Source organism: Geopsychrobacter electrodiphilus DSM 16401, assembly GCF_000384395.1.
Taxonomy (GTDB): Bacteria; Desulfobacterota; Desulfuromonadia; order Desulfuromonadales; family Geopsychrobacteraceae; genus Geopsychrobacter; species Geopsychrobacter electrodiphilus.
Map to the genome: position 1 here is coordinate 1,727,290 of NZ_ARWE01000001.1, position 230,686 is coordinate 1,957,975.

At 51.2% G+C, this 230,686-nt stretch carries 214 protein-coding genes, 7 tRNA genes, 1 other RNA gene and 6 pseudogenes (2 of these 228 running past the window's edge); 136 read left to right on the top strand and 92 right to left on the bottom strand.

The window, feature by feature from the left end:
• The 8 genes from D888_RS0108185 to D888_RS21075 all read left to right on the top strand — a co-directional run.
• Window positions 1-307, top strand: the final stretch of a protein-coding gene (locus D888_RS0108185) for an alpha/beta fold hydrolase (protein ID WP_020676066.1). The gene continues 1,772 nt to the left of window position 1, outside the view; only the last 307 of its 2,079 coding nucleotides appear in the window; its start codon lies off the left edge, out of view; its stop codon occupies window positions 305-307.
• 125 nt (window positions 308-432) lie between these two features.
• Window positions 433-1,260 carry an SDR family oxidoreductase gene (locus D888_RS0108190; RefSeq protein ID WP_020676067.1) on the top strand — a complete coding sequence of 276 codons (828 nt, stop codon included), beginning with the start codon at window positions 433-435 and terminating at the stop codon, window positions 1,258-1,260.
• A gap of 189 nt (window positions 1,261-1,449) precedes the next feature.
• Window positions 1,450-2,196, top strand: a complete 747-nt coding sequence (locus D888_RS0108195) for a TlyA family RNA methyltransferase (protein ID WP_020676068.1) — start codon at window positions 1,450-1,452, stop codon at window positions 2,194-2,196.
• Window positions 2,189-2,962 (top strand): SAM-dependent methyltransferase, encoded by a 774-nt coding sequence (locus tag D888_RS0108200; RefSeq protein ID WP_020676069.1) that lies wholly within the window; start codon window positions 2,189-2,191, stop codon window positions 2,960-2,962. The genes D888_RS0108195 and D888_RS0108200 overlap by 8 nt, the downstream gene beginning before the upstream one ends.
• The gene (locus D888_RS0108205) at window positions 2,959-3,918 is read left to right on the top strand and encodes a peptidase U32 family protein (protein ID WP_020676070.1); all 960 of its coding nucleotides are present in this window, start codon (window positions 2,959-2,961) and stop codon (window positions 3,916-3,918) included. The genes D888_RS0108200 and D888_RS0108205 overlap by 4 nt, the downstream gene beginning before the upstream one ends.
• 27 nt (window positions 3,919-3,945) lie before the next feature.
• Window positions 3,946-4,293 carry a histidine triad nucleotide-binding protein gene (locus D888_RS0108210; RefSeq protein ID WP_020676071.1) on the top strand — a complete coding sequence of 116 codons (348 nt, stop codon included), beginning with the start codon at window positions 3,946-3,948 and terminating at the stop codon, window positions 4,291-4,293.
• Window positions 4,294-4,361: 68 nt separating this feature from the next.
• Window positions 4,362-5,795 (top strand): HD domain-containing protein, encoded by a 1,434-nt coding sequence (locus tag D888_RS0108215; protein ID WP_020676072.1) that lies wholly within the window; start codon window positions 4,362-4,364, stop codon window positions 5,793-5,795.
• A 37-nt stretch (window positions 5,796-5,832) separates the two neighbouring features.
• Window positions 5,833-6,867 carry a polysaccharide deacetylase family protein gene (locus D888_RS21075; protein WP_169513276.1) on the top strand — a complete coding sequence of 345 codons (1,035 nt, stop codon included), beginning with the start codon at window positions 5,833-5,835 and terminating at the stop codon, window positions 6,865-6,867.
• Here the strand turns inward: D888_RS21075 and D888_RS23025 are convergent.
• Entirely contained in the window at window positions 6,858-7,757 is a 900-nt protein-coding gene (locus D888_RS23025; protein WP_020676074.1) for a glucosaminidase domain-containing protein, read from the bottom strand. The genes D888_RS21075 and D888_RS23025 overlap by 10 nt on opposite strands.
• Before the next feature lie 188 nt (window positions 7,758-7,945).
• Here D888_RS23025 and D888_RS0108230 point away from each other — a divergent pair, with 188 nt between their 5' ends.
• The 4 genes from D888_RS0108230 to htpG all read left to right on the top strand — a co-directional run bounded on the left by D888_RS0108230 (window position 7,946) and on the right by htpG (window position 11,136).
• Window positions 7,946-8,365 carry a secondary thiamine-phosphate synthase enzyme YjbQ gene (locus D888_RS0108230; RefSeq protein ID WP_026362292.1) on the top strand — a complete coding sequence of 140 codons (420 nt, stop codon included), beginning with the start codon at window positions 7,946-7,948 and terminating at the stop codon, window positions 8,363-8,365.
• A gap of 73 nt (window positions 8,366-8,438) precedes the next feature.
• The gene (locus D888_RS24320) at window positions 8,439-8,606 is read left to right on the top strand and encodes a hypothetical protein (RefSeq protein ID WP_020676076.1); all 168 of its coding nucleotides are present in this window, start codon (window positions 8,439-8,441) and stop codon (window positions 8,604-8,606) included.
• Between the two features lie 13 nt (window positions 8,607-8,619).
• A complete protein-coding gene (locus D888_RS0108240) occupies window positions 8,620-9,090 on the top strand; it encodes a ferritin family protein (protein ID WP_020676077.1) in 471 nt (156 codons plus the stop codon).
• Window positions 9,091-9,291: 201 nt separating this feature from the next.
• Window positions 9,292-11,136: a molecular chaperone HtpG gene (htpG, locus tag D888_RS0108245; protein WP_020676078.1), complete on the top strand. Its 1,845-nt coding sequence runs from the start codon at window positions 9,292-9,294 to the stop codon at window positions 11,134-11,136.
• Between the two features lie 77 nt (window positions 11,137-11,213).
• Here the strand turns inward: htpG and D888_RS0108250 are convergent, their stop codons facing one another.
• Both D888_RS0108250 and D888_RS0108255 read right to left on the bottom strand, forming a co-directional pair.
• Window positions 11,214-11,687 (bottom strand): tRNA (cytidine(34)-2'-O)-methyltransferase, encoded by a 474-nt coding sequence (locus tag D888_RS0108250; RefSeq protein ID WP_020676079.1) that lies wholly within the window; start codon window positions 11,685-11,687, stop codon window positions 11,214-11,216.
• Window positions 11,688-11,810: 123 nt separating this feature from the next.
• On the bottom strand, window positions 11,811-12,776 hold the full coding sequence (locus D888_RS0108255; protein WP_020675961.1) for an IS30 family transposase: 966 nt from the start codon (window positions 12,774-12,776) through the stop codon (window positions 11,811-11,813).
• Window positions 12,777-12,935: 159 nt separating this feature from the next.
• Between D888_RS0108255 and D888_RS21085 the strand changes: the two genes are divergently transcribed.
• From D888_RS21085 to D888_RS23030, 5 genes are all read left to right on the top strand, one after another.
• The gene (locus D888_RS21085; protein WP_020676080.1) at window positions 12,936-15,248 is read left to right on the top strand and encodes an ATP-binding protein; all 2,313 of its coding nucleotides are present in this window, start codon (window positions 12,936-12,938) and stop codon (window positions 15,246-15,248) included.
• Window positions 15,242-16,663, top strand: coding sequence for a sigma-54-dependent transcriptional regulator (locus tag D888_RS0108265; protein WP_020676081.1), 1,422 nt, complete (start codon window positions 15,242-15,244; stop codon window positions 16,661-16,663). The genes D888_RS21085 and D888_RS0108265 overlap by 7 nt, the downstream gene beginning before the upstream one ends.
• Window positions 16,664-17,010: 347 nt before the next feature.
• Window positions 17,011-18,453 carry a choice-of-anchor F family protein gene (locus D888_RS0108270; RefSeq protein WP_020676082.1) on the top strand — a complete coding sequence of 481 codons (1,443 nt, stop codon included), beginning with the start codon at window positions 17,011-17,013 and terminating at the stop codon, window positions 18,451-18,453.
• Between the two features lie 48 nt (window positions 18,454-18,501).
• Window positions 18,502-18,924: a hypothetical protein gene (locus D888_RS0108275; RefSeq protein ID WP_020676083.1), complete on the top strand. Its 423-nt coding sequence runs from the start codon at window positions 18,502-18,504 to the stop codon at window positions 18,922-18,924.
• Between the two features lie 125 nt (window positions 18,925-19,049).
• Window positions 19,050-20,402 carry a tetratricopeptide repeat protein gene (locus tag D888_RS23030; protein WP_020676084.1) on the top strand — a complete coding sequence of 451 codons (1,353 nt, stop codon included), beginning with the start codon at window positions 19,050-19,052 and terminating at the stop codon, window positions 20,400-20,402.
• Between the two features lie 91 nt (window positions 20,403-20,493).
• On the opposite strand, the gene D888_RS0108285 is transcribed toward D888_RS23030, so the two are convergent.
• A complete protein-coding gene (locus D888_RS0108285) occupies window positions 20,494-21,780 on the bottom strand; it encodes an O-acetylhomoserine aminocarboxypropyltransferase/cysteine synthase family protein (protein WP_020676085.1) in 1,287 nt (428 codons plus the stop codon).
• Window positions 21,781-22,077: 297 nt separating this feature from the next.
• On the opposite strand from D888_RS0108285, the gene D888_RS0108290 reads away from it, so the two are divergent.
• Window positions 22,078-23,769: an Rqc2 family fibronectin-binding protein gene (locus D888_RS0108290; protein WP_020676086.1), complete on the top strand. Its 1,692-nt coding sequence runs from the start codon at window positions 22,078-22,080 to the stop codon at window positions 23,767-23,769.
• Window positions 23,770-23,821: 52 nt separating this feature from the next.
• Window positions 23,822-23,908 (top strand) — tRNA-Leu (locus D888_RS0108295).
• Between the two features lie 153 nt (window positions 23,909-24,061).
• On the opposite strand, the gene D888_RS23595 is transcribed toward D888_RS0108295, so the two are convergent.
• From D888_RS23595 to amrA, 3 genes are read right to left on the bottom strand one after another with little or no spacing between them, the layout of a single operon-like run.
• On the bottom strand, window positions 24,062-24,220 hold the full coding sequence (locus D888_RS23595) for a rubredoxin (RefSeq protein ID WP_083928938.1): 159 nt from the start codon (window positions 24,218-24,220) through the stop codon (window positions 24,062-24,064).
• 22 nt (window positions 24,221-24,242) lie between these two features.
• On the bottom strand, window positions 24,243-24,983 hold the full coding sequence (locus tag D888_RS0108300) for a methylenetetrahydrofolate reductase (protein WP_020676087.1): 741 nt from the start codon (window positions 24,981-24,983) through the stop codon (window positions 24,243-24,245).
• Entirely contained in the window at window positions 24,976-25,545 is a 570-nt protein-coding gene (gene amrA / locus D888_RS0108305; RefSeq protein WP_020676088.1) for an AmmeMemoRadiSam system protein A, read from the bottom strand. Before amrA ends, D888_RS0108300 begins: the two co-directional genes overlap by 8 nt.
• Before the next feature lie 166 nt (window positions 25,546-25,711).
• Here amrA and D888_RS23035 point away from each other — a divergent pair, with 166 nt between their 5' ends.
• From D888_RS23035 to D888_RS0108330, 5 genes are all read left to right on the top strand, one after another.
• Window positions 25,712-26,995 carry a M48 family metalloprotease gene (locus D888_RS23035; protein ID WP_156826974.1) on the top strand — a complete coding sequence of 428 codons (1,284 nt, stop codon included), beginning with the start codon at window positions 25,712-25,714 and terminating at the stop codon, window positions 26,993-26,995.
• Window positions 26,995-27,477 carry a hypothetical protein gene (locus D888_RS0108315; protein ID WP_020676090.1) on the top strand — a complete coding sequence of 161 codons (483 nt, stop codon included), beginning with the start codon at window positions 26,995-26,997 and terminating at the stop codon, window positions 27,475-27,477. The genes D888_RS23035 and D888_RS0108315 overlap by 1 nt, the downstream gene beginning before the upstream one ends.
• 61 nt (window positions 27,478-27,538) lie before the next feature.
• Entirely contained in the window at window positions 27,539-28,864 is a 1,326-nt protein-coding gene (gene miaB, locus D888_RS0108320; protein ID WP_020676091.1) for a tRNA (N6-isopentenyl adenosine(37)-C2)-methylthiotransferase MiaB, read from the top strand.
• A 26-nt stretch (window positions 28,865-28,890) separates the two neighbouring features.
• Window positions 28,891-29,547: a histidinol phosphate phosphatase domain-containing protein gene (locus D888_RS0108325; RefSeq protein WP_020676092.1), complete on the top strand. Its 657-nt coding sequence runs from the start codon at window positions 28,891-28,893 to the stop codon at window positions 29,545-29,547.
• The gene (locus tag D888_RS0108330) at window positions 29,537-30,613 is read left to right on the top strand and encodes a M42 family metallopeptidase (RefSeq protein ID WP_020676093.1); all 1,077 of its coding nucleotides are present in this window, start codon (window positions 29,537-29,539) and stop codon (window positions 30,611-30,613) included. The genes D888_RS0108325 and D888_RS0108330 overlap by 11 nt, the downstream gene beginning before the upstream one ends.
• Here D888_RS0108330 and D888_RS21100 read toward each other — a convergent pair.
• The gene (locus D888_RS21100) at window positions 30,567-30,926 is read right to left on the bottom strand and encodes a VanZ family protein (RefSeq protein ID WP_020676094.1); all 360 of its coding nucleotides are present in this window, start codon (window positions 30,924-30,926) and stop codon (window positions 30,567-30,569) included. The genes D888_RS0108330 and D888_RS21100 overlap by 47 nt on opposite strands.
• A gap of 74 nt (window positions 30,927-31,000) precedes the next feature.
• Window positions 31,001-32,623, bottom strand: coding sequence for a fumarate hydratase (locus D888_RS0108340; RefSeq protein ID WP_020676095.1), 1,623 nt, complete (start codon window positions 32,621-32,623; stop codon window positions 31,001-31,003).
• A gap of 490 nt (window positions 32,624-33,113) precedes the next feature.
• On the opposite strand from D888_RS0108340, the gene D888_RS24970 reads away from it, so the two are divergent.
• From D888_RS24970 to mtaB, 6 genes are all read left to right on the top strand, one after another.
• Complete coding sequence (locus D888_RS24970; RefSeq protein WP_425402581.1) at window positions 33,114-33,341, top strand: sensor histidine kinase; 228 nt, start codon at window positions 33,114-33,116, stop codon at window positions 33,339-33,341.
• A 180-nt stretch (window positions 33,342-33,521) separates the two neighbouring features.
• On the top strand, window positions 33,522-34,217 hold the full coding sequence (gene cysE, locus D888_RS0108355; protein WP_020676098.1) for a serine O-acetyltransferase: 696 nt from the start codon (window positions 33,522-33,524) through the stop codon (window positions 34,215-34,217).
• Window positions 34,214-34,636, top strand: coding sequence for an RrF2 family transcriptional regulator (locus tag D888_RS0108360; RefSeq protein ID WP_020676099.1), 423 nt, complete (start codon window positions 34,214-34,216; stop codon window positions 34,634-34,636). Before cysE ends, D888_RS0108360 begins: the two co-directional genes overlap by 4 nt.
• A gap of 51 nt (window positions 34,637-34,687) precedes the next feature.
• Entirely contained in the window at window positions 34,688-35,848 is a 1,161-nt protein-coding gene (gene nifS / locus D888_RS0108365) for a cysteine desulfurase NifS (protein WP_020676100.1), read from the top strand.
• Window positions 35,849-35,957: 109 nt separating this feature from the next.
• Complete coding sequence (gene mnmA, locus D888_RS0108370) at window positions 35,958-37,040, top strand: tRNA 2-thiouridine(34) synthase MnmA (RefSeq protein WP_026362294.1); 1,083 nt, start codon at window positions 35,958-35,960, stop codon at window positions 37,038-37,040.
• Window positions 37,037-38,332: a tRNA (N(6)-L-threonylcarbamoyladenosine(37)-C(2))-methylthiotransferase MtaB gene (gene mtaB, locus D888_RS21105; RefSeq protein ID WP_020676102.1), complete on the top strand. Its 1,296-nt coding sequence runs from the start codon at window positions 37,037-37,039 to the stop codon at window positions 38,330-38,332. The genes mnmA and mtaB overlap by 4 nt, the downstream gene beginning before the upstream one ends.
• A gap of 28 nt (window positions 38,333-38,360) precedes the next feature.
• Here the strand turns inward: mtaB and D888_RS0108380 are convergent, their stop codons facing one another.
• Window positions 38,361-38,696 (bottom strand): YkgJ family cysteine cluster protein, encoded by a 336-nt coding sequence (locus tag D888_RS0108380; protein ID WP_020676103.1) that lies wholly within the window; start codon window positions 38,694-38,696, stop codon window positions 38,361-38,363.
• A 267-nt stretch (window positions 38,697-38,963) separates the two neighbouring features.
• Here D888_RS0108380 and D888_RS0108385 point away from each other — a divergent pair, with 267 nt between their 5' ends.
• From D888_RS0108385 to ssrA, 27 genes are all read left to right on the top strand, one after another.
• A complete protein-coding gene (locus D888_RS0108385) occupies window positions 38,964-40,007 on the top strand; it encodes a GGDEF domain-containing protein (protein WP_020676104.1) in 1,044 nt (347 codons plus the stop codon).
• Window positions 40,008-40,113: 106 nt separating this feature from the next.
• Entirely contained in the window at window positions 40,114-41,487 is a 1,374-nt protein-coding gene (locus D888_RS0108390) for a sigma-54-dependent transcriptional regulator (protein WP_020676105.1), read from the top strand.
• 171 nt (window positions 41,488-41,658) lie between these two features.
• On the top strand, window positions 41,659-42,696 hold the full coding sequence (locus D888_RS0108395; protein ID WP_156826976.1) for an ethylbenzene dehydrogenase-related protein: 1,038 nt from the start codon (window positions 41,659-41,661) through the stop codon (window positions 42,694-42,696).
• 7 nt (window positions 42,697-42,703) lie between these two features.
• Window positions 42,704-43,450: a hypothetical protein gene (locus tag D888_RS0108400; protein WP_020676107.1), complete on the top strand. Its 747-nt coding sequence runs from the start codon at window positions 42,704-42,706 to the stop codon at window positions 43,448-43,450.
• A complete protein-coding gene (locus tag D888_RS23040) occupies window positions 43,444-44,346 on the top strand; it encodes a HEAT repeat domain-containing protein (RefSeq protein ID WP_020676108.1) in 903 nt (300 codons plus the stop codon). The genes D888_RS0108400 and D888_RS23040 overlap by 7 nt, the downstream gene beginning before the upstream one ends.
• Before the next feature lie 14 nt (window positions 44,347-44,360).
• The gene (locus tag D888_RS0108410; protein ID WP_020676109.1) at window positions 44,361-45,842 is read left to right on the top strand and encodes a 4Fe-4S binding protein; all 1,482 of its coding nucleotides are present in this window, start codon (window positions 44,361-44,363) and stop codon (window positions 45,840-45,842) included.
• Window positions 45,824-46,315, top strand: coding sequence for a hypothetical protein (locus tag D888_RS0108415; protein WP_020676110.1), 492 nt, complete (start codon window positions 45,824-45,826; stop codon window positions 46,313-46,315). The genes D888_RS0108410 and D888_RS0108415 overlap by 19 nt, the downstream gene beginning before the upstream one ends.
• Window positions 46,302-47,141: a hypothetical protein gene (locus D888_RS0108420; protein ID WP_026362296.1), complete on the top strand. Its 840-nt coding sequence runs from the start codon at window positions 46,302-46,304 to the stop codon at window positions 47,139-47,141. The genes D888_RS0108415 and D888_RS0108420 overlap by 14 nt, the downstream gene beginning before the upstream one ends.
• A complete protein-coding gene (locus D888_RS21115) occupies window positions 47,138-48,208 on the top strand; it encodes a right-handed parallel beta-helix repeat-containing protein (RefSeq protein ID WP_026362297.1) in 1,071 nt (356 codons plus the stop codon). Before D888_RS0108420 ends, D888_RS21115 begins: the two co-directional genes overlap by 4 nt.
• On the top strand, window positions 48,205-49,113 hold the full coding sequence (locus D888_RS0108430) for a phosphate/phosphite/phosphonate ABC transporter substrate-binding protein (protein WP_020676111.1): 909 nt from the start codon (window positions 48,205-48,207) through the stop codon (window positions 49,111-49,113). The genes D888_RS21115 and D888_RS0108430 overlap by 4 nt, the downstream gene beginning before the upstream one ends.
• Window positions 49,113-49,652 (top strand): hypothetical protein, encoded by a 540-nt coding sequence (locus D888_RS0108435; protein ID WP_020676112.1) that lies wholly within the window; start codon window positions 49,113-49,115, stop codon window positions 49,650-49,652. The genes D888_RS0108430 and D888_RS0108435 overlap by 1 nt, the downstream gene beginning before the upstream one ends.
• A 2-nt stretch (window positions 49,653-49,654) precedes the next feature.
• The gene (gene yedE / locus D888_RS0108440) at window positions 49,655-50,719 is read left to right on the top strand and encodes a YedE family putative selenium transporter (RefSeq protein ID WP_020676113.1); all 1,065 of its coding nucleotides are present in this window, start codon (window positions 49,655-49,657) and stop codon (window positions 50,717-50,719) included.
• 32 nt (window positions 50,720-50,751) lie between these two features.
• Window positions 50,752-51,066 (top strand): pyrroloquinoline quinone biosynthesis peptide chaperone PqqD, encoded by a 315-nt coding sequence (pqqD, locus tag D888_RS0108445; RefSeq protein WP_020676114.1) that lies wholly within the window; start codon window positions 50,752-50,754, stop codon window positions 51,064-51,066.
• Entirely contained in the window at window positions 51,059-52,063 is a 1,005-nt protein-coding gene (locus D888_RS0108450) for a GeoRSP system radical SAM/SPASM protein (RefSeq protein ID WP_020676115.1), read from the top strand. The genes pqqD and D888_RS0108450 overlap by 8 nt, the downstream gene beginning before the upstream one ends.
• Window positions 52,064-52,253: 190 nt before the next feature.
• Complete coding sequence (locus D888_RS0108455; protein WP_020676116.1) at window positions 52,254-53,195, top strand: SPASM domain-containing protein; 942 nt, start codon at window positions 52,254-52,256, stop codon at window positions 53,193-53,195.
• Between the two features lie 20 nt (window positions 53,196-53,215).
• Window positions 53,216-54,370, top strand: a complete 1,155-nt coding sequence (locus tag D888_RS0108460; protein WP_033423507.1) for an aminotransferase class V-fold PLP-dependent enzyme — start codon at window positions 53,216-53,218, stop codon at window positions 54,368-54,370.
• A 43-nt stretch (window positions 54,371-54,413) separates the two neighbouring features.
• Complete coding sequence (locus D888_RS0108465) at window positions 54,414-54,683, top strand: hypothetical protein (RefSeq protein ID WP_020676118.1); 270 nt, start codon at window positions 54,414-54,416, stop codon at window positions 54,681-54,683.
• Window positions 54,684-54,744: 61 nt separating this feature from the next.
• Entirely contained in the window at window positions 54,745-56,058 is a 1,314-nt protein-coding gene (locus D888_RS0108470) for a PhoH family protein (RefSeq protein ID WP_020676119.1), read from the top strand.
• Between the two features lie 7 nt (window positions 56,059-56,065).
• The gene (gene tsaD, locus D888_RS0108475) at window positions 56,066-57,088 is read left to right on the top strand and encodes a tRNA (adenosine(37)-N6)-threonylcarbamoyltransferase complex transferase subunit TsaD (RefSeq protein ID WP_020676120.1); all 1,023 of its coding nucleotides are present in this window, start codon (window positions 56,066-56,068) and stop codon (window positions 57,086-57,088) included.
• A gap of 24 nt (window positions 57,089-57,112) precedes the next feature.
• On the top strand, window positions 57,113-57,589 hold the full coding sequence (locus D888_RS0108480; protein WP_020676121.1) for a DUF2062 domain-containing protein: 477 nt from the start codon (window positions 57,113-57,115) through the stop codon (window positions 57,587-57,589).
• Between the two features lie 15 nt (window positions 57,590-57,604).
• A complete protein-coding gene (gene rsmA / locus D888_RS0108485) occupies window positions 57,605-58,402 on the top strand; it encodes a 16S rRNA (adenine(1518)-N(6)/adenine(1519)-N(6))-dimethyltransferase RsmA (RefSeq protein ID WP_020676122.1) in 798 nt (265 codons plus the stop codon).
• 360 nt (window positions 58,403-58,762) lie between these two features.
• On the top strand, window positions 58,763-59,566 hold the full coding sequence (panB, locus tag D888_RS0108490; protein WP_020676123.1) for a 3-methyl-2-oxobutanoate hydroxymethyltransferase: 804 nt from the start codon (window positions 58,763-58,765) through the stop codon (window positions 59,564-59,566).
• An 11-nt stretch (window positions 59,567-59,577) separates the two neighbouring features.
• On the top strand, window positions 59,578-60,423 hold the full coding sequence (panC, locus tag D888_RS0108495; protein WP_020676124.1) for a pantoate--beta-alanine ligase: 846 nt from the start codon (window positions 59,578-59,580) through the stop codon (window positions 60,421-60,423).
• A 138-nt stretch (window positions 60,424-60,561) separates the two neighbouring features.
• On the top strand, window positions 60,562-61,827 hold the full coding sequence (locus D888_RS0108500; protein ID WP_020676125.1) for an amidohydrolase family protein: 1,266 nt from the start codon (window positions 60,562-60,564) through the stop codon (window positions 61,825-61,827).
• A gap of 39 nt (window positions 61,828-61,866) precedes the next feature.
• Entirely contained in the window at window positions 61,867-62,355 is a 489-nt protein-coding gene (locus tag D888_RS0108505) for a SoxR reducing system RseC family protein (protein ID WP_020676126.1), read from the top strand.
• The gene (gene smpB / locus D888_RS0108510) at window positions 62,345-62,800 is read left to right on the top strand and encodes an SsrA-binding protein SmpB (RefSeq protein WP_020676127.1); all 456 of its coding nucleotides are present in this window, start codon (window positions 62,345-62,347) and stop codon (window positions 62,798-62,800) included. Before D888_RS0108505 ends, smpB begins: the two co-directional genes overlap by 11 nt.
• Window positions 62,801-62,893: 93 nt before the next feature.
• Window positions 62,894-63,245, top strand: a transfer-messenger RNA (tmRNA) gene (gene ssrA, locus D888_RS23605).
• Between the two features lie 442 nt (window positions 63,246-63,687).
• On the opposite strand, the gene D888_RS0108515 is transcribed toward ssrA, so the two are convergent.
• From D888_RS0108515 to D888_RS0108550, 9 genes are all read right to left on the bottom strand, one after another.
• Entirely contained in the window at window positions 63,688-64,548 is an 861-nt protein-coding gene (locus D888_RS0108515) for an IclR family transcriptional regulator (RefSeq protein WP_020676128.1), read from the bottom strand.
• A 123-nt stretch (window positions 64,549-64,671) separates the two neighbouring features.
• Window positions 64,672-66,807, bottom strand: coding sequence for a 3-hydroxyacyl-CoA dehydrogenase NAD-binding domain-containing protein (locus D888_RS0108520; RefSeq protein WP_026362301.1), 2,136 nt, complete (start codon window positions 66,805-66,807; stop codon window positions 64,672-64,674).
• 20 nt (window positions 66,808-66,827) lie between these two features.
• Window positions 66,828-67,313 (bottom strand): enoyl-CoA hydratase-related protein, encoded by a 486-nt coding sequence (locus D888_RS24740; RefSeq protein ID WP_020676130.1) that lies wholly within the window; start codon window positions 67,311-67,313, stop codon window positions 66,828-66,830.
• Window positions 67,310-67,609 carry an enoyl-CoA hydratase-related protein gene (locus D888_RS24745; protein ID WP_281169654.1) on the bottom strand — a complete coding sequence of 100 codons (300 nt, stop codon included), beginning with the start codon at window positions 67,607-67,609 and terminating at the stop codon, window positions 67,310-67,312. Before D888_RS24745 ends, D888_RS24740 begins: the two co-directional genes overlap by 4 nt.
• A 43-nt stretch (window positions 67,610-67,652) precedes the next feature.
• Entirely contained in the window at window positions 67,653-69,209 is a 1,557-nt protein-coding gene (scpC, locus tag D888_RS0108530; RefSeq protein ID WP_020676131.1) for a succinyl-CoA:acetate CoA-transferase ScpC, read from the bottom strand.
• Between the two features lie 88 nt (window positions 69,210-69,297).
• The gene (locus D888_RS0108535) at window positions 69,298-70,185 is read right to left on the bottom strand and encodes a universal stress protein (RefSeq protein WP_020676132.1); all 888 of its coding nucleotides are present in this window, start codon (window positions 70,183-70,185) and stop codon (window positions 69,298-69,300) included.
• A gap of 123 nt (window positions 70,186-70,308) precedes the next feature.
• The gene (locus tag D888_RS0108540) at window positions 70,309-71,295 is read right to left on the bottom strand and encodes an NAD(P)H-dependent flavin oxidoreductase (protein ID WP_020676133.1); all 987 of its coding nucleotides are present in this window, start codon (window positions 71,293-71,295) and stop codon (window positions 70,309-70,311) included.
• A gap of 109 nt (window positions 71,296-71,404) precedes the next feature.
• Window positions 71,405-72,607 (bottom strand): 3-oxoadipyl-CoA thiolase, encoded by a 1,203-nt coding sequence (locus D888_RS0108545; RefSeq protein ID WP_020676134.1) that lies wholly within the window; start codon window positions 72,605-72,607, stop codon window positions 71,405-71,407.
• A gap of 9 nt (window positions 72,608-72,616) precedes the next feature.
• Entirely contained in the window at window positions 72,617-74,152 is a 1,536-nt protein-coding gene (locus D888_RS0108550; protein WP_020676135.1) for a 3-hydroxyacyl-CoA dehydrogenase, read from the bottom strand.
• A 661-nt stretch (window positions 74,153-74,813) separates the two neighbouring features.
• On the opposite strand from D888_RS0108550, the gene D888_RS0108555 reads away from it, so the two are divergent.
• From D888_RS0108555 to msrA, 21 genes and pseudogenes are all read left to right on the top strand, one after another.
• Window positions 74,814-75,965, top strand: coding sequence for an acyl-CoA dehydrogenase family protein (locus D888_RS0108555; RefSeq protein WP_020676136.1), 1,152 nt, complete (start codon window positions 74,814-74,816; stop codon window positions 75,963-75,965).
• An 84-nt stretch (window positions 75,966-76,049) separates the two neighbouring features.
• Complete coding sequence (locus tag D888_RS0108560) at window positions 76,050-77,219, top strand: ABC transporter substrate-binding protein (protein ID WP_020676137.1); 1,170 nt, start codon at window positions 76,050-76,052, stop codon at window positions 77,217-77,219.
• Between the two features lie 74 nt (window positions 77,220-77,293).
• Window positions 77,294-78,166, top strand: coding sequence for a branched-chain amino acid ABC transporter permease (locus D888_RS0108565; RefSeq protein WP_020676138.1), 873 nt, complete (start codon window positions 77,294-77,296; stop codon window positions 78,164-78,166).
• Window positions 78,163-79,134 carry a branched-chain amino acid ABC transporter permease gene (locus D888_RS0108570; protein WP_020676139.1) on the top strand — a complete coding sequence of 324 codons (972 nt, stop codon included), beginning with the start codon at window positions 78,163-78,165 and terminating at the stop codon, window positions 79,132-79,134. The genes D888_RS0108565 and D888_RS0108570 overlap by 4 nt, the downstream gene beginning before the upstream one ends.
• Window positions 79,121-79,834, top strand: a complete 714-nt coding sequence (locus D888_RS0108575; protein WP_020676140.1) for an ABC transporter ATP-binding protein — start codon at window positions 79,121-79,123, stop codon at window positions 79,832-79,834. Before D888_RS0108570 ends, D888_RS0108575 begins: the two co-directional genes overlap by 14 nt.
• Window positions 79,827-80,528 carry an ABC transporter ATP-binding protein gene (locus D888_RS0108580; protein ID WP_020676141.1) on the top strand — a complete coding sequence of 234 codons (702 nt, stop codon included), beginning with the start codon at window positions 79,827-79,829 and terminating at the stop codon, window positions 80,526-80,528. The genes D888_RS0108575 and D888_RS0108580 overlap by 8 nt, the downstream gene beginning before the upstream one ends.
• Window positions 80,529-80,537: 9 nt before the next feature.
• The gene (locus tag D888_RS0108585; protein WP_211215660.1) at window positions 80,538-80,981 is read left to right on the top strand and encodes a PaaI family thioesterase; all 444 of its coding nucleotides are present in this window, start codon (window positions 80,538-80,540) and stop codon (window positions 80,979-80,981) included.
• An 84-nt stretch (window positions 80,982-81,065) separates the two neighbouring features.
• A complete protein-coding gene (locus tag D888_RS0108590) occupies window positions 81,066-82,730 on the top strand; it encodes a thiamine pyrophosphate-binding protein (RefSeq protein ID WP_020676143.1) in 1,665 nt (554 codons plus the stop codon).
• A gap of 325 nt (window positions 82,731-83,055) precedes the next feature.
• Window positions 83,056-83,409 (top strand): DUF3870 domain-containing protein, encoded by a 354-nt coding sequence (locus D888_RS0108595; RefSeq protein ID WP_020676144.1) that lies wholly within the window; start codon window positions 83,056-83,058, stop codon window positions 83,407-83,409.
• A gap of 158 nt (window positions 83,410-83,567) precedes the next feature.
• Window positions 83,568-84,305: an oxygen-insensitive NADPH nitroreductase gene (nfsA, locus tag D888_RS0108600; protein ID WP_020676145.1), complete on the top strand. Its 738-nt coding sequence runs from the start codon at window positions 83,568-83,570 to the stop codon at window positions 84,303-84,305.
• 128 nt (window positions 84,306-84,433) lie between these two features.
• Entirely contained in the window at window positions 84,434-84,829 is a 396-nt protein-coding gene (locus tag D888_RS0108605) for a VOC family protein (protein WP_020676146.1), read from the top strand.
• Window positions 84,830-85,382: 553 nt separating this feature from the next.
• Window positions 85,383-86,369 carry a TAXI family TRAP transporter solute-binding subunit gene (locus D888_RS0108610; RefSeq protein ID WP_020676147.1) on the top strand — a complete coding sequence of 329 codons (987 nt, stop codon included), beginning with the start codon at window positions 85,383-85,385 and terminating at the stop codon, window positions 86,367-86,369.
• Between the two features lie 81 nt (window positions 86,370-86,450).
• Window positions 86,451-88,391 carry a TRAP transporter permease gene (locus D888_RS0108615; RefSeq protein ID WP_020676148.1) on the top strand — a complete coding sequence of 647 codons (1,941 nt, stop codon included), beginning with the start codon at window positions 86,451-86,453 and terminating at the stop codon, window positions 88,389-88,391.
• Window positions 88,392-88,423: 32 nt separating this feature from the next.
• A complete protein-coding gene (locus D888_RS0108620; RefSeq protein ID WP_020676149.1) occupies window positions 88,424-89,143 on the top strand; it encodes an SDR family NAD(P)-dependent oxidoreductase in 720 nt (239 codons plus the stop codon).
• Window positions 89,144-89,205: 62 nt separating this feature from the next.
• Window positions 89,206-89,916 carry a 3-oxoacid CoA-transferase subunit A gene (locus D888_RS0108625; RefSeq protein ID WP_020676150.1) on the top strand — a complete coding sequence of 237 codons (711 nt, stop codon included), beginning with the start codon at window positions 89,206-89,208 and terminating at the stop codon, window positions 89,914-89,916.
• Window positions 89,913-90,608, top strand: coding sequence for a 3-oxoacid CoA-transferase subunit B (locus D888_RS0108630; RefSeq protein ID WP_020676151.1), 696 nt, complete (start codon window positions 89,913-89,915; stop codon window positions 90,606-90,608). The genes D888_RS0108625 and D888_RS0108630 overlap by 4 nt, the downstream gene beginning before the upstream one ends.
• Window positions 90,609-90,680: 72 nt before the next feature.
• The gene (locus D888_RS0108635; protein WP_020676152.1) at window positions 90,681-91,883 is read left to right on the top strand and encodes a thiolase family protein; all 1,203 of its coding nucleotides are present in this window, start codon (window positions 90,681-90,683) and stop codon (window positions 91,881-91,883) included.
• Between the two features lie 175 nt (window positions 91,884-92,058).
• A complete protein-coding gene (locus D888_RS0108640) occupies window positions 92,059-93,300 on the top strand; it encodes a hypothetical protein (protein WP_020676153.1) in 1,242 nt (413 codons plus the stop codon).
• A 257-nt stretch (window positions 93,301-93,557) separates the two neighbouring features.
• Window positions 93,558-94,760, top strand: coding sequence for an MFS transporter (locus D888_RS0108645; protein ID WP_020676154.1), 1,203 nt, complete (start codon window positions 93,558-93,560; stop codon window positions 94,758-94,760).
• Window positions 94,761-95,155: 395 nt separating this feature from the next.
• Window positions 95,156-95,584 (top strand): annotated as a pseudogene (gene msrB / locus D888_RS21125) (peptide-methionine (R)-S-oxide reductase MsrB); the annotation flags it as partial.
• A gap of 50 nt (window positions 95,585-95,634) precedes the next feature.
• A complete protein-coding gene (gene msrA / locus D888_RS0108655) occupies window positions 95,635-96,225 on the top strand; it encodes a peptide-methionine (S)-S-oxide reductase MsrA (protein WP_020676156.1) in 591 nt (196 codons plus the stop codon).
• A 179-nt stretch (window positions 96,226-96,404) separates the two neighbouring features.
• Here msrA and D888_RS0108660 read toward each other — a convergent pair whose 3' ends face one another.
• Window positions 96,405-96,887 carry a cache domain-containing protein gene (locus D888_RS0108660; RefSeq protein ID WP_020676157.1) on the bottom strand — a complete coding sequence of 161 codons (483 nt, stop codon included), beginning with the start codon at window positions 96,885-96,887 and terminating at the stop codon, window positions 96,405-96,407.
• Window positions 96,888-96,936: 49 nt separating this feature from the next.
• The gene (locus D888_RS0108665) at window positions 96,937-97,506 is read right to left on the bottom strand and encodes an acetate uptake transporter (protein ID WP_020676158.1); all 570 of its coding nucleotides are present in this window, start codon (window positions 97,504-97,506) and stop codon (window positions 96,937-96,939) included.
• A gap of 711 nt (window positions 97,507-98,217) precedes the next feature.
• On the opposite strand from D888_RS0108665, the gene D888_RS21130 reads away from it, so the two are divergent.
• The 9 genes from D888_RS21130 to D888_RS21140 all read left to right on the top strand — a co-directional run bounded on the left by D888_RS21130 (window position 98,218) and on the right by D888_RS21140 (window position 111,029).
• Window positions 98,218-98,973: a DUF2726 domain-containing protein gene (locus D888_RS21130; RefSeq protein ID WP_020676159.1), complete on the top strand. Its 756-nt coding sequence runs from the start codon at window positions 98,218-98,220 to the stop codon at window positions 98,971-98,973.
• 306 nt (window positions 98,974-99,279) lie between these two features.
• On the top strand, window positions 99,280-100,440 hold the full coding sequence (locus D888_RS0108675; protein ID WP_020676160.1) for a cysteine desulfurase family protein: 1,161 nt from the start codon (window positions 99,280-99,282) through the stop codon (window positions 100,438-100,440).
• A 37-nt stretch (window positions 100,441-100,477) separates the two neighbouring features.
• A complete protein-coding gene (locus tag D888_RS23045; RefSeq protein ID WP_020676161.1) occupies window positions 100,478-101,428 on the top strand; it encodes a DUF4007 family protein in 951 nt (316 codons plus the stop codon).
• Window positions 101,425-104,736, top strand: coding sequence for a hypothetical protein (locus D888_RS0108685; RefSeq protein ID WP_020676162.1), 3,312 nt, complete (start codon window positions 101,425-101,427; stop codon window positions 104,734-104,736). The genes D888_RS23045 and D888_RS0108685 overlap by 4 nt, the downstream gene beginning before the upstream one ends.
• 11 nt (window positions 104,737-104,747) lie before the next feature.
• Complete coding sequence (locus tag D888_RS0108690) at window positions 104,748-105,578, top strand: phosphoadenosine phosphosulfate reductase domain-containing protein (RefSeq protein ID WP_020676163.1); 831 nt, start codon at window positions 104,748-104,750, stop codon at window positions 105,576-105,578.
• A gap of 42 nt (window positions 105,579-105,620) precedes the next feature.
• The gene (locus tag D888_RS0108695) at window positions 105,621-107,231 is read left to right on the top strand and encodes a DEAD/DEAH box helicase (protein ID WP_020676164.1); all 1,611 of its coding nucleotides are present in this window, start codon (window positions 105,621-105,623) and stop codon (window positions 107,229-107,231) included.
• A complete protein-coding gene (locus D888_RS0108700; protein WP_020676165.1) occupies window positions 107,228-109,039 on the top strand; it encodes an ATP-binding protein in 1,812 nt (603 codons plus the stop codon). Before D888_RS0108695 ends, D888_RS0108700 begins: the two co-directional genes overlap by 4 nt.
• A gap of 26 nt (window positions 109,040-109,065) precedes the next feature.
• Window positions 109,066-110,013 (top strand): phospholipase D family protein, encoded by a 948-nt coding sequence (locus D888_RS0108705; RefSeq protein WP_020676166.1) that lies wholly within the window; start codon window positions 109,066-109,068, stop codon window positions 110,011-110,013.
• 512 nt (window positions 110,014-110,525) lie between these two features.
• Entirely contained in the window at window positions 110,526-111,029 is a 504-nt protein-coding gene (locus tag D888_RS21140) for a DUF6933 domain-containing protein (protein WP_020676167.1), read from the top strand.
• Window positions 111,030-111,126: 97 nt separating this feature from the next.
• Here the strand turns inward: D888_RS21140 and D888_RS0108715 are convergent, their stop codons facing one another.
• A complete protein-coding gene (locus D888_RS0108715; RefSeq protein WP_020676168.1) occupies window positions 111,127-112,179 on the bottom strand; it encodes a CNNM domain-containing protein in 1,053 nt (350 codons plus the stop codon).
• A gap of 232 nt (window positions 112,180-112,411) precedes the next feature.
• A complete protein-coding gene (locus tag D888_RS21145) occupies window positions 112,412-113,683 on the bottom strand; it encodes a RelA/SpoT domain-containing protein (protein WP_020676169.1) in 1,272 nt (423 codons plus the stop codon).
• A 301-nt stretch (window positions 113,684-113,984) separates the two neighbouring features.
• Between D888_RS21145 and D888_RS0108725 the strand changes: the two genes are divergently transcribed.
• Entirely contained in the window at window positions 113,985-114,668 is a 684-nt protein-coding gene (locus D888_RS0108725; protein WP_156826978.1) for a hypothetical protein, read from the top strand.
• Window positions 114,669-114,739: 71 nt separating this feature from the next.
• Here the strand turns inward: D888_RS0108725 and D888_RS21150 are convergent, their stop codons facing one another.
• A complete protein-coding gene (locus D888_RS21150; protein ID WP_020676171.1) occupies window positions 114,740-115,033 on the bottom strand; it encodes a DUF1127 domain-containing protein in 294 nt (97 codons plus the stop codon).
• A gap of 109 nt (window positions 115,034-115,142) precedes the next feature.
• Between D888_RS21150 and D888_RS0108735 the strand changes: the two genes are divergently transcribed.
• Window positions 115,143-116,033 (top strand): LysR substrate-binding domain-containing protein, encoded by an 891-nt coding sequence (locus D888_RS0108735; RefSeq protein WP_020676172.1) that lies wholly within the window; start codon window positions 115,143-115,145, stop codon window positions 116,031-116,033.
• A 210-nt stretch (window positions 116,034-116,243) separates the two neighbouring features.
• A complete protein-coding gene (locus D888_RS0108740; protein ID WP_020676173.1) occupies window positions 116,244-117,002 on the top strand; it encodes an SDR family oxidoreductase in 759 nt (252 codons plus the stop codon).
• Between the two features lie 154 nt (window positions 117,003-117,156).
• On the opposite strand, the gene D888_RS0108745 is transcribed toward D888_RS0108740, so the two are convergent.
• Window positions 117,157-117,939, bottom strand: coding sequence for an MlaD family protein (locus D888_RS0108745; RefSeq protein WP_020676174.1), 783 nt, complete (start codon window positions 117,937-117,939; stop codon window positions 117,157-117,159).
• Between the two features lie 265 nt (window positions 117,940-118,204).
• Window positions 118,205-118,669, bottom strand: a pseudogene (locus D888_RS21155) (RT0821/Lpp0805 family surface protein); the annotation flags it as partial.
• A gap of 416 nt (window positions 118,670-119,085) precedes the next feature.
• Between D888_RS21155 and D888_RS0108755 the strand changes: the two are divergent.
• Both D888_RS0108755 and D888_RS0108760 read left to right on the top strand, forming a co-directional pair.
• Window positions 119,086-120,381, top strand: coding sequence for a double-cubane-cluster-containing anaerobic reductase (locus D888_RS0108755; protein ID WP_020676176.1), 1,296 nt, complete (start codon window positions 119,086-119,088; stop codon window positions 120,379-120,381).
• A 5-nt stretch (window positions 120,382-120,386) separates the two neighbouring features.
• On the top strand, window positions 120,387-121,157 hold the full coding sequence (locus tag D888_RS0108760; protein ID WP_020676177.1) for an acyl-CoA dehydratase activase: 771 nt from the start codon (window positions 120,387-120,389) through the stop codon (window positions 121,155-121,157).
• 140 nt (window positions 121,158-121,297) lie between these two features.
• Here D888_RS0108760 and D888_RS0108765 read toward each other — a convergent pair whose 3' ends face one another.
• Window positions 121,298-123,307, bottom strand: coding sequence for an AsmA family protein (locus tag D888_RS0108765; protein WP_020676178.1), 2,010 nt, complete (start codon window positions 123,305-123,307; stop codon window positions 121,298-121,300).
• A gap of 361 nt (window positions 123,308-123,668) precedes the next feature.
• Between D888_RS0108765 and D888_RS0108770 the strand changes: the two genes are divergently transcribed.
• The 3 genes from D888_RS0108770 (at window position 123,669) to D888_RS21160 (ending at window position 124,881) form a co-directional block, all read left to right on the top strand.
• Window positions 123,669-123,965, top strand: a complete 297-nt coding sequence (locus tag D888_RS0108770) for a hypothetical protein (protein ID WP_020676179.1) — start codon at window positions 123,669-123,671, stop codon at window positions 123,963-123,965.
• The gene (locus D888_RS23960; RefSeq protein WP_020676180.1) at window positions 123,958-124,128 is read left to right on the top strand and encodes a hypothetical protein; all 171 of its coding nucleotides are present in this window, start codon (window positions 123,958-123,960) and stop codon (window positions 124,126-124,128) included. Before D888_RS0108770 ends, D888_RS23960 begins: the two co-directional genes overlap by 8 nt.
• Before the next feature lie 75 nt (window positions 124,129-124,203).
• A complete protein-coding gene (locus D888_RS21160; protein ID WP_020676181.1) occupies window positions 124,204-124,881 on the top strand; it encodes a spondin domain-containing protein in 678 nt (225 codons plus the stop codon).
• A gap of 227 nt (window positions 124,882-125,108) precedes the next feature.
• Here D888_RS21160 and D888_RS0108785 read toward each other — a convergent pair whose 3' ends face one another.
• Both D888_RS0108785 and D888_RS0108790 read right to left on the bottom strand, forming a co-directional pair.
• Entirely contained in the window at window positions 125,109-125,624 is a 516-nt protein-coding gene (locus D888_RS0108785; RefSeq protein WP_020676182.1) for a DsrE family protein, read from the bottom strand.
• Between the two features lie 320 nt (window positions 125,625-125,944).
• Window positions 125,945-127,249 (bottom strand): APC family permease, encoded by a 1,305-nt coding sequence (locus D888_RS0108790; protein ID WP_020676183.1) that lies wholly within the window; start codon window positions 127,247-127,249, stop codon window positions 125,945-125,947.
• 610 nt (window positions 127,250-127,859) lie between these two features.
• Between D888_RS0108790 and D888_RS0108795 the strand changes: the two genes are divergently transcribed.
• The 3 genes from D888_RS0108795 to D888_RS23055 are packed head-to-tail and all read left to right on the top strand — an operon-like array spanning window position 127,860 to window position 134,117.
• On the top strand, window positions 127,860-129,494 hold the full coding sequence (locus D888_RS0108795; RefSeq protein ID WP_020676184.1) for an ABC1 kinase family protein: 1,635 nt from the start codon (window positions 127,860-127,862) through the stop codon (window positions 129,492-129,494).
• A complete protein-coding gene (locus tag D888_RS23050; RefSeq protein ID WP_020676185.1) occupies window positions 129,445-132,147 on the top strand; it encodes a PAS domain-containing protein in 2,703 nt (900 codons plus the stop codon). Before D888_RS0108795 ends, D888_RS23050 begins: the two co-directional genes overlap by 50 nt.
• Window positions 132,144-134,117: an HD domain-containing phosphohydrolase gene (locus D888_RS23055; RefSeq protein WP_020676186.1), complete on the top strand. Its 1,974-nt coding sequence runs from the start codon at window positions 132,144-132,146 to the stop codon at window positions 134,115-134,117. The genes D888_RS23050 and D888_RS23055 overlap by 4 nt, the downstream gene beginning before the upstream one ends.
• 187 nt (window positions 134,118-134,304) lie before the next feature.
• Here the strand turns inward: D888_RS23055 and clsB are convergent, their stop codons facing one another.
• From clsB to D888_RS0108915, 19 genes and pseudogenes are all read right to left on the bottom strand, one after another.
• A complete protein-coding gene (clsB, locus tag D888_RS0108815) occupies window positions 134,305-135,543 on the bottom strand; it encodes a cardiolipin synthase ClsB (RefSeq protein WP_020676188.1) in 1,239 nt (412 codons plus the stop codon).
• Between the two features lie 25 nt (window positions 135,544-135,568).
• On the bottom strand, window positions 135,569-135,931 hold the full coding sequence (locus D888_RS0108820; protein ID WP_020676189.1) for a SpoIIAA family protein: 363 nt from the start codon (window positions 135,929-135,931) through the stop codon (window positions 135,569-135,571).
• A 524-nt stretch (window positions 135,932-136,455) separates the two neighbouring features.
• Window positions 136,456-136,647 carry a hypothetical protein gene (locus D888_RS0108830; RefSeq protein WP_020676191.1) on the bottom strand — a complete coding sequence of 64 codons (192 nt, stop codon included), beginning with the start codon at window positions 136,645-136,647 and terminating at the stop codon, window positions 136,456-136,458.
• Between the two features lie 375 nt (window positions 136,648-137,022).
• Window positions 137,023-137,174 (bottom strand): annotated as a pseudogene (locus D888_RS24860) (amino acid permease); the annotation flags it as partial.
• Window positions 137,175-137,203: 29 nt separating this feature from the next.
• Window positions 137,204-138,064 (bottom strand): HAD-IIB family hydrolase, encoded by an 861-nt coding sequence (locus tag D888_RS0108835; protein ID WP_020676192.1) that lies wholly within the window; start codon window positions 138,062-138,064, stop codon window positions 137,204-137,206.
• Window positions 138,054-139,310 (bottom strand): amylo-alpha-1,6-glucosidase, encoded by a 1,257-nt coding sequence (locus D888_RS0108840; RefSeq protein ID WP_020676193.1) that lies wholly within the window; start codon window positions 139,308-139,310, stop codon window positions 138,054-138,056. Before D888_RS0108840 ends, D888_RS0108835 begins: the two co-directional genes overlap by 11 nt.
• 199 nt (window positions 139,311-139,509) lie before the next feature.
• The gene (gene tal / locus D888_RS0108850; RefSeq protein ID WP_020676195.1) at window positions 139,510-140,643 is read right to left on the bottom strand and encodes a transaldolase; all 1,134 of its coding nucleotides are present in this window, start codon (window positions 140,641-140,643) and stop codon (window positions 139,510-139,512) included.
• 253 nt (window positions 140,644-140,896) lie between these two features.
• Window positions 140,897-141,379, bottom strand: coding sequence for an META domain-containing protein (locus tag D888_RS0108860; RefSeq protein WP_020676197.1), 483 nt, complete (start codon window positions 141,377-141,379; stop codon window positions 140,897-140,899).
• Window positions 141,380-141,430: 51 nt separating this feature from the next.
• Window positions 141,431-141,631, bottom strand: coding sequence for a polyphosphate kinase 2 family protein (locus D888_RS0108865; protein WP_020676198.1), 201 nt, complete (start codon window positions 141,629-141,631; stop codon window positions 141,431-141,433).
• A 25-nt stretch (window positions 141,632-141,656) separates the two neighbouring features.
• Window positions 141,657-142,391 (bottom strand): annotated as a pseudogene (locus D888_RS22650) (DUF4396 domain-containing protein).
• A gap of 470 nt (window positions 142,392-142,861) precedes the next feature.
• A pseudogene (locus tag D888_RS24865) lies at window positions 142,862-143,176 on the bottom strand (alcohol dehydrogenase catalytic domain-containing protein); the annotation flags it as partial.
• A 28-nt stretch (window positions 143,177-143,204) separates the two neighbouring features.
• A pseudogene (locus D888_RS24870) lies at window positions 143,205-145,608 on the bottom strand (phosphoketolase family protein).
• Window positions 145,609-145,723: 115 nt separating this feature from the next.
• A complete protein-coding gene (locus D888_RS0108885) occupies window positions 145,724-146,992 on the bottom strand; it encodes a cation:proton antiporter (protein ID WP_020676201.1) in 1,269 nt (422 codons plus the stop codon).
• Between the two features lie 106 nt (window positions 146,993-147,098).
• Complete coding sequence (locus D888_RS0108890) at window positions 147,099-147,389, bottom strand: sll1863 family stress response protein (RefSeq protein ID WP_020676202.1); 291 nt, start codon at window positions 147,387-147,389, stop codon at window positions 147,099-147,101.
• A gap of 268 nt (window positions 147,390-147,657) precedes the next feature.
• Window positions 147,658-149,076, bottom strand: coding sequence for an aldehyde dehydrogenase family protein (locus D888_RS0108895; RefSeq protein WP_020676203.1), 1,419 nt, complete (start codon window positions 149,074-149,076; stop codon window positions 147,658-147,660).
• Window positions 149,077-149,139: 63 nt separating this feature from the next.
• Complete coding sequence (locus D888_RS0108900; protein WP_020676204.1) at window positions 149,140-150,162, bottom strand: fatty acid desaturase; 1,023 nt, start codon at window positions 150,160-150,162, stop codon at window positions 149,140-149,142.
• A gap of 270 nt (window positions 150,163-150,432) precedes the next feature.
• Entirely contained in the window at window positions 150,433-151,590 is a 1,158-nt protein-coding gene (locus tag D888_RS0108905; protein ID WP_020676205.1) for a DUF4382 domain-containing protein, read from the bottom strand.
• Between the two features lie 463 nt (window positions 151,591-152,053).
• Entirely contained in the window at window positions 152,054-154,075 is a 2,022-nt protein-coding gene (locus D888_RS0108910) for a CocE/NonD family hydrolase (protein ID WP_020676206.1), read from the bottom strand.
• Entirely contained in the window at window positions 154,076-155,377 is a 1,302-nt protein-coding gene (locus tag D888_RS0108915; protein ID WP_020676207.1) for an ATP-grasp domain-containing protein, read from the bottom strand.
• Window positions 155,378-155,787: 410 nt separating this feature from the next.
• Between D888_RS0108915 and D888_RS0108920 the strand changes: the two genes are divergently transcribed.
• Window positions 155,788-156,696 (top strand): IPT/TIG domain-containing protein, encoded by a 909-nt coding sequence (locus D888_RS0108920; protein ID WP_020676208.1) that lies wholly within the window; start codon window positions 155,788-155,790, stop codon window positions 156,694-156,696.
• 174 nt (window positions 156,697-156,870) lie between these two features.
• Here D888_RS0108920 and D888_RS0108925 read toward each other — a convergent pair whose 3' ends face one another.
• Window positions 156,871-157,260, bottom strand: a complete 390-nt coding sequence (locus tag D888_RS0108925) for a hypothetical protein (RefSeq protein WP_020676209.1) — start codon at window positions 157,258-157,260, stop codon at window positions 156,871-156,873.
• A 755-nt stretch (window positions 157,261-158,015) separates the two neighbouring features.
• Between D888_RS0108925 and D888_RS0108930 the strand changes: the two genes are divergently transcribed.
• Both D888_RS0108930 and D888_RS0108940 read left to right on the top strand, forming a co-directional pair.
• A complete protein-coding gene (locus D888_RS0108930; RefSeq protein WP_020676210.1) occupies window positions 158,016-159,302 on the top strand; it encodes a hypothetical protein in 1,287 nt (428 codons plus the stop codon).
• Between the two features lie 377 nt (window positions 159,303-159,679).
• Window positions 159,680-160,294, top strand: coding sequence for a hypothetical protein (locus D888_RS0108940; RefSeq protein ID WP_020676212.1), 615 nt, complete (start codon window positions 159,680-159,682; stop codon window positions 160,292-160,294).
• 112 nt (window positions 160,295-160,406) lie between these two features.
• On the opposite strand, the gene D888_RS0108945 is transcribed toward D888_RS0108940, so the two are convergent.
• The 4 genes from D888_RS0108945 to D888_RS0108960 are packed head-to-tail and all read right to left on the bottom strand — an operon-like array spanning window position 160,407 to window position 163,131.
• Window positions 160,407-161,120 (bottom strand): class II glutamine amidotransferase, encoded by a 714-nt coding sequence (locus tag D888_RS0108945; protein WP_020676213.1) that lies wholly within the window; start codon window positions 161,118-161,120, stop codon window positions 160,407-160,409.
• Window positions 161,121-161,165: 45 nt separating this feature from the next.
• Window positions 161,166-161,696, bottom strand: a complete 531-nt coding sequence (locus tag D888_RS0108950; RefSeq protein ID WP_020676214.1) for a spore maturation protein — start codon at window positions 161,694-161,696, stop codon at window positions 161,166-161,168.
• Window positions 161,693-162,268, bottom strand: coding sequence for a nucleoside recognition domain-containing protein (locus D888_RS0108955; RefSeq protein ID WP_020676215.1), 576 nt, complete (start codon window positions 162,266-162,268; stop codon window positions 161,693-161,695). Before D888_RS0108955 ends, D888_RS0108950 begins: the two co-directional genes overlap by 4 nt.
• Window positions 162,265-163,131, bottom strand: coding sequence for an LD-carboxypeptidase (locus D888_RS0108960; RefSeq protein WP_020676216.1), 867 nt, complete (start codon window positions 163,129-163,131; stop codon window positions 162,265-162,267). The genes D888_RS0108955 and D888_RS0108960 overlap by 4 nt, the downstream gene beginning before the upstream one ends.
• Window positions 163,132-163,289: 158 nt before the next feature.
• Between D888_RS0108960 and D888_RS0108965 the strand changes: the two genes are divergently transcribed.
• The 6 genes from D888_RS0108965 (at window position 163,290) to D888_RS0108995 (ending at window position 170,707) form a co-directional block, all read left to right on the top strand.
• Window positions 163,290-164,084, top strand: a complete 795-nt coding sequence (locus D888_RS0108965) for an N-acetylmuramoyl-L-alanine amidase-like domain-containing protein (RefSeq protein WP_020676217.1) — start codon at window positions 163,290-163,292, stop codon at window positions 164,082-164,084.
• Between the two features lie 217 nt (window positions 164,085-164,301).
• Entirely contained in the window at window positions 164,302-164,469 is a 168-nt protein-coding gene (locus D888_RS23970) for a hypothetical protein (protein ID WP_020676218.1), read from the top strand.
• Window positions 164,470-165,384: 915 nt separating this feature from the next.
• Window positions 165,385-166,293, top strand: a complete 909-nt coding sequence (locus tag D888_RS0108980) for an ATP-binding cassette domain-containing protein (protein ID WP_020676220.1) — start codon at window positions 165,385-165,387, stop codon at window positions 166,291-166,293.
• Complete coding sequence (locus D888_RS0108985; protein ID WP_026362309.1) at window positions 166,290-167,081, top strand: ABC transporter permease; 792 nt, start codon at window positions 166,290-166,292, stop codon at window positions 167,079-167,081. Before D888_RS0108980 ends, D888_RS0108985 begins: the two co-directional genes overlap by 4 nt.
• Window positions 167,082-167,245: 164 nt before the next feature.
• Window positions 167,246-169,219 (top strand): GNAT family N-acetyltransferase, encoded by a 1,974-nt coding sequence (locus tag D888_RS0108990; protein WP_020676222.1) that lies wholly within the window; start codon window positions 167,246-167,248, stop codon window positions 169,217-169,219.
• 498 nt (window positions 169,220-169,717) lie between these two features.
• Complete coding sequence (locus tag D888_RS0108995) at window positions 169,718-170,707, top strand: glutathione S-transferase family protein (RefSeq protein WP_020676223.1); 990 nt, start codon at window positions 169,718-169,720, stop codon at window positions 170,705-170,707.
• A gap of 41 nt (window positions 170,708-170,748) precedes the next feature.
• Here the strand turns inward: D888_RS0108995 and D888_RS0109000 are convergent.
• Together D888_RS0109000 and secG are read right to left on the bottom strand one after the other, a co-directional pair.
• Window positions 170,749-170,834, bottom strand: a tRNA-Leu gene (locus D888_RS0109000).
• A 58-nt stretch (window positions 170,835-170,892) separates the two neighbouring features.
• Entirely contained in the window at window positions 170,893-171,255 is a 363-nt protein-coding gene (gene secG, locus D888_RS0109005) for a preprotein translocase subunit SecG (protein ID WP_020676224.1), read from the bottom strand.
• Between the two features lie 334 nt (window positions 171,256-171,589).
• Between secG and D888_RS24330 the strand changes: the two genes are divergently transcribed.
• The 5 genes from D888_RS24330 (at window position 171,590) to D888_RS0109030 (ending at window position 175,375) form a co-directional block, all read left to right on the top strand.
• Window positions 171,590-173,245: an ExeA family protein gene (locus D888_RS24330; protein ID WP_281169680.1), complete on the top strand. Its 1,656-nt coding sequence runs from the start codon at window positions 171,590-171,592 to the stop codon at window positions 173,243-173,245.
• Entirely contained in the window at window positions 173,242-173,856 is a 615-nt protein-coding gene (locus D888_RS0109015; RefSeq protein ID WP_020676226.1) for a general secretion pathway protein GspB, read from the top strand. The genes D888_RS24330 and D888_RS0109015 overlap by 4 nt, the downstream gene beginning before the upstream one ends.
• 390 nt (window positions 173,857-174,246) lie before the next feature.
• Window positions 174,247-174,504 (top strand): double zinc ribbon domain-containing protein, encoded by a 258-nt coding sequence (locus tag D888_RS0109020; protein WP_020676227.1) that lies wholly within the window; start codon window positions 174,247-174,249, stop codon window positions 174,502-174,504.
• Entirely contained in the window at window positions 174,497-174,787 is a 291-nt protein-coding gene (locus D888_RS0109025; protein ID WP_020676228.1) for a hypothetical protein, read from the top strand. The genes D888_RS0109020 and D888_RS0109025 overlap by 8 nt, the downstream gene beginning before the upstream one ends.
• A 75-nt stretch (window positions 174,788-174,862) precedes the next feature.
• Window positions 174,863-175,375, top strand: coding sequence for a hypothetical protein (locus D888_RS0109030; protein WP_020676229.1), 513 nt, complete (start codon window positions 174,863-174,865; stop codon window positions 175,373-175,375).
• 1 nt (window position 175,376) lies between these two features.
• On the opposite strand, the gene bioD is transcribed toward D888_RS0109030, so the two are convergent.
• Window positions 175,377-176,108 carry a dethiobiotin synthase gene (gene bioD / locus D888_RS0109035; protein ID WP_020676230.1) on the bottom strand — a complete coding sequence of 244 codons (732 nt, stop codon included), beginning with the start codon at window positions 176,106-176,108 and terminating at the stop codon, window positions 175,377-175,379.
• Window positions 176,092-177,081, bottom strand: a complete 990-nt coding sequence (gene bioB / locus D888_RS0109040; RefSeq protein WP_020676231.1) for a biotin synthase BioB — start codon at window positions 177,079-177,081, stop codon at window positions 176,092-176,094. The genes bioD and bioB overlap by 17 nt, the downstream gene beginning before the upstream one ends.
• Window positions 177,082-177,265: 184 nt before the next feature.
• Between bioB and D888_RS0109045 the strand changes: the two genes are divergently transcribed.
• The 12 genes from D888_RS0109045 (at window position 177,266) to D888_RS0109100 (ending at window position 187,034) form a co-directional block, all read left to right on the top strand.
• A complete protein-coding gene (locus D888_RS0109045) occupies window positions 177,266-177,826 on the top strand; it encodes a helix-turn-helix domain-containing protein (protein WP_020676232.1) in 561 nt (186 codons plus the stop codon).
• Window positions 177,827-177,879: 53 nt separating this feature from the next.
• The gene (locus D888_RS0109050; RefSeq protein WP_020676233.1) at window positions 177,880-178,449 is read left to right on the top strand and encodes a helix-turn-helix domain-containing protein; all 570 of its coding nucleotides are present in this window, start codon (window positions 177,880-177,882) and stop codon (window positions 178,447-178,449) included.
• Between the two features lie 110 nt (window positions 178,450-178,559).
• A complete protein-coding gene (locus tag D888_RS0109055) occupies window positions 178,560-178,844 on the top strand; it encodes an HU family DNA-binding protein (RefSeq protein WP_020676234.1) in 285 nt (94 codons plus the stop codon).
• Between the two features lie 321 nt (window positions 178,845-179,165).
• Window positions 179,166-180,620, top strand: a complete 1,455-nt coding sequence (locus D888_RS0109060) for an OmpA family protein (protein ID WP_026362311.1) — start codon at window positions 179,166-179,168, stop codon at window positions 180,618-180,620.
• Between the two features lie 10 nt (window positions 180,621-180,630).
• Window positions 180,631-181,119: an OmpA family protein gene (locus D888_RS0109065; protein WP_169513279.1), complete on the top strand. Its 489-nt coding sequence runs from the start codon at window positions 180,631-180,633 to the stop codon at window positions 181,117-181,119.
• 11 nt (window positions 181,120-181,130) lie between these two features.
• Complete coding sequence (locus D888_RS21200; protein WP_156826981.1) at window positions 181,131-181,604, top strand: Crp/Fnr family transcriptional regulator; 474 nt, start codon at window positions 181,131-181,133, stop codon at window positions 181,602-181,604.
• Window positions 181,605-181,645: 41 nt separating this feature from the next.
• A complete protein-coding gene (locus tag D888_RS0109075) occupies window positions 181,646-182,290 on the top strand; it encodes a hypothetical protein (protein ID WP_026362312.1) in 645 nt (214 codons plus the stop codon).
• Window positions 182,291-182,377: 87 nt separating this feature from the next.
• Window positions 182,378-184,069 carry a Na/Pi cotransporter family protein gene (locus D888_RS0109080; protein ID WP_020676239.1) on the top strand — a complete coding sequence of 564 codons (1,692 nt, stop codon included), beginning with the start codon at window positions 182,378-182,380 and terminating at the stop codon, window positions 184,067-184,069.
• Window positions 184,066-184,965, top strand: coding sequence for a Ppx/GppA phosphatase family protein (locus D888_RS0109085; RefSeq protein ID WP_020676240.1), 900 nt, complete (start codon window positions 184,066-184,068; stop codon window positions 184,963-184,965). The genes D888_RS0109080 and D888_RS0109085 overlap by 4 nt, the downstream gene beginning before the upstream one ends.
• 42 nt (window positions 184,966-185,007) lie before the next feature.
• Window positions 185,008-186,309, top strand: a complete 1,302-nt coding sequence (locus tag D888_RS0109090; RefSeq protein ID WP_020676241.1) for a phenylacetate--CoA ligase family protein — start codon at window positions 185,008-185,010, stop codon at window positions 186,307-186,309.
• Window positions 186,310-186,333: 24 nt separating this feature from the next.
• On the top strand, window positions 186,334-186,765 hold the full coding sequence (locus D888_RS0109095) for an ACT domain-containing protein (protein WP_020676242.1): 432 nt from the start codon (window positions 186,334-186,336) through the stop codon (window positions 186,763-186,765).
• Window positions 186,766-186,957: 192 nt separating this feature from the next.
• A tRNA-Pro gene (locus tag D888_RS0109100) sits at window positions 186,958-187,034 on the top strand.
• A 118-nt stretch (window positions 187,035-187,152) separates the two neighbouring features.
• On the opposite strand, the gene recG is transcribed toward D888_RS0109100, so the two are convergent.
• From recG to D888_RS21205, 11 genes are all read right to left on the bottom strand, one after another.
• Window positions 187,153-189,297 (bottom strand): ATP-dependent DNA helicase RecG, encoded by a 2,145-nt coding sequence (recG, locus tag D888_RS0109105; RefSeq protein WP_020676243.1) that lies wholly within the window; start codon window positions 189,295-189,297, stop codon window positions 187,153-187,155.
• Between the two features lie 14 nt (window positions 189,298-189,311).
• A complete protein-coding gene (locus D888_RS0109110) occupies window positions 189,312-189,515 on the bottom strand; it encodes a DUF1858 domain-containing protein (protein WP_020676244.1) in 204 nt (67 codons plus the stop codon).
• An 85-nt stretch (window positions 189,516-189,600) separates the two neighbouring features.
• Window positions 189,601-190,077, bottom strand: coding sequence for a transcription elongation factor GreA (greA, locus tag D888_RS0109115; protein ID WP_020676245.1), 477 nt, complete (start codon window positions 190,075-190,077; stop codon window positions 189,601-189,603).
• Between the two features lie 86 nt (window positions 190,078-190,163).
• Window positions 190,164-193,421: a carbamoyl-phosphate synthase large subunit gene (gene carB, locus D888_RS0109120; protein WP_020676246.1), complete on the bottom strand. Its 3,258-nt coding sequence runs from the start codon at window positions 193,419-193,421 to the stop codon at window positions 190,164-190,166.
• A gap of 33 nt (window positions 193,422-193,454) precedes the next feature.
• The gene (gene carA, locus D888_RS0109125) at window positions 193,455-194,588 is read right to left on the bottom strand and encodes a glutamine-hydrolyzing carbamoyl-phosphate synthase small subunit (protein WP_020676247.1); all 1,134 of its coding nucleotides are present in this window, start codon (window positions 194,586-194,588) and stop codon (window positions 193,455-193,457) included.
• 62 nt (window positions 194,589-194,650) lie between these two features.
• Window positions 194,651-195,925 (bottom strand): dihydroorotase, encoded by a 1,275-nt coding sequence (locus D888_RS0109130; protein ID WP_020676248.1) that lies wholly within the window; start codon window positions 195,923-195,925, stop codon window positions 194,651-194,653.
• A 33-nt stretch (window positions 195,926-195,958) separates the two neighbouring features.
• Window positions 195,959-196,894 (bottom strand): aspartate carbamoyltransferase catalytic subunit, encoded by a 936-nt coding sequence (locus D888_RS0109135; protein WP_020676249.1) that lies wholly within the window; start codon window positions 196,892-196,894, stop codon window positions 195,959-195,961.
• Window positions 196,895-196,908: 14 nt separating this feature from the next.
• The gene (gene pyrR / locus D888_RS0109140) at window positions 196,909-197,439 is read right to left on the bottom strand and encodes a bifunctional pyr operon transcriptional regulator/uracil phosphoribosyltransferase PyrR (protein WP_342666819.1); all 531 of its coding nucleotides are present in this window, start codon (window positions 197,437-197,439) and stop codon (window positions 196,909-196,911) included.
• 210 nt (window positions 197,440-197,649) lie between these two features.
• Window positions 197,650-198,318: a signal peptidase I gene (gene lepB, locus D888_RS0109145; RefSeq protein ID WP_020676251.1), complete on the bottom strand. Its 669-nt coding sequence runs from the start codon at window positions 198,316-198,318 to the stop codon at window positions 197,650-197,652.
• A 3-nt stretch (window positions 198,319-198,321) separates the two neighbouring features.
• On the bottom strand, window positions 198,322-200,121 hold the full coding sequence (lepA, locus tag D888_RS0109150; protein ID WP_020676252.1) for a translation elongation factor 4: 1,800 nt from the start codon (window positions 200,119-200,121) through the stop codon (window positions 198,322-198,324).
• A gap of 218 nt (window positions 200,122-200,339) precedes the next feature.
• Window positions 200,340-201,260, bottom strand: coding sequence for a DMT family transporter (locus D888_RS21205; RefSeq protein ID WP_020676253.1), 921 nt, complete (start codon window positions 201,258-201,260; stop codon window positions 200,340-200,342).
• A gap of 357 nt (window positions 201,261-201,617) precedes the next feature.
• Between D888_RS21205 and D888_RS0109160 the strand changes: the two genes are divergently transcribed.
• The 6 genes from D888_RS0109160 to yhbY all read left to right on the top strand — a co-directional run bounded on the left by D888_RS0109160 (window position 201,618) and on the right by yhbY (window position 205,776).
• Window positions 201,618-202,421, top strand: coding sequence for a transporter substrate-binding domain-containing protein (locus D888_RS0109160; RefSeq protein ID WP_020676254.1), 804 nt, complete (start codon window positions 201,618-201,620; stop codon window positions 202,419-202,421).
• Between the two features lie 87 nt (window positions 202,422-202,508).
• Window positions 202,509-203,489 (top strand): amino acid ABC transporter permease, encoded by a 981-nt coding sequence (locus D888_RS0109165; protein WP_020676255.1) that lies wholly within the window; start codon window positions 202,509-202,511, stop codon window positions 203,487-203,489.
• Entirely contained in the window at window positions 203,482-204,216 is a 735-nt protein-coding gene (locus D888_RS0109170) for an amino acid ABC transporter ATP-binding protein (protein ID WP_020676256.1), read from the top strand. Before D888_RS0109165 ends, D888_RS0109170 begins: the two co-directional genes overlap by 8 nt.
• A gap of 77 nt (window positions 204,217-204,293) precedes the next feature.
• The gene (locus D888_RS0109175; protein ID WP_033423528.1) at window positions 204,294-205,004 is read left to right on the top strand and encodes an AzlC family ABC transporter permease; all 711 of its coding nucleotides are present in this window, start codon (window positions 204,294-204,296) and stop codon (window positions 205,002-205,004) included.
• Window positions 204,994-205,317, top strand: a complete 324-nt coding sequence (locus D888_RS0109180; RefSeq protein ID WP_020676258.1) for an AzlD domain-containing protein — start codon at window positions 204,994-204,996, stop codon at window positions 205,315-205,317. Before D888_RS0109175 ends, D888_RS0109180 begins: the two co-directional genes overlap by 11 nt.
• 84 nt (window positions 205,318-205,401) lie before the next feature.
• The gene (gene yhbY / locus D888_RS0109185) at window positions 205,402-205,776 is read left to right on the top strand and encodes a ribosome assembly RNA-binding protein YhbY (RefSeq protein WP_281169657.1); all 375 of its coding nucleotides are present in this window, start codon (window positions 205,402-205,404) and stop codon (window positions 205,774-205,776) included.
• Between the two features lie 15 nt (window positions 205,777-205,791).
• On the opposite strand, the gene D888_RS0109190 is transcribed toward yhbY, so the two are convergent.
• A complete protein-coding gene (locus D888_RS0109190; protein WP_020676260.1) occupies window positions 205,792-206,925 on the bottom strand; it encodes a deoxyguanosinetriphosphate triphosphohydrolase in 1,134 nt (377 codons plus the stop codon).
• Between the two features lie 118 nt (window positions 206,926-207,043).
• Between D888_RS0109190 and rsmD the strand changes: the two genes are divergently transcribed.
• Both rsmD and coaD read left to right on the top strand, forming a co-directional pair.
• Window positions 207,044-207,604: a 16S rRNA (guanine(966)-N(2))-methyltransferase RsmD gene (rsmD, locus tag D888_RS0109195; RefSeq protein WP_020676261.1), complete on the top strand. Its 561-nt coding sequence runs from the start codon at window positions 207,044-207,046 to the stop codon at window positions 207,602-207,604.
• Between the two features lie 6 nt (window positions 207,605-207,610).
• Window positions 207,611-208,093, top strand: a complete 483-nt coding sequence (coaD, locus tag D888_RS0109200) for a pantetheine-phosphate adenylyltransferase (protein WP_020676262.1) — start codon at window positions 207,611-207,613, stop codon at window positions 208,091-208,093.
• A gap of 4 nt (window positions 208,094-208,097) precedes the next feature.
• Here coaD and D888_RS0109205 read toward each other — a convergent pair whose 3' ends face one another.
• The 18 genes from D888_RS0109205 to D888_RS0109290 form a co-directional block, all read right to left on the bottom strand.
• The gene (locus tag D888_RS0109205; RefSeq protein WP_020676263.1) at window positions 208,098-208,826 is read right to left on the bottom strand and encodes a creatininase family protein; all 729 of its coding nucleotides are present in this window, start codon (window positions 208,824-208,826) and stop codon (window positions 208,098-208,100) included.
• The gene (locus tag D888_RS0109210; RefSeq protein WP_033423239.1) at window positions 208,826-209,584 is read right to left on the bottom strand and encodes a 7-carboxy-7-deazaguanine synthase QueE; all 759 of its coding nucleotides are present in this window, start codon (window positions 209,582-209,584) and stop codon (window positions 208,826-208,828) included. Before D888_RS0109210 ends, D888_RS0109205 begins: the two co-directional genes overlap by 1 nt.
• Complete coding sequence (gene queD, locus D888_RS0109215) at window positions 209,556-209,927, bottom strand: 6-carboxytetrahydropterin synthase QueD (RefSeq protein ID WP_020676265.1); 372 nt, start codon at window positions 209,925-209,927, stop codon at window positions 209,556-209,558. The genes D888_RS0109210 and queD overlap by 29 nt, the downstream gene beginning before the upstream one ends.
• A gap of 18 nt (window positions 209,928-209,945) precedes the next feature.
• On the bottom strand, window positions 209,946-210,131 hold the full coding sequence (locus D888_RS23620) for a DNA gyrase inhibitor YacG (RefSeq protein ID WP_083928825.1): 186 nt from the start codon (window positions 210,129-210,131) through the stop codon (window positions 209,946-209,948).
• A 66-nt stretch (window positions 210,132-210,197) separates the two neighbouring features.
• Window positions 210,198-210,272 (bottom strand) — tRNA-Gly (locus D888_RS0109225).
• Window positions 210,273-210,310: 38 nt separating this feature from the next.
• Window positions 210,311-211,597 (bottom strand): tRNA nucleotidyltransferase/poly(A) polymerase-related protein, encoded by a 1,287-nt coding sequence (locus D888_RS23065; protein WP_020676267.1) that lies wholly within the window; start codon window positions 211,595-211,597, stop codon window positions 210,311-210,313.
• An 81-nt stretch (window positions 211,598-211,678) separates the two neighbouring features.
• A complete protein-coding gene (locus D888_RS0109235) occupies window positions 211,679-212,983 on the bottom strand; it encodes an aminotransferase class I/II-fold pyridoxal phosphate-dependent enzyme (RefSeq protein ID WP_020676268.1) in 1,305 nt (434 codons plus the stop codon).
• 105 nt (window positions 212,984-213,088) lie between these two features.
• Window positions 213,089-214,042, bottom strand: a complete 954-nt coding sequence (locus tag D888_RS0109240; RefSeq protein WP_020676269.1) for a tetratricopeptide repeat protein — start codon at window positions 214,040-214,042, stop codon at window positions 213,089-213,091.
• A 119-nt stretch (window positions 214,043-214,161) separates the two neighbouring features.
• Window positions 214,162-214,731: a hypothetical protein gene (locus D888_RS0109245; RefSeq protein WP_020676270.1), complete on the bottom strand. Its 570-nt coding sequence runs from the start codon at window positions 214,729-214,731 to the stop codon at window positions 214,162-214,164.
• 30 nt (window positions 214,732-214,761) lie between these two features.
• The gene (locus D888_RS23070; RefSeq protein ID WP_020676271.1) at window positions 214,762-215,559 is read right to left on the bottom strand and encodes a cytochrome c3 family protein; all 798 of its coding nucleotides are present in this window, start codon (window positions 215,557-215,559) and stop codon (window positions 214,762-214,764) included.
• Window positions 215,552-216,124, bottom strand: coding sequence for a methyl-accepting chemotaxis protein (locus tag D888_RS0109255; RefSeq protein ID WP_020676272.1), 573 nt, complete (start codon window positions 216,122-216,124; stop codon window positions 215,552-215,554). The genes D888_RS23070 and D888_RS0109255 overlap by 8 nt, the downstream gene beginning before the upstream one ends.
• A gap of 208 nt (window positions 216,125-216,332) precedes the next feature.
• A tRNA-Gln gene (locus D888_RS0109260) sits at window positions 216,333-216,407 on the bottom strand.
• A gap of 205 nt (window positions 216,408-216,612) precedes the next feature.
• Window positions 216,613-218,010, bottom strand: coding sequence for a glutamate--tRNA ligase (gene gltX, locus D888_RS0109265; RefSeq protein WP_020676273.1), 1,398 nt, complete (start codon window positions 218,008-218,010; stop codon window positions 216,613-216,615).
• 131 nt (window positions 218,011-218,141) lie between these two features.
• Entirely contained in the window at window positions 218,142-218,945 is an 804-nt protein-coding gene (amrB, locus tag D888_RS0109270; RefSeq protein ID WP_020676274.1) for an AmmeMemoRadiSam system protein B, read from the bottom strand.
• 21 nt (window positions 218,946-218,966) lie between these two features.
• Entirely contained in the window at window positions 218,967-219,776 is an 810-nt protein-coding gene (locus D888_RS0109275; RefSeq protein ID WP_020676275.1) for a sulfite exporter TauE/SafE family protein, read from the bottom strand.
• Between the two features lie 120 nt (window positions 219,777-219,896).
• Window positions 219,897-219,970, bottom strand: a tRNA-Cys gene (locus tag D888_RS0109280).
• A 247-nt stretch (window positions 219,971-220,217) separates the two neighbouring features.
• Window positions 220,218-220,292 (bottom strand) — tRNA-Gly (locus tag D888_RS0109285).
• 142 nt (window positions 220,293-220,434) lie between these two features.
• Complete coding sequence (locus tag D888_RS0109290) at window positions 220,435-220,989, bottom strand: lytic transglycosylase domain-containing protein (RefSeq protein ID WP_020676276.1); 555 nt, start codon at window positions 220,987-220,989, stop codon at window positions 220,435-220,437.
• A 146-nt stretch (window positions 220,990-221,135) separates the two neighbouring features.
• Here D888_RS0109290 and nadB point away from each other — a divergent pair, with 146 nt between their 5' ends.
• From nadB to D888_RS0109310, 3 genes are read left to right on the top strand one after another with little or no spacing between them, the layout of a single operon-like run.
• Window positions 221,136-222,752, top strand: coding sequence for an L-aspartate oxidase (gene nadB, locus D888_RS0109300; protein WP_020676278.1), 1,617 nt, complete (start codon window positions 221,136-221,138; stop codon window positions 222,750-222,752).
• Window positions 222,753-222,768: 16 nt separating this feature from the next.
• Entirely contained in the window at window positions 222,769-223,044 is a 276-nt protein-coding gene (locus D888_RS0109305; RefSeq protein WP_020676279.1) for a chorismate mutase, read from the top strand.
• Window positions 223,045-223,254 (top strand): hypothetical protein, encoded by a 210-nt coding sequence (locus D888_RS0109310; protein WP_020676280.1) that lies wholly within the window; start codon window positions 223,045-223,047, stop codon window positions 223,252-223,254.
• A gap of 151 nt (window positions 223,255-223,405) precedes the next feature.
• Here the strand turns inward: D888_RS0109310 and pyrE are convergent, their stop codons facing one another.
• From pyrE to D888_RS0109335, 5 genes are all read right to left on the bottom strand, one after another.
• Window positions 223,406-223,963 carry an orotate phosphoribosyltransferase gene (pyrE, locus tag D888_RS0109315; RefSeq protein WP_020676281.1) on the bottom strand — a complete coding sequence of 186 codons (558 nt, stop codon included), beginning with the start codon at window positions 223,961-223,963 and terminating at the stop codon, window positions 223,406-223,408.
• A 173-nt stretch (window positions 223,964-224,136) separates the two neighbouring features.
• The gene (gene purF, locus D888_RS0109320) at window positions 224,137-225,543 is read right to left on the bottom strand and encodes an amidophosphoribosyltransferase (protein WP_020676282.1); all 1,407 of its coding nucleotides are present in this window, start codon (window positions 225,541-225,543) and stop codon (window positions 224,137-224,139) included.
• Window positions 225,544-225,551: 8 nt separating this feature from the next.
• Window positions 225,552-226,376, bottom strand: coding sequence for a phosphoribosylformylglycinamidine synthase subunit PurQ (locus tag D888_RS0109325; RefSeq protein ID WP_020676283.1), 825 nt, complete (start codon window positions 226,374-226,376; stop codon window positions 225,552-225,554).
• A gap of 2 nt (window positions 226,377-226,378) precedes the next feature.
• The gene (locus D888_RS0109330; RefSeq protein WP_020676284.1) at window positions 226,379-229,354 is read right to left on the bottom strand and encodes a phosphoribosylformylglycinamidine synthase subunit PurS; all 2,976 of its coding nucleotides are present in this window, start codon (window positions 229,352-229,354) and stop codon (window positions 226,379-226,381) included.
• A 133-nt stretch (window positions 229,355-229,487) separates the two neighbouring features.
• Window positions 229,488-230,300, bottom strand: a complete 813-nt coding sequence (locus D888_RS0109335; protein ID WP_020676285.1) for an MBL fold metallo-hydrolase — start codon at window positions 230,298-230,300, stop codon at window positions 229,488-229,490.
• Between the two features lie 371 nt (window positions 230,301-230,671).
• On the opposite strand from D888_RS0109335, the gene D888_RS0109340 reads away from it, so the two are divergent.
• On the top strand, window positions 230,672-230,686 hold the 5' end (the start) of the coding sequence (locus tag D888_RS0109340; protein WP_020676286.1) for a hypothetical protein. Its footprint extends 1,515 nt past the window's final position; the window shows 15 of its 1,530 coding nt (coding positions 1-15); it begins with the start codon at window positions 230,672-230,674; the stop codon falls past the right edge of the window.

Genomic DNA, 230,686 nt, shown 5'->3' on the forward strand with positions numbered 1-230,686 from the left:
TGTTTCAAACGCATCAACCCAGGTTTTTCTGACTAATTTGGGGCTAACCGGTACTTCAATTGGTGTTGATCCTGATGCAGCCCTGACCCCTTCGATTTTAAGCGGTGTTCCGGGTGCCTATCAATATGGTCTCGATCCAGCAGGTCTTGTGAATAAACCCGTTGTGCACAGTTTCCTTCTTAGTCCCTTATTTAATACTACTGAGGACCCTTATTACACTGGTTATGATCAGTCGGTGCAGGTTAATGCGACCACCAGTTCACAAGCACAGGTCTTCTATTTTATGCAGCAACCTACGCCTTTATAAATAAGGTCTCAGGTTATAGGATTAAAGTGCCCCGGCAGATTCACTGTCGGGGCTTTTTTCTGGTGGGTTGTCATTGTTATCCGGATATCTGTTATCTTGATAGTTATCCCGTATGGAGGCCATATATGAAACTTACTAACAAAACCATATTTATAACCGGCGGCAGCCGCGGCATCGGGCTTGAAATAGCCTTGGCGGCAGCTCGTGAAGGTGCAAATATCGTCATCGCTGCACGCAGCAATAAACCCCAACCAAAACTCCCTGGCACAATCCATACCGCAGCTAAGGCTATTGAGTCTGCCGGCGGTAAGTGCTTGCCGCTGGTAATGGATGTGCGCGATGAAACACGGGTGGCGGAATGTGCGACCGAAGCCGCAGCGCATTTCGGTGGGATCGATATTCTGGTCAATAATGCCAGCGCCATCTACCTGGCTGGTTCACTTGATGTACCCGCCAAGCGTTTTGATTTGATGCAGCAGGTCAATATGCGTGGCACCTTCATGGCCAGCCAGGCTTGCTTGCCGTACCTGTTGAAGTCGGAAAATCCGCATATCCTGACCCTGTCGCCGCCGATTAATCTCGACCCCAAATGGTTTATACGTCACACGGCATACACCATCTCAAAGTATTCCATGAGTATGTGCGTGTTTGGACTTGCCGCTGAATTTGGACCACAGGGTGTTGGGGTCAATGCACTCTGGCCGAAGACCGTGATTGATACAGCGGCCCTGGCGATGCTGAAGGGGATGGTTGATCCCAAAAACTGTCGCCTGCCAAAAATAGTTGCAGATGCTGCCGTCGCGATCTTCAAGCGTGATGCTAAGCGATGCAGTGGAAATTTCTTTATCGATGAAGAGGTGCTTCGCGAAGAGGGGGTGTCAGATTTTTCAGGTTACGCTGTGCGGGCAGGTGAATTCTTGATGCCCGATTTATTTTTAAGCGAAGTCAGATAAATACTCTCTGGGTGGAATAACTTTAAAAATTTTACCTTGGCCTGTTTTAATGGGAGGCTAATTCGTAAGTTTTCTTGCCTGATTACGTGTGAAAATAGATAGTTTCACGAAAGAGGTGTTCTGCACCTCTCTTTTTTTGTCTCATTGATTCAGCTATATTGAATGAAATATGAATTGTGGAGTGCCAATGTGATCAAGGAACGTCTAGACAAACTGCTTGTCGATCAAGGTTTGGTCCAGTCCCGCGAGCGAGCCAGGGCGTTGATATTAGCCGGGCAAGTGATAGTGGATGATCATCGCGTAGATAAGGCTGGATCTCGTTTTTCACTCGATGCCGAGTTGCGACTCAAGGGAACAGATATCCCTTACGTTTCCCGGGGAGGATTGAAGCTGCAGAAAGGACTAGATTCTTTTCCGGTTGACCCTCAAGACTGTATCGTCCTTGATGTTGGGGCGAGTACCGGCGGTTTTACTGATTGTCTGCTTCAACGTGGGGCGGCAAAGGTTTATGCCGTAGATGTTGGTTATGGTCAACTTGCCTGGAAGTTGCGTGAAGATCCTCGCGTTATCAATCTTGAACGCTGCAACATCCGGGATATAACCCCGGAGCATCTCGATCAAACTCCTTCGGTCGCTGTTATTGATGCCAGTTTTATTTCACTGACCAAAGTTTTGCCCCCAACGCTTTCTCTGTTGACCGAATCTGGCTGGGTGATCGCCCTGATAAAACCTCAATTTGAGGTTGGTCGTGGACAGGTTGGTAAGGGGGGGGTGGTGCGCGATGAAAAACTTCATTTGCAGGTAGTTGATGATATCCGCGCGCTGGCGGTCGAGTTGCACTGCGAGGTGATTGGTATCGAAGAATCCCCAATTCTCGGCCCCAAGGGGAACCGTGAATTTTTAATTTGTCTGCAAAAAGGGGTGTTAAATGAATAAGGTGTATTTTATTGGCGCTGGACCAGGCGACCCGATGCTACTGACTCTTCAGGGGGCAGATGCGCTGAAACGTGTTGCAATGGTCTTTGCTCCTGAACCCTTTGAGGAGACCTTTGCAACAGTTCTTAACGGAAAGGAGGTAGTCAGCCCTTTCGATTTTGACTTCGTTGAATTGGTCGATAAGGTCAGCACTTGTCTCGAAAATGCCGAGGTTGCTTTTTTGATTCCTGGAGACCTCACTTTTTATGCTCCTTTTCAAGCATTGATCAACCATTTCGCTGACCGCTCAGAAGTTCTGGCGGGGGTCGGGGTCGCAAACGCGGCTTCGGCACGTCTGAAACGGACTCTTGACCTCCCCGGAGTCTGTAATCGAGCTATTATCGTTTCGCCCAAGACTCTCGGGAAAGAAGAAGGGATGCCTGGTCTGGACGATCTGGCGGGTAAGGGGGCTTCTTTACTGATCTACATGAATAACCTTCCACTTGTCGACCTATGTACCACCTTGCGCCGCGGTTATCAGGCTGATGTTCCGATCACGCTTCTTCATAGGCTTGGATTGCCCGGAGAAGAGATCATCAGTGGGCATCTTGATACTATCGTTGCCAAGACCAGCGGTCGGGATTATTTTAATCTCGAAGATCCTACCGGTAAGCCTGCTTTAACGCTGGTGGTTGTGGGGGAAACCCTTGATGCCGAGGTGGATGGTTCCTGGTGGGATTATCGGCGTGAGCATATCTGGAAAAAACGTCATCAGGTTAAATTATGAGAATTATTTCTCCAGTTGATCATGCCCGGGAAGCCGTCTCTCTGCTTCAGGCCGGTGCCGATGAGCTCTACGGTGGTTATGTCCCCCATGCATGGCAACAACGGTTTGGTTTGTTGGCATCAATCAATCAACGCACCTTCGATGGCGCTCAGATTGACAGCTATGGCGGGCTCTGTACCGTGGCGCAAGCCTGTAAGGACTCAGGTGGACAATTTGCGTTGACGCTGAATACCTCCTTTTATACCGATGCGCAGCTTCCTTTGTTGCTCGATTATGTTGGTGAAGCGCTTGAGGCCGGAGTCACTAGCGTTATTTTGGCAGATCTTGGTCTGTTACGGACGTTAAAAGCTGAATTCCCCCGGCTCTTGTTTCATGCCAGTACGCTGGCGCATTTGACTAATTCCGCCGCAATTCGTTTTTATCAGGCCCAGGGGATCGGTCGGGTTATTCTGCCGCGTCATCTGAGTCTTGCCGAAATGGTTGAGATTCGTCGTCAGGTCCCTGATATCCCTTGTGATGCCTTTCTTCTCGTGGGCAAATGTCCCAATACGGAAGGCCTCTGTTCATTTCATCACAGCAGTGCCGACAAAATCTGGCCTTGCGAAATACCCTATCAGATAGAGCCGGTAGCTGAGCCGGTGTCTTTACCTCTGAAGCAGGCAATGAAAGCTCAAGCGAGCTGGGCGACGACCAACCGCCGTCACGGTTGTGGACTCTGTGCGATTCCGCAACTCATGCATGCTGGCTTCGACGGCTTGAAACTGGTCGGGCGTGGAGCGCCGACACAGAGAAAACTGATGAATATTTCCACGGCCGTCGAATATTCAAAGCTGGCGCTGGAAATCAAAGATTTTTCGACCTATCGGGAGGCAGCAATTTCTTCCCATAAGCGTATTTTCGGAGTATCCTGCAGCGAAAATGTCTGTTATTACCCGGAACTATTTGAACATTGTTGATTCAATCTTTTGCCCAGGGTGAAACCGATGCCAACTGACTGTCTTTTTTGTAAAATAGCTGAAGGGGAGATCCCGGTCACGTTTGTATACGAAGATGACCAGATCGTTGCATTTAATGATATCGAACCTCAGGCACCGCATCACATTTTAATTATCCCGCGTCAACATATCTGCACAACTCTCGATTTGACCAATGACGAGAGCTCTCTCGTTGGCCATATTTATTTTGTTGCCGGTGAAATTGCCCGTCAACTCGGATTTGCCGACGACGGTTTTCGCCTGGTGAATAATTGCAATAAGGCCGGAGGGCAGGTCATCTGGCATTTGCATTTTCATCTCCTGGCGGGCCGGCAGATGCTTTGGCCACCGGGTTGACACTGAAATAAACTTATAATTTACTAAGTTAATGACTAAAGCTAAACTTCTACATAAAGTTTAATTTCATGATGACTTTTGATGAAAAAACCGTTCAACGCATGACAACAGACATTTTGGAGCTGCTCGCGACTCACTACGGTGGTGGTATGTCCGAAGAGCTGTTTGAGGATGGACTCGATGCCGTCCAGCGTGCCCTCGATGTCGCACGTATATGTCATGCTGGACAGGTGCGTAAGTCAGGTGAGCCCTACATGTTTCACCCGCTGCGTGTTTCCCATCTAGCGGCAAGACACTGGATGGATTTTTCATCTGTTATTGCCGCACTCTTGCATGACGTTGTTGAAGATACTCCTGTAACAATCGAAGATATTCGCGCTGATTTCGGAGACGAAGTTGCCCTTTTGGTCGATGGCCTCACCAAGGTCGAATCGACCGAATTAAGTCGTGAAGAAACTAAAATGGAGTCTTATCGTAAACAGATACTGGCTGCCATTGCTGATGTACGTGTTCTGTGTCTGAAGTTCTGGGATCGCATCGATAATCTGCAAACAATTTCAGCTTTACCCCCCATCAAACAAAAACGTATTGCTGAAGAAACCCGCGAGATTTACGTCCCTCTGGCAAACCATCTGGGGATGGGTTATGTCGCAAACACTCTGGATTCGCTTTCACTCTACCTGCTTTATCCGCGTCGCGGTGTCAGTTTTGATCAACGTGTAGAGATGACACGCGATGAAAAAGCCAGTTTTTTACGCCGTGAAAGAGCTCTTATTATCAATGCATGTGAGCATCAAAAAGTTGGGGTACTGCTTAAAGACCGCTGGCGTCCTTTCTCGATTCTGGCGGCCCGGCAGTCCACACGTGGGTTTTCCGCCCTCTATACTCTGGAGGCGCAGGTTGATAGCACCATGGATGCTTATATATTTCTAGGTGTCCTGCATAGCCTTTATTCGCCGATCCCAGGAAAACTGCGTGATCACCTGGTCGTGCCTTCACAGCATGGCTATCAGTCACTCAAAACGACGGTTCAGGCGGGGGAGCAGAGGATGCGGGTTGAAATAACAACGCGCAAGCTGGCTCGTTTTAATGAATCCGGCGTTTTGGCGCCCGGGTTTGAATTCAGGCGGCAAAATTTTCGCAATCTTATGAAATCCCTGACTGAAGGCGAATCGGCTTTTGATACCCAAGCGCTGATTCTGGCCTCGAAGACGATACAGGTTTACACTCCGCTTGGGGAAAGCCTGGTCCTGCCTGAGGGGAGCAGTGCCCTTGACTTCGCATTCGACATTCATGAAACAGTAGGGATTCATGCGGTGAGAGCCCGGATTAACGGTCAGACTCGACTCTTGAAAACCCGATTGCTTGATGGTGATCAGATTGAAATTGAAACTTCGAAACAGGCCGAAGTTTTACCGAAATGGCTCGAGTGGGCGGTTACACCAAAAGCGCGGAACACCATCCGCCGTTATTTGCGGAAAAAGGTCAAAAAGCCTGATTAATTGAAAGTTATTTATGTTCAAGTGCGGGTTCTGTCTTTTGTTTTTGTTGGTATTTAGTGCGATCCCTTCCCCGGCCGATGTTCATGTTTTTATCTATCACCGGTTTAATGAATCCATCTATCCGTCGACTAATATTTCCACAGACGTTTTTGCTGCACAACTCGCTTACCTTAAAAAGGGTGGTTTCCAGGTTTTACCGCTCTCGCGTATTGCCCAATTGGTGGTTGACGGGGAGCCTCTTCCCGAAAAGGTCGTTGGCCTCAGCATTGATGATGCCTTCACCTCTTTTTCCAGCCAGGCATTGCCTTTACTGGAAGAATACGGTTTCCCGGCGACTCTGTTTGTCAATACGGCTGCTGTTGGGGACCACGGTTATCTCGATTGGTCTCAGTTGCAGGATGCCATGTCCCACGGAGTGGAAATAGGCAATCATACGGAGAGTCACGCCTATCTTGTCGAAATGAAAGCTGGTGAAACTGTGTCCCAGTGGCAGGAACGTATTCGAGCGGACATCGAACGGTCACAGCAATCATTAAAAGCCCATTTGGGGATCACTCCTGATATTTTCGCTTACACCTATGGCGAGTATACCCCTGCAGTGATTGGGCTTGTGCGGCAACTTGGATTTAAAGCCGCCTTTGCTCAGCAATCGGGCGTCATTTGCCGGCATTCAGATATTTGGACTCTACCGCGATTTCCCATGGGAGGACCTTATGCGACCCTTGAAGGATTCATTTCAAAACTCAATATGAGGCCCCTTAAAGTACTTGAGATTTCCCCAAATGATCCGGTTATTCGTCTGCAGAATCCTCCGGTTATGAAGCTAAGACTGGCCGACCCCGCTGTTGCTCAGGGGAAGATAAACTGTTTCGTGCAGGGGGATAATGTTTGCCACGCTGAAAAGGATCCTGAACGCATAAATGAAATTTTGGTACGCGCAGATAAGCCGCTCAGCGGCCGGCGGAACAAATATACTTTAACGGCTCTGGGAGATGACGGACGCTGGAAGTGGTTTAGTAAACTCTGGATTAATGCTCACCGGCCAGTACCCGCAATAAGTGATCAGCCTTGACGCAGTTTTGCGAAAGCAAAGCGTTGCAGATTGTTTTGCCGAATCAGATTTTGCAGATCGAGGACGTACTCTTCGCGGCGAGTCGAGTATTTTGACAGGCCCGCTGCGAGGGTCAGACCATTCAGCTTTTCCCCACGCTTCCGTGCTTCAAATCGGAGTTCTCTGAACTCAGCATAGGCACTGTGGGTATTGAGGTTGCGCAGGTAAGACCTGATCGAATCATAAAGGGTAGCAAAACGGCGTACCTCGTATGTCGCCCCTTCAGGGCGGTCCTCCGGTATGATGCCGGTCCCCGGGTTAAAGGTCCACTCGCCAAAGAGATTGTTCCCGAGTTGTGAAAAACGTGATGTTCCCCAGGCAGATTCATTGGCAGCCTGAGCAAGGGCCAGGCCGGGGGGGACCAGATCAATTCGGCGCTCCAGTAATGTCAGGGCCTCTGCTTCAGAGACGTCATTTTGTACGGAGTAACGTTTTTTCAGGGTTAAGAGAATGCTCTGCTGGTCACTGCTCAAAGGGGTGTTCTCGTTGATAAGCGTCTTCAGTTTAAACAGTTCGGTGCGCTCCTTGGAAATTTCCTGATTAGCCAGCAGGACCATTGGCAACATGGTCTGTAAGAACAGAGTTTTTCTCCGTGCCAGAGAGTTGACGTCAGAGATTTCAGCGGGCAGGGATTCAAAAATAATAGGTGGCACGCCGGCATTTAATCGTTTCATGTCATAACTGAAACGGATAAAGATATCTTCGAGGTCAACGACAGTCTTGGGATCAATAATGCGGATAGGTGTTCCGACGTAGGTTGGGGCAACGCTGTCAGTGCAACTTGCCAGAAGCAACGTTGTCGCACAGAAGAATAAAAGAAGTTGACCTGATTTTCGTGATAAATTGGCCATAGGCATTGATGCTCAATGGGTTAAGTTTTTCTTTTCGCGTTCAGAGAACAGAATAAGGACGGTATATATATAGCCGGTAACAGTCCACTGTCAATATGTGGAACAGTTATAAATCAGATCTTTAGCTTGATCTGTCTGTAACTAGCCAATATTTTATGAATTTCTGATTATAAACGGAGAGATTAATAATGAGATCCTACCGAAAGGAATTATGGTTTGAAATTCAAACGCGAAGAGGATTTCGTAATATCACTTCTGATGTTGAAGATTGTCTACGTAAGAGTGGGATAAAAGAAGGATTAGTCCTGGTGAATGCGATGCATATTACAGCGTCTGTGTTTGTTAACGATGATGAGCCCGGGCTGCACCGGGATTTTGAACGCTGGCTCGAAGAATTGGCCCCTCACTTACCGTTGTCCAGTTATCAGCATAATCGAACCGGCGAGGATAACGGCGATGCGCATATCAAGCGCACCCTGATGGGGAGAGAAGTTGTCGTCGCAGTAACGGCGGGGGCTCTCGATTTTGGGCCCTGGGAACAGATTTTTTACGGGGAATTTGACGGCCAGAGAGCCAAGCGGGTTCTGGTTAAAATTATTGGGGAGTAACATGCTTTGAGCCCGGGATAAGAGGATGGTGGCCACTCTTTCGGGTACAATGTTGACAGAAGGATTTTAAGTTATGAGTGAAACAATCAAAACTGCCAGCTTTGAGTATCTGATTCATCTAGCCAAAGAGAACCCTGATGGTGGATTCACCTTTGTTCTGGACGGTGAGACTTATCTGATCAAGGATGTGCTGGAAATCTCTGCCATTGCCAGTAAAAAGGGCTATATCGTTATCTACTGAAAAGAGGTGCTGTATGTCAGAAGGGGTCTGCTACACCTTTGAGGCGGCCATCGAAAAAGCGATAGAAATGGAAGAGAACGGCTTTCGTTCGTATTTGCGTGCGATCTCGATTCTAAAAAACAAACATGCACGTGAGGTTCTGCGCGATGCTGCCCTGGATGAAATGCGGCATAAGCAGGAGCTCGAAAAAGCTTTATTGAATGGCACGATGGAGGGAAGAGGTCAGATGCAGACGAGGGTGCAAACCATGAATCTCAACTACATGCTCGGACAGCAGACACTTAAGCCCGATGCCGATGTGCGTCAGGCTCTTGCTTATGCGATTCATATCGAAAAAGAAGCGATCGATTTTTATCAGCGCATGATTGAGGGCTGCGCAGGGGCACCAATGGTGCCTGTATTTCAACTCCTTTTGAATGATGAAGCACGGCACCTACAGCAATTGGAAAATATATACGAGGATCACTTTTTGACGGAAAATTGAGGCCAGAGCTAAGCGTGAGAGAATGCGTGGTGGTCGTCAGCAATTCTCTGGCAATATCAAACCAGCACTTAACAATTTGATGTTATCTTTGGCCGTCGGCCATGGTCTGAAAAAATCTCACGGGTTGACAAAGAGGCTCGACATCCTTAATTTAGCTTGCCACAAATCATTAACGAGGTAAGTGCTTAAAGGAGAAGGCCGATGTCTGCAAAAGTCAAAACTGAAACCGGTGAAATTTCAATCCACACTGAAAATATCTTTCCGATCATCAAAAAATGGCTCTACAGCGAAAAAGAGATTTTTCTGCGCGAGCTGGTCTCTAACGCCGTCGATGCGATCAATAAGCTGCGGAATATCGATCTCATCGAAGGGCTCAAGTTAAGCGATGAGTTTGCCGTCGATATTAAAATTGATGAGACGAAGGGCACTCTCAGTGTGTCTGACAACGGCCTGGGGATGACGGCCGACGAGGTGCGCAAGTATATTAATCAGGTCGCTTTTAGTTCGGCCGAGGATTTTATCGAGAAATTCAAAAGTCTCGAAGACAAGAACGAAATTATCGGACATTTCGGTCTTGGATTTTATTCGACATTTATGGTCGCGAGCCAGGTCGAGATTAAAACACTGTCCTATCAGCAGGATGCCGAACCTGCAGATTGGTCATGCAATGGGACCACATCCTATAAGCTGACCGCTGGCAAACGCAAAACACGTGGCTCCGAAATCATATTGCATCTAAATGATGATGAAAAAGAATTTTTAAACAAGGACAGGGTGAGGGAGGTTCTGGTTAAATTCTGCAACTTTATGCCGGTCACCATCCGTCTTGATGGCGAACAGATCAATGACAGTAAGCCTCTCTGGACTCAAGTCGCTGCAGAGCTTAAAGAGGATGATTATCGCGAGTTTTATCGCAAGCTTTATCCCATGTCGGGCGAACCTCTCTTCTGGATCCACCTGAATATCGACTTTCCCTTTAACTTGAAGGGTGTGCTCTATTTCCCTCGCTTGAATAATGAGTTTGATATCACCAAGAGTCATATCAAACTCTTCTGCAACCAGGTCTTTGTCACCGATAACTGCCCTGAGTTAATCCCTGAATTCCTGACGCCGCTGCAGGGCTGTCTCGATGCGCCTGACCTGCCGCTCAATGTGTCACGCAGTTATCTGCAAAACGAACCGCAGGTCCGTAAAATCCGTGAAGTTATAAGTTCACGCGTTGCCGCCAAGGTAGTTGAGCTTGCCAAATTGGGGACCGACGACTTCGCGCCGATCTGGAAGGATATTCATACCTTCGTTAAATACGGCATGATGCGCGAGGATAAATTCTTCAACAAGGTGAAGGATCATGTCATCTACCGCACGACTGATGCGGCGAAATACACGACTCTGCCGGATTACCTGGAGCGGGCCAAGGACTCACATGCTGGCAAGATTTATTACGCCAACGACGAGGGGACCCAGGCTACCTACCTCAAGATGTTTGCCGCTCAGGGGATCGAAGTCCTGATTCTCGATGCCATGATTGACAATCACTTTATCCAGTTTTTGGAGTCAAAAGGGGAGGAGACCAAGTTTGAGCGGGTCGACTCGGATATTACCGAAAATCTGCTGGAGATGGATGCTGACAGTAAAGTCGTCGATGCGGACAATAAAACGCGCGGCGACAGAATTGAAGAAATTTTCAAGGCAGGTCTTGAGATCAAGGGTTTGTCAATCCGGATTGAAACCTTGAAGGATGCCTCTGTCCCGGGTGTGATTTTGCTCAATGAACAATCGCGTCGTTTTAAAGAGATGATGCGAAATATGGGGCAGGGGGGCGACATGGGCGAGCTCGATATGTTCTCCGAGCACACCCTGATGGTCAACAGCGCCTGTCCGGTTATCGATAAGCTTCTCGAATTGAAGGCTGCAGGCAACGACGAGAAGGTCGGATTGTTGACCGAACAGATTTACGATCTGGCGATGCTGTCGCACCTGGCCCTGACAAAAGAGCGGATGGCCGCTTTTCTGGAGCGGAGCAGCAAACTACTCGGACTTATTTAGAACATCGTGAGGGGTGAGGGGTGAGAGGTTGAAGACTTAAACACCTCACTCCTCACGCTTTACGCCTCACGGGTTTACTATCCCTCAAGTTGTCCCGTCTGGCGCAATCCCTCATAGAGGATTATCGATGCTGAGTTTGCCAGGTTTAAACTGCGGACGGTCTTCGAGAAGATCGGAATTCTGAGCGCCATCTCTCCCGCTGTGTTCAGCAATTCCTCTGGCAATCCCTTGGTTTCCTTGCCGAAAACCAGAAAATCACCCTCCGTAAAGGCGACCTGAGTGTAGTTTTTTGCTGCCTTCTTCGACATGTACCAGAAGCGTCCTTCGGGGAACTGCAGTTGCAGTTCGGTCAATGTCTCCCAGCGTTGCAGTTTGACTTCAGGCCAGTAATCAAGACCGGCCCGCTTGAGATGTTTGTCATCAAGCGAGAAGCCGAGCTTACCAACCAGATGCAAAAAGGTTCCGGTGGCGGCGCAGAGTCGGCCGATATTTCCAGTGTTGGGTGGGATCTCAGGTTCGATCAGGACAATATGGAAGGGGATATTTTTCATGGATAGGGACTATATCATAAAATCATTTTACCTAAACATATGAGATTCTGGCCTCTTCAATTCCAAGATGGTTTTACACCCCAAAGGGAACGTGAAATAACAGATTTATTTAATAAGGCGGATTCAATTCGCTAGTGCAACCGGTGGATTGATTCCAAAAAATACCTGATTGGGGGTTTTAAATCCAAGGCATTTTCTGGGGCGGTTGTTGAGTTTGTTCATCACTCTCTGAATCTCTTCGTCAGTCACTTCAGCGAGATCCTTGCCTTTTGGGAAGAACTGGCGAATAAGGCCATTGGTGTTCTCGTTTAAGCCGCGTTCCCACGAATGATAAGGGTGCGCAAAATAACCGCTAGACTGAAGCATCTCGTCAATGTCCAGATGCAAGGCAAACTCTTTCCCGTTGTCGTAAGTCAACGTTTTCACGTGTGAGGCCAGCGGTAGTAATCGTTTCACTATGACAGCCCGAACCTTTTTTGCTGTCCGATCGGGTGCCTTGCCAATCATGCTCCAACGGGTCTTGCGTTCCACGAGGGTGACCAAAACAGCGCTGCCTTGTTTGCCAATGACCGTATCGGCTTCCCAATCACCGACTCGACTCCGTTCGTTGACCACCTCTGGTCGTTCGTCGATCGAAACGCGCCCTTTGAGCTGGCCACGACGATCTGGCGCACCGTAACGCTTTTTACGTTGTTTCTGACAGCGCAGATATCGGTAGATGTCACCACCAGCCCGCTTGTCACGAAGAACATATTGATAAATCCACTCGGGACTAACATGGAGACATTCTTCCTGCCGCAGCCAATAGCTGACCTGCTCTGGACTCCAGTATTCGCGGGTCAACTGCTCGACGCGCGCCCAGGACTCGCGAGTGATACGGCAAGTGACCTTTTCCTGACGACGACTTACAGCAAGACCATCAGCCTGCTTGGGTCTGTAGCCTCTCAACCCACAATTGCGTGCCATCTCCCGGCCAATGGTGGATTTATGGCGGCCAAGAACCTTGGCCATTTGCGCCTTCGATTGACCGGCTGTTTTCAAGGCGGAAATCTGATATCTTTCTTCTCGGGTAAGCTGTGTGTAGTGCATCATCGCGCTCCTCTAACTTTGGTCGGTGAAAGAAGCCGTGAGCCTACCGCAGCTTATCCTTCAAACCAAACTATTAGAGTTGCACTTACAACTTGAATCCGGGTAATCAATAAGTCGTAAAATTCGCGCAATATTTTTTTGCCACGGGGGGAATTGCTAATGACTGTGCCGCTGGTCAAGATTAGATCAATTGCGTTGTTCTTTTTTGCTGTTCTACTGCTTACAGCAACTTCGACAGTTGGTGAGTCCGCACAGATCAGGGAAATTCTGATTCTTCATTCTTATCATCCTGGTTTCCCATGGACCGATGAAACCATGAAAGGGATGCAGAAAGTCCTTGCCAATTCTGAAGATCCGATCCACTTACATGTCGAATATCTCGACACAAAACGCCAGCCTGATCCTGAATATTTCACCCATGTTCTTGATTCTATCCTGCATTATAAATTGAAAAACAAAAAATTTGACCTTATTCTTGTCTCTGACAATGAGGCATTAAATTTTGTTATTGAACACAAAAGAGATCTTTTCGCTGCAACTCCAATCGTTTTCTGCGGTATCGAAAAAATTCTTCCAGAACTTTATCAGGATGGAGCAATTATCACGGGAGTTGTTGAGAGTCCTGATTACCACGAATTATTGAATACAATTATTTCTCTACAACCAGATACGAGAGAGGTTGTTGTTATTGGAAACCGACGTGATCTTTCCGGGCGTATCAGTTCAGATATGTTTAAAGAGGCGGCGTTGAGTTATACGGGAACCCTCACCTTTACCTATTGGGACGATATCCCTGCAGATGAACTTGGCATTAAAATCGAAAATTTAAAGTCGGGACAGGTTATTTTTATTAATGGGCAGGTTATCGATAGCTCGGGGCAACTCATTAATGCTAATGCCAGAAACAGTATCCTGAGAAACAACAGTCCCGTCGCCCTTTATGGAGGCTGCGACCTCTGCCTTGGTCATGGAATCATCGGTGGTCCATTGGTTAGTCCTTTTATTCAGGGCCAACTTGCAGCGAAACTTGCGGTGGAGATTTTATCCGGCAATGTCCCTGAAAAGGGTTTTGTTGTTTTACCCGATAAACCTGTGCCTGCATTCGACTATATCCAGTTGAAACGATTTAATATTAAGTTTTCGAGTTTGCCAAAAGGCGCCAGACTGATCAATCAGCCCCAACAGTTTTCCATGTTGCCGCCAAAATTGTTCTGGGCAATTATTTTTGGATTTGTAGTGGCATTGGCCGTCATATCTTTTCTTATCAATAACATACTGCAAAGACGTAAAGCTGAGGCTCGTACCCTTGAAAGCAAACAACAGTACAAATACTTGAATCAGCAATTTCAGATCATTCTGGATGGCATTCCTGAGGGCTTAACGCTGATTTCACGCGAGATGATGGTGATCTGGTCAAATAAGGGGGCCGGAACCGACCAATTCAACAACAGGCCTGGCACCGTTCCGGGCAAATATTGTTGTGAGATGCTCTATAACCGGGCTGAAATTTGTGACAATTGTCCTGCAACTCTTGCCTTTGAAAGCGGTCGGGCCAGCGAAGCCGCTATCACAACACCAGATAATCGAATATTGGAAGTTAAGGCTTTCCCTATCCGAAATGAAATTGGTGAAGTGGCTAATGTTATTGTGTTAGCCAGTGATATTACCGAAAAGAATCGACTCAGAGAAGAAGGTATGCAAAACAGCCGTCTCGCTTCATTAGGAGAGTTGGCTGCTGGTGTGGCACATGAAATTAATAATCCAAATGCTCTGATTTTACTGAATGCTGAACTGATTCAAAAGACATATGCTGCTGCGGCACCAATTTTAATGGATCATTTTGTACGGGAAGGGGACTTTCTCCTTGGTTCATTGAACTACTCTGAGATGAGTCAGGAGTTGCCGTTTCTGTTTAAGGAAATGCTCGATAGCGCCAGTCATATAAAAAACATTGTTCATGATCTGAAAGATTTTGCCCGCAACGATACGGCAGATCTTACTGAAAACGTTGACTTTAATGAAGCCGTACAGGCAGCTGTGCGTTTGGTCAATAATACAATCAAGAATTCAACAGATAATTTTCAAACGAATTATACTTCGGATCTGCCGATAGTCTGTGGCAACTTTCAACGTGTTGAACAGGTTGTTATTAACTTGATTGTCAATTCCTGTCAGTCTCTGAAAAACAAAAATGCCAGTCTTAAACTCAGCACCTTCTATGATCCCGAAACGAAACGGAACTGCTTGATTGTTCAGGATGAAGGGTCCGGAATTAACCCTGATGTTTTGCCACATATTACTGATCCATTTTTCACGACCAAGCGTGAGCAAGGAGGGACCGGGCTCGGACTATCAGTAACGTCCCGTATTGTTCAAGAACATGGAGGCTCGTTGGTTTTCAGTTCGCTACCAGGAGCGGGGACGACAGCGACAGTTTCAATCCCGGTACAGGGACAGGAGGCAAAATGCTAAAAGATTCGCTCTATCCGGCGTTGCCGATACTGCTGGTTGATGATGAAAAGCCCTGGCTTAGGAGCCTTGGTCTGACACTCAAAGAAATGGCAGGAATCAGTAATTTTATAAAGTGCAGCGACATCCGCGAGGTCATGTCAATTTTGGCGTCCAATGATATCAGTATGATCCTGCTCGATCTAACTATGCCCTATATCTCTGGTGAAGACCTGCTGACCATGATCAGCAAGGAATACCCCCACATCCCGGTCATTATACTGAGTGGCATGAATCAGGTTGAGACGGCGGTCAAATGTATGCGAAAGGGGGCCTTTGACTATTTTGTCAAAACGGTTGATAAGGAACGGTTGTTGAACGGCATCCAACGGGCATTCGCCATGCGGGAGCTGCAACAAGAAAATCTTCGGCTCAAACGCAGATTTCTCGACCCACTTGAAAATCCGGATATTTTCAGCCGTTTTCAAACCCGCAGTCATAAAATGCGTGCACTTTTTCAGTATATCGAGGCGATTGCAGGAACCAGTGAGCCACTCTTGATTACTGGAGAAAGTGGCGTCGGCAAGGAATTATTCGCGCGTGCGATCCATCAGTCCCATTGTCCAGAGGGCACGCTGGTTTCGGTGAATGTCGCCGGCCTGGATGATGAGCACTTTAGCGATACCCTGTTCGGTCATATGCGGGGGGCATTTACCGGGGCGGAAAAAGATCGCCCGGGGATGGTCGAAAAAGCGGCGGACGGAACACTGTTCCTCGATGAAATTGGCGATCTCAGCCTTCCTTCACAAATTAAATTGTTAAGACTGTTGCAGGAAAGGGAGTATTTCCCGTTGGGAAGCGATACGCCAAGAATGGCAAAATGTTCCTTTATTTTTGCCACAAATCATGATTTGGCCATCAGCCATCAGGAGGGATATTTCCGCAAAGATTTGTATTATCGACTTATGGCACATCATCTTGAAATCCCGGCATTGCGTGATCGCAAAGAGGATCTGCCGTTGCTTCTGGAAACATTTTTTGAAGAAGCTGCGAAGAATTTCAATAAACCACAGCCTGCAGTCCCTCGGGAACTTTCAGGCTTACTCGCCAGCTATCATTTCCCGGGGAATGTGCGTGAATTGAGAGCGATTGTGTTTAATGCTATCGGTTTACATAAATCCCATAAGCTGTCGTTTGAGCATTTTAAAAGTGCCATAGGTCAAGACAGGATCGAAAAGTCTCTCTCGCGAGCAGGTATCCAGGAGGTTTCATTTCCTAAAATTCTGCCGACTCTTGAGGAGATCGGAGTGCAGGCAGTCAAAGAGGCGATGCGGCGTGCTGGTGGAAATATTACTGTTGCTGCAAATCTCCTTGGGATCTCTCGCCAGGGTCTGAGTAAGCGACTAAAAAAGCATCCCTTCGAATTCCAGCCAACATAAACCGCGCAACTTTGGTTGCGTTTGACAACCAGAGTTGCATCCCCGCCATACTGCACTTTCTGCAATCTATTCATTAGAATCACCATTATGCCCGTAACCCTGGTTGCGGGCATAATTAACGTTTGTGATGGTTAATATTGACAAAAATAACGTAAAACCAGGGTGTTGTGTGAGTTATGAGGATTTGATTGTCCTTGGCACCTCCATTGCTATTACCCATGACCTGTAACTGCCACGATGGATATCACATGTAACATGCTTGATGTGGCATTTGATGGGCTGATGGTCAGCCCAACTGCGAAGGTGCGGTTCTCAATTTGGAAAGAGACAAATCAGGAGGCAAGCAAATGGAAAATCGTAAAAGGTTCACCAAACTAATCTGGGCCCTGGCGGTCCTCATGGTGACAGCTGGAATCTCCCAGGCCGCTGTGATTACGGAATGGGATCAGTCCAACGTCACCCCAATGGCTCCCACCAACGTGGCCAACCCAGGATTGGTCTTCGACCAGTACAACTACATCGAGCCTGGTTCGCTGCTTGATCCCAACACCGGCGCCGTCGCCACCGGCGGATTCATGCCGAGTGGCTACTCTAAATACGCCGGCGGCATCAACTACCTGCCGAACGGTGCCATGACCTGGAAAGAGCGCGACACTCAAGGCCCTGGCCTGAGCATCGTGACTGACGATGATACTACTCACATCAACTGCATCATGTCCGCTGGCTGGAACCCTGATTCCACTCCAACCGCGACCCAGATGAGCGACTGGTGGGGCGTTGATAAAAAGCAGTGTTCTGATCCTTTTCAATCGAGCAAGCGTTTCAAAGTTGTCAGCTACATGATCGACGCACCTATCGATCTGGACTTCACTGTCAGCGCCAACGGCGCAGATGATATCTACCGGCTCCTGCAGAAGTATGGCAACCAGACTGGTCATCGCGTCAGCGGCTATACTCAGCAACTCGGTTTTACCGTCAACGGTGTCTTCACCGAAGCGCAGCCTGGCCAAGGTTTGGCCTTTACCCTGAAGAACGGTACCAAGCACAGCAACGATGCCCCGACTCCGAGCACCATGGCCAACCAGGGTGAACTCGACTCGCTGCTGGCTCACGGCCTGTTCGGCGCTCCAGACAAGCACCACACCGCCTCTGGATACTTCAACCCCAACGTCCGCGCTAGTTTCGGCGTGGAAGCTGGGGAAACCTTCATTCGCACCACCGGTATGGCCCCTGTTCACACTGACCTGTTCGGCGAGTGGATGCCTTCCCAACAGCCGAAGGGCGCTTACTACTTCGATATGGATGGCATCGTTTATACCGACAACGCTCTGGTTGCATCCTGCGAAGGCGCATTTGACGCAGCCGCAGGTCAGGCCGACCCCGTAAACACGAATGCCGGTTGCGATGGTACCTGGGTGACTTATCGTTCGTCCTACGTTCCGGTTCAAAACGCTGACGGCACCTATACTATTCCAACTTCGTACGGCATTGATCCAACAAACCGCGATCTTAACCGGACTGAGATTGACAGCGCAACACTCGCCGCCTGGGCTGCTGATTCACTCTGGATTCCTGGCAACATCGACGATTTTGCTAACGTCAATATCAACGCATATATCGCTGTTGGTAACGCTGCCAACTGGCCGACCGCTGATACTGATGGCAACGCCAGCTTCACCATCCGGATGACCCCGACCTTTGACCTTGCCACGGCAACAACTGAGCCGGGTACTGATGGACCTGCTGACTTCATTGTCTCTATCGATGCGCCGACCACGGTCGTAAAGTAAGCGATCAAGTTAACGAACATAAACTGGATAAGATATCTGGAGGATAAAATGAGAACAACGAAACTTATTTTAATGGCAATGCTCTTTGCCTTTGTCAGCGTCACAATGGCTCACGCGGGCGCTCAGGTCCAAATCAACCAGGCTGCAACAGTCAAAGCTTCGGTTCAGAACAACAGTCACGACAGCGTTCGTGCTGCTGTCAAAATGACCGGCTACGATGATGCCAATGTCAAAGTTGGCCAGCTTTGCAAGGAAGCTTGGCTAGGTGAAGGGCGCACCACCGCAATTGAGTACGCCTGGAACGCTCCGGCCTACGCCACCGGCGTCTACTGGCAGGCCAAAGTTGAAGTGAACGGTGACTGCCCGAACGCAGAAATCACGATGGTTGATTATCATGACTACCACGACAGCGACAGCGACGACAGTGACGATGGTGGTGGTGATAGTGATGGTGGTCATGGTCATTACTAATATCTAAGCTGTAACGAAAAAAAAACGGCTGCCGGGTGATTTCGGCAGCCGTTATCGTGACGATAGTGCAACACAAGTCCCTTTCGATTTAGTCGTATTATACAACCCGTCTTCTAGAGGTCGCCATGAAACAGGAGAACACGCATAAGCTTGTAGCCTGGGGATTCTTTTTCGCCATTGGCGGTGGCTATTTTCTCATGGCGGCACAGTTTCCTTTGGCTTATATCGTTGCAACCTATGAAGATATGGTTGGGGAGTGGGCCCAGGTTTTTCTCTTTGCAGCAACCATGCTTCTTTCCATCCGTGTAGCCTGCTACAAATCGAGTTACCGACTCTTCTTCGCGATTCTGGCTCTGGCCTGTTTCTATGTCGTCGGCGAGGAGATCTCCTGGGGGCAAAGAATCTTCAACCTGACGACTCCTGAGTTTTTTAAAACACACAATCTGCAAAACGAAACCAACCTGCATAATTTTTTCACCGGGCCCATTACAACGACATTGAAACAGACACTCGAATACCTGATCGCTTTGGGTCTGGTTGTTTATGGCCTGCTCTACCCTTTGCTTGTGGCAGCCCGCTGGAAAATCGCCCTCTGGTTCGACAAAAAAGGGTTAGCGCACCCACCGCTTTATCTTTGGCCGTTTTTTGTTTTAAGTGCCTATCTTGAGCTCGGGTTCATCAGCTTCAATGAAGCCGAGATCGCCGAGATTCTGATCCCTTTGGCGCTGGCAATCATGGCAGCCAATTACCTGCTGGCTTTACGTAATCCGCAGGCTCTGAAAGATATCAACCGCTGGAAAATGATTGAATCGAAACGACTCGCCTACCAAACCACAACACTGGCCCTTACGGTCACCTTACTCGCCTTTGCAACTTCTGCTGCCAGCTATTCGTCAGACTTGGGGGGAAAAATCGATTCCCGCTATTTAAAGGGATTGGAAAAGTTTGCCGACCGTTACAAGCGTTTTGAACAATGGGAGAGTGCAGCGCAACTCTATCTGCTGGCATCCGCCAATGAACCTCAAAAGGCTGCAATCCTGCGGAATCTGTTCATCTGCTACTCCAATCTGAAAGATGAACAGGCGGCCTTATTTTTTCTCACTAAAGCAGAGCAAGCGGATATTGATTTTCTGGCCAGTGAGCCATTGAGTGTTGGGTCCCACCTGTCCCTGGTGGAAACCTATGAACTGATGAAAGATAAGGACCGCGCCGCTGATCATTTGCGAGGAAGTCTGGACATTGCCAGACTTAATGCCCAAAGGTTTCCCGATAGTGCCTCGGCGGCCTATTGGCTCGGCAGGGCAGAAGAAAAAACTGGTAACTTAAGCAAAGCATCGAAGGAATATCAACGTGCTGCGCAGATACGTCCTGGCGTTCTCAGGTATCAAAAAGCGATTCTGTATTTGAATCGGCAACTGGAGATCTCTGGCCATGCCGGTTCAGCGGCGGTGATGGCGTTAACGCTCAATGTCAAATAGGCTATAAAAAAGGGTTCCGACAGTCTGACTGTCGGAACCCCGGTAATACCTATCTGATGTAATTTGTCACCTGTGAAAACAGGGGCATTTTTTAGCTGGCGGCCGTTAGTGCCTGATCCAAATCAGCGATAATGTCCTTTATATCTTCGATTCCCACCGAGATGCGGATGTAATCTGACGTTACGCCTGCCGCTTCCTGCTCAGCTGCGTTTAGTTGCTGGTGAGTCGTCGAAGCCGGGTGGATGACCAGAGTCTTGGCGTCACCGATATTTGCCAGGTGGCTGGCAAGTTTGACATTGTCGATGAATTTCGTCCCTGCTGCTGCGCCTCCCTTAATCCCGAACCCGATGATCGCCCCCTGGCCTTTGGGCAGGTAGCGCTGGGCGTTTTTGTAATCCTTGTGGCTCTCCAGACCTGGATAGTTTACCCAGGCGACCTGAGGGTGCTTTTCGAGAAACTGAGCAACCTTAAGGGCGTTCTCACAGTGACGCGGCATACGCACGTGCAGGGTCTCGAGACCTTGCAGGAAATAGAAGGCGTTGGTCGGCGACAAGCAGGGGCCCAGGTCGCGCAGCAGGGTGAGGCGCATCTTGAGGATGTAGGCCAGATTGCCGAGTGCTTCGTGATAAACCAGCCCGTGATAGCTCGGATCGGGCGTGGTGTATTCGTCAAAGCGACCGCTTGACCAGTCGAAGTTTCCACTGTCGACCACCGCGCCACCGATACTGGTGCCGTGACCGCCGATAAATTTGGTGAGCGAATAACAGACGATATCTGCGCCGTGCTCAATCGGCTTGAACAGCATTGGTGTCGCGACGGTATTGTCGACAATGAACGGCAGCTTGTTGTCGTGGGCAAGCTTAGCGAGGGCCTCAAAATCATCGACATTGTTTTTGGGGTTACCGATGGTTTCGGTGTAGACCGCCTTGGTGTTTTCATCGATCGCTGCTGAGACTTTCGCCAGATCCGAGGTGTCGACAAATTTAACCGTGATCCCCATCCGTTTGAAGGTGTGGTGAAACAGGTTGTAGGTGCCACCGTAGAGATTGTTGCCGGCGATAATATTATCCCCGCACTTGGCCAGATTTAAAATAGCCAGAGCGATCGCCGAAGATCCGGAGGCCAGGGCCAGGGCGCCGACACCACCATCAAGTTCGGCCAGGCGCTTCTCAAGCACATCTGTCGTCGGATTCATCAAGCGGGTGTAGATATTCCCCATCTCTTTCAAAGAAAAAAGGTTGGCCGCATGTTCTGCCGAATTAAAGGTATAAGATGTTGTCTGGTAGATTGGCACGGCGCGCGAGTTGGTGGTCGGGTCAGGGATCTGACCAGCATGCAGGGTAAGAGTGCCATCCTGATATTTGATTTCCTCAGACATTTGTTTGACTCCTTTGCGTGGGGTAATATTATTCTATGTAAACAAGCAGAACACTCAAGAATAGATTTTAAACATCTATACCAGCCAGCCGATCATTGTGCAAGCCCTTTGATACAAGTCCTGTGTAAAAATGTCTGTCCTGATTTCTCTCTGGGGAAAATCTATGTTTCTAACTCAACGAACAAGAAAAGCGTTGCAGTTTTTATGAAATCGAATCATACCAGAACCGCCCTGGCTAACATAGCCTCAGTGACTGTTTGATTGCAGTTGTCCGCTCGCTGTACGAGAATGTTGATTATGCTGAAAATTGATTATTTCCTGCTTGAACTCATTGTTGCGGAACTGAGAGCTAAACTTTCAGGCGCCAGTCTGGCCAAGGTTCATCAACCCGGTGACGACAGTCTGGTGCTACGCCTCTGGAATGGCAGGCAGACGCTGAAACTTCTGCTGCAGGTCGGGTCCGAGTCCCGGCTTCATCTGACCCGACAGGAGTTCAATAACCCTTTCCAGCCCCCGCGGTTCTGCCAATTACTTCGTTCACGGCTGAAGCGTCTTGAAACGATTAGACTGCTCGGCTACGAGCGAGTGGTTGAACTCTGCTTTGATGGTGTCGATCAGCGTTACCGACTGGTCTGTGAACTGATCGGAAACAGGGGCAATCTTTATCTGTTTGATGCTGCCGACTTGTTGATCGACGCCCTGCATAAACCGCAAATGGTTGGAGATCGCCTGTTACGACGTGGTGAGCCCTATATCCCCTTAACCCAGACTGTTCGACTGAATCTTGCTGACCCGAATCTCGTCCCTCCGGAGAACCTGTATGATGCGCCACAGCTTGAGCAATGGCTGATGCAGGAGGTCTCTCCCATGTCAAAAGGGCAAGCTGCCGTGCTTGGAGCGGCAGTTCACCAAAAATCGGATATTCTCAAGGTCTTTTCGCAATTTAAGGAGGATTGGCTACGGCAGAGAGGCCAGGTGTCTCTGATCGAATCTGAAAGTCAACCGCGTCTGGTTGCCTATTCAGGCGTTGGGGCGCGGGTATTAAAATCCGCCACCGATGGTTTGTCTCAATTTCTCGATCAGTGTTTTTCTCCTTCTGAAGAAGTTGTCTCTGAAATTGGTGAGCGCGCCAGGTTTCGTCACATTGTTAAAACTCAAATTTCGCGGCTGCAAAAACGCCAAAAAAATATTGTGGTAGAGCAGCAAAAGAGCGAAAGTTTTACCGAGCGTCGTCATCAGGGCGAGCTGCTCCTCGCCAATTTGCCTCTTGTAAAAAAGGGGATGCGATCGGTTGAGGTAACAGACTGGGGTGTTGATCCTCCACAAGCGGTAACCATTGAACTGCAGGCCGAGCTCAACCCGCAGGAGAATGCGGCCCGTCTTTTTAAACGTTACAAAAAGGAGAAGCGCGGGGTTGACCACGTTGAGCGACGTCAGCAGGAAACCGCTGAAGAACTGGAGTGGCTTGAATCCTTATTGTTGGCGCTTGATGAGGCGCAGGAAGCCAGTGATGTAATTGAAGTCGGGCTAGAGTTGCTGGCCGCCGGCTTGATTTCAGTTAAAAAAAGTGAACCGGTCAGCCGTCGCAAGGTCAGCGCTGAACCACGCCTCAACCAGACCCTGTCGCCGGGTGGTTTAAGAATCTTCTGGGGACGGAATAACCGGAGCAACGATCATTTGTCCGCGCATATGACCGCAGCTGATGATCTGTGGTTTCACGCCTACCAGATGCCGGGTTGCCATCTGGTCTTGAAACGGGATGGGATCAAGGGTGATTTCTCCGCCGCAGACATTGAATATGCCGCGCGCATTGCTGCGGGTTTTAGTCGGGGAAAAGATGAACCCAGGGTTGACGTTATCGTCACCGAGGGCCGCCATGTCAAACGGCCCAAGGGGGCTAAACCGGGGTTGGTTACCCTCACCGAACATCGAACCTTGCGGGTCTTTCCACTGCGGGTGAGAACTGATGAAAATCCGCTAGATAACTAGAATTTTTTGTTGCAATCGGAAAATCCCTTTGGTATAAACATGCTCGCTTCAAGCCGCGGTGGTGGAATTGGTAGACACGCTGGTTTCAGGGACCAGTTTTCGCAAGGAAGTGGGAGTTCGAGTCTCCCCCGCGGCACCAAACAAGATCAAAGCCCGATCACGAAAGTGGTCGGGCTTTTTTGTTTCTGCTGATAAGAGATCCAGCTCAGGAAGGGCCGCCCGCACGGAAAAAGGTGAATCTCTCCGGCGGAACCTCATAAAAAAAGTCTGATCCCGCAATTGGTCAGGTTTTCTAGTCGAGGGGATCGAAAACGTCTTTGCCTAGATAACAGAGCGGACAGCACCAGTCTTGGGGCAGATCCTCGAATCGAGTGCCTGGCGGAATATTCGCTGACGGGTCTCCGATCGCCGGGTCGTAGGTATATCCGCAGTTTGTACAGATGTAACGCATGGTTTCTCCGTGTTGAAATTTGTTATAGAAGGCCACCCAGATACTTCTGGATATCGGTTCTGATCGGCATGAAGTAGATGTTTCCTTTCCCATTGCGGACAAAATTCAGCGCATCAATGGCGAAATGTCGGTTCCATTCGAGGGTTGGTTTAAAATCGGGGGGGAAAACTGCATTGTTTTTGTTCTCCCAGTAGTGCTGGCTATTTAAGCTCATGACTGGTGAAACGCCCCACCAGACCTCAATCTCTGGAAGTTGATCGCGATAAAGATCCATCAGCCGCAGATCGAAAAACGGCTGTGTGAAAAAACCATCGGCGCCAGCATCAATTTTTGTCCGAACATAATCAATTTCAGCTTTAATTCCGCTACGGTACGGGTCGATTCCGGCATAAATCTTGAGCGACGGCAGGTCGCGTTTAAGGCGCGAGATGAAATCGATGCAGCTGGTGCGGTAGCTGCGCCGGGACATGTCTTGTGGGGGATCCCCGGTTATTACCAGCACCGCCTCAATCCCTTTTCCGGTTAAATCATTCAGGATGGGCAGGGGCTTTGACAGATCAAAATCGATCGCCCGCAGATGCGGAATAGTGTGAGAGAAATTTTCAGCAGCCAAACGGCATCCTTCCCAGCTGCGCAGATCAAAACGCAGAATATCCGGGATATTGATCCGGTCGATGACGGGTAGATGTTGCTTGACCAGGGCCAGCTCTTTACAGAGCGCTTCGGCGGTTCTGGGGACGAGCTCCAGTGATATTTCAGTCATGCCTGCTTTCCTGATTGTCGTTTTCAGAAATAATTTGAGCGGAAAAAATATAGATTTCGGTTTGCGGGGATTGCCAGGCGTTCTGCGGTAATCCGGCCTTAATACAGGTCTGTTTGAGAAAGGTCAGGCGATCCCATTTATGTTCCAGGGCAACCTGTGGCAGAAGGACCCCGCGGCTGTAGCCGTTAGTGAGGTAGATGCCATGTGTGCCGACGTTAATAAGGGTGGTATCTGCAATCTTTTCGAGCGGGGAAAGTATAGATATTTCGAGTTTGTAATGTGCAATGTCTGCCGCTCCCATCGGGTGAAAGCGTGGGTCCGCCGTCGCTGCGGCCACCGCCATCTCGGCGACTTCAATGTAAATCGGTTTCTCGCTGACAAAATGGCCGATGCAGCCCCGCAGGCAATCGTTGATTGTGATCGTTACAAAGCATCCAACGGCCTGGTTCAGGAGCTCCCCGGTCAAATTTACGCTGGGGAGGGGTTTTTTGCTGAGACGGGCATCGATTGCATCACGCGCAACCTTCAGCAATATTTCACCTGATTTTTTGTCAAGCAGCATAGCAGAAGTCTCTTTGTGAATCGCGCTGGCCAGTTTGGTCTATACTCTGCGATAATAGAAGCTTAAGGGTAAGACTGGCAAGGAATTATCCAGGTCAGTCTATAGCCGTTCTCTGCTAAGCAGACGATATTTTTAACCCTAACCTTGTATTTAGAGGGATTCACTCTTGAAAAATAGTTCATCTTCACTTTTGGTACGCTTAGGTTGCTGGCCCAGCGTTTTTGTTTTTTTGCTAACTCTTGCCCTTGTCTCAGGATGCGCATTTTCTCCCCCTACAGAGCCTGTGCCAGGTGGGGATGGAATTATTTCGGGCGAGGACGTCGCATTAGAACAACTGGCCTTTGAGCGAATGCTTCAGAAGGGAGGAGGCCGTTTCGGTGACCCCATCCTGACCAATTTCGTTAATACTGTTGGGCAAAGACTGGCTAAATTGAGTCAACGGACCGACATTAAGTTCCAGTTCGCAGTCAATAACGATTCAACTCCCACTGCATTCGATCTGCCGGGCGGGTATATCGCCCTGTCGCGCGGTTTATTGGTCAATCTTGGGAATGAAACGCAGCTCGCGGCCATTCTGAGTCATGAAATTGGTCATGTCACGGCGGGGCACTCTGCAGGTCGAATGAAAGGTTGGTCAGGTTCTGCAAACACCCCGGAGATGACCAATGCGCTTAGTGATGATGCGGCCAGCCTGTCTGTAAAGCCTTATTCCATAGATCAGGAGCTTGAAGCTGATCGACTCGGGATTGATTTGATGGTCAGAGCCGGTTATGCCCCCGTCAGCGCGGCATTTGTGGAGGAAGATATTTTTCATTCTGCTGGACAGGCTGCTAAATCACAAAGGCTGAATGGACTGATACTTGACCACCCCCTTTCGACTCGGCGGATTACTGAAAATCGTCATGATATCCAACAAAAATATCCGCAAATCGTCGGTGGTGTCGGGGATAGGGCGGTGTTTTCTTTAGCCTTCGACAGGTTAATTCGCACCAGACAAGGTTTTGATCTTTTTGACCAGGCGCGACAATTAGAGCGACAGGGTGAACGTTCAGAGGCGATTAAGGTCTATCATCAGGCTTTAATGGAAGCTCCAGATGAGCCTGCCATTTTATGCAGTCTGGGCTTGGCCTATCTCCGCAGCGATGATCTGATTCCGGCAAGGCGTTATCTGATTAAAGCGGTAAATCTTCAGGCCGATTATTATCAGTCGCGGCTGGCCCTCGGCTACATATATCGACAGAAGCATCAATATTGGCAGGCCCTGGAGGACCTTGAGGCCGGATATCAACTGTTGCCGACCATTGAAGGGGCGTATCTGCTCGCGGAAGTGCGCGAGCTGGTGGGCGATAAACAGGGCTCCAGCAAGCTCTATGCGGCGGTCGCCGAGGCGGATGCTACGGGGAAGCTGGGTTTAAGTGCCGCGGCAAAATTGAAACAGATGGAAAAGTAATGGGTCAGCACAGAATCGATACAGACGAAAAAGTTCTTTGGCAGGGACGCCCGGCGCCACGTTGTTACACCTTTCGACTCTGGAAACAAGCTCTCGCCGGGAGCGCCCTGTTTCTGATCAGCAGCTTCTGGCTGATGCTCGCGCTTCAGCTGAGAGGGGATGGTTATCCCTTCTGGCTGGTGATGCTGCCAATCCCTCTTCTTCTGGTCAGTTTTATTTTGGGGCCGCTACAGATTCCTGTCGCGCGCTGGCGCTGGGCCAAAATTTTTTATCAATTAACCGAGACGCGAATAATTTTTTCCAACACCCGGAGTGTCAGACTTATCGACATCGAAGGTCTTAAAACCAGGAAGTTTGGCGCACAGCTGGCCAGTTTTCGGGTGGAGAACAATCAGGGGAAGGCAATTGTCCTCCACTGCATAGAGTATCCCGATATGCTTCTCGCACTGCTGACGCAGCACTGCCCAAATCTCAAGGTTTGACGGCCGTCCCCCTCAAAGGTACTATGCGCCAATTTTAACCCTACTGGCAGGATGTGTCATCATGCAAAAATGCTTTTACCTTGAAACTTTCGGCTGTCAGATGAATGTGGTCGATTCCGAACGGATCGTCAGCATGTTGGTCGAAATTGGTTATCAACGCGTTAACTCAGCTGAAGCTGCCGATCTGGTGCTGCTCAACACCTGTAGTGTGCGCGATAAAGCAGAGCGCAAGGTTTATGGCCATCTGGGCCGATTCAAGCCGATCAAGGATGCGCGCCCCGAACTGATTATCGGCGTCGGCGGCTGCGTCGCCGAGCAGGAAGGGGAGAAGATGCTTGCCGAAGTCCCTTATCTCGACCTGGTCTTCGGGACGCACAATGTGCACCGCCTGCCAGAACTTGTGCAGCAGGCCGAAGCCGGACATCGACGGCTGAGCGTCACCGGCTTTCTTGATCGCGAAACCCGGCTTAATCTCTTTCCGCAGCGCAGTGAACTTGATGGCGTCACCCGTTTTGTTACGGTAATGCAGGGTTGCGATAATTTCTGCTCGTACTGCATCGTTCCGCATGTGCGCGGCCGTGAAATCAGTCGACCCAGTAAAGATATTCTGGCTGAAGTTGAATTATTGGTCGCGCAAGGTGTGCGCGAAGTGACGCTCTTGGGACAAAATGTTAACTCTTACGGGAATAAAGAGCCGGGTGAACTCAATTTTGCTCAATTGGTGCGCAAGGTCGCTGCGATCAGAGGCCTGTCACGTTTGCGCTTTACCACCAGTCATCCCAAGGATCTTTCGGACGAGTTGATTGCCTGTTTTGCCGAGTTGGAGAATTTGTGTCACCATCTGCATCTCCCGGTACAATGTGGTTCCAACGAAATTCTGAAGCAGATGAATCGTGGCTATACACGCGAAGAGTATCTTGAAACAGTTAAAAAGTTGAAACTGGCCTGCCCTGATATCCGTTTGACCACCGATGTTATAGTCGGGTTTCCAGGTGAGACAGAAGAAGATTTTCAGCAGACTCTCGATCTGGTGACCGAGGTTGGTTATGCTGACGCGTTCACCTTTCTTTATTCCAGGCGCAGCGGAACTGCGGCGGCAGAACTGGAGGACAAGGTCGGTGCGCGGGTGAAACAGCAACAATTTGATCGACTCCTCGCGCTCCAACAGGAGAACAGCCGCCGCATCTGGGCTTCAGATTTGGGCCGCAGTGTGTCTGTTTTGGTTGAAGGGGAAAGCCGACAAGGGGAAGGTCAGATGTTCGGGCGCTCAACCTGGAACAGGATCGTCAATTTTGCCGGCTCGCCGGAGCTTCTTGGTCAAACCGTAACCGTTAAAATTACCAAGGTGTTTCGTAATTCAAGCCTGGGTGAGTTATTGCCCGGGTAATCACATTTTAACTATGGAGATTGACCATGATCGATCTGCACTCCCATACATTTTTTAGTGACGGTGAACTCGGGCCTGCCGAGCTGGTGCGTCGCGCGGCGGTTGCCGGGTATCGTGCCCTCGCGATCACGGATCACGCCGATCAGAGCAACATCTGTTCACTCCTGACTCGCCTGCGGCCTGTGGTTGACGAACTCGGCGCGGCCAATGGCTTAATCCTGCTGGCCGGAGCAGAATTGACTCACGTGCCGCCGAAGATGATTGCAGATGTTGTGAAAATGGGCCGCGACCATGGTGCACAGATCATCTCTGTTCATGGTGAAACCATTGTCGAGCCGGTGATTGAAGGGACCAACCGCGCTGCGATTGAGGCCGGAGTCGACATCCTGGCTCATCCCGGGCTGATCACTGCTGAAGATGTGCAGCTGGCTGCGGACCGAGGTGTTTTCCTCGAGATTACAACCCGGAAGGGCCATTCGCTGACCAACGGGCATGTCGCTAAGCTCGCCCTTCAGTATGGGGCGCGACTTGTTATCAATAATGACGCCCACGCTCCAGGCGACCTGGTCTCACTTGAACTGGCGCGTAAGATCGCCTTGGGTGCAGGGATGACAGTTGCCCAGTTTGAACAGGCGCAAATAAACTCTCTTGAGCTGGTCAAACGAGGCCAACATGCTGCCTGATACAGAATTTAAGCTGTTAAAAGAGTTAGTTGAGGCCCCGAGCCCCTCAGGCTTTGAAACTCCGGCGCAAAGAGTAATTCAGCACTATTTAGCCCCGCTGGCGGATCAGATGACCTCCGATGTCATGGGAAATTTAATGGCAACACTTGAGGGCCGCGGTGGGCCACGCGTGATGTTGGCTGGTCATTGTGATGAAATCGGCTTCATGGCGCAGTACGTCACCGATGAAGGCTTTATCTATTTTGGCGCCATCGGCGGCGTTGATCCTCATCTGTCTCCCGGGCAGCGGATTAACATTCAAACAAAAAACGGTCCAGTAAAAGGAATCATCGGTAAAAAGGCGATCCATCTGATCGAAACCAAGGATCGAGATACGGTCATTAAACTGAAGGATCAGTATATTGATATCGGATGCAGCAGCCGCGAGGAGGTTGAGAAGCTGGTGCAAATTGGCGATCCAATTACTTTTTCAGTCGGACTTGAGCGCTTACAGAACGGACGCCTGACCTCCAGGGCTCTTGATGACAAGATGGGGGTTTTTATTGTAACCCAGGTTTTGGCAGGAGTTAAGGCCGCTGGCGGCGCTGAAGCTGAGTTAATCTGTGTGAGTACCGTGCAGGAGGAAGTCGGCCTGCGAGGAGGAACTACCAGTGGTTATGGGGTAAATCCAGATTTGGCAATAGTTGTCGAGGTTACCCATGCTACTGATACCCCCGATGTTGAAGCCCGAGGAATTGGCCGGGTTCAGGTTGGAAAGGGGCCGGTGCTCTCCCGTGGGGCGAATATTAATCCGGTGCTCTTTAATCTGCTGGTTGAAACCGCCGCAAAAGAGCAGATTCCGTTGCAGATAATTGGTGCGCCGCGGGCTACCGGGACCGATGCCAATGCCTTGCAACTCTCCCGTGGGGGAGTCGCTACGGCCCTGCTCGGTATTCCGCTGCGTTATATGCACACACCCGTAGAATTGCTTGCCGAAAGTGACTTGCAGGCTGCCAGCAGATTGTTGACGGCCTTTGTCCTCAGGCTCGAAAAAAACCAGTCTTTTTTGCCACTTTGCCTAGAATAAAGCTGAGTCCCAATCCAAGGGTCAAGCCGAAAGCATTGGCCAGAATGTCGAGCAGGGAAAATTGGCGGTGGGGAATGAAATGTTGAATGACTTCGATCATCACTGAATAACCGAGCAGCGCCGCAAAAATAAGCTTCCAGGAAAATCTTTGGTGGTACGCCAGCGAGCAGGAGAGGAACAAGGCCAGATATCCAAGGCTGTGCAGGGCTTTGTCTGAATATCCCTCAAGGGCCTGGGGCAGGGATGGAATCAGCCCCAGATAACTGCAGAAGAGCAGAAAACCCCAGAATTGGAAGTGATAGATTTTTTTCATAGGTGTCGTTAAATTCACAAAAGCCCCCGGCTGAATGGCCGGGGGCTTTCTTTATAAAGAGGGTTCGTAACCTGTTATAGCCCGAGCTGCTTGAAAAAGTCATTTCCTTTATCGTCAACCAGAACGAACGCAGGAAAGTTAACGACGTCGATCTTCCAGACAGCCTCCATTCCCAGTTCGGGGAAATCAAGACATTCGACTTTTTTGATATTTTCATCGGCTAACAAAGCCGCGGGGCCACCGATGGACCCGAGATAAAACCCGCCGAATTTCTTGCAGGCATCTGTAACCTGCTGACTGCGGTTACCTTTGGCGATCATGACCATTGACCCGCCATTTTCCTGTAACAGTCCGACGTAGCTGTCCATCCGACCCGCGGTGGTTGGTCCAAATGAGCCAGAGGGCCGTCCTGCAGGAGTTTTAGCCGGTCCGGCATAATAGATCGGGTGTTTCTTCAGGTAGTCGGGGAGGGGTTTGCCAGCGTCAAGAATCTCCTTAAATTTGGCGTGGGCAATGTCGCGGCCGACAACGATAGTGCCGTTAAGAAGCAGGGCGTCTCCGCACTTGAGTTTGGTCAGCTGCGCAAGGATCTCACCCATTGGCTGATTCAAATCGATTTTGGTGCCATGTTCATGTTTGGCAAGACGCATCTCTTCAGGAAGCAGACGACCCGGATTCTTGTCCATCTCTTCGACAAATAAACCCTCACGCGTGATTTTGGCTTTGATGTTACGGTCGGCCGAACAGGAGACCGCCATACCGACGGGGCAAGAAGCACCGTGTCGGGGCAGGCGGACGATGCGTACATCGTGCGCAAAGTATTTGCCGCCGAACTGAGCGCCGATCCCGAGCTTGTGAGCGGCCTCAAGAATTTTGGCTTCAAGTGCAATGTCGCGAAAGGCCTGACCATGTTTATTGCCCTCGGTCGGCAGGCCGTCGAGATATTTGGCGGTGGCGAGTTTGACGGTCTTCATGCAGGCGTCGGCCGAAGTCCCGCCGATGACAAACGCAATATGATAGGGAGGGCAGGCCGCCGTGCCGAGATATTTCATTTTTTCGATCAGGAATTTTTCTAGGGTTGCCGGGTTCAGCAACGCTTTGGTTTCTTGATAGAGCATCGTTTTATTAGCGCTGCCGCCGCCCTTGGCGACAAATAGAAATTTGTAGGCGTCACCTTCGGTGGCATAAAGATCAATCTGAGCCGGCAGGTTGGTCCCGGTATTCACTTCTGTGTACATGTCGAGTGCCACTGTCTGACTGTAACGCAGGCTGTTCTCGGTATAGGTCTGATAAACACCTTTCGAGAGCATCTCTTCGTCGTTCGCTCCTGTCCAGACCTGTTGGCCCTTCTTTGCAACTATGGTGGCGGTCCCGGTATCCTGGCAGGTCGGTAATTCGAACTGGGCGGCGACCATCGCATTGCGCAGGAAGGCCATGGCGACCCCCTTGTCATTATTGGAAGCTTCAGGATCTTGTAAAATTCTGGCGACACTTTCATTGTGCTCTGGGCGCAAAAGATAGGACACATCACGCATTGCCGTATTGCTCAGAACAGTCAAGGCTTCGGGTGCCACCTTGAGAATTTCCTTGCCATCAAAGTCAGCGACACTGACAAACTTTTCAGAACCTTCAATTTTGTAGTAACGGGTCTTGTCTTTAGCCAGGGGGAATGGCTCCTGGTAGAAGAAATCGGGCATAATTCTGACTCCTTATCGAATGAAAGGTCATTATGAATAAAAGCAAACAGCGCTAAAACAGATTTGCATTATATGTATATTGTATACACTTGTCGATAGAAGGTCAGCATATTTTAGCTGCTTTGATCCAACCTGTTGGGGATCAGTTTTGACATTATATAATGCCGCCAGTAGCGAATTAACTCCGAGGCCCACCTGCTTAAGCAGTATCCTTGGGCGTTCCTGAGCAGCAACCAGCTGATAATAATATATATGATAAGGTCATGCGAGACCTGTAACAAATTACCTGTCGAAAAGCTGTTCCAGGCTGAAGACCCTTTCCTGGCGAGGATCTTAAATCTGCTAAATTCTGACCTTGATACTTCGCAGGTTGTGCAAAGAGTTGTTGCGGCGATCAGGCAGGTTATGGAGGTTCATTGTTGCTCAATCACCATGGTGCGCGAGGACAATAGAGTCGGCTCCGTCATGGCATCAAGCGCCGACATTGATCTTGTCGGTTACTGATACGGGCCCCGGGATTTCTGCAAATTTACTGCCACGACTGTTCGAAGAATTCAGCCATGGTCGTAGCCCTGATGATCAGTCTGGCAGCGGATTCGGCCTTTCCATCTGTCAACGGATTGTAGAAGCATATCATTGGCGCATCTGGGTCGAAAACGTCATTGGCCAAGGGGATACGCCTCACCATTTGTTTGCCGACCAGGGTTCGTTGACTTAACTTCCTGACTAACCTGTCCATCGCCGCCAGGTTCCATTCCTCCAGCGTTTGGTTTCTTTAATACGCGTCCAGGGTAACCCCGTTATAATTGACAATAATACTCAGGTATGCTAACCGTTACGCAATTTTTGGGAGTGTATGAATAACCATCTTTGAAATCGGTTCGGTGAAAGGACAGCTATGTTTTCTAACGTTAAAGAGGATCTGAAAGCGGTTTTTGAGCGTGACCCTGCAGTGCGCAATGTTTTTGAAATAGTACTCTGCTACCCAGGGTTTCACGCGATGCTTTTTTATCGTCTTTCCCACAAGCTCTGGACACATAAGTTTTTTCTTTTAGGACGGTTTATTTCTCATCTCGGGCGATTTTTTACCGGCATTGAGATTCATCCGGGGGCGCTGATCGGTCACGGATTCTTTATTGACCATGGCATGGGGGTTGTCATCGGTGAAACGGCTGAAATTGGCGATAACTGCACGCTCTACCATCAAGTTACCCTTGGTGGGACCTCCTGGGCCAAAGAAAAGCGGCATCCGACCCTGGGCAATAATGTTGTAGTCGGTTCGGGTGCAAAGATTCTTGGTCCTTTCAAGGTTGGTGATAACGCCAAAATTGGTTCTAATTCAGTGGTCGTTAAAGAGGTTCCCAAAAACGCCACGGTTGTTGGCGTCCCCGGCCGCATGGTCGCTTCCGGGGAGAAACCAGCCGGGGTCGATCTGCAACACGGAGATTTACCTGATCCAGTGGCCAAAGCGGTCAGCTGCATGCTGGATCAACTCCACAGCCTTGAAGCCAAGGTCGCATCGCTGACGTCTGAGCAACATCGCCTGCAGACAGAACTTGAAGTTCTGCGCCAGCCAGAAGCGGTCGAAGAATGAGGCTATCAACCAAGGCACAATATGCGGTCCGCGCATTGGTGAGCCTTGCCATAAACGGGGATGGAACACCGGTTTCGATTAAATCTATTTCGGCTTGGGAAAATATTTCACTGACCTACCTCGAACAGCTTTTCGTAAAACTGCGGCGCGGGGAGATTGTTCAGAGCAGCCGTGGTCCGGGAGGGGGGTATGTGCTTGCCCGCCCGGCGGCAGATATCCGGGTCGACCAGATTATCGATACGGTTGAAGAGACATTGGTGCCGGTTTCCTGTATGGATGAGGACGGAACCTGCGGTTGCGACTCACAGTGCGTAACTCACGCCATCTGGCAAGGCCTGGGTGAGCAGATACGGACCTTTCTCGCCTCCAAAACCCTCGAAGATCTTGCCGTTGAAGGACGTAAACGTCTCGACCGTTGAGTTGAGGATTCTCTTTCAACTGCTCCCTAAATTTAAGGATTCAGTCTGACCGTGAACCAGATATACCTTGATCACAATGCCACTACCCCGGTTTCTCCTGCAGTTTTGGCCCAGATGCTGCCCTTTTTTTCACAGCACTTTGGTAATCCTTCGAGTGTTCACTGGGCGGGTCGTGCCGTAAGTGGTGCGCTTGAAACGGCACGGGAACGGGTTGCCGCCCTGATTAATGCTTCACCTAACGAGATCGTTTTCACTTCTTGCGGCAGCGAAGCCGATAATTTGGCGATCAAAGGGACGGCTCTCGCGCATCAGGACCGAGGGCGGCATATTATTACGACGGTCGTCGAGCACCCCGCCGTGCTTGAAAGTTGTCGCTTTCTTGAACGTCAGGGCTGGCGGGTTAGTTATCTGCCGGTGGACAGTGAAGGGGCCCTGAACCTTGATCTTCTGGAAGAGTCAATCACCGCTCAGACCGTGCTTATTTCGGTGATGTGGGCCAACAATGAAACAGGCAACCTGTTCCCGATTGCCAAAATCGGTGAAATCGCCCGCCGCCACAACATCTGCTTTCATTCTGATATGGTGCAGGCGGTCGGGCGAACTGCCCTGGATGTGAAGGCCGCCGGGCTTGATCTCGCTGCTATTTCAGGGCATAAATTCGGCGCACCCAAGGGGGTCGGCGCACTCTACGTTCGAGCTGAAACCCGGCTTGAGGCTTTGATTCATGGCGGGCATCAGGAACGTCATCGACGCGGTGGAACCTCCAATGTCGCCGGGATTATCGGGCTTGGAGCGGCGAGTGAGATCGTCTCGCGGGATCTGGATCAGAGCATTGACCAGCTCAAGCGTTTGCGTGATCGGCTGGAAGACGGACTTTTTTCTGCTCTGACCGGGATTCACTTAAATGGTTCGGTGGATCGGCGTCAGCGTTTACCAAATACGCTCAATCTCAGTTTTGCAGGTGTCGCCGGGGAATCTTTGCTTCTGAACCTCGACCTTAAAGGGATTGCGGTCTCCTCCGGCTCTGCCTGTAGCTCGGGGACTCTCGAGCCATCACATGTTATTGCGGCGCTAGGGGTTGATCCGACCCTGGCACAGTCAAGCCTCAGGTTTAGTTTCGGTTTGGAAAACACCGAGGCTGAGGTTGATTATGTTCTGGAACAACTTCCGCCCATCGTTCAGCGGTTGCGCAAGATGAGCCCCCTTATTTAAGATAGTAATATAGCTATAAAACATATAGTTAGATACAGTTTGTTCATCTTTAACTTATATTTACGGGGAGGGCTTTTTACCAGAAAGCTCTCCCTTGATGCATGATAGGATGTCTGTTGTGAAAAAAAGAGTAGTCGTCGCTATGAGCGGCGGTGTCGATTCATCGGTTACGGCGGCCCTGCTGCAGGAGCAGGGTTATGAAGTGATCGGCATGACCATGCAGATCTGGGATTACACCAGTTTCACCGCTGAAAACGGCGAGACCTTTGGCAGCTGCTGCAGCCTCGATGATGTCTACGACGCGCGCCGGGTCGCTGAGAGTCTCGGGATCCCATTTTATGTGGTCAATTTTGAAAAAGACTTCCAGCGACATGTTATTGATAATTTTTGCGATGAATACTTTGGCGGACGGACTCCCAACCCCTGTGTGCTCTGCAATCAGGTGCTTAAATTTGAACTCCTGATGCGTAAGGCCCTCGAGTTGGAGGCTGATTATCTGGCCACTGGTCATTATGCCCAAATCCTTGAGCGTGATGGCAGACCGGCTCTGGTCAAGGGGATTGATGAGAGCAAGGATCAAAGTTATTTCCTGTTTACCCTGACCCCCGCGCAGATGTCCATGACCCTCTTCCCCCTGGGAGGGATGACCAAAAGCGAAGTGCGGGACCATGCCGTGCGCTTCAATTTACGGGTTGCGGATAAGGCGGAAAGTCAGGATATCTGTTTTGTCCCTGATGGTGATTATGTGCGTTTTCTGGAAGAAGAACGCGGGGCCGGACATAAAAACGGCGAAATCATTCATCACAGTGGTCAAGTTTTGGGTCAGCATAACGGAATTTATCGTTATACGATCGGCCAGCGTAAAGGCCTTGGGCTTAGTTGGCCTCAGCCCCTCTATGTTGTCGGGATTGACGCTGAACATTGCCGGGTGATTGTTGGAGAGAAAGAGCTGCTGAGTCGGGCGAGTTTTAATCTGCATCGCACCCTGTGGTCTATCGCGCAACCGGTTCAGCCCATTGAGGTTGAATGCCGTATCCGCTATCGTCATCGCCCGGTTGCTGCGACAGTGACGCCGAGTGAGGGTGGCGGCGCACTCATTGAATTTCATCAGCCTCAAAAGGGAGTGACCCCCGGCCAGGCAGCGGTCTTTTACCAGGATGACCGTGTTATCGGTGGGGGCTGGATCGCGTGAAGCCAACCTTTGCCATAGTCACCCTGGGTTGCAAGACGAACCAGTTTGAATCTGCAGCGATGTCTGAGAAGTTGATCGTTGCGGGTTATTTGCCATGCAACTTTGAAGAGGGAGCCGATCTGGTTCTGATCAATACCTGCACTGTAACCTCGAATACTGATGCCCAGTCGCGCAATCTGATTCGTCGCGCAAAACGTTTTAATCCGCTCTCAAGGGTGGTTGTGACCGGTTGCTACGCTCAGGTCGACGCCAAGTCTCTGGCGGAGATGCCAGGGGTATCGCTTGTTCTGGGCAATCAGGAGAAAGGGGAGCTGCTGGCGTATCTGGCCCAGAGTAATGCCGAAGGGACCTTTGCGGTGGCTGCGATACGTGGTGAAAACGTCGAGGTCGCGCTTGAGGTCGCCAGCGAAGCGAAACGGAGTCGGGCTTTTTTACAGATTCAGAACGGTTGTGATGCTTTCTGCTCCTACTGCATCATCCCTTATGCACGCGGACGCAGTCGTTCCGTTGAGCCCATCGCGGTGTTAAAACAGGTCGATTCTCTGGTTGCTGCCGGTCATCAGGAGCTGGTTCTGACCGGAATCCACATCGGCCAATACGGCAAGGACCTTACTCCGCAGATCAACCTTTTGAGTCTGGTCCAACAGATTGAGCCCCGCTTGAAAGATTGTCGTCTGCGTCTCGGTTCGCTGGAGCCGACCGAATTGCCGGTGGAGCTGCGCGCCCATACCACTGGCTCAGCCAAGATTTGTCCGCATTATCATATTCCGCTTCAGTCAGGCTCTGATCGTGTGCTTGCGGCGATGAATCGACATTACTCCACCAGTTTTTTTGCGGAAATGCTTCATGATATCCATCAGCGTCAACCTCAGGCCGGTATTGGCATCGACCTGATCGTCGGATTCCCTGGCGAAACAGATGCCGAGTTTGACGAAACCTGTCGTTTTGTTGCTTCACTCCCGGTCAGTTATCTGCATGTTTTCCCTTACAGCCGCCGTCCTGGTACCCTGGCAGCGGGCCTTGGCGGCCAGATTCCAGGTAATATTGCGCGGTTGCGTGCTGAACGGATGCGCCAGATAGGCGAAGATAAGCATCGGCAATTCGCACGTGAATTTGTCGGGCAAGCGCTTGAAGTGATTCCTGAAGCGGGAGACCATTCAGGTAAAATGCGCGCAGTTGCCGGGAATTATCTAAGTATTCTTTTGCCGTTCGATGAGAATCTGATCGGCCAGCGACGGCTGGCAAGGGTTTGTCGGCAAGGCACGCAAGGACTCGAAGGGGTGATTGTTTAGCTCAGCTCACGGATAGGAGCATAGGACACTAAGAGCCTGTGTCTTCCGATTTTTTGTGGTAAGCACAGGATTTCGGCAACCATTTGAGTTGACTGATAATTTCCGGGGTCAGCTTAATACAGTCAGACTCGATTTGTTGCCGGTTTTTATATACGCGGCACAACCGGGTATGAATATCCAGGTGACGGCAGGGGACCTCGGTCTCAATAATTCGCCCTTTGCCGTCTATCCCCTTTTCAAAACAGCAGAGTCCGCAGCGGTGACAGCGTTGCTCCCATTCGTCCAGAATCTTTTGTTCCGGGGCCAGATCAGGCGTACTCCCTGATTTTATCTTTTTGGTTTCGACATTTAGGGTTTCGGGCATGGAGATACTCTGGGTTGGCCCTTGGTGTATAATCCAAGTGGCAATAATTTTTTCCTGTGCGCACAACACTTTGCCGCATCGCGTATATAGACGGCAAACACTAAGGCGAGTCAAGGTTGTTTGAAACATTCTGAGGCATAAATGCCTGGGTATAATACTCGCCTTTACAGTAAGTAGATTTCAAATTCCGGCGGTGAGACGAGCGTATTTTACGCTAGAGCTTTAATTCCAACAGGCACCGCGAGGTGAGACAGGGCACTGAAACACATGGCAGACATTGCAACTCAGACCGAGGCGAAGAGCTTACATGAAATAATAAAAATCTCGCGGATGGTTGTTTCGTCTCTTGATCTGGATGAAGTGCTGCAGAAGATTCTACTCTATGCGCGAGAACTGGTAGAAACACCGGCTGGCAGCATCGCTTTATTTGACGAGACAACTTCAACCATGACTCTTCACGCCGGTACAGGCCTGAGTGAGGAGTTCATGATGCGCGATTCCTGGCATGTCGAAGCCGGCGGCTTGACCCGTAAGATTCTGGATCAAAGACAACTCTTTATTGTTGACGATACGCTTGATGTCTCGTTCTTTAATAATCCCCTGGCCCTCGCCGAGGGGATCCGCTCGCTGATCGCGGTGCCGTTGTGCATACAGGATACGATCGTCGGCATCCTGTATCTGGATGATTTCAAGCCGCGAACCTTTGATGCCTCTGCTTGTGAAAAGCTGGCAATTCTTGCGTCCTTTGCCTCCTTGAGTATTGCCAACGCGCGTCTCCATGAAAAAACCTCACGCCTCGCAAGTACCGATGGATTGACCGGCCTGTTCAATCATCGACAGTTTAAACGGATTTTGGCGCAAGAGGTCACCCGCACCCAACGCTACAGTTCGGAGATGTCGCTGCTCATGATCGATATCGATAACTTCAAGCACTTCAATGATCTCTATGGTCATCCCTGTGGTGACCGTGTTTTGACCAATGTTGCCAGGTTGCTGCAGGATGTTTTTCGTGAGGCGGATCATGTGTTTCGTTATGGCGGGGAAGAGTTTGTTGTCATTCTGCCTCTATCTGGTCCGAAGGACGCGGTCATTGCGGCCGAACGTGCGCGCGACACGGTGGAGTCGTTGAGTGTAGCCTGCCATGGCGTAGATCATCCGCTCGGTGTCACAGTAAGCGTCGGTGTTGCTTCTTTGCCCCATGATGCCGACAGTGGTGACGCTCTGCTCGACGTTGCTGACAGGTTGATGTATCAGGCCAAGAATCAAGGAAAAAATCGTGTTCATACCCCACAAAGCATAAAGCTTTCCTGACGGTTCCAGCTCGATTGTTCACTTGTTAGCTGATATCGATTCGGCTATGCTCACGGGTCTGGTCTCTTTCCGAATTATCCGAATTTTATTGAATGACAGGTTTGCCATGTCCTCTGAAAAAATATTGATTGTTGATGATGAAGCCGGAATGCAACGGCTTCTGGCGCGCGTTCTGGAACGTCAGGGGTATGAGACCCTGACTGTGGGTTCCGCCAAAGAAGCTCTGCAGTTGATCGGTTCCGATATTTTTGATCTGGTTTTGACTGACATCCAGATGCCGGGTATGAATGGGCTGGAGCTGCTGCGCGAGATCAAGGCTTTTGATCCTTCGTTGCCGATTATTGTCATAACGGCCTACGGAACCGTCGAGAGTGCCGTTGAGGCCTTGCGTGCCGGGGCCTATGATTACATCACCAAACCCTTTGAAACCGATGAGATTAAATTGACCGTCGCCAAGGCCTTTGAACGCGAGCGTTTGCTGGCCGAAAATCGTTATTTGCATGAAGAGCTGGAAGAGAAATATCGTTTTTCAGGGATTGTCGGTTCTTCGCAGATTATGGCAGATGTTTTTGATATGGCTTCTTCGGTTGCCGTCAGCAACGCCAGCGTGTTGATAACCGGCGAAAGCGGCACAGGTAAAGAGTTGATTGCACGTTCGGTTCATTACAACTCCCCGCGTAAAGACAACCCTTTTATTGTTTTGAACTGTGCCGTTTACTCCGAGGGGGTTATCGAAAGTGAACTCTTCGGCCATGAAAAAGGGGCCTTTTCTGGCGCCATCGGGACCAAAAAAGGGCGTTTTGAACTCGCCGATCAGGGCACCCTTTTTATTGATGAAGTCGGGGAAATGAGCCCTTCGGCCCAGGTCAAACTGCTCCGGGTGATTCAGGAGCATGAATTCGAACGTGTCGGTGGGGTTCGGACGATTAAAACTGATGTACGTCTGGTTGCGGCTACCAATAAGGATCTTATCGCTGAGGTTCAGGCCGGACGTTTTCGCGAAGATCTCTACTATCGGTTGAACGTGGTTCACCTGACAATGCCCCCTTTACGCGATCGACGTGAAGACATCGAGCCGCTTGTGCGTCATTTTCTGGAAAAATATAACGCTGAAACCGGGAAAAAGATTAGTGAAGTATCTCCCAAGGCGATGGCTGCCCTGGTCGCCCATGAGTGGCCAGGAAATGTCCGCGAATTGCAGAATGCCATGGAGCGCGCCGTCGTCTTGTGTCGTGGGGAGATTATTACGCCGAATGATCTCCCCCAGGAAGCCAGGGGGGGGGATGAAATCTGTTTTTCCCTGCCTCAAACCGGGAGTAACCTCACTGAAATTCTCGACGACCTTGAACGTCAGTTGATTATCCAGACTCTGCGACGTGAGGGGGCCTCTCAGACGCGTGCTGCGGAATCTTTAGGGATAGCTCGAACCACCCTGCGCTATAAAATGGAGAAATATGGCCTGATAGAACATAACGAGTGACAACTTTCTGCCTGCCGTTGGCCATTTAAATGAGCTATTGTCCTTTGCAGTCAGGTGCTGGAGGGTTGTCCCCGTAGAACTCGCCCATCTGCGTTCATGGTATATTCCTTGCTGAACCCCCTGTCTGTTTACACATCGCTCCCCATCAACTACTCCGGGATTTAATTCTTGTTGCCTTTTCGTTTTTTCTGCATCCTGATTTTGAGTCTGCTCTGTGCCTGTACCGACATGGACCCTGACCGACTTTATGCCCTCAAACTCGATCATGCGCCGGTTGCTGCCGACTGGAATGCTGCTTTGCCCAAGATTGTGACGGTAAAGGGAGGGCGTATAAATAAAGTCGATCCCTTGCCCCGGATCGATCAGGATACGGTACACACCTCAACCGCCAGTTGTCATCACGGGTCGAGCCTGCCAGATCCTGTGGATATAGATGTGCGTGCTTTTTATACGGATACAGATCTCTACCTGCGGCTCAGCTGGGCTGACCCTACCCGCAACGATAATATGCGCGGCTGGACCTATAATGGGACCTCCTGGCAGAGCTCCGGCGATTTTGAGGACGGCTTAGGGATCCTGTGGGATATTGAGCGGAAATATCCGGATTTCACCTGTTCTTACGCTTGTCATCTCGATGACTTTGGTGTCAGCGGTCAGAGCTTTCGAGGACATAATCGGATGAAACTATTTAAGCAGGGGCCGCAACTCGATTTATGGAACTGGAAAGCCGGGCGTACCGGGCACCTTTCCTTTGCCGATGATCGTTTTATTGATAAAGATGGCATGCATGGCGACATCCCTGGTGAAATTTTCCATCCCAATTCTTTGAAACAGGCCCGACCCTCTGAATCAGGCGAAATCTTTGGTAAAGGAGATCGCCCGATCTATGATTTTGATGGCGCTGCTGTCGAAGGGCAAAAATTGACAATTTTCTCCAGAGCCCCTGGTTATCTCACCGATCACCCGTCCGGAGACCGGGCCGATGTCGTTGCACATTCGGTGTGGCGGGATGGTCGCTGGACAGTTGTGTTGCGTCGCGCTCTCGACACCGGTTCACCCCGAGACGCTCGTTTTTCAATCGGTGAAAATGCTGCGATCAGTTTCGGTATCGCACTGATGGATAATTCCCTGTATGAACATTACGCTTCTACAGTGTCGCAAACCCTTGTGTTGCTCCCGTCGAATGGGAAAAATACTCAGGTCAAGTGAGGATAACATGAAGATTGGGTTTAATTTTTTGGTTTTGTTGTTGTTGCTTTCTTTCGTGGGCTGTAGTGACCACACCCTTACGTCCAACGGATCGACAAATGAACTGGTCAAAGTTAAAGGGCATGTCGTCGCTCCAGTGGAAAAGGCTTCACTCTATATCTATAAAAAAGGGATGGACCTTTATGGCCCTGCTTTTGCGGTGTCTAACGAGTCGGATCGTGAGGGGAACTTTGCCATCTCCCTCCCCGAAGGTGAATATGTGTCTGTCGTGCGCAAACGGGTCAGCGGTTCCTCTGTCGGGCCGGTCGTCGCGGGTGACAATCGGAGTGAATTCATTCCTTTGGTGGTTAAAAAAAATATGGCTGAATTAACCTTCAGCGCGCCGCTTAAAATTGGGGACAAGCGACGCCTGACGATGCAGGACGGTAAATTGAAAACCGGCTTTGTCGGGCGCATTACCGATGTTGACGGTAACCCGCTTGAGGGGCTCAGAATTCAGGTGTACGACCATGTCCAAATGTCAGAACGTCCCAAATATGTATCAGAGAAGACCGGTCCTGATGGTCTTTATCAGATGTTATTACCGCAGGGAGGCACCTACTATATCAGCGCGCGTGACAACTTTGGTGGGCCGCCCAAGCTGGGTGATCTTTATGGACGTTATGACCAGGGGACGATCGAACCTTCAGCGGTGGTCATTCGTAAAAATGAAATTCTAAAAGGCGTTGATATTCGGGTTACAAAGGTATGGTAAAGCGGCTGATTCCATTTTTACTTGTGTTGTTGATCGGTTGCCAGCAGACCAGCGAACCGATCGCCCTCGACGACCTGGCGGCTTCCGCGCGTAGCGGCGACACCAAGGCCCTGGTCCAGTTGATCGATCTTCTCGGAGAACAGGGTGGCCGGACAAACGATCGAGTTTACGCACTTTTGCTTGACCTGGGTGATGCGGCAATTCCTGCGCTTTTGCCCGAAATCTCGGGCAAGGATCGCGTTAAGCGTGAATATGTGATTGCCGCCCTGGGTAACCTCAACGCGGCCGCGGCCGTGCCCGAGATTGCTCGTGTTCTGGCGGATCAACAGCTCGGGCGCCGTTATATCGCGGCCTGGGCCCTGGGAGAAATCGGCGGGGATGGCTCGGTTGGGCCCCTGATCAAAGCTCTTACGGATGGAGACGAAGAAGTTCGTAAATACGCGACCCGCTCGCTGATCAAACTGAACCTGCATGCGGTTGATCCTCTTATCAAGTTTTTGCAACAACCGCAAAGCCCCCAGGCAGAGGCCTGTGCGGTGAGGGCGCTGGGTGATATCGCCAACATTAAAGCCTTTGATGTATTAGTTTCCCACCTTAACGGGCCGAGTCGGGCCGAAGTTGTCACTGCCCTGGGTAAGCTCAAGGATCCAAGAGCCGTCGGGGCTTTGGTTTCTGTTTTGCACGATCCTGATTGGCAAATCAGAATGAATGCGGCGACCGCTTTGGGCCCCATCGGCAGCAATCTTCAGGCGCCACAACTCGAAACCCTGCTCGACGACAATGTCAATGTTGTGCGCGAATGGGCGGCGCGCTCTTTAGAGATGATGACGGGGCGGCGCTATACCTACCGCAATGAAGATGGTAAAAACGTCAAACCCTATAATATCTACCATTAATCGGGAGATCGAATTTGAAAGACCTACTTCATCTGCCGCTGCTGGGCACCTTACTCAAAAATCGCTGGTTCTGGCGTTTAAGTCGACTCTCGTTATTGGCGATCACGCTTCTGGTTATCGCAAGCGGTTGGCATCATCATCTTATACCGGGGATTGCTGCCAATGATCCCCTGATGTACACAAACTTCGCCACCTTCGGGCTCTGGGTGCTGTGGCTCATGGGGTTGGTGCTGCTGGCCCTGGTTGCCGGGCGTTTCTGGTGCGCAGTCTGTCCTTTCGGGTGGCTTAACGGCCTGTTTTCGCGTTATGGATTCAAGCGGTCGTTGCCGAACTGGCTGGGGGGGATGTTGCCGGTCACCCTGTTATTGGTGGGGCTGCAAATTTCAGTCTACCTGCTGGCGATCCACCGTTATCCTGACTATACTGCACGCCTGTTGGCTCTGCTTATCATCGCGTTGATATTCAGTTCGGTGGTTTTTCGCAAGCGGGCCTTCTGTCAACTTTTTTGTCCGGCGGGGGCTGTTCTTAAATGTTATGCGCGAATTGCCCCTTTTGAATTACGGGTGCGCGATACTCAGGTCTGTGCCGACTGCAGTAGCGTACAATGTGTTTCCGAAAAAAGTTTTTGGCAGCGTTATACCCTTGGCCCTGCTGTCCTGCATTTACAGCGGCAGCGTCCTGGCTGCCCGGTTGATATCCACCCGCGTCAGATCAATGACAACAGCGATTGCACTCTGTGCATGAACTGTGTTGAGAATTGCTGCAATGATAACCTGCGTCTCGGTTTTCGCCCCTGGCTGGCCGAGTTGGGACAGGCCTTTGTCGGGCGCGGCGAAGCCTTGCTGCTTTTGGTTCTTACCGGGATGGTGACGGCGAACTTTAGCAAGGTGAATATTCCGCTACGTGAATGGATATTTGCCGCACCCAAACAGACAGCGCTCCTGCTTGGCTGGCAGGCGGATGGCTACTTTTTACTTGCCGCCCTCTGGATTACCCTTTTGTTGCCCTTATTGCTGGTGGTTCCCGGCTTAATTCTCTACCGGTTGCGTTTTTTGCAGATTTCAATCGTTGACGAGGCGCGCCAACCAGTACAGAAGGTCGATAAACGCTCCTTGTTTGATGGGCTCTCTGAGCTTTTATTGCCAGCCATTCCGCTGCTGTTAGGGGCTCACCTGATTCTTGCGGTCGTCAAACTGAACGCCAAACTTGGTTACTTCAATCTGGTGCTGTCGGATTGGAGTGGAATCAAAAGTTACCTTGCGGTGAATTTGATGGGAACTCTGCCGCAACCCGGAGTGCTGATCTCCATCGACCTGCTTAAATGGGTGGTGCTGTTGCTGCTGGTCGTAAGTTATCTGCTGGCGATTTTTGCCGTGAAAAAGGTCGCCGCCACCCGGGAAGGTCGGACCTTCTATGTCTGGGGAGCGCTGATCAATATCAGCTTGCTGGCTGGACTCTATCTGCATACGGTGATTCGATGGCTTTTTCTGCGTTAAAATACGTCTGCCTGTGTCTGGTGCTCTTACTGACATTAATGAGTTCGTCAGGCCTGGCCTGTTTTGGCCCCAAACTGTTTATTGGCGTGGCTGCCGGTCAGGAAGGAGAGATGCGTTTTTACCTGGTCTCTATTTACCTGCATGAAAAAACCGGGATAGACAGTACGCTGATTGAATTAAAATCGGGACAAACTGGGGCTGAGGCCCTTGCCGCGAAGGAGATCGATCTTGGGTTCTCGAGCCAACCCGGGGTGCAGGCGACGCCGGTTTTACATCTGGGCGGACAGCTGTACCTTTACAGTGGCGAGCGCCCTCTGAACGATCTTCAGTTCTCGACCGTAGGTCGGACTTTGGTCAAATTGCAACAGCGTCTCGATACCGGCGGCCTCGAATCTATACGCCAGAAGATTCAGACCGGAACCCTGCCGGCTGTCGCGGTACGGGATTTTCTGTTAAAAAATGGCTGGATTTAAGCGGAGGCTGCTGGTGCGCAACTCCCTCATTAGCGTTGTGGCTCTGTTGGTCTTGTGGGGCTGCACAACACCGCAGATCTCACGAATCCCGCAGCTGCAGGTCGGTACCGACCAACATCCGTTCGAAATTAGCGGAGTCTTGTCCGCAGACTTGCGTCTCAGTGGGGTTATCCGGCTGACCGGGGACTTATTGATACCAGCCGGCCGTTCACTCTGGATCGCTCCAGGAAGTTCTGTGCTGGTGGTCGGCAATGACAGCAGCAAGATTGACCCTGAGTTCCTCGACAAAGGAACCGAAATTCTCGTCAAGGGGAGTCTGATTGTCGCAGGGGAGGGGTCGGCTCCAGTGCGCTTCGCCCTCGATCCTGCGACTCCTGCTGGTGAAAATTGGAGTGGTATCGAGCTGATTGGGGCGCAAACTACCCAGTTTAGCCATGTTGATATCTTTGCCGCAGAAACCGGTATTCTCAGTATCGACAGCTCGCCGCGCCTTGAACAGGTGAATATTCTTGGCGCGCGTAACGGACTGCTGCTCCAGGGTGGAGGCGTGATGGATTTTCATGGCGGACGTATCAGCGGTGGTGATGCCGGTCTCCTTTGTTTCGACAGGGCATCTCTGGCGTTAAACCAGGTCCAGATCGTCGATAACCTTGAAGAGGGCATGTATCTGGCCCCGGGCTGTTCGGTCAAGGCGCAGGATGTTGCAGTTGAGCGGAATGATCTGGGCCTGGTCGCGCTGGCCTCAACCCGTGCGCAGCTCACGTTGAGTCTGCACTCTAATCGTATCGATTTTAAACCCCTCCCTGTCGGGGTCATCAGCAAATGAAGATATTTCTGCTTCTTGTATTGCTGGCCCTTCCATCACTGGCCACTGCGCTGGAATACCATGGAGAAAACACCCTTTATGTGGATACCCAGTGGCAGGGGGAGGTGCTGATTGACGGAATCCTGACGGTTGCCACGGGAGCGACACTCGAGATCCGTCCCGGAACCCATGTGCGCTTTGTGCGCAGGGACACCAACGGAGATGGTATCGGCGAGAGTGAACTCTTTGCTCAGGGTCGATTTATAGCGCGGGGCACAGCCGCGGAACCGGTGGTTTTTACCTCAGCCGAGTCGAATCCCGCCCCCGGTGACTGGGGGGCCCTGAATATGATGATGAATGAAGAAGGCGAGAATCTTCTCGAGCACTGTCTTGTCGAATACGCTTATCGGGGATTTCACGCCCATTTTTCAAATGCGCATTTGCGGGCTTCGACCTTTCGGCACAATCAGCGGGGCGCTCAGTTTCAGGAGTCGACCGTCACTATTGAAGACTGCACTTTCCGCGATAATTTTAACGGTCTGCAATTTCGTGACTCGAAGGTTTCACTTAAAAACAGCAGTGTCGTCTCCAACCATTGGGGTGTCCGCGCTGTTTTTGTCACCCTTTTGATGTCGCATTGCCAGATCGAAGGGAATCTGACCAATGGCGTCAGTCTGCGCGATAGCAGTTTGACCCTGAGCAATAATCAGATCACAAATAATCGCCGCGGGATCTACCTTCAGCGCAGTAGCGGAACTCTGCGGGGTAACCGGATCGAAGATAATCGCGAACATGGCATCTATCTTGAAGATTCAATCGCTGATGTCCAGTTTAACTTGATCAGCGGGAATGGCAGGTCAGGATTGAAAGTTCTCGATTCAGGCGGCAGCGTCGAGAATAACCGAATCGAAAACAATGGTGAGTTTGCGTTCTTTAACGCCGGCACTGACGACTTTTCTGTCGGCGCCAACTGGTATGGACTCCGCAACGCAACGCCTTCTCTGGTCGACGGACTCAGCCGGCCTGGAGCTGGGCGCCTTCTGCTGGCACCGTCACTCAGTCAACAACCCGAGGCTGGAACCTTTTGAAATCTTTAATTCAACTACTGCACCTGTTGACTCTCCTTGTGCCCCTGTTTCTGTTGATGGGCTGTCAGCCCGAAGGCACCCGTCAGAAGATGCGCATCGGCTATATGAACTGCAACAGTGAAAAAGAGACCCTGCAACGATTTCGCCCGTTGACGCGTTATCTGTCACAGAAACTTGGTATCGACTTTGAGGCTGTTCCTGTCGACACTCAGGATTTTCCCCAGCGGTTTGCCGCTGGAGAGTTCGAATTTACCCATACCAACTCCTTGCTCTATTTAATCCTGCACAAGGAGAGTGGGTTGAAACTCCTGGCCACCGAAAAGCGGGGACGTTACGGCAGTTCGACCTCCGGGTCCATTATTTCGCGTAAAGGGAGTGGCATCAAAACCCTCGAAGATATTAAGGGTAAACGCATGGTGTTTGGACCCCAGCTGGCTCCCAGCGGGTTTCTCGCCCAGTACGATATTATGCTGCGCAACCATATCGATCCAGAAACCGATCTGGCCTACTATGCGATCCCTGCCGGTGCATTCAAGCACGAGAAGGTGATCTACGGTGTCTATTTTGGCCAGTTCGATGTGGGGGCCGCACCGTCCCTCGATCTTGAACTGATGATCGCCGACGGCAAGATAGCGGCCAGCGATTTTAATATCATCGCCGAGAGCCCGATTATCCCTTATTGCACCTTCGGCGCCCGGAAGGACCTTGATCCTGCGCTGGTTGAAAAATTTCGTCAGACACTCGTCAGTTTGAGCACCGACGAAACCGTGAACTATGAGGGTGAAAAACTCAAAGTTCTTGCCTCTGCGTGGGTCAGTGGCTATGAAACCCTTCAAGACTCTGATTACGACCAGCTGCGGGCGATGGCCAAGCGTGCCAACATGCCCCCTTATCAGGAGTTTTGATGGCAGGCCGTGACCGCTTCGATATCCTGACCTCTTCCTGTCTGCTGATTTGTGTTCTGGCCCTCGGTTTTCTTCTGGCTAACGGGCAACGCCAGAATTCTTCAGCAGCAGCTCTGGATAAAGCGCTTTCACGGCAGGTGGCTTACCAGGCGCGGGTCGATTTTCTGCGTAAGCTTTATCAACCGGTTGAAGACCTTCGTGCGGCGGGGCAGGTTTCATCGGCACTGCTTAAACTTGATGAACTGGCTCGAGCCTATCCACAGGAAGCCCACGGTGAAATTTTGTACGCCGAAATTTTGCTTGAGCGCGGGGCGACCAAGGAAGCCATTGACCACTATGTGCGTGCGGTCCGCCTGAATGGCGACTATGTCGACAAAGGCAGTCCTTTAAACAGGCGTCAGGCTATTCAGCGACTGGTTGATGCTCAGCTGCCGGTGTTTACTGAAAAGGCCCGCCAGAATCCACAAGGTCTTGGGCTACAGCATACCCTGACCGGACTTTATTATCTGCAGAGTCGGCTTGCTGGAGGCTGTGAGTAATTTTGAACCTGCTTGAGCGTCAGAATCTGATCGTTATTGTCTCCGGACTGAGCCTGGGAATCCTTGGCGTATTGCTGGTGGTCTGGGGAAACCCCCAGAATTCCGGGATTTGTGTCTCCTGCTTTCTGGAAAATTCGGCCGGGGCACTCGGGCTGCACGATAACCCGCGCATGCAATACCTGCGGCCGGAATTGATCGGTTTTGTGCTTGGAGCGGTTGCCGCCGCTTTTCTCGGCCGCGAATTTAAATCACGCGGCGGGAGCGCTCCCTTGCCACGCCTGGTGGCCGGAATTTTTCTGATCGTCGGCTGTGCCGTTTTTATCGGTTGTCCCATCAAGATGTTTCTTCGCTTTGTGGCCGGGGATTTAACCACCTTAAGCGGTATCGCCGGTCTGATCGCTGGCGTCTGGCTCGGGCTTAAGGGCTTGGCCGCGGGTGTCCATTTCGGCGGGAGCAAACAACAGCCGGGAGGTGCCGGAATCTGGGTCCCCCTTGTCTTTGTCCTCCTGCTTGCCTATGTTCTCTGGCCGCCCGGGTTCCTGTTGCATTCGACCCGGGGGAGTGCTGCGCAGTCAGCCCCGGTCCTGGTCGCACTGGCTGTCGGCCTGTTTTTGGGTGCTCTGGCCCAACGGAGCAGGTTCTGTGTGACTGGTTCGATTCGCGATAGTCTGTTGATGGGATATCGAACGCCACTGCTGCTGGGTTTGGTGGCTTTCCTGCTTAGCGGTTTTATTGCCAGTGTTGCTACCGGCCAATTTCATCCCGGATTTTATGGCCAACCGGGCGCGCACCTGGATATGCTCTGGAGCTTTCTGGGGATGTTACTGGTCGGTCTGATTTCGGCTCTGCTCGGTGGTTGTCCCTTTCGACAATTAATCAAGTCGGGAGAGGGGGATGCCGATGCAGGTCTGGTCGTGATCGGGATGTTCATCGGCGGCGGGCTGGTGCAATCCTGGCAGATTGCCGCCACGACCGCCGGAGTCAGTCTTTACGGCAAGGTGGCGGTGATGGTGGGTCTTATTTTTGTACTGATTAATATGCTTCTTTATCGCGAGCGTGTCGTCTGACGTTGGCAGCAACCGTTGAAAGGATCCAATTTGTGAGCAGATTACAGCGAAACCCGGAGATTGTCTGGCGGGTTGAAAAGCGCCGGCAGCAGGCGGTCATTGAGCGACTTGGTGCCGGGGAAGAGATCGATAATGAAGGTACAGTTATTCTGTTGATCTCCGGGATGATGCACCAGCTGAACCTCCTCGGCGGGATGATCTGGTCCCTTTGTGACGGCACGCGTGGTGTCGACCAGATTGTTGCTGAATTATTGAAAGAGTTTGATGTTGATACGAAAACTTTGAAAATCGATGTCGATGAGTTTGTTGCTGATCTCCTTGAAAGGGGCTGGCTCAGTTATGACTAATCCACTCACGGAACAATTTTCAGCACCGCTGACCTTTAACTGGACACTCTCTTACCGCTGTAATTTTACCTGCAGACACTGCTACAGTCGGGAAGAGGAGTGTGATGAGCTCAGCATCGCGGAGCTGAAGCAGATCGTCGATCGTCTCGCCCAGCATCAGGTCCCCTTTATCAACTTCGGTGGTGGCGAACCCTTGATGCGTCCGGATATTTTCGAAATCAGTGAATATGCTCGCAAACAAGGGCTGAATGTTTCCATGAACAGCAACGGCTGGCTGCTTGATCAGCCCGCCGCTGAAAAGATTAAAGCCGCCGGCTTTCGCAGTGTCGGGATCAGCATCGACAGTGCAGACGCCGCTCTGCATGACGACTTCCGCAATCAACCCGGGTCATTTGTCAAAGCTGTGAATGCACTCGATGCTCTCGCCCAGGCAGGTGTGCGGAGTACCATGAGTTCGGTGATTTCAAAGATCAATCATTTGAAGTTCCGCGATCTGTTAGACCTGGCGCGACAGCATAAGGTGACGCAAGTTTATCTGCATAATTTCAAATGCAGCGGCCGAGGATTCAAAAATCGGGAAGATCTTGATCTTAGTCCTCTGGAGTGGAAAGCATTTTATCTCGAAGCACTGAGGGTCAAGGATGAGACCAAGGATCTGCTGATCTCCTTTGATGACCCGGTGATTGCGTCCCTGCCAGGATATGCTGAAAATTCCTTGGTTAAAGGGAGCAGCTGCGGGAAGCTTTCGTTGAACCTGCGTCCCAATGGCGATATCACCCCCTGTGGCTTTATCCCATTAGTGGTAGGCAATATTCTGCGCGATGATTTCGAGGAGATATGGTACAATTCGCCCATTCTCAACAAGATGCGCAACAAGGAAGCCAAGGGGAAATGTCAGGGTTGCGGTGCCTATGAAGACTGTCTCGGGGGCTGTACAGCGCGCGCCTTCGCGACCACGGGAGACCTGAGTGAACCAGATCCTCATTGCTGGAAATAGAAGCGTTTAGACAGTTCAGTTGAAAATATTTTCAACTGATAAACCCAAAACCATGTGGGAGGTTGCCATGAAGAAGTACATGAAGCCCCGTATTGTTGGTTCATCCAACGTCCATCCTTGCTGATGGTGGGGAAGGGGAGCAGCTTGCTGCTCCCCTTTTTTTTACAACTTTTGCAGGAGGTAGGGTTGTATGTCCCTGGATCTGCTTGATGCGCCCTTGAGAATCACCTGGGACCTCTGTCCTGTGGATCAGAAACCGCTCTCGGGCCGGGACGCATTGCAGGTTGCAGATCGGCTGCTGGAAGCTGGGATTTTTTACCTGCTGTTGGATGAGCGCCCGCTGCTTCATCCCGATCTGCCGGAGATTCTGCGCCGGATGACAGCCGAAGGTTGTCAGGTCAGCCTTGTGCTCGGGGATTCCGCCGCCGAATGGGAAGCGCTTCTCGCCCTGAAAGGCAACTTCACCCTCTTTGTCGATGCCGGCTGCTGGCTGTCCAGAGAGAATGGCCTGTCGCGGCTGGAAGAGGTCTTTGCATGTTTGGCTGCCAAAGGACTGAAAGCTGCTCTTTTATGGGTCCCCGAAGCGGGCCATCTGCCTTTTCTTTACCCGCTGTTTGAGCTCTGCGCGCGCCACCAGATAACCCGTTTTAAGTTGCCAAACCACAAGATCGGTGTTAATCCTGATCCCTCTAAAACGGCCAGAATTTTGCAGTCTGCTGATCTGTGCGTCCTGGAGCAGATGCTGTTGGAGCACCCCCTGGCGACCGCAAATATCTCTCTTGAAGTTCATGACCTCTTTCTCTGGGAACTGCTGTTTCCGAATGGTGGCGGCGAGAGGAGCGAATATGGAGGCTGTCAAGCCGGGAACAGTCTTGGCCATGTCAGTGGAAACGGTGATCTCTGGCCCTGTTCTTCATGGCCACAAGCCTTAGGGAGTCTTCTGCAACAGGATTTGATGGTGCTCTGGGATTCTCCCCTGCGCTTTCAGGTGCGTGCCGAAGTCGACGCTGAACCCTCTGATTGTAAGGGGTGTCGCGATTACACAATCTGTTTTGGCGGATGCCGCGGTTTGGCTCGCAGTTGCCGTAAAAACGGAGATCGTCGTGACCTGCTGTGTATCGGGCCGCGTTGAAAATGAGTTATTCTGAAGACATGTCAGCCCCTATTTATCTGGATAACGCGGCAACCAGCCATCCCAAACCCGAGAGCGTCTATCAAGCGACCTTCGACGCGCTCCGCGGTGGGGGGAATGCTGGTCGTGGCGCACATAGGGCCAGCTTGAGCGCGGATCGTTTGATCTTCTCCGCCCGCGAAGCTCTGGCTGCCTTCTTTGGCATCGCTGATTCAAGCCGTCTGATCTTTACCCCGAATGCCACGACTGCGATTAATACCGCGCTGTTTGGTCTGTTGAAACCGGGTGAGCGGGTCGTTACCAGCTGCATGGAACATAATGCGGTGAGTCGCCCTCTGCGGCGCCTTGCTGATCTGGGGGTTGAGGTTGTCAAGGTCGGGGCCGACCAATCCGGACGGGTCGATCAACAGCGCCTGCGTCACGCCTGTCTCGAGTCGCCGACCCGCATGCTGGTCCTCAATCATTGTTCGAATGTTAATGGTCAATTGCAGGATATTGAGGGCCTTGGAGGTTTTTGCCGTGAAAGAAATATTCTGTTTCTGCTTGATGGCTCACAGAGTGCCGGTTCTTTCCCCCTTGATATTGAAGCGGAAAAAATAGATTTATATGCGGCTCCGGGACATAAAAATTTATTAGGCCCGGCAGGGACGGGTCTGCTTTATGTGCGTCCCGGTTTGCAGGTTGAACCCTTGACTTACGGCGGCACCGGGGCTAACAGCCATTCTGACCAGCAGCCTGAAATGATGCCGGAACGGTTTGAGAGCGGTACCCAGAATATGGTGGGGATTGCCGGATGGCTGGCGGCGGTTGAATATCTGCAAAAACAGAATCCCGCCGAATTAAGAATCGGGCTCGAACGCCATTTACGGCAGATTATTTGCGGCTTGCAGGAGATCGAGGGCGTGCGGGTTTATGCAGCCGACTCCCTTGCCCATCAGGGCGATGCTGTTTCCTTTACGGTTGAGCATATCGATCCCGCTCAAATCGGTTTTCGTCTGGATCAGGATTTTGGTATCTGCGTGCGCGTTGGTTTGCATTGCGCGCCTGAGGCCCATCGCACATTGGGAACCTACCCTCAAGGGACAGTTCGAGTGAGCCCGGGCATTTTTACAACGGATGATGAGATTCAAAAACTGCTTTCTGCCGTTCAAATAATTTGTCTGAACAAGGGTTGAGCCTGAATTTGCACTTCATTCATGGATTAAAGGAGACGTCACAATGCGTATCACCCAAACTTTATTTACAGTTCTGCTGGTCAGTTTGCTGATCGCCTGCTCATTGCCTCCCGATAAGCCGGTCACACGTAAGGAACTCGCCCAATCCAACATCTATCGGAACTACAAAATTGAAGAATCTCCCGAGGAGGTGTTGAACGCTCTCAACATGGAGGGGGAGGTGGTTTTGCGTGGTGAATATATGAACCGTCCCGTCTATATCAAGGTTCTTGCTACTGCGGATGGTCTTGAAATTTCCTCATATGATCGTTGATTTTTATAATGTAATGTCCAGCGTTTGATAACGAGGGCTTATTGATAAGGTGGTTGCCACGATGAAAACATATGTTCTGGATACCAATGTTCTGCTGCATGATCCTCAGGCCATTTTTCGATTTGAAGATAACAATGTCATCCTGCCGCTAACCGTGGTTGAGGAGATCGATCGGTTTAAGAAGGAGCAGAGTGAAACCGGGCGTAATGCCCGGCAAATATCGCGTATTATTGATGGCTTTCGCGGCCAGGGGAAACTCCTCGACGGTGTGCTTCTGCCCGGTGGCGGCCTGTTCAAAATAGCTATCTATCGTGAAGAAGCGATGAAACGTCTGCCGCCCGAACTCCAGGTCGATCAGGGAGACAACCGGATCCTCGCCGTCGCCCAGGAACTGGTCGAAGCCGGCAATACCGATATTTTCTTTATCACCAAAGATATTAATCTGCGGATCAAAGCGGATACCATCGGCCTGCGTGCCGAAGACTACGAATCCGATAAGGTTGCTATTGACGATCTTTATTCCGGGACCTCCGAGTTGCTGGTCAGCTCGGATGAGGTTGATCAATTCTACAAATCCGGGGAACTCGCCCTTGGGGGCGAATATTTATCCAACCAGGGGATAACCCTGATTGATGCCGGGAATCCATCCCATTCGGCGATCGGCCGCTACGATGCGATCCAGCAAAAGCTTCGGCCTCTGCTGAGGCCCCCCAAGGATGGTATCTGGGGAATTCATCCTCGCAATCGCGAACAGCAGTTTGCGCTTGATCTGTTGCTCAATGACGATATCCGGGTGGTTTCACTGGTCGGTAAGGCCGGGACAGGTAAAACACTCCTGGCGATCGCGGCGGGCCTGCTCAAGACGGCTGATGAGTCGGTCTACAGCCGCCTGCTGGTGTCGCGTCCAGTCTTCCCCATGGGGCGTGATCTGGGGTTTTTGCCGGGCGATCTTGAGGAGAAACTGGCGCCCTGGATGCAACCGATTTTCGATAACGTTGAGCTTCTTCTTTCCAGTGTTGAAGAGGGGGGAAAACGCAAACGGGGCTATCGTGAACTGATCGATCTTGGTTTGATGGAGATCGAGCCTTTGACCTATATTCGCGGCCGTTCTATTCCCCATCAGTATCTCATTGTCGATGAAGCGCAAAACCTGACGCCGCACGAGATTAAAACAATTATTACCCGCGCCGGGGAGGGGACCAAGGTCGTCCTGACCGGCGATCCCTATCAGATCGATAATCCCTACATCGATTCTTCAAGTAACGGTTTAAGTTACGCCGTCGAACGACTCAAAGGACAAGACATCGCCGGTCATATGACCCTGACAAAAGGGGAGCGTTCCGCCCTGGCCGAACTGGCCGCGAATCTGCTTTGAACTTCTCATGTTAGTTTTAGCAATCGAAACCTCGTGCGATGAGACCGCGGTTGCCGTCGTGCGTGATGGCCGTGAAATTCTGGCGAATCTGATTGTCTCCCAGATTGATATCCACGCCCGTTTTGGGGGTGTTGTCCCCGAACTTGCCTCCCGCCAACATCTGCAGGCGATCTGTCCTCTGGTGGATGCCGCGTTAGCAGAGGCCGGCACCAGCCTGGAGCAGATAGAAGGGATCGCGGTGACCCGCGGACCCGGTCTCATCGGGGCACTGCTGGTTGGGGTCGCCTATGCCAAGGCGATCGCTTTTGCGCGGCAGATTCCACTGGTCGGGGTGCACCATATTGAGGGGCACATCCTCGCCGTACAACTGGAGAAACTGGTTGAGTTTCCCTATCTGGCCCTGGCGGTATCGGGCGGGCACAGTCATCTGTTCCGCGTCGAGGGCATTGGCCAATATCAGCTGCTCGGGCGAACCATTGACGACGCCGCTGGCGAGGCTTTTGACAAGGTTGCTAAAATGCTCGGGCTGCCTTACCCGGGCGGACCGGTCATCGACCGACTGGCTAAAGTCGGGGATGCTTCCTGTGTTCGTTTCCCTCGGCCGATGCTTAAAAAACCTAATTTAGATTTCAGCTTCAGCGGGATGAAGACCGCCGTTTTGACCTATATCGAGTCGCTTAATACTCAAATCAGTGAGCAACAGACGGCGGATATCGCGGCTGCTTTCCAGGAGGCGGCTGTTGATGTTCTGGTGCAGAAAACCATGCGCGCGGCGCGACAGGAAGGGCTGTCACGAATAGTGGTTGCTGGCGGCGTGGCCTGTAACTCCGGTCTGCGAAGCGAATTCAGCGCTGCGTGCCGCAAGGAATGTATTGACGTTTATTTCCCTTCACCGCTACTCTGCAGTGACAATGCTGCCATGTTAGCTGTTGCTGGAGACGCCTACCTTGAACGAGGTTACCGTAGCGCATCCGACCTGAATGCTGTTTCGAACTGGCCGCTGCCTGAAGCGGCGCTCCATTTTATTTAAGATTTAATTGTCGGAGGGTTCGTCATGTGGCGGCGTTGGTCTTTCTTTAGGCAATTCAAGCTCAATCTGATTCGCCTTCTGCGCCTGCAGGATTCGCCGCATCGTATCGCCCGAGGTCTGGCCCTTGGACTTTTTTTAGGGATGACGCCCACCTTCGGCGTGCAGATGTTGTTAGCGCTGTTTGCGGCGATCCTGCTGCGTGAGAACAAGCTGTCCGCGGTGGTCGGTGTCTGGGTCACCAATCCGGTTACGGCGCCGTTTATTTACGGTCTCGAATATGAAACCGGGCGAATTCTGCTCGGGCTTCCTCATCCTGCACTGGGGATGGAGTTTAACTATCAGTTTTTACAGAAGTTTGGCTGGCAGGTCATTACCCCCCTCTGCCTTGGAAGTCTTCTTTTCGGCCTTGCTTCGGCCTTCATTGGTTATGGCATTGTTATAAAATTTATTCCGGTAATGCGGAAATGGCGAATTAAACGCTGGCCTCGCGGCCGCAGATAGATTGCAACAAACCCTATGGAATACCGGACAAAAAAACGTTTCGGCCAACATTTTCTGAATGATCAATCTGTGATCGATCAGATTCTGCAGGCTGCAAATATCTGCAAGACTGATCGTTGTGTTGAAATAGGACCAGGCCTGGGTGTGTTGACCGAGTATCTGCTTGACGCTGCGGCCCAGGTTGACGTTTTTGAAATTGATCGCGACCTGATTGCGCGCCTCCAGCAACGCCAGGACCCACGCCTGATCGTTCATGCTGGCGATATTCTGAAGGCCAATCTTGCTACGCTCCTGACTGCTCCTCCCTATACCCTGGTCGCCAATCTGCCTTACAATATTTCGAGTCAGGTCGTTTTCCTGCTGATTGAAAATCGACACCTCTTTTCACGCATGGTCCTGATGTTTCAAAAAGAGGTCGGAGACCGCCTGTGCGCCCAACCTGGCTGTAAAGACTATGGAATCCTCTCCGTCCTTTGCCAGCTCTGGTTCGATGTTGAACCGGTCGTTGAAGTTAGCCCCGAGTCTTTTTCTCCTCCTCCTAAGGTTGATTCTCTGGTTTTGCTTTTTTCGCCCCTCGGTGCGCCTCGGGTTGATCCAATCGAGTTCGGTTTCTTTACCAAGGTCGTCAAGGCCGCGTTCACGCAAAGACGCAAACAGCTTCGCAACAGCATGATGGCGGGGAACTTCACGCGCGAAGAGGTCGATGCCGGCCTGTCCGCCGCCGAGATTCTGCCGTCACGTCGAGGTGAAAGCCTTGATCTATCTGATTTCTCGCGTCTCACCAGGGCACTTTATGCGCTCCGCTTTCCTTAAGGGCTCCCCCCTTGTTTATCCTGGCCGGTCAGGTCAATACTGGAGACTTGGAGGGCAGTGTTTTGAGGTTTAACCCGGGGAGGCCGTGAGTCAGGTGAAAAGAATAGCCTCGACAGCTCTTTTAAGCCTGTGGTATAGGGTTAGACGTTTTTTCAGAGGAGAGCAGTCTTCTCGTGCGTGGGGGGCCCGGGACTCGTACCGGAGCCATGATCACCCCACGCGACACAAGCATATACTGCCTGGATCCACGGTGACCGGGACGGAAAGCAATAGCACTCACAGTTTGAGAGGCACCCTCGCGACCTGTGTATGCCTTCCGTCAATGGAAGGTTTTTTTGTTTTTAGATAAGGTGATCTGTTGTGAAACCAAAAAAAACGATTCTCGACATTGCATTAATGAAGCAGTCAGGTGAGAAAATCAGCATATTGACCGCCTACGATTACCCCTTCGCCCAGTTGATGGATCAAGCGGGCATCGATGTGATTCTGGTCGGTGATTCCGTCGCTACGGTATTTTCAGGGCATGAAAATACCTTGCCGGTGACTATGGATGAAATGATCTATCACACCCGGCCCGTGGTACGCGCTGCAAAACATGCGCTGGTCGTTGCGGATATGCCTTTCATGTCCTATCAGATCGATCTGGCTGATGCTCGCCGCAACGCCGGCCGCCTGATCAAGGAAGCTGGGGCTCAGGCGGTTAAACTGGAAGGCGGCCAGAATATTGCCGCCACCATCGCCGCGATTACCGAAATAGATATCCCGGTTATGGCGCACATTGGACTGACGCCGCAATCCATACATCGTATGGGCGGGTTCAAGGTTCAGGGACGCCAGGATGCCCAGGCGGCGCAGCTTATGGCGGATGCCAAAGCGGTTGAGGCCGCTGGCGCTTTTGCCGTTGTGCTTGAAGGGATTCCGGCACATCTGGCTGCCCAGGTCACGGCGGCCTTGAGTATCCCGACCATCGGTATCGGTGCCGGCGCCGGCTGCGATGGTCAGGTGCTGGTTATTCACGATATCCTCGGTTTGTGTGACAAATATTCACCCAAGTTTGTCAAGCGCTTCGCCGATGTCCAGCAAATCATCAGCGACGGTATCGGCGAGTACATCAGCGAAGTCAAAAGCGGAGCCTTTCCGACTGCAGAACACAGCTTCAAGTAAGGGTTCCGGGTATGATTATCATAAATTCTGTCTCCGAAATGCAGCGCTGGAGCCAGGAGCAGAAAGCTGCAGGTAAAACCATCGCCTTTGTTCCGACCATGGGGTTTCTGCATGCCGGCCATCATTCACTCCTGGTCGAAGGACGTAATCGAGGAGATCTTCTGGTCTTGTCGATTTTTGTCAACCCGGCGCAGTTTGGCGTCGGTGAAGATCTTGATGTCTATCCGCGTGATCTTTGCGCCGACACCCAACTGGCGGCCGAAGCCGGGGTGAATGTGATCTTCGCGCCGACAGTTGCGTCGATGTACCCTCGGGGATATACCACCTGGGTCGATGTCGAAGGGATCACTGATATTCTCTGCGGAGCCAGTCGCCCCGGCCACTTTCGCGGCGTGACGACGGTGGTCAGCAAGCTGTTCAACATCATCCAGCCCGATGTCGCCCTTTTCGGGTGCAAGGATTTTCAACAGTTGGCCGTGATTCGACGCATGGTGCTTGATCTGAACATGCTGGTCGAGATTATCGGCATGCCGATTGTGCGCGAGGCAGACGGTCTGGCCCTGAGTTCTCGCAACAGCTACCTTTCTCCGGAGGAGCGACGTCAGGCCCTTTCCTTGTCAGCCTCACTTGCCCTTGCGCGCCGGCTCGCCGCTGAAGGGCTGCGTGACAGCGCGGCAATTATCGCGCGCGTGCGAGATCTGATCAGCATGAACCCTGCGACCCGCATCGATTATCTCCAGATCTGTCATCAATTCAGTCTGCAGGTTCAAGCGCAGATCGATGCTGATTCCGTGTTACTGCTCGCGGTTTTTATCGGGAAAACGCGTCTGATCGACAACAGCTTGCTGCTCGGTTGACTCCGAAACTGAGTGACGGCGTAACCTGATGCCAAAATCAAATGATTACGGAGACGGGGTTGTGATTGCTCTGTGCTGGATACTTTCGGAAATTGTCGCGCTGACAACCTCAGACCCTGAAGCTTAAGGCTGATCTCTATGGCTATGATTTATACCGCACAGTATCTGGTCTGCAACAGCAGTCAGACCCTTGAAGCCGGAGCCTTGCTTGAAGATCGAGGGCGGATTATTGAGGTCGGCGCTTTTTCGCTGCTAAAAAAAGCCCATCCTTCTGCAACGGTAATTGACTACGGAGACCGGGTCATTCTCCCGGCCTTTATTAACGCTCACACCCACCTGGAGCTGAGTCATTATCCTGAGTCCGCCAGGGCCGCAGGGGTCAGCACAGAACCCTGTGATTTCGTCGACTGGGTACTCCGCCTGATCTCGGTTAAACGCAGCCTCCCGCCAAATGCCATGACCGCTGCCATTGAAACCGGGCTGCGCTTATCTCTTGCGGCGGGGACTGGGGCCGTTGGCGATATCCTTTCGTGGTACGAAGGGCGTTCGGCCTATCTCCAGTCGCCAATGTCCGGTCGTATCTATCTGGAATCCCTCGGACAGGATCTGTATGTCACCCGGCAACAATTCAAAAAGCTGAGCAGCGTACTGAAAGAGAAGCGGGTCGGGAAGCTTGAGCTCGGTGTCAGTCCGCATAGCCCCTATACGATTCGACCCGAGTATATGCGTCAGCTTTTTCAAGTTTGTCGCGCGGAGTCATTAGGTTGTTCCACCCATATCGCTGAATCTGGCGCTGAGGTCGATTTTCTGGCTGATGGCACTGGCGCAATTGTCGATAGTCTCTACCCCGCAGTCAACTGGCACCAGTATGCTCCCAGGGCTCGGCAGATAAGTCCTGTGGGGTTTATCGCAGAGCAGGGTGGCCTGTTTAAAAACCAGTTATTGGTTCACGGTGTGCAATTAAAAGCCGATGAGATCGCGGCTATTGCCGAGGCCCATGCGAGTTTAGTGCTCTGCCCGCGCTCAAATGCGCATCTTCAAGTCGGGGTCGCACCGGCAGCAAAACTGAAACAGGCGGGGGTTCGGCTCGCCCTGGGGACCGACAGCCTCGCCAGCAATCAGAGCCTTTCCCTGTGGGATGAGCTGGCCTTTGCGGCTGAGGTCTATGCTGATGCCTTTGATGCAGCGGAGCTCTTTGCCCTTGCCACGACGGGCGGCGCCTCTGCGCTTGGTCTGACGGATCAACTTGGGGCACTGAACCCCGGTTTGTGCTGCAGCTTTCAGGTTGTTCAACCTCAGGTTGGGATCCGTGGGTCAAAGGTTCTGGAGTCTCTTGTTTGTGCGGGAAATGGGCAACAGGTTTATGCCCTGGTGCTTGATGGCAAGGTTGTCAAGCTGAGCTGATCTCTCTATACTCGGGATCTAATTAGAACAACGCGGGAGATGCAGTCGGTGATAGTTGAATTTGGAACCATCGTTGAGCTTAAAGGTCGTCAGATTGCTTCGGTCCTCTGCCAGAAACAGAGCGCCTGCAAGCACTGTCCTTCTTCCGGGGCCTGTCAGGTCGGTGATGACGGCAAGGCGATGCTGGTTGAAGCCTATAATCAGATCGGGGCTGAAGTCGGGGATACGGTCAGGGTTGAGACCAGCACCAAACATTTTCTGCAATCCTCCTTTGTCCTTTACATCCTGCCGGTCATCGGGTTACTAATCGGCGCTGTTGCCGGAGAGTTGATTGCCGAGCATACTCAGGTCGGTGTTGATCCAAAGCTGCTGTCGGCCTTGATCGGGGTCGCTTTTCTTGTCGGTACCTTCCTTTGCATCCGGGTCGGTACCCGCGCCCTCAAACGTGAAGTGTTTATGCCGCGGATTACCGGGCTTCAAGCTGAACCAGACACCCAAGCCAAAGAACTGTTGAAAAATGGGTATTAAAATTATCGCCAGTAATAAAAAGGCTTATCACGACTACTTCATCGAAGAGACCTACGAAGCCGGTCTGGTGCTGCAGGGGACCGAGGTCAAGTCACTGCGCCTTGGACATGTCAATATCAAGGAGGCCTTCTGCCGCATTCGCAATGGTGAGGTCTTCATTGATAACATGACGATCAACATCTATGAGCAGGGTAACCGTGAAAACCATGAGCCGACCCGTCGGCGCAAATTACTGCTGCACCATATCGAGATCGACAAACTGATCCGCCTCACCGAGCAGAAAGGACTGACCCTGCTGCCGACCAAAATCTATTTTAAGGACAGCCTGGTCAAACTGGAGATCGGCGTGGGCCGCGGTAAAAAACTGCATGACAAACGCGAGACCCTTAAAAGCAAAGAGGCCAATCGTGAGATGGCGCGCGCCATAAAAAGCGCAACATATTAGTTTAAACATTACTTGAGTTATCTCTTCGTAACATGTTATAATTAAAACACTTTGAAGAACAACCTCGATACTGGATAATCTGACATTTTTAATGGGGGTGCCAAGGTTTCGACGGGGGTTGGAAGCGAAGGTGGCATGCCGGAGTGGGCTGGCTCCGAAACAAAGCCCATACTAACAAACGCCGACACTGACGTTCGTTACGCACTAGCAGCTTAATGCTGCTACGTCTTTTCAATCATTGCCTGTGTGGCTGACGAGACGTTAATTTAGCAGGCTAGCTCTGGTGAAGGTCTGTGGCATCGGAGCGAAATCAAAGCAGAATCGCTTGGCGAATATCCTGTCTGTGGGAGCTTCGCTACGGTTAAACTCAAATCATAGACTACGCATGTAGAAGCCTCTCGTAGAAGGCTTTCGGACGCGGGTTCGATTCCCGCCACCTCCACCATTAAACATTAAGAGGTCTCCTGTCTAATTGATTTGAGGCCTCTTTTTGTGTCTATGGGTCTAATCCCTATAAGCCATTTCAGCGCTTTGCCACCACAAAGGCAAAAGGCAGGACATTTGAAATGACTCAAGTCTACTATTGCTGCAAGATCAATCAGGCTCTGAAAGCCAAATTATTGGCGAATGCAAGAACTCTCTGTCTTCTCTGCGCGAGTAAAACTGAACACTTGCAGTTTTATCGGAGGGGTTGCTGGACACGGATATTTGACTTTCAGAGGAGTTGTATTCGCGATATTAGGAGATCAACTGCAATTAACTCTATTTGGATCGACAAGTGTGACAGGGCATGATCCCTGTACTTGACGATCAGGGCCAACTCCCGGAACTGTTAAAATTTAAGGGTCACACGGCAAAGTTGGGGTGGTTCCTTTTGTACTAAAAGATTAAATTTGAGCCAACTTTTCCTCAATATTTCGCGCAGTATGAAGCAGACGCGGGCCGATATCATCTTCAAGCATATGTTGACGCAACTGAAAAGCAGGTCCAGAACAGGTAAGCGAAAGCATTCCGGGGCCGGCAACTGGTCCAATGGCTATAGCTACAGCATTAATGTCTTGTCGCCAATCCCCAACAGAAAAACAAAAACCCCAATGCTCATAATCCTTAAGGGCCCTTTCAATCCCAGCCTCGATTTTGGGCCATTCTAATTCATTTTGCCGATGAATATGATCCATCAGATAATTTCTCTCCTCTTCTGGAAGACCACAAAGCAGGGCCCGACCTAATGAACTTGTAGCAAGAGGCACTCGTGAACCGACCTGAAGATTCTGAGTAAAAGTGACGTTTGGATCTTTGCAGGCCTCCAGGAAAACCATGCTCAAACGGTCACGGACTGCCAAATAAACGGCAGAGTGAGTTTGGTCTGCCAGCTCAAGCATATAGGGTCGGGCAACTTGTATGATATTCATGTTATTGAGATAGGAGTGACCAAAGGACAAGACTCCTCCTGCCAATTGGTATTTACCTGTTTCTTTTGATTGTTTGAGATAACCCAATCGGGTCAATGTGTAGGCCAAGCGGAACACAGTAGCCTTCGGTAGCCCGGTAAGTCTTGCAAGGTCCTGTTTTCCCAATACTCGCACTTCGGGGGTAAAGCAGCGTAATATTTCAAAACCGCGGGCTAAAGCACTAACAAAAAGGCGATCCTTTTCGCCATTCACGTCTGAATCGTTGCCGATTTGCAGATCGCTGAGCGATTGATCCACAGTACCTACCATTATTTTATTTTTTTGTTGATTGTCCATTATTGATGTCCTAGATGACCAGTTATTCCAAAATTTCGTAAAGTTTAATTTTGAATCTTGGATAGATAGTATCAAAATAACCTATCCCTCGAGAGTTAACCTTTTATAAATTTTCGACTGCAGCTAAACGAAGTATTCGTCATCATTTGCTTTTTCAAGCAAAAGTTCTGGTGGTTCAAAGCGGTCGCCATATTTTTTAGCAAGCTCTTTCGAACGTGCGACAAATTTTTTAATGCCGTAGGTATTAATATACTGAAGCGGGCCGCCAGTATGGGCTGGAAAACCGAGCCCTAATATAGCACCGACATTACATTCCGCAACTGTGTACATCACACCTTCCTCGAGACATTTGACTGCTTCTATTGCCTGCCTGAAGAGGAGTCTATCCTGAATTTCGTCGGCTCCGATTTGGACCTCCGACTGGGTGAACAGCTCATATAGCTTAGGCCAAAACTGGTTACTACCGTTTTCAGAATTACCGCAGTTCCCTCGGTTATGTGCATTGTCTATGCACTCATGTTTTCCTGTCACAGCCCTGAGTACACGTTCGCTGGCCGTTTCAATCCATCTGCTAGACTCGATATCATTCAATGTCAACTTTGCCGCATTTATCTTTGCCGACAACTTCGGGCCTCTTTCATTCAGAATTTCCAGGGGCCCAACCGGCATTCCAGCATGTATCGCCTGGCTATCAATTTCAAGTGGAACAACGCCGTCTAAAAGTAAAGCACAGCCCTCATCGATAAAAGTATCTAAAACTCGAGAGATATAGAAATCTCGGCCGTCATTCACAACGATTGGGGTTTTTTTTATCTGCTGGACAAAGTCGAATGCACGGGCCAGGGTTTCATCACTGGTCTTTTGGTCACGGATTACTTCAACCAGTGGCATATTGTCGGCAGGAGAGATGAAATGCAGATCAACAAACCTTGTGGCGTCTTTTGATGTTTCAGCCAGGCCTGTGATTGGCGGCATTGAAGAAGTTGACGCAAAGATTCCCCTCTCGTCCCAAAAAACTTCTGTCTCCTGTGTAACTCGGGCTTTTAACTCCGAATCTTCAAAGACTGCTTCGATAAGAAGTTCACATCCGTGTAAATCCGTAACCTCAGCCGTCGCTGTGATTTTGGACAGGAGGCCCGTCTTTTTCGCTTCGGTGGTTAGACCTTTGGCAAGTTGGTTGTCGAGCAGGCTTATCGAGTAACGCTTACCTTTTTTGGCATTTTCAAGGCAGGTGTCTTTGAGAACGACTTCAACACCGACCTTGGCGGCGGCATAAGCAATGCTTGAACCTGTCGCGCCGGCACCGAGAATTCCGATTTTTTTTACTTTGAATTTTTCAAAGCCCTGTGGTCGACTCGTTCCAGATTTAATCATTTTGGTCTGGAAAAAATTGGTGATCAGATTTTGGGCCACTGGGGAAGCCAGCAGTTCCAGAAAATTTCTTGATTCTATGCGCAGTGCTGACTCGAAATCAACCTGTGCGGCTTCAGTAGCAGTCGTCAGAATCGTTTCCGGGGCAGGGTAGAAGCCGCCGGATTTCTTTTGCAAGCGGGATGAAGTCATGGCTATCAGATATTGAATATTTGACTGCGTAGGGTCCCCACCAGGGATCAGAAAACCTTTTTCGTCCCAAGGCTGCTGAGCCTCCGGGTTCGCTTTAATCCAGGCTTTGGCTTTGGCTATCAGGTTATTGCGATCTTCGGCCAGATCGTCAACTAAGCCAGCGGCAAGGGCCTTCTCCGGGGGAAGTATGGTCCCTTCCAATAAAAAAGGGAGGGCCTTTGCAAAGCCGAGAAGTCGGGTCAGGCGAACCACGCCGCCACCGCCGGGGAGTAGCCCGAGAGTGACCTCGGGTAGCCCGATCAGGCTTTGAGGATTTTTCATGACGATGCGGTGATGGGTGCATAGACAGATTTCATACCCCCCTCCCAGTGCAGCACCATTGATAGCGGCTACGACAGGTTTACCCATGGCTTCCAGGCGCCGTAGCCGGGTCTTCATGGCCATCGAACGTGCGAAGCGTTCTTCTGCCTGCGCTGGAGTGTAAGCTAACATCCCTTTGAGATCACCACCGGCAAAGAAGGTTTCTTTGCCAGAGGTCAAAATAACCCCGATAAAATCGTCCTGTTCCAGAGCGTCTATGGTTTCTTTTAAATAAACGTGAAAGGCATCACTCATGGTATTTACCGGTTGACCAGGCATATCCATTGTTATAGTTACGATTTTGTCACAGTCTTTTTCGTAGCGAAATCCATTCATTTATCTAACCTATTGCGTTATTAAAAGGATGAAAAGTCTGGTTTGCGGCGTTGCGCGAATGCGTCAAACGCTTCAGTTGCTTCGGCAGACCCCGTACGTTCCCTGAAGTGCCGGGTTTCGACTTTTATGGTTTCAGAGATCAAGGTTTCGTTCGTGCGTTTCAATAAAGATTTAGTCAGGCGTACGGCAGCAGGGGGTTGCTCTGCCAGTTGGCGGGCTTTCTCGATCGCCGTACTCAGAACCTCTTTGTTTATACAAACAGAAGTGACAATACCGACCTCACGAGCCATCGATGCGTCAAAGAAATCCCCCAGGAGCAATAACTCTGAAGCTCGTTGATGCCCCATGAGTTGGGGTAAAATAAAGCTTGAACCGAATTCAGGGCAGAGGCCGAGGTTGACGAATGGCAACCTAAACTTGGCGTCTTGCCCGGCATAAACCAAATCGCAGTGCAAAAGCATGGTCGTGCCAATGCCGATGGCATAACCATTAACCGCTGCGATCACTGGTTTTGTCGTCTGCCTAAGCGCAGGGAAAAAAACTCTGCCGCGTATGACTGTTTGGATGCCCGCGGTTTCTTGAAATCTGCAATATCATTTCCGGTGGTAAAGTCCTTGTCACCGCCGGTCAGCAAAACCACTCTGACTGCATCATCCTTTTCGGCCTGCGTGAATATTTCACCAAGCGCCTTGTACATTGCACTCGTCAGGGCATTTCTCTTTTGGGGTCGGTTGAACTGTATCCGAAGGACGGCGTGTGAAAGTTCGGTCTGGATACATTCATTGCTGTTGCTGAATGGCATAATGTATTTCCTCAAGTGATATCCTTCTTTTTACAACCAGCGGCTAATCCCAATTATCGATCTTCATCGTCCCATTGTGCTCCAGATTTTGTTGCATTTTATAAACTCTGAAGAGCATGTGCGGTTCGTGTGCGGCGCCTTTAGCCAGGCATTCTCGGGTGGATTGGTCAAGGTAGTCCTGAATAATCGGCCGATAATCAGGGTGGACACATTTATCTATGATTACCTGGGCTCGGTCACGCGGACAAAGTCCCCGTAGATCAGCGAGTCCCTGTTCTGTGACAAGCACATCCATGTCGTGCTCGGTCTGATCGACGTGGGTAACTTTCGGGACGACACAGCTAATCCCGGTCTGGTCAGATTTCGTTGGTCGCGTGGAGGGGGAGTGCATAATCGACAGGTAGGCATTTCGACTAAAATCTCCCGCCCCGCCGATTCCGTTAATAATCTTTGATCCGTTCACCAGGCTGGAGTTGACGTGGGCGTAAATATCAAATTCCACGGGAGTGTTCATTGCAATGATCCCTAATCGGCGCACCAGTTCTGGATGGTTGCTGATCTGGGCGGGGCGCAAAATGATCTTTTTGGCATATTCCAACCAGTTTGCGTAAAAACGCTTTACACCATCATTAGAGAGGGCGAAAGAGGCTCCAGAAGCAAACTGCAGCTTGCCGGAATCAAATAAATCGAGAGTCGTGTCCTGCATGACTTCAGTCCAGACTTGCAGGTTATCGAAGGGACCGTTGACGAGGCCTCCGAGAACTGCGTTGGCGATCGTTCCAACCCCTGACTGTAACGGGAGCAGGTTGGCAGGGAGACGACCTTTTTTAACCTCGTGCTGGAAGAAATCGATAATGTGCTGAGCAATCAGTATTTCTTGACCATTCGGAGGCGGAAGCGGTCGCCCCATTCCCATTTCTTTAGACTCGACAATCGCTACGATTTTATTTGGATCACAGAACAGAGAGGTTGTGCCTATACGATCGTCAACCTGAGTAATAAGATATGGTTTTTTAAATGGCGGCAACTCGGGCATGACGATGTCGTGCATCCCTTCAAAAGATGGGATGGCAGTATTGATTTCAATAATGATCTTCTCCGCAAGTTGAATAGCCTCGGGGCATATCCCCACAGCACCGGTCAACACGATCCGACCGTCCTCGGTTATATCGCTGGCTTCGATCAGAGCCAGATCAATCTTTCCCCCATTATCCGCGGTTTGAAACCCGTAACTGAGATCCTGGGCAAACATGGAAATATGTTTATCGGCCATGCGGATCTTGCCGGCATTTATTTCCCTCCGGCAGACATCTGAGGCCTGATAAGGACTACGCCGGTCTGTCATGTCGAGGGCCGACCAACGGTCTTCGACATCCCGACCGATCGATGCTCCGGTCAGCACGTTGAAGCGCAGTTTTCCTTGAAGCTGATTTAATTCCACATGGTCGGCCAGGGCCAACGGAACCGCTTTGGGGTGGCCGCTGGCAAATCCAGAGAACGCCAGATACATCCCATCCTTGAACAGTGGGATGGTCTCTTTCGCGGTCAATATCTTTGAATGTAAATCTACGTTCCTGATTCGCTTTCGCAGTTCCGACATAACAATTTCCCTTTTTATTACTTTGCTGGCGGTTTTCACCTGCCCACGGGTTTGAAAAATTTAGAAAATATTCAATAAAATCAAAGGGTCAACATGACATCAGAACCGGAACCGTCATATGTTTGAGTAAATATTTTACAACTGGCCCCATATCTAAAGAGACCCAGGATCGATGTATTTTGGCACCCACGATTACCAGATCGCTCCCACCGTCGGTCACCTGGTTGAGGATAATTTCACCAACAGAAAGATCTCCCTTGGGAACCTGCTCAATTCTGGCGTTGATAGCATGCCGTGCCAGGTGAATGCGGAGTTGTTCATTTCCTTTGCGAAATTGCTCTGGAAGATCGATCGCAAGGAGGGTCACCTGTTCTGCTTTTTCAAGAAACGGCATGCCATCATGCAGGGCTCGGGTCGTGTTCGGACCCTCCATCCAGGTCGCCAGGATCCGCTTACCGACGGTGGTGGCAGTCCCTGCGTAGGGGACCATCAATACGGGTCGTCCTGCCCGAGTGAGCAATTGCTCTAAAAAGTCAGCAGGGAAACTGCTGTCCCGCCAATCCTGTCGGGCCTGTCCCACAATGACCAGGTCGGAGTAGTGCGCATATTGACTGGTTATTTCAACAGTGCCCGCGCCGGAAGACACCAGGTCGACAGAGATCCACTTGCCGCAAAGGCCGGCCTGTGAAATTTTCTGCTCGAAAAGCTCTTGACGTTCATCCAGAGTCAGCACCGGAGACCCGTCGGGAGGGGTAAAATGGGTATGAGTTTCGATATGCAACCCAGTCACATGGGCTTGGTGCTCTTGAGCAATATTGATTGCCATATCCAACCGCGTCTTGCATGGCCGGTTCGTATCAATGATGAGCAAAATATCTTTCAGTGCCATATCAACTCCTTCGACCTGAACGGTCGTTGTCTCCAGGAAACGGTCTGACAATAAAAGCCCGGCTGCAAAGCCAGCAGTTTGGCCCATATTTCATCTCCTTTTTGCCCCATAGCTACGGCTATGAGGGTGCAAAAGAGCTAAAATCTGTTCGCAAACTTCTGGTTTTTCGCTTCGGCCTCGATTCTCGGATAGCCTCCCAGCGAGGGTTCGCTATTGATAGAGTGTTGCCAATCTCTTCATCGCCTGATGCGCCTCATTTTCAAGACGTTTTACAATGTCGGCGAGGGGCTCGACCCGGTCGGCAAAGGAAACAGCCTGTCCTACCGACAAGGCTCCGGTGGAAGTATCGCCGGTTTCGTAAGTTTTTCGCCCGATCGCCCCAGAGATGTGAGGCATCAACAGCTCGAGATTGCCCCCATGGATACGCTCAATTTCCTGAACTTTATCCGTTGTTTCGTTGCGTAATGCGCGCATGGTGTTGCGCAGCGACCCCAAAATCAGGGTAGTGTGGGTTTCATCCGCAGCAAGGAGGCGTTGCTTAAAATTGATATGAGCCCAGATCTCTTCCGCAACGAGAAAACGCGTCCCCATAATAATTCCATCGGCACCCATTGCCAGGGCGGCAACCAGATGAGCGCCAGTCCCCATGCCTCCACCGATTATCAATGGGATACTGATGTCACGTGCCGCCACGACGGCCTGAACGATCGTTCCCACCATATCCATCCCGGGGTGTCCGCCGCATTCGGCGCCGACAACCTCAACGGCATCAACACCAAGAGCTTGTGCCTTACGCGCATACTTGACTGCCGGAACCTTGTGAATAACTTTGATCCCTGCCGCGTGCAGGCGAGGCAGATATGCCTCAGGACTTCGGCCAGAGGTTTCGACAAATCTGACCCCTTCGTCGATAATCAGATCAAAAACTTGTTCGGTTTTTTCGACATCTATCAGCTTAGGCAACATCGACACGTTCACCCCGAACGGTCTCCCGGCGGTCAGGGTTTTGCAACGGCGGATCGCGACACGCAGATCTGCGAGATCTGGATAGGTTGCAGAAGCAAGAAAAGTCATCATGCCCTCATGGGCGACCGCACTCACGAAATCGGCGGTAGATAAATTTTGCATGCAGCCAACAACAATCGGCAGACGCGTACCGAAAAGCCGGGTGATTCTCGTATTGAAGGGGCCATTCATGTGTTGCCTTTCGTACCGCTAATGACTAACGCTTTGTTACCTGATTCAGAAATATCTTCACCTCTGTCTTGCATGATTCAATTTCCGATAAAATCTGTCCCCCTGGAGGTTAAACACGTTCGATGACAACAGCCATTCCCTGGCCAACCCCAATGCAGAGGCTTACGACCGCATAACGTCCCTGACGACGGTGAAGTTCACGTGCCGCAGTCAGGGCAAGACGCGCGCCTGACGCTCCCAAGGGGTGACCGATAGCAATGGCTCCACCGTTCGGGTTGACTCTCTTGTCGTAGAAATCAATCTCAAGCAGCTTCAGGCAGCTGAGCAATTGGCTGGAGAAGGCTTCGTTAATTTCAATAATATCCATATCGGCCAAGGTCAGATTTGCCCGTTGCAGGGCCTTGCGAACGGCTTCAACGGGACCGACCCCCATGATCCGTGGTTCCACCCCGGCGGCAGCACCAGAGAGAATTCGGACCAACGGTTTAACGCCAACCCGATCACCAACCTCCCTGCTGCCAACCAGCAGCGCCGCGGCACCATCGTTGATTCCCGAAGCATTCCCTGCAGTGACCACGCCCCCTTCAAAAAGAGGTTTAAGCCTGGACAAGGAAGCAAAGTCGCTGGAAGGTCGCGGATGCTCATCCTCGTCAATAAGCAGGGGAGGGGTCTTGCGCCCGGTCGATACAGAGATCGGCAGGATCTCATCCTTGTAGAAGCCATCGGCTTTGGCTGCAGCGTATCTGCTTTGCGAGACTGCAGCGAACCGATCTATTTCCTCGCGGCTGATGCCGAATTCAGCGGCCACGTTGTCTCCGGTCTCGGGCATGCTGTGAGATCCAAATGCCGAAGTTATTTTAGGATTAGGAAAACGGCTGCCGATAGTCGTGTCAAAGATCTGTGCATCACGACTAAAGGGGGTACTTGCTTTATTCTGTACAAACGGCGCCCGGGACATACTTTCCACTCCGCCGCAGACAAACAACTCTCCTTCACCACATGTGATCGCTCGAGACGCATCGAGAATCGCAGCCAGACCACTTGCACAGAGTCGGTTGACTGTCTGCCCTGGCACAGTGACCGGAAGCCCGGCCAGAAGCGCGGCAAAACGTGCAACATTGCGGCTGTCCTCTCCGGCCTGGTTTGTGGATCCGAGAATCACGTCCTCGATCTGTGCTGCTTTAAAGGGTGAACGCTCGACGAGGGCGCGAATGACTTCAGCAACCATGTCATCTGGGCGAATAGTGGCCAGGGCTCCCGCATGACGTCCGAATGCCGTGCGCAAACCATCGTAAATATATGCATTTAACATGTTAGCTATCTATTCCTTTTCCTGGTTTTCAACTGTTAACAGGGAGACGCCTAAGTTCGCTCTTCGTTTCAGCCAGGGGCTTGGACGATAACGCGGATCTCCGTAAAAGGTCGACATTTCATTGAGGATTGTCAGGATGCGTAATGGGCCTAGAGTATCTCCCCAGGAGAGGGGACCTTGCGGGTAGCCAAGCCCAAGCGTCACCGCCAGATCGATATCCCCGGGAGAGGCAATCTGTTGCTGCGCAATATCGCAACTTATATTAACAATCAGAGCAACAACTCTCTGAGCAACAAATCCTGCGCTGTCATTAATAACAGTCACTGCTGTGCCGTCACTTGCAAACAGGCCATGCGCTGCGTCGCGCATGGCCTGTGAAGTGAGTGGGGTTGTCATCAGGGTGCGATGTTTTTTAAGACTGAAAAGCGTATCCAGGGCCAGGGTACGGCTTGCATCAAGGTTTTCTTCAAGGGTGGCAGTTGTGGCGTCTTTGCCCAGAGGTGTGACGATGCACAGGGACTCCTTCGATGGTATGTCGTCAGTATCCAGAACTGCACCAAGCGAGACAACCAGTTCAGTAACTATCCTGTTCATTTCCTGAATGCTATTGCTGATCCAGACTTTCGCTGGACGTGCGGTTGGAACGAAATTTTTGACCGCTTCGGGAGTATTTTCTTCATAACAATAGAAGCCTTTTCCGGACTTACGCCCAAGCAGGCCAGCGGCCAGTCTCTGCCGGGTTACTGTCGAGGGGCGGAAGCGTGGTTCCTGGTAGTACTGATTGTAGATTGACTCAATAACCGGGTGAGAGACATCCAGCCCTACTAAATCAAGCAGTTGGAAAGGGCCCATACGGAATCCGGCAGCCTCACACAGTATTTTGTCAATTTTAGAAAATTCGGTGATCCCCTCGTCGAGAATGCGCAGCGCTTCAGTACCGAAGCCACGGCCAGCATGATTGACTATGAACCCTGGTGTATCTTTGGCTTGCACTGGTGTATGGCCTATGCGCATGGCCAGTTTGGTCAAAGCCAAACTGACCCAGTCTTCAGTCATGATGCCTTTGATGACCTCAACGATTTTCATCAGCGGAACCGGGCTGAAAAAATGAAAGCCTCCGATCCGTCCAGGCAGTCGGCAGCCAGCTGCGATTGAGGTGACTGAGAGTGACGAAGTGTTGGTCGCCAGCAGACAATTATCTGAGACGATATCTTCCAGCGTCAGCATCAATTGATGTTTGACCTCCAAATTTTCAAAGATGGCCTCTACAACCAGATGGCAGGGGCTTAATTCCTCCATACAGCCGAGCACATGAAGTTTATTGAGAGATTCAGTGGCAGCGAGATCACTGATCTTGCCTTTTTCTACCAGACGATTGAGCACTTTCTGGATGGCTGTTCTGGCCTGCTCGGCGCCATTTTCACGAGTATCGTAGAGAAGGACCTTCACTCCCGCCTGGGCGGCAATCTGGGCGATACCCTGTCCCATGAGGCCGGTGCCGACGATACCGAGGGTAAGATCTGTCCGTGTGCAATCCAATGTCATGGGTTGTTTCCTCTCATGTAATTTGAAATGTTTATTTGCATATAACGAGGTTTTTTTGATAGCACTAAATTTAATTTATGGTCCGCATGGCGGTTCCTGGGGACCAAAAATAAGTTATATTGTTTTTATCTGAATGTAAATAGTTTTTATGGTCAGAACATGCAATGAAAGTATATTACTTTATAACATCCCAATTTCGAATGTCTTTTGAGGTCTATATGCCTATAAATATTAATAAAGACGAGCTTGAGATTTTTGTTTTAAATATTCTAGGTCCGCCTAGCGGACTATGATTATCAAATAACCACGTTTTACTTGTTGACACAGGAAAATTAATTTAATAGGGTCAGGTACCGAGATGGGTAGGTTATGTCTGCGTGGAAACTTTTGAAAAATATGTGAGTGGTGATCGACATAAGGGTAAATATTTGCCAGACGCTTTGGGGGTACCTGTTAGTCAAAGCCACAATAATTGACGATTGACGATTATGTAACTCTTTTAAATTATAAACAGTTGATATTTATCAAGAGATTAAATTTTTTTGGTTCATGAAATAGAAGTATGTAAGTAAAAAAGGCTGATGCAACTAACGCGCTCATATCAAATAAAAAATCAAATTTAATTAGGCACGACATTATCTTTTTACATGGAGAATTTGCAATGATCAGAGACCAGGAAACTTTAAACGTTCTAGTTGAAACTATTTCGCGCTATGTGAAAGAACGGCTAATCCCCAATGAAGAGATTCTTGAACTAAACGATGCTGTTCCGGAAGATATTGTGCAAGAGATGAAAGATCTTGGCATGTTCGGTATGACAATCCCTGAAGAATATGACGGATTGGGGCTCACAATAGAAGAAGAAGTCACGGTGGCGATGGCGATAGGAAAAACCTCCCCGGCTTTTCGATCTTTGATCGGAACCAATAACGGGATTGGTTCTCTGGGAATCGTTATTGATGGTACCGAGGAGCAAAAACGTTATTATCTTCCCAAATTAGCCACCGGAGAATTGATCGGCGCCTTTGCGCTGACCGAACCCGATGCTGGGTCCGATGCTGGAAGTCTGCGCACCACGGCGAAGCGTGATGGGGACCACTACATCATCAATGGCACCAAACGATTTATCACAAATGCACCTGAAGCAGGCATTTTCACCGTTATGGCACGGACCGACCCGCTTATCAAAGGGGCTGCCGGAATATCCGCTTTCATTGTCGCGGCGGATACTCCCGGACTTTCTTTAGGTAAAGTAGACAGGAAAATGGGGCAAAAAGGCGCTCACACCTGCGACGTGATTTTTGAAAATTGTCGAATCCCCGTGTCAAACCTCATCGGTGGGCGGGAAGGGGTTGGTTTTAAGACCGCCATGAAGGTCCTGGATAAGGGGCGTCTGCATATTGCCGCAGTCGCCACTGCCGCCGCCGAACGGATGCTCGAAGATGCCTTGAATTATGCCCTGGAACGCAAACAATTTGGTCAGCCGATTGCCAGCTTCCAATTAATTCAGGCCATGTTAGCGGACAGTAAAATGGAGATATATGCGGCCCGTTGCATGATTATGGACGCTGCGAGACGCCGCGATCTGGGTGAAGATATTGGTACGGAGGCGTCCTGCTGTAAATTGTTCGCGACCGAAATGTGTGGTCGCGTGGCCGATCGGGCAGTCCAGATTCTTGGTGGATCAGGCTATGTCAGCGACTACCCGATTGAAAGATTTTATCGTGACGTCAGACTGTTCAGGATTTACGAAGGCACCAGTCAAATACAGCAATTGGTGATTGCACGCAACATGATTCGTTCCCGTAGCTAATTCATGTCAAATACATGAAATTAAAGCAAAAAACCTCGGCCACAAAGCCGAATAAAATGGGGACATCACCCCAAGGAGGATAAAATGAAAAATGGATTTCATGCTCTATTATTGGTGGCAATTTGTCTCATGCTGAGCGCCACTCAGGCCAAAGCCCAGGAGTTTCTGGTTGGCTCAGACGTTCCTCTCAGTGGCAAACTTGCCCGTGTTGGCAATGGTATGCATGAGGGGATCATGGTCGCGGCGGAAATGTTCAACAAAAAACACCCTGACCATAAAATCAAGGTAATCACTATCGATAATGAATCATCCCCCGCTAAGGCTCTGGCTGCGGTAGAAAAATTGGCGTCAGAGGGTGTAATTGCGTTCACTGGTGGTTATGGTTCCAATATCATCGGTCCTGCTTCCGATGCTGCCAATAAGGCTGGTCTGGTTTACATTACCTCCGGTGGCGTTAGTGATTCCTTGACTCAACGAGGCTATAAAACCTTTTTCCGCATCAACAATACGGCCGGGTATGCCAAAGCGATGGTAGGTCTGTTTACGGAGATGGGAATCAAGTCATTATCGGTTATCTATTCCACCAAAGAAGCGACCGAAGGGCTCGCTCATGATGTAGAAACTGCCATGGCAGCGAAAGGGGTCAAGGTGACGATGCATGCCTTTGATCCTTCAATTACCGATTTCAAACCGGTCATCAATAAAATCAGGCTGCAAGACAAATCAGAGGCCATCGCTATGGTCGGCTACGAAAACGATTATGTGAATATCATTCGGGCGGCCAAGGTCATGAAACCAAAGACGGTTAAGGCAATGGTCGGGGTCTGGTCGCTGGCGACTTCAAAAATGGCTTCTGAGTTCCCTGACCTTATGCCTAATGTCTGCGGTACCGCCCTTTTGCCTTATCCTGCCGAATTCACGACCCCCGACGGCAAACTCTTTGCCGAAACCTACAGTCGACTGTTCAAAAAGGAACCGGACTATCTTGGCCAATTTGGTTATGTTCAATCCCAGTTGCTGTTTGAGGCCATCCTGAGAGCTTACAATAAGGGAACCCTGTATAAGGGGGGTCTTGAAAAGGAGCTACGGGCAACCGACAAAGAAACCCTTATCGGTCGAGTTGTCTTCGATGAAAATGGCGATAATCCAAACTTCAATCATCGCATGGGCCAGCATCAGAATGGCAAGGTTGTGATCGTCTGGCCTAAAAGTGCTGCCAATGGAAAACTGAATTTCCCTGCTACTCCTTGGTAAAACGACTGCCATGAGGCTCTGGCTCCCTTAGAGCCTCATGGCACAGGTACGAATGACAAAGGTACGGTGAGAACATGCTAGACCTGATCTTACAATCAATTTACTCCGGACTTCTTTCTGGTGGCTCCTATGCCCTTATCGGCCTTGGGTTGGCGCTGGTCTTCGGCACCATGAAGGTCATCAACCTTGCGCATGGTGAACTAGTCCTCCTTGCCGCATACATTGCATACACTGTAGAAACCAGATTTGGATTGAATCCTTTACTCTCAATCCCGATCGCCCTGGTGCTTGTATGTCTGACTTCGGTCATCGTCTATTTTTTGCTCAGTCGCATCCGCAAAAACCGAGAGCTCAATTCCTTAATCCTTACCTTCGGTATCGGTATCATGCTGACAAACCTGGTTCTGGCCATCTGGTCGGCAGATATTCACAGCACCGGGTTTAGCTGGTTTCAAGAGCCCGTAGTCTTTGGACCTTTTTACGCCATGCACAGCGAACTGGTTTTTTTTGGAGTCAGTCTGGTGCTCGTGGTGATGCTCTGGTGGTGGCTTAATCGCAGCTGGTATGGGCGCGCACTTCGCGCTGTTTCCTCCAATCGGAATGCAGCCATGCTGATGGGGATCAATCCACAGCGGATCGAAGTGGTCTCCTTTATCGTCGCAGGGATTCTCGCAACTTTTGCCGGCGAAGCTATTTATTGCAGCAGTGTTATACAGCCAGCTCTAGGGCAATATTTGACCGTTAAGGCTTTCATAATTACGGTCCTTGCTGGTGTTGGCTCAATCCCGGGGGTCCTGCTAGGGGCGCTCTTACTTGGGGTTGCAGAATCGTTAACCGTTACCCTTTACAGTTCGGCGCTGCAGGAGCTCTCTGGAATGGTGTTGTTTCTCGTCGTTCTGTTTATTCTGCCTAACGGACTGTTTGGCGCTTCAAGGAGACGTGGATGACCCCCCGGACGGTAATTCCTGCACTGATAGTGGGCTATCTGGTGGTCCCGCTGTTATTGAGTAACAATTTGTACATAATGAACTTGTTGGTCGCAGCACTTACCATTGCCGGGATAGCACTGGCCTGGGCGTTGCTGGGGAATTTGGGGGGGATGGTGAGCTTTGGCCATGCCGCATTTTTTGGCGTGGGAGCATACGTCTCAGCCCTTCTCACCCTTAATTTCCAGATGCCCGTGTTCCCGGCCATGCTGCTCGGCGGTGTTGGTGCCATGGTGGCATCAACGCTGGTTTTGCCTGCATTGCGCCTGAGTGGACCGTATTTTGCTCTAGCGATCCTTGCCTATGCCCATATATTTCGCATCCTGGCCACCGAATTCAGAGGTATTACCAATGGATCGGCGGGGCTGTCGAGCATACCGCAGTTTCCCCTGGTCTTCGGTTATGATTTCGGCAGCGTACAGGGCGGGTATCTGGTGATCATAACCATCATCCTGATATTTACCTGGATTTACCATCTCATCCGAAAGAGCTATTACGGGATGGCCTTGCGCGCTATGCACGAAAGCGAAGATGCCACTCGTGTAGTTGGGGTTAACAGCACCCGACTTAAGGCCATGATGCTCTTCGTTTCTGCGTTTATGACGGGTACGATCGGTGCCTTCAACGCCCACTTTATCAATTTTTTGGAGCCAGACTATGCCTTTCATGGTGACTGGTCCATGCTCCCGATTGTGGCAGCTATTTTTGGAGGATACAGAACCCTGCCAGGCCCGCTGGTTGGGGCCCTCGTTGTCTATTTGATGGACCAATTAGTATTTAAAGACCTCCTTCCGCATGGCCATCAGATCGTCCTTGGCGGACTGCTTGGAGCCATGGTCCTGTTCAGCCCGGATGGTTTGATGCCCTTTGTTAATAAAAAATTGATCTCTAAACTCGGTTTTAAACGGAAATGCCATGCTAAAACTTAATCACCTGACAATGCGTTTCGGTGGCCTGACAGCACTGAAAGATGTTTCGTTACATATCGGGCAGAATGAAATTGTCGGACTCGTTGGCCCTAATGGTGCGGGGAAAACTACACTTTTTAATGTGATTTCAGGACTGGCCAAGCCGAGCAGCGGCCAGGTGATTTTCGATTCGAAAAATGTTTTGAAATCGCCCCTTTATGCGAAAGCAAGAATGGGGATAGGGCGGACCTTTCAAATCCCGCAGCCGATGCATGAATTGACTGTCAGGGAAAATTTGATCGTGGCTCAGCGATTCGGTACCGGCAGGGTCAATCTTGAGAAGATCAATGAGATTCTTGATTTTCTCAATCTTTCGGCCAAGGCGGAGGTTGATGCCGCATCAGAACTGTCGTTGACGGAACTCAAGGCCCTGGAAGTGGGCAAAGCCATGGCCACAAATCCTAAAATACTTCTGCTCGACGAGGTTTTGGCGGGGCTTGAAACACACGGGAAACGCGAGTTTTTAAAAACTCTGCAAAAACTGCATGATAAATACCAGATCAGTATTTTTATGATTGAGCATGACATTGAAACTGTTTCCAATTTTAGCCAACGTATTTGTGTGCTGAATTTCGGTCAGATTATCGCTGATGGGCCCCCCAGTGAGGTTTTCAACGATCCTACAGTTATTGAATGTTATACGGGGGGGGATCATGCTTAAAGTTACCAATTTACGTGCCGGTTATGGTGCGATAAACATTCTGTGGGATCTTTCTCTGGTTGTGACCGAAGGTAAATTAACCACAATCCTCGGCCCCAACGGTGCAGGAAAGACGACACTGCTGCGAGCGATTATGGGGCTTCTCCCGATAACTCAGGGTGAGATCATGCTCGGAGAACAATCCTTGCTGGGCATTAAAACCTGGGATATGGCAAAACACGGGATAGTCATGATCCCTGAGGGGCGGATGATTTTCAAGGAGATGAGTGTTGAAGAAAATCTGATAATAGGCGCCTTCCCGAAAGATCAAAGATTAAAGAGCAAGGAGAACCTGAAGCGTGTTTATGCAATGTTTCCCCGATTGCAGGAAAGGCGAACCCAACTTGCAGGTTCCTTATCCGGTGGTGAAGCCCAGATGGTGGCCATCGGCCGCGGTCTCATGGCCGAACCAAAGACCATCATTATGGATGAACCGACTCTCGGGCTGGCCCCAGTAATAGTTAAGGAGATCGCGTCAATCATAAAGCTGCTTAAAAATGAGGGTCGAACTATCGTTTTGGTTGAACAAAACACTCACATGGCGGTGAGCCTGTCTGACCATGTGTACTTGATGCAGACCGGCAAAATTCTGATGTCTGAAAAGGCGGAAAATGTCGACCTGGACAAGTTGCATGATCTTTATTTTGGAAAGTGAGGCATGTTGATGCAGAAACATCTTGGGGAACAGATGGATCATAGTTTGATTGAAAGCGGCTATTTCAACCATCTGGATTTTCGGATGGTTGAATGGGAACCAGGCCTCGCTGTTCTGGAAATAGAAATCGGCCCCCAGCATCTGAACCGCGCCAAGACTCTCCACGGCGGCGTCCTAACCGCGATGATAGATACCGTCTGTGGCTTTTCAGGTTGTCATTGTTCCGTTCCTGGGTACATGCGCAAGGCGGTGACTCTTTCTCTGACCACCAGCTTCACGGGGCAGGTCTCATCCGGGATCATCCGCGCTGTGGGCCGCAAGCGCACCAGGGGTAGAAAAATCTTTGTATCCAGTGCTGAAGTGTTCAACGCTGCCGATGAAATTATCGCAATTGGTGAAGCAACCTATCGTTATCGAAGCGGTAGTGAGGATTCAAGTGGTCAACCTGTATGACTTTTAACCTGACACCTGGAATAGGTCAACGGGTTGTATCAGGGAGTTTAATCCGTGCTAAGAGAAAATTTTCGGAGGGAAAGAATGCAACAAAGCAGCAACCTGCGTCATGGTGGACGCATTGTCATCGAGCAGCTCAAGATTCACGGGTGCGAGCGTGTTTTTCTGGTCCCGGGTGAGAGTTTCCTGGCCGTCCTCGATGGACTTGTCGATGTCCCCCAGATTGAAACTGTTGTGTGCCGGCAAGAAGGTGGTGCGGCTATTATGGCCGAGGCTTATGGCAAATTAACGGGCAAACCAGGGATCTGCATGGTCACACGTGGCCCGGGTGCAACAAATGCTTCAGCTGGCGTTCACATTGCGCAACAGGACAGCACCCCTATGATTCTGATCATAGGCCAGGTCAGTCGGCAGATGATCGATCGCGAAGCCTTTCAAGAGGTCGATTTCCGCAAGATGTTCGAGCCGCTGGCAAAATGGGTCGGTCAGATTGATCAGGTTGAAAGAATCCCTGAATACCTCAGCCATGCTTATCATATTGCTACTTCCGGACGCCCCGGGCCGGTTGTTTTGGCCTTGCCGGAGGATGTTCAGTCGTCTTTGGCCGAAGTCGAGGACGGCAAAACGTACGTCAATGTCGAAGCCCGTACCGCCCCGGAAGATGTCGCAGCATTTCGAAGCATGCTCGCCGCCGCGGCGAAACCACTTGTGATCGTTGGCGGAAGTCCCTGGACCAGGACCACCACGGACAACCTCATTCGCTTTGCCGAACGCAACAAGGTCGCAATCGCGACTTCGTTTCGCTGTCAGGACTATATCCCCAACACGCATCCCAATTACGTCGGCGATGTCGGTATCGGTATCGACCCAAAGCTGGCGGAAATGGTGAGCGAATCTGATCTGATCGCCCTGATCGGCTCGCGCATGGGAGAGATAACGAGCAGTGGTTACACATTGCTCAAAAGCCCCTGTCCCGAGCAAAAATTAATCCACGTTTATCCGTCTCCGGACGAACTGGGGCGGGTTTATCGCCCTGATCTGGCGATCAATGCCTCACAACCCTCATTTATTGCCGCACTCGCAAAGATGGAACCGATCAGCAATATTGATAACAGTGCGCGTATCGCCACGGAGCACGCCAATTATATAAATTTTTCAACTCCGCTGGACACCCCTGGCGACGTTAAAATGGCCCAGGTGATCAATCAGCTTTGTGACGCGCTCCCGGAAGAGGCCATCATCACCAATGGCGCAGGGAACTACGCCGCTTTTTTACATCGCTTTTATCAATACCGCAGTTATCGAACCCAGCTTGCACCGACTTCCGGGTCAATGGGCTATGGGCTGCCGGCCGCTATTTCCGCAAAACTTCAGTATCCAGAAAGGGATGTTGTCTGTGTGGCAGGCGATGGTTGTTTCATGATGCATGGTCAGGAGTTTGCGACTGCCGTCCAGTATGGGGCCAACATTATCACTCTCATCGTAAACAACGGTATGTTCGGCACTATTCGCATGCACCAAGAGCGCAATTACCCGACCCGAATCAGCGGCACGAACTTACGAAACCCCGATTTTGCAGCCTATGCGAGAGCCTTTGGAGGATATGGGGAAACCGTGACCCGAACCGAGGATTTCCTCGGTGCTTTTGAGCGGGCCCGCAACTCCAGGCAACCAGCGATCATAGAACTTAAAGTCGATCCAGAGGCCCTGACCCCACTCAGAACACTGAGCCAGGTTCGGGCCGGTTGAGGTTTATCACAGCAGGGATGATTGTACTCTGAAGTATTTTCGGTCCTGGCGCGCTGGCAACAGGGCCGGGTAGTGTCAAGACAGGTGTCCTTTCAGTCCGTTATACAGCTGAGCGGAAAAGGTTTTCTTCCGGGGATCTTTTCCGCTCAGGGTCGAATCGAATGGCTTTGATCTGTTTCCCCTTTTGTGTTTGCCGGGTTTAACGACATGGATTCTGCTGTCGTGTCCGCTCATAAACTTCTTTTCGCTCGTTCAACTTCATTACCCCTCGCCCATACGTCGAGAAGGGAAGTGGGGTTAAGGGTATAAAACAGGAGAGACGTCTTTGAAAAAGAATCGGTCAGAAAATGTGGATTTAAATCTCGCCGAAACAATCCTTGTGACCGGCTATGCCCCCTCGCCGCAAGGAACAGCGATGAATTCGATTTACAAGTATGTTGGAGTTATCCTTGAGATTGACCCGCAGACCGATCGGATTATCAATGCCGAATTTACCTTTGTCACCTCTCTGGCTCGTGATTTTATTGCCAGGGTGATTCAGGGGTATCACCTTAAAGATGGGGTGGAAGGGCTCTGTCAGAAGATCCGAACCCGGTACCTGGCGCCATCAACCGAAGCAGTTAACGCCTGCGTCAAGGTAGCTGTTCAACGCTATTTCGACATGAAGCAGGTACGCTAGTTTGCTCTTGATTGTCTTGAGGGATTATTTACCCCTTGGTATGGGACTGGATGGACTTGGCTAATCTCCTGAACCAGGAGAGCTATTGCTGCAGAACCAAACAGCAGTCGTCTCACTTTAAGACTTCATCAGCTGACCACCTTAAACGGGAGTTGATCGTGGATAATGTCATAAAATTGCTGAAGGCGCATCGTTCCATCCGGGAATATTTAAATCGACCGGTAAGCCAGAAATTGCTTGAGTCCCTTATTGAAGCCGGACAGTGTGCAGCTACCTCCAGTTTTATTCAGGCATGTACTGTCATTCAGGTAAGCAATCAGGAAACAAGGCAGAAGCTTTGCGAATACTCAGCCGGGCAGGTCTATGTTGCCAATGCGCCGGTATTCCTGGTTTTTTGTGTCGATATGAATCGCCATCGGTTGTCTTGTGATATGCACGATGCCCCGATGCTGTCTGGATATACTGAGCAGTTTTTAACTGCCGCTCTGGATTGTGCCCTGTTTGCCCAAAACGTACTTGTTGGCGCTGAAGCGATGGGGCTCGGTGGCTGCTATATTGGTGCCATCAGAAACCATATCGCCGAGGTTGACAAGTTGCTGGGTCTACCCGAGTTGGTTTGTCCTGTTTTTGGCCTCTGCCTTGGCTATCCGGCACAAAATCCTGAGATCAAACCGCGCTTGCCCCTGTCGGTTGTATTTAAACAGGAGAGCTATGATGACAGTTCTGATGCCGCCCTCATCAGGGATTATGACCAGACGATTCGTGAATATTACCGAACCCGCTCCGGTAGTAACAAAGACGACTCCTGGAGTGTGCGGATATCATCCATGTTGGCAAAGGAAGCGCGCCCGCACATGCTCCCATACCTCAAATCTAAGGGTTATCTGCTCAAGTAGTGGTATTTGACCGGGAACCCTTTATCCGGGGTTGGTCTTACAAGTAGTCGGCCGATTTATTCTGGAACCACTAGTGTGGGTCAGGATGGCTACGTTTAAATAACTAACCTGTGAGGGCGAATATCTTTATGGAAACTGAAACTATTGTATTTGACCATGTTCACCTGCTTAGCGAAAATCCGTCTGCGGCGGCGGAATGGTATGTCGATATGCTGGACGGCAAAATTACCGCCAATATCGAGGTCGGCGGTGCCCCCCAAGTGACAGTTGACTTTATTGGTGCCAAAATTATCATTCGTGGCCAACGCAGTGGCGAAGAGGCTGTCCATAAAAAGGCCCTGTATTGGGGTACTGACCATTTTGGTTTCAGGGTAACAGGCGATTTAGACCGGTTCTGTCAGGTGCTTAAACAAAAAGGGGCAATGTTTACCCTGGAACCAGTCGATTTTGGCCCGAAGGTACGGATCGCCTTCATCCAAGCACCGGACGGGGTTAGTATCGAGCTGCTGAAAAGAAAAATTTAGCCTCAAAAGTTCACTGCTGTTGCCGACGCGCGCTCACCAGAAATGGGTACCAATATGCGGCCCTCGAAGACACAGAAATGAGTTAGAATTCTCGGATTATTGGCTTTAATAAAGTGAAAATCAAACTCGGTTTTTTATTGTCAGGTAATTCGTTTGCTTGCATAAATTAGCCTGTTTTATTTTGTTTAACAGTATGTTGCGGATAAGAACTGCAATTTATCGACTGTAGCGGAAAAGTGAATTTAGGCGAATTCCGATAAAGCTATTGACATAAATATAACGTAGATATATTGTCAAATTTCGAGATTTAGTTTTTTCTGGCTTATGTTTTTGACTCCCCTGTCAAAAATCTCCAGCCGGGAAATACGACTAATATCATCGGAAATACAACGGCATCCGTGAAAACGGATCGCACGTTTGTACTTTCGGTGATTTTTTTTTGCCCTAAATCAAATCAGGTCCAAATTGTTTTGGTTTGAAGTTGTGGAATCGCCACATTTTCAACACAGGGCCTCTGTGTACATAAACTATTCAAACAGTAAGGAGATTAACAATGAAGAGAACTGCATTATTTCCCATGGTTTTAGCCCTGATGTTGTCCTTATCTATCTGCCTCACACCTTCCAGCAGCTTTGCTGCGGACAAGGGTAAGATCGATACCTCAATGATCACCTTCGGAGCCGCGACCGTTGGTGGCTTCTGGTATGTTTTGGCAGGAGCCTACGGCGATGCTATTCACAAGTACAACAAGACCGTGGTCAACGTCATTCAAGGTGGCTCCATCGCAAATATTAAGGGGCTTGAGCAGGGTGTGTTCCAGATGGGCTTTAGTAACGGCCAGACCGTTCCCGAGGCTCTGGAGGGTAAGGCGGCCTTTGCGGGTAAGCCGGTAACGACTTTCGATACGATCGCAGGTCTCTACTCCAACGTCTTCTTCATCGCCGTCAGTGGTGATTCAGATATTAAGACCATCAAGGATCTCAAGGGTAAGAGCGTCAGTCCTGGCATCAAAGGCTACAGTGGAGAACTGGCATTTCAGTCGATCCTTAAGGCCAATGGGCTCTCTTATGACGACCTCAGCAACGTGCAGTATGTTGGTACCGCTGATGGTGCCAGTCTGTTGCGCGACGGTCATATTGATGCGCTCCTCGGTATGCTCAACCAGCCTAACTCCTCTCTTCAGGAACTCGATACCACCTTGCGTAGCGGCATCCGCTTGATCCCCCTCGATCTCGCGACCGTTCGTGCCCTGCAATCGCAAAATAAGGGCTATGCCAACTTCACCATCAAGGGTGGCACCTATAAATCCGAACAACGGGATACTCCAACGGTTGCCGCTGTGACTCAAGTGTTGGTTCTCAAGGATTTGCCAGAACAGTTTGTCTATGATGTCACCAAAGTTCTGATCGAAAATGAAAAGACCTGGCGCCAGCTATCCAAGACCATGAAGGACTTTGACGGCAAAATGGCCCTCTCTTCTGCAATTGGCCCTATGCATCCTGGTGCCGTTAAATACTACAAGGAAGCTGGCCTTCTGTAAGTTAAGAATCAACTGCCAGTTGCCCGACGGGGTGACTCCCAAAATTTCACCCCGTCGGACGTATCACAAAGGATAGGACTAATGAGTCAAATCATAGAGCAGGCACTCGGTGGGGATCTCTTTTTAGGTAAGATCAGAAAATTGCGGCCAGCGTACAATCGGGTCGTTACAATGGTCGGCATCAGCATGACCATGTTTCAGCTCTATACGGCCTTATTTGGATCCTATACGGCGCTCTTGCAACGGGCCTGCCATCTATCCTTTGCGCTTTTGATTACCTTTATGCTCTATCAGCCTACGCGCAAAAGTCAGGACTCGGTGCCCTGGTACGATTGGCTGATCCTGGCCCTGACCTCAGCGGCTTATGGGTACCTGTGCTTCAATGGTCAGGAAATTTCTTACCACATGTCCTTTGTTACCCCGTTGACCAGTATCGAGTTGCTGGTTGGGGTCGTTGCCGGATTACTGTTGATTGAGGCGACCCGGCGTACCGTGGGTAATTCCTTAGCGCTCGTGCTGGTCTTCTCTTTAGCGTATATCTTCTTCGGGGAGCACCTCCCCGGGTTAATGCAACATCGGGGTTTTAACCTGACGTGGATCGTTGATCAGTTATTTTATGGAACTGATGGGGTCTTCGGCATTCCTCTCGGAGTTGCTTCGACCTTTATTTTCCTCTTCATTCTGTTTGGTAAGCTGCTCGAAGCCTCTAAGGGCGGTGAATTCTTTATTGATATTGCCGTTGCTGGAATGGGCCGGTTTCGCGGCGGTCCCGCGAAAACTGCAATTTTAGGCAGTGCCCTGCTTGGCACCATCTCCGGAAGCGCAGTTGCCAATGTTTCAACCACTGGTGCCTTCACCATTCCGCTGATGAAACGAACCGGCTATAAACCCGAATTCGCTGGGGCAGTAGAGGCTGTTGCTTCCTCTGGTGGGCAGATCATGCCCCCGATTATGGGAGCGACCGCCTTCGTGATTGCCACCTACGTCGGCATACCCTACGGTGAACTGGCCTTTAAGGCGATCATTCCAGCGTTGCTGTATTTTCTCTGTCTTGGTTTTCAGGTCGACTTTCGTGCCCAACGCAACGGGCTTAAAGGCCTTCCTGCAGAGGAGATCCCCAAATTTTGGGCAGTCTTCAAAAAAGGGTATCTGTTCATCATTCCTCTGGCCGCAATCGTGATCATGCTGGTCCTCGGATACTCTCCCATGCGAGCAGGACTCTATGCTATCGGAGCAGTGATTCTTGTCTGTATGCCGCAAAGTCGTACCCGGTTCTCATTGCGAACGGTGCTCAATACTTTTGACCAGGCCGCTCGTGGAATCATCGAAACTTCGATCGCTTGCGCTGCTGCGGGCATGGTGATTGGCGTTATCTCGCTATCAGGATTGGGTCTGCGTTTCAGTAGTATGATTATCGATTTTGCCGGCGGTAGTTTGCTGTTGACGCTGATATTCACCATGGTCGTCTCCTTAATCCTTGGCATGGGGCTTCCTACCGTGGCCGCTTACATTATCCAGGTGGCTCTGACCGTTCCGGCGCTTATCAATATGGGCGTTGAGCCGGTGGCTGCTCACATGTTTATCTTCTATTTCGCGATCATCTCCGCGATCACCCCACCCGTGGCCCTGGCGGCTTTTGCTGCTGCGGGAATCGCCGGCTCGAATCCCATGCGCACCGGTGTCATTGCCATGCGTCTCGGGATTGCAGCATTCGTCATTCCCTACGTATTTGTCTATGGCCCGGCATTGCTGTTGGTCGGCAGCGTACCGAAGATCTGCCTTGCCGTGATCACTGCCTGCCTGGGTATATACAGCATGGCGGCAGCGGCGGAAGGCTGGCTGCTTCGTGACTGTTATTGGTATGAGCGCCTCTTACTGGTGGTTGTATCTCTGGTGCTTGTTGTCCCGGGGTTTGTGACTGACATCATTGGCGTCATCGGAATTCTCTTGGTGTTCGCTCTGCAGAAATTTACCCGCAAAGAGATTGTCCTTGGGCAGGACCAGCCAGAGGCGGCTGTTTGACGACAACCTGAACAATTTTGACGGAGTGGGATATGCACGATAATTATGTATTAGTTACCGGTGGCTCTCAAAATATCGGTGCAGCCATCTGTCGGCGCCTGCATGCCGATGGGTTAAAGGTCATTGTACTGGACATTGTGGAACCGACCCACGATCTAAGTACGGAATTTTGCCAGGTTGATTTATCTGACGCGCAAGCAACCAAAGCAGTTCTCGCACAGCTGACCGATAAGTACGAAATAACCCGTTTGGTTAACAACGTGGGGATCGTCAGGCCAGCACTTGTTGAAGACACCAAGTTAGAAGATTTTGAGTTGCTTATGAACTTGAATACCCGTTCAGCTCTGATCTGTACTCAGGCATTGTTGCCAACTATGCGACGCAAAAAGTTTGGTCGGATTGTTTCCAATGCCAGTCGGGTCGTTTTGGGTAAAGAGTTACGAACCTGCTACAGCGGCAGCAAGGGCGCATTGATTTCTATGAGTCGCACCTGGGCCCTGGAGCTTGCCAAAGACGGAATTACGGTCAATGGCGTTGCTCCCGGGCCGATTGCAACCAATGCTTTTTGGGCCAATAACCCACCGGATTCAAAACAGGCCAAAGCTATCCTCAGAGGGATTCCGCTTCAACGCATGGGGACTCCAGAAGATGTTGCTAACGGCGTAGCTTTTTTTATCGATGAGCGAAGCTCCTTTGTGACCGGACAATTTTTGTACGTTTGTGGCGGGGTAACGGTCGGCCTTTCTGCCTAGTTATTTCTGAAATCCCTAATACCTTATTTTATCTTTGTAACTACGAAGGAGTTCCCCCTGCAATGATGGATAAAATCCAACAGAGCCTTGCGGCTGCTGTGACAGATATTTTTGACGGAGCATCGGTGATGATCGGTGGCTTCGGTGAAGCGGGCAGCCCGATCGAACTTATTCATGCCCTGATTGACCAGGGGGCTCGAGATTTAACCGTTATCAGTAATAACGCAGGTAATGGCCATGTCGGCCTTGCGGCGTTGATTCAGGCAGGGCGAGTGAAAAAAATGATTTGTTCATATCCCCGTTCGTCAAACTCAACAGTTTTTGCCGATCTGTATAAAGCCGGGAAGATAGAGCTTGAGCTCGTGCCGCAAGGCACCCTGGCGGCACGCATGCAACTGGGAGGTTCTGGCATCCCGGCGTTTTACACCCCTACGGGTGTTGGTACACCTCTGGCCGAAGGACGGGAGACCCGTATCTTTAATGGTAAAGAATATCTTCTGGAAGAGGGGATGTTAGCCGATTTTGCGCTGGTACGTTGTCATTGTGCTGATGCTATGGGAAACCTGACCTACCATATGGCGGCCCGTAATTTCGGGCCGGTGATGTGTATGGCGGCTGAGACAACCATAGTTCAAGCCCTGTCAGTTGTTCCTGTGGGCGCCTTAGACCCAGAGAAGGTCGTCACTCCAGGCATTTTCGTTGATCGAGTCATCGAAGTCAGTAATGCAGCCCATGAAAGTGAACTTGTTTCTAACGGAGTGACCTACCCATGAGCACGAGGACTAAAGCAGTTATCGGTTTATCACGGAAACAAATGGCCTGGCGCGCCGCACAGGATGTCATCGATTGTTCCTATGTAAATCTGGGGATTGGAATTCCTGAACAGATTGCCAATTACGTTCCAGAGGGGCGAACAGTCATTTACCATACCGAAAACGGGATTCTTGGATTCGGACCTTCGCCTGAGAAAGGGCAGGAAGATCCTGAATTGATTAATGCCGGGAAAAAGCCCGTAACTTTGCTTCCTGGTGCCAGTTTTTTCCATCAGGCCGATAGCTTTGCCATGATGCGTGGCGGCCACATCGATATGTGTTTCCTCGGGGCTTTACAGGTCTCTTATCAGGGAGACCTGGCCAACTGGTCGACGGGCGAACCTGGGGCGATTCCAGCAGTCGGTGGTGCCATGGACTTGGTAGCGGGGGTAAAACGGGTGTTGGTCTTAACCGATCATATGACCCGTGACGGCAGACCTAAGCTGGTGAGCACCTGTACTTACCCATTAACGTGCAAGCAGCTTGTAGAGCGAGTCTACACCAACTATGGCGTTTTCGACATCGCACCCGAAGGCTTTATCGTCCGTGAAATCGCGCCAGGGGTTACGACCGGACTGCTTGAAAAGTGCACTGCTGCTCCGCTCTTGTTTCCTGATGATTTAATACTCATGGAACCTCCTGAGCAGATGTAACGCTTATTCAGTTTAATCCCGCAAGGGTGATCCCGTAGATCGCTGACCTTTTTTTCCCTCAGGATTGGAGCAATGATGCCAACAAAAGAAGTGTGGATAATCGAAGCATTAAGGACGCCGGTCGGCAAGCATGGCGGTGGATTGGCAGGAGTGCGTCCTGACGATCTCGCGGCCGGGGTATTAAAAACCTTGGTCGAACGCAGCGGTATCCCGGCTAGCGAGATCGAAGATGTTTATCTGGGGTGCGTCAACCAGGCCGGTGAGGATAACCGTAATGTGGCGCGCATGAGTTTGCTTTTGGCGGGGCTGCCAGAAAACGTAGGTGGCTGCACCCTGAACCGCCTTTGTGGTTCAGGGTTGGAAGCTGTGGCTGCGGCGACGCGCGCTATTCTTGCTGGCGAAGGCCATGTCTATATTGGCGGTGGAGTCGAATCAATGAGTCGCTCCCCCTGGATCATCGGCAAGTCAGAGAAGGGTTTTCACATCGGCAATCAAACCCTCTATGACACGACTCTCGGCTGGCGATTTGTAAACCCGCAACTGGAGGCGCTGGGGCATACCGAAGCGATGGGTATCACCGCAGAAAATCTGGCTGAGATGTATTCCATCACCAGAGAAAAACAGGACCTGTTTGCGCTCGAGAGTCAGCGCAAGGCCATGCATGCCATGGAACGGGGTGTTTTCAGCGATGAATTGGTCCCTGTTCAGACCAAAAAAGCGCTTATTGCATGTGATGAAGGCCCTCGGCCCGAGACGACCCTGGAAAAACTCAACTCCCTCAAACCAGCATTCAAAAAGGGTGGCACTGTAACCGCCGGAAATTCCAGCATGCTTAACGATGGAGCTGCGGCTTTGATGCTGGTTTCCAGTGAATATGGGCGGGCTCACGGCCTCAAGCCGCTGGCTAAAATAAAAGGAACGGCGATTGCCGGAGTGCCTCCCAGAATTATGGGGATCGGCCCGGTTCCTGCCACTGACAAATTGTTGCGACGGCTTGGCTTGCAGCTGCCTGATCTTAACCTGATAGAACTCAATGAGGCTTTTGCTGCTCAGTCTCTGGCGGTTCTTAGTGAATGGAACCTGGATTACCAGGATCCTCGACTTAACCCTAATGGTGGTGCGATTGCCTTAGGGCATCCTTTGGGCTGTTCCGGCGCCAAGCTATTAACTACATTGGTGCATGAAATGAAGAGGAACGAGAACGTCAATCTAGGTCTGGTCTCTATGTGTATCGGCGTAGGGCAAGGCATTTCCATGGTCGTTGAGCGGGTCTGATCTCCGGGGTTGAAAATAACCTGTTCTGCCCTGAGGGCACCTGAAGCTCGTGCGGATGTTGACTCAGCTCGTACCCGTGCCCGACGCGATGGTGATAGCTACCGGTTAAACAGAAGTATTGCCTCCTATTGATGCGAAAGAAGCTAGCTTGAAATATAGACGGATCTCGGCGGGATTGCTGCTGTTCTTTTCTGTACTGGCGAGCCTTGTTGGCAATTTTGCCCCATTTGCCAGTACTCTCGCGGGAAGCCTTCAGCTGGTGGCGGCTGTTTTGTTGTGGCCGGACGTTCCTTTATCATTACGCTGGCAAGGTTTTTGCCTTGCGTTACTTGGTCTGACAGGTTTGTTTTGGTTCTCGGGGGATATCAGCCTCCTTGCCGCTGCCAGTCGCAATCAGGCGATGATCGCAATGTTGGCGGCCGTGGGCATTTTACGTCTGGTGGCGCACCCCGCTTCAAACAAGCCCCTGCCGGTTGGGCGTAGAGCCGTGTGGCAAACCCTCTTCGGCATCCATTGGCTGGGCGCTTTTATCAATATCTCAGCGATGGTTATATTTGGTGACCGACTCGTTTCAGAAAATCGCAGCCTCAGTCCTCTACAGGGACTGGTCCTGACCCGCGGATTCGCCTTAGCGGCACTTTGGTCACCTTTTTTTGTAGCGATAGGGGTCGCTCTGGGTAACGCTCCGGGAGCTCATTACATCCCTCTTTTATTGTGGGGGCTGCCCTTAAGTCAGGGTCTGTTACTGACCTTTGTTGCCTGGCAGGTTCATCACCATCCTGAAGAGTTGGATCGCTTTGTCGGTTATCCCTTTAACCTGCAAGCTATTCTGAGCCCTCTGGTGTTGACGGCTTTGGTTATTGTCGGACATCTCTTATTGGCGAGCATTTCCATAATCGCCCTGATTACCTTTTTTGCCCCCATTTACACCCTATTAGTTAATTTCAAAAAAAAACCAGTTGCTATCCTGGCCAGGTATGTCAGTGAGGATCTTCCCCGGATGGGATCTGAAGTCAGTTTATTTGTGGCTGCAGGGATTTTGGGCGGCGGGATTGTCTCCTTAGTCGCTCAACAGGAGCTGGTCATTCCCTGGGGAGGGCAGGGCGCTTTGCTTGCGTCTGGCGGATTAGGCATCATAATCCTGATCTCCAGCATCGGAATTCATCCCGTCGTTGGGATCACCATGGTCGGATCTGTACTCGCTTCGGCAGGTTTAAGCCCTGACCTGTTGGCCATGAGCTTTGTCATGGGTTGGGGGTTGGGAGTCCTTATCAACCCAATTTCGGGTATTCATCTATTGTTATCCGGACGCTATGGATTCCCGGTTCGTCAGGTGTGGTATTTGAATGCTGGTTACGTCTTTAGTGCATTTCTTGCCTGTTGTGCCTGGTTATTTCTTTTTCAAGCATTTTCCTGATTTTAATAGTTACGATGATTATGAAGAAGAACTGTAATGGTTTGAGCCAGCCCCGTTCTATGAAATAAGTTTTCTGAAGATGAATCCGCACCAGACCGGACTCGCATTCATCTTGTACCATCTGTTCCTTTGAAATAGTTGTGATACCTGGGGGTCTTCTTCTTGACGATAACCCAACCTCGGGGCTATGCAGTCTGAGAGCTTACCTTGGTCATCGTAAGCTTCTCCGTCAATGACAATACAGGAAAATTAAGTATATGAGCCATATCGAGCCCCGGCAGATGATTAGCAGTCCCACCAAATTGTTGACCTTCGAATTCGTTGGTTTGTGCCTGGTCGTCTGTCTTGCCTTCTGCAATGTTGCCGTTTTTTACAATCTTTTCAATTATTTGCAAACGCTAGGTATCCGAGGAGAGCTCTGCGGACTGATCGTTGGTGTTTACTCCCTTACTGCCATGCTTCTTTTTCTGGTGGTGAGCCCATTCCTGAGCGTCGTGAACGCGCCGCGAACCATGCTTCTCGGGATTATGGTTCTGATACTCTCCGGTTTCAGTTATTTTTTCGTTGATTCGTTCTGGGGACTTCTGAGCCTTAGAATCTTCAATGGGTTGGGCCAGTTTCTATTGACCGCCGGAACCATGTCTCTTTTTGTTTCTGTTATTCCTCTGGAGAAGAGCGGACAGGCTTTCAGCTTTTATTCGATAGCGATTCTATTGCCCTATGGCGTTGTCCCGACATTAATGGACGCACTCGGCGCCTACATCCCGACCCCACCATACGGGTATGCCCTGGCGACGATTTCGTTTATCCCCGCCGCATGGCTCATTCTGAAAATTCGGAAACGAACACGGTGCGTCAGAGATTTAAAGACTTCCCCCAAACGACCCTCATGGCAAGACATCAGGACTAACTTGACACAGTTACCCGTGGCACTCTTGCTGATTATGAATCTGAGTTACTTTGTCCTCTGGGGAAGCCTCTTTTTTCTGTTTAAAGGGTTTGCTGCCCAGCAGGGGTTAGCCAATGTCGGCAGTTTTTTCGCTGTAATGACTGGGTTGATGATCATCATTCGGCTTCTGGCTGGTCGTCTCTTCGATATCCTTGACAAGTCACGGTTAATGATAATTTCTTTCGCCCTCATCGGCATGGGGAACTTCGCTCTGGATCATCTCCCCGGAAACTGGGCCATTCCTCTGGTGGCACTTTTGTTTGGTTTGGGAATGGGGGCTGGTTACCCGGCGGTCAATGGCCTGATGTTCGAAGTCTCCGCACCACGTTTTCGTGCCCTGAATGCCAATCTTATGCTCTTCACTGTGCATGGAGGTTTTTTCTTCGGGCCAGCAATCGGAGGGGCACTTGTGGCTCGGCAGGGTTACCACGGTTATTTCTTATTCAGTATTGGGCTGGCTCTCACCACTGCAGTCCTCAGCACCTTGCTGATCCGCTCCCGAAGGCTCTAAAATTTAGAGCTTTGTGACCGGAAAGCCCGTCACCTCCACCATTTTAAAAGGGTCGCCTAAATAAACGGCCCTTTTAATTTTCAGCTTTCCAACCAATAGACTAAATCTTTACACAATCATTATCCGCTCATTACCCCGCCATTATGAATGTCAGGTATGATACAGCCAGATGCACGCACCGATCCGCCATCCAAATGGCCGGATCTGCTAGAATGGAGGATATGATGAAAACTCTGATAATCACTCTGCTCAGTCTACCCCTGGTTCTGATCGGCTTTCACCTGGCGCAGGGGCAGGGGATGGGGCAGAAGACAGATGACATGACAATGTCACAGCCAATGACGTCGGACACTATGACGAAGGATAAAACCATGAGCCCGAAACACCAGTATATGGTTCCAACCGATGCTGAACTCCGCAGCCGGCTGACCCCGCTGCAGTATAAGGTGACCCGGGAAAACGGGACCGAGAAACCGTTCTCCAATACCTACTGGAACAATCACGAGGCCGGCATTTACGTCGATGTGATCTCGGGCGCGCCGCTGTTCAGTTCGACCGACAAGTATGAATCGGGCACCGGCTGGCCGAGCTTCACCAAGCCGCTCGATCCCGCACAGGTCGTCGAAAAGACAGATAAGAGCTTCTTCTCGGTGCGTACCGAGCTGCGCAGCAAGCTGGCCGATGCGCACCTGGGGCATGTCTTCGATGACGGCCCCGCACCCGGCGGCTTGCGTTACTGCATGAACTCGGCAGCCCTGCGTTTCATCCCGGTCGCCGATCTCGAAAAAGAGGGCTACGGCGAATACCTGAAGTTGTTCAAGTAATTGCTGCCGCTCCTGATGGATGTCGTTAGCAGCATATGGGTGGAGGTCTTATGAACTACAAGCTGATTCTTGTGCTGGGGGCGATCCTGATCTCCAGTGCCGCAAGCGCTTCGGCCGCTAAAACCGTACTGGCGGGGGGCTGCTTCTGGTGCATGGAGGCAGATTTTGAAAAGCTGCCCGGAGTCACCGATGTGGTCTCCGGCTTTACCGGCGGAACCTTGAAAGATCCGACCTATAACGGCGATCATGAGGGTCACTATGAGTCGGTAGAAATCACCTATGATCCAAGCAAGCTGAGCTATCAGCAGTTACTCGATTATTACTGGCTGCAAATTGACCCCTTTGATGATGGCGGCCAGTTTTGTGACCGGGGGCACACATATTTAAGCGCTATCTTTGTCGCCAATGAAGAGGAACAGAAAATCGCGGTGGCCTCCAAGGCGCGGATTGCCGCAGAGTTTCCGGGAAAAGAAGTCGTGACGCCCATCCTGAAGGCCTCAACCTTTTATCCCATCAAGGGGGATGAAAGTTACCATCAGGATTATTATAAAAAGAACCCTATCCGCTACAACATCTATCGCTGGAATTGCGGACGCGATCAACGCCTGAAGGCAATCTGGGGTGACAAGGCCAGTCATTAGCCTGGACAGCCCCTCATCGACTGGCGGCCTCAAGTTCGATGGCTTTGGGGGCGGTGTGGCACAAAATAACAACGCGCCCTGAGGCATGGTCTCAGGGCGCGTTGTTTTAGAATCAGGTGAAGTCTGTGCTGTCTTTGTCCCGCGACTCACAGGGGAGGGCGGTCAAAGCTGGCGAGGACTCAATATAGCATCCCGCCGACATAGACGCCGGCTCCGACGAAAAGATCCGTGCCCGGCACCCGATAAATATAAGACAATTTCTTGGACGGGGTCGTTTTCCCCGGCTTGGGCCACATATATTCGACCCAGCCATGGCCGACGTTGCGCGCCAGGTTGACAAACTGCACGAACATCGCCTTGTCGGTCGGATCAGTCAGCAACAGCACATGCTTCATCTTGGTCAGCTCCGGCTCAAACGGGTGAGCCAGCATTTTTCCATCCAGGTTCATCAGAAAGACATAAGAGTCTTTCCAGACAAAAGGTCCCTTGGGATTTCCAATCGCCTTGATGGCGGCATCTACTCCCTGGGTCGTGATCATGGCCGCAGCCTCCCGGCACTTGATCACACACTCTTCCTTGGTCGCTGCTTCATCTGCAGCCCACAGGGTGGCAGCAGACAGAATCATCATCAGACCGAACGCAATAATAACTAACTTCTTCATATCGTCCTCCGCTTAAATTTGGATTTATTCCGCAAAAATCAAAACTCGATTAAAACTTGATCCAGGGTTTCCCGACGGGCAAAACATTCCTTTGAAAGACCTGGGCGTAAATGGTGTGCGCCATCATGTAGAGCGCCGAGACCCCGCAGAGCATCAGTTCATAGCCAGCGACCTTGATCATTTCAGGATAACCGAAATGCCCCAGATCCAGCAGGATAAACCCGATCAACAGCAGGGTAAAGGTGATCGCCATGGCACCATGAATGCGCATCGCCGGAATCCACATGATCGCGGTATAGATGGTCCAGCCGACCAGAAACCAGCCGAGATCCCTGGTGCTGGAATGATAGATGTTGAAGTTGTTGAGCATGAAAATAACCCCCAACGAAATCCAGAATGCGCCGTAAGAGACAAAGGCACTGTAGCCGAAGTTGTTCCCGCACTTGAATTCCTGATAGCCGGCGATCATCTGCGCCAGGCCACCATAGATAAAAGCCAGAGCAACAATCGGACCGGCATCGCACCAGCCGACATTATGGAACTGCAGCAGCAGAGTTGTGATCCCAAAACCTGCCAGGCCGACAACTCCGGGGTTGCCCATGGGTGTTTCATTTGCCATTGTTTAATTTCCTTCCTGTTGTTTATTTAATGGAAACGCGTAATTTTCCTCACCAAGAGCCTGATTTAAAAACTCAAAGCTGAGAAAACGAAAAAACCGACATATGTCCACCTCAGGGGAGAACCTGTCCCCGAGCAGGGCCATGTGCGGTCAGCAAACTAGGGTTATAAATTTTATAAAGGAACCACTGTTATATGGGGTTGGTGAAGGGTTCACCTTCGGTTTCAACCAGTGAACTATGGTTCTAAACCATCGTTACCGGTTTTGAAAATCTACACTTTAATCCCATATATGTCAAAAATTATTTTATAGCCCAATCGGCACAAACAGATTTTTGTCCGGGAACCTGTTTAATTCTTGGGTTTGAAGTAAAAACTCGGCTGTCTTGTTCAGGATTTGGCGCGTTTGCAGGTTCATAACCATGGCGAGAGGGAGAGGATTTGCTGCAAACTTGGGTAAGCAGTGAAATTTGCCATCAGCTCATGGAGAGTTTGCCAGTTTTTGAGGGTAGCCCGAATGGGGAGGGTACAGTGTTTAAACGGCAGGAACTCGGTGTGTACATCGGCGATTAAATATCCTATATTGCGAGAATTGTTTAATATTTGGGGAGGACGGTATGGTTTGCAGAAGAGGGGATAGCGTTAAAAATTGATGGCCGTCTGTGTCGGTGTGTGCCGAGCTGACGGTTTTTTTATTTTGAGGAGGATTGTTTTGAACACGTTATTAATTGTAGCTGTTGTCTTAATCGTTCTTGGTTTTCTTGCTGTATTTTTACAGAAACAAACATCCGCTTCTCCATCAGCGCTGACATTTAAAAGTCGAGGTGAGCTTTTTACACCCGCCGAACGCTCTTTTCTCGGAGTTTTGCAGCAAGCCGTTGGAGATGAGTTTTCCATCTTCGGCAAGGTTCGTCTCGGTGATTTGATCAAGCCGAGCAGTGGCTTAAACCCAAGCCAACGACTATCTACCTTGAACAAAATCAACCTCAAGCATATCGATTTTCTGATTTGCCGCGCCGACAATTTGGCTTTTGTGGCCGCAGTAGAACTTGATGATAAATCTCACCGGCGCAAGGATAGAAGTGAGCGGGACGTTTTTGTTGATCAGGCATTAAGCTCAGCCGAAATCCCGATTGTTCGGTTCGCGGCCCAAAAGAGCTACGAGTTGACCGACGTTAAACAGAGAATTGCTGCCGTAACAAATAGTACATTGGCTGAGTCTTCGGTTACGCCGCCCACCGAGGAGTTCTCTCTTGGCAATCAAATACAACCAGGAGTCGAACAAAGTGTGAATGATTTTCACATGCAGCCTGATGAGGTGAGTCAATCTCCTGCCGTGCTAACCTGTCCTGCATGTCAGTCTGTAATGGTAAAGCGCCAGGCAAAAAAAGGTGCAAACGCAGGGAATTGGTTCTGGGCCTGTTCGACATTCCCTAAATGTCGCAAAGTGATTGCGATTGAAAGTTGATTATTTAAATTTGGATTGAGGAGGGTAGGGTGATCGATGGCACTGAGAACCGGTTGGACACGACAACTGTCAGATATAAATCTGTTTTCTTTTCCCAATATATCCGGAAAAAATATCTAGAGAGATGGTTCGGCTACTCGGGTCAGTTGTGACTTTTTGTGTCACAAGTAGATGTTAGTAATTTAGGCATAAAAAACACAAAATGTTGTGTGCTCCAAAGTTCGACCAGTATAAGTTGTGTGCGCAATCGTATTTTGCTAGATTGAGCAGTCAAAAATATCTGTTCTCAAACAAGGGAATAATTATTTGTCTATAAAGAAATTCCATGAAATTTACCTTGATAATAATGCAACAACCCGCTCCCTGCCTGAGGTGCAAGATTCAGTTATGGGGGTTCTTGGACAATCCTTTGGCAACCCTTCTAGCGCTCACTCCCTCGGAGGACGGGTCCGGAAAAAAATCTCTTTAGCCAGAGATTATGTCGCATTATTGATTGGGGCCCCCCCTTCCCAACTTATCTTTACTAGCGGTGGAACCGAAGCAAACAATTTGGTGCTTTCTTCTGTAACTAGAGGAGTGGCCAAACAAGCAAGGATAATAACAAGCCAGGTTGAGCACTCCTCTGTTTTGGACATGTGTGACCATATTGAAACCCTAGGGGTCGAGGTGATACGCCTACCAGTTAATGGTGATGGCCTTGTCTCTGTAGAAGATTTTAAGGCTGCTCTAAATAGTAAGGTGGTCCTAGTATCAATCCAATGGGTGAACAACGAAACGGGAGTAACACAACCCATTCGAACGATTGGTAAAATCTGCAGAACCGCTCAGGTCCCTTTCCATACCGATGCGGCCCAAGCCGTTGGTAAATTGTGCATAGATGTTTCGAATATGCCTATTGATTTCCTCACTTTTACTGGGCACAAATTCCATTCACCCCAAGGTGTGGGGGCTTTGTACAGTTCAAACCTAGGCTTTGTTCGGCCAACTTTATTTGGAGGCACGCAAGAGGAAGGACTTCGCCCTGGGACAGAAAATGTTCCGGGAATTATTGGGATGGGTGTTGCTGCTCAAATTCGACAGACAAACCTATTAGAGCATTTCGAACAGTTAACAAAGTTAAGAAAACAATTTGAAAAGAAAGTTTTAGAACTAGTTCCTCAAGTCAAAATCAATGGGGGAAAAGCCGATCGTGTGTGTAATACATCTAATCTATTTTTCGAAGGTGTAGATGGGCAAGCATTAGTGGCTCGTCTTGACCAAGAAGGAATTTATTGCTCCCAAAGTTCTGCATGTACAAATCAGAGGCCTGAACCTTCTTATGTTTTGCGAGCGATGGGTCTTTCTGAAGCGGATGCCTATTCAAGCATTCGTTTCAGCTTCTCTATCGAAAATACTTTTGAAGAAATCGGGATTGCGGTGGATAAGATATCAAAACTTTGTAAGCAACTTCGCATATTTAAGAATTAAAATAATTTATTCGCTTCAAATATAAAGGTCATTTGTAATGCGCTTTGGCGGCCACGAAACATTTGCGATCCGTGAAGGATGGCTCCATAAGGGGCTGAAACTCCTAATCTGTGATCCTGAGAAGTTAATTGATGAATATGCCGCCGATTGGCTTGGCGTTGGTAGAAATATGGCCAAGTCCATTAATCATTGGCTTGTGGCTACTGGATTAGCCAAATTACAGGTTGGTCGAAAGACTCGCAAAACTCCGTTAGAGGCTACACAGTTAGGTGAACTTGTCTATGAAAGAGATCCATTTTTTAGTGAGGTCGGAACCTGGTGGATATTGCATATTAATTTAGTTCGATCACCTGAGAACGCCCTGTCTTGGGAGTGGTTTTTTAATCGTTTCAACCAGGTCCGATTTGAAAAATCTTTTTGCGTTGATAGTTTGAAGCGATACTTACAATTGTCGGGCCAGCGGATGCCAAGTTTAAATACCTTGGAACGTGATATCTCTTGCATGTTATCTACCTACGCTCGAAAAATCCCAGTTGATCAAGGGGATCCTGAAGAGTCAAACGTGAGCCCTTTTGCTGATTTACATTTGTTGAAGTTCTTTCGTGACACAGGAACCTACCAACTAAATCAGGAAGTTAAAAATATCCCGCCTGATATCTTAGGTTACTCCCTTGCTTGCGCATTTTCCGAAGGGCAGCTTGGGGCAAAGCAAGTTGATGTAACTATTAAGGAGGCAACGGCACAGGCAGGGGGACCAGGTCGAGTTTTCTCGCTGACCGCAGAAGCTCTGTTTGATGTAGCCTTGTCTGTGGAGAAATCTCTTGATGGGACAGGGATTGAAATTGTTGGGTTAGCTGGAGAAAGGGCGATCCGGTTTGAAAAGAAATCACCAGTCATTTGGCTAGCGCAATACTACGATTCTCAAGGTTCCGAAGAAGTGAGCACCGAATTTTTCACCATGCTTAAAGAGTTAAGGGTAATCTTATGATGGTTTATGGCGAGCCATTCCTTCGCTCGGTAAATCTTCGGTTTGATGCAGAAGAGCCCAATCGAATTTCTCATTACGTTCCTACCGCCAAGTGTGTTCCTCTTATCCAATCCTTGTTAGGTAAGGAAGAGGGGCGTGCTTTTTTTATCGTCGCGCCGTATGGATCAGGAAAATCCCTCACTGCTCTCTATCTTCTTCATTTGATAGAGAAACAATCCGGCTCGGAAGAAGCCCTGAAGGGGATTGAAAGCAAACTAAAAGCCGTCACCCCTGAGTTAGCTAAGTACGCCTCCAATAGAAGGCGTAACCAGAAAAAAGGGCTTACAGTCACCTTGCATGGGTATGTCTCTTCGATTCCTGAGGCCATTAAAGAAGGAATTATTGCTTCCTTAACAAGGATTAAGTTTGGAAGGCAAGCAACAGCAAAAGAGATTGCTGATGCCCCCTGCAGCACAATGGATGAGGCAAATCAATTTCTTTCCATGATCCGACAAAAATTTCGCGGAAAAGGGATTGATCGCATAGCTATCCTTTGGGATGAGTTCGGAAAACACTTAGAGATCCTTTTAGTCGAAGGTCGTCCTACCGAACTGTTAAACATTCAAACTCTTGCCGAGGTTGTTAGTCGCTCTCAGAATATTCCCGTGACTCTTGGTTTATTTCTTCACCAGGGCCTACTCCATTATGCCGGGAACATGTCCCAATCGGTGCGATCCGAATGGACGAAGATAGAGGGACGATTTCAGACTATCCAATATGTGGACGATAGCAAGGAACTCTACAGGCTGATCGGAGATGTAGTTTCTACCAGAAAGGGTGAAAGTGCTTCGACCACTGATAATGTCCAGCTCCATGAACTAGCTGCGCAAACAAAAAAATTAGGATTGTTCGCTGATTTTAGTACGGAAGAGCTCACCAACCTACTGGGGAAAACATATCCATTAAACCCTATTACTGTTTATTTGCTGCCAAGGGTATCTGCCAGAGTTGCTCAAAATGAGCGAACCCTTTTCAACTTTATATATAGCTGTCCTTTTGATGCTGAAGTCTCCCCCTGGCACCTGTTCGACTATTTTGCCCCTCAAATGCGCGCAGATATAGCAGTTGGTGGAACATATCGACAGTGGATTGAAACTCAAAGTGCGCTCTCAAAGGTGGATGAAGTTCTTCCTGCTGGCCAAGCCTTAAAAACTGCCTGTTTGTTGGGACTTGGATTGGCTGGAGATCGGTCCCGAACCGGCAGGGGCTTACTTGAATTTGCATTAGCCGGGTATTCGCATGATACGAGCGCAAAAGCTAACGTTGACGCTCTCATCTCTCGTAACCTACTTCTGTATCGTAAGCACAATGACGAAATATCAATTTGGCATGGGACTGATTTGGACTTGCGCGGTCGCCTTGAAGAGGAAAAACAACGTCATCGAGGACAATTTGACCTTCTAGAATTTCTTTCGGCGGAAGCCCAGCCCAGTGTTTGGAGGCCTAACGAGTATAATAGCGCGTTTGGTGTCCGCCGATATTTTACCTCAGAATACCACACCATTGAATCAATCAATCAATACCTTCAATCCGAGTTAACAGATTCGGTCATACCGCAATCTTGCGACGGAAAAGTATTATACCTTACAGCTGACAACCTTGAAACCCTTAACGCTTGTCGTAGGTTGGCTGTAGAAAAGAGATGGGATTCACGGATTGTGATTGCTGTCCCTCGCGAACCGGTCCCTTTAGTTGAAATAGCACTTGAGGTATTTTGTTTGGGACGATTACAACTTGATTCAAGTTTGGTTGGCACTGATCCGATGGCTTTACCTGAAATTGAGCAAATGACAGAGGATGCTCGAAATCATCTCGATAAGTTGCTAGGGAATATCCTGAACCCATCCTTGTCGGGCCCACGGTTTTTCAATTTAAATATTGAAAAAAGTTGCAATAGCTCTAGAGACCTCCGCCGTTATCTTTCAACTATTATGCTACGAGTCTATAGCGATACCCCAATTATTCACAATGAATTAATTGTTCGCAAAAAAGCGACTGGAACAATTGTTAATTCCCGAAAAAAGCTATTGATAGGGATTTTAGAGAGATCCGGTCAGGAGCAACTTGGGCTTCAGGGGAACTTTCCAGATTCCTCGATGTTTAGGACTGTTCTTTTAAATACCGGTATTTATCAGCAGCAAAAGAGCGGTGAATGGGGTTATGTTTACCCCAATCAGCTACCTGAGATCTCGATGGGAATGAAAAAGGTCTGGGCCCTGATTCAGATTTTTTTTACTGAAACCAGTGATAAACCCAAAAGTGCCGAATCCCTCTTTGACTCATTGCGCATGCCCCCCTTCGGAGTTCGTGACGGGTTATTTCCGATATTGTTCGCAGCAGGATATAAGGCCTTTCCACAGGCAATATCTATTCGCGCAAAGGGGGGGTATATCGAAGATCTTCAGCCTTCCGACATAGAAGCTCTTTGTAAGAGCCCCACTCTTTATGAAATAGAGGTTTTTGGGCTAGATGAGGGTAGGAAGGAGTTCCTTGAGTCAATATGGAATGTATTTCATGGTGATGGAGCAGAGGGTTTTTATCAAAAAGATCTAGTCCGTAAATGTTTTGAGGCGCTTGAAGGCTGGCTTGGAGGACTTCCGAGTGCCTGGGAGACAACCAAGAAGTTGACGCCGAACAGCTTAAAGATTCGCGATGCAATTGCTATGGAATCAGACCCAGTTCCCCTATTTTTTAAAAAAATACCGGCGGTGTTAGGAGAAAATTTCGTAAGTGGTGAGCCTCTTAATGGGACGCTTTTAGCATTTAAAAATGAACTTGAAGGAATTGTGGTTGAATACCAACATGCAGCTGAGTCGATAATGCGTAGTGCATTTGCTTTGGGCGATGAAGGGGAATTAGGCTCCCTCAGAGGGACCTGCGCTAGGTGGGCTCAATGCTTTTCTGATGATTTCACAAAAAGCCTATCTGATGGTATCGCTTCTGGATTAATTTCACGAATGAAATTGCGATATGAAACGGATGCAGCTTTTGTTGATTCAATCTCAACCTTGTTGATTGGTGAGGGCTTAAGTGATTGGGACGATGGGACTGAATTTGTTTTTGATCGCGAGATCCGAAGTGTGGTTAAGAGGGTAGAAGATTATGCGTTGACCACTAATCACGAGGCTGGCGCGGAAGGGACCGCTACTGCAGGGGTTACTCTATTAGCTGAGGGCCGACTGATTGAATTGGCGGAGCGTCTATTAGGGCTTGCTGGGCGTGAAAAAACTAAGGAGATTCTTCACTCAATTCTTGGTCGAATAAATTAGGAGTTATACAAATGGCTACACTTAAAGAGGCATTAGCTAAAGCGTCAGACCCTAATGTAAGGCATATTGTAAGTGTCTCTGGAGGGAAGGACTCAGCTGCGCTTGCCATATACATGAAAAAGAATTATTCGGAAATTCCGGTGGAGTATGTTTTTTGTGACACGCTTTGTGAGCTTCCAGAGACAGACTCGTATTTGGCTAAATTGGGGTCCCTATTGGGCCAGGAAATAAAACGAGTTGATGCTCTCGACATGCTAGGGATTCGCAAAAGAAAAAATAGAAAAGGTGTGCAGAGGAATCCTTTTGAGATTTTTTTAAATGAAATGTATGGCGGTTTTTTGCCCAGCCCGAGGATGCGCTGGTGCACTGTTCAGCTTAAAATTAAGCCTTTTGAAAAGTACGTTGGGAACGATGAGGCAATTAGTTATATTGGGATTCGAGGAGATGAGGAGCGGGAAGGGTATCGTGCCGCCAAGAACCCAGTATTATCTAACCGACCTAATATCACACCGGTTTACCCTTTTAAAGACGATAAAATTGGCCTGCAAGAAGTGAAAAACATCCTTGAAAAATCAGGAATTGGAATGCCAGAATATTATAAGTGGCGCTCTCGCTCCGGATGTTATTTTTGCTTTTACCAACAAACTGGGGAGTGGCAAGGGCTAAAAGATCACCATCCAGATTTGTTTGAAAAAGCCAAGGCTTTTGAAGGAGAAAAAGCTAATGGGCAGGGATTTTATACTTGGTGTGAAGGGAAAACACTTGATGAAATTGTGAACCAAGCAAGGAAAAATATTTCACCAGTAGATGAAACGGCCGGTTGTGCTATTTGTCATCTTTGATGGTTTTAAAAAAGATTATTTTTTGTAAATTGGAGTGGAATAGTGTTTGATAATGTTTTGTCACGGGCTGACGAAGAAGTTCTTCAGGGCCTTTTGGGGAATAAAGTTCTTAAACTTGTTGGGAGAATGGACCCTTCGTTATTAACACCAAGTCGGATCAGGGAAGTTGTCGTCTCCCAAAAAGGGAGGGACGGGCTCCTTTTGTCCGACTTCTGCAGAAACCAAATATTCTTATTACTGCGCCCGAATGAAGCTGAACAGTTGTCAAATATGATCGGCAAGCCCAAAGGTGTAGACCCATATACATTCCTAGGTAACCAAAAATTTCGAAAAAAATCGCACTTAGATTCCTTGTTCAATTATTTTGGGGTAACCCCTCCCCTTGAAATCGCTTCATCAGAGCAGCCGTCAAATCAAATCGTAAATGCAAATTATCCATTATTTGAACATCAAATAACTGCAGCCCATAAAGTTAATCAGGCTCTTAATCAAGAGCCTCATCGAGTTCTTCTTCATATGCCAACTGGGGCAGGTAAAACCAGAACCGCAATGAATGTGATTGCAGAGCATTTACGATTTCAAAAAGGGAAAATAGTTGTATGGCTTGCTCACAGCGAAGAACTTTGTGAGCAAGCTGCAAGAGAATTTAAACTTTCTTGGGAAAAGATTGGAAATCGAGATGTTTCGCTACATAGATACTGGGGAAACCACAATATTAATTTAGAAGAATTAAATGAGGGCCTAGTCGTTGCGGGGATGTCAAAAATTTATTCTAAGACAAAAAAAAGTCTCGGTTTTATAAGTAGGCTCGGAAGCTTTACAACATTGGTTATTATCGATGAAGCCCACCAAGCGATCGCTCCTACATATAAGTTGGTGCTTGATGCCCTGGTTAGCCCTTTCCCAGGGACTTCTCTTCTTGGTTTAAGTGCGACGCCTGGTCGGTCTTGGTCGGATGTTTCCTCAGATGAACAATTGGCAAACTTTTTTGGGCAAAGAAAAGTTGAACTCAAAATAGAAGGGTATAGCAACCCGATAGACTATCTAGTCGAGAACAAATATTTAGCAAAGGCAGCCTTTAGTTCATTATTTTATGGTGGTGCAAATATCTTAAATGATGACGATTTAAGACAAATAGAAGAAAATTTTAAAATACCAGATAGGATCTTACTTGCCCTCGGGGTAGACGAAGTTAGAAATCTAAGAATTGTTGGAGCAGTAGAAGGTTTATTGAAGAGGCATAACAAAATATTACTATTTGCCACTTCGGTTGAAAATTCAAATATCTTATCTTCTGCTCTTCAGGTCCGAGGTGTGAAATCTTATTCTATTACTGGCACAACTCCGCCGCACTTACGTAATAAATTTATAGAAGATTTTAAAAATGAAGATGATGGCTGTCGGGTATTATGTAATTATGGTGTTCTTACTACTGGATTTGATGCGCCTAAAACTAGCGCAGCCATAATAGCAAGGCCAACTATATCTTTAGTCCTATATAGCCAGATGGTTGGAAGGGTAATACGGGGAACGAGGGTCGGTGGGAATGATAACGCAGAGATTTTAACTGTAGTAGATAGTGAACTCCCCGGGTTTGGGGATATTGCCGAAGCATTTCATAATTGGGAAGATGTCTGGAGGGAAGAATCATGAGCTTTTCAATTGTACCAATTCACTTAGCTGTAAAAGCAATGCGGGATAATGGATATAAAAATGCAGCCTACGCCCTTGCAGAGTTGATGGATAATTCTATTCAAGCTGGTGCCTCGAACGTAGAGTTATTATGTGGGGAAAGGGATGTCCTCGTCTCGGAAAGGACTCGATCAAGGGTTCATCAAATTGGAGTTCTTGACGATGGCGATGGTATGGATAAGGAAACATTGAGATTTGCTTTACAGTTTGGTAACGGAGCACATCTTGAAGAATCAGCTCAGAAAGGGATAGGTCGGTTTGGTATGGGTCTCCCTGCATCATCAATCTCTCAGTGTAGAAAAGTTGAAGTTTGGACTTGGCAAAATGGCGTAGATAATGCCATTTATAGTTTTTTGGATCTGGATAAAATAATTAATAAGGAAATGTCTGAAGTCCCAGACCCCTGCAAAAAAGAAATACCCCTTGTATGGAAAGAGGCTTCCAAGTTCATGTCAAATAATGGAACCTTGGTTGTTTGGTCCTCTCTGGATAAATTGATGTGGAAAAATGCGTCCACTATCATCGACAATTCCGAATTTGTCATTGGCCGTATGTACCGGAGATTCTTAGAGAGTGGTCGCGTAAATATTCGAATGGCCGGTTTTGACTTAGATAATAGTTCCAATGTGCGTGTTGAGAAAGCTGCGCTCCCCAACGACCCTGGTTACTTAATGACTGGGACATCCACACCACAACCCTATAATAGCAAGCCTATGTTCGAAAAGTGGGGTGGTGAAGATTTCGAAGTTAAACACATTATTCTATTCCGAGGGAAAAAGTGCCCTGTTAGCATCAGATATACTTTTGCAAAAGAAGAGGCACGGCAAGGGGCTCAGCCTGGGCAGAGACCATATGGTAAGCATGCGGCAAGAAATGCTGGATTGTCGGTTGTACGTGCAGAACGTGAGCTCGAACTGGATACTACATGGACGAACCCTTCAGATCCGAGGGACCGTTGGTGGGGAGTGGAAGTTGATTTCCCGCCTGCACTAGATGATCTATTTGGAGTCACAAACAACAAACAACATGCGCACAATTTAAGTGAGTTAGCAAATTTTGATTTTGATGAGGCCTTAAAAGGAGGGGTTACGATCACCCAACTCAAGGAAGATCTTATCTCTGATGATGATCCGAGAGTACCCCTTTTAGAAATAGCACATCAGGTCAGTAATACGCTTGGAGTCTTAAGACGGCTACTGAAAGCGCAAACTAAAAGCGAAGAGAACTCTTCGGGAAAAAGACACGCGGGAGCAATCGATTCAGTAGAGTCAAAAGCTACAGTGTTAACTCAACAGCGCAAAGAATCTGGATTTGCAGGGCAGAGTGATGAGGATGAAAAGCTCCCCGAGGCAGAACGAATTGGAATTCTTGAGCAGACCCTGATTGACGAGGGAGTACCTAAGGAACTTGCAAAAGAAATGGCAGCCATTACCGTTTCAAATGGATTGAAGTACGTTTTTGCAGAAGCTGATCTTGAAACCTCTGCGTTCTTTTCCGTCAAACAAAGGGGTGGTTCTATTGTTATTACGCTCAACACAAGTCATCCGGCCTATTCGTCACTCGTAGACGTATTAGAGCGAAGCTCTGAAGGCTCTGGTGAAACTGAACTGGAAGGGCGATTGAAAAATGCATTAGATGGTCTCAAACTTCTATTGATGGCATGGGCTAGATACGAGGATGAGCAACCCGATGGCTCCAGACGCGCTCAAGCTCAAGATACTCGTGTAGATTGGGGAAGAATTGCCAGGCAATTTCTGTTTGGTGAATAGAGATAATATTTGGAAGGGGCAAGAGCGTGCAATTGCAAGGGACCGAAGCTTATCGTGATAATTTAGCAATTAAGATAGGAGGTGCTAGGGAAAGCTTAATCCTACTTTCTGCATACGTGACTGTGCCTGGCATACAGTGGGTTGTTGATAAGTTGAAAGGTAAAATTATTAAGGGTGATCTCGTTGTGCGTTGGCACCCCGATGACCTTCTTTCTGGTGCGTCTAGTCTTGATGTTTATGAAATTGTTAAAAGTTTAGGTTGGAATTTGTATATCGCTACAGAGCTCCATGCTAAGGTCGTTTTGGTTGATGAAAAAGAATTGTTTCTTGGAAGTGCAAATTTAACTGGCCGTGGGTTGGCCTTGGTCCCTGGTGGCAATAATGAACTCGGAGTTGAGCTCAATGCTACCTTGCGTGATGTCGCTGCACTCTATGCAGTCCGCGATGAGAGCGTACTTCTCACTGATGACCTATTTAAAGCAATAAAGGCTCATATCGGTAACCTACCCAAAATAAATTCCTCTAGATCACCATGGCCACCAAATATACAAAGCTATTTCCAAAAGATACCAAGACGACTTTGGGTTGCGGATTGTTTTTGGACCAGTCCCACGGATACGGTAATTGCTTTTTCTGAAGACGAAGAACATAGCATAGAACATGATTCCCGGTTGCTAGGATTTCCCAAAGGTGTCGAACGGGCACAAAAGGCGGAATTAAGTAGGGCTTTTTTGACGAGTAGGGCATGGTTGTGGGTAAATTGTTTAATTCGTGAAAGTGGTGAAGATGGTTTGTTTTTTGGTACTCTCACTCAAAAGCTACACAATGCACTGCTCGATGACCCAACACCCTACCGGAAAAACGTTAAGGGGTTAGTTGCTAACCTTTATGCCTGGATTCGATATTTAGATTTGCCAAATGTCATTATTGATCAACCTGGCAGAAGATCTGAGAGAATCAGGGTCACGATTTAGTTGTAATGTTACTCTCACGGTTTTAGTTATTTAGTTGTAGTAGTCGTGACTTGATCTGGGAATTCCGGGGACGTCCATGATAAGTAAAGTCAACGGGAAAACGGAGGTTTCCCTGTAGCTCGCGGATAGTCTCCCGTGGCATTTCAAACAGAGAATTCCGGGGACACCACACTTAATTCACTCTCGGATTAAAAAGGGGTCGCGTTTACCCCTTACCAAAAACCACCTGCCGTGACTACCGGTAGTGCCTCCGACTGAAACAGCGCTGAATTCCGGTGACATCACACTTAATTCACTCTCGGATTAAAAAGGGGTCGCGTTTACCCCTTACCAAAAACCACCTGCCGTGACTACCGGTAGTGCCTCCGACTGAAACAGCGCTGAATTCCGGTGACATCACACTTAATTCACACGGGAGGAACAAAAGGGTCGCCTCTACGGTTTTTACGAAAAACACATTCCCTGGCATTTAGTCTGCCCGCACTAAAGCCGGAAGGGTCAATCCTTAATCCATGCTCCTTCACTGCACCCAAAAACTCTCCGCCAAACTCCCCGAGGTCTCAGCGATCCCGCTCGAAAACCTGAGCCCGCTGGGGAGTTGGCATGCCAATCTTTACCGCTATGACCGGCGGCAGTGTGTGCTGTTTTGCCATGATGACAGCCGTTACTGTCTCTTTTTGCCAGGGTTGGTCAAGGCCGACTTTGCCGAATTGGGTCGGTTACATCGTGAATTTTTTCTGGCATCTCTGATGGCTTTGGCTGTTCCGGAGGCTCAGCTCAAACGTCTCGCCATGCTCCTGGGACCGGCGCAGTTTGATCTGAACACCGATCGTTCAGTGCTCGGATCGTTGCGGACGGCGAATCTTGACCTGAGCTGGCTGATTCACGATGTTCATGCGTTGGACTGTAACCCGCTGGGCGTATCTCTGAAGCTGAATCAGCGCCCGACGACGGTAAAGGGGCGATGGATCGATCCTGAAAAAATGATGCTCGAGCGGATTATGCAACTGCAGTAGTTGAGACAGATGCCCGCTGCCTATGGTTTGTTGGGGAGCGGACGGGAGAAGGCGTTCCGGAGACCTGCCGAACTGCTAAGTACAAAATTCTTTCATATCAAAGCTTGTCTATATCCAACCCCATTTGACGGGCTCTTTGTTCCCACAGTTTTCGTGCGAAGACCTGCATGTCCTCATTGGCATCAAATTCATCGATAATTTCGAGACCGAGGAGCGTCTCTAAAACATCCTCCAGGGTGAGAATTCCAGAGACCCCGCCGTGTTCATCCTTGATCAGCATGATGTGAACACGTTCCTTTAAAAAGCGGTCAAAGGCGTTTGAAAGATCGGTCTGTTCCAGAGCTTGCGGGAGATCTCTGGAAAAATCTGATACCGGACGATCCAGTTGGTTTCGAGCCTTTGCCAGCAGCAAGTCACTTCGCAATACAAAACCACAGATATCTTCGCTGCTCTGGTCGTAGATAGGGATACGTGAGAAGGCATTCGCTTCGTAGCGGGAAAAATAGTCGTCAACTGTCAAGGTTTGTGAAATGGAAAATACCACGGTTCGCGGGGTCATGGCGGCTTTGGCTGGAGTTTCTCTCAGCCGTAACAGGTTCTGCATGATGAGGGACTCGTTGTCGGCCAGTGCGCCTTCCCGGCCACTAAGTTCAGCGAGTGCGATCAATTCCTTGCGGTTGATCCCGCGCAGTGTTGGTCCTTCAGTCAGGCTGCGGGTCAGGCGCTCGGTCAGCTTAACAAAGGGATAAAAAACCCAGATCAGAAATTTTAAACAGTAGGCGGTCATTGGCGCGAGGTGACGCCAGTAATGCGCGCCCAGAGTCTTGGGAATGATCTCGGAGAAGACCAGGATCAACAGGGTCAGGATTGCAGATGAAATGCCGACATAATTGCTGCCGAACACTGCCGCGGCCTGGGCGCCGGCCCCGGCGGCACCGGCGGTGTGCGCAATAGTATTGAGCGTCAAAATCGCAGCCAGTGGTTTGTTGATGTCCTCCTTGAGCTGTTGCAGCAGGGGAGCACAGGACTTCCCCTGTGACTGCAGCATGGCGATATGGGGTACCGTTATACTCAACAATACCGCTTCGACAATCGAGCAGAGAAAGGAGAACCCCAGGGCGATGAGGATATAGATGACCAGCAATAGCATTGGTGCGGGCTCCTGAACGGAAAAGCCTGTTTGCTAACCTGTCCAAGGTCAGAAAATTATACATAATTATTCATCAATTCAGATACCGCCAATGGCACTGACCTCACTTACTGTGCGTCAATTATGCTGGACCAGGTCGGTGCCCATCTGTTGCAGTAAGTCAACTGCGGCTTCTTATCCTCAGCGTAAATTGAGGTTATTCAGGCCCTTGTCTTGCAAAACCTTCGTTTTTCTATTCCGTCGCGGAGATGGACTTTTTATCAACGGTAAAAAGACCTCTATGAATGAGTTCGCTTAGCTGGTGGGCGGGTGAAAAGTCCGGCTGGAGTTCTAATGCCTTTTTACAGTCCTCCAGAGCCCTGGAGAGCAGCTGTATCTCGCAGAAGGTCTGGGCCCTGCCGAAATAACCTTCGTGATTGGAAGGATCAATGTCTAAAGCGCGATTGTAATCTTCGACAGAATAGTCGAATTTTCGCAGCATCCGGTTGACAAGCCCCCGATTGACAAAGCTTCGGAAGCTATCCCCGTCATGTTGAATAGACTTGGTAAAGTCCATACAGGCCTGGGGGAAATTTCCGAGGGAGAAATAAGCCATACCTCTGTGATTGTAGACCATAGCCCGAACCCGCGCTCCTAAGTCCATCTCCAGAAGTTGATCATAGAGACCTATGGCGGTTTCCAGATCGTTGTGGCTGTGGGCATTCAGGGCCGAGATCATAATGTTTTCCAGATCACTCGCCAAGGAGTAAGGAATTGGTTCCACCTGCATTGTCGTCGGTGGGTACCATTCTGTCGTTTGGGGAAATGTGATCTTGTCCCGAACCTGGAGAGTTTCCACAATGCTCTCACGCCTTTTGCGCCCGTGATGTCTGAGTTTTTTCTGGTAATCGCGAATTTCCTGAAAGATGAGGTCCGAAAGGGTCAGGGTGGCATTAAGTGAAGCCAGCTTTCTCTTGATCGATTCGTTGGGCAGGTCAATATCCGATTTGTAGACCAGCTCGTGCTCAACCTCGGCCCAGGCATCCTGAAGAGTGGTGCGTAACTGGATTTCGCATACATTTTTAGTATAGGGGATCGGCTTTTCATGAGACAGGGCTTTCAGTTTGATCAGCATATGTACTGAGTCATAACCAAACTCCCGAAAAGAATGTTGTTCTCTCTTTTTTTCCATTTCAACGATTGGGAAGTGCTCTGCAAGCAGACCTTCGATGATGTTCAAATCCTCAAGGAATGGGCAGATGATTCTCAATCCGAGGACATCCGTGAGAAGACCAGCATCGTCATCCTTGGCCCCTTTACAGATTTTCTTCAGTTTCCCGAAATAATTTTTAAACCGCTTGACCCGGTATTTAATTGTCGGCGTATATCCGTGCGCCTCAAGCAATGAGCGGATATCCCCGTAGAGATCTGACAACGCCTCTTCGTAGGCAGGTCGCCTGGCCTCGTAAGATTTTTCCAGTTCATCGCGATTCGAGATCACAGTCTTATGCTGTTCCTTTGACATTGCAACCTCCTGTCCCTTGCAAATTTTACCATTATTCTGCACCTGAGGCGCCGCAGGAAGAATATATTCGGCGATGGGAAATTCCGAGGACACCACACTTAATTCTCACGAGGGTAACAAAAGGGTCGCGTCTACAATTTTCAGGAAAAACACATTCCCTGGAATTTAGTCGTACCCGCACTAAAGCCAGAAGGATCAATCCTTAATCCATGCTTCTTTACAGATGTATTTTCCGTTTAAATTAACCGAAAATAAATCTGTGCCTTTTTCCTCCTGCGATATTGCATTCCTCGTGAGTAACATGATTCCAGAACTCTTGAAAATGCTCAAAAACCTGCAGACTGACCAGTTTTTCTACATCGAAACCGGTCCGCTCAAGAGCAGACTGATCGACACATACCTGGCGGAAGCGGACGCTCATGACGAGATCCTCGACTTCGAGCACAGCGTTACTCTAAGGATAAAACGGACTCAGGGCTTGGCGATTTCAGAATTTGTCTTGCGTCTGGAGGCGGGCGACTTTGAGTATCAGAGAGTTTTGGCGGTCCAGGATTTTACTGCCGATGAAATAGGTGAACTACTTGACCATCTGCGCCCCTTATGTCTGCCACTTGCCCCGCCCGCAACCGGTCTCAGCAGGACCATCGTCAGAAAGAAGCCGGGGCAGGCGTTGCTGAATATCTCAACCACGGCAAAAATCCTGGGCCTCACCCCGCGTCAGTTGAAATCTCTGATCCCGTGCAGCGAAACCAGGATCGTAGAAGAAGACGGTGTCAAAAGCATCAAGGAGTATTACTGGGACAGGGGACTGGTCAGCAGGTTTGAAGCCCTATGGATTAAACAACAAGCGGGGCGGGGCTATAATAACGAGGATCTGTGCTTTATCGCCGAAAACTGCTGTGATGGCGATCGTCGCTGGGCGCATGACTGCATCAGCGGTTTTCTGAACCAACGTAAACGTACTTTGACCTTGCCCTGTTCCTAGATCTAACCCCGCCGCAAATTCCCCCGCCATCTGCTGATTCTGCCGGTAGCCCCTGTGATTTCGGCGTCAGCTTATTTCCGCCCGACGCGATCGCTGCTCCGATAGCGTTGATCCAGATCTTCTTTGCGATTTAAGGGATCTTGCCAGAACCAGCGGCGGCCGGCAATGCGCTCCGCGTCGGCGCGACTGATGCCGATATCCTTCAGAATATGCTCTTCCATCTCACGCAGTTGACGTCGCTGGCGTGTCAGTTCATTCCAGCGCTGGAATGTCGCAGTCAGATGATTCCAGTATGACTTGAGTTGATGCCCGGTTTTTCTTGCTGGGCACTCGACCTGCTGCATCATGCAATGTTGAGTCTTCATCGCGTCACCTCCATTGTGGTTGGTAGGTCTACTATGATGAAAAGCCATTGATCAATCAAACGAATTGATTTTATAATGGTTATCAATAATTTTGATAAAGGAGTCGCTTATGCGGATCAACCTGCCAACCGAATTACTGCGCACCTTTCTGGCGATTGCCGACGGTGGCAATTTCAGCCAGGCCGCCGAACAGGTCAATCGCACCCAATCGGCGGTCAGCATGCAGATCAAACGCCTGGAGGAGCTGGTCGGTAAGCCCTTGCTCAATCGCGACCGCCAGGCCGATGCGCGCCTGACCTCCGAAGGGTTGACCCTGGTCGGCTATGCGCGCCGCATCCTCAAGCTCAACGAAGAAGCGGTCTCGATCCTGAAACGCCCCGAGCTGTCGGGCTGGGTGCGGATCGGATTGCCGGACGATTACGCGACCCGCTTTTTACCCGAGATTCTGGCCGGGTTTTCACGTACCTATCCGCAGGTACAGGTCAAGGTCACCTGCGAGCCGAGCAACCAGCTGGTGCCGCTGATGAAAAAAGGGGAGCTCGACCTGGCGATGACAACCTCACCCGAGCTGGTCATCGAAAATGCCTTGCTGTTGAGACGCGAACCGACGCTCTGGGTCACCTCGAACCAGCACCTGCAGCACGAGGAGAGGCCGCTGCCGCTGGCGCTCTTTCCCACCGATTGTTATTGCCGGCTTTGGGCGCTCAAGGCTCTCGAAAGCGCCGATATCGATCACCGCATCGCTTACACCAGCCCGAGTGTCCTCGGGATTCTGGCGGCGGTTTCGGCCGGTCTGGCCGTTTCGGCGTTGAGTCAGAGTGTTATTCCGGAGGGCTTACGGCCGCTGACCCCGAGCGAGGGTTTCCCTCTTTTGCCCGATGCTTCGTTTTTTCTGCATCGCAATGCGCTGGAGAATAATCTGGTGATTGATTCCCTGGCCGAGCATATTGCCAAGGCTTTCGGGATGAACTGTGAAGGGGAGAGCTGTGCTGTGGGCTGAGCTGTGTATGCAGGCAATTATTATTTAAAACTCTTACCGAAGCGGCTGGCGGGTAGGGGCTCTCTAATGCTTGTCTCACACCCTGGAGAGACCCTGTCGGCGATCAAGAACTAAAAACTGAGTTCCATCCTGGCCCCATTGCCCCGACCACCATTGCCTCTCTATACTGAAATCATCCGCAACAGCCCACGGAGGGGAAAGGAGCGAATCATGAATAAAAAAATAGCGCTTGTGACTGGCGGCAGCCGCGGCCTGGGAAAAAGTACCGCCCTGCATCTGGCGCAAAAAGGCGTGGACGTCATCTTGACCTACCACAGTCGGAAGGAAGAAGCCGAAGCAGTCGTAGCCGAAATCGAAGGTCGCGGCGCGCGCGGTGTGGCATTACAGCTCGACGCGGGGGACTGCAGTCGCTTCGCGGCCTTTGCTGCACAGATACAGACCTTGCTGCATGACCGCTGGCAGCGCAAAAATTTCGACTATCTGGTCAACAACGCCGGGATCGGCCTGAACGCCCCCATCGGCGAGATAACCGAAGCGCAGTTCGACCAGCTGATGAACATTCATTTCAAGGGAGTGCTTTTTATGACGCAGGCGTTGCTGCCGCTGATGGCTGACGGCGGCCGCATCGTCAACGTTTCAAGCGGACTGACGCGCTTCTCCCTGCCGGGTATGGCGGCTTACGCCGCGATGAAGGGCGCGATCGAGGTGCTGACCCGTTACCTCGCCAAGGAGCTCGGGCCGCGAGGTATTTTGGCGAATGTGGTAGCACCCGGGGCGATCGAGACCGATTTTGGCGGTGGCCGGGTGCGCGACAACGCCGAGGTCAATGCCCAGATCGCCGCACAAACGGCCCTGGGACGGGTTGGCCTGCCCGAGGATATCGGCGGGGTCATTTCCGCGCTGCTTGCGGAGGAGAACCGCTGGATCACCGGCCAACGCATTGAGGCATCCGGCGGGATGTTTTTGTAGCCGCTGCGTCTGGGAAGTTTATGGGGTCAGGTTTGACTTTCGGATGTTCGTAGCCAGTTTTTGTCTATGGCTCGCAAAGGTCTGCAGGTTCGGTAGGGCCAACAGGGACTTCCTGTCACTATTGTTGCGTCTTACTGCTCCTGAAGGGAGGGGGCTACACCGCGGTCAGCTCATTCAATTTGACCTCAATCTCCTTGATTTTCTCTTCACGGCGATCTCTTTCAAGTCTTTTCTTCAGCGCTTCCAGCTCCTGGCGCAATTGCGGAATGACCTCGGTGCGCAGTTGGTCCTGCAACTGTTTGCCGGCGCGCTCGAATTCATCAATAAACGTATCCAGCGCATCTTTCAGCTGGCTGATTTCTTCATCGCTGGGCGTGAACCTGTTGCTCAGGTCGAGCTCCCTGAATTGCTGGTTGATGTCGGCCAGGGATTTTTCGAGTTGACGACTCAGTTCATTTGATTTCGCCGCAGCGGACAGTTTGAATTCTTCGACCTTATGCTGCAGGGTTGCGGAGGCTTCATCGGCATTCTGCTTCAGGGCAGAGATCAGACTGTCAATCAAACTGGGCGCCTTTACCCCCTGGACGATCGTACCATCTTCGAGCGGCGTGCCGCCCGCCACCTTCTGCACGCCGCGCAAGGCACTGCTATTGGCGTTCTGCGGATCCTGGCCGATGTAGAATTTGGCATTCTGCGTGAGCTTGCTGCGGTATTCCGGGGCGATACTGACCTTGACGAGGAAATTTCCGTCGTCGGTTGAGGTGATCTGGTCAACCTTACCAATGCGGGTCTCGTCGAGGTAGACAGGGACCTTGGCTTTCAGGTCGCCCAGGGTCTCAAACTGAACGGAGAATTGCAGTGGCGAGTCCTTGCAGCCAAAGAGCAGGAGCAGCAACATCGCGGAGAATATAACTCTGATCGCGGTTTTCAGGTACATCGCGCCCTCCATTGGCAGTCAATCGATTCAATCATTTTTGGATGGTCACGAAGGAAACCGAAAGCTAGTCGTTCCAGCCATCGTGATGCCCCCTACCGCGATAATGTCCCCAGCCGCCATGATGTCCGGAAAAGTGGCCGAAGGAGAAGGAGAGCGAAGTGATGTAGGGCCATAAGTAGATTGGACGATCATAGGGACCATAGGGATCATAGGGGGAGTAGACGTGCGTGACGACAGGTTGCCGGACTGGCGCCGCGGGTTGCGCATTATTGATCTGCCAGCTGCCGTCCGCTTGACGACAGGCGGTGCCGTAGGCCTGCCGCTGTTTCCCGCCAACGGTGACAGTCTGCTGGTATTCGCGGCAGTAGCGCCCATCCTGATTTTGAAAGGTTTGCGTCGGCGTGACAGAACCACTGTTCCCGGTGTCAGGATTAACCCAGGTTTTGGTCTGATTGGTAGGAGCCAGCTCCAGAGACTGCTGCACAGTGCGCTGCATGGATTGCCGATCGACTTGATCCAGGGTCCGACCGACATCCTGACCGATCAGAGCCCCGGCCAGGGTGCCGATAGCTGCGCCGACAAGCCGTCCTTCGCCACTACCGAACTGGGAACCGATCAGGGCGCCGGTCCCCGCGCCGAGCAGAGCGCCGGTACCCTCGCGCTGGCCGACCGGATGGACGCATGCCGACAGCAGGGCCAGAATAGCGATAAGTGGAATAAATCGAAACATAGGACACCTCCTGCTCGTAAGACCTTGGGAGTCCCCTGACGCTGTTGATTGGTACGCTGCGCAGGGAGAACTCGCCTCAGCTGATCATAGTACCATTTTAGCAGTTGTCCCCCCAAAATGGTATGTCTCTGTCGACAAAGAACCACTATGCGAAAGATCAATCAGGGCAGGACATCCCCCATCGCATTACCCCGCGATCAAGTGTTTCTGAATAATTCTCAGCTGGTTAACCCCCTTTAAATGCAAGGCTGTTCGGCTTTCGGCTGAGTAAAATTTCTCTCTTATTATAGATTTAGCCTATACAACGGCGAACGATGATAGATATTCGGTATTGGTATTCCACATAAAAAAATAGGACTATCTCTAGCCGCGTTAAATAATATGTCACTTCATTTATTGTTGTTACAGGAGAAGTTATGAATCAGGAGACCTTTGCCATCAAGTCGGACCCGGTGTTGTGGGAAAAGTTAAATATGGACGTGGAACGTTTCAGCAACATTCCACCCATGTTGACCGGCGCCTACAAGAACATCTTTCTTTCCCAGAAAAATCGTCCCGCCCGGATGGCCTACTTTGACGAGATGATAGAAAATATTTTTAGCGGGCGCATTCAGGAGATTGTCACCGCCAAGGAGGAGGGGCGACCGGTCGTCGGGACCTTTTGCGTATTCGTGCCTGAAGAGATCATTCAGGCGGTTAACGGGGTCTGTGTCGGACTCTGCGGCGGGTCGCCGGGTTCGATCCCCGATGCCGAAAAAATCCTGCCGCGTAATATCTGCCCCATGGTCAAGTCGGCCTTCGGCTTCAAGGTTGGTCGGATATGCCCCTACTTTCAGGCCGTCGATCTGGTCTATGGCGAGACGACCTGCGACGCCAAGAAGAAAACCTGGGAACTGCTCAATGAATATGTACCGACCCATGTCATGGAGATCCCGCAGATGAAGCGTGAACGGGACAAAACCATGTGGGTAGAGGAGGTTCGTGACTTCAAGACCGAAATTGAGAAAGTCAGCGGCAAGGAAGTGACCTTCGAAAAACTGCAGTTATCCATCAAAATTCTGAACGCCAAACGCCAGGTTATGCAGCGGCTCAACAATTTGCGTCACCATAACCCCTCGCCGATCAGCGGCAAGGATATGCTGCTGATTCAGCAGATCGCCTTTTACGACAGCCCCGAACGCTTCACCGCACAGGTCAACGCACTCTGTGCTGAACTTGAGGCACGCATCAGCAAAGGGGAGGCGGTAGCGCCTGCTGCTACTCCGCGGATTATGGTATCCGGCACGCCGATGGCCCTGCCTAACTGGAAAATCCACAACATTATCGAGACCTCCGGGGCCATAGTGGTGAACGAGGAGAGCTGCATCGGGACGCGTTACTACAAGGACTGCATCGATGAAAGCTCCGCAACCGTCGATGAGCAGCTTTTGCGTCTGACCGAGCGCTACATGCAGATTGACTGCTCCTGCTTTACCCCGAACGACGAACGGATCGCCCAGGTGCTCTGGGAATATAAGGCTTCCGGCGCCCAGGGGCTGATCGACTACTGCCTGCAGTTTTGTCATACCTATAACATCGAAGCGGTCAAGCTGCGCGCTGCCTGTGAGCGGGCAGGGATCCCGTTTCTGGCGATTGAATCTGACTATTCACCCGAAGATATCGGCCAGCTGCAAACCAGAATTGAAGCTTTTATCGAGCAGATTCAGGGCTGAAGCAGATGTTTTTAGGGATTGATCTCGGCTCGCGGACGATCAAGCTGGCGGCCGTAAAAGACGGGCAACTGTTGACGTCGAAGGTGGCTGAAAGCGGTTTTGAGCCGCACAATCAGGCACTCACCATGCTTAAGGATCATCAGGCTTCGAGTCTTCTGGATACCGCCGGAATCGTGGCGACCGGTTACGGTCGCCACCTGGCGGAGAAGCACTTCGCTGATGCGGTCATCACCGAGATAAAAGCGCACGCCCTGGGTGCACGCCATCTGTTCCCCGACTGCCGCACCATCCTCGATGTCGGTGGTCAGGATTCAAAGGTGATCTCATTGACCCCCGACGGCCGGGTCGCCAGTTTTCAGATGAACGATAAATGCGCCGCCGGGACGGGGCGCTTTATGGAGATGATGGCCGGAACGCTCGGATTTTCACTCAGCGAGTTTGGGCTGGCCGCAGCCGAATCGGACCAGGTGGTTCCGATCAACAGCATGTGCGCTGTTTTTGCCGAGTCGGAGGTTGTCTCACTCAAAAATCGCGGTCTGCCCGCGTCGGATATCGCCCGCTCGATCCACCTGGCCGTGGTCGAGCGGGTTGCGGGGATGCTCGAGCGTTTGGGGATTTGCGGAGAGCTGATCTTTTCCGGCGGAGTGGCCAATAACGCCTTCCTTGTCGCTCAACTCGAAAAAAGAATCGGGGTTCCGGTGCGGGTGCCTGAATGCCCGGATATTATTGGAGCCCTTGGCGCAGCCTTGCATGCGGAAACCAGCCACGCGAAATAGGGTGCCCGCCAGCTACCGAGCTCGCTGAAGAATGCCAGCCCCGGCATACCCCCCAGAACCAGAACCCGCGCCGGATGCTTAAATCCCTCGGGTTTTAACTCGCCCTGATCCAGGCTCGTTCCGCTTTAAATCATCTCTGATTATTTGAAGAGTTTCTTTAACCCCTCGATGGTCTTTTTCGGCTCCTCAAGCAGCGACTTGGGATCCTTCAACGCCTTTTGCGGGTCCTTAAGCGCCTCATCAAACACCCCCTTGAGCTGGGCCCTGGCCTTCGATTCAAGCACGGTTTTCAGGTCGAGCTCCCACTCCGGCTTGCTTAAACTCCCTTTAACGCGGATCGGGAGGGGAACCCCGACCAGATCCTTGAGCTCTGCGCCACCCTGGCCAGCGAGGGTGTTGACGAGTTGGGCGGTCACCAGGTAATTCACCCGTTCCTGTGGCAGGTTGACGCTCCCCTTGCCGCCGATGCGCAGCAGCGGTGATTTCATGAGCAGGTCGTCATTACTGGCGATGCCGTCGACAATCTTGACTGTCCCGGAGAGTTCGGTGAAATCGGTGCTCTGGTTGCTGGCCGGCGGGAGGGGCTGGCCGGCGAGGGCTGCCCTGGCACGGCGGATCAGATCGGGGATGTTGATCCCTTTGAGCGCCCCTTCGTTGATCTTGAAGGCTGCGGTGCCGTTGAGGCTGCGCTTGATGGCGTCGGTGTCGGCTGCGGTCAGCTGCAGGTCGGCGGTTACATCGGCGGTCCCCTCGATAATATCCTTCTGCAAGGCGGCCTTCAGGTAGTCACCGATCTTGAAGCCCTTGAGGTTGAGGTTGACCTTGAGCTTTGGCGCCGCCTCGCGAAGATCGGCGCTGAGGCTGCTGCTGGCCAGCCCCTGGTAGAGCCTGGCGGTCAGCGGACTGACGTCCAGCACACCGTCACGCATCTTGAGGTGCATGGCGATGTCACTCACGAGCAGGGTCTGCCTGGTCAGCTTGCCGATCTTCAGGTCGCCGTTGACCACCAGTTTACGCAGCCCCGAATTCGCCGTGGCTGCGGCGGCGGGTTCGGCCGGTGCCGGGCTCGCGGTTGGTGCAGCGGAGGGGGCAGGGACGACCAGTCGGTCGAGATCGACTTGATCTGTGGCCAGGGTGAAATCGATCTGCTGCTTCGCGCCGATCTGGGCGAAGGCAAGATCACCCTGAAAATTCGCGCCCGGCAGGCTGATCTTCAGCGGTTTGAAGGACGCCGCCATGGTTTTGGCATCGAAGCTCAGCGCGGTCTCGAGAGTCAGTTCCATAGCCTGGTTGGGGAGCTCCGGTCCTTTGACGGTGGCCCGCAAACTGAAGGGTTTAACCTCGAGCTGCTGGCGGTTCTGGTCAAACACCAGGTTGGTGGTGAAGCTAAGGGTCGCGCTCGTGAAGGGGAGCCCGCCGGCCTGGTGGCTGGAGTCGAACTTCAGGTCCCGAATCTTCACCAGCCCGGCCTCGGGGTCGAGGTTGGTGATCCCCTTGAGCTGGTAATCACCGCTCAGTTGCGGTTCGCTGAACTTGAGCTTGAAGCTGAGTTCGAACGGCACATCGCGGCGCAAGCCGACCTGACCGACCGTCAGGTTGAGATCATTGAGGGCGTAGCTGGTGCGGGCCTGCTGGTCTTCGAAGCGGACATTGGCGTTGCGAATCTCGGCTCCCTCCAGAAACAGCGCCAGCGCCTTTGTTTCGGGGTGGCCCGCCTGCGGTGCCCTGGTGCCAGTCGCAGGCTGGCTGCGTGCGGTGAGGTCGGCCCAGTTATTGATCCCGTCTTTGCGTCGGGTCAGGTTGAGATTGAAGCCGTCGAAGATCAGCGTGCTCATCTCCACCTGGCGAGAGAAGAGCGGGATCAGCTTCAGGCGCACCTCGGCGCGCGAGAAGGCGGCGAAGTCTCCGCTGAAGCCGGCCGCGTTGCCGAGGTGGGTTTCACCGATCTTGACCCCGAGCCAGGGGAAGAAGCTCAGATCGAGGTCCCCCTTGATCTGCAGATCGCGCCCGGTCTCTTTCTTGACCTGCTGGCTGATCTTTTGTTTGACCTGATCAAGATCGACGGTGGCGACCAGGTAAGTGATTCCCCCGGCGATAATCACCACCAGGGTCAGGATGATCAGGCCAAAAATTTTCAGAAAGCGTTTCATATCAGGTCTCCCGGAGGGTGTGACAAGTTACTCTTACCATGAGCATACTCCATCGTCGGGGGGCCGCAACTCTGTCGCGCGCTGCATGGCGATCTTCTTCTGCCTAAAGCAAAACCGCCCGGTACGAACCCTCAGGGCCAAGGAGGAGCCGTTAGTCGGAAGAGGAATCAGGGCCAGGTTTGCAAGGCTTTTGGTGTCACTTAAAAGACCATCAATCTTAAAAGCGGCCTTCGGTTGCGCCCATTCTCGCTCAAAAATTCAGAACAAAAAAAATCTTTACCTGATCTTGATCCGGCCTTTATCCCGCCTTGATCTTCCTCTGCTAGGGTCTTTGTAACTGGAAAGCAAGGAGCGAACAGTCATGCTCAGATGGATCATTCTGTTTCTTTTAATCGCCAGCAGTCCACTTTCCGTGACGATCGCCTGCGAAACAGCGCAGATCACCTTCGCGGTCGGCTGCTACGATGTCGGTGCCGCCGCCCTTAAGGATCACCCCGGAGTCCTCGACGTGGAGAAGGGCTGGCAGGGTTTTCGTGAAGTCAACCGGGTGCAATATGACCCGCAACTGGTGAAAATCGAACAGCTGGAGCGGTGGCTGCAACAGGCCGAAACCTGGCGCGCAACCCTCCCAACCTCAAAGGAGCTATCTCATGATTAAACGTCTGTCAATTCTCGTGATCCTTTGCGGCCTGCTGGTGTCCTGTACGCACCACGCGGCCATGAAAACTGACAGTATGCATCAGGATTCCATGATGCAGAATAACGACATGACCCAGAACAAGGACATGATGAGCGACAAGGACATGAAGAAGAAGGAATGATCTGTGAGGCTTCACAGCGGCCTCAGTCGGTCAAAAATCTTCGCACCTAACCTAAAGAAGAAAAGGAGGTCAATTATGTCAAGGTATCGCATTATAAACACTTTTTGCCTGGCCTTGTGCCTGGGTCTACTCGCCCCCGGCCTGGCACTGGCAGGCACAGAGAGTGGACAGGGGTATAAGGTCATTCTCACCAATCTGACCAAACATCAGGTGTTGACCCCGCCGCTGCTTGTCAGTCACAAGCACAGCTTCAAGCTTTTTACCCTGGCCCAGCCGGCGAGTGCAGAACTCGCAGCCCTGGCTGAAGGCGGAAACACCCAGCCCCTTATGGCTCTGCTCGGCACCCGGGATGATGTTATGGATCTGGTCGTCGCCAGCGAACCGATTCTGCCGGGGGGATCAATCACCCTGAAGATCACCAGTAAGGGGCGATTCAACAGCCTGAGTCTGGCCGGCATGTTGGCGACCAGCAACGACGCCTTCTTCGCGATTAATGGCAGCGAGCTGCCCAACAACGGCAGCCAGCTCCTGACCGCTATTGCTTACGATGCCGGCAGCGAAGCCAACACCGAGGTCTGCAGCGACGTTCCGGGTCCACCCTGCACGCCGGAGAGCGGTAACCAGCGGGTGACGACGGGGGCCGAAGGGTTTGTTCACGTGCATAACGGCATTCATGGTATCGGGGATCTGAATCCCGCCGACCTGGACTGGCACAACCCGGTGGTCAAGGTCGAGATCACACGGATTAAGTAACCATGGACAGAGACACATCTGCTGTCAGGCGTTGAGACCAGTCTCTGCCTGGCAGCAGATTCAGCATCCGCCATTCATGGTCAACTTACTGTTCAATCATCCATTTCTGGAAGAAAGTCCTCACCTGAAACATCAACTGGACCTGACATTTGTGAGCTTCAAAATGGAGTGAGTGTCACACCTGACGGCTCAGGTTATCGCTCGGGAGTGTGTGCCTCCTGATCCTATTAAGGGATGCGAACAACAGCGTATCCCTGCATCTGGTATCCGACCACCGAGACGAAGCCGTTATCGACCTGATCAATTTCGGGGATGATTGTCTCATTGTCTACGCCCATGATCTTCGCCGCGTATTTGCAGACCTCAAGGTGTACGCCATCTTTCTTCATTTCGCGCAGCGTTTGCTGGAATTTTTCAACCTGGGCCCACTCCGCACTGTTAAACGGATCCCGATTGGTGGACAAAAGCTTTACCACCGGACCGTGAAACACGACGGCGACCTTGGGCGGAACTGGCAGAGCCTTGACTTCAGGGGCTTGATAGGCGTTTCTTACCGCCCAAAAAACCAGATTTGCAACCTTCGGATTTCCCTGGCTCACCTCAAAAAGAACATCATATTTACCGACACCCTTTAAAGAGTTATCGTAGCCCGCCGCCCAGGCGGATGAAGAGAGCAGAAGCAGGCAGGCTGTTGCCAGCAGGAGACTGATCATTCGACTGTTCGTTCTGTTTGTTGCTGACATTGTAGATCTCCTTTCTTTCGTCTAAGAAAATCGCTTTACGCGTAAATCCCGGTAAACTCGCAGGCCTCAGCAGAAAGGCCGGAAGGATTTCGTTCCAATTTTCAACAGGTTCGTCATTTGTTGAAATTCTTCATTGCGCAACAATAACACTATTGATAACCAATTTAGTAATCTTTGAATTTCAGGGAAGCAGAATCAAGCTGGAAAAGCTGATAGGGCAGGTTTAACTCATGGATATTCGATGGTTAGTTTCACACATAGGGGCGTATATGGCTGCCTCCGTTGTGGTTGACTCCCTGGCAAGATTTCCCGGAGGCAAGTTATCTTGTCTCCTGTCTGGAGGGATTAAGTTTCCGCCCCGTAACCAGGCGGAAGCCGAGCTCGATGAAGAAAGCCAGCCCCAGCATGCCGCCCAGAATCATGACCCGCGCCGGGTGATGGGCCAGGGTCTGCCAGAGGAGGGCGCCCAGGGCCCCCAGACAGAGGGTCACTCCGGCCAGGGAGATCCAGCGCCGGCTCGAGGTGCGCTCGGCCAGGCGGACGTTGGCTCCATTGACCGCAGCGAAAATCAGCAGAAACCCGGCGCTCCCCATGGTCGACAGGTTCGAGATGTCGAAGAGGTTAGCAATCAGCAGGGTCCCGCCAGCCGTGATCAGCAATCCCTCCAGCGGTTCATTCCAGATCTTTCGACTGAGCTCTTTGGGAAGTTCTCCGTCCTTGGCGATGGTGTAACTGAGCCGCGCAGCGCCATAGATCGTGGCATTGATAGCCGAGGCGGTTGACAGCAGGGCCGCGACGGTAATAAGAAGAAACCCGGCCTGACCAAGAAACGGTTTTGCCGCCACCGCCAGCGCATAATCCTTGGCGGCAACGATGCCTTCGACGGGGAGGTTGCCGACGGCGACGGCGGCGATCAAAACATAGAGAACCAGGACAAAACCGACGGCGGTAAAGAAAGCCCGGGGGAGGACTCTGGCCGGTTCGCGGACATCTTCGGCGGCGTTGGCGATCAGTTCGAACCCCTCGTAGGCGAGGAAGATAATCATGCCGCCGGTGACCAGATCAAGGGCCGGGCTCCAGGCGGCAGGAGCCAGCCGGGAGGGATCGATCCCCGGAATACCGAGGGCGATAAAGAGCAGGAGGATGCTCAGCTTGATCCCGACGATCCAGTCTTCGGCCTCACCGATGAGGTCGGCGCTGAGGAGGTTCAGGCCGGTAACGACGAGGACGATGGCGGTGATGAGGAAATGCTTGCCGAACAGGTGCCAGGCTTCGGGAAAGAAGTTCGCTCCGTAACTGCCGAAGGCGAAGGCGTAAAGGGAGAGCATGACGATATAGCTGATCCAGAGGAGGATGTTGAGGGTTCCGGTGAAGAGGCTGGGGCCGAAGGCTCGGTCGAGAAAGGTCACCGTCCCGCCCTTGCTCGGATACTGCACCGCCAGTTTCGTATAGGAATAAGCGGTGACCAGGGCCACCACCCCTGCGATGGCAAAGGCCAGGGGCGCTCCGCCCCGTGCCTGCTGAACCGAAAGGCCGAGGACGGCAAAGATACCGCCTCCGACCATGCCGCCGATACCGATGGCGGTCGCTTCGAAAAACCCGATTTTCCCGTCTTTTTTCGCCATGATCTGTTTATTGGTTCCGTTTCTTTTTTAAGGGATGAAACTCGGCTGGCCACCTGGGCGAAGGGATGAGTATCTGCATCTACAGGTTTCCACCAGTAATTATAAATTAAAAGATAAAGCTGCCCTTCATCCCTGACTATTGTTTGTCCCGAGTATGAGGACGATTTTCGTGAGCCCTTGCGCCTGGTCAGGTTCGTATAAGATAGCAGAATATTCATCTTCATGATCAGGGGCGATCATGGTCAGAGATGGCGTGAACGTAGGGTGGAGAGGTCGCTCCCGCCAAATATGCCGCTTCCGTTAAATACGATGGGTTTAGCGATCGGATCTCGAACACAATAAAACCACCAGTTTAACTTTCTTTTCAATCATTAAAGGTAATTACCGCATCAAGTCGAGGCTGACTCCTCTGGCATGCTGGTTGCAAAATTACATTAACAGAAGAATTTTTTTATCAAAGTAGCGATGTCTGGAGCGCTATTGGTCGTCATTCTTTTTCTCCTCGGGTTCTGTCTGGCAGCGATTCCAGATGGCCTGCAATACGCCTGTATATGCAGGACGGTGAATGCGCCCTGGAAATTTACAAATAAACGATTAAGGGAACTCGTCCATGTCCGTATCGATCAACCCGGTTAAAAGTAGCTTCTTTCGCGCAGCGCCGCGACTGTTACAAATTTTGCGGGTCCTCGCTCGCCATAAATTTTTGGGGGCTCTGCGCGGCAAAGGCCATTGGCCATCGCCAAAAGAGGTTCGTGAGACTTTTGAGGAATTGGGACTGACCTTCCTGAAGTTAGGACAGGTTCTCGCTATGCGGCGCGACTTGCTGCCAGGCGCCTACATCGATGAGTTGGAACTGTTGCACGACCAGTTGCCGGCGATGGACTTTGCGGCGGAGCGTTCTACGATCGAAAATGAACTGGGTGACCCGTTGATGCTGATATTCGCCTCCTTCAACGAAACCCCCATCGCAGCCGCCACCATCGCTCAAGTACATGAGGCGACCTTGCACGATGGACGTCGCGTCGCTGTCAAAGTGCAGCGACCCGACCTTGAAGAGATGATCTCCACCGATATTACGGCAATGACCTACCTGGTCAAGCTGTTCGAAGGGCTGTTTCCCCGTTTGCGTGGTCTCGATCTGCCGGTTCTGGTGAGTGAATTCGCAAAAAGTCTGACCAAAGAAACCGATTTTTATCACGAAGCACGCTCCATCATCCTCTTTCGTACCGCACTGGCGGATCTCCCCGACCTTTGGATTCCCGATGTTCTGGCCGAGTTTTCAAGCGAAAGCGTCCTGACAATGGAGTTTTCGACCGGTGAACGGATCGATCTTTACGCCAAACAGCACCCGGAAGCGATGCCGAAAGCGATCAAGACCCTGGTCAGACTGACACTGCAAACCATCTTTGAAGAAGGTTTGTTTCATGCCGATCCGCATCCCGGCAATGTTCTGGTCCTGCCCGACGGACGCCTCTCCCTGCTCGATTTCGGCATGACGGGTGAGCTTGACGAAGCGATGCGCGAATCACTGACGCACCTCCTCGGCGCGGTGGTCAAGGGGGACGCACGGGGTGCTACCGACGCCTATCTCGAAATGGCACCGCAAGGGAGTGAAAAGGTCAATCGTGCAGCGCTGCTGCTGGACATCAAAGCCGTACTTTATGACATTCATAGAAACGATCTGGCAAACGTTTCCATCGGAAAATCCTTCGATTCCCTGTTGCGTGCCGGCAGTCGACACGGAGTCCACAACCCTGGGGAATTTTTCCTCCTGACGCGGACCTTCGTCATCCTCGAGTCAATGATCCGACAACTCGACCCGGAACATGACTATCTTGGTGCCTTTCGTGAAGAGATCACACGCCTGACCAAGCAGCACTTTTCTGTGGAGCGGATGAAGGAAAAGACCGGCAAACTGGGACACGAAATGGACCGCCTGGCCAGTGACGGTCCCGGCGATTTGCGTCAAATTCTGCGTCGTCTGGCCGAAGGCAATCTCGGCCGGGTTCAGGCCCCGGCGGTAGAGGCGCTGGGAGGGCGAATCACGCGTAATCTCGAGAGACTGACCACTGCCATCGCCGCGGCGGCCCTGGTAATCGGCGGTGCCTTGCTGGTAGAGGGCCGCTTGGGTGGCTGGTACCATGTTTTAGGCGAGGTCATGGTTGTCAGCGGAATTACAGCTATGGTTATCGTTTTTGTCGGTATTCTGCGCGGCGATCAAGGCCGTGGTCGGGGTCGGCGCTGAGTCCCGCCCTGAAGGTCATGGCTACCCGGACAAAAATCAGCTGGAAAGATGGTTGGATATGAAAAATGATCTCAACACCAGAAAAAGATTATTAGCCCAGCTCAAAAAACTGCACCTCCCGGCGTCAAAGTCAGTGAATTCTGAAACGACAGGCTTATCCACAGAACGTTCCGAAGATGATTTGCAGAGTCTCGTTCATTCTCTGGAAGTTCACCAGATAGAATTGGAGATGCAGAATGAAGAGCTGCAACGAGTCCAGGCGGAGCTGGCGTTGTCGCGGGATAAGTATGCTGAACTTTATGACTTTGCCCCAAGCGGCTATTTTACTTTTAATGCGCAGGGGCTGATACTCGAGGTTAACCCTTCCGGCGCGAAACTATTGAGAAAAAGCCGTCGACAACTGATCGATAAACCATTTTCCCGTTTTATTGCTGACGAGGAGGGGAGGGCAATTTTCCCCAAGCATCTTAAAAGTGTATTGCAAAGACAGGGTATGCAGAGATGTGAAATAAGCATCAAAGGGAAGGATGGCAACTTCATCCATGGCCAGCTCGAGAGCGTCAGGTTCAACAAGACCAAGAGTCAGGACGATTTCATCCTTTCTTCAATTGTTGACGACACGGTTGGAAAACATTTGGAAAGTGAAATTCAGAATGCCCTGGAATATGCCGAAAACATCGTTGAGACCGTACGCGAGCCGATGGTGGTGCTTAATTCGGAGCTGAAAATCCTCACCGCAAATCACAGCTTCTACGAAACGTTCAAGGTCACACCCGAAAAAACCATCAACCATTTCATTTATGACGTCGGCAACCGGCAATGGGACATCCCCCGGCTGAGAGTTCTTATTGAGGAAATTCTCCCTCAGGACACGGTGATCAATGGTTATGAGGTCGAGCATGATTTCCCTGATATCGGCCGCAAGACGATCCTGCTCAACGCCCGCCAGATCTTTCGCGAAGAGATCGGCTCACGCATCATCCTGCTGGCTATGGAGGATATCACCGCGCGCAAGCAGCTGGAGCTGGGAATTCAGGCGGCCCGGGAATATGCCGAAAATATCGTTGAGACCGTACGCGAGCCGATGGTGGTGCTTAATTCGGAGCTGAAAATCCTCACCGCCAACCACAGCTTCTACGAAACGTTCAAGGTCACACCCGAAAAAACCATCAACCATTTCATTTATGACGTCGGCAACCGGCAATGGGACATCCCCCGGCTGAGAGTTCTTATTGAGGAAATTCTCCCTCAGGACACGGTGATCAATGGTTATGAGGTCGAGCATGATTTCCCCGGCGTCGGGCGGAAAACCATGCTCCTCAACGCCCGCCAGATTTTTCGTGAAGAGATCGGCTCACGCATCATCTTGCTGGCTATGGAGGATATCACCGCGCGCAAGCAGCTGGAGCTGGGAATTCAGGCGGCCCGGGAATATGCCGAGAACATCGTTGAGACCGTACGCGAGCCGATGGTGGTGCTTAATTCCGAGCTGAAAATCCTCACCGCCAACCACAGCTTCTACGAAACCTTCGAGGTCACACCTGAAAAAACCATCAACCAGTTCATCTATGACGTCGGTAACCGGCAGTGGGACATCCCGCTGTTGCGGGTTCTCATTGAGGAAATTCTTCCTCAGGACACGGTAATCAATGGTTATGAGGTCGAGCATGATTTCCCTGATATCGGCCGCAAGACGATTCTGCTCAACGCCCGCCAGATTTTTCGCGAAGAGATCGGCTCACACATTATCCTGCTGGCCATGGAAGACATTACCGAGCGCAAACTGGCCGAGGAGCGGATCAGTGAAGTCAACCGACAGCAGCAGGCCATCCTCGATAATATCCCCAATATCGCCTGGCTTAAAGACAGAAAAGGGCGGTATGTCGCCGTCAATGAACCCTTCAGCAAAGCCTTCGAGGTGGCGCCGCAAGATCTTATCGGGAAGGACGACTTTGATATTTTTCCCAATGAACTGGCCATTAAATATGAAAATGAGTTCAAGCAGGTTACAAAAAATGGCAAGCGGACGACCTTTGCAGAGACAATTTTAGATCTAAAAGGGATGGCGCAGCACGTAGAGAAGGTCAATACGCCCATTTTCAATGCAGTTGGCAGGGTGATCGGGATCATAGGCATTGTTTATGACGTGACAAATAGTAAACAAATCGAAGTATCGCTTCGTTACGACAGCACCCATGATGTATTGACAGGTCTCTATAATCGCGCCTTTTTTGATGAAGAGCTACAGCGGCTCTCCATAGGCCGGAAGTTTCCTGTTTGCATCGTCATGACGGATGTCAATGGCCTGAAAACCATCAACGATACACTGGGACATAGCGCGGGGGATAAACTGATCCGCACGGCAGCCAGGATCATCCTGGAAGGTTTTCGAACCGATGATATCGTTGCTCGTATCGGCGGTGATGAATTTGCTGTCCTTCTCCCGGGAACAGAGAGCAAGGTTGCTGAAGAAGCCGTTAAAAGGATCCGGCTAAGCCCTGAAATGAGCAGGGGCCAGGTGGGGATTGCTTTCGGGATCGCTTGTGCGGAGAACACAGATCAGCTCGCGGCTGCTTTAAAACAGAGTGACGAGAGGATGTATCTGGATAAATCCAGTCAAAAAAAATTACAGGACAGAGGTACAGGAAAATGATCACCATTCCTATTCATGAAACCAGCAAGTCCGCAACCGGGAATTCTCATGCAGCGCTGGAGAAAGCCCTGAGAAACTCGGAGCTTCGCTATCGCAAACTCTTCGAAACTTCTCAGGACGGTATTTTAATTTTAAATGCCGGGACCGGCTTAATAACTGATGTCAGTTCTTCTCTACTCGACATGCTGGGGTATGCGCGTGAAGAATTGGTGAAGATGAAAATCGATGAGGTCGGTGCCTTCGATGATTTCGAGACCAGGAGAGATCCCCTCCCTGAATTGGAAAAAAATGGGCCTGTTCAATATAAGAATTTGAAACTCAGAACCAAAACCAGGCATCTGGTGCAGGTCGATTTTGTGTGTAATGCATTTCAGGTCAACGATGAAATGATCCTCCAGTGCAACATCCGTGATATCAGTGAGCGGATGGCAAAGGAGGCCGCCGTTCAGGCCAGAGAGAATACCCGTTTGTCGTTGGTGGAAAATCAGGAGGCGCATGGGCTGTTGATTGAAAAACTGCCCGTTGGTGTCATTGTCCATGCTGCCGATACCCGGGTGGTAAGCTGCAACCCTGAAGCTTCGCAACTGCTGGGCGTCCCTGCAGTTCAGGTGCTCGGAAAAAAAGATAACGACCCCGATTGGAATTTTATTCGCCCAGACGGGACCAGATTGCCGGTTGACGAGTCTCCTTGTAATCAGGTAATCGCCACCCGTCAGGTGTTGAAAAATTATATTATGGGGATTGACGGCGGAAACAGCGGGGGAAGTAAGTGTTTATTGGTGAATGCCTACCCCGAAGTTGATAACAATAATATTCTGCGACAAGTCGTAGTTATCTTAACCGATATCAGTGATTTCAAGAATGCTGAAGAAAAAATTCGCCGGCATGTCGAGCATCTGACGGCCCTGGTAGAAATTGACCGCGCCATCAATTACAGTTTCGACCTGAATCTCAGCCTGACCACACTCCTCACCCATGTCCTTGTTCAGCTGAAGGTTGACGCCGCCGACGTCCTGTTGTTCAACCCTCAGTCCCAGATGTTCGAATATGTGGCCGGGCGCGGTTTTCACACTAAAGCTATTGAACAGGCGAAACAGGCTCTGGGTCAGGGTTATGCCGGTCGCGCAGCAAAAGAGCGATGCGTCGTGCACATCCCCGACCTCGCAATGGAGAATGACACCTTTTTGCGCAAGGATGTGTTGGCGACGGAGAATTTTGTCGGCTACCACGGTGTGCCGTTGATCGCTAAGGGAAAGGTTCTGGGCGTGCTGGAGATATTCCATCGCACCCGCCTGGAGCGTGATGATGAATGGCTCTATTTCCTCAAGGCCATGGCCGCCCAAGCCGCGATAGCCATTGATAATGTTTCCCTGTTCGACAATCTGCAACGCTCCAACACCGAACTTTTCAAGGCCTATGACGCCACCATCGAAGGCTGGTCGCGGGCCCTGGAACTGCGTGATGATGAGACAGAAGGGCATTCGCAACGGGTTGCGTTGTTGACGGTGAAGCTGGCGCGTCTGTTCGGGCTGAACGATGAAGAACTGGTGCAGGTCCGTTGGGGATCATTGCTGCATGACATTGGGAAAATGGGTATTTCGGATGAAATTCTGCAAAAACACGAGTCCCTGACTACAGCAGAATGGGTAGAAATGAAAAAACACACCATTTTTGCCTACGAGATGCTTTCACCTATTCTTTATCTGCGCGCGGCACTTGATATCCCCTACGCTCATCATGAAAAGTGGGATGGTTCCGGCTATCCTCTCGGGTTGAAAGGGGAGCAGATCCCGCTTGTGGCCCGAATCTTTGCTGTCGTTGACGTCTGGGCGGCACTGAGATCAGACCGTCGCTATCGTTCATCCTGGTCTGTAGAAAAGGTGCGCAAACATATTCAATCGCTGGCAGGAACACACTTTGATCCGCAGGTTGTAAAACTGTGCCTGGATTCGAACATTCTTGTGGACTGAAACAGGGAAGGGAAATCTCGGCGGCTATTGAAGGTCTGGAAACCATGGGACTGGCGCTGATCTCATCCGAGTCGATTCGCGCGGAGTTAATCACCGCAGGGTTCATCCGATTTATATGGCAGGGTAGCGGAAAGAGATTCAAAAGATTCCAGCCCGTTGCTTTGTCCCTCGTGCGAAGATTTGTTTTTCAATTTCGTCTCTTTTTGTTTCGACCATTCGCACGGGCATAGCCGCTGATACCCATCATCAAGCGCAGCCAGCCGTAACAGAGCCAGGCCAGAAACCGTAGCCGGGCAGATTGCTGTTTCCAGTTATCCGCCAATATCCGTTGGCCATCCGTTTCCATGGTCTTTTTCAGGCTTTGCGCCAGGGTCGCGGCGAAGGTTTCGTCGTTGACGATCACATTCGCCTCACGCGAAAGCAGCAGGCTGAACGGATCGATATTCGAAGATCCCACCGTCGCCCAATATCCGTCGATTACTGCCACTTTGGCGTGCAGGAAACTGGTGTGGTATTCGTAAATTTCAATCCCCGCAGTGAGGAAATTGCCATAGAGCGCCTGAGAGGCATAATGCTGGAGTTGATGATCAGACTTCCCCTGCAGCAACAGAACCACCCGCACGCCACGCTCGGCCGCTTTGATCAGCGCATGTCGAAAATCGGCCCCCGGCAAAAAATAGGCGTTGGCCAGAATGATTTCAGATTCTGCCTGCCTGATTGCCTCAAGATAAGCCGCTTCAATGTCACGGCGGTGATGAAAATTATCCCTCACCAGAAAGGCCGCGCTCATTGTCCCCCCGCTGAAGGTTGAAGCCGGCAGTGCCCCGGTCCGGACCCTTCCTTTGCGGAAACGCTTCCACGCCATCATTGACCAGAGGCGCTGCGCAGAAAGGCGGATAACGTCCACCAGTGGCCCTTGCACGGCGACGGCAAAGTCATAGCGAGGGGGCAAGTCGTTCGTCGTTCCCTGATCAGAAATAACGTTGATCCCCCCGACAAAGGCGATCTCCCGGTCCACCACCACGATTTTCCGGTGCATACGGCGCAGGCGCTCGCGTCGAAAGGTCCAGGGGGAGATTTTGGGGCGGTAGATGAGGATCTGTACCCCGTCGGCCTGCAGCTGGTCCCGCATGCTCTGTGGCAGGTCTTTGGAGCCGTAGCCGTCGATCAGCACATGGACTTTAACCCCACGCCGGACCGCCCGCTTCAGCGCATCCGAGATGCGTCGCCCGGTGATATCATCCTGGTAAATATAGGCTTCAAGATAAATTTCATGACGGGCCTGATCGATCGCCGCTTCGATGGCGGGGAAATAGGCTGCGCCGTTTTGCAGCAGTGTAACTTGATTATCCGGGACAAAACCTGACCAACTCTCAGCCAGAACCGCCTGATAAAAACTTCGCCGCCGGTATTTCGCTTGCGCCATAATCTCTAACCTGTCGGTGTTCGGATTATCCCCGACCCAACCAGATCCGCGCTTCAGCAGCGGTGGTTTGATCAAAATAGCGTATCTCGGCTTTGATGAACGGCTTGCAGAAGATCGCCATGCCGTGCTGCCAGCGTTTTTCGCCGACCATCGCGATCCGCTCGATGTCGGACATATGGTGCATGCCGAACTTGAAATCCTCCCAGGCGGCGCTCGCCTCCCAGCCGTGGAAACCGGTCATGTCGAACAGCACGCGTAATTTGCCGTGTTGCCCGGCGAGACGCTCGAACTCCGGTACAAAGTGTTCATAATCCGCTTTTTCCAGCTTGCCGCTGACATGCACATTGATCAGCTTGCCGCCGTTTTCTTCATCGAGTTGAATAGGCACTGTGGACTCCTTCACCTGGTTTTATCTCCCAAGCATCAGTTGATTGAATCTTTTTTAGCACCGGATCAGGGAGTCGGTTGAATAGTGTGCAAGAAGCCGGAGCCCGGCGTAACTTGCTCAGTTAAACAACCTGGGCATTTTGAACCTGAGTTTCAAAGACTGGTCATGAATTCAAAATTATTTTTTGACCAGTTTGATAACCACGACGACAATCAGCACCACCACCAGGGTGGCGAGCACCGGCCAAACCCACATCCCGCCATCCATCATGTTACTGAACATCACACAGCTCCTTTCGCTACGCCGGGCATACCCGTGTCTGGCCAGACCCTCCAGCGGTGGCATCCGTGGCGGCCGAAGTTGCCGCCACGGGGTCGCGCCAACCGCTCGTTGTCTGGTTTTGCCTGTTTCACGGTCGCCCCCCCCAGTATGAAGAGCGGGGCGTCGAGCAGATTTTTTTGATCTGCGGTTCGGCTAACGCGAGGTGAACGCGCGCAACATTTAATCGACTTCAGGCACTGGGTTTATTTGTGATTGTGCCGATTTAAAAGCTCTTCGATTGTCGACTTGGTGGCCTTTGGGGTAATGACCTTTATCTCTAGCTTGTCCTTATCGACGAAAAAATTTTCTTCGGGAATTTGAGCTGCTATAAGCTCATTCTCTGCGTTTTTCATGGCATCTACCGAGACATAGGTAACGCTTACTGTTTCATTCATGGTGTGTTCTCCTTTTATTGGGTTGCAGGAGTCGCCAAAAACTGCGGTAAATCTTCACCAGTGCTGAAGTTTACTATTGGCGGCATTCACATTAACATATTAGCAACGACCATGCCTAAGTCAAGAATGAGGAGTTCAAGTGTAAGGTTTTGATTTTACGGGAGAAAGGGCAAGAGGTGGGCGGAATGAAAGTAACACCTTCAACAGCACCCATCATATTTAGCAGATTCGTCAATTGTGACAAAGGTATGAGATGTGCCTGGCTTGTGCCCATCCAGGGGCGCACCTACCCCTTGCTTGCCCAGTGTTCCAGCCGTCTAATTTCCGTGTTGATGTTGACGCTCCGGCTGATCTTCGGCCGGTTGTAGAAATTCCCAGATACATACCGATGCCGCCGGCGGAGGGGTAGGCATTCGACAATTTGACGCAGGAGTAAGCGCTGAACGAGACAACCAACGCGGCGGAAAGAAAAGCCAGGGGGAAAGGCTTCCCGTCATCTCCGCACTGATCATCACCCCGGTGCCCATGGCGACAACGCCGATAAGCGTCAAACTATTTATACTTTTCCGATCGACGCGTCCTGCAGCCAAGCCAGCGTATGTGGCAGATAATGAACAAGCCCTTCCAGTACACCGGCGCTGTAGTTGCCGTTCATGCCGAGCAGGCCGCCCTGCGCCAGATATAAACAATCGCCATGTCCGGCTGCCTGGACCTGACGCAATGCCGTATCGCGGACGTCGTCGCGGGCATTTTTGACCAGCACCGCCTGCAGTCCGCTGGTCAGCGCGGGCAGGTCGTTGCCGCTGTCACCGGCGAACACTGTCTGCTCATGGGTAAATCCATGGTGTTTCATCAGAAACTCAATTGCGTGCAGCTTGGTGGCGCGCTCCGGCAGTATGTCCAGCAAGCCGGTGTCGGCCACTTCGTCGATGCTCCAGATCAGGCTGGCACGTACCTCCTGCGCATCCAGGCGCTGGCGCAATTGCTTGAGCAGATTGTCCGGCTCGACATCCGTCGGGGCGTAGTAGCTGAGCTTGAAATCATTCTGTTTCTCCGGCTCCTGCAGCCGCAGCAATTCGATGTCGGCAAACAGTCCCTGCAGGTCTTTTCCGGTTTTGCCGCGCCAGTCGGAAGCGATCTCCTCGTACCAGTTGTCCCAGGGTCGCCAGTTGCCATCTTCGATGTCAAAGATCGTCGTACCGACATCGCCGATGGCATAGTCGGGCCGCGGCAGGGCATACTCCTCTATGGCCTGTTGCAGCAGCGCCTGGTGGCGCCCGCTCACGTAGACAAGGGTCAGCTCGGGCCGATCGGCCAGGCGCTGCAATAAGCGTCTCGCTTCGGGCGACTCGGGCTGCGCGCCGTTGGGCAGCAGGGTGCGGTCCAGATCCGAGCAAAGCAGAATGTTATGTTTCATCGTCGTTAATCCTGAAAACATGTTGTCCCTCCAGCGCATGATGGCCGATGATGGCCGCTGCGGCGCTCCAGCCCTGATGGCGGGTGCCGCCGGGCGTGAATTTGCGGCCATGAACAAATTCGGGAAAGCCCCAGGCTTCTCCATCCATCACCAGAGCATTGGCGCGATGTATCGCCTGCAAGTACTTCCGGGCTTCTTCTGTTTGCTGCCGCCGTGCCAGGTCGGCCACATAGAAGCCGGTGACCATGGGCCACAGGCCGCCGTTGTGGAACTCATAGGGCTTGTTCTTGAAGGTATAGGAGAACATCACCTGCAGGTCCTCCCAGTCCTCGTCCACGGGTTTGATGACCGGGTGGAAGGCGGGCAGCAGCGGCAGCTCGTCATGGATGACCTCCCCGACGATGAATGCGTCCATCTTGCTGCGTTGTGCGTCATCGGCGACGTCCAGCAGTGATGCCAGGACATTGGCAAATGCATCGAAACGATAACCGTAACCGGCGGGCGAGAAGAAGGACATCCAGTGGTTTCCGGCGCAGTGTGATGATGCGGCGGCTCGCCCCTTTTCGTAGAGCACCTCATGATACACATCGGCGGGCGGTTTTTGGGCATCGTCGAACCAATAATTGGCGCGGAGGAGATGGCGCAGGTGGCTGGTTTTTTCGTTGAGGGCGTGGTCGCTTGAACCATGCACTGCAGCGTCCATGCGGGCCAGCGTGCGTTGCGCCTGCAGATACAACAGCTGGTCGTAAAACACGTAGCCATTGTGCAGATACTCGTCGGCCCAGTCGCCGGTCAGCGGTACGTAAATGAGCCCGCGGTTGTTGAATTCCCATGCGCCCAACAGGAAACGCACCTTTTCGATCGCGGGCAGCAGGCGTTCCAGAAATTCATCATCGCCTGTCGCCAGCCAATATTCACCGCAACCGATGATGAACCAGAGGTCGGCATCGACCCGCCCTGTGGTGCCCCCGTAGCTGATGCGTTTAGTGACAGTATCTACGTTGCTGGGTATCTCTCCATGCGGGCCCTGATACGCCGCCAGCGTCTCGAAAGTACGCTGGGCCGTCCCGATGAGATTGACGTCCCCGGTGAGTATTGCTGCCAGCGAGATAATAGTGCCATCACGGCCCCAGATGCGCCGGTAGTTATCCTTTTTGCTGGTGCTCGCGACAAAACCGTCAGGTGTGACGCAGTCGTAGAGCAATGCCAGCGCCTTGTTGTAACCATCTTCCGTTTGGTTCCCCATTGTCATTTTCCTCTCTTCGCAAGCATCGGGTTGTACAAGCGTCCATATTCTGCAATAAGCGCGTCAGCCTGTTTCGGCCCCCAACTGCCGGCATAAGGGGTCTACCATAGAATCCTGTAGATGGCGGGGCACCATATCAGCGCCCATGCGCCCCAGTCCAATCATACCAATCTGCATCAAGGACCTCCTCTTTCTCTCATCACGCCTGGGCCGAACTCCGCTTTTGCTCAAGTGCCTGCAGAAGTTTGTCAAAGGGCTTGACAAACTTCTCTATTCCTTCGTTCTCCAGTTGGCTGGTAACCGTATCGAGGTCGATGCCTGTTTCTGGCAGATGCTGCAAGATCCGTTCGGTTCCTTCCAGATCACCTTCCAACCGAAGCGCAGGGTTGCCATGATCACGGTAGGCGTTGAGGGTTTCGAGGGGAATGGTGTTTATCGTCTCCGGGCCGATCAGTGCTTCCACATATTTCACGTCGCTCTCAGCCGGGCTTTTAGTGCTGGTGCTGGCCCACAGAACCCGCTGTGGCCGGGCACCTCCGGTAACAAGTTTGCGAAATCTCGCGCTTGTATGAATCTCTTTGTAGAGCTGATAGGCTGCCCTGGCGCTGGCAATTGCTATCTTTCCACGGAGCTGGGAAGCCCTCTCCGCAGGTCGTCCTCCCTCCGGTAATTTCTTTTCCAGCAATGGGTCGACCAGCACGTCGATGCGACTCAGAAAGAAACTGGCTACCGAGCTGATGCGATCCAGTGGAAGTCCGGCGGCTACCCGCATCTCCAGCCCTGAAATATAGGCTTCGGCTTCGGCTACGGCCTGATAGCGGGGGAGGCCGAAGAGGAGTGTCACGTTGACATTGATTCCTTCGCTGATGAGCTGGCGTATCACCGTAAGCCCTTCCTGGGTACCTGGGACTTTGATCAGCAGGTTTGGACGATCTACTTCCTTCCAGAGGTGGCGGGCCTCCCTGAGAGTACCTGCACCATCACGGGCCAGGTGGGGTGAAACCTCAAGGCTCACAAAACCGTCTCTTCCTGCCATCCGGTCGTAAAGCGGATGCAACAGATCGGCTGTACGTTGAATGTCCTCAATAACCAATTTCTCATAGATCGCAGCGGTGGTTTTCCTTTCACGAGCCAGTGACCGGATGGCATCATCATAGTCATTACTCTCAGCGATGGCCTTTTCGAAAATAGATGGGTTGGAAGTCACACCACTTACACCATCTTCATTGATCAAGCGCAGAAGATCTCCCGAATCGAGTATCCTGCGGCTGATGAAATCCAGCCAGATGCTTTGGCCGAAACTCTCAAGCTTCAAAAGCGGATTATTTTTCATGATGTTTTCACCTTTCTTTCAAGGACTGAAATTTTGCCGAAACGGCGATCCGGCGGTCACCAGCAGGATGACCAAAGGCAGGAATGACAGCAGCAGGTAATAGGCAAAGGCGGCGGCACCCTCGTTGCCATCCGCATCCACCCAGCATGCGTAAGCGCGGCGGAGAACCAGCCACCCGGGTTTACTGCTTAACTTTGCGCAATAACTTTCGCATCGGTTCGACCTTATTCAATCTCTGGGTTCGAGCCGACCTCTATTCCCGGTCGAAGCGTACGACTTTGCCGCTTTTGAAACGCAGAACCAACTGGTCGCTTTCAAAGGAAAACGTCGCCTTTTTTCCATCCCGTATCGCCTTCGATTTAATCTTATCGCCATCTACTGAATATGGCCCTTGGAGATTTCGGACCTGCCCGACAAACGGAATATCGGACCACGCCAGGACACTTACTTTTTTTTCTCGGCGGAAGGTGAGCCGAATTTTGACCTCGCCCATTTTTGCGTCCACGTCTTTTGCTGTCCAAGTGCCGTAGAGTTGCTCGGGCGGAAGAGAGGGCGTCTCGTCTTTCCCGACTTCAGCCGCAAGAACGCTCGGCTTCATCTTTTCAACCGGAGCTCCATGAGCAAGAGATCCGCCCAATACGGTGGCGACGATGAAGAGGGCACCGAGCGCTCCGCCAGTGGCATTTCGCGCTTTCCTAGTTGACGTCAGAATCAAAAAGTTTTTCATGTGTTTCACTTTTCCATCCTTTTCGACCGCACGTCAACGAGGTTAAACTTCCAATTACTGTCAGGCATCATCGATGCGCGTTTGAAACCGTTTTCGTTGTTCGTCCTTCGACTGGAGGAGAAAAAATTTGATGATCCGGGTGCCGTTGCGGTGGAGATGCGCTTCGAAGTCCACGATGGAACGATACCGCTCCTCCCAAATGGGCTGCTTGGCGATTAACCCTTCCGGCAACCCTGACGGCGAAGTTTTTTCCGGATGCACACGAACACCGAACTGCTCATGAACCTCACATCATCTCTTTGACGCCAGAGCGGAGCAGCCACCAGTTGACCGGATAGCTGGTGATAAAGCCGCACAGCATCGCAATCTGCATCATGAGCCAGAACTCAACGCTATCAACTTCAAGTCTGACGCCGAATACTTGCGGGAAATAATAAAGGCTCGCGAAGGCCATGAAGCCATACATTCCGATCTGCCAAGCCGTCAGCGATAGCGTATCAGCCTTTAACGCCGCCTTGACTCCCGCCGTCATCTTCAAATGGCGCATCGGCACGATCGTGAAATATTGAAACGCAACGCCAATCACGAAGGCGACGATAAAGTCGAGCACCCAGACGGCGAAGATCTTCTCGCTGAAAAGCCAGTGCCAACCAAACCACACGGCGATTGCGGGGAAGGTAAAGGCCAGCCACTCGGCGCAAATATCGCCGAGTGTGCAGCCGCTGCCGCAATGGAGCGTGGCCTTGCCGACCATCACGGGAAATGGCGTCGCGCTCTTGTCCGACGGTTCGTGCGCTTCGCTTTTCGCGTTCATGGCCGCCTCCATGGTTGCGCGCCGTCCATAACGGAAATAGGCCCAGGCCGTCAGCACCGTTCAGAACAATGCCACGACCGGCCAGACGATGTTCATAATCCACATGTGTTGCGGATGTCGCATCTCGTCAATCATGATCACCCCGGCGGCGGCGAAGCCGAGCATCAGCGCGAAAATGGAGACGAGGTGGAGCCAGTGCGGAATCATGATTACGCTTCCTCCTCAAGTTTAGCCTTGTCTTCAGGTTTGGTATCGGTTTTTGCCGCATCTGACCGCTTGTCGCGGTCTGCCTTTTTCATGTCTTCAACTGCTTTAACGTTTTTGCGCCCAAGTTCCCCGTAGAGCGCGTGAACTCGGATGACAAGCCCTGGAGTCAAATCCGTTGGTGCCTTGGCGCTGGCTTCTGGCTCTGCGTTTGTTTCCGCCTTGACCAGTTTTCCGCTGACGTGAAGGGCGAGAATCTTCCCGCCGTTTTCTTCATTGTGTTGAATTAGAAAGGCTGGATTCCTTGCCGTCACATCAGGACTTTGTGAAGTCGAGAACCACGCGTGACGCCACATTGACCTGTTCAAGTCGTTCCAAGACCTGGTTGATCGCCGAAAACGGTTGCAGCTCGATATCGGCTTTGACTTTCCCTTCGGCCGCGAAGGCGCGCGATTCGGCCATGTCCTGACGCGGGCCGACAAGCAATACTCGCAATGACCACAGGCTGAGTAGAGCCAAGGCCCCCCGACACGATCGCCGATCTTCACGATCGTCACGCCCGCTCCCATGGCGACGACCGATCCGATACCCTCATGGCCAGAGATGAACGGAGGGGTCGGTTTCACCGGCCAGTCGCCATGCCAGGCATGGAGATCCGTGTGACATACGCCGAATGCCTCAGTCTTGACCAGGATTTGGCCCGGTCCGGGAGTCGGAACGTCCCATTCCTGAATTTCCAAAGGTTTTCCGAACGGTACAACCACTGCTGCTTTCATCTTGTCTTTCATGGTTATTCCATTCCTTACCGCATGAGTTTCATGCCGTTTTTTCTGCGTCGGCATCGCCCCACCTCCAGTTTCGAATCTCCGGCAGGTCCTCGCCGTTTTTGCCAATGTAAAGCTTGTGTTCGACCAGCTTGTCCTTGAGTTGCTGCTTCAGGGCGAGCCCCTGATCGCCGGTCTGCGGCAGGCGGTCGATGCTGTCCATCACCAGGTGAAAACGATCCAGGTCGTTTAATACTGTCATGTCGAACGGCGTGGTGATGGTGCCTTCTTCCTTGTAGCCGCGGACGTGGATGTTGTGATGGTTGGTGCGGCGATAGGTCAGTCGATGGATCAACCAGGGGTAGGCGTGGAAGGCGAAGATCACCGGTTTGTCCTTGGTAAAGAGTGCATCGAACTCTACGTCGCTCAAGCCGTGTGGGTGTTCGCTTTGCGGTTGCAGTTTCATCAGGTCAACGACGTTGACCACCCGGATTTTCAGGTCAGGCAGATGCTCGCGCATGATAGAGACGGCGGCAAGGGCTTCCAGCGTCGGCACATCGCCGCAACAGGCCATGACCAGGTCTGGCGCGCCCCCCTGATCGTTGCTGGCCCACTGCCAGATCCCGATGCCCGCGGTGCAGTGCTTGACGGCGGCGTCCATCGTCAGCCACTGCGGCGCTTGATACTTGCCGGCGATCACGACGTTGACGTAGTGACGGCTGCGCTGGCAATGGTCCCAGACCGAGAGCAGGCAATTGGCATCCGGCGGCAGGTAAACCCTTACGACGGAAGCCTTCTTGTTCATAACATGGTCGATGAAGCCGGGATCTTGATGGGTGAAGCCGTTGTGCATCTGTTGCCAGACGTGGGAGGCCAGCAGATAATTCAGCGAGGCGATTTTCCGCCGCCATGGCAGCTCCGCCGTGACCTTCAGCCACTTGGCGTGCTGGTTGAACATCGAATCGACGATGTGGATAAAGGCCTCGTAGCAGTTGAAGAGTCCGTGCCGGCCGGTGAGCAGGTAACCTTCGAGCCAGCCTTGGCACTGATGCTCGCTGAGCATCTCCATGACCCGACCATCCAGGGCGAGGAATTCGTCGTTGTCTTGCGTGCGTGCCTCCCACTGCCGGTTGGTGACCTCGAAAACGGCGTTCAAGCGATTAGAAAGCGTTTCGTCGGGGCCGAAGATTCTAAAATTACGTTGCTCCCGATTGAGCTTGGCCAGATCACGGAGGAACACGCCGAGTTCGTGGGTGTCGGCCGCCGTCACGGCCCCGGGTGACGGGACATTCACTGCATAGTCGCGAAAATCCGGCATGACCAGATCCCGCAGCAGCAGACCGCCATTCGCCTGGGGATTCGCGCCCATGCGCCGTTCGCCCTTGGGCGCGAGTTCGGCCAGCTCTAACTTTAACCGACCACGCGCGTCGAAGAGCTCCTCCGGCCGGTAACTCTTGAGCCACTCTTCCAGGAGTGTAAGATGTTCGGGATGGCTGGCCGGGGCGGAGAGCGGCACCTGGTGGGCACGGAAGGTGCCTTCGATCTGCAGGCCATCGACCACCTTTGGCGGTCCAGCCCTTGGGCGATTTGAGCACGATCAGCGGCCAGCGAGGACGCATGGTATTGCCGCTGACGCGGGCGGCGTGCTGGATGCGCTGGATCTCTTCCACCGCCTTGTCGAGTGTCGCCGCCATGGCCTCGTGCATGAGCTCCGGGTCGTCCCCTTCGACGTAATACGGCGTCCAACCACAGCCGCGGAAGAACTGATCCAACTCTTGCGGCTCGATGCGCGCGAAAATTGTCGGATTGGCAATTTTGTAGCCGTTGAGATGCAGGATCGGTAATACCGCGCCGTCGCTGACCGGGTTCAGGAACTTGTTGGAATGCCAGGCGGTAGCTAGCGGCCCGGTTTCAGCTTCACCATCGCCGATAACGCAGGCGACGACCAGCTCGGGATTATCGAACACCGCGCCGAAGGAGTGGCTGAGCGAATAGCCGAGCTCGCCCCCTTCGTGGATCGAGCCCGGACATTCCGGCGAAGCGTGGCTGGGAATGCCGCCGGGGAACGAGAACTGCTTGAAGAGCCTCTGAAGACCCGCCTCGTCCTGGCTGATCTCGGGATAGATCTCGCTGTAGGTCCCTTCGAGATAGGTATTGGCGATCACGGCCGGACCGCCGTGCCCGGGCCCGGAGACGTAAATCATGTCGAGATCGTATTTGTTGATGACCCGGTTCAGGTGCGCGTAGATGAAGTTCTGACCGGGAGTGGTGCCCCAGTGTCCCAGCAGCATGTGTTTCACATCCGCCAGCAACAGCGGTCGCTTGAGCAGCGGGTTGGCGAGTAGATAAATCTGGCCGACCGACAGATAATTGGCGGCGCGCCAGTAGGCGTCAATCTTGTGCAACAGTTCCGGTGTCAACGTCTTGGTCGTTTTAGTAGTCGTGTCTGCTTTCACGCGTATGTTCCTTTTCAGTTGTGAGAAGCAAAACGTGGCAGGCTGTTTCCACGATCATTCACTCCTCGTCTGTCCGAAGCTGGTTTGGTTATTCTTATGCCTGCAGTCGTTTGTTTCACGGTTTGACCTCGTTAGCATGGCCCGGATCCTCCGGATATATTTTTTCAACCAGTCGCCCAAGGGTCATCCCCTGGATACCGATGGAGAAGACCACGACCATATAGGTCATGATCACTATCGTGGGTCTCTCCGGCACCGCAGGCAGTGACAGGGCCAGTGCCACCGAAATCCCCCCGCGCAATCCGCCCCAGGTGAGAATTCTGATTGTCCCCTTGCTGAACGATCCGAATCTCCTCATGAGTAAGACAGCGCCGCCAACGCTCGCCCAACGGGAAAACAGGGAAATCAGGATCGCCAGCAGACCGGCTACGAACAAAGCTGCGGTAAAGGGCATGATCAACATTTCCAGTCCGATCAGCATGAAGAGCAGGGCGTTGAGAATTTCATCTACCAGCTCCCAGAAGTCGTCGAGGTGTTCCCTGGTCGTGTCTGACATGGCGAATGTGCGCCCGTGGTTGCCAATCAATAGACCGGCCACCACAATGGCGATGGGGCCGGAGGTGTGAATCCGGTCCGCCAGGGCATAGCCGCCCATAACCAGCGCCAGGGTGATGATCACCTCCACCTGGTAGTTGTTGACCCTTTTGAGCATCTGGTAGGCCAGCAGGCCGATCACCAACCCCAGCGCGGCTCCGCCCACCGCTTCCTTCAAAAATAGCAGTGCCACCGTGTCCAGGGTGATTTCGTGCCCCCCTAGCGCCAGCTCCAGGATGATCAAAAAAACCACCACGCCGATGCCGTCATTGAAGAGGGCCTCCCCGGCGATCTTGGTCTCAAGGTTTTTGGGAACGCCGGCGGTCTTGAGAATGCCGATGACCGCCACCGGATCGGTGGGTGAAATCAAGGCCCCGAAGAGCAGGCAGTAAATGAACGAAGCGGGGATTGAGAGCCAACCCAGCACCAGCCAGGTCAACCCACCGACAATGAACGTTGAGGCAAGGACCCCAGCGGTAGACAGGATGGTGATAGTCCACTTCTGGCGGGTCAGGTCCTTAAACCTGATCTGCAGCGCTCCGGCGAAAAGCAGGAACGACAACATGCCATGCAGCAGCGCCTGATTGAAGTCGATCGCGTGCAAAATTCGGGCAATTTCGGACTGTCCGATATCGATGCCGATCCAGCCCAGGCAAATAATCCCCAGCGAAACCACCAGGGCGATAAACATCACGCCAATCGTGGTCGGCATACGCAGCACGCGATAGTTTATAAAGCTGAACAGCGCCGTCAGCACCATCAACATGGCGGTAATTTCGAATATCTTCATGCTTTACTCAACAGGGTCAGGGCGCCCCGGAGCAACCAGTGGCTGTAACGGATTCGTCGAGTGCCACGATTGCCCCAGATTATTGATATCTAGAAGGCTGAACGGTTCAGCCGGTTTTTCCGGTAAGCGTTTTCACGAATCCCTTGACCTCGCTCCAGATCTGTTCCGCTCCGACCTTCATATCTTCCCAGTCATCCTCACTGGCCATCGCTATTCCCCGCAGCTTTTCCGCCGCCTGATCCCGCTTCAGCTGCAAGGTTGCTGCGGCTTTGGAATATTCATTCTTAGCCTCGGCAGTAGCTTTTGACGCCTGATCCTTGAGCCGTTCGATATGAACATCCCATTCGACCATCTGTGCCGAGAGCTTTTCAACGTACTGTGTGCGTTGATCCTTCATGGCAAACTCCGATCTAGTGACTCCAGAGTGAAAGAAGTTTCTCTCTTGTCTGTCAAGGGTACCACAGTATCCCGGGTCGTCAGGTTGGTCGGACAGTACACAGGGGCAAGCTTGGTTAATATACTGGTAAATTCCCCAATGGAATGGGGGAGGGCAGACGGGAGGCGATTCATTGTGGAAAGAATGCCTCCCGTTTATAGAAGAGATGATCAGGTTGACAGCTAAGCGCAAGGCCCAGGTGTAATACGGCAAAATTTCAGGGTTGAGGTCAGATCTGCAGCGCCTTGAACGTGAGAAACTCCTCCAGACCGAAACGCCCGAACTCGCGCCCGTAGCCCGACTGTTTGAAACCGCCAAAGGGGGCGAGCAGGTTAAAACGGCCACCGTTGATATCGACCTGGCCGGTGCGGATGCGCCGCGCGACGCGCAGGGCGCGCGGTTGATCGGCGGACCAGACCGCGCCGGCCAGCCCGTAGTCTGAGTCGTTGGCGATACGGATCGCCTCTTCCTCGTCGCGATAGGTGATGATCGACAACACCGGGCCGAAGATCTCCTCGCGGGCGATGGTCGCCTGCGGATCGACCCGGCCGAACAGGGTCGGCTGCACGTAATAGCCGTGATCGAGACCAGCGGGAGGTTCCGCGCCGCCGAGCAGCAGTTCGGCGCCTTCAGCGATCCCCTTGCGGATATATCCGCGAACCCGCTCGCGCTGCGTCGCAGAGATGAGAGGGCCGAGTTTGGCTTCGCCGGCAAAGGGGTCACCGACGCTGAAACTGCGTGCGACCTCCACCGCCAGCTGCGCAGCTTCTTCGTAACGCTCTACCGGCACCAGCATGCGGGTCAGGGCGCTGCAGGTCTGGCCCGAGTTGAGGAAGCAGCCGTTGATCGTGGCCTTGACTGCGGTCGGCAGGTCGGCGTCGTCAAGGACCAGCGCGGCCGACTTTCCGCCCAGTTCAAGGGCGACACGCTTGACCGTCTGCGCCGCCAGTTCAGCCACCCGTTTACCGGCGCGGGTCGAGCCGGTGAAGGAGAGCATGTCGACCTGCGGGTGGGATGCCAGAGCTTCACCGACCGGCACCCCGTAGCCGCTGACCAGGTTGAAGACCCCGGCCGGCAGCCCGACCGCGTCGATGACCTCGGCCAGCATAAAGGCGTTGAGCGGCGCGATTTCGCTCGGCTTGAGCACCAGCGTGCACCCGGCCGCCAGCGCCGGAGCCAGCTTGGCGACGATCTGGTGCAGCGGGTAGTTCCAGGGTGTGATACAGCCGACCACCCCGACCGGCTCGCGGATCACCAGCGAATTGCCGACCTCTTCTTCAAAGGGGTAGTCACCGAGCAAATCAGCGGTGCTCTGCAGGACCGCCGTCGGCAGTCCGACCTGGATACGCCGACAGAGCTTCAACGGCATGCCGACCTCCGCACAAATGGTCAGGGCGATCTCCTCGGACCGTTCCGCCAGCGCCTGGGAAAGCTTTTTCAGCCAGAGGACGCGGTCAGCAACCGGGGTCGCCGCCCAGTCGGCGAAGGCACCGCGCGCTGCCGCGACGGCGACGGCCATATCGGTGCTGGTCCCAGCGGGGATACTCCCGATCACCTGCTCGGTCGAGGCGCTGATAACCTCGATTGTCTCCCTCGAGGCTGGAGCGACCCAGCGACCGTCGATATACAGCTTGTCGTAGCTTTGCATGACAACTCCTTATCGCTTGAAAAAATTAGCCTGGTATTCAGCTGCTTCTGGCTGCCGCGGATTCTACCGATTTTTCAATGCCCGGAAACTGACCAGTTTCCGCTGATCTTCATCATACAGGTTCAGTTGCAGGGATTTGAGGCTCTGCCGCAGGCTGAGCGGTTTGACGGTTTGCAGCTCCGGAATCCCTTCGTGGCACTCCTGCAGGCGGTAGTTCGGAATACCGGGTCGCATGTGATGGACATGATGAAAACCGATGTTGCCCGTGATCCACTGCAGTAACTTCGGCAGTTGATAATACGAAGCTCCCGACATGACGACCTGCCAGGGATCCCATTGGTCATGCCGTGCCCAGTAGACCCCTTCGAACTGATGCTGGACATAAAACAGCCAGACGCCGAGCATCGCCGCTATCATCAGCACCGGTAACTGGACCAGCAGATAGGTGCGGAACCCGATGGTCAGGCTGGCGATCAGGATGATGGTTGCGAGCGCGAGGTTGGTGACAATCACACTGATAACATCCATTTTTTTCGCCTCCGGCGACGGATAACGGTTGCGCAGCAGGAAGTAATAGAGTGGGCCGACCCCAAGCAAAATAAGCGGATGCCGGTACAGTCGGTAGCCTAGTCTCTGTCGCGGGGACGCCGCCAGGTACTCCTCCATGGTCATGGTATCAATGTCTCCGATGCCGCGCCGGTCCAGATCTCCGGCGGTGATGTGGTGTCCGGCGTGACTGCGCCGCCAGTCGTGAAACGCCGTGAAGGTCAGGATGCCGCAAAGGTAACCCAGGTTCCGGTTCCAGCGGGGCGAAGGGAGCAGAGAGCCATGGGTACAATCATGGAATAAGATAAAAATTCGGATCAACAAGCCCGCCGCGACGACGCCCAGGCCAAAAGTGATGGCGTAGGAGTAACCCTGGCGGATGCTCAGGACCATCAGCGCCAGCAGAAGCAGGTAGGGGATGAGGGTGGTGAAAAGTTGCCGCAAGGCCAAACGGATATCGCGCTGGAGATACGGCGCGGTGGCTTTGTACCACTCCGGTTTGTCCCCTTTGGCCAGGATAATAACGGGATTGAAAGGCATAAGGAGCCCCTTCGGTCACACGACAATGGTTAGTTTATGATCCATCATCCAGGGAATATTACCCGGGAAATGATATATAAATTTATCCCGGGTCGAGCTGCAAGTCAAAGACGCCGGGGAACATTGAGGGCATGACAGGCTGAGTATTGGGTCTGATGGATAAGTATCTGGTGCGGATAATCAAAATAATCGGAGAGGGTGATAAACGATCGGAACGACACAAGGCGGCCCGGTGGGGTCGCCCTGTGTCGTTCTGTTGCCGTATTGCTGCTAAATTGAGATGTTGAGTACCATGGCTCCAGCTGAGGTAATGGTCACATCGGCCGTCTGGGTAACACCGTTGAGGGTTGAGGTTACAACCTGGTAATCTCCTGCCGGCAGGTCCAGCGTATACGCACCGCCATTGCCGATATTGACAGATTTTACGCTGATTGTCGTCGCCGTTAACTCATCGACGCAGGTGATCGTCTGGCGGAAATCGATAGTGGCGTATTGATCTGCGCTGGCATTGGCAATAGTCAGGGTTCCGGAAATGTTCCCCGACGGCGTAGTCGGCGCAGTGAGAGTGAAGTCGACCATGATTGGGTTGCCTGCCTGCAAGGTGACGGCGGTGCAGGCCGGGAGATAACCGGTTTGGGATGTCACCAGGTTGTAGTCCCCAGCTTCAAGACGCAGGGCGTATTCACCGTTATCGTCGGTCAGTGTTCCCGCATCGATCACCACCTGATCTTTAGCATCGAGGGCCGCAGGGGCCGTGACCTGAGCGGTCACCAGGGCACCGCTTTGCAGGGCGTTGCCTGCGTCGGTTATCGTTCCAAACGCTGATGCATAGTAGGCCGAATTAAGAACCTTAATCGTCGGTTTGAGCAGGTATTGTCCGCTCGACCCAGCCTTGACCACGGAGCGCATGGCGTCGAAATCGAGGAGCAGTTCGGTGGTCTGATTTTCGTTGATGTCAAAACCATTGACGATTTTCAGTCCGCTGTTCGAACCGCTGGGGACCTTCATGTCATGAACCGCGCCGGTCTGGTCGATGGCGTAGTTGGCATACGGATGCTGCATGCCGAACATGTTTATGCCGATTTCCGGTGTGTTCCCGATAATCAGGCGCATCTGCGTATAGTGCCCGGTCGCCAGTGAGGAGACACCGAGGGGCGTGCTGACGCCATTTACGAGGTCCAGCAAATTATAGGTCTTGTCGGGAGTGGCTACCGTCTCCCAGGTGTCGTCTCCGTCGTGGTGGACCTCGACGCTGGTGATGGTGACGTAGACCGCCTGAAATTCATCGGTGGTGCTGTCGGTGAGGGCGGTTGACAGGGTCCCATGGCTGGTCCCTGAACTGTTGCCGCCGCCGCAGGCCGTCAATAAAAACGCCGCAGAAAGGCAAAGCAGAGCAATCTTGAGGTTACGCATAACTTTCAGTTTCATGGACAGTCTCCTTTGAAGAGGTACTCCGTATCGCCCAACGGGCATGAAAATAGTCTATCTCAAACATTCGGCAGTTTCATCCCGGCACTCATTCCTCCGGTTACATAGGTCATCATCTGATTCATAGCGAGCTCTTTTTGGCGTGAATTGGATCAACGTTGGTAATTTGGTTCACAGGACTTTTATATTTACCCTTTTTACAAGGTCCGTGCCAGATGAGGTGCCAGGGGTTGGACAGAACCTAAGTGGCTTATTTTTATGGATGAAATTAAAGATAAAAAGGCAGTGTGGGAATCAAATAGGGTCGGGTTGGCTCATCATATGTGACGGAACCATTTAATGTGACGGGCCGGAATGGTATTTTTGCTGGTGACTTGTATGCCCTGAGTGGAGCTGAGCTCGGGTTGCTGCCGGAAAAACACCGCCAACCTGGGTGGAGTGATCCTTGGGCTGAATCGCTCGCTCAAAGATTCCTGCGCGGGATGGTTCTGTCCCAGCTCTGGCAGTAGACGCGGAAACCAGCCTCATAGGCGTCGAGGTCGGCCCGCAGGTAAAAATTTTCGGCATCGGATTGCAGGACGGTGCGGGTCACTGTCTTGACGTACCAGTCGCCACGGCGCACGCCGCGCTCGCTGAGTACTTCGCCGCGTACCGAGTCGAAATCATCACCCTGAAAGCTGTACCATTCGCGTACGCACTTTTCCATTTCCAGATCGATCTCCTTGATGCACACCACCCCTTCGTCCTTGAACACCTCGAGGGTCGAAACATCATTCTCCAGGTCGCGGATCACGCGCCAGTTTCGTTCGGTCAGGCCTAGTTGTTCTGTCCGTGGTTGCTGAGCCGCCTGCGGCTCGTCGAAGGTGCACAGCTTCTCAGCGGTGGGGTTGGCAACACGCACCGGCAGGATTACTCGACTGGCACCGGTCAAAACCGCAAGACAAACCGGGCGGGGGGGTGACCAGGCCAACGGCCAGTATGAGGTCGACACCGAGATGCGGAAACGGTGCCCGGCCGGGAAAGTCTGGGCGATATTGTTGAGCTTGATCTGAACCCGGTACTGACGTCCCACCTCGAGCGGCGCCGGCTGCTCGTGACTGTCACGATGGGTCAGGTTAAGCATGCCGTAGGTGACCCGGGTCGCTTTGTCGTCGGCTGCGATATCCGACAGTCGAACCGCCACCATGGCTACCGGCTGATCGGCGGAAAGGACCAGCTCGACCAGCGGCTGGCCGAGGATCTCCATGGTCTCCAACAGGACTTCGCTATCGAAGGTCAAGGCGCCTCCGTCCTCCTGACGTTGGTCGTGGGGAAGATCCGGCGCGGCACTGTAGGAACACCACTTGCCGGCAAAAAGCCCGACGCTTAAGGGTGAGCGGATAGTTTCGATCACTTCAGGGGCGTGTCCGAAGCCGGGGACGATACCGCGCCAGCCGAGGGTAAAGGATTTCGATTGAATGTTTGGCGAGGGCCAACTGGACTCTGTCACCCAGCGACCCGGACGGGTCTTGTAGCTGGTGGTCGGCGGCACGCTGTCGAGCATGTAGGCCCGCAGCATCGGTTCATCCATGATCCCGTTCGGTTGGTCTTTCAGCCAGTAATCCCACCAGCGCACCACCTCCTGCAGGAAGCCGATCGCGGGGCCGGGGATGCCGTCGTGCGGATAACGGTGACTCCAGGGGCCGACCAAGCCAAGACGCGGACAGTCGAGGTGCTCAAGCATGCGGAAGACCGCATTGGTATAGCCGTCGGCCCAGCCGCTGACCGTCATCACCGGGGTCTTAAGCGCACTGAAATCCTCACAAATCGAGCCGTGCTGCCAGTAAGCGTCGCGCTGCTGATGGCGCATCCAGGTGTCGAGCCAGAGGTCAGTCTGCTTGAGCCGCTCGAACCACATATCGCGCCAGGCGTCGCCGACGATCTGCGGGTCAGGCGGCATCGAATTGTAGGCAAACATGACACCGGCCCAGGAGAGGTTGTCGCCGAGCAGGCAGCCCCCCATGTAGTGCACGTCATCGGCATAACGGTCGTCGGTCGAGGCGACACTGACAACCGCCTTCAGCTCCGGCGGTTGCCTGGCCGCGAGCTGCAGGCCATTGAACCCTCCCCAGGAGATGCCGATGATGCCGACCTTGCCGTTGCACCAGGGTTGCTCAGCCAGCCAGCGCAGGATCTGCTCACCGTCGGCCAGTTCCTGCTCCAGGTATTCGCCCTGCAACAGCCCCTCGGAATCGCCGCTGCCGCGTAGATCAACCCGCAGCGCCGCGTAGCCGTGCCCCGCCTGGTAGTGATGCAGTCCGGTGTCGCGCAGGCGGGTGAAGTCGCGCTTGCGGTAAGGGATGTATTCGAGGATAGCCGGAACCGGATTCTGCTCGGCCCCCTGCGGCAGCCAGAGTCGACCCGCCAAGCGGACGCCGTCGGCCATCGGGATCCATAGGTTCTCGATCGTCTTGACCTGGCAGGGGAAGGAGTCAATGTATTGCATTTATATCGCCTGCGCGGTAAGTGGCTCGAATTCGAAGGGCAGCATCTCCAGGCAGCGCTGCTGCTTGGAAAGAAGTTCCTCTTCGCTTTTTCCACCGATGAAGATATTGGCGTACTCGAAGCTGTAGCTGTCTGAATCGGTGAACTCCGAGAGCCGGTCACCCTCTTTGACCCAGACCATGACCAGGACTCCATCGATTTCCTGCTGCATAGCTGCGATCTCAACGGCCCGCGGCACGCGTCTTACCCAGGCATCACCTGCATAACGTCGCACCATGAACTTGGTCGCCATCGGGTAAGCGCCTGCTCCGCGTGGATAGTTGGGCTGAATTCCGAGTGCTACTTCCAGCATAACCTCCTGCTGTGAGGCTCCTTCAACCAGATGAAAAAGCGGGCAATGCGATTTGGAGATGCGTGGATTGATTTCGAGCAGGGAGATGCGCCCAGTTTGCGGATCGTGGAAGAATTCGATGTTGAACGGTTCGTTGTTGAGACCGGTGCGACGCATGACCTGCAATGTGACTTCGATCATGCGCTGCTGGACCTCTTGCGGCAGTCGCGAGGGGTAATGGTAACGGCTGAAACTCGAGCGATTTGTTTCGCGTAGCGAGTCGATCACGCCGAAAACCCGCGGTTCACCGTGAAAGACATAGCCTTCCAGGGTGCATTGATGTTGCGCGGTTATGATCTCCTCGGCCAGGCAATGGTTGCCGTCAACTGCAGCGATTTCCCCAGGAACCTCGGCGCGCTGGAAGAGGTAATTAAACGGATCGGAAAAGCGTCCGATGCGCTGCCTGATCAGGGGGGTCGCCGCATGGAAATCAGCGGGACACTCGATGCGGAAACCGAGGATCGATGAATGGGCTTTAACCGGTTTGATCCAGAAGGGGAAATCGAGATCAATCCGGGAGAGTGGATCAGCGGCGAAGGGGTCGAAGGCGGAAACCCGGGGAATCATCTCAGGCACTACTTCGCGCTGGATAGCGCGGCTCCAGAGCTTGTGTTCGCAGCGTAAGATGCTTTCAAGGGAGGTCGTTGGCAGTCCGGCTGCCCGCCGCAGGGTCGGCAACATCAGGGTGGTCGGAAAATCCCAGTATGAGACGATGGCGTCGACCCGACCTTCGAAACGCTCCAGCTGACGAGATGCTGTGGCCAGCAGTTCTGGCATCGAATAGTTTGCGGCCGCGATGATTTTTCGTGGGGGGAGCAGAGAGTGGTAGCGGTAACTGTCGGCCTGGCGAATTGTGCCGAAGAGAGCATTGGTAAAATCATCAAGGGCAAGGACAAAGATATTCTTCTTCATCAACGACTCCTAGCGACTTTAATTTCGCACTTGTTACACTCTACCCCGAAATATCGTGGTTCACAATAGCCCTTGCCTCAGGTTTGCGTTTCAGGTGGTAGCTAGACGCAGCGAGCCGGGTTTGATTCAGATCTGGGGAATCTGCGCGGTCTACCAACTACTAAATTCGATGGTAGACCCCAGTGGCTCGCGCGACCTTTTCATCGATCAGGTAAAAAGGGAGAGCCACTCTTTACACTGAAGCATGCTTCGCTCCACAATTAAAACGGTAAGGCGCGAAAAGCAGGGAGATCATCGCCAATCCCGGCCATTGTCTTGCTGAAATGCTATGCTTGGAGTCTATTCGGTGGAGAAGGAGTAATGGCCGGTGCCTCAGCGTTAGCCGGGTACTTGACAGTCGAGGAGATCAGATGAAAAGAGCTGTTCTTGCGTTGATAGTGAGTTTGTTTTTGCTGCCGCTCACGGCTTTCGGGGTCGAGATCACCTCGATCTATCCCGCGGTTGCCTTTGTCGGGACTCCGGTCACGATCATTGGCGGCCCGTTCACTTCAAAGGTGATGGTCGAGCTGGGAAATCAACAGATTCACCCCGACCTCATTAACCCTCGTCAGTTGATTTTTATTACCCCCCAGCTTCCTGTCGGTGAATATTCCTTATTTCTGCGCGACGCAGGGCAGGCATCGCAGCAGACCTACAGCTTGCGTATCGAGTTTCCGCCCCCCAGCATCACCTCTTTAACTCCAGCCAGCCTGGACGAATGTGCGACACCGGAACAGCAGCGCGTCAGCCTGCACGGAGAAAATATCCAAAAAGGAGCGCAATTGCTTCTGAACGGAGCAGTGATCCCTGCTGCCCGGGAGGAAGATCTGTCTTATAGTTTTACCCCCCCGACTCTGCCAGCCGGGAGCTATGGCGTGCAGTTGGTGAATCCCGATGGGAAACGATCGCTGCCGTACACCCTTGAGTTCAACGGGCGGCCTGAAATCGAAAGCATCAGTGAAGGGGAAAATTTCGTGAATTATTATCAGGTCATCATTCGCGGCAAAAATTTCTCCCATAATTCAGTGCTGCTGGTCAAAGAGTATCCTGGCGGTTTTTCAGATTACCCCCCGCGGCAGCGCTTTATCCCGGTGCAGGGCAGAAGAACCTCACCCAACGGGGGCACATCCAGAGAACAGGCGGAAAACGTTATTTATCAGGATTGTCATAGCCTGATCTATAATAGATATCCCGCCTTCAACCAGGCTATGCGGATCGTTTTTCAGGTCGGCAACCCTGACGGCCGACAAACCGCACCCTACGAGACCTCACTGCCCTAGAAGGCTGCAAACGAGCCAAAAACGGAGCTCTCTGAGGTTGGCAAAGGGGTTATGGTAACCCCTGAAGAAAGGATGCTGGGGGGACCAATCATGACCCTCTGAGTTTAATGACTGGGCGTGGTGACACGATTTGACTTGCGGAGATTCGCAGGAAACCCCCGGGAAATACTGGCATTACAAGACACCTTCGGCTTTGACCGTTGAACTCAGGGGTTCAATGCCGGGGGTCGTGGCTACACATTGCCAGACATCACCCCGTCTGAATTCCTGTCCTTTACGGGCTTCTACATTAACCTGAACCAGGCGCTGCGGACTCCGAGAATTTACCGACACCTCTCTTTTGGATGTTCCAAGCAGACGAATTGAACTTTCAGACAACTTCCGGCTCACATAACAATCAACAGTGATGCGGGAAGGGAATGAACTTGTTTCAAACCCTGTGATGCTGACCGGCACTTTAAATATAATCTGGGTGGAATTGGCCAACGCTGGCATTTGACTGGCGAACAGCAACAGCCCGGTAAAAACAAAAATTTCCCCTGTTATTTTCAGTATTGTTTTCATCGTTTACCCCTTTTTTACTGCAGTTTGATCCGGTGACTACTTCTGCACATTAACAGGTCATCGCCGGCCGTTTAAGAGTAATGGCCCTGTTTTAATGATATGCGGTGTGGATTGAGCACCAACCAGGCGCAATGCCATTGTTTTAATAATGTGTGGTGCGGATTGAGCACCAACCAACGTTAGCGGGTTTGTCGTTATGGTACCCGACACACCTACAGACTGTGATGGGTCGATTTGCATCTGGAGCCCGGAGTGTAAGGTGGATGGCGGGACTAGCGGCCCAACCAGGCGCAATGCCCTGGTTTTAATGATGTGCGGTGCGGATTGAGCCCCCACCAGTGTTAACGGGGCTGTCGTAATGATCCGCACGCCCGGGATTGGCGGACTGGAAGTCGGTGCCTGTAGCCCGATGTTTAATGGGGCTGACGGAAGCTTCAATTGTTGTGGGGCCTCTGGCAGCTTTGGCGAAGAGATATTGGATGGATTCCACTTGGCTAACGCCTGCGTACATATCAACACACCCAGAACACAAAAGATGATGATCAGTCTGCGTTGGGGTTTTATCATTCGATCGCCATTTCAATGGTGGGGAAGATGTTACCTTTTCACTGCGAATATACCCGAACGCTCTGCTGATCGTTCAGACTACTGAAGTATAGCGGTCAAGCCTGCCATGTTGCAAACTTGAACGCGATATATGAAGAGAAGCGTTGAAGAAGCTTGAACCCCCTGCAACAGTAAGGCATCATAAGCCCATGCCGAAAACAGCCTTTAATGCCATCGAAAACAGTGTCAGCGCCTTCCTCGGCGGGGCTGGAGTCTCTCTGGTCGAACTCGAGAAGCCGGACGAGTTGCCTGAAGCGCGAGACCGCCGTGAGATCCTGGTCCGTTTAGTGTTCGACAAGGTCGCCTATCTGTTTAAGGCTAACCGCGACGAACTGGCCTTCACCACCACCGAGATCAGTTTCATTCAGGAGCTGCTGGCGGCCTTCGAAGGGCTGTACGGTGGCTTTTCGGCACAGGGCTATGCGGCGCATTTTCGCACCGCCTTATTGACTTCACTCACCGATATTGCCGTAGCACGCTACCTGCGCGGGGATCGCAAAGGGGTGTTCTGGCCGGTGGAGAGTCTGATTCAGCTGCTGAAAAACCTCTCATATCAGCGCTATGAGGGGACCCCGGCGTCGACCGGTTTCCTGGTCTATCGCTCGCAGCTCGACGATTTTGTCGATTCGCTCAAGACCTCTCACTACAACTGGTTCGACCTGGGTAAGGCGCGGCAGCGCATCAGCGCCGATTTTTTTCGTAACCCGCTGACCTACCGTTTCGTCGACGGGCTACGGGCCCTGTTTGTGTGTGATATCCGCATGAACGTCAAAGGGACTATTCAGACCGGTTCGCCGCGCCCACGCAAGTCGATCGAACAGCTGGCCTGGCGCGATACCCAGACCCTGCTCGGCAAGGCAGGGGAGGCGGCCTTTGCGATTTTTGTCAACGAGGTCTCGGAGGTCGAGGTCGTCCTCGATGGTGGCCGACTGCTGGTCTGGCGCAAGGGGGTTTGGGGGGTCTACGATCCTGATATCTTCCGCGAATTTTTCGCCGGCCATTTAGACAAGCGCTCGGTCCATTCCCTGATCGGCTCGATCTACTCCCTGTCGAAGTCGCGCCACGGTACGGTGGTGCTGATCGCTGCTGAGGGGACCGATCTGGAGGCCTTGCGCAAGGGCTCGGTCGGCGGTCGTGGTTCTTTGAGCCGCGCGCTGATCGAACACGTGCGCGGCCGCAAGCTGGGCACCCTGAAACGCACCGGCGAGTTGAGCCGTATCCTCTCCTCGGACGGGATGACAGTGATTAATCGCAAGGGGGAGCTGCTCGACACCGGGGTGATCGTCGATACCTCGCAGGTTAAGGGGCTAATCACCGGCGGAGGCCGCACCACCGCCGCCAGCGCGGCTTCACACTTCGGCCATGTGGTCAAGGTCTCTGAAGACGGACCGGTGGAGCTCTATCGCGCCGGCAAGCGGGTCTATCGTTTCGGCTGACCGGCAGGCGGGATTGTAAGCGCGAAGTTCCGGGGACATCATACTTAATTCACAAGGAGCATCACAGTTACGCAGCAATTGCGAGATACTGACGCCGCCACGGTCGGCGCGTTTTTTCAACAAGCTCATCTCGTTATCATTGACCCGTCAGGAAATGCCGTCCCCGCGCTGCGACACGGGGATTTTGTCTTGCGGGAGTCGTTGATCATCAATGGGTATGTCAACGAATGCTGCGCAGAACTCGCACTGCTGCCTGCCACCGCGCAGTTGCGCGGCCAGGCTTGACTTCGGGGCGTTTGTGGTGCTCATCTTTTCGGCAGCCATTATCCTGGGGCTTATGGCCAGACCTTGTTGACACCACCGGAGACTTCAATGAGATGAGTACGTCAAGATTTGATCCGCTGAAAGTCTATCGTTATGACGCTGACAGCGGCCGCTATAATATCGACATAGATCTGGATTACTATCGCGAGCTCTACAGTGAGTGGGATTTTTCTCCCCAGCATAATCGGGATCTGGACGGGAATCTGTTCAAATATCTGGTGGATTGCAGCGATGAAATCCCGGTGCGCTATCCGGTGGCGATCGCCATAAACCTGCCCGCTAATGTCTATGATGCGACCAGAGAAGAACGCGCCACCCAAGGATTTCATAATTTCTTCACCTATCAGATCCGGCGCGAAAAGAATCGCTATCGATATTATTATTCCAAGATTATCAAGTACCTGTGTATCGGCGCTCTCCTGCTGATTGCGGCCTCGATGCTGGAGAATTTTTTCTCTGGACTCGACCACACCGATTTGCTTGTGCAGGGGCTGGTCATTGGCGCCTGGGTATCTATCTGGGAAGTCTTTTCGGTGATATTTTTCAACCTGTCTGATCACCGCAAGAAAATCAGATCATTCAGGCGCCTGCTTGACGCAGAGATCGTTTATCGGTATCGACCCGATTCGGAATCGGCGAGTCCCAACCCTGATGAAGCAGATCTGTAGATTTCAGAAAAAACACTGAGTGCTATTTGCTGATGGTCGTTATCTGAAGGGCCAAATTTGAACCGCGATACCTGCGAAATTCTGACATCAACCGATACATATTTTCGGCTAATCAAACCCTGCCTCCCAGCTCAATCGACAAAAATTCTTCTTTCGCCATCATCGCCCACTGCAACCTCTCATCCAGGGGCTCAGACGAGATAAAACAGGAGTCTTCAGCATAGGCTTTGTAGAGCGAGTAGTAGTCCGGTTCTTTGGTGAAATCACGATAGGCGAATAATTTTACGCCATCACTGAAGAGGCAATTCAGGGCCGAAAATTTATGCCTTTGCTGGATAACCGTCGCCGTATCAAGAAAATCCTGACCCAGCTCCCGCGCCTTGCCACTCATGACGTGATAAAAGAACACTTCCGTATCGCGGGCGTCTGCACCGAGTCCCGGCAGACTTATGTCGGGAATCAGCCCCTGATAGTCGTAGACCACGCCGTTGTGAAAAAATACGCTGTTGCCGAGATAAAAAGGGTGGGCGTGTCGGATGTTGGAGGTGTCGGTCCAGGCTGATTTTCGCAGGTGCAGGATCATCAGGGGTGAGGTCCGGGCGGTACTGAGGATGCCGATGACCTTGTCGGTCTCTTTGAGCAGGTTGACCCCGCTTTTATGGACGACCAGTTTCCCGTTCTGGTAGAAGGCTAATCCCCAGCCATCCTCATGTCCGGGCGGGTCTTCGGCCATGACCTGGCCGCTGCGCGCGAGCTCGCAGAAACGGGCGACGATCTGCTCATGTTTTACATAATCAAAATGGGTGATCCCCAGAACCCTGCACATAACTCTGCCTCTCAAATACCCTGATTTTTGCATGATTCTGCAATGTCAGAAAAACCACCTGGTCACCATAACTGCCACAAGGATGCCGATAAAATCGGATATAAGACAGACCGGCACCAGATAACGGGTTTTCTTGATGCTGACGGCGCCCAGGTAAACGGCCAGCACGTAAAAGGTGGTCTCGGCGCTGCCCATGATGATGGCGGACATATGGGTGGCCATGGAGTCGGGCCCGGTGGTTTTGACGATGTCCACGAACAGTGCGGTCGAAGCGCTACCGGAGAGTGGCTTGATGATCGCCATGGAGACGGCTTCGATGGGGATATGCAGGAAGGAAAATACGCCGTAAAAGGCATCCCTGAGATAATCAAAAGCACCTGAGGCCTGGAAACCCTTAATCGCCACGAAGATGGTTAACAGATAGGGGAAAATTTTGAGAATAATCGCCGGCCCCTCTTTGGCTCCGGCGACAAAGGAGTCGTAGACCCGGACTTTTTTGAGCGTTCCGTACAGCACAGTAAACAGAATAAATAGCGGGATTATCAGCAGCGAGATGTATTCAATCGACTTGATCATCTGAAGATCCTCCTGAAGGCAGCGAGGACCAGCAGCGCCGTCATGGTCGAAATCGCCGTAGCGATCAGCACCGGAAAGACGACGGCGGCCGGATTGTGGTTGCCGTAGGTAGCGAGGATGCCGATTACCGAAAATGGGATCAGCTGGATGCTGGCGGTGTTGATGACGATGAAGGTCATCATCTCGGGGGTAATGGTCCCCTTGTCCTGATTGAGCTCATCGAGATCCTGCATCGCCTGAATCCCCAGCGGGGTGGCGGCGTTGCCGAGTCCGAACAGGTTGGCCAGAACATTCAGGGTGATGGCGGTGATCGAGGGGTGATCGTCGGGGATGTTCTTGAACAAGCGGCAGATGAGCGGTTTGAAAAGGTGCGCGATGCGGTAGATCAGGCCGGAGTCTTCGAGGATTCTGGTGATTCCCATCCAGACCGAGACGATGCCTAAGAGATAAAGCGAGACCTCCACCGCAGCTTTGGCGCCGTCGAAGATAGACGTGGTAAACGCCTCGAGATGGCCGGTGAAGATCGCAAAAACGATACTGACGCAGAGCATGATCAGCCACAGGACGTTCATTTGTCGTCCCCGGGGAACGTCATGTTTTTGATCAAAAGCTGCTTGCGCTCCGTATTCAGTTCAACCTCAGCGCCGATCGGCAGGGTGAGTTTGTCGGTGACATGGCCGATGTTGGGGCAATGCACCACCGGGAAGTCGAGCATCATTTGTGAGGCCAGAATCTCATAGACCTTTTGGCTTCTGATCCCGCGGAAATCGCCGAGAATCAGCGCTTTGATCCCTTTGAATTTCCCGGCCAGAAGCCACTGGGTCAGGTAGCGATCGACCTGGTGCAGTTTTTCATCAACATCTTCGAAAAACAGGATGGAACCTTGGGTCTCAATCTCCCAGTCGGTCTTGAGCAGGGCGGTCAGGGTGATCAGATTGCCCCCCTTGAGAATTCCTGTGGCAGAACCGGGATGGTAGACCTTGAGACGGGCCCCTTTGAGTAGATTTTTTTCCGGATAGCCTTTGACGGCGTTGGTCAGCGACTTCAGCGTGAAGGCGGTTGGCCGGTCCAGGTTGATCAACATCGGGGCATGCAGGGTCACCAGTCCGGCGCGCTCGAAGATCGGATTAAGCAGGGCGCTCAGGTCGCTGAAGCCGGCGATGATTTTGGGGTGTCTTTTGATGAGGTCGAAATCGATGAACGGCAGTGCTTTCATTGCACTGTACCCGCCGCGCAAGGCAAGGATCATATCGACACCGGGATCTGCAAAGGCAGCATGGATTTGCTCGGCCTTCTCTTGAGGGGAGGGGAGCCGCTCGGGAAATTCCGGGTTGAGGACATTTAGCCCGAGCAGGGTGAGCTGTTTGACGCCACGGGTAAAGTCGCGCTTCTTCTTGATCAGATAACTGGGTGTGACAATAAAGACGTTATTCAATGAAAATCTCCGCGATATCGAGCATTTAATTTGCTCCAATTTAGCTGTAATTAGATCCAAATACAACCGGATTGGCGACCGATGAGGATCATCTTCTCATCGCACAACTCTTGCCAAAAAGATCGCCCCCTTTTATAACTTGACCATGGATACCGCTGATGCTTTTTAAAATATTGATATGGATACTTTTCTTCCTTGGTCTGAACTCCGGCGTAGCGCTGGGTGCGGATCAGAATTTGATCAACCTCGGTCACTGGAGCAACCCGGACCTCGCGCAGATCATCACCACCGCAGGCCAGATTAAGGCTCCGGGCGAGCGGATAGTTGCTCTCTCCAGTCACTTCCTTGGGACACCCTATGTCGCACATACCCTGAGCGGCGACCCGCAAACGGCGGAACAGCTGGTCATCAATCTGGCCGGGTTCGACTGCTTTACATATCTCGATGTGATCGAGGCCCTGCGCCGCTCCAGCGACCTCGATAATTTTCCTGACCAGTTGAGACAGGTCCGCTATCGCGGGGGCAAGGTTGCCTATACAAACCGCAGACACTTTTTCAGCGACTGGGTTGTGGGGAGTTCTGCCCGAATACATGATGTAACCACAGCCGTCGGGCAGGGCAGAGCTCAGGTTGTCAGCAAAAAGCTCAATCGAAAAAGTGCCGGGGCCTATTGGTTGCCGGGGATCCCTGTCACGCAGCGTGACATCGCCTACATTCCCAGCGACAAAATTGATCGGGAACTGTTGTCTGCTCTGCAGTCGGGAGATTATGTCGGTATTTATACAGATAACGCCGGTCTTGACGTCAGCCATGTCGGGCTGCTGGTTAAAGACCATGATCGTTTCATACTGCGTCATGCCTCATCGCGCAACAGTCTGAGACGGGTTGTTGACGTCGATTTGCTAAAATATATACAAGGCAAGCCAGGGCTGGTGGTCTATCGTGCCAGATAGGATGATGACCAGTTAAGCGGTTAGCGCTGATCCTCATAAATTGGGCGAAGTGGAGCGAAGAAACTTGGGGAAACTGCGTTGTCCTCAGGGATGTCCTCGCCGCAATGACTGACAGGAACACAGCTTCAGCTCAAATCATCACAGTCTATGGACTCAACGCCGGTTTGCGATAAAATACAAACAGGGACGCATGTTAGCCGACGAAAGGGGGTCTACTATGAGGTTAGAACTGAGTCAAGCGGAAGAACAAATTTTGGCGGATACGCTGAAAACGAGTCTCAGCAGGCTGAGCGATGAAATCTCCCACACCGATTCGCACGATTATCGAGAGTTTCTCAAAGGTCGCAAAGAGATTCTGGTCAAGTTGAGCGAGAGGCTGCACTAAGGGCTATCAGAATTTAGGTCGGCACCGGACAGCCTATCCATTCCACATTACATAACACTTTATCGGGGCGGGGTTTAGCCAGCCCCCCCCGAGTTGCAGCCCCTGATTTTCCCCATCGTCTCACCCCCAGCAAGCTAATCCTCGCCAACAGATCTTGTTTTGTGGCGAGGACCAGCTTGCCTGTTCTGCACTGGCAGCCGAATGTTTTCCCATCTCCGTATACCCTGTACAACAACAATATGCCTCTTATTGATAAGCTTTTTTTGTTGAACGAAGTGTTCATTATTATCAACAGAGATGTGAGGTTGTCTCTATAGTTGCATGCCTGTGACAGACGGGGGGACCTGCTTCTTGCTGTAATTGAACATGATTTCAAGGACTTAGGAAGTAACGAGTGGTTGGTACAATAAATGCTGTAGGTAAAAGCGTGGCTATCTTTTGTCCTAAACTCTGTCTTTGCCTTTAATGCCGGTGATTCCCATACAGTGCTTCTGGGCAAGTTCTGAAAGATAGTTGAAGGTCCACTGGTCATGATTAATGGAGATCATGGTCAGGGCCTGATATGGGTGTTGTGAACCTGCGAGGGGAAGGTCAATCCAGTAAAAGAAAGCATGATAATGAGCGAAACGTCATTTAAAACGGATACTCCCTGTATGGCGAAATTTATTGACCTTTTACTCCTCTGTCCTAAAGGGGGAAACCCAGAGAGCTGCCCCTTCTGTGAAATCCGCAAGCTGTCTTTTGAGGAAAAAGTCAGCTGGGTCATGTCGCAATCCAAAGAGGAAATCGCTGCTATATTGTCCTTCCATCAGAGCTGTCGGGATCAAGCTGTTCTGCGCTGAACAAGCCTTGGCAAAAAGAACAGCGCCAGAGTAATATCTGATCTTATTCCCCTCTTTTTCAAAAAGCTCTGCGATGCCTATTTTACAGGTTACCGATTTACATAAGCGTTATGGTGCGCTGAACGCGGTTGATGGCCTCTCTTTCTCCGTCGCAAAGGGGGAGTGCTTCGGTCTTCTCGGACCGAATGGGGCCGGAAAAACCACGACCATCCGCATGCTCTACGGTTATACGCCGCGCGACTCAGGTCTGCTGCGCATCTTCGGGCTGGATATCGACAGCCATCTGCGCGAGATCAAGGCACGCCTCGGCATCTGCCCACAGGATGATTCCCTCGACCCTGATCTGAGCCTGCGTCAGAATCTGGTTGGATATGCGCGCTATTTCTCCATTTCCCGCGCCGAGGCCGTGGCGCGGGCTGATGAACTGCTGGACTTCTTCGCCCTTCAATCCCGGGCACAGGATAAGGCGCGCATCCTTTCGGGTGGCCTCAAACGACGGCTGCTGCTGGCGCGTGCACTGGTCAATAACCCCGATCTGGTAATTCTCGATGAACCGACCACAGGCCTTGACCCGCAGAGCCGCCAATTGTTATGGGAGAAGCTGGCCGAGTTGAAGACGCAGGGGATGAGCATCCTGTTGACCACCCACTATATGGATGAGGCGGCGCGGCTGTGCGACAGGCTGGTGATTGTCGATCAGGGCCATATTCTGGTGGATGGGAAGCCGGCGCAACTGGTGCGCGAACAGGTGGGGCATTCGGTGCTGGAGATCATCGAGCCTGACCAGGAGGTACGCGATTTTCTGGCAGGGGAAGACTGCCGCGTCGAAGATCTTGGCAAGCGGCTACTGGTTTATCTGAGAGAGAGTGATGAGCTGTTTCTGCGTTTGACTCGCGAGGTGCGCACCGCAGGCTGCACCCTGCGCCCGGCATCGCTGGAGGACCTGTTTCTTAAGTTAACCGGCCGGGAGTTGCGCGAATGAGGTGGCCAAGACCCAGCCAATTTAGCTACAGAGTACTTCATGTATGGACCCGTAACTATCAGCTCTATAGGCAGAATTGGAAAATATCTTTCATCCCTCCGTTGCTTGAACCGCTGCTCTATATCCTGGCTTTCGGCGTGGGCCTTGCGGTGATGGTCGGTGAGTTTAAGTTTGGTGGTCGGCCGCTCAGCTATACCCAGTTTGTCGCTCCGGCGTTGATTGCGGTGGCGATCATGCAGAATGCGTTTTTCGAAACGACCTACAATTCTTTCGTCCGCATGTATTATCAGAAGACCTTTGATGCCCTGCTCGCCACCCCGCTGAATCTGGAAGAGATTATCCTGGGGGAGATGCTCTGGGCCGCCACCAAGTCACTGATCGCTACCTTACTGATGGGAGGCGTAATCTCTCTGTTCGGGCTGTTTGATTATCCAGGCGCGCTGCTGCTGTTACCGCTGGCGGTGCTGGGAGGGCTCTGCTTTGCCGCCCTGGGGATGATCTGCACCGCGCTGGTGCCAGGGATCGAGACCTTTAACCTGCCTATTTTTCTCGGAATCACGCCGATGTTTTTGTTCGGCGGGACCTTCTTCCCGCTGCAGAACCTGCCAGGCTGGGCACAGGGCGTGGCGCAATTTCTGCCGTTGACCCATCTGGTGATTCTGGTGCGATCCTGTGCACTGCAACTCTGGGATGGCGCAATGTGGTTGAGCCTGCTCTATCTGCTGCTCGCCACCCTCGTGCTGTTACCATTGGCTATTGCCCTGATGGTGCGGCGGATTGTTCATTGAGACGAGGAGGCTGTCGGACTATCCATGAGCTGGCTGCAAATCCAACAGTTATGCCCGACTGACCGGGGTTTTTGATTGACAGTCTGTTGGCGGTTCCCATTACAATAATGCCCGGATGGGAACTCATGATAATCCTCTTCATAAAGATAAGGGCGAGAGGCGCTATGGAATGGAAGCCGAGTCAATTTCCGTACATAACCAACCTGACGCCTGAGTACGAAAAAGCGGTTCGGCAATCCCCGCTGCTTAACATCGATTCTCTCCTTATCCCTTCTCCCTATATCCGCGACAACAGCATCGACATCGATTACGAACACAGCTTCGTATGGGACGAAAAGGGTGAACTGCTCGGTTATCTGCTGGTCTATGCGACGCCCGACCGTAAAAATTTTCATATTTACAAGCTGGTGACCAATCCCTTCGGCCGGGGGAAGGGGATCGGCTCGGCCTTCCTGAACTATCTTGTTCACCAGGTGGATTCTGATTCACATATCTATCTTTATGTCTGGGACAAGCTCTTAAGCTCCATCGATTTTTTCCAGACCCGGGGCTTCAGCATCACCGAGCAGGTTGTCTACCGCAAGATGAAGTTCCACCTGATGTCGGTCACGGCTGCAACGCTCAGGCAAAAAGTGGCTTCAACCAAACGCCCGGACGTGTCGGTGGTCGAAGAGCTGAGCAAGGTGCGGCACGACGTCAAAAAATCGTTGAAGGTCCTCTTCGACATGACCGCTATGCTGTCGGTTGATAACTTCAACAAGGTTGCCGAGGATATTAACCGCGAAACCACCGCGATGCTCAACACCCTGAATATGTATGAAGACAATATCCATCAGTCACATAAAGTCTCGCTTAAAGATCTGATCACCGAACGCGTTATCCCTTTTATCGAAGCAGTGAACCCTTCATGTGTGGTGAAGCTGGTTCTGGGGGCGAAGATTGATCCGGTCAATGGCAGCTACGTCAGCACCAGCAGAGCCCTGATCAATGTTGTTTCCAACGCGCTGGATGCCATCAAGTCGGCCGGGCGCCCCGGCCTGATCGAATTCTCACTGGGCCAGCAGGGAGACAGCGTGACTCTGGCCATAACCGATAATGGCATCGGCATCGCCGAAGACAGCCTGAAAAAGGGGGCGGACCAGTTGCCGCTTTTTGTCGGCAAGTCCACTAAGGGGACACAACCCGGTAAAGGGGTCGGGACTCAGCAGACCTATGCGACCTTTGGTGCCGATCATATCGAGGTGACCAGCAAGCTTGGGGAATTTACCAGGTGGACCATCAGGCTGAAGCGCAGCACGACCAAAGATACGGAGTTGCTGGCCGAGCTGAGTACCCGTTATGTCAGGTTGATCAAAACAACACAGAAAACCAGAATCACCAAAGAGACCAGTCGAAACGATATGACCATCTTCATCTGGCAGCTCAGGCAGATGGAGCTGTTCAGCTATGACCTGATCTATCATTTCAGCCGCTACAACAATATCCGCGATATCTTCCAGAGTTTACTGCTCTATCGCTTCGGCGGTAAATCTTTCGATTTTCTGAAGGAAGAGCTGGGCAAGTGCCGCATCGACAACAGCGAGATCAGATCCTGGCTGCTGGGGATCAGCAGGCGCCTCAACAAGTACGATACCTGCATCATGAAGAACGTCCCGTTCCAGGAATACAAGGACGTCCTTTTTCAGAGTTATGGCCAGGCCACAGACCGCACCATGATCTTTACCCTCGATCCCGACAGCGGTAATTTTTTCACGACAGATCGAAAGCTTGCCGAACACCTCGACTTTGTATCCTATCTGGGACGTGAAAAGGATGAGCTGTTGCGCGGGGAGCTGGTCGGAGATGTCCGGAACGTCAGCAGCCCTATTTACCTGGGAGTCTGGACAACAAAAAGCCTGGATGATCTGCAAGACAAAATGCGGTTGATTCAGCGCGGGGCGCAACAGCTGCTGCTGATGGGATTCGACAAAGAGAAACGCATCGCCTTCTATAACACCACCTACAATACCTGTGAGTGGGAGATCGACACCCTGAAGACGGTCAGTCTCGGCGAGATGGCTACGCTGGATGCGGCGGATTTTGGTCGCTTTATCAGACCGGCAGACTCGGAGATGAGTGGTCTCATGCCCTTTGGATAGACAGACTTCAGCCGGATACACGCCCTCAGGCGACAGACAGACGTAATCTCACCAACGAAGATTCGCTTGTAGATTTGCTCGACTGATAGGCCGCGATTCCATTTAAAACGCCATCACCGAATAGTCGAATGATGTCATTTTAAAATCGCTGGCAAAATAACAAAACCTGCATACCTGAAAATGAAAGGCCCGCATTTGTCGCTGCGGGCCTTCGTTTAGTTATTCGTTATTTGCGCCCTTGTCACGGGCTTGGCCGGCGGCTTGTAACCGCAGGTGGGGTGTACGAACTGTGAGAAGAATCGGCGTCTGTTTCGATAGGCGACCTCCTTTGCTCGAGTGAAGTACATGTCAATATGTACTACGGTTTCATGATACCCCATTGGCAGAAAAAAAGCATCGGCGAGACTCAATTTTAATATTAGAAAAACACTGAACAGCGCAGGATTTGCGACTTATGCTATCTTGAAACGGTGGGATAAATCAGCAGAGGAGGAACTCATGGGACTTCTTATCGAAGGTCAATGGCGGGATCAATGGTACGACACGAAAAAAACCAGGGGTGAGTTCGTCCGTAAGGAGTCAAGTTTTCGAAACTGGGTAACGGTTGATGGTGCGGCCGGGCCGAGCGGGGAGGGTGGTTTTGCCGCTGCAGCCGGACGCTACCATCTCTATGTGTCTCTGGCTTGTCCCTGGGCACATCGGACTTTGATCTTTCACGTCCTCAAGGGGCTGCAGCCGTTAATCGGAGTCTCGGTGGTCGAACCCTTGATGTTGGAGTGCGGCTGGGAGTTGAGTGCCACAGCGGCGGCGACCAGTCCGACACCAAAGGTTGAGTATCTTTATCAGGTCTACCAGCAGGTCGATCCGCTCTATACCGGGCGCGTCACTGTGCCGGTGCTGTGGGACAAAGAGCGGGAGATGATTGTCAGTAACGAGTCGAGCGAGATTATCCGCATGCTCAATACCGCCTTTAATGCTTTTACCTCAGTTGAGACCGATTATTACCCGGGAGAACTTCAGGTCGAAATCGATGACATTAATCAGCGAATTTACCAAGCGATCAACAATGGTGTTTATCGAGCCGGGTTTGCAACGAGCCAACAGGCTTACGAATCAGCCTTTGTTGAACTCTTTGCTGCTCTGGATTGGCTCGAGCTGCGCCTTGGGCGGCAGCGCTACCTGATTGGCAAGCATCTTACCGAAGCGGATTGGCGCTTGTTCACCACTTTAATTCGCTTCGATGCTGTCTATGTCGGTCACTTCAAGTGCAACCTGCGCAGAATAGAGGATTATCCTAACCTCTCCAATTATCTACGTGACCTATATCAGGTGCCCGGGGTGGCAGAGACGGTCAATTTTGAACAGATCAAGACCCACTACTATGGGAGTCACAGGATGATCAACCCCTCCGGGATTGTCCCCCTTGGGCCGCGGCTTCATTTCAGCAGAGAGCATGATCGGGGCAAGTTTGATTCCCGGGGCTCTTAACACAAAAAAGCCTGACTCAAAAGAGCCAGACTTTTTTTAACTGGTGCCGAAGGCGAGACTCGAACTCGCACGACCATAAGTCACACGCCCCTCAAGCGTGCGTGTCTACCAATTCCACCACTTCGGCGAAGGCCTGTATATATACGGAACGCTTTACAGGCTGTCAACTGAATTTTGTGCGGGTCTTATTTTTTCTTTTCTGCTGGTGCGGTAACCGGTGCGGCTGGTTCAGCCGGAGTGGCCGTTTTGCCAGCAAAACCACCATCTGCAGGTGCTGCAGGAGTATTTACGGAGGCCGGCATGATAGTTTTTGAAGCGGGACTTCCGTAAAAATAGGCTAGTGCCAGGCTGGTGAGCATGAAAATAACAGCGGCTCCAGCAGTCACTTTTCCCATGAAGCTTGCGCCGCCTGCGGCGCCGAAGATTGTCTGGCTGCCACCGGCGCCAAACGAAGCGCCGACCTCGGCACCTTTACCCATTTGCAGCAGAACAATAATAATCAGGGCAAAACATACGACAACATGTAATCCGATGAGCAAATAAGTCATCTGTGCAAATCTCCTTGTTTCTGATCAGTTTTAGAACCGGGGCAAATTAGCATAAATTCCACACAGATGAAAGCAGTTTTTAATAACAGCCCGGGTTATTCTCTTATGCTCTGCCTGTGGTTTATGCCGCGCGTATTTAAAGTCCGGAGAAAAGGGTCTGCCTATCTGTCTCTGCAGTGGGTTTCGTGACTAATCCCGGCCTAGTGAGAAAGGCATATCATGTAGGTTCCTGGTCGTCCGGTGATTTTCCGTTAAAAAAATGCTATAAAGGCCAAAATTTTAGAATTGAAAGTTTTGGTTCTTAACTTCATGGACACCTCTTATGTATTTGAAAATGTTCGGATTGAAAGAAAAACCGTTTCACATTACGCCAAATCCTCGATTTATTTTTTTGAGCAAACGGCATAAAGAAGCTTTTGCACATCTTCTGTACGGGGTGAGAGAACGTGTTGGCTTTTTATCCTTGATAGGCGAAGTTGGTACTGGCAAGACAACCGTCTTGAGAACATTACTGAGTCAGCTTGAAAAAGCCGATTATCAGGTTGCCCTGATCTTCAATCCCTGTATATCCGCTCTTGAGTTGCTGCAATCGATTCATCGTGAGTTTTCAATCCCTTATCAAGAAGGGAAGGGGAATCTGGCGAGCCTGCATGAAACCCTCAACCTTTTTCTTCTCGAGCAGCGAACATACGGCAAAACTGTAGTTTTAGTCGTGGACGAAGCACAAAACCTGAAACCCTCTGTTCTCGAGCAGATGCGGCTATTATCTAATCTTGAGACCGAAACCGACAAATTGCTCCAATTAATCATTGTAGGACAGCCTGAACTGGAAGAGGTTCTTGCCCAGCGTGAATTACGGCAACTCAAGCAGCGTCTGACCGTTCGTTATCGCCTGACCAGCATGGACGAAGAGGACACTGTGGCTTATATTGGACATCGTCTGAAAATTGCCGGGTTTACTGGTGGACAGCTTTTTACCGAAAAAGCCCTGAAAATGGTTTTTCGATTAACAGGGGGTTTACCGCGTTTAATCAATATCCTTTGCGATCGTGCATTACTGGTTGCCTATACTCACGAGAAAACCCAGGTTGATCACAAAATCATCGCCGAAGCTCAGGCGGAGCTTTCCGGAAGTGAACCTCTGAAGAAAAAAGGTTGGTCGTTGATTACTGTAATCGCTGGTATGGTCTGTCTCCTGGGCCTCTTGTTGTGGGCTCAGCCTTCATTCTTAGCGAGAATCTTCCCCACTGTCGTGCCGCAGGTCCCCGCGGTGGCGGCCGATTCCAAAGTTCTTCGCGTTGAGAAATCACAAACTCCACCGGTTCCGGAAATTGATACCGAAAAGCTGGAACAGATAAAGCAAAAAATTTCCACCTTTTCAGAAGAAAATTCCGCCATGCTGGCGACGTCCAGCGTTCTGAAGCTCTGGGGTCTGCCTCCGCTAAAAAGGCTCGACAATGATATATATCAAGCCCTGAGGGCCGCCGTACGAGTACAGGGCCTCGATCTGATTCGATTTCAAAATAACCCGGAAAAACTGATCCAGTTCAATTCGCCTGCTGTTCTTTCTCTTCTTTTACCCAGCCTGAAAGGAATCCGTTACCTGGGATTGCTTAAAGTCAAAGATGGGATGGTTCTTACTGCCCCAAAGCTTTCGGCTGACGGGTGGATTCCCGTCGGATACCTTGAACATATCTGGTTTGGTAAAGCCCTAATCCCCTGGAAGAATTATGAGAAACTCTCCTATGTTGATGATCCGGGGAAAGAGGGCGCAGAGATCAATAGAATCCAGGAACTTTTAATCCTGGCCGGCTACACCGCTCAAAAAGTGACAGGGGTTTATGATTCTCAAACTATTGATACTATCAGTAATCTGCAGCTCAAAACCGGACTGAATCCCGATGGCCGCATCGGAGCACAGACCCTGCTGCAACTTTATCGTCTCGCGGGGCTTGAAATGCCGACACTAAGCGAGGAGATCAAGCCATGAGTTCTATCCTTAAGGCACTGCGAAAGCTAGAAGAAGAGAAGGCGGCGCTGGGTGAGGGGGGCGTTGATATCGCACGTGATATTTTGAAGCGTTCGGGAACAAGCCCTTCCCGCAGCCTTTTTTGGCCTATATTGTCTGCGGTTCTGTTTTTCTTGCTCTTAGGAGGCGGGCTATTTGTTGGCATCATGGGTTATCGTGTCGAAACGACGGCAAAGCTACCGACAGAGAAGCGAATAGTAATAACAAATATGACCCCGACGCCGGAACCCAAACGCGAGATTCCCTCCACCAAATCTGTTGAATCAGTTCCCTCCACTCCAGACCTCTCCCCAATTGCGCCCCCTCCCGTTGAAAGGGTTGCTGCTCAACCGAAACCAGCACTCAAAGCCCATGCTCAGCCAGAAGCGACCCGCTCGAACGGCATACCATTTTTGAAGGTGACTGCAATTGCCTATCGAGCCAATCCGACAGAACGGATTGCGATTATCAATGATCTCCCGGTTATGCAGGGCACGTCTATCGAAGGTGCTGAAATAATTTCAATTCTACCGGATAAAGTTATTTTGAGCTGGCAGGGAAAGCAGTTCGAGCAACAGGTTGAAGCCGAGTAGCCTCACCCGGTAATATCCAGTTTATCGGGGCTTTTATTTTCATGAGCCTTTCGTTCCCTGGTGAGTCTCACCCTCAATGTGGTTTTGTAGATTATTCTGCGGCTTGATGGTGGATATTCGACAAAACTTCCAATCTCCAGCTGTTATTCCCAGCTATTTACATTGATTAACCATATAATTTTAAGCATATAGCCAATTTTATGTGTTTGGCACAAATCCTGATATAAAAACAGAGCAACACTCTTTCAATGGCTGAATCCAGTTTGGCAGGGTTACCCACAACGCTGAAAACTGTACCTGTTTCGACCGAGCTAATGTTCGCCGAGATGGTGCGGTCCCAATAGTTTACAAGCCCGCAAAGCTTTATCTTGAGTCGGTTAGGAATAAAATATGATCTTCCTGCTTTTAATGATTATGGCGTTTTTGTTTCTTAAAATTCAGGATAACCTCAATGCCCCTGAGATCGTTGAGTCGGTGACGGCAGCCTGTCCCGGTTGTGCCAAAGAGGTGGAACTCGACTGGATGGTCTGTCCCCATTGTCTGCAACGTCTGCGCGAAAACTGTCCTCAATGTCACCAACGCAAAATGATTATTCATCTGTTCTGCCCTTCGTGTGGCAGTCGCGCGGTGGGGCAGGACAATGGGTAAACGCTATTACCTGCTCTTTCTGGTTTCGGCAACCGGACTAAGTATCCTGTGCTATAACTACTGGAGTTTTTCCTGTGGACGCTGTGATGCGGAATCCTTGCTCACTGTCAGTCTGCCTGCCAAGATTCTGATCGGCATCAATCTGCTGGCAGTATTAATCTTGACCTATCTTACCAATCGCAGCCCCCGTTTGGATCATTCAAAATGTCCTTGTGGTGCTCGCCTTCACCCTGGCTGGTATTTCTGCCCCGAATGTGGACAGGCCAGGCCCGTGTCCCGCTGAAGAAAAGTTTGCATGTTTTTTCGGTCTGGGGAAGACTATAGTGCCATATTCACCAATTGATCCAGGAGCTATGTCATGCGATTCTTCCTTCTCTTGCTTCTCATCATCTCCCCATTTAATTCTCTGGCGGCCAATCCTGTTGACAGTAGCAAATTGCCTCTTTCTGGAATGCTGCCAGACCTGAAATCCGCGACCGTTGATCTTGGAGTAGAGACCCGACGCGGTGTTAGTGCCCATGTACGTCTTGATCCCCAGCCGGCGCCTGAACTCAGTAAACCATTGGCTCCCGGATTTAAATACTTTTTGCTGAGCGTTGTATTTTCGAAAGGACAAACGGGAACCTCGATCATGTCCGGGCAGGCTGCGGCCAGAACCTATAGCGATAATTCCCAGAAAACCAAGACTGTTCGGTTGGAGTCGGCAGGTGACAACTGGTCTGCTCTTCTGACTCTGAATACGAAAGGTGAGACCCTGATAAAGGTCGGCAGCAAACTCGAGGACGGAAAAAAACGGATTTTCCGTTTCTTTTTTAATATGCCTGACACTGAGCCGTCCGGTGGTGTGACAGGAAATATCCCGGCCAACTAGGTCAAAGCGAAGAGGGCAGTATTTGTTTGAGGAGTCGCCAGCTCGGCAATGTCGGTAGCTTTGCGGCGATGCTTTCAATTATTTCTTCAAGCGTGCCGGACGTTTCGGGGATGACCGCCAATAATTCATTGATTGTCAGAGACGCTAAATCGTGCGGGACAGATTTTTCGGCGATGTTGGGATTTTCCGGCATGCGATTCAGGATGTACCCTGCGACATCAATTTCAAGGTAGCGTGCAGCCAGCAGGGTCAATAGAAATTGGTTAATTGCGCCGAGTTGGACGCCGCCAATAACCAGTAAGGGGAGCCCAATATCTTTAGCAAGATCTGAAATGAGGAAGCCCCCGGCAATCGGGACCATCAATCCCCCGGCACCCTCAATCAGCGTAAAACTGTGCCGCGCGATCAGATCTCTGGAGTTTGCGACCAGGGCGGAGTAGTCAACTGGTTGCTTTTCAATCCGCGACGCTGTGCCCGGGGCCGCAGGAGTTTCAAACCGATAAGGGCTGGTAATCTCTATCGGTTCACCAGTTTCAGCGGCCCACCGCAATAACTTACTGTCATCACCGTCCTGGGTTGTGTCTGCAACGCCACTTTCAAGCGGTTTCATTACCGCGACATCAATCCCTTGCTGCCGCAAATAGCGCGCCAGGGCAGCGGTCAATACTGTTTTTCCGACCCCGGTACCCGTCCCTGTAACAAAAAGTCCCTTGCGCTCAGTTGTGGCAAGCATTGATCACGACCTCAGCATCTTTAATCATTTGCAGGTCATCTGCCTGATCCCGTCCGGTGGTGGTCAGATAATTCCCGACCATTGTGCCGCTGGCTCCAGCCATGAATATTGTTGACTGAAAATCGCGTAGATTCTTTTCTCGTCCGCCACAAACAGTAATCCGGGTCATCGGCAACAGGTATCGATACAGGCTGATTATCCGTAAACAATCCATCGGAGAGAGTAAATTGTTATTAGCCAAGGGGGTCCCCGGGATGGGATTAAGAAAATTTAGAGGAACAGAGTCAACGTTCAGTTCTCTGAGGGTCAGACCCATCTCTACACGCTGCTCGAGGGATTCGCCCAGACCGAAGATTCCACCACAGCAAACCTGCATACCTGCCGCTTTCGCCAGCTGAACCGTCGCGACATCGTCTTCATAACTGTGGGTTGTGCAGATTTCAGGGAAGAAGGAACGTGCTGTTTCGAGGTTATGATGATAGGTCACACATCCAGCTTTCGCGAGAGCGGAGGCTGATTCGGCCGTAAGTATCCCGAGGGAGGCTGAAGGTTCGATGGTCGTTTCACTGGCGATTCGAGTAATCGCCTCAAGGATGGTATCAAACTCATCACCTGGGCTGACGCTCGTTCCACTAGTCACGATACCATAGCAGTGATTCCCTTCTTTCTCAGCCACAACGGCGCCGGCAACGATTTCATTACATGATTTCAATCCATAAACCGGGGCATTGGTCTGATGATGCGATGACTGCGCACAAAAGGAGCAGTTTTCGGCGCAACGCCCGGACTTGGCGTTTATGATGGAGCAGAGATCAATACGATTACCGAGGGATTGCTCTTTGATGTAATGAGCCCCTGCCATAAATTGGGTGTAGTCGCATCCTTGCGATTCAAGAATTTTCAAACCCTCTTCAAGAGACAATAGATTGCCGGACAGTGCTTTTTCGACTAAGGCCGTAACGATTTGATTCATTGAATTTTCTCCTTATTTATTGCTCGGCAGGTTAAAGGACCTTTTGATTGTTGTCAACTCGGCGCAATAGGGCAGGTTTACAAAAAACCCTTACCATTTGTGTCTTTTTAATCTCATATAAGGTTGACAGAAAAGCGTCTAAGTGATAGAACAGCTTTCTAAAATAGAGTGGGGTAGGGATTTCATGGTAAAGAAACTTATTGGGAAAAAACTGAAAAGTTCTCGACTTAAGCGTGATAAAACCATTCAGCAACTCGCCGAAAAATCACGTGTTTCATCAAATATGATTTCTCGAATCGAACGCGGGCTAACGACCCCGTCTGTAGAAATTCTGATGAAACTGGCCGATGCAGTTGGAGTCAGTCTCAGCTATTTCGTCGAAGAGGCCGAAAAAGGGAGCACTGTAGTGTTTACCCCGTCTGGGCAGGGCGACCCGATATTTTTCTTCGAGAATAAACATCAGATCTTCAGTTTATCTCAAGGGCTAAGAGATCCCGGATTTTCGGCCTTTATCGATGTTCTGGAACCCCTCTGTGACAGCGGCGAAGGTGGCATGGTTCATACGGGGGAGGAATTTGCAATGGTCCTCGAAGGTTCCCTCGATTTCACTATCGATGCTGAAAAATATCACCTTGAGGTCGGAGATACGATCGCTTTCAAAGCGACGCTACCACACAGTTGGAAAAATAAGAGTGGGACACGGGTTAAGGTCCTGTGGATTGTCTCTCCGCCACCCAATGTATGATGACATGAAAAATATATTAACCGGCCAGATGAAATGCTCGGGGAGGTCGCCGGATGCAGATTAAGAAGATCGTTGGGAAAAAACTCAAGGAGATCCGCCTTAAGAGAGACCTTACTATACAGGTTCTTGCCGAGCGGTCTCACGTTTCATCGAACATGATTTCCCGCATAGAACGAGGCTTGACGATTCCTTCAGTTGATATTCTGATGCGCCTTGCAAATGTATTTGGCAAAAGTATCAACTATTTTGTCGAAGATGTTTCAACGTCACACGAAATAGTTGTTACCCGTCCAGGGAGACGAGACAAGACGGTCTATGATGATGAACAACACGTTATGCAGACAGAATCATTTACTTCGGGTCTAAGAGATCCTCAGTTCATGTCTTTCTTTTGTACGATAAAGCCTGGAGGGACCAGCGGTGAGGACAATATGTATCATCCTGGAGACGAACTGATCTATCTGGTTGAGGGGAGTCTACGTATAGAAATAGTCAAAGAGGTCCATATTCTTGAGGCCGGGGATAGCATCAGCTTCAAATCACACTTGCCACACCGCTGGACAAATGTCGGGCCAGGGGAGGCCAAGGTCGTATGGACCCTTTCCCCTTTTACTATTATCTAATTTATTCGCAACATATTGAAATCCATGGAGTCTTCTTGACAGGCAGTAAAATTCGGATATATTATCCACTCACCTGAATCTAAAAATATTTTCTCCCTCCAGGAGGCTCCATGAATAAGTCAGAACTGGTGGAAGCACTGTCGTTGCGCGAAAATCTGACCTATAAAAAAGCCGAGCAAATAGTCAATCTTCTGTTTGACTCTATGTCTGAAGCTTTGATTGAAAATGATCGGATTGAAATTCGTGGTTTCGGCAGTTTTATGGTTAAAGACTATAAAGCTTATATGGGGCGAAATCCGAAGACCGGGGAGGTCATCGAAGTCAAGCCAAAAAAATTACCATTCTTTAAAGTTGGAAAAGAACTCCGTGAAAGAGTTAATAACGGAAATGAATAATTCTCATAAACTGATTTTATAAAAAAGCCTGATTGTGCGTAACAATCAGGCTTTTTTATCGGTCAAAACCCGTCCCTCACCTGCGATTAAACGTAATTTACCTTTTCGTTTCAATTTAAAATGATATATGTTCCTGCTGTCTTCCCGGCCCAGCAAGGGTTGCTATAATGCTGAAGGTTGGATCCGTTTGGCATGTAAATTGATAAAAGTGGGGTGGGGGACCCAAGAATAATCACCTTGTCATCCCACAATTTAGTACCATTTTTACACTTGATCAGCGTTTTTTTGTCGGGATCTGCCGACGTAGCTTTTGAGGGTCGCATGAAAAAAATAATCATCTTATGTTTTCTGCTTTCAATAATCACGTCCGCTGAACTTGTTCAGGCGACACCATCACAATATGGGGTTACTGGTCTCATCACAGTTCCTACAGCAGATACGTTAGATTCAGGCAATATTGCTGTTGGACTTTGGGTTAACACCTCAAAGAACGGTAGGGACAAACCCACGGTAGTCCCAGTGAGTCTCACCCTGGGCCTCGGAACCTTTATGGAGGCATATGGATCCTTTCCTAACCTCCTGTTTAATGATAATGAATTTGAAAGTGGCAGAGGTTTCGCAGATTTGGGAATAAAGGTTCGGGTCCTCGGGAAGAGATCTTCTTCTTTTCAGTTTTCACTCGATGCGCAGGCCAGGAGACACATTGATAAGCAGCTTTCAAGGGATGGTTTGACTGATCTGGTCGGACGAGGTATTGCCAGCGTCAAAACATCTAACTTTGGATTACATTTGAATGCGGGATATTTGCAAAATGATAATAAGAAAAATATCGACAACCAAATTGTGGGAGGGTTAGGCGCCGAGTTTTATCCGATGGCACGTTTGAGAATTCTCGCAGAGTTTGATGGTGCTACCAAGGCGCTTTCAACCTTAAAACCTCCTCTTGAGACCCTTTTTGGCTTTCAGTATTTCATATCACCTCACCTCACTTTCAATTCAAGTTATGGCGTAGGGTTGACCGATTCAGCCAATGATTGGCGAGTTATCGTTGGTCTTTCGACCAGTCAAGGGATTGGTACATATACAAAACCAGTCCCTCGAATCATTGAGCCGCCGGTTGAAAAATCAAAATTGGAGCCCGTTAAAAAAGCGAAATTCAAAGCATTGACCCCTCTGGTGCCAAAGAAAAAGATTCTTGAAGCTGATCCTGTTGCGAAACTGGAGATTCCCGTTGACCCAGGGCTTGAGACAGTTATCGTTGATCCGTCTGACCTCCTGGTGGTTCCGGGCACTGCCGCTATCATGGGCGCCCCGGCTTCTCCAATTTCAACTCCAGTTCCTGCAACCCCGACCGTGACAGAGGTCCCTGCTGGACAAGCACCTGAATTTCAAACAAAAGGTCCGATTGAAACAGTTGTTTATCGAAAATTTCGTTTTGACGAATTGAATTATGGTTTTGATCAATCATCATTGACGGAGAGTGGTAAGCGCGCTGTTGCACTGGTTGCAGATAAGCTACGTAAAGAAAGTAAAAAATTCATCCTGCTGGTCAATGGCCATACGGATTCAACAGGATCAGAGGATTACAACGAAAAGCTTAGCTATAAACGTGCCGTCAGTGTTGGAATCTGGCTTGTGTCCCATGAGGGATTTGACCCTTCGCGCATTTTTATAAAGGGAGTTGGGGAGGACGATCCGATCGCAGACAATTCAACTCCAGAGGGACGATCATTAAATCGACGCTCTGAAATCCTGGTACTGCTGCCAAAGAATTGAGATGAGAAATATGCCACGCTTTATTTTGTTTCTACTTATTTTACTGGTTCCCACCACCTGCTTCGCTGAGAAGTCAAAGGACCCACTAAAGGTATTTTTACAGAATCGACAAATTATTGCGCATATTTATTTTAATCCATCATCGACTAAATTAACCCCTGCCGCCAAAACCGCACTTGATTTGATCGCGCCCGAATTAAGAAAATATAAATCAGAGAATTCTCTTTTGCGCCTGGAGGGTTTCTCCAACTCTGACAACTCCTCCGAGGATACTTTAACTTTTTCTATGAAAAGAGCCCTGGCTGCTCGTAATTATTTGAAAGACAATTATAATTTAACCTTTGATATCTATTTAACTGGTTTCGGTGGAGGTCCCGACCTTGCGGAAGAGCCCCCAGGGAAGATTAGACGAGTCGATATTGTAGTGTATAAAAGGTCTGGAGCAGCAGATGCCCTCTTTGATGATCAGGATACTGTTACTAAATTCATGCCTAAGTGAGTGGCACCAATATGAGCGTAGATTTTACTGGTTTGGATGATAGTCCCATTTTTACGGGTTTCTTGCCTGCTGAGATGACTACACTTTCTTCTGTTTTTACCCAAAAAGAGATGGGGGAGGGGAAGACTGTTTTTGTCGAAAATATGCAAGGGGAATCTCTTTACCTTATAAAGCATGGGACAATCCGCATTTCCAAAATGATGGCTGAAGGGGACGAAGAAGTGCTTGTGGTTCTGGGTCCTTCTGATGTTTTTGGAGAGATGGCCCTGTTTGATGGTGCCCATCGCAGCGCAACGGCAAGAGTTGCTGAGGCCGTAACTTTGCTCTGTCTTTCCAAGACAGATTTTGAAATTCTCAGTGCCAAGGATTCTGCCCTTTGTTTAAAACTCGCATTAAATATTATTCGATTATTCAGTGGCAGAATCAGATCCTCCCAAGCCGCGCACCGAGACTTGCTGCTTGATGCGTTAGGTCGTAGCCATTGAATTTTCGCTGCTCTAGCAAACCCGGCTCGTGGAGGTAGATTATGAAAAACCGGATACTCCCCATTTTCTTATTTGTTTGCATCCTTTCCGGGTGTGGCGGAGTGACAATTCTCCCGAGCCCTAAGGGCATGGGCAAGATCAATGCGCAAGACATGTCCATTTCTCAGACAAATGAGCAGGTTTCAGTCACCGCCAAAATTATGGATATTGAAGTTCGACCGTACCAGATGCAGCAGAATATCTGTTCATTCAAGGTCTTGATCAGCAACAATCGGAATGAAGAGATCTCCCTGCCTGCCGATAACTTTTTGCTCTCAGACAGCAAAGGAAATCAATTTCTCCCGGTTTCTCCCGCAAAAATCAAGGAGTTGGTCGCCGACCATGATCCTTACCTGATCCCATACCCCTATGTTGGATATTATTACGAAGGGGATGCCGAGCGGGGAATGATCCGGAATGGATTTAATAGAGAAGTCACCTATTTCCCGACAAAAAATCCTCAAAATATCGTTTTGGATGCTCTGCCTGATGTCAAGATAGAGCCTGGGAAGCAGGTATCAGGTCTGATTTATTTTTTGACTGATTTGCGAGCCATGGATGGGTTTACACTTGAGGGGGCTGCAGTCCTCAGCAAAGGGGTAAAATCTTCAAAATTCATTTTCTCCTTTTCGGTTGTGAAGAAATAACAGACCTTATACAATCAAAGTCTGCCTGCTGCGGCCCGCTAATCATGGTGGGTCGCAGTTTTTATTTGAATTTTGAAAGAGTCTAAAATGCTGGTGATTGGAAGCCATAATGTATTTTGGGGCCTTGTCGGAGGACTGGGTCTTTTCCTTTATGGTATGCGGACAATGTCTGACGCCCTGCAAAAAGTTGCAGGGGACAGAATGCGTAAAATTCTTACAGCTTTAACAAATAATCGGCTCATAGGGGCGTTTGTTGGCCTTGCTGTAACCGCCATTATCCAGTCATCCAGTGCGACAACAGTTATGGTGGTCGGGTTTGTCAATGCGGGGCTGCTCTCTTTGGTTCAGGCGATCGGCGTGGTTTTAGGGGCGAACGTCGGCACAACAATAACAGCCCAACTCATTTCTCTCAATATTACAGGGTTTGCTCTGCCTGCCGTTGCTATCGGAGGGGCTATTGCGATTTTTTCTCGCGATCGGCAAAAGTCATATTGGGGCGAAATTCTCTTTGGTTTTGGTCTGCTTTTCCTGGGCTTGTCGATCATGAAGCAGGGGGTCGATCCTCTAAAGCACTCAAAAGAAGTCATCCAGATATTTGAATTTGTGGGCCAATATCACCTGATTGGAGTGATTATCGGAGCGCTTATGACGATAATTGTCCAGAGCAGTACTGCCACAATCGGTATAACCCTCGCCATGGCTAGTGCTGGGTTGATCAATTTTGAAGCCAGTGTTGCCTTGATTCTGGGCGAAAATATCGGTACTACTTTTACTGCTAATTTTGCCGCTATCGGAACCAACCTTGCGGCGCGCAGAACGGCCTGTTGTCATTTTTTATTTAATACAATTGGCGTTGCATTCGTATTATTGCTCTTTCCGTATTTTATGAAAATAGTTGCCTATATCTCTCCAGGTAACGCAGATATGCTTGTTACCACCCAATCGCAAGCAAACCTGCTGGGAGCCATGATTGGGGATCGACCCTTTATCGCCCGCCATATTGCCAACGCACATACACTCTTCAATGTCATAAATGCCCTGATTTTTTTACCCTTTCTCGGACCGATGGCGCGTTTATCAACGTTTTTGATTCGCGGTCAGGACAGCATCGTAAAGATGCAAGCATTGTATATTGATATCCGGGTTTTAAATACACCACCCATTGCTCTGGGACAGGCTAAACGCGAAATTCAACGCATGGTAAATCTCACCTTGTCAATGCTGAAAGAAACTAACAAGTTTATTGAAACCGGCAATCTTAAAAATGTTAAACGTCTTGAAGAGTATGAAGAGTTGGTTGATTTTCTGCAGAAGGAGATTACTGATTTTCTGGTTGCACTTTCGCAAAAATCAGTGTCAGGACGAACATCTGAAGAACTTGCTACCCTAATGCATCTTGTAAATGACATTGAGCGCATCGGAGATCACTGTGTAAATCTATGGAAACTTGGTCAACGAAAAGTAGAAGCACGGATTGCTTTTTCTGAAATAGGGCTCAGTGAACTAGCTGATATTTCAGGAAAAACGGAAGACTTTCTCACCTATGTCGTTGTCGGGCTCGAAAGTAATAATCCTGCTCTTTGTTCAGAGTCGATCAGGTTTGAAGATGAAATAGATGATTTAGAAAAAACTCTGCGCAATAATCACATCGACCGCTTGAACACTGGCGAATGCGCGGTCAAACCTGGAATGATTTTTATTGATATGTTGCATAATTATGAAAAAATTGGAGACCATACCTATAATATTGCCGAGGCTATTTTGGAGAATCAGGGTTGATTCGGGCAGCTATTGACATCGGAAGTAATACAGTTCGGATGCTGATCCCAGGCTCTGGCCCCATAGGGGTTTCCCATGAAAATTATTTTCGGCGCGTGACCCGCTTAGCTGGAGATTATGATCCTGTTGCCGGGTTGGCTTCGGCCAGCATGGAGCGGACCCTGATCGCCCTACGACAGTTTGCTGCCGAGTTGACCGGCTTTAAAGTGGATGAAATCTGCGCAGTGGGAACAGCGATTCTGCGCAATGCTGTCAATTCAAAAGAGTTCCTCGAAAAAGTCCACAACGAAATCGGGATTGATATTAGAGTAATTGATGGAAAAACTGAGGCAGAGCTCAGTTGCCGTGGCATTTTGACGGTTCTCTCCCCAACTCCCAAAAGAGCTGTTCTATTTGACATCGGTGGCGGTAGCACTGAAATAATCATGTATGAAAATGGTAAGATCCTGCAGCGAGAAAGTCTTCCTCTTGGGGTTGTGCAATTAGCTGAAGGCCATGAAAGTTCCGGGGACTGCCTTCTCGCTGTGCAGGCAGGTCTTAAAAAGCTCATTGATTCGTCAATCTGGAAAAGCTGGAAACGAGACACATGTCCCCCAGAGTTAATTGGAACTGCCGGGACCGTGACGACTCTGGCGGCACTTAAACTAGAAATGCACCATTACGACGGAACAAAAGTCAACAATCTCGTTCTTAGCCGCGACTGGTTGAACTCTTTGTATTCAATGCTTCGCGCGTTGTCGCCTGAAAAACGCAGAGAACTGCCTGGCATGGAAGAGGGGAGAGCCGACCTCATTATCCCTGGACTGCAGATTGTCCTGGAGTTGCTAGATTGTGCTGGGGGTAACTCTCTACGTGCTGCGGATGCCGGTCTCCTCGAAGGCCTGCTTCTTGATTAATATTTAGATTGCATTAGGATTTTTTTCAATGGGAGGTGTCAGATGTTCTGGAATAAGGAAGTTGAAACGTTACCACGAGAAGAGCTTGAAGCTCTTCAATTAGCAAGATTGCAGCAGGTCGTTGAACGGGTCTATTCAACCGTCCCTTTTTATAAGAAAACTTTGGACGCTGCTGGAGTAACACCAGGCAGTATCCGTAACCTGGCGGACCTAAGGCGTATCCCTTTTACCCTTAAGCAAGACATGCGCGACAGTTATCCTTATGGGTTATTCTCCACCCCGCTCCAAGAAATCGTGCGTATTCATGCATCGAGCGGGACAACTGGCAAACCGACTGTCGTTGGTTACACCCACAGTGATATCGAAAACTGGTCTGAAATGATGGCTCGTTCTTTTGTCGCCGCAGGTGTTCACAAAGGCGACATTGTTCATAATGCCTACGGGTACGGCCTCTTTACTGGTGGACTCGGCGCGCATTATGGCGCGGAAAAAGTGGGAGCTTCAGTTATTCCGATGTCAGGCGGAAATACACGTAAACAGTTGATGATTATGCAAGATTTTGGGTCAACGGTTTTGACCTGCACGCCATCATACAGCCTTTTTCTAGCAGAAGTTGCAGCAGAAGAGGGGATAGACTTCAAAAATCTCAAGTTGAGAGTCGGTATCTTCGGGGCAGAACCCTGGACTGAGGCCATGCGCCTTGAGATCGAAGAGAAACTCAATCTCAAGGCGATCGATATTTACGGACTTTCCGAAATACTTGGTCCAGGCGTGGGAATCGAATGCATAGAAGCACAAAACGGGCTGCATACATGGGAAGATCAATTTATCCCCGAAATTATCGATCCCGACACTTGCGAAGTCTTACCCTGCGGTGAAAGAGGGGAACTGGTGATTACAACCATCACCAAGGAGGGAATTCCGCTCTTGCGCTACCGGACGCGTGATATTACACGCATCATCTCCGAACCCTGTATCTGCGGACGCACTCATCGACGCATTGAACGTCTGAGTGGTCGTAGTGACGACATGTTGATCATTCGAGGAGTGAACGTTTTCCCCAGTCAGATCGAATCAGTGCTGTTTAATATCAAAGGCGTTGAGCCCCATTATCAATTAATTATTAATCGTGAAGGAAATCTGGATACCCTTGAAGTGCAGGTTGAAGTAAATGAGCAGACCTTTTCTGACGAAATAAAAAATTTGCAGATTCTTTCGAATCGTATTCGTCATTCGATCAAGGAGATGCTTGGCGTTACCTGTCAGGTTCGCCTGGTGGAGCCTAAAACCATTGTCCGTTCAGAAGGCAAGGCCAAACGGGTCATCGACAACCGAAAACCCTGAGCATCTGTAATTTGGGAGCAAATGATGAAAGTTGAACAGATATCAATTTTTATAGAGAATAAGTCAGGTCGTTTGGCCGAAGTTGCTGAAATTCTAGCAAACGCTGGCATAAATATCCGCGCTTTGTCGCTAGCCGACACTTCCGATTTCGGTATCTTACGACTGATCGTGGATAATCCCGTAAAGGCACTGGAAATGTTGCGGGATAACTCTTTTACAGTCAGTAAAACTGAAGTCGTTGGCATTGAAGTGCCAAATCAGCCAGGAGGCTTAGCATTGATCCTGTCGATTCTTGACAAGAGTCAGATCAATGTTGAGTACATGTATGCGTTCGGTGAACGCCCGGGAGGGAATGCGATCATCATCTTTCGCTTCGATAATATCGATGAAGCCATTAGCGTTCTCAAGAACAATGGCATACTGGTCATTGCTTGTGATGTTATTTCCGGAATATAATTATAATTCAAAGAGATGTTTTCCTGGACTTCATGTAATCACTCAAGTTCTAGGTAGCTACTATAGGGCCTCAACAAGGGGTTGGCTAAGGGAGCTAATAACTAGCTAAAGTACCCGTTTTTACCATTTGTTTCTTTGATTTCCGCTTGACAGTCCGTACCAATTCCTAGATAATCCGCGGACGTTAATTGACGGGATGTGGCGCAGCCTGGTAGCGCACTTGACTGGGGGTCAAGGGGCCGGAAGTTCAAATCTTCTCATCCCGACCAAAAATAAAAAGGGCCGATCTCCAGAACGGGAGAGCGGCCCTTTTTTAATTTAATATCAATCCTACCGAACGTCGCATAATGTATATTATGTAAACTAGAATATTATCAATTCGAATCCTTAGCCAATGGTGATGAGATCCAGACGACCACCCCAACGCCTTAATAGCTCTTGCTTCACCTCATTGGTTGCCGCATCGGCGAGATAATTGGTTGTTTGCGCAAATTCAAAAGCATCCTGACGTGCCATCTCAAGGATATCCCCATCCCTCAATATACTCGCCACTCTAAAATCAGGGAGTCCCGACTGTCTGGTCCCCAGGAATTCTCCAGGCCCGCGAATCTCAAGGTCGGCTTCGGCAATGCGAAAGCCATCACTGGTCTCAACCATTACGTCCAGTCTTTGGCGAGCTTCTTCACTGTAATGCCCGGATGAAAGTAAAAAACAAAAACTCTCATCTCCGCCTCGTCCTACTCTGCCACGCAGCTGGTGCAATTGAGCAAGGCCAAATCGATCAGCATGTTCAATAATCATTATCGTCGCATTCGCAACATCGACCCCAACCTCAATCACAGTCGTTGCAACCAGAATATCCAACTGATGAGATCTGAATTCCTGCATCACAAGATCTTTGTCGGCCTGTTTCATCCGACCGTGCAATAGTCCGATCCTGGCATCGGGGAAATGAGCAGCAAGCTGAACAGAAGCTTCTGTGGCAGCCAACAGATCAGAATTTTCGGTCTCCTCAACCAGAGGATAGACAATATAGGCCTGACGGCCCAGGGCCAGTTGCCGCCGCAAACCTTCATAAGCCAGATTGCGACGACCTTCTGGATAATGGTGGGTTTTTACCGGTATCCTGCCCGGGGGTAACTCATCGATCACCGACAACGCAAGATCACCATAAAGGGTCATGGAAAGAGTGCGCGGGATCGGGGTCGCCGTCATCACTAAAATATCTGGATTTTCCCCTTTTTGTTTTAAAACACCGCGTTGTTTAACGCCGAACCGATGTTGTTCATCCACAATCCCCAAACCGAGCCGTTTAAATTGAACGCCCTCTTGTAACACCGCGTGAGTACCGACCAGAAGATGAAGATCCCCTGATTCAAGGTCTGCAAGTATTCGTTTTCTTTCAGATTGCGGGATACCACTGCGTAGCAACTCACAGCGAAGGCCTAAATGTGGCAGCCACTGGCTGAAGGTTGAAAAATGTTGCTCGGCGAGTATCTCGGTCGGAGCGAGCACTGCAACCTGGGTCTCATTCTCAATCGCGATCAGCGCTGCCATCAAGGCCACAATCGTCTTACCGCTGCCGACATCCCCCTGCAAAAGGCGATGCATAGGTACATTCGACATCATATCCCGTTTAATTTCACCTAAAACACGCCGTTGAGCCACTGTTAAACGAAAAGGCAACAGAGCGGATAGAGGCTTTGTATAAAGATGATCCACCTTAAAGGCGATCCCCTGCTCAATTTCAATACCGTGGCGTTTTAAGGCAAGGCCGAGTTCTAAAAAGAAGAACTCATCATAAACAACACTGCGCCGGGCTGGGTCTTGTCCGCTTTCCAGTTGAGACAGACTTTGATCAGACTCTGGCCAATGACAACGGAAGATGGCCTCTGAGAGAGGGAGAAAACCATGTTTTTGTGCAAGAGCTATCGGGAGTGGTGAGCGAACCAGCGGGGCGTATTTCTTGACGAGATCAAACCAGATTTTACGAATTTTATACTGAGACAAGCCTTCTGTAAGGGGATAAACCGGTAAGATCCGGCCAAATTTAAGTGGGTCTTTGCTCAGGAGTTCTAATGGGTCAACCCCCTGCGGAATAATTTCGGTATCTGGGTGATGAATTTCGCGCTGAGCGCCAAAGCTGTGGATTTCTCCAATAAAAACAAACTGTTGACCGATAGAAAAGCGTTTTTGAAGCCAACTTTTGCGATAGTGAAACCATTTGAGCGAAATACGGCCGGTTTCATCTTCAGCAATCACTTCGAAGAGTAGACGTCTGCTGCGACTGGTTAGCGCTTCCCCTGCGGCAAGAACACGGGCACAAAAAACCTCTTGTCGACCGGTTTGTAACTGATTAATTTTACGGAGGTGACGTCGATCTTCGTAGCGGGATGGCAGGTGATAAAGAGCGTCTTCTATGGTGTTAAGCCCCAGCTTGTTCAACTGCGCGAGGAGTTTGGGGCCGACTCCCGTGGTCCGGTCAAGACCGATCTGATCCAGGGGCACAAAAACTGGGGAATTTGGGGGCATCAGCCCTCCCCTTGTCAGGCGTCAAAAAGGTCGTTAAGGGCAACCAGAATTGCTTCGACATCAACCCCATGGGCCATGGCCCCCTGTTCGAGGGTTTCGTTCATCGCACCCATGCAGCCTACACATCCGAGATTAAACTTTCCGAGAACACCAGCCACCCTGGGATCCATTTGAAGAATCTGGTGAAAGGTCATATTTCGTGTAATTTGTTGGCTCATTATTGACTCCGTTTGTTTGTATTTACTCTCTTGTAAATTCTCACAAAAAGACAGGGGAAATGCAAGGGAACCTTAACAGGCATGATCATGAATATTCAATGTTGGTTATTTCATAGACCCGAATGCCTGAAGGCACATTGATCCGCACTTCCTCATCAACTTCATGTCCAATCAAAGCACGTCCGACTGGAGAGGTGATGGAAATTTTACCATCTTTAATTTCGGCTTCTTCCTCACCAACGATCTGATAGGTGACTTCGATGTCGGTATCAACATCGATCAGGGTCACCTTCGCTCCAAAAACGATTTTGTTGCTTATGATCGTAGCTGGGTTGATAACCTGGGCTCGGGCGATCTTGTCGTTCAGTTCTTTGATCCGCCCTTCGACAAAACCTTGACGATTTTTTGCCGCATCATACTCGGCATTTTCTGACAAATCACCATGGGCCCTGGCCTCTGCAATATCCTGAACAACCTTGGGCCTTTCCACCCTGACCAGGTTCTTCAGTTCTTCCTGTAGGCGTGCATAGCCTTCCGTAGTCACAGGAATTGAGCTACTCATATCTACTCCTTGAAAAAAAACGGCGGGCGGGGAAGATCCCGCCCGTCGTTGAAATAATGTGAACCGTTTGTAAGGTTTTCTAATCCTCACGCCCTCGAATAATACTCCTGAAGGGGCGTCGCGTCAAGAGATTCTCTTTTCATCGCCAGTAAACCATCGGTTACGGCCTTGATTCCAGCAACAGTTGTAAAGTAAGCAACCTCATGCATCAGCGCCGAACGCCTGATTGAATAGGAATCCGAAACCGACTGTGAACCGAGGGTCGTATTAAAGACCATGCAAATTTCTTTGCTTTTGATTGAATCCACGCAATGCGGACGGCCTTCCTTGACCTTATTGACGATTTCAGCTGCGATCCCCTGTTCTTGCAGAAAGGCAGCAGTCCCACGGGTAGCAACGAAACTGTAGCCAGCTGCAACCAGTTTTCTGGCTGGTTCAATAATTCTTTCTTTATCTTCATCCTTTACGCTGACGAATATTTTCCCGGAGGCAGGTAAGTTAACCCCTGCTCCGATCTGCGCTTTGGCAAAGGCCTTGCCAAAGTCGTAATCGATCCCCATGACTTCTCCGGTTGACTTCATTTCTGGACCAAGCAGGGTGTCAACCCCCGGAAATTTCACAAAAGGGAAAACCGCTTCTTTTACCGAGATATATTTCGGGATGATATCTCCTGAAACATTTTGCATCTTCAACGATTCGCCGGCCATCACTCTGGCCGCTATCTGCGCCAGTTGTCGTCCGGTCGCTTTTGAGACGAAGGGAACCGTCCGACTGGCTCGCGGATTAACCTCGATCAGATAGATTGTCTCTCCTTTGACGGCAAACTGAATATTCATCAGGCCGACAACCTGAAGTTCCAGCGCCAGCGCTATTGTTTGCCTGCGGATCTCGGCAACAACTGTCGCTGAGAGTGAATAAGGCGGTAATACGCAGGCTGAGTCACCAGAATGGATACCAGCTTCTTCGATATGTTGCATAATGCCACCGATAACAACGTCGGTGCCATCTGCCAGGGCATCGACATCAACTTCGATCGCGTCCTGCAAAAACCGGTCGATCAACACCGGATGCTCTGGTGAGGCTTCAACCGCATATTTCATGTAATTTTGCAGACGTTCACTTTCGTAGACTATCTCCATCGCACGGCCGCCAAGGACGTATGACGGTCGGACGACGACCGGATAGCCGATCCGCTCAGCGATCTTTAACGCTTCATCGTAGGAACGAGCAATGCCGTTTTCCGGCTGGCGCAAATTCAGTTTATGAAGAAGGGTCTGAAAACGTTCACGATCTTCAGCGCGATCAATCGCATCCGGTGAGGTGCCAATGATCGGGACCCCGGCTTTCTCCAGGGCGACGGCCAGTTTCAAAGGCGTTTGACCGCCGTACTGGACTATGACCCCTTCAGGTTTTTCTTTCTCTACAATTTCAAGCACGTCTTCAAGAGTAAGGGGCTCAAAATAAAGTCGATCCGAGGTGTCATAATCGGTTGAAACGGTTTCCGGGTTACAGTTGACCATAATTGTCTCAAAACCGGCCTTGGCCAGGGCAAACAGGCCATGAACACAACAATAATCAAATTCAATCCCCTGCCCTATCCGGTTCGGACCACCACCCAGAATCATAATCTTGCGTTTGTCCGTCGGTTCCGCTTCACACTCCTCTTCATAGGTCGAATAGAGGTATGGCGTATACGCAACGAATTCAGCGCCACAGGTATCGACCCGTTTAAAGACCGGACGAATACCAAATTTATGCCGCAATTGACGGACATCAGCTTCGGTGATATCCCAAAGACAGGCCAATCTGCGATCAGAAAATCCGTATTTTTTAGCTTCGAGTAAAAGGTCTCGAAAGCTCTCATCGCCATTTGCAACTTGAGTCCTTTGGGTGACCAGCAGCGCTTCCATCTCAACAATTTGTTCAATATTATGCAGGAACCAGGGATCAATCCCACTTAATTGGTAGATCTCATCAACGCTAAATCCAGCGCGCAGAGCATCTGCAAGATGCCAGATGCGATCAGCACCGGGAACGCGAAGAGACTCGCGAAGACCGTCCAGCTCTGAGGTACTGAGGTGTCGTTGGTAATCGTTCGTTGATTCAAAAAGCAGACTTTCCAGGCCATAAGAGCCTGTTTCCAGAGAACGCAACGCCTTCTGAAAGCTCTCCTTGAACGTACGCCCCATGGCCATCACCTCGCCAACCGATTTCATCTGGGTTGTGAGGCGTGCGTCAGCCTGGGGGAACTTCTCAAAGGTGAAACGCGGAATTTTGGTAACGACATAATCTATGGTCGGCTCAAAGGAGGCCAGGGTCTCACGCGTAATGTCGTTCGGGATTTCATCGAGTCGATATCCGACCGCCAGCTTGGCAGCAATCTTGGCTATCGGGAAGCCGGTCGCCTTGGAGGCCAGCGCCGAGGAACGTGAAACCCGTGGGTTCATCTCGATGACCGCCAGGCGCCCGTCGCGCGGATTGATGCCAAACTGGATATTCGAACCGCCGGTATCCACCCCGATTTCACGGATAATCTTCAGCGAGGCATCCCGTAAAATCTGATATTCCTTATCTGTAAGAGTCTGAGCCGGCGCAACCGTGATCGAATCCCCGGTGTGAACCCCCATGGCATCAAAGTTTTCAATCGAACAGATGATGACGACGTTGTCGGCAGTGTCGCGCATCACCTCGAGTTCGTACTCTTTCCAGCCGATAATTGATTCTTCGACCAGAATTTCATCAGTCGGGGATGCATCAATTCCAGAAATCGCCATCTCCCTGTATTCTTCCAGGTTATATGCGATACCTCCGCCCGTACCACCCAGAGTAAACGAGGGACGAATAATGACGGGGAAACCAATACTCTCGATCACCTCCATCGCTTCCTGATAATTGTGCGCCAGTCCCGACCGTGGAACGGCGATGTCGATGCGCGCCATCGCAGCTTTAAAGAGGGTCCGATCTTCTGCCATCTTAATTGCTTTGAGATTCGCGCCAATTAACTCAACCCCGTATTTTTCAAGGGTGCCATCTTCTGCAACAGCCACCGCTGTATTGAGGGCCGTCTGCCCGCCCAGGGTCGGCAATAAAGCGTCAGGGCGTTCTTTGGCGATAATCTTGGTCAGTGTCTCAGGGGTAACCGGTTCGATATAGGTCCGGTCGGCAAAATCAGGATCGGTCATGATGGTAGCGGGGTTTGAATTGAGCAGAACAACCTCATAGCCTTCTTCTTTCAAGGCCTTGCAGGCTTGAGTGCCGCTGTAATCAAATTCACAAGCCTGGCCGATGACGATCGGACCTGCCCCGATAATCAGGATTTTCTTAATGTCTGTACGTTTTGGCATGGAACGTCCTTATTGAAGAATGACAATCAGAAATTAGCGCTGATTCTTCTTAAATTGATTGATCATGTCGATAAAACGCGCAAAGAGATAATGTGAATCATGCGGCCCGGGTGAAGCTTCGGGATGATATTGAACCGAAAACGCCGGGTATGTTTTATGCCTGATCCCCTCGACCGTTTTATCGTTCAGGTTGATGTGGCTGATCTCCACATCATCACCCAGAGACAGAGGATCGACAGCAAAGCCGTGATTTTGTGAGGTGATTGCAACCCGGCCGGTAACATAGTCCAGAACAGGCTGGTTTCCACCGCGATGACCGAACTTCAACTTGTAGGTTTTTCCGCCGAGGGCGATGGAGAGTAGTTGATGCCCGAGACAGATGCCGAATATCGGAACTTGGCCAAGCAGTTGCCGTATCGCCTCCTGCGCATAGGTAATCGGTTCCGGGTCACCAGGACCGTTACTTAAAAAGACACCATCCGGAGCCATTTTCATGATGGTTTCAGCCGAGGTTGTTGCCGGAACGACGGTCACCTGGCAGCCGGCGGATGTCAGGTTGCGCAGGATATTCTGTTTAATCCCAAAATCGAAGGCCACGACTTTGAGCGGGCGATCGATCTGTGTGCCGTCGGCATAGCCCGACTCCAGGTGCCATACACCCTGGTCCCAGGCATATTGCTGGGCACAACTCACCTCCTGAACCAGATCCAGCCCAACGATCGTCGGGGCTCTGCGCGCCTTCTCTATCAGGCTGGTCGGATCCAGGTCAACGCTCGAGACAATCCCGGTTTGCGCACCATGATCCCGTATGTGACGTACCAGTGCACGGGTATCAATTCCCTCAATACCGACAATCCCTTGTGCTTTAAGGTAAGCGTCGAGGCTCATTGTGGAGCGCCAGTTACTCGGGAATGGACAGGATTCTTTCACCACAAAGGCCGACAGGAAGGGTTGGCGTGACTCGACATCTTCCGGGTTAATTCCGGAATTGCCGATTTGCGGATAAGTCATGGTGACAATCTCACCACGATACGAAGGATCAGTTAAAATCTCCTGATATCCGGCCAGGCTGGTGTTAAAAACAACTTCACCATATACTTCTCCCGGTGCGCCCAGGGCGCGGCCGGTAAAGTAACGACCGTCAGCAAGTGCAAGAATAGCTTTCATGGATTCCTCATGGTTAATGCTTGTATCTAAAGACCTATAAGCAACGATCTGATTTAAAACGATTATCTTTCAAAGACAACTTTTCCAGCCAGCAGGGTTTTTACCGCGCCACCCTTCATGATCCAGCCACCGAACGGAGTATTTTTGCTTTTTGAATGCAGCTTTTGTGGCACAACTTCCCAGGTCAGGGTTGGATCGATGATTACAACATCTGCAACTGCGCCGGGGCTTAAAGTTCCGCGATCGATGCTGAGAACACGTGCTGGCTGGTAACTCATTAAGGCGATGGCACGATTCAGCTCTAGAACCTTGTCTTCAACGAGTTTCAGGGTCAATGGCAACATTGTCTCCAGTCCGACGATGCCATTCAGGGCGATAGCAAATTCAACGTTCTTTTCATCAAAATGATGCGGGGCATGATCGGTTGCAATGGCATCAATGGTGCCATCAGCCAGTCCGGCGCGCACGGCGTCGACGTCAGCCTGGGAACGTAAGGGTGGATTCATTTTGGCATTGGTATTATAACCCCGTACCGCTTCGTCGGTCAGGGTAAAGTGGTGAGGTGCCGCTTCGCAGGTGACGCGAATGCCGCGTGCTTTGGCCTGACGCACCAGGTCAACGCTTCCCCTGGTCGATACGTGTGCCATGTGCATGTGCCCACCGGTCAACTCGGCGAGCATGATATCCCGTGCTGTCATCGCGTCTTCAGCGACCCATGGGATGCCGCTCAGGCCCAGTTCGGTCGAGACCGCACCCTCATTCATTACGCCATTACCGACCAGCGAAAGATCTTCAGCATGCGAGATAATCGGCATATCAAAAGTATGAGAATACTCGAGGGCGCGCCGCATCAGTTCACTGCTGGTGACGGGGAGACCGTCATCAGAAAAGGCGACACACCCGCCCTCTTTTAATTCCCCCATTTCTGAGAGAATTTCTCCTTTAAGACCTTGAGTAATACTGCCGATGGGGAAGACGTTAGCTGTCCCCTGCTCCTGTGCCTTGGTAATGATATAGCGGCAGACCGCCAGATTATCGAGGATTGGTCGCGTGTTCGGCATGCAGGCTAGCGAGGTGACACCGCCAGCTGCCGCTGCTGCCGTTCCGCTGATGATATCTTCTTTGTATTCGAGACCGGGATCACGCAGGTGAACGTGCATGTCGATCAGCCCTGGAGTCACCAGCAAACCACTGGCGTCAATCACATCAGCGCCACCGTCAGACAAATTATTGCCGAGTTCAGCTATTTTGCCGTTTTCGATGCGCAAGTCACAAATTTTATCGATATTATTTGCCGGGTCGATGACCCGACCGTTCTTGATAAGTATGCAGTTCATAAAATTTTCCTCTTCGGACTTAGTAGTAATAGCTCAGTTTTCAGCCAATTTTTCGCCGCCGGAGACCAGATATAGCAGGGCCATACGGACAGCAACGCCGTTTTCAACCTGATCCAGAATGACATTCTGAGGGCCATCGGCAACTACGGAAGAGATCTCCACACCGCGGTTCATCGGACCGGGGTGCATGACAATCGCATCGGGTTTGGCCAGCTTGAGGTTTTTATCGTTCAACCCGAAGTAGCGCGAATATTCGCGCAAGGAAGGGATTAAGGTTTTACCCTGGCGTTCATGCTGAATCCGTAACATCATTACCACGTCAGCCTCGGTCAGTGCTTCGGTGAGATTTGCTGCGACTTTGCAGCCCAGGCGTTCAATCCCCGGCGGAAGCATGGTCTTCGGCCCACTGATCCAGACTTCGGCCCCAAGTTTATTCAGGCAGTCGATATTTGAACGCACCACGCGACTATGGGTAATATCTCCGACAATTGCCACCTTCAGCCCGGAAATTTTGCCCTTGTGCTGGCGGATGGTAAAAGCATCAAGCAATGCCTGGCTTGGATGCTCGTGGGTACCGTCTCCGGCATTAATCACCGAACAACCCATACGTTCGGCCAGATAGGCTGCGGCACCACTGGCGTTGTGTCGCATGACGATGATATTCGGATGCATGGCTTCAATATTGCGGGCCGTATCCTCAAGCGTCTCCCCTTTGACGACGGATGAGGATGAGCCACTGATGTTGACCGTATCCGCCGAAAGTCGTTTTCCGGCGATTTCGAAAGAAGTACGGGTTCGGGTGCTCGCCTCGAAAAACAAGTTAATGATGGTTTTCCCGCGCAGCGTAGGAACCTTTTTGATGTCTCGAGTATTGATCTCCTTGAAGCTTGCCGACGTCTCAAGGATGAAGTTCAACTCTTCAGCACTAAACTGTTTGATGCCCAGAATATGGCGATGTTGAAATTGCATCAGATCCTCCAGGATTATTTGATCAGGTAGACCCCAACGGGTACATGTTGCTCACTGAACTTGACCTCGATCTGTTCACTTCGTGCTGTAGGCAGATTACGTCCGATAAAATCCGGACGGATCGGCAACTCACGGTGCCCACGATCGATTAAAATGGCCAACTGGATATTACGTGGTCGACCGAGATCGATCAGGGCATCCATTGCCGCACGGATGGTACGCCCGGTGAAAAGTACATCATCGACCAGTATCACCTTACGATCTCCAAGGGGAAAGCGGATGTCGGTCTGACCCATTGTCAAATCATTTCGGCTTCCCAGGTCATCACGGTACATAGTGATATCGATGGTTCCAAGTGGCACCTGGACCCCCTCAATTTCGGCGATTTTTTGTTGAAGCTGCGCCGCAAGATAAATACCACCGGTGCGGATGCCGATAACCACCAGATTTTCAGTCCCTTTGTTGTGTTCCAGAATTTCATGCGCAATACGCGTCAACGCGCGTTGGACTGAAGCACTGTCTAGAATTTCGGTAGTCTCTGTCACCATTGAAGACCTCCTGAGGGGGATGGGCATAAAAAAAGTACCTGATACACGTGAAGTGTACAGGTACTTTTGCAGGGTTCATGAATGTTGACGATCATTAAGATTTCCCTTGCCGACCTCTCGGATCGACTTAAAGGGTTAATTGTGTTTGAACAGGGGCAATCTAGCAACTGCAGGGCTGAAAAGTCAACCTGATTTTTGAATGATAAATCAGTTGATCGGGCGGCCGATTCGCCCAAACCGAATCTTATGCAGAAGGCTGCCAGCTGCATTCCACGACCAATATTTTATAAATGCCAATCCTTTTATATTATCTCGCGGGACAAAACCCCAAAACCGGCTGTCATAGGAGAAATCACGGTTGTCGCCCATGACAAAATACTTACCCGCCGGAACCTGAATCGGGCCGGTGAAATCGCGTGGACTGGCAAGTGCCGGGACAAGCTGCGGGTCTTTATGGGTTTCCTGCGGGGGGGCATAGAGTTCGTCATTGACATAGACTTTTTTCTCGCGGATTTCAACCTTGTCCCCCGGTTCACCAATGACCCGCTTGATGAAGTCACGACGCTCAAAATAGGATTTGTCTTTGTCGCCAGGAAATTCAAAAACAATGACATCACCGCGTTTCGGGTTGCGTAGAGCGAGATAGCGCTGATCAGTAAAAGGGATCTCGGTCCCATAGATAAATTTGTTGACCAGCAGATGATCGCCGATCAACAAGGTGTCCAGCATTGAACCCGAAGGAATCTTGAATGCTTGAAAGAGGAAAGTACGAATGATCAGCGCCAGAACAACGGCAACGATCAGTGCCTCCGACCATTCGCGATACCATGGTTTCTTGACGATGGGCGTATTTTTTCTTTTGCGAGAGAATCCCATAATTTAATCTTTGACCTTTAGAATAGCAAGAAATGCTTCCTGGGGCAGCTCGATGCTACCGACCCGTTTCATTCGTTTTTTTCCCTCTTTTTGTTTTTCCAGCAATTTACGCTTCCGTGTGATATCACCGCCATAGCATTTCGCGGTGACATCTTTGCGCAAAGCCTTTACCGTCTGCCGCGCGATGACTTTGTTCCCGATCGCTGCCTGAATCGCGACTTCATACTGCTGACGAGGGATATATTCTTTCATTTTGGCAACCAGTTCATTGCCGCGGTACTGAGCCTTATCCCGATGAACAATCAGCGAAAGGGCATCAACTACGTCCCCGTTGATCAACACATTCAATCTGACCAATTCACTGATACGGTAATCAAGGGGCTCGTAATCCAGTGAGGCGTAACCGCGCGTAACAGATTTCAGGCGATCAAAGAAATCGAGAACAATTTCATTCAACGGCATTTCGTAAATAACGATCACACGGCTGGATGACAGATATTTCAATTCACGCTGAACACCGCGTTTCTCAATACACAGATTCAGCACCGCGCCTACATATTCGTTAGGCACATGTACTGAAGCGAGGACAAAGGGTTCCTTAATGAAAGAAATCAACTGAACCGGCGGTAACATATTGGCGCTTTCAACCCTGAGGATCTCATCCTTAACCGTCGTCACTTCATAAACAACCGTCGGTGCGGTGGTGATGAGATCAACGCCAAACTCACGTTCCAGTCGTTCCTGAATAATCTCCATATGCAGGAGGCCAAGAAAGCCGCACCGAAAACCAAAACCGAGGGCCATCGAATTTTCAGGTTCAAAGGTAAAAGCCGCATCATTCAGACGGAGTTTTTCCAGCGCATCGCGGAAGTCGTCATAGTCGGCGGAATCGATGGGATAAAGCCCGGAAAAGACCATGGGCTGAATCTCCTTGAAGCCATCTAGTGCCTTGGCGGCCGGGGTGTGCAGGTGGGTAATAGTATCCCCGACCTTGGCATCATCGACAACCTTGATGTTGGCGATGACAAATCCGACCTCGCCTGGGCCCAATTCAGAGAGTGCAACCGGGTGTGGTGTATAGGCCCCAACCTTCTGCACCTCGTAGACCCCGCCAGTGATCATAAGTTTGATCTTGTCCCCCTTGCGCAATACACCGTCAATCACGCGGACGAGAACGATAACCCCCTGGTAGGAGTCGTACCAGGAATCAAAGGTCAGAGCCCTGAGCGGCGCATTCCGGTCCCCTGTCGGGGCCGGCACGCGCGCGACGATCGCCTCGAGGAGGTCATCAACTCCGAGACCCGATTTGGCGCTGACACAAATGGCGTTTGAGGTGTCGATACCGATAATCTCTTCGATCTCCTGCTTGACCTTTTCGGGTTCAGCGCTCGGCAGGTCGATCTTGTTTAACACCGGAATAATTTCCAGATCCTGATCGAGAGCCAAATAAACATTCGCCAGTGTTTGCGCCTCGACGCCCTGGGCCGCGTCGACGACAAGCAATGCGCCTTCACAAGCCGATAGGGATCGGCTGACCTCATAGGTGAAGTCAACATGTCCGGGGGTGTCAATCAGGTTGAGCAAATACTCCTTGCCATCACGCGCCTTGTAAGGGATGCGCACCGCCTGGGATTTAATTGTAATCCCACGCTCCTTTTCAAGATCCATTTTGTCGAGAAACTGGTCTGTTTTTTCTCGATCGGATAAAGCTCCAGTGACCTCCAACAGGCGATCGGCCAAAGTAGACTTACCATGATCGATATGAGCAATAATTGAAAAATTACGTATCAGTTGCTGGTTCATGCGGTTATATATTTAATACCTATGCGAGGAACAAAGTCCTGGTTGCGTTATAAAACTAACCGCGAATAATAAACGTGTTAGTCCGCTGTTGTAAAGCAAGAAAAGGGATCTCAGCCAGGCTGTCCCTTATAAGGGTCGAACTTGAAATATTCTAGACAGCTCACAGGGACTATTCAGCGCTCATGGGCTGCACGCACGTTTTTTTTTCGCTTGAGCGCTTAGTTCATCTTCAGGTCTGGTTCTACTCCTGACGACCGACGTCTTAACAGGGGCCAGGCTTCAGCGAAGATCATACCGCTAACGATCAGACCGCCACCAGCCCAGGCTAATGAAGACAATCTTTCATCTAAAAGCCAGACAGAAAAAATTGCGGCCCATACCGGCTCCAGGGTGTAGATAAGCGCTGCGCGGGTAGGCGTTGTCAGCCGCTGAAAGCGGGTCATGGCCCAAAATGCATAGGCCGTTGCCAGAATCGCAGTTATCAGGAATGCTGAAACCAGTGACAGCGGCCACTCCCGAGGCCAACTGACGGGCTCAAAGATCAAACTCCCGATACAGCCAAGCACCGCCATAGTGAAAATTTGAACAAAAGTCAAAGCGCGAGCGTCGTAGCCTGCCGTAAAACGATCCAGTCCTAAAATATGTAAAGCAACAAAGAACGAACAGGCCAATACCAGTAAGTCTCCGGGGTTAAGCGTCCAGGGAGTATGCCATGTCAGCAGGATGAGGCCTGAGAAGGCAATTATTACTCCAACTTTCGCCCCGAAAGCGGCAGGTTTCTTGAGTAACGGACCGGCTAAAAGGGGAACCCAGACAACGTTAAGCCCGGTTAGAAAACCTGCATTCGCGGAGCTGGTTTGCTCAAGGCCAAAGGTCTGAAAGAGATAGGAGAGAAAAAGGAGCGTGCCGAGGAGTATCCCATTACACCAGCCCCTGTAGTCGAGGGTGGCAAAGCCTCTGCGACCTGCCATAAATCCAAGAAGTAATGCCGCGAGGGCGAAACGAATCCATAAAAAAGCCATCACGGGCAAGAGCTCAATCGCCTCTTTGACAATCGGGAACGTGGCGCCCCAGAAAAGAGTGACTGAGACAAGCATAATCTCGGCGAATGTTTGTTGACTGTTTTTGTTAGGGTACATAGGCATTGATCTTTTCTGATGTGGTAATCTACTTGTTCACCGCTGAGATGCTGTGATATAACGCTGTATTCGGTTTACTCAAATATTTATTTGGTAATAAATAGAGGAGCGCGAAAAAGTATCATGGAACGTGGGAAAAAGGAATCCGTTGAAGTCATCTGCCCCCGATGCAGGTACACTCAAATCATTATCCTGCCGGTGACGGATCTTCCCAGGTGTCCGGAATGCAATACGGTCATGCTGATCTCGGAATTGTTAGATGAGGGGAAATCCTATTAAAATACCTTGGATAAAATAAACCACCTGCCGCGTTGCGGCACTTTCGGACAACTACACATCAATTACACGGAGGTCCAGATGAAGAGATTTACCCTGTTACTGAGTGCACTATTTCTACTATTGGCTACCCTGCCCTGCACGGTCATGGCTGATACCCTGAGCGACATCCAGGATGCAGGTGTTTTGCGCGTCGGCATGGAACCTGGTTATATGCCCTTTGAGATGACAGATCAAAAAGGGCAAATCATCGGGTTTGACGTTGACATGGCAAAGCAGATCGCCAAAGCTATGGGCGTCAAGCTTGAACTTGTCAGCACCGCCTGGGATGGAATTATTCCGGCGCTGATGACCAAAAAATTCGATATGATCATGAGCGGTATGACGATCACACCGCAACGTAATCTGAAAATTGCGTTTGCCAACCCGTACATTGTTGTTGGGCAGAGTATCCTCATCCAAAAAAAATATGGTGATGAAGTTAAATCGTACAAGGATCTCAATAACAAAAAGTTTAAAGTCGGGTCCAAGCTGGGGACCACGGGTGAGCAAGCCACCAAGCGTATGATTCCTGATGCCAAATATATTTCCTTTGAAACCGAGCAGGAAGGAGTCATGGACCTGGTCAACGGCAAAATAGATGCCTTTGTTTACGACCTGCCCTACATGGCGATCGCCAATGCCCAAAAAAGCGAAGGCAAGCTGATCTTCCTCGACAAACCCTTTACCTATGAGCCTCTGGGCTGGGCCATCCGTCAGGGCAACCCTGATTTCCTCAACTGGCTGGACAATTTCCTTGCTCAGGTGAAAAATGACGGAACATACGATAAAATTTATAACAAGTGGTTCCTCAGCAATGACTGGGTCAAGAAACTTCAACAGTAAATATTTAAATTAGATGCAGGTGGTATCGCTGGAACAAGTTCCTGCGATACCACCTCTTTTTATGCCTGGCAACCAACGGTTGCCTATATGGAAACGAGAATCACGGTGAAAATACCATCCCCAAAAGTTTGGCCCTGGCATTTACTCACCCTGGCCATCCTCTTAATTCTCGCCGCATCCTTGTGGGCCGCTACCAACAAAATTGATTACACCTGGCGTTGGAACAGAGTTCCGCAATACTTCTTCTACAATGCGAAAACCTTAAAAAGCAGCCCCTTCGATGGCAGCGTAGTTTCGATCAAAAAGGACGGTGGGCTTTCAACTATCGAACTGAAGAGTGACTCAGGAAAAGTTAAAACGTTTAAGGTTGAGACTGACAGTCTAAATGTCACTGCAGGTGAGACCCTTTTCGAGGGTGACAGGATCGGCAGCACCAGTGAATGGAAGGCAGGACCACTGGTTCAGGGGATGTTAATGACTCTCTGGCTTTCTGCTGCAGCCAGTTTTTTTGGAATGCTGATCGGCCTCATAACCGGTTTATGCAGAATTTCAAAAAATCCGACCTTACGTGGATTAGCTAGCCTCTACATTGAGTTGATACGTGGAACCCCTCTTCTGGTTCAGATCTTTATTTTCTATTTTTTTCTTGGAACTGTTCTGGATATTGGTCGGGTTGTTTCGGGGATCAGCGCTCTGGCGATTTTTGCAGGAGCCTATGTTGCTGAAATCATCCGCGCCGGCATTCAGTCGATCTCCAAGGGTCAATCGGAAGCGGCCCGTTCCCTCGGCATGACCTCATTTCAAACCATGGTTTACATTGTCTTACCACAGGCATTTAAGCGGGTGTTGCCTCCGCTGGCAGGACAATTTATCAGCTTAATCAAAGATTCATCGCTGGTATCGGTCATTGCCATCACCGACCTGACAAAAAGTGGCCGCGAGGTTATTACCTCGACCTTTGCCACCTTTGAAATCTGGTTTACGGTCGCCCTGCTCTATTTACTGCTGACTTCCGTGCTTTCGCAACTGATTGCATGGGTTGAACGGAGGCTTGCTGTCAGTGATTAAAACCGTCGATTTAAAAAAAACCTTCACCGGCCGCGGGCAGACCGTTTATGCCGTTGATGGTGTTACGGCTCATATTCACTCTGGTGAAGTTGTCGTTATTATTGGTCCCTCCGGCTCCGGCAAGTCGACCTACCTGAGATGCCTGAACGGTCTTGAAACCTTTACCTCTGGGCATATCGTAATCGATGGTGTCGATCTAGCTGAGCGTAAGACCGACATGAACAAAGTTCGCCGGGAAGTCGGTATGGTATTTCAACAATTCAACCTGTTCCCGCACAAGCCCGTCATTGAAAATATCGTGTTAGCCCAGATGCTCGTGCGTAAACGCAGTCGCAGAGAGGCTGAAGAGAAGGCGCGAATGCTTCTAAATAAAGTCGGTATCCCTGAAAAAGCCATGGAATATCCCAGTCGCCTCTCAGGAGGACAGCAACAAAGAGTCGCCATCGCCCGGGCCCTCGCCATGGACCCCAAGATCATGCTGTTTGATGAGCCGACCAGCGCTCTCGATCCCGAGATGGTTGGGGAGGTGCTCGACGTCATGAAAAATCTCGCCCGTGAAGGGATGACCATGGTTGTTGTGACCCATGAAATGGGGTTTGCCCGTGAAGTTGCTGACCGCGTGCTGTTTATGGACGCAGGCAAACTCGTTGAAGAAGGGACGCCGGAGCATTTTTTTACGGACCCTCAGGAAGAGCGCACCAAACTGTTTTTAAAGCAGGTACTCTAACCTTTTGCCAACGCTGTAAATAACAAAGGGCGCCCAATGGCGCCCTTTGTTATTTGCACAACCTCGACACCGAATCCATGGACCAAACAGTTACTCCACCCCAGAAGACCCTGAGACAAGGTGCTGCCGCAGCATGGCCCATATGCCTGGGATACTTCCCCATTGGCCTGGCTCTGGGCGTGCTTGCACAGCAGGCAGGACTCCCCTGGTGGGCGGTCCTGATGATGTCGGTGCTGGTTTTTGCCGGGAGTGCACAGTTTATCTGCGTTGCGATGCTGGTTGCAGGGGCATCGACCCCGGCAATCATCTTCACGACTTTTGTAGTAAATCTGCGGCATACCTTGATGAGCTCGGCGCTGGCCGTCTACCTCTCGGGTGTAAAGCGCTCATTTCTGGCATTTTTCGCCTACGGTATCACCGATGAAAGCTTCGCCGTCAATATGACCCGTTTTCGTACAGGGAACTGGGATCGCAATCGCGCGCTGGTAACAAATCAACTGGCGAATATAGTGTGGATTATTGCAACGGTAACGGGAGCACTTTTAGGACAGTTTGTGCCTCAGGGCGCCTTTGGTATCGACTTTGCGCTGACGGCCATGTTTATCTGTCTGCTGGTCTTCCAGCTTCGGGGCAGAATCTATCTTTTGACCGGGCTCCTGGCCGCCATCATCTCTGTGAGCTGGTATTTGCTTATCCCGGGCGATTCCTACATCGTTGGAGCTTCTATTTGTGCTGCGACCGGCGGGTACCTGTTGCAAGTCCGGAAACGGAGGGTCAATGACGTTTAACGATTACCTGCTGCTCTTCTGTGGCATGGGTGCGGTTACCTACCTGCCAAGGTCATTGCCGTTGCTTTATCTGGCGCACAAAAAGCTCCCCCAGGGCCTGGTTGATTGGCTGGGCCTGATCCCGGTGTCCATCCTGAGCGCACTCCTCGCCCCCCTGCTCTTTTGTGAGAACACACAGCGCAGCCTGCATTTTGGAAAACCTGAATTTCTCGTCGCAATTCCGACCTTGGCGTTTGCGTTAAAAACCAGAAGTTTGGGCGGAACCGTTTTAGTCGGAATGTTGCTTTACTGGCTTGCCAGTTATGTTCTATAACCCACAAGCTATTTTTTACGGTAAGAGTCGGGCGACCGCGAACCGATTAGGGGCAAAGTTCAAAATCACCGTCTCGGAGTTACTTTGAATGACAGAGTCAAGATTTTCTCAGGGTCTCAGGGCTTAACTAATAAAGGCGTCACGATGTGGGCGCAGGAGCTGAATATGGAATTAACCGGCAAGCAAAAACGTCATTTACGCGGATTGGGACATCATTTAAAGCCAATCGTCATGGTCGGCAAGGACGAGGTTAATCAGACCGTTATTAACGCAACGGATGAAGCCCTTGAGATTCATGAGCTGATTAAAGTCAAGCTACAGGAAGGTTGTCTGAGTGACCGCAAAATGGTTGCAGCTGAGCTGTCTGAAAAAACCAGTTCGGGAATCGCCCAGATAATGGGACACACCATTTTGCTGTATCGTCAGGGAAAAGATCCGCAAATTAAAATTCCGGGTTGATCAGAACCGCGGTCGTCAGGCGCGCTCAAAAGGTTCATAAAGCTTCTTGTATTCGTCCTGTGCAAACCGATCAGTCATGCTGGCGATGTAGTCACAGATCACACGTTCACGGCCATGCTCATCAAATTTCTCCTGGTGGGCACGTGGGAGCAGTGTCGGGTTTTTGATATAGCTTTCAAACAACAGGGTGAGAAAGTGTTCGGCCTTGACCCGCATTAACTCGACCTTGTGGTGGCGATAAAGATTATGGTAGAGAAATTTCTTCAATTCCCGGTTTTTCTGCTGCATTGTCACGCTGAAAGCGGCCATTTTCTGTGGTTGTCGTCGCAGATCATCCAGTGAGCGGATATTTGCGGCGGCCAGGTTGATATCTGTCGTCGCAACCAGATCATGGATCAGGTCGCCGATGAGGTAACTGATTGTCTGAAGAATCTGGCGTTTTTCATCTATGAGTGGAAATTTTGCGCTGACTTTACAAAAGGTTGTCTGCCATAAGTCGACTTGAGCCAAATCTTTCAACTTGATGTAACCTGCTTTCAATCCATCATCAATATCATGATTGTTGTAAGCAATTTCATCGGCCAGGTCGATAATCTGCGCTTCCAGGGTCGCGCGTTCCGCTGGTTCAAATTCAGTGATAGCCGATGTCCCGGCTTTGTCGTAATCCGAAGAATGCTTGATAATCCCTTCCCGGGTTTCCCAACTCAGATTCAGGCCGTTAAAGTTTGGGTAACGTTCTTCAAGCAGATCGACAATACGCAGGGATTGTTGATTGTGCTCAAAGCCCCCGAACCCCTGCATGAGGCGATTCAGAACCTCTTCGCCGGTGTGACCGAAGGGGGTATGCCCCAGATCATGAGCCAGGGACAAAGCCTCTACCAGATCCAGGTTCAAATTGAGCGCCCGGGCTATTCCGCGAGCGATTTGCGCGACCTCGAGTGAATGGGTCAACCGGGTGCGATAATAATCACCCTCGTGATTAACGAAGACCTGGGTTTTGTATTCCAGACGGCGAAAAGCGGCACAATGAATGATTCTGTCCCGATCACGTTCAAACATGAGACGATCATCCTTAAAGGGCTCAGGATGAACCCTTCCGCGACTCTTACTGCTTTGAGCTGCATAAGCTGCCAGTTTGACAGGATACATACGATCTCCATTCAGCTATTATCAGGATTCCACTGGGACATGATTGAGTTTAACCTCACCAGCTCTTGTATGGATATCATGGACCGAGGCTGTGACAAAATAAGACAAAAGGCAAAACATGAGAATAATCAGTGGCAGTGCCCGTGGTCGTAAACTCGCTGAATTTTCAGATAGCGGCATCAGACCGACCCCCGACCGGGTACGTGAGGCGATCTTCAGCATTCTGTTGAGCCGCTTTAACAGTCTGCATCAATTCAAGGTGCTCGAACTCTTCGCCGGAACCGGCGCCATGAGCCTTGAGGCTTTAAGTCGTGGAGCCCAATCAGCGGTGCTTATTGACAATAACCCTCAGGCAGCACGCCTGATCACTGAAAATAGTCTGCGCTGCAGAATGACAGAGCGGGCAAGACTGATGGAGCTTCCAGCTTTCAATGCCCTCGCCCAGCTGGCCGGCAAACCTCCGTTTGAGCTTATTTTTATGGACCCCCCATACAATCAAGGTTTAATCCCACCAGTCCTGGAACAGATCGCGGCCTTGCATCTGCTGGCGCAAAATGGAATAATCTGCGCCGAATCAGAAACAGGTGAGGACCCAGTCCTCCCTACAGGACTCGAGCTTATTGAAACGCGTCATTATGGCCGTGCGGAAGTCCATTTTATTAAATCCAAGGGTCAGTGAGGCGACATGAACAATCAGATTGCAATCTATCCCGGGTCTTTCGATCCGATAACAAATGGCCACATGGACGTCATCCGCCGTGGGCTTGAAATCTTCGATCGGGTGATCATCGCTGTTGCGCGGAATTCAGAGAAAAACAGCCTCTTCACAGTTCAGGACCGGGTCGACCTGATCAATCGCCTGATCGATGGCAACCCACGCCTTGAAGTGGATACGTTTGATGGACTACTGGTCGATTATGTCGTTTCGCGTGAAGCGCGCATCATCTTGCGTGGATTAAGGGCGGTTTCCGACTTTGAATATGAGTTTCAGCTGACTCAGATGAACCACTCGATCAGCCCACAGATCGAAACCCTGTTCATGATGACTTCAACCCGCTACGGTTACTTAAGTTCTTCGATCGTGAAAGAGGTGGCTTCGCTGGGCGGTGATATATCCAAATTTGTGCCACCTCAGGTCGCCGAGGAGTTGCGCAAGAAATTTTCCTGATCTTTTAATCCCGCTCTACGAACTGCTCCAGTTGATCCACCAGTCGACCGAGTGCATCAACCACCAGTGATTCCAGAGCCGCACCTTTTTGGGCCGTCGCTTTAGAAGGGTCGCCCCAAACCCCGCCTGGCCAGTATTGTCTCTTGTTTCTGACCAGAATCCCCACTGGAAAATCAGGGAATTCGCGTGCCGCCACACCTTTGACCAGTTGGGGATGTGAATGCAGAATACGTGAGGTTTCAATCTCCCCGGCATGAGAGTCCCCTTCGGTCTCAATCAGATGCCGCCCTTCCCTCGCCGCCAGCATGTATTCGGTCAAAACCGCGATCTTCAGATCAGAAAACTTCACCAATAATTTTTCACCGGCATCCGTCAAAGTCGCCATGTGAGTACCACCGGCATGTCCACTCAAAAAAACAAAGTTGCGCAACCCACTTTGATATAAGGACGTAACAATATCGAGGGTCAGGGACTTGAGCGTTTCGGTGGTAATTGAAACCGTACCAGGATGCTGAGAACTCGAACGGCAGACGCCATAGTGAATGGGCGCGGCAATGAAAATATCCCGCCTTAGGGCGAGCTTCTTTCCAACCTCCACAGCATGCAAGGTGTCCGTATCGAGCGGCAAATGAGACCCATGCTCCTCGGTCGAGCCGAAAGGGATCAGGACGGTCCGGGTTTTTTCCAGTCCGTCGCTAAATTCAGTCATGGTTATTTCGGGGATAAAAAGCATCAAAGAACCCCTAAAAAATTATGCGTCTGAGGGATAACCCGTGTTTTGGGATGATATGTAACGGCAACCTGCTGAGCCTTGAGCATTTGCCCGGTTGTTAATTTGATGCCGGAGGATTGGGTGCAGGGTTGAAGGATCAGATCGACATCAGGTGCTGTCTCTGCGACCAGACGAGCGGCTGTTTCAATTTCAGACAAGGGTGTTGTCTGGGCAAAAACCACCTTAACAAAGACCGTCTTCTGCCGTGCCAGACCCAAAAACTCACGATGCTCGTCCCATAGCTCATGACCGGAGATGGAGGGGAGCTTGATATCCATGGAAATATAATCCAGCCAGGGAAGCAGAGACTTTAATTGGGCAGGAAGTGAACCATTGGTTTCCAGATAAATGGGCAAATAATTGCGCATCATCGGCAACCAATCCAGAAGGACGGGCACCTGCAATAAGGGTTCGCCACCGGTCAGACTGAGTGAATGGTGCAAATCAGGAGAACCACCGACCCAATCTTCAAGCAGGGTTTCGATGCTTTTATGGGATACCGGGTTTTTCAAGGAGCTAAATGATTCACTGCCCGGAGCGGTTTCGACCCGGCAAGCAGAAACCGGCGCAAACGGAGTATCGCAATAAGTACAGGAGAGGTTGCAGTGGGCAAAGCGGATAAAAAGTTGCCGATACCCGAGGTAGGGCCCTTCGCCCTGGATGGATGAAAATATTTCGATCAGATTGGCTTCAGTCACGGGTATAGGTCGCGCAGGCATTGTCAGACTCCCAGACCGTCACCTCTTTAAGCGTCACCCCGGGGACAACAAGAGAACTCTCAAGAGCCTCAAAAATATAGCGACTGATATGCTCGGAAGACGGGCTGATGTCTTTAAAAAAATCCAGGTCATTCAAATATTTATGGTCTAGACGGTCAAGTATTTCATTCGTGTGCTTCTTCAGGGATTTAAAGTCGATACCGAGCCCCGAAGCATCCAGATCCCTGGTAGTGACCGTGACTTCAACCTTCCAGTTATGGCCATGCAGGTTTTCGCAATCACCGTGATAATGCAGGAGATTGTGGGCGGCGGCGAAATTACTCAAAATTTTGAGCTGGTACATATGTTGATACTCCTGAAGCTAAAATTCTGGGTTATCTTCTTCTGGTTGAACCTCAGGACCGGGGATGGAATAATCCTCGTTGGCCCAGCGACCGAGATCAACCTCGCGGCATTTTTCCGAACAGAACGGCCTGTCCGGGTTGTTTTGCCAGACAGTCGATTTCCCACATCTTGGACAGCGGATAAGTTGAACGACCTTTTCCATCTTAAACCCTATAGCCTGGAAATAAAAAGCCCCGGAGCCATATAGTGGTCCGGGGCAGATTTTTATTGGAGCGGGAAACGAGATTCGAACTCGCGACCTCAACCTTGGGAAGGTTGCACTCTACCACTGAGTTATTCCCGCAAAGCGATGCGCAGTATATGAAGACCATTATCATTTTGTCAATCGCAAAATCTCACCTTTAACCAATCAAGTGCGGTTTGCCTGTCAGTTATTTCTCCTGCAATTTCAGCGGACTTTATCCGGTCCTGCCATAGTCCAATGCCCTGCCCCGGTTTCAAGCCGGTCAAGTCCATTATCGTTGTGCCATCGAGCAGATGCGCGATTTCCCCTCTGGTCTCATGTTCAAGATAAGCGGTGATATGTCCAGCGGCCAATGAATCAAGATCATCACAATCGCGGCGGGCCAGGGTAAACAGAAGGGCCTCAATACAACAAGGAGCCATTGCTTCAACTTTAAGTGCGGCTGCGCGTGAAGATGTGTGATCACTAAACATGGCAGGAAGAAGCTCCGCTCCCAGGCATAAGCGGGTTAAGATAGCTCGACTACCATTTGAAAAACATAACCGTTTGAAAGTTTGAAGGATATCGCCAGGACCAGAAAGATGCTCTAACAGTGCAGCAAAAAACAGCAGGGCTCGACGTGGCACACAGTCTTCCATTTGTGCGTCGAGAAGGGTTTTCAACTCGGGGAAGACCTCCAATTGGAGAATGCGCGCGCCAAATGAATCTAATTTTCCGACCAAAGTGTCTTCTTTAAGGGTCGGGAAGAGTTGCCTGAGAACGCCATACTCGATTAACAAGCCCAGGGTAAAAACCACGCGTTCCGAATTGAGAATCCTCCCCAGTTCAGATTTAATCCGTTCTCCTGCAACTCTTTCAAGGTCAGAGGCTGCGCGCACCATCTCCTGACCTGTGCGGGCTTCAATCTGCCAGCCATATTCGGCAAAATGGCGAAAGCCCTTCAGAATGCGCAGAGGGTCGTCAAAGAGCACTGTTGGCCCGCAACTGCGCAAGACCCCTTGTTCAAGATCTGCCCGCCCGCCCAAGGGGTCAATCAGTTCAGATTCTTCGCCCAAACAGAACGCGAGCGCATTGACCGTAAAATCCCTCAAACGAAGATCAGCGAAAATATCAGGGGCCCTCAGTCCCGAAAAATCAAACTGTAAGCCATATTGACTGAAGAGCACTCGACTTTGCAGGCGTTGCTGGTCAAGCCAGAACCAGCTCCCTCCGGCTTTACGCGCCCAGGTTTTTATTTGCGGAGTCAGGTCGGAAGAGAAGGCAAAATCAAAATCTCTGACCGACTCTCCTTGAAGCAGGTCGCGCACAGAGCCACCCACCAGCCAGATAGAGGCGTCCTCAGCCCTTGGAAGCGCCCGCAGCTGTTCGAGCAACAAGGTCGCGGCGGGGCTTAATGTTTTACTGAAGAGTTCATAAATATTCATGATGGTAAGAGCATATCAGGGAATAAAAAAACGGCCTGCATTCGAAAAAGCAGGCCGTTTATAGTTTTAAGGCAATCAGGGTCAGGCCAGATCGAGTTCAGCCTTGTAAATCAGCTCAAACAGTTCAGCGATATCTTTTTCATCAATACAGGAGAAGGCGATGCGCAGGTCGGTTTTCGTCACCGAGATCGCCCCGACACCATACTTGTCAAGCAGATGCACGCGCAAGGCTTCAGCGTCAACCCTTTTCAATTTCAGGCACATGAAATATCCGGAATTAAAAGGATAGTAACTCCAGGAATCAGTAAACCTGACATCGCTAAGGACCTCTTTCACCTTGAGCGCCCGTCCTTTTAAAATTTCCAGTTTCTGCTGCTTCTGGGCCACGAAATCGGGGGATTTAAGGGCTTCAATGACAAAGGTTTGAGAGGGGTGCGGACAGTTGGAGATGGTCCCGCGAATAATCCCGAGGGCCTTCTTCTCGATGGCGGTCAGGACAGCTTCGTTCTGCTCGCTTTTTCCATCAGCAAAGGTGATGAAGCCAGTGCGGAAGCCCCAGACAAACTCCTCTTTGGTGGCGCCGTCCAGTTTGATGCTGAAGATACGCGGATGCAGGTTGGCCAGTTTTCCGAACAGGGATTCCTGCATCGAGTCTTCGTAAAAGAGGCCAAAATAGGCGTCGTCGGTAACCGCAACAATATTGCAGCCCGCGTCTGCCTGTTCTTTCATAACGGCTACCAGCGCATCCCCTTCTGCGATGGTCGGGGTATAGCCGCTTGGGTTGTTAGGGAAGTTAAGAATCACAACGGCCTTCCCTTTTTCAGCGGCGGTCTGTTTCAGACAGGCCCTGAAGGCCTCGACATCGAAGCCACCGGCTTCGGTGAAAGTATTGTATTTTTTGATGATCGCATTGCGTCGTGTACCAAAGGTCAGATTGTAATTCCCCCACAGCATGTCAGGCAGAATCAGATGGTCTCCGGCCTCAACAAACAGGTCAGCGATAATCGCGAGGCCATGAGTCAGCGCATTGGTGACAATCGGCATGCCAAAATGTTTGTTCTGCTGTGCCGGATTCTCCCGCAGCATCTTTTCCCGCCACAGTTGACGTAACTGGGGTTTCCCCGCCGGTGGTGCATAGGGGTAGATATCCGCAGGATTAAATGCTGACAGCTTATCCTGGATACACTGGAGATACATCGGCCCACCATTTTCGGTTGCGGTTCCGATGGTGGCGTTGAATTTATGCGCCTTCTCTTTCGCTTCAGCAGATTGGCTGAGAATCCCCTTCGGGAAAAAGAGGTTGCGACCAAGATCAGAAAGCATGGCCAGGACATGTGGGTTGTTCTTTTCGAGCAGGTCGTTAAGTTCTGCAGCAAGTGGGTTCATGGTTCCTCCAGATTTGACCTTCGCGAGAGAAGGTGTGAATAGACCTTAAGTCGCCTCATATACTTCGATTTCCCCGGCAAGTCAATCGACAAAGAATTTTGCCTGTTAGCTGGGGAGAGTTGTTATTCCTTCAATGGCCTCGACTGAAGGCAAATGATCAGGATCGATGGCGAGAGCCTTGTGATAAGCCTCAAAAGCCGCAGCAATTTCACCGCATTTCTCCCTGCACAGGCCCAAAAAATAAAAAAATTCAGGGCTGGGTAATTCGGCAGGCAGAACCGCTTCTTCCTCCAGGCGATTCATGATCTCTGCTGCGGCCTCATACTCCTGAACGACAAAATGCTCGGTAGCTATGCCGATCGCTTCGAGATCATTGATCAACGGTTGTTGCGGAGCCTGGCCATCAACAACGCGCGCAAGACGTTGAACCAGTAATTGTCGCGCAGCACCATCAGGGATCAGATCAACAACCCCTTGCCAGTAGCGCTGCACACCCGGATAGTCGCCCATCAAATAACTGATCTGACCCAGAACATTCAGGGTGGCTGTGTCCTGCGGGACGAAATTTAGAGAGCGCTGCAAAAACGAGATCGCGTGACTGAGTTCACGTCTGACGTTGATCAACTCGACATAAATCATCCCGAGTTCAAAATAGGCGATTCCGACCTTTTGCAAAAGTTGAGGGTTTTCAGGGCTCAGCAGGACGAGAATTTTCAGATAGTTGATCTTACGCCGAATATAGGGTGCATCGACATCCTTGGCCTCTAGCATGATGATCTGAGAACCTATGTCGGTCAGGTAATAAGGAAAGGCCTGCTGTAAAATCTGAGCGTAGTCTGTACAACGAGGGCAATCAGGAAACCGACGCAAATAATTATACAGGCCAATTCCCACCTGTTTGTCAGAGGGGACTTCATTTGAGCAGGTCTCAAGGTAGAGCGGTAATGGGATCTGTGGAAGCTCAACGTGGTGTTCATCGGCGCCCGCAACAACAGAGCGTCCGACCGGAGGAAGATAAAACATGTATTCGGGCGAAAGAGGTTCCTCTATCATCGGCATATTATGTCTCCATGAATTTTTAGTGGTCTGAAATGTAGCCGAAACATTCATGAAGACGCAAACAAAAGAAAAGGCCCCGTTGACCACGAGGCCTTTTGCCATAGATTCCGTGCTGGCGACTAGCCCTTTTCTGGCAATTGGATACGACTGATTGCCTGAGTCAAGCGACCGTGCAGGGCTTTGATCTGACCATGAGAAGATCCCGCTTTCACTGCGGCGTCAATCTCCTGGATGAGCTTCGACAGCTCAGCGGTCAAAGATCCGTAATCATCCTGGGTCTTGCGCACCAGATCAATCATTGCATTGATTTCTTCAAAGCGGCTCCCCGGTGGATCATAACTCTGATAATCACCATCAGCCATTGCATGAAAGGCAAGATCCATTCGCGTAAAATGATGATTCAGGCGCTTAAACACGACGATGGAGAAAATCAGGATCAACAGGCTGACAGCCAGTATGGAATAAAGGTTTGTTTGAATTAATGGCGTTAAAAACAGTTCGCCAGTGCGATGCACCTTCATATGTGAACTGTAGAGTTGTTCATCTACGATCTTATGCAGTACTCGGTTCAACACCAGTGTCGTAATCCCCGAAAGGGCTAATACGCCAACTGCGTAAATTGCAATAAATTTACCCTGAAATTCTTTCTTAATAAAAAATTTACGCCTTCTCAGGCTCAGACGTCCCATTGAGAAACCCTCCCATCAAGAGGTTGTTTGCTATTTAATATGACACTCGAGGCACAGCGCACTGCCACGGTTGCTGAAAACCAGCATGTCCCCTTCATGAGAAAACTGGTTGTGGCAGGACGCGCAGCCGACTTTCCCTTCGTACAAGGAGATCAGTGGGGAGAGATCGTCCAGGCGCCGTAGTTCTTTATTCCGCGCGGCCGCCTGCCCATAATCGACGCCGATGGGGTGACTGAACCCTGGCCCCGTATAGGAGAGCCCCTGCCCACTTGAGCGCGAACCAATTTGAACTTCTGCAGCGGGGCCAACTGACCCTTCATGGCAAACCAGGCATTCAAGACTTACAGGGTCGAGAATTTGACCTATGGAGTCTGATGACGGCGGTGTCCAGTTTTTCGCATGAGCCATCCCAGAGGCCGCGACATGACGCCCTTGCAAGACCCCTCCTTTATGGCAGGTTTCACAAAAGCTACGACCACGCGCGTCAGATCGAAGCATCATTTTGCTTTCCTTGTCATGAGGGTCATGACAGGTGGCGCAATTCACGCGACCTTGCCAATCAAGAAAGAAGTATTCCGGCACGTTCATGCTCGGAATCATCTTGGTTGGATGCGAATTTTTTAACGCGAGGTCATGGCACTCAATACACAGGGTATCGATATCCATAGTAAAAAGATTCTTGCTCCCTTTATGTGGACTTGTCAGGTGGCAGGTTTCACATTTCCCCGAAAAATCATGGCCATCATTCGAACGCGCTGATAAAACGCCACTCAGTATCAGGCTACTGGCCGCAATCAGGGAAAGGATTATTGCGAGTCGCTTATTCATGCCCCCCCCTCCCCGATTCGGATTCAAAAGTCAGAACTTTAAACATTTTCTGGACAGAATCTTTCAACTCGGAAGTTTCATTTGCGGTTGATGTATCAGAATGACTGAGATGCGAGATCATTTCGCGTTCCAGTTGATTGGCCTGAGTATAGATATTACGCAGCGAATTTTGCCAATTGTTCATACTGTCAATCATCGATTTCAGCTGATCGCCGTCGCGTGTACGCACATTAGTGCGCAGGTCCCCATCCAGAATCTTGGACAGGCTTTCTTCATAGCGAAAGATGGGGCCCGCAATTTTATGGCTGACAAAAAGGGTTAAACCGATGGTCAAAATAGAGATCAGAAAAAATTGCAGGCAGAAGGTGATCACGAGGGATGAAGTCAGAGCGGCTTCAACGGTCGAGAGGGTTACCAGGGCATCAAAATAATTTGTGCCCAGCCCCTGATCCAGATAAAGATAGATCGCAAGAGTTGATATCAGTGCTCCCAAAGCCATCGCGAGAATAAATTTGAGCTGAAATCCCGTGGTGAAATCGGTGCGTATGGGCTGAGTTTTTCTCATCTGGGCCTCCCTATCCTAAATTACATTAGATATTTATTAGTAAACTACTAATAAAGTTTAGACAGATTATATCCTAACGCAACTGATTTTAGAGATTTTATTAATCTCTTTAGGCCAAAAAAAAATGGACGAAGAAAATCTTCATCCATTTTTCCACCATCCCTCGGGACAGTGCAGAATATCCATGAGCTTCAGCTCTTTTTTTTAATGGCTGGGGCGCCAGGGATCGAACCTGGGAATGCCGGAATCAAAATCCGGTGCCTTACCGCTTGGCGACGCCCCAAGAGCTCCGTTTTTTATCAAAGAACAATCAGTCGGTCAAGCAAAAAGAAAAAATATTTTCAATAGGTTGCCGCCGAATAAAGACTGGGCCCTGGCGAATTTGTTAGTTGTTCTTCTGCCGAGAAGAACCAGCGTCTCTGCTGTCGGTTCAGCGCCATGATTTGTCCCTGTAGACGGCAAAACAGAAAGGTTTCGCGAATCACCAATTAGACTAACTTGCTCAATGCTCCATCGATCCGTTTGATCACGGTGTCCCGACCTAAAACTTCCAGCAGCTCATAAATACCCGGGCTCGGTGAGCCGCCAGTTAATGCGGCGCGAAGAGGCTGGGCGAGTTTACCAAATTTCAGACCCAGGTCTGCAAGCACCGTATACAATACGGGCTCAAGTGTCGACTGTTCGAAGGTATCACAGCGGACAAGCGCTGTTCTTAAAGTCAAAAACAGCTGACGGTTCTCTTCACGCAGAAACTGGGTACGGGTTTTATCATCAAATTCAGGCTGATCGGCAAAGTAGAAGGCTGCCCCTTCGGCCATCTGCACCAGGGTCGAAGAGCGCTCCTGAAGACCCTTGACCACCGCGACCAGATCGGGTCCATGGCTAAAATCAATCCCCTGTTTCACCAGAAAGGGTTTCAGTAGTTCCACCAATTTCTGCGGATCCAGCGCCTTTATATAATGGCTGTTCAACCACAGGAGTTTCTCCGGATTAAAAACTCCGGCCGAGCGGCCGACGGCTTCGATGGTGAATTTTTCGATCAGATCAGCCATTGAAAAGATTTCTTCATCCCCGTGGGACCATCCGAGTCGTACCAGATAGTTAATCATCGCCTCCGGCAAGAAACCCTGCTCCTGATAAGCCATGACCGAAGTTGCGCCATGACGTTTTGAGAGACGTTTCTTATCATCGCCGAGAATCATCGGCACGTGGGCGAACTCGGGGACCGCATAACCGAGGGCGCGGTACAGATGGATCTGACGCGGGGTATTGTTGATATGGTCATCCCCACGGATAACCAGAGTGATCCCCATCTCAGCATCATCAACGACAACCACAAAATTATAGGTCGGGGTCCCGTCGGTGCGCTGCAGAATCAGATCATCCAACTCCTCATTGCGCACCGTGATAGGCCCTTTGATCCGATCGACAAAACAGACCTCACCATCCGGGTCAGGAAGCTTAAAACGCACGACGTAGGGCGCATCGGGTTGAGCGCTGCGTTCGCGGCAGGTCCCATCATATTTGGGTTTACGGCCCTCCTGAACAGCCAGCTCACGTTTGGCATCCAGCTCTTCAGTGGTGCAATAACAGCGGTAAGCCTTCCCGGTATCGAGAAGTTGCTGGATTTTGGATTTGTACAGCTCAAAACGGTCTGTCTGGTAAAACGGACCCTCGTCGCAACTGAGCCCCAGCCACTCCATGGCATTGAGAATGGCATCGACCGATTCCTGGGATGACCGCTCAATGTCAGTATCTTCAATCCGTAAGACATAAGTCCCCTGCTCTTTCTTGGCGAGCAGGTAATTAAACAGCGCAGTACGGGCACCTCCAATATGCAGATACCCGGTTGGGCTGGGGGCAAAACGAACACGTAAGTCAGACATGTCTTGAAGCTCCTTATTTTGAACAAAAGGGGATAATTCACCTGGATTGAGCACGCGGGAGGGATCCGTCAGTTAGTGAACCTGCTGTTTATACAGCAGAATTTTTTACAGGATCAAGCATAATAACCATTTTATTGGATGATAAGTGAAGCATAGCCGACCACCGAGGTGAGATCACCATTGACCCTGCCCGAGTGATCATAGCAGAGCAGACGGCAGGTTGTCGCACCAAGTACCGCTGCTGCTTCAAGCACCACCAGCGCCGGGACTACACCGCACATACTGATGTTATGCGACCTGACCGTCTTGTACAGTCCCACCGGGTCGAATTTTTCCAGCTGGTCGAGGGCGAGCCGATCGATGCGCGGGGTGATGTCTGCCGGAGCAAAATGGTTCATATCACTACTGGCAATGAGCAGCACTTTGTGAGGGTAGCCGCTGAGACTTTCACCCAGCTGGCGACCTAACTGCAACCAGTCTTCAAGGGCGGCATGCCCCAGGGTGATCGGAACAATCTGCACGTCATTGCGCAACATCTGCAAAAAGGGGAGCTGAACTTCGAGAGAATGTTCGCCCTGATGGGCGAATTCATCGTCTCGGAGCAAATCACAGTCTGCGATCAACTGAGCGGCGAGCAGGGAGTTAATGGGGCTTTTGCCGAGCGGTGTCTGCCAGGATCCGTGAGCAAACACTGCGGCCGAGGATCCGACTCCCCGATGATTTGGACCGAGCATGACGACGGTCTCCGGAATGGCGACTTTTTTATAGGCGGCAGCGGCGATGCGTCCAGAATAAATATAGCCGGCATGCGGAACAATGAGAGCTGTAGACGGTTGCGCCTGCTCCCCTCCCGCCAGCAAAGTCGCTACCTCTTCACGCAACTGATCAGGACTTCCCGGGTAAAAGCTTCCAGCAACCACTGGTTTTCGAACCATAAGTAGCTCCTTTCACCCAAATCAGAAAGTTAACTTCAGGCCGAGTAGAATCAGCAGAACAGCGAAGACTCTAATCATTTTATCCTGACTGATGCTGGTTGCAAGGCGCACACCCAGTCGGGCGCTGACAATAGTAAGTGGTGCGACAACCGCCGCAACCAACAGGTTCACATAGCCAATGGAAAACGGGATGCCTGCGGCTTCATGCATTCCATGAAACATGTAGCTGAGGGTGCCGGCGAGCGCTGAAATTACAATGACGGCACTGGAATTACCCACCGCCAGATGAATCGGCAGCCGCAACACAATCAGCATCAGCGGTACCGAAATAACCCCACCGCCAACTCCGAAAAAAGCCGAGAAAAGGCCGCCGGTCGAACCGACCATCAATAATGAGCTCTTGCGCGGTGGTACCTGATGTTCAGGGGGCAGATAGGGATGATAAAAGAGTAATTTCAGACCAACCAGAATCTCCATACAACCGAAGGCCTTATGCAGGATAGCCCCGGGGAGGAGCGCCGCCAGGCTTGAACCAAAAAGCGCGCCGAGCGCCGCGCCACCCGCCAGGTAGAAAACCTGATGCCAGACCACGTTGCCGTGAAGACGATGCCCCAGCGCGCTGCTGATGGCGGTAGGGACGATGACACACAGGCTGGTGCCGAATGCCGTGTGCACAATCAGATGCTCTGGCATACCGGCGATATGAAACAGCCAGAGAAACAACGGAACCAGGATCACCCCACCACCGATGCCAAGGAGTCCAGCGAGAAATCCGGCCAACACCGAAAAGATTCCGGTCAGGGTCAGGAGTGGCAAGGTGAAAAAATCCATAGAAGAGCTCTCTGATGGGTTTCAGGATGGCACGCATCATAAATCAGTAAGTTGATTCAGGCAAATCGGACCTTCAAAACAAAAAAGCCAACCCTTGAGGAAGGCTGGCTTTTTATATTATGGAGGCCTCGACCAGATTCGAACTGGTGATGGAGCTTTTGCAGAGCTCTGCCTTACCACTTGGCGACGAGGCCGATATGTCGCTGTCCGGTGTGCGCATTGAAGTACCAAATCGGGTATCGAGTGTCAAGGGCAAAATCTAATTTATCGATGCTGCTCAGCATATTCCCCGACACTTAAACGCTTCATTCCAGATTGAGAAAAATCAAAAGTTACCAGGGGTGCCACAGAGGCCGGTGCTTAATTAAAGAAGAGGAACGACAGGATAACCGCAACCACGAAAAACGGCCGTCTCCAGGAAGAGACGGCCGTTAATTTTTATGGAGCGGGAAACGAGATTCGAACTCGCGACGTCAACCTTGGCAAGGTTGCACTCTACCACTGAGTTATTCCCGCTCAAAAACGCCCGTTGTGTCGAGCGGCACAACTTATAACAAAACGCTTAACGGGGTGTCAATGAAAAATATTTCCAGTTTTTAAAAAAACCGCAGCTGATTTTGGCCCCGGAGTTCGACGCTGAGCGCCATGGCTGAGCAACTTAATCAGTCTGGTCAGTAAACTGCTGATAATAGGCTTGATATTTTTTTACACGCAGAACGTAATTCTGGGTTTCATCGTAAGGAGGGATACCGCCATAACGTTGGACGACACTCGGCCCGGCGTTATAAGCGGCCAGTGCCTGATCGAGGTTACTATCGAAAGTATCAAGCATCTGCCGCATATAGCAGGTCCCGCCAAAGATATTCTGACCTGGATCAAAAGGATCAGAAACTCCAACTTCACGGGCAGTTGCCGGCATTAACTGCATCAAACCCTGTGCGCCCTTCATTGAAACCACCCTGGGGTTGAAATCACTCTCGACCTTGATCATCGCCTTGACCAGGGCCGCGTCAAGATGAAAGCGCTGTGCGTAATACTTGATCAGTGAGGCGAGACCGACGGACTCCCCCTCGCCCCGGTAAAATTGAAAGGTTGTGTTGGTTGGCACATCGGTAAAATGGACGCGTCCGGAACTGTCGACATAGCGATAGATGTTCGCTTCACCCAGTGAAGCAAACAGGAGCAGTATGATTGTGGCAGTCAGCAGGCGCATGAGAATGTTTATAAATGATTAATCTTTTTGAAACAACTCTAATTGGCTGACATCCCCCAAATTCTTGACATCCGACCACTGGACTTCAATAATGATCGCCTTTGGCGAAGACATTGAGACATTAACCTCCTTAAGAGAACTTTAAAATGAAACTTACCACTGATTTTCTGGTCATCGGCAGTGGAATTGCTGGCCTCAGTTATGCGTTAAAGGTTGCCGAGCAGGGGTCGGTCCTGCTGGTCACCAAACGCGACATCGACTTTACTGCCACCCGCCTTGCCCAGGGAGGGATCGCCGCCGTTTCAACCGAACAGGGTGACTTCTTTGCACACACCGAAGATACGATGGTGGCAGGAGTTGACCTGCCTCATCGCGATATTGTGGATCTGACCGTCCGCATGGGTCCGAAAGTCATCGAAGATCTGATCAATTGGGGGGTCGAGTTCAGCCGTAACGAGCAGAACGAATATGATATGACCCGTGAAGGCGGACATAGTGAACGCCGTATCTTTCACGCCAAAGACGCGACAGGACGTGAAATCGAGCGTGCCCTGGTCCTGGCCGTGCAGAACCATCCGGCCATCCAGGTGCTGGAGAACCACATCGCCATCGATCTGATCACCGCCGCCAAAAATCTGCATGAGCCCTGCGCTATAAACAGCTGTCTTGGTGCCCATGTTTTCGACATCGAGGGTCAGTCGGTTGTCACTATCGGCGCTCGCTTCACGGTCCTGGCGACGGGAGGAGCCGGCAAGGTTTATCTTTATACCTGCAACCCCGATGTCGCGACCGGTGATGGGGTCGCCATGGCCTGGCGTGCCGGAGCCGCGGTGGCAAATATGGAATTCATGCAGTTCCACCCGACCACGCTCTATCATCCCAACGCCAAATCGTTTCTAATTTCAGAAGCCGTGCGCGGTGAGGGGGCCATTTTGCGCCGCCGCGACGGCACGGCCTTTATGGCCGACCAGCATCCGCTCAAAGATCTCGCACCGCGCGATATTGTCGCCCGGGCGATCGATCATCAGATGAAACAGTACGGGGATGACTGCGTTTTTCTCGACATGACCCATAAGAGCGCCGACTATATCTGTGATCGATTTCCGATGATCTATGAAACCTGTCTCGAATACGGGATCGATATGACAAAGGAGCCGATCCCGGTGGTCCCTGCGGCACATTATCTCTGCGGCGGAGTTCAGGTCGACAGTCATGGCGAAAGCGGCATCAGAAACCTGTTTGTCATCGGCGAAAGCGCCTGCACCGGACTGCATGGCGCCAATCGTCTCGCCAGCAACAGCCTGCTTGAGGGGGTAGTGTTCGCCCGTCGTGCGGCCGAAACCTCATTGCAACGTTTGGCCTCCTCCCCTGCTGAATTCCCAAGCATCGCGCCATGGGACTCAGGAAACGCGACCGACAGTGACGAAGAGGTCATTGTCGCGCACAACTGGGAAGAGATCAGACGCTGCATGTGGAGCTATGTCGGGATCGTTCGATCCAACAAGCGCCTGACCCGCGCCCTGATGCGGATTCAACTGATTCAACAGGAGATCATTGAATACTACTGGAACTTCCATTTGACCTCCGACCTCATCGAACTGCGCAACATCGCCACCGTCGCAGAACTGATCGTTAAAAGCGCCCTGCAACGCAAAGAGAGTCGCGGGCTGCACTTCACCCTCGATTACCCGGAGCGGGATGACCAGAACTGGAAAAAGGACACCGTCATTCCCGGGGCAACATTCGAAAATCTGAGTCAGTAAGGACAGGACATTCTTTATGGATATCGACGAGATCCGGATTGCGATCAATCGTATTGACAACGATCTGCTGCGGCTGTTCAACGAACGCGCCGCCCTGGCCCTTGAGATCGGCCACATCAAAAGAGACCTCGACCTGCCGATCTACGATCCACGCCGCGAGAAACTGATTTTTGAGAGGATGCGCCAGGAGAATCCCGGTCCGCTGGAGAGCGCCGCGGTCGTTCGTCTGTTTGAACGCGTCATTGACGAGAGCCGCAGCCTTGAGCGGTCCGAGAGCCGAAAGGGTAAATAGATGCTGGTAGTCATGAAGAAACGGGCAAGCGAAGAGGAGTTGGAACAGGTCAAGGAATTTCTGGTCGAGCTCGATTGTGATTTCCACCAGTCCACCGGCAGTGAACGGGTTATCCTGGGAGTCGTTGGCGATACCCATGCGATCTCGGAGGAGCAGTTACGAGCCAGGCCAGGCGTCCTTGAGGTGTTTCGGATCCCGGCAGAGGACTAGCTTGCCGCAGCGCTGCACGCCCTATGAGACCTTAAAAAAGCATAAGCAGGGCCGACTGATTTGTCGACCCTGCTTAGAGTATGACGTTAAATATATATGTCTATTTAATTGATAAATAAAGTTTTTATATTTTTAATCATATTTCTCGGATCTATTTCCCGACAATTTCAGTCCGGGTGAAGACCGAGCGCAAGACCTGCCCGGCGCCTTCGATATTTTCACGCGCGCCCTCTTCACGATCTACCAGAGTGACGATCCCGAGAACCACGAGACCTTCCTCCTGTGCGCGTTCAACGGCCTGCATGGAAGATCCTCCGGTCGTCGTGACATCTTCGACGATGACAACCCGCGATCCCGGCGGCAGGTTTTTCCGCCCCTCCAGCCATTGGCCAGTACCATGCCCTTTCGGCTCCTTGCGGATAATGAAGGCATGCACCGGTTGGCCGTCAAGCTCAGCCGCTATCGACGTCGCCGTGGCGATGGGATCGGCACCCAGGGTCAGACCACCCACGCCGTGAATCGGACCCTCGAACTTTTTAACCTCTTCCCAGAACGCCTTACCCGTTAACAGGCCACCCCTGGCGTGCAAGGTTGTCTGCTTCCCGTCAAAGTAAAAATTGCTCTTGCGCCCCGAAGCCAGTGTCACTTCACGCTGTTCGTAGGACATTTCCAGAATAATTTTCTTCAGTTCGCTTTTAACACTACTCATCACTCTCTCCAAGTTAGTTCCGTGAGGAGTGAGGGTAAAGGTGAGGAGTGAGGAGTAAGGGGTGAGTCGAAAAGGTCTAATCAAGACCTCACACCTCACACCTCACACCTCACACCTCACACCTCACACCTCACACCTCACACCTCACACCTCACACCTCACACCTCACGATCTCAAAATAATCCCAACTGTTTGTCAGCTTTCAAACGCGGGAACTTGACCGGGTATCTGCCGTTAAAGCAGGCGTCACAAAAGGTCGAGCATCCCTCCCCCGAAGCATGCACCGACTTCAACAGGCCCTCTTCCGACAGATAACCAATGCTGTCCGCGGTGACATACCTGGCGATCTCCTCGACGCTGTGCGAAGCAGAAATCAGCTCCTTGCGCGATGGCGTATCAATGCCGTAATAACAGGGGAAGCTGGTCGGCGGGCTGGAAATACGCAGATGAACCTCTGTCGCGCCGGCATCACGCAGCATCTTGACGATCTTGCGTGAGGTCGTACCGCGGACAATCGAGTCATCCACCACAACCACCCTCTTCCCTTCCAGCAGGTCCCGCACCGGGTTAAGTTTCAGCTTGACCCCGAAGTGACGAATCGACTGCTGGGGCTCAATGAAGGTTCGCCCCACGTAGTGGTTGCGGATCAGGCCCATCTCAAACGGGAGGCCTGACTCTTCGGCGAAGCCCATGGCTGCCGGAACGCCTGAGTCGGGGACGGCGATAACCAGGTCCGCCTCAACCCCGTGCTCCCGGGCAAGCTGGCGGCCGGATTCCTTACGCACCGAGTAAACCATCCGGCCGTAGATACGACTGTCAGGACGGGCGAAGTAAACATATTCGAAGATGCAGGGGGTTGGACTCGTCTCTTTAAAGGGGGAAAACGATTTCATCCCGGTTTTATCGATGACAACCATCTCACCCGGCGCGATCTCGCGGATGAACTCGGCATCGACCAGATCGAAGGCGCAGGATTCAGAGGCGACGATATAGGCTCCATCCAGGCGGCCGAGGCACAGCGGGCGAAATCCGTTGGGATCGCGCGCGGCGATGAGCCGGGACTCGGTTAAGAGCAGCAGGCTGTAGGCCCCCTGGACGATATGCAGCGCCTCGCAGATCCGATCGATCAACGAATCGGACTGCGCCCGGGCCAGCAGATGGATAATGGTTTCGGTATCCGCCGTAGTCGAGAAGATCGAACCGCTCTGCTCCAGCCGGCTGCGTACCTCCTGGGCATTGACCAGGTTGCCGTTATGTGAAACCGCGATGCTGCCGCGGGAATAATCGACCACAATCGGCTGACAGTTTTTAATGTCATTCCCGCCGGCGGTCGAATAGCGCACATGACCGATCGCTGAACGTCCGGGGAGGTGATCGAAGACCTGTCCCTTTTTAAACACATCCGAGACCAGACCTAGGCCCTTATGGGCGTGCAGTCGATAGCCGTCGGAGGAGACGATACCACAACCCTCCTGCCCGCGATGCTGCAGGGCATAAAGACCGAGGTAGGTCAGGTTAGCCGCTTCCGGATGGCCAAAAACCCCAAAAACGCCACATTCTTCGTGCAGTTTATCGAACATTTATTATCCTAAAGCAGGTTCTCGCGAACGTAATTGATCGCATTCTGGTAGAGCCAGAGCCCCATCCCCTCTTGCGGCAGCGTCTCACGGGTCCAGCGCGGGTGCTGGGTATAGTGGACATAGGCTTCCGGGTGGGGCATCAACCCGAACAACCGGCCGCTGGGGTCACACACACCCGCGATGGCATTGATACTCCCGTTCGGGTTGGCGGGATAATCCATGGTCGGCTGAAAAGCGGCATCGGCGTAACGCAAAGGAGCCAGATGGGCGTCTTCAATCCGGGCCAGAGTGGCATCGCTGTCGACGACAAACTTCCCTTCCCCATGCCGCACCGGGAGGTAAATACCTTTCAGCCCCTGGGTGTAGATACAGGGCGATTGGCTGTCCGCTTGCAGATAGACCCAGCGATCGATAAAACGGCCCGAATCGTTGTGGGTCAGGGTGCAGGTCTGGTCCTGATAGTCCTGGTCCGCTGCCGGCAGCAGGCCCATTTTGACCATGAGCTGGAAGCCGTTGCAGACCCCCATAATCAGCTTGCCATCGACGATAAACTGCGCCATCTGCTCAGCCAGCGAGGCACCGCCACCTGCGACCGGCGCATGCAGCAGCCGATTGGCTCCCGCCTTGGCGCTGCCGAGGTCATCGCCATCCAGGAACCCCCCGGCCAGGTTCAAAAAGTGGTAGTCCTCGAGCTTCACCCGTCCGGCCAGCAGTTCGGCGATGTGGATCGCCTCGGCGACTTCTGATCCGGCCAGGCGACAGGCCTCGGCGACCTCACGTTCACAGTTGGTTCCGTTGCCGGCGATCACCAGCGATCTGACTTGTTTTGCCATCTTTAAAGCTCCCGCAACGGCGCCTGCCACGCCTCTTTATTCTGATCATTGGTGGTTTCGATCAAAGGTTTACCGCCGCGACTGAGCGACAGCATCGGTTCAGCTGTGACTTCGCCGATCAGGGCGCAATCACAGCCGGCAAACAAGGCTTCGAAGGCGCTTCTGCTCTCGGGCTTGATGCTGACCAGCAGCCGCGACTGGGATTCGGAGAAGAGCAGTGCGGCGTCGGACAGCTCGCCACGAACCGCGACCCTGGACAGGTCGGCCTGAATCCCGAAGCCGCCGGCGAAGGCTGTTTCGGCCAGAGAGACCGCCAGGCCACCATCGGACAGGTCATGACAGCTGCGCAGCAGGCCTTTATCTTGCGCCTGATTGACGGTCTTGTACAAGCTGTAGGCTCGTTGTGCATCGACCCGGGGTACGTTGGCCCCAAGCTCACCGCACATGCGGTAATATTCAGAACCACCCAGCTCATCGGCGGTGCTGCCGAGCAGATAAACCAGATCACCCGGGGTCTTCACGTCCATGGTCACCGCTTTGCGCACATCGTCGATCTTGCCGATGACCGAAAAAAGGACGGTCGGCGGGATCGAGATTTTCGTGTCACCGATCTGATAGTCGTTCTTCATCGAGTCCTTGCCGCTGATCAGCGGCACGCCGAAGGCCACGCAGTACTCGTAGAGCGCCTTGTTGGCCCGCACCAGCTGCGCGGCCTTGTAGGCGCCGTCCGGGGTGCGCTCGCTCTCGACCGGATCACACCAGCAGAAGTTGTCGAGACCGGCAACATGCTCAATGTTTCCGCCCACCGCAACATAGTTGCGCAGCGCCTCGTCAATGGCGCAGGCCATCATGTGATAGGTGTCAATATCGCTGTAACTCGGGCAGATGCCGTGAGCAGTGACTATCCCTTCGAAGCTGTCGAACAGCGGACGATAGACCGCCGCATCGCTCGGGCCGTCGTTGGCAACACCGGTCAGGGGTTTCACAACCGAGCCGGCCTGAACCTCATGATCATAGCGGCGCACCACCGACTCTTTCGAACAGATATTCAAGCGCCCAAGCAAACCAAGCAGATCCGCCTGCAGGTCACGGCCGGCAATTGACGGTTCCCTGTGCCCCTTGTTCTCCCAGCGGGCCAGAATCTGCATCTGCGGCACGCCGCCATGCAGAAACTCCATATCGAGACAGCAGACGGTCTCCCCCTTGTAGAGGCAATGGTAATAGCCCGAATCGGTAAACTGCCCCAGGTCGGTCGCTTCAACCCCCATCTCGCGTGCGAGCTGCATGAAGGCGGTGAGGTTCTTCTCGGGAACCGCCAACGACATGCGCTCCTGGGCTTCGGAAATCAATATTTCCCAGGGCTGCAGGCCGGGATATTTCAGCGGCGCACGATCAAGGTGCAGCTCGAGACCGCCGGTGTCTTCGGCCATCTCGCCGATGGAGGATGAGAGCCCCCCTGCCCCGTTGTCGGTAATCGAGTTATACAGACCGCGGTCGCGCGCGATGATCAGAAAATCAAACATGCGGCGCTGGGTGATCGGGTCACCGATCTGCACCGCGGTAACGGGCGAGCCCTCATGCAACTCTTCCGAGGAGAAGGTCGCGCCGTGAATGCCATCCTTGCCGATGCGCCCGCCGGTCATAACGATGTGGTCCCCGACCAGCACCTGTTTTTCGTGACAGGGCTTGCCGTTAAGTCGGGCCGGCATTATTGAGGCGGTGCCGCAATAGACCAGGGGTTTCCCCGCAAAGCGGTCATCAAACTGAATCGAACCATTGATCGTCGGGATGCCGCTCTTGTTGCCGCCATGCTCAACCCCTTCGACCACCCCTTCAAAGATGCGCCGGGGATGCAGCAGGCGCGGCGGGAGCGGTTGGGTGAAAAAAGGGGAAGCAAAACAGAAGACGTCGGTGTTAAAGATCAGGCGCGCACCCATGCCGGTGCCGTAGCCATCACGGTTGACCCCGACAATGCCGGTCAGCGCCCCGCCGTAAGGATCGAGGGCCGAGGGAGAGTTGTGGGTCTCAACCTTGAAGACCATGCTCCAGTCGTCGTTGAACTTGATCACCCCGGCGTTGTCCTTGAAGACCGACAGACAAAAATCGTCCTTGCCGAGGTTCCGGCGAATATCCCGCGTTGCACCGACGATATAGGTTTTAAACAACGAATCGATGGTTTCGGCGTTGCCATGCTCATCGGTATAATCAATTTTTGCCGAGAAGATTTTGTGTTTGCAGTGCTCGCTCCAGGTCTGCGCCAGCGCCTCAAGCTCCACATCCGTCAGCTCTGAACCCAGGCCTTTTTCACGGCGCTTCGCCTGCACCGCGGGATCATTGACATGGGCCTGGAGGGTCTTCATCTCCAGCAGGTTCAGCGCCAGCATCCCGTCGCGACTGATCTGCAGCAGCTCGGCATCGCTGACGTTCAGATTGATCTTCTGCACGCATACTTCGGCGGCGGCGGCGACCCGCGGCAGGCTGACCGGAACCCCTTTACTGGCGTCGAGTTCATCCTTGGCCAGAATGGTCCAGCGCTGAATCAGACCATTGGCCAGAAAGCCGCTGGCGACCTGCTCGGCCTGTGCCTTGTCAATCGCTCCGCTCAGCAGATACTGCACCGAGGTATAGACCGCTTCCCCAGCGGCAAAAGGCCGCCCGGTCTGATACTCAATCGCCTCGCGCGCCGTACGACCGATGTTGTCCGTCACGCCCGGACGAAACCCGATTTCAATCAGCACATCAAAATCATGGGCCAGGGGACGGTCGATGGCAACCTGCTGAATGACCGGGTCGCTCAAGGGGCCCCGGGCCGCGGCCTGAATCTCGGAGGGGTTCAAGTCGGCATCAAGGGTGTAGACATCCAGGGTCTGGACCTGAGTCAACTTCAGCCCGAGGTGATGATTAATCTCAGCCTTGATCCGCTCACCGCGCGCATCCCGCACGCCATCTTTCAAACCAACCACAATCCTGCAAGGCATGAACTGCTCCTTATGAAATCTGTGAAGTGTGAGGCGTGAAGGGTGAGTGATTATAAAGCATTATACTCTTCACTCCTCACTCCTCACCCCTCACTCATCTTTAATTGTCGCCAAAAACCCTTCTAAAACCATATCAACACACATCCGTCGACTCCTCACTGCCAGATTCAGGGCCTCTGGCACAAAAACTGTGACTGATGCTCGCCTGCTGACCAAGGAATATCTGCGGTGTACACCCCGGACAGGTCGCGAACATCCTTGCAATCTCCTGCTGTGCCAGTTCGGGATGGTTATTCTCTTCACTTAAGTGGGCCAGGAACACGGCTTCAAGCCCGTCCCAGGCGAGTCGCTGCAGGAGCTCAGCCGCTGAACGATTCGACAGGTGGCCGTGGCGCCCCTGAATCCGTTGTTTCAGGTGCCAGGGATAGGGGCCATCCAGCAGCATCTGTTCATCATGATTGCTCTCCAGCACCAGGATTCGCGAGCCTTCAAGGCGATCGACGACAAGCCGGGTCGAAAGACCCAGGTCCGTAGCGTAACCGATACGTCCCTCACGGGAATCAATGGTAAAACCGATCGGGTCAACCGCATCGTGCGTGGTCGAAAAGCTGGAGATTTCAAGACCGGCATGGGTAAAGCGTTGACCGGCGGTAATATAGCGGATATCGGCAATCGACCCGAGTCGAGATATTGCAGCGGCAGTTTCTGGAACGATGTAGACAGGAATTTTGTGGCGTCGGGCCAGAGGCCCGATACCACTGACATGGTCATGATGTTCATGGGTAACTAACAGGGCATCGAGATCATCGGCGCTAAGGCCAATTTCGCGCAGGCGACGATCGATTTCACGTGCAGAAAGGCCGGCATCAATCAATAAATGACAGCCGTCCGATTCGATCAGAGTCGCGTTGCCACGACTTCCACTGGCTAGCAGACAAACCCGCAAGAAATCTATCGCCCCTTCTTCCCCGTACAGGCCTGAGCTTATACCCGAAAACTCGGATCAGGGCAAGCAGAAAAGGGGAAATTAGTGGGCCGTTGTCAGGCGTCTGAACATCTAAAATGCGGGGCTTATAGATAGATATAACAGGGTGTTCATCGGCCTGAAAGAGGCCGGCACCCGGTCACCGGCAGACAGGTTGTCAAAGGACTCACACCGGGTAAAACAACGAATCGCAATCCCCGATCATTTCATGTTAAAGTGGCCCTTATTTTAATCAGCAACGACTAAACCGCATCAACCATCAATTAAAGGCTGGCCGCTCTTGATCTCGGCCCTTCCCTGAAGACGTTTATTTTAGTAAAGGCAAAATAGCCATGACCAGATTTTAC

What these genes read in the sequence shown, in the direction of transcription:
- D888_RS0108190 (WP_020676067.1), top strand. Translation starts at nt 433, where the DNA reads ATGAAACTTACTAACAAAACCATATTTATAACCGGCGGCAGCCGCGGC.
- D888_RS0108200 (WP_020676069.1), top strand. Translation starts at nt 2,189, where the DNA reads ATGAATAAGGTGTATTTTATTGGCGCTGGACCAGGCGACCCGATGCTA.
- D888_RS0108205 (WP_020676070.1), top strand. Translation starts at nt 2,959, where the DNA reads ATGAGAATTATTTCTCCAGTTGATCATGCCCGGGAAGCCGTCTCTCTG.
- D888_RS0108210 (WP_020676071.1), top strand. Translation starts at nt 3,946, where the DNA reads ATGCCAACTGACTGTCTTTTTTGTAAAATAGCTGAAGGGGAGATCCCG.
- D888_RS0108215 (WP_020676072.1), top strand. Translation starts at nt 4,362, where the DNA reads ATGATGACTTTTGATGAAAAAACCGTTCAACGCATGACAACAGACATT.
- D888_RS23025 (WP_020676074.1), bottom strand. Translation starts at nt 7,757, where the DNA reads ATGGCCAATTTATCACGAAAATCAGGTCAACTTCTTTTATTCTTCTGT.
- D888_RS0108230 (WP_026362292.1), top strand. Translation starts at nt 7,946, where the DNA reads ATGAGATCCTACCGAAAGGAATTATGGTTTGAAATTCAAACGCGAAGA.
- D888_RS24320 (WP_020676076.1), top strand. Translation starts at nt 8,439, where the DNA reads ATGAGTGAAACAATCAAAACTGCCAGCTTTGAGTATCTGATTCATCTA.
- D888_RS0108240 (WP_020676077.1), top strand. Translation starts at nt 8,620, where the DNA reads ATGTCAGAAGGGGTCTGCTACACCTTTGAGGCGGCCATCGAAAAAGCG.
- htpG (WP_020676078.1), top strand. Translation starts at nt 9,292, where the DNA reads ATGTCTGCAAAAGTCAAAACTGAAACCGGTGAAATTTCAATCCACACT.
- D888_RS0108250 (WP_020676079.1), bottom strand. Translation starts at nt 11,687, where the DNA reads ATGAAAAATATCCCCTTCCATATTGTCCTGATCGAACCTGAGATCCCA.
- D888_RS0108255 (WP_020675961.1), bottom strand. Translation starts at nt 12,776, where the DNA reads ATGCACTACACACAGCTTACCCGAGAAGAAAGATATCAGATTTCCGCC.
- D888_RS21085 (WP_020676080.1), top strand. Translation starts at nt 12,936, where the DNA reads ATGACTGTGCCGCTGGTCAAGATTAGATCAATTGCGTTGTTCTTTTTT.
- D888_RS0108265 (WP_020676081.1), top strand. Translation starts at nt 15,242, where the DNA reads ATGCTAAAAGATTCGCTCTATCCGGCGTTGCCGATACTGCTGGTTGAT.
- D888_RS0108270 (WP_020676082.1), top strand. Translation starts at nt 17,011, where the DNA reads ATGGAAAATCGTAAAAGGTTCACCAAACTAATCTGGGCCCTGGCGGTC.
- D888_RS0108275 (WP_020676083.1), top strand. Translation starts at nt 18,502, where the DNA reads ATGAGAACAACGAAACTTATTTTAATGGCAATGCTCTTTGCCTTTGTC.
- D888_RS23030 (WP_020676084.1), top strand. Translation starts at nt 19,050, where the DNA reads ATGAAACAGGAGAACACGCATAAGCTTGTAGCCTGGGGATTCTTTTTC.
- D888_RS0108285 (WP_020676085.1), bottom strand. Translation starts at nt 21,780, where the DNA reads ATGTCTGAGGAAATCAAATATCAGGATGGCACTCTTACCCTGCATGCT.
- D888_RS0108290 (WP_020676086.1), top strand. Translation starts at nt 22,078, where the DNA reads ATGCTGAAAATTGATTATTTCCTGCTTGAACTCATTGTTGCGGAACTG.
- D888_RS23595 (WP_083928938.1), bottom strand. Translation starts at nt 24,220, where the DNA reads ATGCGTTACATCTGTACAAACTGCGGATATACCTACGACCCGGCGATC.
- D888_RS0108300 (WP_020676087.1), bottom strand. Translation starts at nt 24,983, where the DNA reads ATGACTGAAATATCACTGGAGCTCGTCCCCAGAACCGCCGAAGCGCTC.
- amrA (WP_020676088.1), bottom strand. Translation starts at nt 25,545, where the DNA reads ATGCTGCTTGACAAAAAATCAGGTGAAATATTGCTGAAGGTTGCGCGT.
- D888_RS0108315 (WP_020676090.1), top strand. Translation starts at nt 26,995, where the DNA reads ATGGGTCAGCACAGAATCGATACAGACGAAAAAGTTCTTTGGCAGGGA.
- miaB (WP_020676091.1), top strand. Translation starts at nt 27,539, where the DNA reads ATGCAAAAATGCTTTTACCTTGAAACTTTCGGCTGTCAGATGAATGTG.
- D888_RS0108325 (WP_020676092.1), top strand. Translation starts at nt 28,891, where the DNA reads ATGATCGATCTGCACTCCCATACATTTTTTAGTGACGGTGAACTCGGG.
- D888_RS0108330 (WP_020676093.1), top strand. Translation starts at nt 29,537, where the DNA reads ATGCTGCCTGATACAGAATTTAAGCTGTTAAAAGAGTTAGTTGAGGCC.
- D888_RS21100 (WP_020676094.1), bottom strand. Translation starts at nt 30,926, where the DNA reads ATGAAAAAAATCTATCACTTCCAATTCTGGGGTTTTCTGCTCTTCTGC.
- D888_RS0108340 (WP_020676095.1), bottom strand. Translation starts at nt 32,623, where the DNA reads ATGCCCGATTTCTTCTACCAGGAGCCATTCCCCCTGGCTAAAGACAAG.
- cysE (WP_020676098.1), top strand. Translation starts at nt 33,522, where the DNA reads ATGTTTTCTAACGTTAAAGAGGATCTGAAAGCGGTTTTTGAGCGTGAC.
- D888_RS0108360 (WP_020676099.1), top strand. Translation starts at nt 34,214, where the DNA reads ATGAGGCTATCAACCAAGGCACAATATGCGGTCCGCGCATTGGTGAGC.
- mnmA (WP_026362294.1), top strand. Translation starts at nt 35,958, where the DNA reads ATGTCTGTTGTGAAAAAAAGAGTAGTCGTCGCTATGAGCGGCGGTGTC.
- D888_RS0108380 (WP_020676103.1), bottom strand. Translation starts at nt 38,696, where the DNA reads ATGCCCGAAACCCTAAATGTCGAAACCAAAAAGATAAAATCAGGGAGT.
- D888_RS0108385 (WP_020676104.1), top strand. Translation starts at nt 38,964, where the DNA reads ATGGCAGACATTGCAACTCAGACCGAGGCGAAGAGCTTACATGAAATA.
- D888_RS0108390 (WP_020676105.1), top strand. Translation starts at nt 40,114, where the DNA reads ATGTCCTCTGAAAAAATATTGATTGTTGATGATGAAGCCGGAATGCAA.
- D888_RS0108400 (WP_020676107.1), top strand. Translation starts at nt 42,704, where the DNA reads ATGAAGATTGGGTTTAATTTTTTGGTTTTGTTGTTGTTGCTTTCTTTC.
- D888_RS23040 (WP_020676108.1), top strand. Translation starts at nt 43,444, where the DNA reads ATGGTAAAGCGGCTGATTCCATTTTTACTTGTGTTGTTGATCGGTTGC.
- D888_RS0108415 (WP_020676110.1), top strand. Translation starts at nt 45,824, where the DNA reads ATGGCTTTTTCTGCGTTAAAATACGTCTGCCTGTGTCTGGTGCTCTTA.
- D888_RS0108420 (WP_026362296.1), top strand. Translation starts at nt 46,302, where the DNA reads ATGGCTGGATTTAAGCGGAGGCTGCTGGTGCGCAACTCCCTCATTAGC.
- D888_RS21115 (WP_026362297.1), top strand. Translation starts at nt 47,138, where the DNA reads ATGAAGATATTTCTGCTTCTTGTATTGCTGGCCCTTCCATCACTGGCC.
- D888_RS0108435 (WP_020676112.1), top strand. Translation starts at nt 49,113, where the DNA reads ATGGCAGGCCGTGACCGCTTCGATATCCTGACCTCTTCCTGTCTGCTG.
- D888_RS0108450 (WP_020676115.1), top strand. Translation starts at nt 51,059, where the DNA reads ATGACTAATCCACTCACGGAACAATTTTCAGCACCGCTGACCTTTAAC.
- D888_RS0108455 (WP_020676116.1), top strand. Translation starts at nt 52,254, where the DNA reads ATGTCCCTGGATCTGCTTGATGCGCCCTTGAGAATCACCTGGGACCTC.
- D888_RS0108460 (WP_033423507.1), top strand. Translation starts at nt 53,216, where the DNA reads ATGTCAGCCCCTATTTATCTGGATAACGCGGCAACCAGCCATCCCAAA.
- D888_RS0108465 (WP_020676118.1), top strand. Translation starts at nt 54,414, where the DNA reads ATGCGTATCACCCAAACTTTATTTACAGTTCTGCTGGTCAGTTTGCTG.
- D888_RS0108470 (WP_020676119.1), top strand. Translation starts at nt 54,745, where the DNA reads ATGAAAACATATGTTCTGGATACCAATGTTCTGCTGCATGATCCTCAG.
- tsaD (WP_020676120.1), top strand. Translation starts at nt 56,066, where the DNA reads ATGTTAGTTTTAGCAATCGAAACCTCGTGCGATGAGACCGCGGTTGCC.
- D888_RS0108480 (WP_020676121.1), top strand. Translation starts at nt 57,113, where the DNA reads ATGTGGCGGCGTTGGTCTTTCTTTAGGCAATTCAAGCTCAATCTGATT.
- rsmA (WP_020676122.1), top strand. Translation starts at nt 57,605, where the DNA reads ATGGAATACCGGACAAAAAAACGTTTCGGCCAACATTTTCTGAATGAT.
- panC (WP_020676124.1), top strand. Translation starts at nt 59,578, where the DNA reads ATGATTATCATAAATTCTGTCTCCGAAATGCAGCGCTGGAGCCAGGAG.
- D888_RS0108500 (WP_020676125.1), top strand. Translation starts at nt 60,562, where the DNA reads ATGGCTATGATTTATACCGCACAGTATCTGGTCTGCAACAGCAGTCAG.
- D888_RS0108505 (WP_020676126.1), top strand. Translation starts at nt 61,867, where the DNA reads ATGCAGTCGGTGATAGTTGAATTTGGAACCATCGTTGAGCTTAAAGGT.
- smpB (WP_020676127.1), top strand. Translation starts at nt 62,345, where the DNA reads ATGGGTATTAAAATTATCGCCAGTAATAAAAAGGCTTATCACGACTAC.
- D888_RS0108515 (WP_020676128.1), bottom strand. Translation starts at nt 64,548, where the DNA reads ATGGACAATCAACAAAAAAATAAAATAATGGTAGGTACTGTGGATCAA.
- D888_RS0108520 (WP_026362301.1), bottom strand. Translation starts at nt 66,807, where the DNA reads ATGAATGGATTTCGCTACGAAAAAGACTGTGACAAAATCGTAACTATA.
- D888_RS24745 (WP_281169654.1), bottom strand. Translation starts at nt 67,609, where the DNA reads ATGCCATTCAGCAACAGCAATGAATGTATCCAGACCGAACTTTCACAC.
- scpC (WP_020676131.1), bottom strand. Translation starts at nt 69,209, where the DNA reads ATGTCGGAACTGCGAAAGCGAATCAGGAACGTAGATTTACATTCAAAG.
- D888_RS0108535 (WP_020676132.1), bottom strand. Translation starts at nt 70,185, where the DNA reads ATGGGCCAAACTGCTGGCTTTGCAGCCGGGCTTTTATTGTCAGACCGT.
- D888_RS0108540 (WP_020676133.1), bottom strand. Translation starts at nt 71,295, where the DNA reads ATGAATGGCCCCTTCAATACGAGAATCACCCGGCTTTTCGGTACGCGT.
- D888_RS0108545 (WP_020676134.1), bottom strand. Translation starts at nt 72,607, where the DNA reads ATGTTAAATGCATATATTTACGATGGTTTGCGCACGGCATTCGGACGT.
- D888_RS0108550 (WP_020676135.1), bottom strand. Translation starts at nt 74,152, where the DNA reads ATGACATTGGATTGCACACGGACAGATCTTACCCTCGGTATCGTCGGC.
- D888_RS0108555 (WP_020676136.1), top strand. Translation starts at nt 74,814, where the DNA reads ATGATCAGAGACCAGGAAACTTTAAACGTTCTAGTTGAAACTATTTCG.
- D888_RS0108560 (WP_020676137.1), top strand. Translation starts at nt 76,050, where the DNA reads ATGAAAAATGGATTTCATGCTCTATTATTGGTGGCAATTTGTCTCATG.
- D888_RS0108565 (WP_020676138.1), top strand. Translation starts at nt 77,294, where the DNA reads ATGCTAGACCTGATCTTACAATCAATTTACTCCGGACTTCTTTCTGGT.
- D888_RS0108570 (WP_020676139.1), top strand. Translation starts at nt 78,163, where the DNA reads ATGACCCCCCGGACGGTAATTCCTGCACTGATAGTGGGCTATCTGGTG.
- D888_RS0108575 (WP_020676140.1), top strand. Translation starts at nt 79,121, where the DNA reads ATGCTAAAACTTAATCACCTGACAATGCGTTTCGGTGGCCTGACAGCA.
- D888_RS0108580 (WP_020676141.1), top strand. Translation starts at nt 79,827, where the DNA reads ATGCTTAAAGTTACCAATTTACGTGCCGGTTATGGTGCGATAAACATT.
- D888_RS0108585 (WP_211215660.1), top strand. Translation starts at nt 80,538, where the DNA reads ATGCAGAAACATCTTGGGGAACAGATGGATCATAGTTTGATTGAAAGC.
- D888_RS0108590 (WP_020676143.1), top strand. Translation starts at nt 81,066, where the DNA reads ATGCAACAAAGCAGCAACCTGCGTCATGGTGGACGCATTGTCATCGAG.
- D888_RS0108605 (WP_020676146.1), top strand. Translation starts at nt 84,434, where the DNA reads ATGGAAACTGAAACTATTGTATTTGACCATGTTCACCTGCTTAGCGAA.
- D888_RS0108610 (WP_020676147.1), top strand. Translation starts at nt 85,383, where the DNA reads ATGAAGAGAACTGCATTATTTCCCATGGTTTTAGCCCTGATGTTGTCC.
- D888_RS0108615 (WP_020676148.1), top strand. Translation starts at nt 86,451, where the DNA reads ATGAGTCAAATCATAGAGCAGGCACTCGGTGGGGATCTCTTTTTAGGT.
- D888_RS0108620 (WP_020676149.1), top strand. Translation starts at nt 88,424, where the DNA reads ATGCACGATAATTATGTATTAGTTACCGGTGGCTCTCAAAATATCGGT.
- D888_RS0108625 (WP_020676150.1), top strand. Translation starts at nt 89,206, where the DNA reads ATGATGGATAAAATCCAACAGAGCCTTGCGGCTGCTGTGACAGATATT.
- D888_RS0108630 (WP_020676151.1), top strand. Translation starts at nt 89,913, where the DNA reads ATGAGCACGAGGACTAAAGCAGTTATCGGTTTATCACGGAAACAAATG.
- D888_RS0108635 (WP_020676152.1), top strand. Translation starts at nt 90,681, where the DNA reads ATGATGCCAACAAAAGAAGTGTGGATAATCGAAGCATTAAGGACGCCG.
- D888_RS0108645 (WP_020676154.1), top strand. Translation starts at nt 93,558, where the DNA reads ATGAGCCATATCGAGCCCCGGCAGATGATTAGCAGTCCCACCAAATTG.
- msrA (WP_020676156.1), top strand. Translation starts at nt 95,635, where the DNA reads ATGAACTACAAGCTGATTCTTGTGCTGGGGGCGATCCTGATCTCCAGT.
- D888_RS0108660 (WP_020676157.1), bottom strand. Translation starts at nt 96,887, where the DNA reads ATGAAGAAGTTAGTTATTATTGCGTTCGGTCTGATGATGATTCTGTCT.
- D888_RS0108665 (WP_020676158.1), bottom strand. Translation starts at nt 97,506, where the DNA reads ATGGCAAATGAAACACCCATGGGCAACCCCGGAGTTGTCGGCCTGGCA.
- D888_RS23045 (WP_020676161.1), top strand. Translation starts at nt 100,478, where the DNA reads ATGCGCTTTGGCGGCCACGAAACATTTGCGATCCGTGAAGGATGGCTC.
- D888_RS0108685 (WP_020676162.1), top strand. Translation starts at nt 101,425, where the DNA reads ATGATGGTTTATGGCGAGCCATTCCTTCGCTCGGTAAATCTTCGGTTT.
- D888_RS0108690 (WP_020676163.1), top strand. Translation starts at nt 104,748, where the DNA reads ATGGCTACACTTAAAGAGGCATTAGCTAAAGCGTCAGACCCTAATGTA.
- D888_RS0108700 (WP_020676165.1), top strand. Translation starts at nt 107,228, where the DNA reads ATGAGCTTTTCAATTGTACCAATTCACTTAGCTGTAAAAGCAATGCGG.
- D888_RS21140 (WP_020676167.1), top strand. Translation starts at nt 110,526, where the DNA reads ATGCTCCTTCACTGCACCCAAAAACTCTCCGCCAAACTCCCCGAGGTC.
- D888_RS0108715 (WP_020676168.1), bottom strand. Translation starts at nt 112,179, where the DNA reads ATGCTATTGCTGGTCATCTATATCCTCATCGCCCTGGGGTTCTCCTTT.
- D888_RS21145 (WP_020676169.1), bottom strand. Translation starts at nt 113,683, where the DNA reads ATGTCAAAGGAACAGCATAAGACTGTGATCTCGAATCGCGATGAACTG.
- D888_RS0108725 (WP_156826978.1), top strand. Translation starts at nt 113,985, where the DNA reads ATGATTCCAGAACTCTTGAAAATGCTCAAAAACCTGCAGACTGACCAG.
- D888_RS21150 (WP_020676171.1), bottom strand. Translation starts at nt 115,033, where the DNA reads ATGAAGACTCAACATTGCATGATGCAGCAGGTCGAGTGCCCAGCAAGA.
- D888_RS0108735 (WP_020676172.1), top strand. Translation starts at nt 115,143, where the DNA reads ATGCGGATCAACCTGCCAACCGAATTACTGCGCACCTTTCTGGCGATT.
- D888_RS0108740 (WP_020676173.1), top strand. Translation starts at nt 116,244, where the DNA reads ATGAATAAAAAAATAGCGCTTGTGACTGGCGGCAGCCGCGGCCTGGGA.
- D888_RS0108745 (WP_020676174.1), bottom strand. Translation starts at nt 117,939, where the DNA reads ATGTACCTGAAAACCGCGATCAGAGTTATATTCTCCGCGATGTTGCTG.
- D888_RS0108755 (WP_020676176.1), top strand. Translation starts at nt 119,086, where the DNA reads ATGAATCAGGAGACCTTTGCCATCAAGTCGGACCCGGTGTTGTGGGAA.
- D888_RS0108760 (WP_020676177.1), top strand. Translation starts at nt 120,387, where the DNA reads ATGTTTTTAGGGATTGATCTCGGCTCGCGGACGATCAAGCTGGCGGCC.
- D888_RS0108765 (WP_020676178.1), bottom strand. Translation starts at nt 123,307, where the DNA reads ATGAAACGCTTTCTGAAAATTTTTGGCCTGATCATCCTGACCCTGGTG.
- D888_RS0108770 (WP_020676179.1), top strand. Translation starts at nt 123,669, where the DNA reads ATGCTCAGATGGATCATTCTGTTTCTTTTAATCGCCAGCAGTCCACTT.
- D888_RS23960 (WP_020676180.1), top strand. Translation starts at nt 123,958, where the DNA reads ATGATTAAACGTCTGTCAATTCTCGTGATCCTTTGCGGCCTGCTGGTG.
- D888_RS21160 (WP_020676181.1), top strand. Translation starts at nt 124,204, where the DNA reads ATGTCAAGGTATCGCATTATAAACACTTTTTGCCTGGCCTTGTGCCTG.
- D888_RS0108785 (WP_020676182.1), bottom strand. Translation starts at nt 125,624, where the DNA reads ATGTCAGCAACAAACAGAACGAACAGTCGAATGATCAGTCTCCTGCTG.
- D888_RS0108790 (WP_020676183.1), bottom strand. Translation starts at nt 127,249, where the DNA reads ATGGCGAAAAAAGACGGGAAAATCGGGTTTTTCGAAGCGACCGCCATC.
- D888_RS0108795 (WP_020676184.1), top strand. Translation starts at nt 127,860, where the DNA reads ATGTCCGTATCGATCAACCCGGTTAAAAGTAGCTTCTTTCGCGCAGCG.
- D888_RS23055 (WP_020676186.1), top strand. Translation starts at nt 132,144, where the DNA reads ATGATCACCATTCCTATTCATGAAACCAGCAAGTCCGCAACCGGGAAT.
- clsB (WP_020676188.1), bottom strand. Translation starts at nt 135,543, where the DNA reads ATGGCGCAAGCGAAATACCGGCGGCGAAGTTTTTATCAGGCGGTTCTG.
- D888_RS0108830 (WP_020676191.1), bottom strand. Translation starts at nt 136,647, where the DNA reads ATGAATGAAACAGTAAGCGTTACCTATGTCTCGGTAGATGCCATGAAA.
- D888_RS0108835 (WP_020676192.1), bottom strand. Translation starts at nt 138,064, where the DNA reads ATGAAACATAACATTCTGCTTTGCTCGGATCTGGACCGCACCCTGCTG.
- D888_RS0108840 (WP_020676193.1), bottom strand. Translation starts at nt 139,310, where the DNA reads ATGGGGAACCAAACGGAAGATGGTTACAACAAGGCGCTGGCATTGCTC.
- tal (WP_020676195.1), bottom strand. Translation starts at nt 140,643, where the DNA reads ATGAAAAATAATCCGCTTTTGAAGCTTGAGAGTTTCGGCCAAAGCATC.
- D888_RS0108885 (WP_020676201.1), bottom strand. Translation starts at nt 146,992, where the DNA reads ATGAAGATATTCGAAATTACCGCCATGTTGATGGTGCTGACGGCGCTG.
- D888_RS0108890 (WP_020676202.1), bottom strand. Translation starts at nt 147,389, where the DNA reads ATGAAGGATCAACGCACACAGTACGTTGAAAAGCTCTCGGCACAGATG.
- D888_RS0108895 (WP_020676203.1), bottom strand. Translation starts at nt 149,076, where the DNA reads ATGCAAAGCTACGACAAGCTGTATATCGACGGTCGCTGGGTCGCTCCA.
- D888_RS0108900 (WP_020676204.1), bottom strand. Translation starts at nt 150,162, where the DNA reads ATGCCTTTCAATCCCGTTATTATCCTGGCCAAAGGGGACAAACCGGAG.
- D888_RS0108905 (WP_020676205.1), bottom strand. Translation starts at nt 151,590, where the DNA reads ATGAAACTGAAAGTTATGCGTAACCTCAAGATTGCTCTGCTTTGCCTT.
- D888_RS0108910 (WP_020676206.1), bottom strand. Translation starts at nt 154,075, where the DNA reads ATGCAATACATTGACTCCTTCCCCTGCCAGGTCAAGACGATCGAGAAC.
- D888_RS0108915 (WP_020676207.1), bottom strand. Translation starts at nt 155,377, where the DNA reads ATGAAGAAGAATATCTTTGTCCTTGCCCTTGATGATTTTACCAATGCT.
- D888_RS0108920 (WP_020676208.1), top strand. Translation starts at nt 155,788, where the DNA reads ATGAAAAGAGCTGTTCTTGCGTTGATAGTGAGTTTGTTTTTGCTGCCG.
- D888_RS0108925 (WP_020676209.1), bottom strand. Translation starts at nt 157,260, where the DNA reads ATGAAAACAATACTGAAAATAACAGGGGAAATTTTTGTTTTTACCGGG.
- D888_RS0108930 (WP_020676210.1), top strand. Translation starts at nt 158,016, where the DNA reads ATGCCGAAAACAGCCTTTAATGCCATCGAAAACAGTGTCAGCGCCTTC.
- D888_RS0108940 (WP_020676212.1), top strand. Translation starts at nt 159,680, where the DNA reads ATGAGTACGTCAAGATTTGATCCGCTGAAAGTCTATCGTTATGACGCT.
- D888_RS0108945 (WP_020676213.1), bottom strand. Translation starts at nt 161,120, where the DNA reads ATGTGCAGGGTTCTGGGGATCACCCATTTTGATTATGTAAAACATGAG.
- D888_RS0108950 (WP_020676214.1), bottom strand. Translation starts at nt 161,696, where the DNA reads ATGATCAAGTCGATTGAATACATCTCGCTGCTGATAATCCCGCTATTT.
- D888_RS0108955 (WP_020676215.1), bottom strand. Translation starts at nt 162,268, where the DNA reads ATGAACGTCCTGTGGCTGATCATGCTCTGCGTCAGTATCGTTTTTGCG.
- D888_RS0108965 (WP_020676217.1), top strand. Translation starts at nt 163,290, where the DNA reads ATGCTTTTTAAAATATTGATATGGATACTTTTCTTCCTTGGTCTGAAC.
- D888_RS23970 (WP_020676218.1), top strand. Translation starts at nt 164,302, where the DNA reads ATGAGGTTAGAACTGAGTCAAGCGGAAGAACAAATTTTGGCGGATACG.
- D888_RS0108980 (WP_020676220.1), top strand. Translation starts at nt 165,385, where the DNA reads ATGCCTATTTTACAGGTTACCGATTTACATAAGCGTTATGGTGCGCTG.
- D888_RS0108985 (WP_026362309.1), top strand. Translation starts at nt 166,290, where the DNA reads ATGAGGTGGCCAAGACCCAGCCAATTTAGCTACAGAGTACTTCATGTA.
- D888_RS0108990 (WP_020676222.1), top strand. Translation starts at nt 167,246, where the DNA reads ATGGAATGGAAGCCGAGTCAATTTCCGTACATAACCAACCTGACGCCT.
- D888_RS0108995 (WP_020676223.1), top strand. Translation starts at nt 169,718, where the DNA reads ATGGGACTTCTTATCGAAGGTCAATGGCGGGATCAATGGTACGACACG.
- secG (WP_020676224.1), bottom strand. Translation starts at nt 171,255, where the DNA reads ATGACTTATTTGCTCATCGGATTACATGTTGTCGTATGTTTTGCCCTG.
- D888_RS24330 (WP_281169680.1), top strand. Translation starts at nt 171,590, where the DNA reads ATGTTCGGATTGAAAGAAAAACCGTTTCACATTACGCCAAATCCTCGA.
- D888_RS0109015 (WP_020676226.1), top strand. Translation starts at nt 173,242, where the DNA reads ATGAGTTCTATCCTTAAGGCACTGCGAAAGCTAGAAGAAGAGAAGGCG.
- D888_RS0109020 (WP_020676227.1), top strand. Translation starts at nt 174,247, where the DNA reads ATGATCTTCCTGCTTTTAATGATTATGGCGTTTTTGTTTCTTAAAATT.
- D888_RS0109025 (WP_020676228.1), top strand. Translation starts at nt 174,497, where the DNA reads ATGGGTAAACGCTATTACCTGCTCTTTCTGGTTTCGGCAACCGGACTA.
- D888_RS0109030 (WP_020676229.1), top strand. Translation starts at nt 174,863, where the DNA reads ATGCGATTCTTCCTTCTCTTGCTTCTCATCATCTCCCCATTTAATTCT.
- bioD (WP_020676230.1), bottom strand. Translation starts at nt 176,108, where the DNA reads ATGCTTGCCACAACTGAGCGCAAGGGACTTTTTGTTACAGGGACGGGT.
- bioB (WP_020676231.1), bottom strand. Translation starts at nt 177,081, where the DNA reads ATGAATCAAATCGTTACGGCCTTAGTCGAAAAAGCACTGTCCGGCAAT.
- D888_RS0109045 (WP_020676232.1), top strand. Translation starts at nt 177,266, where the DNA reads ATGGTAAAGAAACTTATTGGGAAAAAACTGAAAAGTTCTCGACTTAAG.
- D888_RS0109050 (WP_020676233.1), top strand. Translation starts at nt 177,880, where the DNA reads ATGCAGATTAAGAAGATCGTTGGGAAAAAACTCAAGGAGATCCGCCTT.
- D888_RS0109055 (WP_020676234.1), top strand. Translation starts at nt 178,560, where the DNA reads ATGAATAAGTCAGAACTGGTGGAAGCACTGTCGTTGCGCGAAAATCTG.
- D888_RS0109060 (WP_026362311.1), top strand. Translation starts at nt 179,166, where the DNA reads ATGAAAAAAATAATCATCTTATGTTTTCTGCTTTCAATAATCACGTCC.
- D888_RS0109065 (WP_169513279.1), top strand. Translation starts at nt 180,631, where the DNA reads ATGCCACGCTTTATTTTGTTTCTACTTATTTTACTGGTTCCCACCACC.
- D888_RS21200 (WP_156826981.1), top strand. Translation starts at nt 181,131, where the DNA reads ATGAGCGTAGATTTTACTGGTTTGGATGATAGTCCCATTTTTACGGGT.
- D888_RS0109075 (WP_026362312.1), top strand. Translation starts at nt 181,646, where the DNA reads ATGAAAAACCGGATACTCCCCATTTTCTTATTTGTTTGCATCCTTTCC.
- D888_RS0109080 (WP_020676239.1), top strand. Translation starts at nt 182,378, where the DNA reads ATGCTGGTGATTGGAAGCCATAATGTATTTTGGGGCCTTGTCGGAGGA.
- D888_RS0109090 (WP_020676241.1), top strand. Translation starts at nt 185,008, where the DNA reads ATGTTCTGGAATAAGGAAGTTGAAACGTTACCACGAGAAGAGCTTGAA.
- D888_RS0109095 (WP_020676242.1), top strand. Translation starts at nt 186,334, where the DNA reads ATGAAAGTTGAACAGATATCAATTTTTATAGAGAATAAGTCAGGTCGT.
- recG (WP_020676243.1), bottom strand. Translation starts at nt 189,297, where the DNA reads ATGCCCCCAAATTCCCCAGTTTTTGTGCCCCTGGATCAGATCGGTCTT.
- D888_RS0109110 (WP_020676244.1), bottom strand. Translation starts at nt 189,515, where the DNA reads ATGAGCCAACAAATTACACGAAATATGACCTTTCACCAGATTCTTCAA.
- greA (WP_020676245.1), bottom strand. Translation starts at nt 190,077, where the DNA reads ATGAGTAGCTCAATTCCTGTGACTACGGAAGGCTATGCACGCCTACAG.
- carB (WP_020676246.1), bottom strand. Translation starts at nt 193,421, where the DNA reads ATGCCAAAACGTACAGACATTAAGAAAATCCTGATTATCGGGGCAGGT.
- carA (WP_020676247.1), bottom strand. Translation starts at nt 194,588, where the DNA reads ATGAAAGCTATTCTTGCACTTGCTGACGGTCGTTACTTTACCGGCCGC.
- D888_RS0109130 (WP_020676248.1), bottom strand. Translation starts at nt 195,925, where the DNA reads ATGAACTGCATACTTATCAAGAACGGTCGGGTCATCGACCCGGCAAAT.
- D888_RS0109135 (WP_020676249.1), bottom strand. Translation starts at nt 196,894, where the DNA reads ATGCAATTTCAACATCGCCATATTCTGGGCATCAAACAGTTTAGTGCT.
- lepB (WP_020676251.1), bottom strand. Translation starts at nt 198,318, where the DNA reads ATGGGATTCTCTCGCAAAAGAAAAAATACGCCCATCGTCAAGAAACCA.
- lepA (WP_020676252.1), bottom strand. Translation starts at nt 200,121, where the DNA reads ATGAACCAGCAACTGATACGTAATTTTTCAATTATTGCTCATATCGAT.
- D888_RS21205 (WP_020676253.1), bottom strand. Translation starts at nt 201,260, where the DNA reads ATGTACCCTAACAAAAACAGTCAACAAACATTCGCCGAGATTATGCTT.
- D888_RS0109160 (WP_020676254.1), top strand. Translation starts at nt 201,618, where the DNA reads ATGAAGAGATTTACCCTGTTACTGAGTGCACTATTTCTACTATTGGCT.
- D888_RS0109165 (WP_020676255.1), top strand. Translation starts at nt 202,509, where the DNA reads ATGGAAACGAGAATCACGGTGAAAATACCATCCCCAAAAGTTTGGCCC.
- D888_RS0109175 (WP_033423528.1), top strand. Translation starts at nt 204,294, where the DNA reads ATGGACCAAACAGTTACTCCACCCCAGAAGACCCTGAGACAAGGTGCT.
- D888_RS0109180 (WP_020676258.1), top strand. Translation starts at nt 204,994, where the DNA reads ATGACGTTTAACGATTACCTGCTGCTCTTCTGTGGCATGGGTGCGGTT.
- D888_RS0109190 (WP_020676260.1), bottom strand. Translation starts at nt 206,925, where the DNA reads ATGTATCCTGTCAAACTGGCAGCTTATGCAGCTCAAAGCAGTAAGAGT.
- rsmD (WP_020676261.1), top strand. Translation starts at nt 207,044, where the DNA reads ATGAGAATAATCAGTGGCAGTGCCCGTGGTCGTAAACTCGCTGAATTT.
- coaD (WP_020676262.1), top strand. Translation starts at nt 207,611, where the DNA reads ATGAACAATCAGATTGCAATCTATCCCGGGTCTTTCGATCCGATAACA.
- D888_RS0109205 (WP_020676263.1), bottom strand. Translation starts at nt 208,826, where the DNA reads ATGCTTTTTATCCCCGAAATAACCATGACTGAATTTAGCGACGGACTG.
- D888_RS0109210 (WP_033423239.1), bottom strand. Translation starts at nt 209,584, where the DNA reads ATGCCTGCGCGACCTATACCCGTGACTGAAGCCAATCTGATCGAAATA.
- queD (WP_020676265.1), bottom strand. Translation starts at nt 209,927, where the DNA reads ATGTACCAGCTCAAAATTTTGAGTAATTTCGCCGCCGCCCACAATCTC.
- D888_RS23620 (WP_083928825.1), bottom strand. Translation starts at nt 210,131, where the DNA reads ATGGAAAAGGTCGTTCAACTTATCCGCTGTCCAAGATGTGGGAAATCG.
- D888_RS23065 (WP_020676267.1), bottom strand. Translation starts at nt 211,597, where the DNA reads ATGAATATTTATGAACTCTTCAGTAAAACATTAAGCCCCGCCGCGACC.
- D888_RS0109235 (WP_020676268.1), bottom strand. Translation starts at nt 212,983, where the DNA reads ATGAACCCACTTGCTGCAGAACTTAACGACCTGCTCGAAAAGAACAAC.
- D888_RS0109240 (WP_020676269.1), bottom strand. Translation starts at nt 214,042, where the DNA reads ATGCCGATGATAGAGGAACCTCTTTCGCCCGAATACATGTTTTATCTT.
- D888_RS0109245 (WP_020676270.1), bottom strand. Translation starts at nt 214,731, where the DNA reads ATGGGACGTCTGAGCCTGAGAAGGCGTAAATTTTTTATTAAGAAAGAA.
- D888_RS23070 (WP_020676271.1), bottom strand. Translation starts at nt 215,559, where the DNA reads ATGAATAAGCGACTCGCAATAATCCTTTCCCTGATTGCGGCCAGTAGC.
- D888_RS0109255 (WP_020676272.1), bottom strand. Translation starts at nt 216,124, where the DNA reads ATGAGAAAAACTCAGCCCATACGCACCGATTTCACCACGGGATTTCAG.
- gltX (WP_020676273.1), bottom strand. Translation starts at nt 218,010, where the DNA reads ATGTCTGACTTACGTGTTCGTTTTGCCCCCAGCCCAACCGGGTATCTG.
- amrB (WP_020676274.1), bottom strand. Translation starts at nt 218,945, where the DNA reads ATGGTTCGAAAACCAGTGGTTGCTGGAAGCTTTTACCCGGGAAGTCCT.
- D888_RS0109275 (WP_020676275.1), bottom strand. Translation starts at nt 219,776, where the DNA reads ATGGATTTTTTCACCTTGCCACTCCTGACCCTGACCGGAATCTTTTCG.
- D888_RS0109290 (WP_020676276.1), bottom strand. Translation starts at nt 220,989, where the DNA reads ATGCGCCTGCTGACTGCCACAATCATACTGCTCCTGTTTGCTTCACTG.
- nadB (WP_020676278.1), top strand. Translation starts at nt 221,136, where the DNA reads ATGAAACTTACCACTGATTTTCTGGTCATCGGCAGTGGAATTGCTGGC.
- D888_RS0109305 (WP_020676279.1), top strand. Translation starts at nt 222,769, where the DNA reads ATGGATATCGACGAGATCCGGATTGCGATCAATCGTATTGACAACGAT.
- D888_RS0109310 (WP_020676280.1), top strand. Translation starts at nt 223,045, where the DNA reads ATGCTGGTAGTCATGAAGAAACGGGCAAGCGAAGAGGAGTTGGAACAG.
- pyrE (WP_020676281.1), bottom strand. Translation starts at nt 223,963, where the DNA reads ATGAGTAGTGTTAAAAGCGAACTGAAGAAAATTATTCTGGAAATGTCC.
- purF (WP_020676282.1), bottom strand. Translation starts at nt 225,543, where the DNA reads ATGTTCGATAAACTGCACGAAGAATGTGGCGTTTTTGGGGTTTTTGGC.
- D888_RS0109325 (WP_020676283.1), bottom strand. Translation starts at nt 226,376, where the DNA reads ATGGCAAAACAAGTCAGATCGCTGGTGATCGCCGGCAACGGAACCAAC.
- D888_RS0109330 (WP_020676284.1), bottom strand. Translation starts at nt 229,354, where the DNA reads ATGCCTTGCAGGATTGTGGTTGGTTTGAAAGATGGCGTGCGGGATGCG.